The following is a 230,686-nucleotide window of genomic DNA, read 5'->3' as shown; positions in this document are numbered from 1 at the left end:
TGGCGCCCGCCCCGGCCGGGGGCAGGCAGTACAGCGGGAGCGGGGCGGCCACCGTCAGCGTTCCGCGACCATGATGTGCTGGCCGAACGTCCCGCCTTCGGCGGCGACCGGGGCGAGCACGGCGACGCGGCCGAACCCGGCGTCGGCGAGCAGTCGTGTCCAGGTGGGCACGTCGGCCAGCGGCGAGCCGGGAATCCGCACGTCGTCCTGCGCGTGCCACCATCCTTCGAGCAGGCCGAAGGACATGGTGACGAACATCAGCGGTGAGGTGATCTCCCTGAGTACCAGGCGCCCGCCGGGGGCGAGCAGGCGCGCGCTGTGTTCCAGCGCACCGCGCAGGTCGCGGGTGGCGTGCAGGACGTTGGCCGCTACGACGACGTCGAAGCCCCCGGCCTCCGGGCCCGGCCCGGACGGCGCCGCCTCGATGTCCAGGTGCTCGAAGCGCATCGTCGGATGGTCCGGCGCGAACCGCTCCTTCGCGTGGCGCAGGAAGCTCGACGAGATGTCGGTGTAGGTGTAGTGGAAGCGGTCCGCGTCTGCTCCGATCGCCTCCAGGATCGCGGCGGTGGTGCCACCGGTGCCGGCACCGACCTCCAGGATCCGCACGGGCTCGCCGCTCTCGTGCGCGAACAGGCGTTGGGCCACGGCCTGCGCCGCAATCTCGTTGAGCCGGTCGGAGACCGGGTCTCCTCGGTACACGCCTTCGACCAGGTCCATCGACCAGCCCGGGAACAGCACCTGGAGGGGCTTGACCCGGCCGCGCAGCATCCGCGGGTACTCGGCCAGGCACGCGTCCAGCAGGCGCAGCTGCGCCGCCACCTCGGAGTGCGCGGCGGCGAGTGCAGCGCTCTCGGCGGCCAGGTCGCGGTCGGCCAGCGCGCCGGCCTCTTCGGCGGCCACCAGTTCCGGGCCGTCCGCGCGCAGCAGCCCCGAGGCCACGACCAGGTCGAGCAAGACCTCGAACAGTGCCTGGTGCGCCGGCGCGACCTCCAGGTCCGTGGCCAGGGTGCCGCGGGCCCGCCGCTCCCCCGGCGCCGTGAAGGCACCCATCTCGAGCAGCACGCGGACAAGCCGCGCCGCGCTCAGGGCGTCGCGCTCGGCCCACCCGGCGGCGAGCCGGGCGCCCTCCGGCTCGGCCGACAGCGGGCGTCCGGCCAGCGGATCCCAGGCCCGGGTCTCGTCAGCGGTCGCGGTCATGGATCTGCCTCCTGGTTTCGTGGGTCAGGGCCGAGTCAGCACGAGCACCGCGTTCTGCCCGCCGAACCCGAAGGAGTTACTCAGGGCCGCGTCCACGTCGGCCGCGCGAGGCGCCTCTGCGACCACTTCCAGGCCGATCTCCGGATCCTGGCTGTCCAGGTTCGCCGTGGGCGGGACGCGGCGCTCGGCGATGGTGAGGACGGTCAGCGCCGCTTCGATCGCCCCGGCGGCGCCGAGGGTGTGGCCGAGCACGCCCTTGGCCGAGGTGAGCAGCGGCCGGTCGCCGAGCAGCCGGAGCATCGCGCGCGCCTCGACGGCATCGTTGAGCGGGGTCGCGGTGCCGTGCGCGTTGACGTGGTCGACGTCACCCGGCGCGAGGCCGGCGTCGGTCAGCGCCGCGGTGACGGCCAGCGCCACTCCGCGGCCCTCGGGGTCCGGCGCGGTCGGGTGGTGGGCGTCGGCGGAGGCGCCGTAACCGCTGAGTTTGGCGAGCACGCGGACGCCGCGGGCCTCCGCGTGCTCCGGGCGTTCGAGGACGAGTACCCCCGCGCCCTCGCCGATGACGAAGCCGTCCCGGCCCACGTCGAAGGGCCGGGACGCTGCCGCCGGATCGTCGCGGCGGATGGACATCGCGCCCATGCGGGCGAAGGGCGTCACCACCAGCGGGCACACGCAGGACTCTGCTCCGCCGGCGATGACGATGTCGCAGACCTTTGAGCGCAGCAGTTCGCGGGCGGTGCCGATCGCGGTCGCGCCGGACGCGCACGCCGTGCAGGTGGCGAGGTTGGGGCCGGCCGCGCCGGTGTCCATCGCGATCTCCCCGGCCGCCATGTTCGGCGCGGCGAGCGGGATGAGCCGTGGGCTGACCGCCGTCGGCCCGCGCTCGCGCAGCCGGTCGTGCTCGCGCTCCCAGGCCGGCATGCCGCCCAAGGCAGTGCCGAGTACGACGCCGACCCGGCCCACGTCCCACTGCGCCGGGTCCAGCGCCGCGGCGGCGATCGCCTCGCGCGCCGCGGCCAGGGCCAGTTGGGCGTGCCGGTCGAGGCGCCAGGCGATCTTGTGGCCGAGGACGGTCTCGGCGTCGAAGTCCGGGACCCGGCAGGACATGTCGACCGGCAGTCCCGCCAGTGACGGGTCGGTGGCCGCGACGGACTTCCCGGCGCAGATCCCCGCCCACGTGGCCGGCACGCCCACGCCCGCTGCCGTCACCAGGCCGAGGCCCGTGACGGCAGCGTCGAAGTGGTCGCGGGGGATGGGCATCAGACTCGCGCGCCCTTGCCCGCCAGCAGTTCCGCGGCGGTACGCAGGGTGTGGTCCTTGGTGAACTCGTCCTCGCCGAGCGCGACCCCGAACTCGCTCTCGGAAATCACGGCGAGCTCGACGAGGCTGATGGAATCGATCTCCAGGTCGGCGAAGGTGGCGTCGCGGTGAAGGTCACCGGTGGTCAAGCCGAAGCGAGTGGTGAGCAGATGGGCGAGGCGGTCCTCGATGGCGTTCATCGTCAACTCCTGTCGGTGGTTCGGGACGGGTCCGTGCCGGTACTCAGGGCGCGTCGATATCGGGCCAGACCAAGGTCGCCGAACCCCAGGCGGCGCCCCCGCCGAACGCGGTGAGCAGCACCCGGTGGCCGGGGCGTAGCGTCCCGTCGGCGGCCGCGTCGGCCAGTGCCAGCGGGATGGAAGCGGCTGCGGTGTTGCCGACGCGCTCAATGTTCGACACCAGGCGGTCGGCCGGCACCCCGAGGCGCTCACCGACCATGGCGGTGATGCGCGCGTTGGCTTGATGCGCGACCAAGCGGTCGACGTCGGCGGGCGTCCAGCCGGCACGGGCCAGGGCCGCGCTGCTGGAGGAGGCCATCTTTTCCACGGCGGTCTTGAAGACGGTCCGGCCGGCCATCACGAAGTAAGGGGTGTCGTCGGTGCCGGCCGAGCGCTGCCGCGATCCGCCGCCGGGGATCATGATCGCTTCGCTCTGGGTACCGTCGCTGCCGAGGTCGACCGGTCCCAGGGCACCGGGCTCGTCGGCGACGCCGCGGCGGAGCACCACCGCGCCCGCGCCGTCGCCGAAGATCACCCGGGTCGAGCGGTCGGCTGGGTCCAGGATCGTGGAGTAGGTATCGGCGCCGATCAGCAGGACGCGCTCGGCGATTCCGGCGGCAACGGCTCCCGCCGCGACGGCGAGTCCGTACACGAACCCGCTGCACACGGCGGCCACGTCGAACGCCGCGGCACCGACCAGTCCCAGGCGTGCGGCCACCGCCGGCGCGGTGGCCGGGCACGGCCGGTCCGGCGTGGTGGTCGCCAGCACCACCAGGTCGACGGAGGCCGCCCCCGCGGCCTTCAGGGCCTGCTGCCCGGCCTCGCAGGCCAGGTCCGAGGTGGCGGTGCCGGGGTCGACCACATGCCGGGTACGGATGCCGGTGCGGGTGACGATCCACTCGTCCGAGGTGCCCAGCTCGCGGCCGAGGTCGTCGTTGGTGACGACCCGGGGCGGCAGATGCGCGCCGAGGCCGGTGAGCACGGCCGCCGGTACCCCCGACGGCCGCTGCGCCCGCTGCATCGCCTGGTGCACTGTCCGCCTCACTCGACCGCGGCGGCATATTCGTACAGGACGCCCAGCACGTCGCCGACGCTCTTGTCCACGAAGGTGTAGAAGTTCAGTGCCCGCAGGTCGAACTCGATCCCGAGCTCGTCCTCGAGTCTGGTCAGCCATTCGATCGCCTGCAGCGAGTCCAGGCCGAGCGTGCCGAAGACCGTGTCAGGGCCCAGGTCACGGCGCCCCGTGATCTCGGCCAGCATGCCGATCGCCTCGGGGACGGATACCTCTTTCACTGCGGCGACTCCTTCTCCCAGGTGGGGGCCGTCATGTCCAACGCTCGCGCCCGTAGAGGCGGTTCATGCCCATGCGGCAGGCGCGACCTATCTCGTCCCACCTGCGAGCACCGATTTCCGCCCGCACGTCCCGCCCGGCTGCGATCGCCGCGGCGCACCCCGCCTCGTACTCGCGATCGCGCCCGATGCCGAGGAAATCGAAGAGCGCGCCGATGCTCTCGGCGGGGTGCTCGACGAGGTCCCGGTAGTCGAGGTCATGGCGGCGCGCGCCGGCGGGCAGCACCGGAAGTCCGGTGGCGATCACCGCGGACCACATCAGCCCGTACTTGGCCAGCGGGACTTCACAGGCTGCGAATGTCTCCGGCGTGATCCGGCCGGGGGTCAGCGCGGCCAGCCGTGCGGTAAGCCCGGCACCGGAGCCGGATTTCCGGGCCCCGTCCTCGCCATAGGGGTTGTGGCCGAGTTCTGCGGCCAGTTCGGCCTGGAGGGCGGTGAACTTGAAGCGGGGATGGCGGCTCATCGAGACGGCGCACTCACGTCCGTCCCGGTACATATGGACGACCTGTGCATCGGGGAAGAGCCGCAGCAGCTTCGCGGCACTGCCCAGCGAGCCACCGGAACGCTCGACCACGACCGAGGGCCGCCGACCGCCGGCCAGGGTGTCGAAGAGCCACCACAGGTGCTCGGACAGCAGACGCCGCGGCTGCTCCGGAGCGCTGTGCTCCAGGCGGGCGTAGAGGTCGTCGGGGCGGTCGGTCAGGTGGGGCAGGGTGACCCCGGCCGGCGGCGGCAGCGGTGCGGGCCAGGCGAAGCGCCGGGCGCCGTCCCGCGGCGCGAACACCGGATACAGCACCTCCGGTGTGATCTTCCAGCCGTGCAGCACCGAGTCCGCGCGCAGCGGCGCGCTGACGAGCCGCCAGAACTCCGGACCGCCGAGTTCGCGCTCATCGAGGTCGCGCCCGCGCAGCCCGGCGAAGAACTCCGAGACGCTCAGCACCTCCGGGTGGCCGAGCAGCACGTCGGACAGCGCGGTGGAGCCGCAGCGCCCGGTGCCCAGCACGAGGCACATCCGCCGGGTGTGTTCAGCGGTCGCCACGGCCGGCCTCCCACGTCACGAGCAGCCGCACCAGGCCGCGCGTGGCGAGCCCGTCCTTGAACACCACGGCGTCCGGCGCGTCAGCCAGGCGCAGGGTGGGGAAGGCGGCGAACAGCCGGGTCAGCACGACCCGCAGCTGGAGGCGGGCCAGCGGGGCGCCGAGGCACCGGTGGGTCCCATGGCCGAAGGCCAGGTGCGCCGCGTCGCCACGGCCGAGCACCGGACGCTCCGGGTCCGGGAACGCGGCGGCGTCGCGATTGGCGTCGAGCATCGACACCACCACCGCCTCGCCGGGCCGCACCGTCACGTCGCCGACCTCGACCTGGACCGTGGCCACACGAGGGAAGGTGACGACCGACGCCGAGTCCAGCCGCAGCAGTTCCTCCACGACGTCCGGCACGGAGTCCGGCTCGTCGATGACGACGCGTGCCAGTCCGGGGTCGGTCAGCAGGCACAGCACGGACAGGCAGATCTGGCCGATGGTGGACTCGAACCCCGCCATCAGCAGCGTCAGCCCCATGGTGACCATCTCCTGGCGTGTCATGCCACCGGATTCCTGCTCACTGATCAGGAGGCTGAGGAGGTCGTCTCCACGGTCCGAGCGCTTGCGCTCGAACAGGCGCGTCATGTAGCGGACCAGCTCCAGCCGGCGGCGTGCACCGTCGGCCGGGTCGGACTCGATGTCGAACAGCACACCGACGGAGTCCTTGAACCGGTCGGTCTCCCGGGCCGGGACGCCCAGCAGTCCGCACATCACGGCGAGCGGCAGCCGGGTCGCCGGCCCCGCGGCGAAGTCGAGCGGCGGCCCCACGGCCGTCATGGCCGCCAGTTGCCCGTCGACCAACTCCTCGATGAGCGGCGCGAGTGCTTCGATCCGTCGCTCGGCGAAGGCACGGGAGGTGATGCGGCGCAGGCGTGCGTGTTCGGCCCCGTCCATGCTCATGACCGACTGCGGGACCGGCTGGGCGTCCAGGAACCTGGGCGCGCCGGGTGCCACGGCTTCGGCCCGGCTGAATCTCCGGTCGGACAGGACGAAGCGGGCCAGCGCGTGGTCGCGAACCAGCCACATGCGGTCCCCGGCCGGAGTGAGGACCGACTGGACGCCCCGCGACGCAGACCGCAACACCTCGGGCAGGGGCCCCAACCGGGCGGTGTCGTGTGGAATCACCTTGGCTCCCTCGCTCGGCCGACGGCCTTGTTCCTCCGCCGCGCCGTCGGCGGGGCGGGCGGCACGCCGCGCCCCGAGAGTAGGTTCGCGGGGGGCGAGTCGGTCAACGCACGAGCGTGGTGTTCAACTGGACCGACGCCGCAGTCGAACGGGGTCCTGCACGGCCCCATCAGCTCGTTGAGGCCCTGCGGCGGCCGTGTCATGGTTCCCGGATGGACACCGACAGCAACACCGTCCTGGTGACCGGCATCGGTGCGGTCACGCCGCTCGGCCCGGACGCCGAAGCAGCGTGGAAGGCGATGCTCACCGGGCGATCCGGCGTGCGCCGCCTGCCCGAGGACGTCACGGCGGGTCTTCCGGTGCGCATCGGCGCGCCGGTGCTCGACGTCGATCCGGCCTCCTCGATCGCCGCGGCACAGGCCCGCACCATGGACCGGTGCGCGCACCTGGCGCTGCTCGCGGCGCGCGAGGCGTGGGACCGAGCCGGGAGTCCGCCGGTGCGCCCGGAGCGGCTCGCGGTCTCGGTGGGCACCGGCATCGGCGGCGTCGCGACCACCGCCGCCGCCTTCGACACGTTCGAGCGGCGTGGCTGGCGGCGGCTGTCCCCGTTCAGCGCGCCGATGCTCATGCCCAACAGCCCGGCCGCCTGGATCGGCATCGAGTTCCAGGCGCTCGCAGGCGTGCACACCACGGTGAGCGCGTGCGCCTCCGGTGCCGAAGCGATCGGCTACGGAATCGAGATGATCCGCTCCGGCCGCGCCGACATCGTCATCGCCGGCGGGGCCGAGGCGATGATCACACCGCAGATGCTCGGCCTGTTCTCCGCATTGCAGGCGCTGTCACTGCACGCCGGTGCCCCCGAGCGGGCCTCGCGGCCGTTCGACGCGGGACGCGACGGGTTCGTGCTCGGCGAGGGTGCTGGGGTGCTGATCCTGGAGTCCGCGGCGCACGCGGCCCGGCGCGGCACCCGGCCGCTGGCCGTCGCCGCCGGAGTGGGCTTCTCAGCGGACGCCCATCACGTCACCGCGCCGCACGCCGAGGGAGCGGGCCTTCAGCTCGCGATGCGCAACGCTCTCGCCGACGCGCGAGCCGATGCGGAGCACGTGGCCCACGTCAACGCGCACGCCACCTCGACACGCGCCGGTGATGCCGCGGAGGCGTCGGCGATCCGGGCGGCGTTGGACGAGGCCGCGCCGCGGGCCGTGGTGTCGGCGACGAAGTCGATGACCGGGCATCTGGTCGGCGCGGCCGGTGCGGTCGAGGCGATCGCCACGGTCTGCGCGCTGCGGGACGGGACGGCGCCGCCCACACTCAACCTGGACGAGCCGGACGCGGCGGTGGTCGCAGGGCTCGACATCGCAACGGTGCCACGGGAGTTGCCTCTCTGTGGTGGCCGGACGGTGGCCCTGAGCAATTCCTCGGGTTTCGGAGGACACAACGTGACGCTGGCGTTCCGTCGGGTCTGACGGCGTTGGCGTGCCGGCGCCCAGCGCAGGATGACATGCGCGCGCAGTGCCGGACGAGGCGGTCGCGCGACCGGGAGGAACGTTCAACCACCTCCCTTCGTCAGTTGAACGCGCGTGACACGAGTGATCACCCGTCGTCCGCACGGCCGGTGTCCCTCCCGGCGATGCTCTCGCCGCACCAGCACCGGCGGTCTAGCATGCTTGCGCGACGACCGGTGCCACGGTCTGCCCGGCCGCGGTGAGGGCTGGAAGCCGCCTGCCCTTCGCCCGGCACCATCCAGGGGCCCGGCCCCGCGGACACTTTCGAACCCGGGCTCAACAGAGCCCTGCCACTTCTGGACATCACCATGTTCCTGAGCGGGGTGCTCCTGCGCGGTCCGGCGTCGGCCGCCGCGGACGCGCCACCGACACGCACCCGGGAGGCCGCCGATGATCGCCGACGAAGAAGCCGACGGCGAGGAGCCGGCCGAGCCGATCCGCCGGCGCCGAGCCGCGCCGCCGCCCGTCCCGACTCTGGTCAAGCGCGACCTGCACCCGAGCCTGTCGGATCCGGCCCTGGACACTATGAACTTCCTCAACGAGGTGACGCGCCGCTACCCGCGGGCCATCTCGTTCGCTCCGGGCCGGCCGTACGACGGCTTCTTCGACGTCGAGCAGGTCTTCACCCACATCCGCCGCTACCTGAGCCACCTTCGCGAGCAGGGATCCACACCCGCCGAGGTCCGCGACGCCGTCTTCCAGTACGGGCCGACCGCCGGCCTCATCCGCGAGGTCATCGCTGATGCGCTGCGCCTGGACGAGGGCACCGACGTCCCGCTGGAATCGATCGTCGTCACGGTCGGCGCGCAGGAGGCGATGTTCCTGGTGCTGCGCACCCTGTGCGCGACCCCGGACGACGTCCTGCTCGTCTCAAGCCCCTGCTACGTCGGCGTCACGGGCGCGGCCGGCCTGCTCGGCGTCCCTGTGATCCCGGTGCCCGAGCGCCCGGACGGCTTCCACAGCGCCGACTTCGAGGCCGCCGTCCACGCCGCACGCCGCCGCGACGCCCGTCCCCGCGCCCTGTACGTGGTGCCGGACCACTCGAACCCGCTGGGCACCACCATGTCGGTGACGGCCCGCCGTGAACTGCTGGAGGTGGCCGGCCGCCTCGGCGTACTCGTCATCGAGGACAGCCCCTACCGCCTGGTCAGCCCGGGTGAGCGGCTCCCCACGCTCAAGAGCCTGGACCGGCGGCGCACTGTCGTACACCTGGGCTCCTTCTCCAAGTCCCTGTTCCCCGGCGCCCGCGTCGGCTTCGCCGTGGCCGACCAGACGGTCGTCGACGAAGACGGCCGGACCGGTCTGCTGGCCGACGAGCTCGTCAAGGTCAAGAGCATGGTGACGGTGAATACCTCCCCGCTCAGCCAGGCGGTGGTGGCCGGGATGCTGCTCGCCGGCGGCGGGAGTGCGGCGGCGCTCAACACCCAGTCGTCCGAGTACTACGGGGCCGCGATGCGCGCCACGCTGCGCCAGCTCGAACGCCGTTTCCCTCCGGAACGCCGCGAGCGGCTGGACGTCCGGTGGAACCAGCCCTCCGGCGGCTTCTTCCTGGCCCTGTCCGTCCCGTTCGCCGCGGACGACGACGCGCTGATGCGCTCGGCGCAGGAGCACGGCGTCATCTGGACGCCCATGTCGTACTTCCATCCCGACGGGGGCGGCAGCGGCCGGATCCGGCTCTCGGTCAGCTATCTCAGCGAGGACGAGATCACCGAGGGCATTGCCCGGCTCGCCGCCTTCGTCGAAACCGAGATATCCGACCAGGGGAAAGGAGTGTTGCGATGACCGCTTTCGTGCCGGCCATCCGCAGCAAGCCCCGTATGTGGGGGTGGACCTACCGATGACGGTCAACCTGACGAGTGTCCCGCGGCCTCTCGCCCGGACGCCTCGTTCCGCCCAGTGGGCCCACGCCGAACCGCGGCTCGCCGGGGTCGGCACCGCGGTGGCGGGGCGGTCCTACACCCAGCGCGAGCTTCTCGACCTCCTCGACATCGAGGATCCCCGGGTCCGCTCGGTCTTCCTCAACAGCGCCATCGAGCGTCGCCATCTGACCATTCCCGACCCGGACGAGAACGGCGTCCGCGCGCCCGAAACACAGGGACAGCTGCTGGCCAAGCACAAGCGGCTCGCCCTCGACATGGGTTCACGCGCCCTGCGGGCATGCCTGCGGGACGCCCGCAGGAGCTCGACGGACCTCGGCTACCTGTGTGTCGTCACGACGACCGGATTCCTCACCCCGGGCCTGAGCGCCCTGCTGATCCGCGACCTCGGCCTCGATCCCGCATGCCACCGTGTGGACGTGGTCGGCATGGGCTGCAATGCCGGGCTCAACGCTCTGAACTCCACTGCCGCTTGGGCTGCCGGACATCCCGGCCGTACCGCGGTGATGGTGTGCGCGGAGGCATGTTCGGCCGCGTACGCGTTCGACGACACCATGCGCACCGCGGTCGTGAACAGCCTGTTCGGCGACGGCGCGGCGGCGGTCGCCCTGGTCGCACCGGCCGAGGGCGCGGGGCCGGCCCCCGCCGGCCCGCGCCTCCTGGGCTTCGCCAGCCATCTCATCACCGAGGCCGTCGACGCCATGCGCTACGACTGGGACGAGGCTCTCGGCAGGTTCAGCTTCTTCCTGGACCCGGAGGTCCCCTATGTCGTCGGGGCCCATGCCGAGCGCGTGGTGGACCGGCTGCTCGACGACGCCGGACTGTGCCGCAACGACATCGCCCACTGGATCGTGCACTCCGGCGGCAAGAAGGTCATCGACGCGGTGCGCCTCAACCTCGGCCTGACCCGGTACGACGTCCGGCACACCATCGGCGTGCTGCGCGACCACGGGAACCTGTCCAGCGGCTCTTTCCTTTTCTCCTACGAGCGCCTGACGCGCGAACAGGCGGCAACCCCGGGCGACTTCGGCGTGCTGATGACGATGGGCCCCGGCTCCACGATCGAGACCGCGCTGGTGCAGTGGTGAACGGGGATCGGCTGATGAAGGCAATCGACACTGCGATGAGGGGGACGGCGGGCATGGAGACGCTCCTGCGTATCGACGGGACGGAGCCGATCGGCGCCGGGCTGACGGCGCGGCTGGAACAGGCATGTGACCGGGCCGGGGCGCCGGACGGGTCCGGACGGCTGGTGGTGTGCGTGACCGGAACACCCGGACGAGCCTGGACCGACGGTCTGACCGTGACGATCGTCAACCGCTGGGAGCGGGCCGTGCGGCGTCTGGAGCGGCTGGCCGCCACCACGATCGCGATCGCGGACGGCGCCTGCGGCGGTGCGGCACTGGACGTCCTGCTCGCCGCCGACGTGCGGATCGCCACTTCCGGGACCAGCGTGCAGGTCCCGCTGCACGACGGTGCGACCTGGCCCGGCATGACGATCTTCCGCCTGGTACGGCAGGGAGCGAACGCCGCGCCGGTGCGCCGTGCGGCCCTGTTCGGTGAGCCGATCGGCGCGCTGGACGCCCTCGCCTTGCGTCTGATCGACGACGTGACCGAGGACGCGGACGCCGCACTGGCCGCGGCGCTGGCGGTCCGGCCGCCGGCCGGATCCGAGGTCGCGCTCCGACGGCAGCTGATCGCCGACGCCACCACCGTCCCCTTCGAGGAGGCACTGGGCACCCACCTGGCCGCCTGCGACCGGGAACTGCGCCGTCTGTCGGCCGGAGCGGTGCGATGACCGGGGCAGTGACCCGGGCGACGGCCGGGCTCCTCGCGGACCCGCGCTCGGTCCGCGCGGCGCTCCCGCAGGCGCGAGCCGCGCTCGCGCGTGCCGCCCGGCAGGCCGAGGACGCACTCGCCGCGCTCCCGGAGCCGGACCGGCGCTCCGCAGCGGACCGGCGGGCGGCAGCCGAGGCGAACGACCGGGCCCGGACGCTGCGATGTGCGTTCCTCGACGCCCACGTGAACGCGGTCTACGACGAGCTGACTGATTCCCGCGGCCGCTATCTGCGCTTGGACGAGCTCGCCGCCGCGGCAGCGCACCGCTTCCCCGGTCTGGTCCCGGCCGCCGGGCAGCTGACGGCCGAACGCGCCCGGCCTCAGGCAGCGAAAGAGGGCCACGAGATCGACCAGGGCATCTTCTTCCACCGGGTCCTGCGCTCACCGGTCTGCGGCCCACACCTGTTGGACGCCATGCTGCGCCCCACCGACCGGGCGCTGGAGCTGCTGCCGGAGTTCACCGAGACCGGCCGGCTGGACCTCGGCGCGGTACGGATCGAGCGGCACAGCGGGGCAGCGCGCCTGACCATGACCGGCGCCGACCGGCTCAATGCCGAGGACGCGCGCCAGGTCGAGGCCATGGAGACCGCGGTCGACCTGGCGCTGCTCGACCCCGGGACCGAGGTGGGCCTGGTCCGCGGCGGCGTCATGAACCACCCGCGGTACGCCGGCCGGAGAGTGTTCAGCGCGGGCATCGATCTCAAGTCCCTGCACTCCGGCGGGATCCCGCTCGTCGGTTTCCTGTTGCGCCGTGAGCTCGGCTACGTCCACAAGCTCATCCGCGGTGTGCTGCTCGAGGGCGAGAACGCACGGTGGCAGTACCGCATGCTGGAGAAGCCCTGGGTCGCGGCGGTCGACGGCTTCGCCATCGGCGGCGGTGCGCAGTTGCTGCTCGTATTCGACCACGTGCTGGCCGCATCCGACGCGTACTTCAGCCTGCCGGCGGCACAGGAGGGGATCGTCCCCGGCGCGGCGAACTTCCGGCTCGGCCGCAGCGGCGGCGCCCGTTTCACGCGCGGCCTGATCCTGGACGGCCGGCGTGTCCGGGCGTCCGAGCCGGACGCGCGGCTGCTGGCCGATGAGGTCGTCGAGCCCGAAGAGCTGGACGACGCGGTCGAGCGAACCCTGGAGCGCTTCCGCGGCGCGGCGGTCGTCGCGAACCGCCGCATGCTGAATCTGGCCGAGGAACCGGTGGACGACTTCCGCCGCTATATGGCCGAGTTCGCCTTGCAGCAGGCCCTGCGGATGTACGACGAGGACGTGCTCGCGAAAACCGGCCGGTTCTCCGCACGGGGAAGCACGCCGTCGTGACGGGGAGGGAGTCGCCGCGTATCCGCTACGAGCGGTGCGGCGCCCGGGCGACGACCGGCCGGCCGCGGCTGACCGAGCGGTTCCCACCGAGCGATCCGGTCCTGGCGACGGCGATGGGACACCTGTTCACCGGGCGCTCGAGCAGCGGCCGGTCCCGGGCATGGAGGACAGCGACTTGAACCAGTTCGAGCAGCCCGCGGCCGGTGCCACGCTGACCGCGACCCGCCACTACCGCCTGGTCTGCGAGTTCTGCGGCACCGTGCAGGACGACGACGGCTTCGTCCTGGAGTGCCCCGCGGACCACCCGCCTGCACTGTTGCGCGCCGAGTACACCACCCAGCGCTTCACACCCCGCGCCGGCCATTCCGGGCTGTTCCGATACCGGGACTGGCTGCCGGTGCTCCGCTGCGACGAGGACGCCGGGGGCACCGTCGTCTACCGGAGCACGCACCTGGCCAAGGCCCTCGGCGTGGAAACGCTGTGGATCGCCTTCAACGGGTACTGGCCGGAGCGGAACGCGCGGCTGGAAACCGCGACGTTCAAGGAGTTCGAGGCGCAAGCGGTCCTCGGCCGACTGCCCGGGAACCGGGGGATCCTGAGCACGGCCTCGTCCGGCAACACCGGTGCCGCGCTCGCGTGGGCGTGCTCACGGTCCCGCACGCCCTGCGTGCTCGTCGTGCCGGAATCCGGCCTGCACCGGATGCGGTTCCGCGAGCGTCTGGATCCGTGCGTTACTGTCATCGCCGTTGACGGCGGCTACCCGTGCGCCATTGCCCTGGCCGCCGAGGTGGCGGACCGGCCGGGTTTCCGGATCGAGGGCGGCGTCAAGAACGTCGCGCGTCGCGACGGCCTCGGCACCGTGCTGCTCTGGGGTTACGAGCGCATGCGTCGATTGCCCACACACTACGTCCAGGCTGTCGGCAGCGGGACTGGCGCTCTGGCCGTGCTACAGGCCGCCAAACGGTTGCGGCAAGCGGGCTGCACCGACCCCCTTCCGCGCCTCATCCTGTGCCAGAACGCTCCCTTCACACCGCTCTACGACGCCTGGCGCCGGGGTTCCGTAGCGCTCGCAGGCGACACGTGCGAGCGATTCGGCGCGGTCCTCGGCGAAGTGGTCGCGGACGAGCTGACGAACCTCACACCCCCCTACAGCACTACGGGTGGTGTCCGGGAAGCGCTGACCGAGAGCCGGGGCGACATGCTGGCCACGGACAACACCGCAGTCCGCAAAGCAATGGACATGTTCCATGCCCTGGAGGGTGTCGACATCGAGCCGGCTGCCGGCGTCGCGGTCGCGGGCCTGGGCGAGGCTGCCCGGCAGGGCATATTCGACCGCGAGTCGGTGATCCTGCTCAATGTTACGGGCGGGGGCCGGGGACGCCTCGCGCAAGAAAACGTGCTGATTCCTAACGAGCCCGCCCTGCGGGTAACGCCCTCCGGCTTCCATCCCACGCAGCGGCGCGGAACCGCCTCGGCGATCGCCGAGCTGGCGCAGCGGCGCACCGACGGCGGCTGATCCGGCCGAGCCGGTGGAGGGTCCGGCGGCCGCCCTGTACGCGCAGTTCGCCCCGACGAGTTCCCAGGAGATGACGACCATGGCCACGCCCCTGGCCGAGGCCCCTCCGTCAGTCGACTACGCCGCACGCATCGAGCACGTCTCGAAGTCCTTCGAGGGACCAGGCAGGCCGCAGCTCGTCCTGGACGACATCAGCCTGGATGTCGCGCCCGGCGAGTTCGTCACCCTCGTGGGAGCCTCAGGCTGCGGCAAGTCGACACTGCTGAACGTGGTGGCGGGCCTGGACCAGCCCACCGCCGGATCCGTCACCAGGGACGGCCGGCCTGCCGTGATGTTTCAAGAGCATGCCCTGTTCCCATGGCTGACCGCGGGAAAGAACATCGAACTCGCCCTGAAGCTGGCCGGCATCCCCAAGTCCGAACGGCGCGACAAGGCCGAAGAGCTGCTGGAAGTCGTCCGGCTGAAGGGCGCGCACGGCAAACGTGTACACGAACTATCGGGCGGCATGCGACAGCGCGTGGCGATGGCCCGCGCAATGGCGCAAAAGAGCAATCTCCTGCTGATGGACGAGCCGTTCGCGGCCGTGGACGCCATTACCCGGGACGTGCTGCACGACGAGCTGACCCGCATATGGGCCGAGACCAATCTGTCCGTGATGTTCGTGACGCACAACGTGCACGAGGCAGTGAGGCTCGCCCAGCGTGTCGTCCTGCTGTCCTCCCGCCCCGGCCGGGTGGCCCGCGAGTGGCAGGTCGGTATACCGCATCCGCGCCGCATCGAGGACACGCCTGTGGCGGAGCTGTCCGCCGAGATCACCGAGGTGTTGCGTGGGGAGATCCACCGCCATGGCCGGCACTGAGACGAAGACGGTCCAAGCCGCCGAACCGGGACGCGTCGAGGCATGTCTCGGCACACTGGAGTCCCCGATCACCGACCGCGCGCCCTTACGGCAGATGCTCGTCAGCAAGGTCCTGCCACCGATCGTCGCCATCACCGCGCTGCTGCTGGTCTGGCAGGGGCTGATCTCATTGAAGATCGTCACTGATCCGGTCAAGCTGCCCCCGCCGTCCGCGGTGTGGGGCGAACTGAAGCGGGCCTGGCTGCAGGGCACTTTGCTCGGCTACGTCTGGACCAGCGTTTCGCGCGGTCTGCTGGGCTTCTCCTTCGCCGTCCTCATCGGCACCCCATTGGGCCTGACCGTGGCGCGGGTGAAGCTCCTCCGGGCGGCCGTCCAGCCGGCCCTGTCCGGTCTGCAGTCGCTCCCCTCGGTGGCCTGGGTGCCGCCGACCGTGATCTGGCTGGGCCTGAACGACTCCATGATGTACGCGGTGATCCTGCTCGGCGCCGTCCCTTCGATCGCCAACGGCCTGGTGTCCGGCGTCGACCAAGTACCGCCGCTGTTCCTGCGCGCGGGCCGCACGATGGGCGCCACCGGCCTGAAGAGCACCTGGCACGTGTCCCTGCCCGCCGCGATGCCCGGCTTCGTGGCCGGGCTCAAGCAGGGCTGGGCGTTCTCGTGGCGCTCACTGATGGCCGCCGAGATCATCGCGTCCTCTCCGGACCTCGGCCTGGGCCTGGGCCAGTTGCTGGAGAACGGCCGTAACACCAGCGACATGGCCATGGTGTTCGAGGCAATTCTGCTCATCCTGTCCGTGGGCATCATCATCGATTTGCTGGTCTTCAGCCCCCTCGAGCGTTGGGTGCTGCGCAGCCGTGGCCTGCTGAAGCGGCACGGCCGGCCATAGGAACAGCTCATCGATGTCTGCCGATCAATCCCCTTTCATCCTCCGTTCCGGCAGGTCAACAGCCTGCTCGTCGGCTTGGGGCAGGAAGCGACCACTTAGAGGACGAACCGGCCGAGTACGGTGAGGTTCGATGGCCGTGCCGGATGGCCGGGTCGAGGATCCCGGCGCCGGATCCGGGCCGATCTCCGCCATCCGGCGCCCGACCTGCTGCGCCGGCACATGCCGAGGGTCGCTCCCGACGGGCTGCTGCGGCCGGGGCTGACCATCTCTCGGGCCCGGTCCGGTCCGACACCCCGGGCGCGCCTCCCGTGCACTTGGTGGACGCGGCCCGATGGGGCGGATGCCGGCCGGCGGATCAGCCTAGCGTTGTGGGACGACACGCGCGTCGATCCCGGTGCCCGCCGTCATCCGCGCCCTCACCCCGGCCGGCGGTTCCGCCTCGACTGCACCGCCATCTCTGGGACGCGCGTTGGGCGGATGGGCTGTGGGGGAGCCCTGCCCCTGGCGGTCCTCGCCGACCTGCCCGTCCTCCTGTGGGGAGAGTCAGGGATCGGCAAGACCGTGACCCTGACCCAGCTCGCCGAATCCCTGGGCCTGCCGCTGACCACCGTGATCGCCGGCGTACACGAGCCATCCGACTTCTCGGGCTTGCCGGTCATCGGTGACGATCCCCCGCGAGCAGGGAGCTGAGCCCACCGCTCGCCAACCGGTTCGTCCGCCTCCAGTGGACCCACGACCACGAGGTCGTCGTGCGCGGCCTCGGCGGGACCGGCCCCGGGCGGCGCTGCCGCGGCTCGACAGGGCGAAGCTGCCGGAGGCCGTGAACCTCGCCCGCCGCGCGGTGTGCGGGCTCCTCCCCGCCCGCCCCGAGCTCGTGCACCAGCTGCCCAGCAGTGAGACGCGCCGGTGAGGCCCTGACGCTGATCGCCTTCTCGACCGCGGCCGGCTCGTCCCGGGGAGTGTTCTCCCTGCTGAGCAGGGGCACCGTTGGGGACGGTCCGGGGCTGGAGCTGCTGGCGAGCCTGGACCGGATGGACCTGCCGGACCCGCGCCGCCGGTGTGGGCGGGGGTGGTCGGCATCGGCACCTAGTGAACCGAGGGCGCCCGGCCCCGGGGCATCGCGCCCGCATCACACGGGCGAACCACGTCTTCGGTAAAACAACCACCTTGCCCCGCCTCTAGGTTGCTAGCATCCTAACCATGGCTGCCGAGAAACAGGTGAAGCAGTTCAACGTCTACCTGCCCGTCGACCTCATCCGTGAGGTCAAGCATCACGCTGTCGACACCGAGCGGTCCCTCTCCGCGATTGTCGAGACGGCCCTGACCGAGTACCTCCAGCGCCTCGCCAGCGCTGGGAAGGAAGGAGAGCACGCATGACGACCGACGGCATCGAGGGGTTCCTCATCGAGACCCGCAACTACGGTGCGACCGCTGCCTTCTGGAAGTCGCTCGGCTTCGAGAACGTACTGGAGACCGGCCACGGCTCCGGACGCTGGTCCCATCCCGGCGGCGGGCCCTACGTTTTCATCGTCGAGCAGCACGAACGCGAGCTCGTCACCCACCCCGTGCTCAAGGTGGCCGACGCCGAGACCTTCGCGCCCGGCCGCGCACCGGATTTCGCCCAGCGGTTCACGCCGACGCACTGGGGCGTCCGGCAGGCACTGGTCCGGGATCCCGACGGGCGGATCGTCGCTCTCGAATCCCCGCTCCCCGACGGCGAAGACAGCCCCGGTGACAAAGACGGCAACGACGCCGCGGAAGGGCACCACCATGGCTGACGGGCAGCAACCCTCCCGCGCGTACGAACCCGACCACACCGCCGTGCGCGTCGCCCTGTGGCGAGCCCTTCACGTCCAGGCCGACGCCCCGCCGCACGTGCTCGACGACGAGATCGGGCTGAAGCTCGCCGACCCGGGGCGGAACTGGCGCGAGCGCGGCGACATGACGATGCCGGGCGTCAGCGGCGTCCGCGCGGCCATGGTCGCCCGCTCCCGCTTCGTCGAGGACCTCGTCGCCGAACGCGCCGATGCCGGCGCGGTGCAGTACGTCATCCTCGGCGCGGGCCTGGACTCCTTCGCTCAGCGGCGCCCCGGACTCGGCTCCCGCCTCAGCGTCTTCGAGGTCGATCAGCCGGGCACGCAGGCGTGGAAGAGGCAGCGGCTGGCCGCGCTCGGCTACGGCATCCCGTCCTGGCTGACCTTCGTGCCCGTCGACTTCGAGGCCGGCGACTCCTGGTGGGAGCGGCTGACCGCCGCCGGGTTCGATCCGCGGAAGCCGGCGGTCGTCGCGTCGACCGGCGTCAGCATGTACCTCACCCGCGAAACCAATGCCGCGACGCTGCGCCGGGCCGCCGCGCTCGCACCCGGCTCCGTGTTCGCCACGACGTTCCTGCTGCCGCTCGGCATGCTCGGCCCGGACCAGCGGCAGGTCCAGGAGTTCTCAATGCGCAACGCCGCCGCGTCGGGCACCCCCTTCATCAGCCTGTACTCACCCGATGAGATGCGGCAAGCAGCTCTGGAGGCGGGGTTCACGAAGGCCGTGCACGTCTCCCCCGACGACCTGGCCGCTCGCTACTTCGCCGGCCGCCCCGACGGTCTGCGCCCGCCCAGGGCCGAACAATTCCTCGTCGCCGAGGTGTAGCCGGCAGGCGACGCGACGCCGGAGGCGGCCCTGTGGCAGACCATCCGCCCTACGTCGAGATTCAGCCAATACGTAGGGGAGTTGCGTAATCCTCAAGGTGCGCGGCGGGCATCTCACCGCTCGCCGCGCCCGCGCCGATCGCGGCGTTCACGTCGACGGCCTGCGGAAACAATCCGGCCACGTACACCTCAAATCTGGCTGTTTTTCCTCCACTTAAGCCCGTACGGCCGCTCCGGCCAGTGGACTTTCTTGTTTTCGCGGTATGCCCAGCGGCCCCGTCGTGGGCCGGGTTCCTCCCGGGTAGCATCCACGGCCTGTTGTCGTGCACACGATCGTGCGGCCGGTTTTCGGCCGCGCGCCGACTCAAGGGGGAACTCTTGGCAGCACGCGGAACACTGCTGGCCGCCGCGGCCGTGGGGGCGCTGGCCCTCGGCGCGGCCTCGCCGGCCGCCGCCCAGGGGCAGGACGAGCAGCAGAAGCAGCAAAAACAGCAGACGAGGATCGAGGTCCGGGAGGCGCTGCCCTCGGAGATACCCCAGGACGCCGCGCTGAGCGCTCAGGCAGCAGGGTGTCAGGTCGGAAAGCAGGTCTCCGACCGCTTCTCCTCCTGCGCCGAGAAGTACCTGATCGTCTCGATCGTGGAGATCCCGAGCGGGAAGGTCATCGGCACGGCCCTGTTCGACGCGCAGAACAAGACGAGACTCAACTACAAGTCCGCCACCTGGGAGCAGGAGGCGGTACTGAAGATGGTCAGGTCCTTCGGCGTCGCCAAGTTCGGCACGATGGCGAGCGCCGAAGTGGACTGCAAGGCGTCCCAGGGGAACGGCTGCACCTCGGCGCCCGGCGTCATCGGGCCCAAGGTGTTCTGGGGCATCTGGGGCACCACGACCAACACGTACACGTTCAAGGTGACCTCTCCGGGCGACGCCCTCGTGGGGCACGCGCCGCAGACGAAGGTGACGATCAGCCACCCGTCCAGCCCCGAGAAGGCCCGGTTCACGCTCGGCAACATCGCTCCGGTCCGCTGCGACAGCGCGAAGAACATCGGCAACATCGGCCGCGGCTGTGTGCACCCGCTGGTGAAGCCCGTCTACCGGCTGAGCAAGGGCGACAAGGCGGTCAAGGGCGTCGCCGAGCACATCGAGGACGCCCAGCACAAGCTGAAGAAGCCCTGGGGCGCCGTGAACAAGGGGTACCCGCTGCACCGGCTGCCGGACGGCGACCTGTCCAGGGCGAACCGGAACGCGGCTTGCACGACGGCCGTGAAGAACCGCTACAAGCCCAAGAGCTGCGACGAGTACCCGTTCGCGGGCAGCTACGAGGGTGCGGCCGTCAACCCGGACTACTCCACCGCTCCGGTACCGCTGAGCGAGAACCGCACCGAGGGCGGGTTCAAGTACCGCGGCAAGTTCATCATGCAGAACCGGGTCCTGGATTACGATGAGTTCTGGGTGGAGATCACCAAGTAGCGCCGAGTAGCCGCAGGTCAGAGGACCAGAGGAGGGAGCGGGTCGTGCCGGACCTGATCGGGGCCGCCACGGCCCGCTTGCCCGTTCCCGAGGGGCAGTACGCGATCCTGAGCCCCGAGGCGGAGGACGCGCAGGACAGCATTCCCGACACCAGCAAGGTGGCCGCCAACGGTCTGTTCGCCGCGGGCACCGACGGCGCGCTGGTCATCACGGGTACGGACCAGGGCGACATCGGCATCCACGTCGAGCTGTGGAGCGGTGCCCCCGCCACCGATGACACCGCGTGGGAGGACGTCGTCGAGGACAGCTACACCGCGACCGGGACCGCTCACGTGCACAACGTGGAGGGCCGGCCGGCCGGGCTGCCCGACCTCGCCTGGTCCGGGCCCGGCACGTACCGGATGCGGGTGAGCGTGCGCGGCCGGGACCTGGGCGCGGACGACGACGGGAGCGGGCCCGCCCCGGTGGAGGAGCATCTGATCCAGGTCTGGCCCGCGCCGGCGGCCCCGCCGCACGCGCGCAAGCTGAGCGACGAGCTGGGAGAGACCTGGCGCCGCGAGGCCGCCGACGGCTAGGACGGTGACCTGCCCGAGCGGTTCGGGCCATGGAAGGCCGTGTATGAACGCCACCGGCTGTGGTCGGCCGATGGGACTTGGGAACGTCTGCTCGAGCAGGTCCAAGCCGCGGCCGACGCCGCGGGTGAGATCGACTGGGATGTCTCGGTGGACTCCACCATCGTGCGGGCTCACCAGCACGCGGCCGGTGCTCGCACGGCTCCGCCGCAGCCGCTCTTGTCATCCGGCCCCGAACATGACCACTCGAACAAGTCCTAGGCTCTACCCGTGTTCGACCAAGATCCTTTCACTGTCTGCTATCCCGCCCTTCTGCCCTGGGCGCAGCCTTCCCGGCAGGACGATCTTCACCGTGCCATGCGGACCGCCGTGGAACGCTCGCTTGTGGTGCTGTGGGGCCGCATAGATCCGGAGAAACCGGCTACTGACGCTGACGTCCACGCGATCGTCGCCGCCTCTGATGCGTACGTCCAGGGCTGGTTCGACGCTGTGATCCGCCCGGCTGCCCCCCATCCCCCGAACAACTGGAGATGGCCTTCCTCGCTGGGAGCGTGGCTCGATGCCTCCAAAAGCCACGGCCGGGGCAAGGCTTTTCGTCACACCATCGCCGAGAACCTCGACTTCTTCGCCAGGTTCCGTTTCCGGGGGACGCTGGAACTGGTCGAACACGCCGAGCACACCGCCCGAACGACGACGGGTTCTCCCCGGCAGCGGGCTGCCGATGCCACTACTAAGGCCCTGCGGTGGGCGTGGGGCCGTCACGCCGACAGACTCGGCTGGGACAACGCCGAGTGGTACGAGTACGTGGAGGTGCACGAGCTGATCGGCTGGACGACGGCGGCGCTGCACCTTCCCGGGGTGAGGCCGTCCCAGGCTGCCGACCGGGTGGAAGGGATCGCCGAACAGAAGTGGGACGACTGGTCACCGTGGACGTCGGATGAACTACCGGCACCGTTCATTGCCCAGGCGGCGCAAGCTGTGGCGGACTGTGTGAACAAGTCCTAGTCGTTCAAAGTCACTCGCCCGCAGCCCGCGGACGGTGCCGGCCCGCGGGCCAGCAGCACCGCACCGTCCAGGGACGACAGTGCGCCGAGCGCGGCGGGGCGGAGGTGGATCTCCGGGCCTTCCGGTCGTTCGAGCCGCCGGACCCGGTGGGCGACCTCGTCCACGTAGCCCGGCAGGCCCGCGGCGAAGCCGCCACCGATCGTCACGAGCCGGGGATGCACGAGTTCGCACAGGCTCACGACGGCGGCGGCGAGGGCCGCGGCGCTCTCCCCCACCGTCTCCAGGGCCCACGGCTCCGCGCCCAGCCAGGCCTCCCGCAGCGCGTCGAACCCGACGTCGTGGCCGCGCCGCCGGGCGGCGCGCCGGAGGACCGCCCGCCCCGAGGCGACGGACTGCACACAGCCGTGCCGGCCGCAGTCGCAGCGCTCCCCCGCCCGGTCGACGATCACGTGCCCGACCTCGCAGGAGCCCCGCTCCGTGCCGGGGCAGATGACGCCGCCGAGCACGATACCGCCGCCGATGCCCGTTCCGACGCCGACGTGGACGAGGTCCGGGCATCCGGCCGCCCCGGCCTCGGCCAGTGCCGCGAGGTCGCCGTCGTCCGCCGGACGCACCTCGGCCTCCGGCCACAGGCCCGTCAGCTCCCGTACGAGGTCGAGGCCCTGCCAGGTGGGCCGGTTCGGCCAGCCTCGTACGCGGCCGGACGCGTCCAGGGTCGCGGGCACGGCGACGCCCACGGCGGTCACCGGATCATCCGCCGGGGCCGGGCGCAGAGCCTCCACGGCGGCGGCGAGGGCGCCCAGGTCGGCGGCCGGCCCGCCGCCGGCGGGCCACCGGAACACACTCTGCGCGGTCTCCCCTCCGGCATCGGACTCCAGCCGGATCGCCACCTTGGTGCCACCCAGGTCGACACCGAGGACACTCATGCTGGGTCCATGGGGTCGCCGGGGGCGCCGCCGAGCCGGAAGAACTCGCGGTAGAGGGGGAGCTGTTCGGTCAGCATCGGCTCCCCGTAGTGCACGGGAAGGCCCGACTCCTCGGCGGCGCGGAGGAGAGCCGTGCGGCGCGGCTTCATGATGATGTCGGCGACGACGGTGCCACGCGCGAGGCCTGCCGGGTCGAACGGCAGCGGGTCGTCCGGGCCCAGCCCCATCGGGGTGGCGTTGACCACGATATCGGCGGCCACGAGGCCCTTCGTGGCGGCGATCCGGCCGGGCCACCGTGCGGCGAGCCGGGCGGCGAGGCCGTCCGCGCGGGCCGGGTCCCGGTCCCAGACGGCGACGTCGGCACCGGCCCCGAGCAGCGCCACGGCGATGGCGCTGCCCGCGCCGCCCGCTCCCGCCTGGGCGACGCGCGCCCCGCGCGGGTCGTAGCCCGCCGCGCGCAGGCCCCGGACGAAGCCTTCCCCGTCGAAGTTCTCCGCGAGCCAGCGCCCGCCGGCGTCCTTGCGCATCGCGTTGGTGGAGGCGCTCAGCGCGGCGGCGGGGCTGACGTCGTCGGCGAACTGCAAGCAGGCCGCCTTGTGCGGGACCGTGATCAGCAGTCCGTCCAGGTTCACGGTCCGCCGGAGCCCCCGGAGGACCTCGGCGAGGCCCTCCGGGCGGACGTGGACCGGGACGAGGACGGCGTCGGTGCCGAGCCGCCGGAAGAGGGGGTTGAGGAGTCCCGGGGCCCGCACTTGTGCCACGGGGTCCCCGATGACCACGAACAGCCGTGTCGTCCCCGAGATGTCCGGGCCGCCTGTGCCCGGGGCGGCCCCCGGTGCGCAGTCGCTCATGCGGTTCACCCTCCTCCCCCGGCCGGCGGGACACCGGCCGGTCCGGTATCCCTCAGCGCAGCCAGGGCAGGTCGGCCCCCTCGCGGTCCAGCCCCGCCTCGATGGCCCGGCAGATGCTGTCCAGCTGGCCGGCCTGCTCCGCGGTCAGGCTGCCGAAGACCGCCGTGCGCACGGCGGCGGCATGGCCGGGAGCCGCCCGCGCGACCATCTCCCGGCCGCTGTCCGTCAGGACGGCCTCCTGACCCCGCCGGTCGCCCGGGCAGGCCTCGCGGCGCGCCCAGCCGAGCTTCTCCAGGCGGGCGACGGCGTGCGACAGCCGCGGCCGGGTGATCTTGGCGCGGCGTGCCAGCTCGGTCATGCGCATCCGCCGGCGCGGGGCCTCGGAGAGCAGGGCGAGCAGCCCGTAGTAGAGGTGGGGGACGCCCTCCTGCCGTTGCAGGCAGCGGTCCAGGTAGTCCTCCACCAGCCGGGTGGCGTGGACGAAGTTCCGCCAGGTGTGCTCCTGCTCGCCGGTGAGCGGGCCCGGCACGGGCAGTGCGTCAGGGCTCACGAGACCTCCTGGGAGGTCTGCCGGGACTTCGGCAGGAACACGATGGCGAGCATGCTCACCACGATGATCACCCCGGACACGAGGAACGCGCGCCCGTACCCCTCGGCCAGCGCCTCGGCGCCGCCTCCCGCACCGGCCGTGCGGCTCGCGGCGACCGAGGCGAGGACGGACAGCCCCAGCGCGCCGCCCATGGTGCGCGAGGTGTTGGCGAGCCCGGCCACGAGCCCCGACTCGGACGGGCCGACGCCGGAGGTGGCGAAGACCGCCAGCAGCGTCATCATCAGGCCCGCGCCGAAGGAGAAGGCGATGCCGGGCCCCAGCAGGGTGCCCAGGAAGGTGCCGCCGGCTCCCATGACGGACTGCCAGAAGAACCCCGCCGCCGTCAGCAGGCCGGCGAGCGCGAGCAGGACGCGCCCCTCGACCAGGCGCATGATCCGGGGCGCGAACTGCGCGGAGAGGATGATGGAGGCGGTGTGCGGCAGCAGGGCGAGGCCGGTCTCGACGGCCGAGTACCCAAGGACGTTCTGCATGTAGAGCGAGAGGAAGTACCACATCGCGTAGAAGGCCATGCCGCTGATCACGGTGATGATGTTGGCCACGGACACCGTGCGTACGCGGAAGATGCCGAGGGGCGTCAGCGGCTCGCGTGCCCGGCGCTCCACGGCGATGAAGGCCAGGAGCGCGACGACACCGGCGAGCAGGGGCACGAACGACCGCGCCGAACTCCAGCCGTGCGTCTCGCTCTGCGAGATGCCGAAGGCCAGGCTTCCCACGCCCAGCGTCGCCAGCACCGCTCCGGGCAGGTCCAGCCGGCGCGCCGCCGCGTCACCGCTCCTGTTCTCCGTGAGCCACACCGCCGACGCCACGATGACGATGAGTCCCAGCGGGACGTTGATGAGCAGGACCCAGCGCCAGGACAGGTAGTCGGTGAGCAGACCGCCGATGAGGCCGCCCGCCGCGCCGCCCCCGGTGCCCACGGCCGTCCACGCGGCGACGGCCCGGACCCGGCCGCTCCCCTCGGGGAACGTCGTCGTGAGGATCGTCAGGGTCGCGGGCGACAGCACGGCGGCCCCGATGCCCTGAAGGGCGCGGGCCACGATGAGCATCCACGGTGACTGGGCGACGCCGCCCAGCAGGCTCGCCGCCGTGAACACCCCCAGCCCGAGGAGGAACACCTTCTTGCGGCCGAAGAGATCGGAGGTCCGGCCGCCCAGCAGCAGGAACCCGGCGAAGGTGATGACGTAGGCGTTGACCACCCACTGCAAGCTCGCCTCACCGATGCCGAGTCCCGAACGGATGGACGGCAGAGCGACGTTGATCACCGACACGTCGAGGATGACGACGAACTGGCCTACGCACGCGGCCAGTACGGCCACCCATGCCGGTCCTGCACTGCGTCGCCCGGTCCGGGGGGAGTCCAGCCCGGAAGTTAAGTGTGACATGGGACGCCATCCTCCTCAGTGTGCGCCGGCTACTCAATCGGCCCACCGGACCGATGAGCGTCATCCTTCAGAACTAGGCCTTCCGGAAAGGGCGTTCGGAGCAGCGCTACGGGCTTCGTTACGGGGGTTCGGTACGGGATTCGCTAGGGGGTTCGGTACGGGATTCAACGAGTTTCCAGCACTCCGCCCGCCAGGGTCGTGCCGTCGGTGGGGTCGATGAGGAGGAAGGAGCCGGTGCGGCGGGAGTCGGCGTAGAGGTCGAGGGCGAGCGGTTCGGCGGTGCGGAGGGTGACGCGGCCGATGTCGTTGGCGTCCAGGCGGCCTGGTGCGGGGTGCTGGGAGAGGTCGTCGAGGGTGAGGCGGGAGGGGATGTCGTGGACGAGGGCGCGGACGATGCGGGTGGTGTGTTTGAGCAGGACGCGGGCGCCGGGGAGGAGGGGCTGGTCGGCGAGGTGGCAGACGGTGGCCTCGATGTCGCGGGTGATCTGTGGTGCGTGGGTGGTGGGGGTGATGAGGTCGCCGCGGGAGACGTCGAGGTCGTCGGTGAGGCGCAGGGTCACTGATTGTGGTGCCCAGGCGACGTCGGCGCTGTGGCCGAGTGCGTCGATGGCGGCGATCGTGCTGGTGTGCCCTGAGGGGAGGATGGTGACGGGTTCGCCGACGCGGAGGACGCCGGAGGCGATCTGGCCGGCGTAGCCGCGGTAGTCGGGGTGGGTGGTGGTCCGGGGGCGGATGGTGTATTGGACGGGGAAGCGTGCGGGTTCGGCGGCGGGGTCGGTGACGACGGGTACGGTTTCGAGGTATTCGAGGACGGTGGGGCCGCCGTACCAGTCCATGTGTGCGGAGGGGGTGACGACGTTGTCGCCGGCGAGGGCGGAGACGGGGATGGCCGTGACCTGGGGGATGCCGAGTTCGCGTGCGGAGGCGGTGAACTCCTCGGCGATGGCGGCGAAGAGGGGCTCCGCGTAATCCACGAGATCCATCTTGTTGACCGCCAGCAGAACGTACGGGACGCGCAGGAGCGCTGCTACGGCGAGATGACGGCGGGTCTGCTCCACCACGCCGTTGCGGGCGTCGACGAGGACGACGGCGGCTTGGGCGGTGGAGGCGCCGGTGACCATGTTGCGGGTGTACTGCACGTGGCCGGGGGTGTCGGCGAGGATGAAGCGGCGCCGGGGGGTGGCGAAGTAGCGGTAGGCGACGTCGATGGTGATGCCCTGCTCGCGTTCGGCGCGCAGGCCGTCCGTCAGCAGGGCCAGGTCCGGGGCGCCGGTGGCGCGGTTGCGGGAGGCGTGGGTGAGGGCTTCGAGCTGGTCGGCGAGAACGGATTTGGAGTCGTGCAGGAGGCGGCCGACGAGGGTGGATTTGCCGTCGTCGACAGAGCCGGCGGTGGCGAACCGCAGCAGTGACGTTGCCGTATCAGTCACAGAAACAGATGTGGTCATGGTTAGAAGTACCCCTCGCGCTTGCGGTCTTCCATGGCGGCCTCGGAGAGCCTGTCGTCGGCCCTGCTCGCGCCGCGCTCGGTCAGGCGGGAGGCGGTGATCTCGGCAATGACCTCGGTGACCGTGGCCGCGGTGGAGTCGACGGCGCCGGTGCAGGACATGTCCCCCACCGTCCGGTACCGCACCTGCCGCCGCACCACGTTCTCGCCCTTGCGGGGGCCGCCCCAGTCGCCGGGAGCCAGCCACATCCCGTCCCGGGCGAAGACCTCCCGCTCGTGGGCGAAGTAGATCGAGGGCAGCTCGATCTTCTCCCGCGCGATGTACTGCCACACATCCAGCTCGGTGAAGTTCGACAGCGGAAAAACCCGGACATGCTCACCCGGGGCGTGGCGGCCGTTGTAGAGCTGCCACAGCTCCGGCCGCTGCCGGCGCGGATCCCACCCCCCGAACTCATCCCGCAGCGAGAACACCCGCTCCTTGGCGCGGGCCTTCTCCTCATCCCGCCGCCCACCACCGAACACCGCATCAAAACGATGCTCCCCGATCGCCTCCAGCAGCGGCACCGTCTGCAAAGGATTACGCGTCCCGTCCGGCCGCTCCCGCACCCGCCCCGCATCAATCGCCTCCTGCACCGACGCCACATACAGCCGCAAATCCCGCTCGGCCACCACCCGGTCCCGGTACGCCATCACCTCAGGAAAGTTATGGCCGGTATCCACATGCAGCAGGCCGAATGGAGGCATGGCGGGCGCGAACGCCTTCAGCGCCAGGTGCAGCATCACGATGGAGTCCTTGCCGCCCGAGAACAGCAGCACCGGCCGCTCGAACTCCCCCGCCACCTCCCGGAAGACGTGCACCGCCTCCGACTCCAGCACATCCAGATGCGACAACACGTACGGGCCGGCAGAGACGTGCGCATTCATGCAAGTTCCTTCGCGTGCAGGAGCCGGAGCACTGCGTGCGCGGATTCCTCGACGGTCTGCACCTGCGCCTCGATCCGCAGGTCCGGGTCGACCGGCACCTCGTACGGATCATCGACACCCGTCAGCCCGGACAGCTCACCCGCCGCCTGCCGTGCGTACAGGCCCTTCACATCCCGGGCCGCACACACCTCCAGCGGGGTGGCGACGTGCACCTCCAGGTAGGCGGTGCCGGAGGCCTCGTGGCGTTTGCGCACGGCCTCCCTGCTGTCGGCGTAGGGGGCGATGACCGGCACCAGGGCGACGATGCCGTTACGGGCCAGCACCTCGGCGAGCAGGCCGACCCGCTGGACGTTGGTGTACCGGTCCTCGCGCGAGAAGCCCAGGTCCGCGGTGAGCACCGCGCGGTTCTCGTCGCCGTCCAGCACCTCCACCCGCCGGCCCGCGTCGCGCAGCCGTACGGCCAGGGCCCGGGCGATGGTCGTCTTGCCCGCGCTCGGCAGGCCCGTCAGCCACACGGTGGCGCCCGGCCAGCACGTGCAGAAGGGGTGGAAGGAGTGCGAGAAGGAATGAAAGGAATGAGAGGTCGTCATCCGTCGCTCCCGGTTCGCCGAGTCGTGGTGTACGCGATGTGTGCCCGGTCCCGTACCGGGAGGGACAGGATGCGTTCCGTGACGGAGGCGAGGAGCGCGTGGGCGCGCTCCGGGCCGAGCGGGGGCTCGCCCGTCGTCCGCCAGGCCACCATGCCGTCCGGTCGTACGAGTACGGCTCCTGCGGGCCCGGTCCCGCAGACCGCGGTGAACGTCGCGGAGGGATCGCGGAGGTCGCCGCCGGCGGGGGCCACGTGCAGGCCGCGTACGGGCAGGCCGGTCGCGTCGGCGAGGCGGTCGGCCGCCCGTGCCCAGGCGGGGTGGGCCGCGAGGAGGGTGAGGCGGCCGTGGCAGAGGTCCAATGTGGAGGTCTCGGTGCCCGCGGGAGTGCGCAGCCACAGGTGCGGCAGCCGGGTGCCGGGGTCCGCCCTCAGGGCGAAGGTCCCGGGGAACGCCGGGCCGGGCGGGGCGCCGAGGACGGCGGTGGAGCGGTAGCGGTATCCCATGATCAGGGTCCGGGGGTCGCAGAGGGTGGCGCCGCCGAGGGTCTGCGGGGGGACGCCGTCGAGGAGCATGGACTGCTGTGCCGTGGCGGTTCCCACGGGCCGGCGCTCCTGGTCGTAGGTGGCGAGGAGTCCGGGGCCCGCCCACGCCCCGAGGACGGCGGCGAGTTTCCAGGCGAGGTTGTGCGCGTCCTGGAAGCCGACGTTGGATCCGTAGCCGCCCGACGGGGGGTGGAGGTGTGCCGCGTCGCCGATGAGGAAGACCGGTCCGGCGCGGTAGCGTGCCGCGATGCGGTGCCGGGCCCGCCAGTGGAAGACGGTGCGGATGTCCGCGTCGGCGTGTTCGCCGCCGATCGCGGCCAGGACGAGTGCGCGGCAGGTCCGTTCGGCGTAGGTGCCGTCCGGCTCGGCGAGCGCGGGGTCGTGGTCCACGGCGGCGCACCAGTGGTCCGGGGTGTTGAGCTCCATCACCGCGCCGTCGAACCCCGGGTTGCGGATCATGCACATGAAGAACCGGCGTGTCCGGTCCCAGGCGTCGGGGGCGGCGCGGAAGAGGATGCTCACGCGGTGGGCGAGTGTGCCGTGCCCTTCGCGGGAGATGCCGACGCGTTCGGGGATGCTGCCGCGGGCGCCGTCGGCGGCGACGACGTACCGGGCGTCGACGGTGTAGGAGCGCCCGGTGGCGGTGGCGCGGATGACGGCCTGCGCGCCGTCGGGGCCCGTGCGCAGGCCGGTCAGCTCGTGTCCGAAGCGCACGTCGGCGCCGTTGCGTGCGGCGGCGTCGGCGAGCAGGGGTTCCATGCGGTCCTGGCCGCACCAGAAGGGGGCGCAGGGGCCGGGGACGGCCAGTTCCTCCTCGCCGGTCTCCAGGACTTCGGCGTGGGGCAGGCCGGCGAGGGAGGTGGCGCCGAGGACGACCCTGGGCAGGAAGCGGGCGGGCCGGTCCCGGGCGCGGGGGTCGTCCTCCCGCACCACTTCGAATCCGGCCCGGCGGATCTCCTCCTCCAGGCCGGCCTCGCGGAACAGTTCCATGGAGCGCCGGCTGACGTGGGTGGCGCGCGGTACCGCGGAGGTGGTGGTGTGCCGTTCGACGAGCAGGCAGCGTACGCCGTGGCGGGCGAGGAAGAGCGCCGTCGCCAGGCCCGTCGGCCCTCCTCCGACGACGAGCACCGGGACGTCCACCGCTGGGGTCTCCTCCCTGTCTCCGGGATGTCTGCCTCCGGCATACGGTCCTTCAGGCCTCAGGCCTCAGGCCTCAGGCGTCAGACGTCAGGCCTTGGTCGCCAGCCTGTCGCCGACCACCAGGTGGTCGAGCTGCATGCCGGCGAAGGCTTCGACGGCGTCCTCGGGGGTCTCGACGATGGGGCGGCCGGCGACGTTGAAGGAGGTGTTGAGCAGGACGCCGCAGCCGGTGAGCTCCTCGAACCTGCCCAGCAGGGCGTGCACCTTGGGGTTCTGCCCGGCGTCCAGGGTCTGGAGCCGGGCGGTGCCGTCGACGTGTGCGGCCGCCGGGACGGCGTCCGGCCGGGTGACGCGGGCGACGATCAGCATGAAGGGCGAGGGCTGGTCCAGGTCGAAGTAGTCGCGGGCGCGCTCCTCGCGGACGACGGGGGCGTACGGGCGGAACCACTCGCGGTGTTTGACGTGGTCGTTGAGGTGGTCGCGGACCGAGGCGGGGTAGGGGGCGGCGAGGATGCTGCGGTGCCCCAGGGCGCGCGGGCCGAACTCGGAGCGGCCGTCGAACCAGCCGATGATCTTTCCTTCGGCGAGCAGGGCGGCCACCCGGCCGGGCAGGTCGTCGGGGGTCTCCACAGTGAAGCCCGAGGCGGCGAGGGCGGCGTCGGCCCTGGCGGTGGGGTATGCGGGCCCGAGGTAGGCCGTCCTGAGCGCCGGGAGGCCGGTCAGGGGCCTGCCCTCCAGCTGGTGGAGGCCGTAGTAGGCACAGCCCAGGCTGATGCCGTTGTCGCCCGCGGCCGGTACGACGAAGACGCGTTCGAAGGGGGTTTCCCGCAGGATGCGGCCGTTGGCGACGCTGTTGAGGCCGACGCCGCCGGCGATGCACAGGTCGGTCAGGCCGGTGCGGCGGTGCAGGTCGTTCGCGCAATGGACGAGGGCGCGTTCGAGGACCTCCTGGGCGGCGTAGGCCAGTGCCGCGCGGTCCTCGAACTCCCCCGATGCCACGAGGCGTTCGAAGACGTGGTTGACCTTGCTCGCCGAGATGCTCACGCCTCCCCCCGGCAGGAGGGTGACGAGCTCCGCGACCTGGTCGGTGAAGCGGTCGTCGCCGTACGGGGCGAGCCCCATGGTCTTGCCGTCCTCGCTGACCGGGTAGCGGGTCTTCGGTCCTGTGTAGGACAGGCCCAGGGCGAGGCTGGCCGAGCGGTAGAAGTGGCCCAGGGAGTTGTCGGTCTCCCCCGGCTGGTAGTAGGCGCTTTCGGAGGCCGCGTCGACGAGGTGTGCCCCGCTGACCCGGTGCACGAGGCGGATCCCGGACTCGTCCGCGGTGTAGCCGCTGATCGTCTCGGCTTCGCGCGGGTCCGGCCCGTCCTTCCGGCCGGTGACCAGGCTGCCGGAGTTGTCGCAGACCAGGACGGCGGCCCGGGTCATGCCGGAGGCGCCGAACGCGCTGTAGGCGTGGGCGAGGTGGTGGTTGATGACCGTCGCGCGCTTGCGGAACGAGTGGTAGAAGGGGCGGGGCACGAGTTCGCAGCAGACCACGTGGTCGACGTCCTCGGCCGTGGTGGCCAGGGCGTCGAGGCAGGCGCGGCGGCTGAGGCCCGCCAGGAGGTCCGCGCCGAGCCCGTACTTGCTGCCGACCAGGCGCTCCTCGTCGACCGCGACCAGTTCCCGGCCGTCGGTGGCGCAGGAGGACCAGTCGTGTCCGGAGCCCCCCAGACCCAGCACCGTCATAGTGTCGACACTCCTTACAGCTGTGGTCGGATGCGGGCGAGCGCGCTGTGCGGGTCAGGCGCGGCGGATCTCCACGATGCGCAGGGGGCCGGAGCCGCAGGGCAGCGAGCGCTCCACGGTCAGGCCGGCCTTCTCCAGCAGCGTGGCGAAGTCGCTCTCCGACCGTTCGGCCCCGCCGACGAGGACGAGGAGGAGCAGGTCGACGAAGAGGGTCGAGGCCGCGGGCCGTTCGTCGATCAGGTTGTCGATCACCAGGAGCCGGGAGCCGGGTGCCATGGCGGCGGCGATGCGGCGGAGGATGCGCAGGACGTCCTCGTCGTCCCAGTCGTGCAGCACGTGCTTGATGAGGTAGAGGTCGGCGCCGGCGGGGATGGTCTCGAAGAAGTCGCCGGGGAGGACTTCGCAGCGCTCGCCGACGCCCCGGCTCTCCAGGAGGGCGCGGGCCTCGCCGGCGACCTCGGGGCGTTCGAGGAGGACGCCGCGCGTGCCGGGGGCGCTTTCCAGGAGGGCGGCCATGAGGCTGCCGCGGCCGCCGCCGATGTCCACGACGGTGCCCGCGCCGGAGAAGTCGTAGGCCTCGGCGACCTGCCGGCTCTCGGCGAGGGACACGGATCCCATGGCGTGGTTGAACAGCTCCCGGGCCTGCGGGTCCCGCTGGGTGAGCTGCCAGAAGGAGACGCCGTTGGCGACGTCGAAGGAGGCCTCGCCGGTGCGGATGCTGTGCGCGAGCTGTTCCCAGGCCCGCCAGTGCCAGGGGGCGGCCTGGAAGCGGGCGTCGGTGGCGACCGGGCTGGTGGGGTCGGGCAGCAGCACCTCGGAGAGGGCGTTGTGCCCGTAGAGGTCGTCGTGGCCGAGGTCCTCGAAGATGCCCGAGGCAGCGAGCAGGCGCAGCAGCCTGCGCAGCGTGGGCTCGTGCGCGCCGGCCGCGGAGGCCAGGTCGGCGACGGTCCGGGGGCCCTCTTGCAGGAGCCCGGGCAGGCCGAGCTCGACGGCGACGTGGATGGCGCGGGCCTTCCACGCTCCTTGCAGGATGTCGTTGACGGTCGCCTCGGCGCCGGCGCGGTCCTGGTCGTCGTGCGTCCGCTCCGCAGTCATACGGGGGTTCCTCCACAGGGCGTTCGGGGCAGGCGGCATGGGTCCCGGCGGGGCCGGGGGCGGCGAACGGGGGCCGGGCGGCCGTGGGGGCCGGCGGGGCCGGGGCGCGGGCTGAACCGGCGGCCCCCGGCGAATCCGGGTGGCCGGCGGTGGGGCGGCCGGGGCCGGGCGCGGCCCGCTCGGGTGAGGGAGTGACACGCTTCAGGCGCGCGGACACCGGGGCTGCGACCGGGCAGCTCCGGGAGGACGAACGGGCCCCGGACAGGGGTGCGGGACCGGGGAAACTCTCGCAACGCCCGGAGCGGCGCGTCAAGAATGCCTCCGCCGGCGGCGCCGTACGGGCCGGAACCCTCCGCCGGGTTTCGGCCATCGTGGATCAGCGGCCGTGCCCGGGCGCATCGCGGGCCGGGAGCGGACTTACGCTGGCGGCGGACCCCACCCGCCCCGTGCGCGCGGAACAGCCGCCCGCCACCGGAAGAAGGACTGCCCATGACCCCGCAGGAACTGTCGGACTTCGCGCTGGAGCTGCCGGAGGCGTTCGACGACGAGGCGTTCGGCCCCGGGGCCGCGGTGTTCAAGGTGGAGGGCAAGGTGTTCGCGATCCTCCAGGACCCCTCCGAGGAGCGCCCCGCGCAGGTCACGCTGAAGTGCGAGCCGGATCTGGCCCTGCACCTGCGGGAGCAGTACGCGGCCGTGGGGCCCGGCTATCACGTCAACAAGCGCCACTGGAACACGGTTGTCCTGAACGGGACCGTTCCCGTGGAGGAGGTGCGGGAGATGGTGGAACACTCATACGACCGTGTGGTGTCGGGTCTGCCGAAGGCGACCCGCGATCGCCTGCGCCTGCTGCGCGCGGCGTAATCCTTCGTTCCCCCGCTTCCACCTCATCCCCTTCCTCCGCTCGCTCCCCCACGTTCTCCGATGACCGGTATGCCAACTGCCCAGCAGACCGAGGGAGTCGTACGTGACGTTTCGCCAGCGTGTCGTCGTCATCATCACCGAGGGAGCCGCGCCCGAGCTGCTCGGGCGCTGGTGCGCGAAGGGTCTCCTGCCCGGCTTCGCCCGGCTGCGCGCGCAGGGTGTCCACGGCCCGCTGCGCGCGGAGGGCACCCCGTACGAGCCGCCGGGCCTGCTGAGCGTCCTGACCGGGCGGCGGGCCGGGCGGCACGGCTTCTACTCGTACTGGACCTGTCACGATCCCGAGTACGCCCCGCAGGTGCTGACCTCGAAGGACCGCCGCTTCCCGGTGCTGTGGCAGCAGGAGGTCTTCGCCGGCGTCAGGTTCGCCTCGATCGGCCTGTTCGGCACCCATCCGCCCGAGCCGTTCGACGGCTCGCTGATCACCTATCCGATGTACGCCACCCTCCACGCCTGCCACCCGCGGAGCCTGCAGCGCACGCTGGCGGCGCAGGGCGTGCGGCCGGTCCACGACGTGTCGGTCTTCTGGACCGGCCAGGACCGTGACGAGCTGCTCCCCTCCCTGCTGGAGGCGGACGTCCAGCGCGGGCGGGCGGCCCTCGCGCTGCTGGAGGAGCACGATGTCGTGCTCGTCAACCTCACGTCCATCGACCGGACGTCGCACATCTACTGGCAGGAGCTGGAACGGGGGCCGGAGCACGAGGAGTCGAGCGCGGTCCTCGCCGCGTACCGGACGTGTGACCGCGTCATCCAGGACGTCCTGGAGCGGGCGGACGACCGCACCACCGTCCTGGCCTTCTCGGAGATCGGTTTCGGGCCGCTGCGCAACTACCACTCCGTCAACGCCGAGCTGGAGACCTGCGGCTTCCTCTCCCACGCCGCGGACGGCCGCGCCGAGTGGGCGCGCAGCCGGGCCTTCGAGGCGGTGCAGGGCACGCACGGGGTGAACGTCAACCTGCGGGGACGGTACAAGCACGGCACGGTCACCGAGCGGGACTACGAGGCGGTGCGCTCCGAGGTCGCGGCGGCGCTGCTGGAGCGGCTCAACCCCCGTACGGGCAGGCCCTTCCTCGCGGCGGTGCACCGGCGGGAGGAGGTCTACGAGGGCGAGGCCGTCCACCTGGCCCCGGACCTCGTGCTGGAGCCGGCGGACTGGCGCTACCTCCCTCTGGGGGATCCCGCGTGGGCTTCCCACGTGCACCGCGACTGGCAGAGCGGCTGGCACCGCCGCGATTCCTACTGGGCGGCGCTGGGCCCGGATTTCTCCGGCGGTGCCGAGCGCTCCCGCATCGCGGCCCCGGTCGACATATCCGCAACCGTGTGCGAACTGCTCGGGCGTGACGTCCCGTCGGATTGGGACGGCGTTCCGCTGTCCTGAAATCGCCCCTCAATAGGTGGCGTTGACACGCGGGGGCGATACGGCGATTGGCCAAGGCCGCCGATGGGTCACTAGCCTGCACGGGTCCGGCACATTCGGACGTCGCGGCCCGGCCGGCCCGGACGGAAGACGGCCGTCCCCCGGAGACCCATTTTAAAGTGCAAGAAAAGTGCAACAAGGCGCAAGAAGGCGCAGGAAAGGAAACGCATGTCAGCAAGGATTTCCCTCTTCGCGGTGGTCGTCGAGGACATGGCCAGGTCGCTGGAGTTCTACCGCCTGCTGGGCGTGGAGATTCCCGCGGAGGCCGACGCGGCGCCGCACGTCGAGGTGGTGCTCGACGGCGGTGTCCGGCTCGCCTGGGACACGGCGGCCACGATCCGCTCGTACGACCCGCAGTGGCAGGCCCCGACCGGGGGCCACCGCGTCGCCATCGCCTTCGAGTTCCCGGACACCGCGGCCGTGGACGCCAAGTACGCCGAGCTCGTCGACGCCGGCTACGAGGGCCACCTCAAGCCGTGGGACGCCGTGTGGGGCCAGCGCTACGCCATCGTCAAGGACCCCGACGGCACCGTGATCGACCTCTTCGCGCCCCTGCCCAGCGCGTAACCCCTCCGCGGGGCCCGGCCCGCGGCGACGCGTTCCGGGCTCCGCCGCCTCCCCGTTCTCCGCAGCACTCCGTTCTCCGGGACATCCCCCGTTCTCCGGAAGGTGGGCACCATGGTCTTACGAGCGCCCGGGCGGCGGCGGGAACCACGCCGCGCCCTGTCCCCGCTCCCCGCACGTGTCACCCGCGAAGAGCTCTCCGCAGGGGCCGCATTCGCGCCCCGGGATTTCGGCCGGGGCCCGGCCGGGCTCCCCGAGTTACCCGCCTCCCTCGCCTCCGCGCCGCTGGGCACGCTTCGTTCCGGCATTCTCACCGGGCACCTCGGCGGGCCGTGGCTGAGCGGATTCCCGCGCTATGTCTGGCACCGGTCCGGTGACATCGTCGTGGAATTCCGGCTGACCGGCCGGCGCCCCGGCGAATACTCCGGATACGAACTCCACCCGAGTGAATGGCCGGAAGGGCTGGCGGACCATGCTTCCTGAGTTCCAATTGCACTGGAATTGGCACGAGACCCCCGCCGGCGGCGCGGACGAGCTCCGGGCGACCTGGGCCGATCTGCGGATCGCGGTGGGCGCCGAGACCGTCACCCTGATCCGGGAGCCCGCCGCCGGGAAGTTCCGCGAGCACGTCACCGGCTCCCTCTACCCCATGGCCGAATGGATCGCCTTCAACTGGTGGTCGCTCGTGGCCGACGCCCGGCCCGGCACCCAGATATCCCAGCTCCGCTTCGCCTACAAATACGGCGTCGGCGACGAGCGCGCGGCGTGGTGGGTCCGCTCGCGCCGCCACATCCTGCGCGCCGCCTGCGACGGCTTCCGCTGGCCGGACATGCTCTTCGTGCCCGAGGGCCGCGAGACCCGGATCGTGTGGATGCCCGACATGGGGCCCGACGTCCGCCCGGGCGAGCACTTCGCGAGCCGCGGCAACAGCTGTGTGGAGAGCGCGGCGTTCACCGCCTCCCTGGCCGCGTTCGTGGACGCGGTCGCGGACCGCCTGGCCGGGCAGGGGATCACGGGCACGCCGCTCCAGGAGGAGTGGGCGGCGGTCCGCTCCGCCGACGAGGAGGAGGCCGCGTTCTGCCGCATCGCCGCGCGCCTGGGCCTCGACCCGTACAGCGAGGCCGAACCGTACGAGGCCGACATCGTCAAGGCCGCCGAGCAGCTGCCGGAGCCGCTGGCCTCGGACTTCTTCAACGGCGTGCGGCCGGAGCGGATCGCCGAGCAGCTCCAGTGGGTGGCGCGGGCGCGCACGCTGATGGGCACGGCCCCCGAGGGCGCCGGGGAGGCCGCCGCCCTGGCGGAGCTGCGGGAGGCCTGCGCCGAGGTCAGCGCCCGGTTCTTCGCCCCGGGCCGTCTCGACAACCCCTGGCACCTCGGCTACGAGGTGGCGCACCTGGTCCGCGCGTGGGCCGGTCTGGAGGACACCCAGCCCTTCGACCCGGCCGCCCTGATGAGCTACCGCACCGAGCAGGTCCCCTACCTGGACCGCGGGCTGGTAGCCCTCGGCACGCGCCGGGGCGCGGAAGGGGCGGCTCTCGTGTCCGCCCGCCGCTTCACCGACCGCCCCCGCCGCTTCCTCCAGGCCCGGGCCCTGTGGCACCTGATCTGCGACACCGACGACACCTTCCTCATCGCCGCCGCCCACACCCACCGCCAGCACGTGGCCCGGGGTTTCGCCCTGGAAGTCCTCGCGCCGGCCCGGGGCATCGCCGCCCTGCTGTCGGACCCGGCGCACCTGGTGTCCGCCGAGGACGTCGAGCTGATCGCCGACGACTACGGCTGCGGCAACATCGTCGTGGAACACCAGCTCGACAACATCGTCCTGGGACGGGACTTCGCCCGGCCCGGGCCGGACCGCGCCGCCGCGCGGGGCGACGGGGGCCGGACCGCATGACCTCCCACGTGCCGCCCGTCTTCCCCTTCCCGCCCGGCCCCCTGGGCACGGTCCCGCCCGCGTTCGGGCGGCTCCTGGCCGAGGATCCGGTTCCCGAGGTCCGGCTCGCCGACGGGACGCGGATCCGCCTGGCCCTGCGCCACGAGGACGTGCGGACCGTGCTGGCCGACGACCGCTTCAGCCGGCACCGGGCGGCCCTGCTGCCCGGGCGGGGGTTCGGCCGCTCGCAGGGCTCCGGCATCGTGGACCTCGACCCGCCCGAGCACGCCCGGCTGCGGGGGCCGGTGGCCGCCGCGTTCGGTGCGGAGCGGGCCGCGCGCTTCGTGCCGCGCATCGAGGAGATAGCCGAGGACGTCGTCGGCGGGCTGCCCGCCGGGGCCGGCCCCGTGGACCTGGTCACGGCGTACACCGCGCCCTTCGCCGGCCGCGTCACCTGTGAGCTACTGGGGCTGCCCGGCGACCGCTGGCGGGCCGTCACCTCCGACGTGGAGCTCCTGCTGCTGCCCCGGGGAGCCGCCGAGGAAGACCTGGCGGCCGCCCGGGACCGGCTCGGGAAGGCCCTGGGCGACCTGCTCGCCGACCGGCGGGCCAGGCCCGGCGACAGCGTCGCCGACGCGCTCCTCGTCCCGGACCCGCGGGACGGCGCCGGGGGCCTGACCGACGAGGACCGCAGGCTGCTCCTCCACGGCCTGATCATCTCCGGCTTCGTCACCATCCGGGACCTCCTGGCCCGCCACCTCTTCGGCGTGCTCTCCTCCCCCGGCCTCGCCGCCCGGCTGGCCGGCGACCCGGCCCTCGTCCCGGTGGCCGTGTGGGAACTGCTGCGCTTCTACCCCTCCACCCACGACGGGCTGCTGCGGGTCGCCACCGAGGACGTGGTCCTCTCCGGCAGCCGCATCGCCGCCGGAGAGGCGGTGCTGCCCCTGGTGGCGGCCGCCTCCCGCGACCCGGAGGCCTTCCCCGACCCCGACGTCCTCGACATCGGCCGGATCGCCGACCGCGCCATCGCCTTCGGCGCCGGCCGGCACGCCTGCCCCGCCGCCGATCTCGCCGTGGCCGAGCTGACGGTGGGCGTCGCGCGGCTGCTCGCGGCCTTCCCCGGCATCGCGCCGGCCGTGCCGCCCGAGGAGATCGAGCACAGCAGCGAACTGCTCCCCCTCGCCGTCCGGTCGCTGCCGGTGGTCCTCGGACCGCGGCACTGACCTGCACACCTCGCACCTCCGCGCCGGACGGGCCGCAGGCTGCCGGCCACCGGCCACCGGGCCCGCCCGGCGCGGACGCTCGTCCCGTTCGTTCCAGAAAGGTTCATCGGTGAATTCAGCAAGCCACCAGTCACCGGGCGCGCCCGCCGCGCTCGGCGCACCGGATGCCGAGGAGCTCAGGGCTCACGTCGCCGGTCCCGTCCTGCTGCCCGGGGAGGAGGGCTTCGACGCGGAGCTCGCCGGCTTCGAGCTGTCCGTCGCGCACCACCCGGCGCTGGTCGTCGGCGCCACCGGGGCGGCCGACGTCATCGCGGCCGTGCGCTTCGCCGCGGAGCGCGGCCTGGGGGTGGCGGTCCAGGCGACCGGCCACGGGATCTCCCGGCCCGCCACCGGTGTCTTCATCGGTACGCGCCGGATGACCGGTGTACGGGTGGACCCGGAGGCCCGTACCGCGCGCATCGAGGCGGGCGTCCGCTGGGAGCAGGTGATCCACGAGGCGGCCGTGCACGGGCTGGCGCCGCTGAACGGCTCGGCGCCGTTCGTCGGGGCGGTCTCGTACTCCCTCGGCGGGGGGCTCGGGCTGCTGTCGCGCAAGTACGGCTTCGCGACCGACCACATCACCTCCTTCGACCTCGTCACCGCCGACGGCCGGCTGCTGACGGTCACGCCCGAGCAGCACCCCGACCTGTTCTGGGGCGTGCGCGGCAGCAAGGGCAACCTCGGCATCGTCACCTCCCTGGAGGTGCGGCTGTTCCCCGTGAGCCGGGTGTACGGGGGCGGGCTGTTCTTCGACGCCGAGTCGACGCCGGCGGTGCTGAAGACCTACCTGGCGTGGGCGCCCCGGATGCCGGAGGACCTGGCGTCCTCGGTGTTCTTCACCGAGTACCCCGACGCCGAGGGGCTGCCCGAGCCGCTGCGCGGCAAGTTCGTCACCCACATCCGGCTGGCCTACCTCGGGGAGCCGGAGGAGGCCGAGCGGCACTTCGCCGAACTCCGGGCGGCCGGCACGGTCGTCATGGACACCGTGGAGTCCATGCCGTACACGCGTGCCGGGGGGATCCACAACGACCCGCCGTCGCCCGTGGCGAGCTACAGCAAGACCTTCATGCTGCGGGAGCTCGACGAGAAAGCCGTCAACCTGATCCTCCAGCTGGCCGGGCCCGGGTCGGGCGCGGTGCACGGGGTGGAGCTGCGCCACCTGGGCGGCGCTTTGTCCCGGCCGCCGCAGGTCCCCAGCGCGGTGGGCCACTTCCCCGACGCGGCCTTCAACGCCTACATCGCCTCGCTGATCGAGCCGGAGACGATCGAGTCCGTCGACCGGGCGCAGCAGGGCTTCGTCGACGCGCTGCGGCCGTGGACGGCGCCCGGGGTGTGCCTGAACTTCCTCGCGGGCCACAACACGTCGGTGGAGGTCGCGCGCGGCGCCTTCACGCCGGAGAACTACGCCCGGCTTCAGGGGCTGAAGGCGCGGCACGACCCGGGCAACGTCTTCCGGTTCAACCCCAACATCCCGCCCCTGCCCGCGTAGCCGGCGCGCGGCGGCCGCCCCGGGGCCGCGTGCTCCGGGGCGGCGGCCGCCCGCACGTGTTCCGGCCGGGGTGCACCTCACGGACGACACGAGGAGACGGTGAGGACATGGAGAGCGTGGCCGAGCAGGTTCCCATGTACATCGGCGGCCTGGCCGTGCCGGCCCACGACGGGGCCGTCCTGCGCACCTTCGAGCCGGCGACGCGGCGTCACCTGGCCGACGTCCCGAGCGGCGGCCCCGAGGACGTGCGCCGTGCGGTGGCGGCCGCCCGGGAGGCGTTCGACGAGGGGCCCTGGCCGCGGATGCCGGCGCGGGAGCGGGCCCGCCTGCTGCGCGCCGTGGCGGAGCGGCTGGCGGGCGAGGCGGCGGAGTTCGCGCGGTGGGAGGTGCGGGACAACGGCGCGACGCTCCGCAAGGCGCGGGGCGCTGACGTGCCCGGTGCGATGGCGGCGTTCGAGTGGAGTGCCTGGTGGGCGGAGCACGTGCCCGAGCGGGAGTCCGGGGGCGGCGGCGCGTACGTGCTGTGGCGGCCGGCCGGGGTCGTCGCCGCGATCGTGCCCTGGAACCTGCCGCTGCTGCTCGCCGCCTGGCGGATCGCGCCCGCCATCGCCGCCGGCAACACGTGTGTGATCAAGCCGGCTTCGTTCGCTTCGCTGTCCGTGCTGCGCCTGGTGCGGCTGCTGCACGAGTGCGGGTTGCCGCCGGGTGTGGTCAATGTGGTCACGGGGCCGGGTGCGGTGGCCGGGGAGAGCCTGGTGCGTGCGCCGGGGGTGGATCTCGTGGCGTTCACCGGGTCCGACGAGACCGGGGAGGCCGTGCGGCAGGGGGCGGCGTCGGCGGGCACGAGCACCCGCCTGGACCTGGGGGGCAAGTCGCCCAATCTCGTGCTGGCGGAAGCCGATCTCGCGCAGGCCGTGACGGGTGTGACGTGGGGGGCGTTCCTGCACAACGGGCAGGTGTGCATGGCGGGCACCCGGGCCGTGGTGCACGCCGCCGTCCACGACGAGTTCGTACGGCTGCTGGTCGAGCGCGTGGAGCGGCTGCGGCTGGGCGACCCGCTGGACGAGGCCACCGACCTCGGCCCTCTGGTCTCGCGCAGCCAGGCGCGCACGGCCCGGCGCTTCACGGAGCTCGGCCTGTCCCAGGGGGCGGAGCTGGCGTGCGGCGGCAGCTCGCCGGCCGCGGGCGAGCTGCCCGAAGGGCTGGACTCCGCCGCGTACTTCAGGCCTACGGTGCTGACCTCGGTGGGCGAGCGCGACGCCGTCGCGCAGGAGGAGATCTTCGGCCCCGTGCTGTCGGTCATCCGGGCCGCCGACGACGAGGAGGCGGTCCGCATCGCCAACGGCACCCGCTACCGGCTCAGTGCCGGCGTGTGGTCCGCCGACCCGGCGCGGGCGCGCGCCGTCGCCGAGCGGCTGCGCGCGGACCGGGTGTGGGTCAACGACTACCGCTTGGTCGACCTGGAGCTCCCGGACCGGGACGGGCGGGGCTCGTCCGCCGTCTGGGACCGGCTGACGAACGAACTGGACTCCTACCGGCGGCGGCACACCGTACACGGGGGCGGCGGGGAGGAGGGACGGCCGGGCGGGCCGCCCACTCCCTATGCGCTGCTCGGCGGATGAGGCGGAGAGCGCGGATGGAGCTGATAGAGCGGATAAGGAGGATGAGGTCAGGCGACGGGCCTGCGGGTGCCCTGCGACGGGAGGCCGAGGAGCGACCGCAGGGTCGGTGCCACGTCGTAGAGCGAGAGGCCGGCGGCTTCGCCCGGTGCGACGCCGGGCGCGCTGAGGGCGAAGATGCCGGTGTCGCCGTGGTTGGCGTGGTCCGGCCCGGTGTCGTTCTCCGTCGTGTAGAGGCCCTTGCCCATGCCGAGGGTGGCCAGGGCCCGCCAGCGCAGGTTCCCGACGTAGACCAGGAGGTCCGGGGCGATGCCGTTGACCTCCGGGTAGAGCTCGCCGGGGCGCAGGGCGCGGGTGCCCATGGGCAGTCCCTGGTCGTCCGGCACGGCCTCCAGCGCCGCGGCGACGAGGTCGCGGGTGCTCTCGTACTCCGCGGCGGGGATCGTGCCGTGCGGCTCCCTGCCTTCGACGTTGAGGAAGATCCGCCCGTAGTAGCCGCCTTCGGCCCAGGCGGTGGTGCGCTTCCAGTCGATCCGGGCCGCGCTGACGGGTGTGGGGCCGGCGACCTCCTCGGCCAGGACGAGGAGGCCTTCCTTGCGCAGCCACTCGTTGATGAAGAAGCCGCCCACCATCGGCTGTGCCCCGTGGTCGGAGACGACCAGCACGGCCGTGTCCTCGGGCAGGCACTCCAGGAAGCGGCCGAGGTGCCGGTCGAGGGCGCGGTAGTAGTCGCGGAAGAGGGCGGCATAGGGGTTGCCGGGCTCGTGCCGGGGGTGGCCGGGGTCGCAGTACTTCCAGAAGCCGTGGTGCAGGCGGTCGGGGCCCATGTCCACGAAGGAGAGGAAGTCCCACTCCTGGGTGGTCGCGAGGTGGCGGGCGACCTCGAAGCGCTGCTCGCTCATGTCGAAGATCTGCTGCGAGACGCGGCCGAGTTCGGGGGAACGGAAGTCCTCGACGTCCAGGGCGTAGCCGCCGGTGAGCTTGTGGAGCTCGTCCGCGAGGCCGGGCGGCGCGGTGTACTGCGCCTGGGTGGAGGGAGCGAGGAAGCAGGAGACCATGGCGCCCCGGATGGGGGCGGGCGGGTAGGTGCCGGGGACGCCGAGGACGACGCTGGAGCGTCCGGCCTCCGTCATCTCGTCCCAGATCCGCGGGGCCTTGATGCTGTGGGACGTGGCGAACTTCAGCGGGCCGTAGTCGTGGGCGGCCCGGTCCCGGAATCCGTAGACGCCGAGTTCGCCGGGCGTGCGGCCCGACATCATGCAGGACCACGCGGGCATGGTGATGGGTGGGTCGACGCTGCGCATCGGCCCCCACAGGGAATTGCGGCGCAGTGCGGTGAACACCGGCATGTCACCGGCGAACCGGTCGAACATGTACTGCGGAGTCGCGGAGTCGAGGCCTATCACGGCCACTTTACGGGCAGCGGGCATCGGGGATTCCTCTCACTGTGCTCAGCTCGCGACCGGGCGAGGGGAAAATGAGCGCCGCGAAAAACATACGCGCCGCCGGAGGAATACGACAGGGGGCAGGAGGACGATGAGGATCAGCATTGCGCTGCCGAATACCGTGCCGGGCGCGGACGGCGGCCTTTTGACGGAATGGGCGAAAAGGGCCGAGGACCGCGGATTCGCTTCGCTGGCCGTCACGGAGCGCCTGGTGTATCCGGGCCACGACCCGCTGCTCACCCTCGCGGCCGCGGCCGCGGCGACCTCCCGGATCGGGCTGCTGACCAATGTCCTGATCGGCCCGCTGCGCACGGCGCCGGTGCTGGCCAAGGAGGTGGCGTCGCTGGCCTCACTGTCCGCCGGGCGGCTCGTCCTGGGGGTGGGGCCGGGCGTACGGGAAGACGACTTCGAGGCCGCGGGGCGCTCGTTCGCAGGGCGGCGTGAGACGTTCGAGGAGCAGTTGGAGCTGCTGGGGCGGGGTGCGGCGGGTGCGGCGTCCGGGCCCGGGGCCGGCCCGGGGGTGCCGGTGCTGGTGGCCGGGCTGAGCAGTGCGGCCGTGCGGCGCGTGGTGCGCTGGGGCGACGGCTGGACGGCGCCGGGCCTGGAGCCGGAGGCGATCCTGCCGTTCGCCGCGCGGGTGCGCCGCGCCTGGTCCGAGGGCGGGCGCTCCGGCGCGCCGCGCATCGTGGCGCTGGCACGCTTCGCACTGGGCGAGGACGTGGAGCGGCAGTCGGCGGCGTTCGTGCGGGACTACTTCTCCGTGCTGGGCGCGGAGGCCGAGGAGTTCGTGGCGAAGACGCCCCGCACGCCGGACCGGATCCGGCAGGTCGTGACGGCGCTGGCCGGCGGAGGGGTGGACGAGGTGGTCATGCACCCCACCGCGGCCGCGCTGTCGCAGGTGGACCGGCTGGCGGACGTCCTGCTGCCCTGAGCGCTCCGCGGGAAGTGGAGGGCGTCATCTGCGGGTCGTGGGGGCTGGTCGCGCAGTTCCCCGCACCCCTTCGGGGCGCGGACCCGCACCGCACGTCGGCAAGACCGCTCAGAGCGCCCGTCCCTCCGTGCGGGCGAAGTGCAGGGCCCGCTCCACCCCGTCGAGCCGGAAGGGGTGCCCGACCTGGAAGATCAGGTGGCGGGCGCCCGCGGCCACCAGCCGGTGCAGCTCGTCGTCGGTCTGGTCCCGGGTGACGAAGGCGCTGCGTTCGATCTCCGCCGGGTCGCGGCCCACTTCGGCGCACCACTGGTCGAGGGCGCGGTTGCCCTCGGCGAAGCGCCAGGCCATGGTGTTCCAGATGGTGGCGCGTTCGGCGGCGAAGCGCAGCAGGCGCTTGCGTCCGTCGCCGCCGATCAGCAGGGGAAGTGCGCCCAGCGGGCCGGGGTTGAGCCGGGCGAGCCTGCGGTCGATTCGGTCCACCGCCTCCACGAGACCCGCGACGCGCTCTCCCGCTCCGGACGAGGGGTATCCGTACTCCTTGAGGTCGCGTTCGACCCAGCCCGCGCCCATGCCCAGGATGAGGCGGCCGTCGCTGAGGTGGTCGACGGTGCGGGCCATGTCGGCGAGCAGGTCCGGGTTGCGGTAGGCGTAGTTGGTGACGAGGGTGCCGACCCGGGCGGCGCGGGTGTCGGCGGCCAGGGCGGCGAGCAGGGTCCACGCCTCGTAGTGGCTGCCGTCGGGGTCGCCGGTGAGCGGGAAGAAGTGGTCCCACAGCCACAGCGAGTCCACGCCCAGGGAGTCGGCCGCGCGCCAGGCGGCGCGCAGTTCCCGTACGGAGGTGTGCTGGGGGGTCAGCCAGACCCCGATCCTGATGCGCCCGTCCGGCCGCGTGGGTGCGTACGTCATCGTGGGAACCGCCCTTCCGGCGCCTGCGGGAATCATGTCGCGGGGATTACCGTGCTGGTGTTCCGGGGTGTTGTTCCCGGGTGTTGTTCCGGGGTATTGGCGGCTGCTAGCCTCGCCATATGCGCGCGACTCTGACGAATGACGTCGAAACAGCCGCACGAGACCTCGCCGATCACGGTTACTGCCTGCTGGAGTGCCCGATTTCGCCGGGCGCCTTCGAAAGACTCAGGGGCCGTCTGCTGGATGTCGCCGAGCAGGAGCGCAAGGACGGTTCCGCTTTTCTCTACGACGGCGGCAACCAGCGCGTCTTCAGCCTGCTCAACAAGGGCGAGGAATTCGAGGAGAACGTCCAGGACCCCACCGTCATGCGCTTGATGGAGGAGCTGCTGGGCGTCGGTTTCCTGCTTTCCAGCACCCATGCGAACATCGCGGGGCCCGGCGGCGCCCCGATGCACCTGCACGCCGACCAGACCTTCGCCCGCCCGCCCTGGCCGCCGTACGCCCTGGTGGCCAACAGCATGTGGATGCTGGACGACTTCACGCCGGAGAACGGCGCGACGCGCTTGGTGCCGGGCTCCCACCTGCTGGGGCGGCAGCCGGACTACGAGCGGGGCGAGGGCAATGCCGTGACCGTCCCGGCGTGCGCGCCGGCCGGCAGCGTGATGGTCTTCGACGGCCGGCTCTGGCACCAGACGGGCGCCAACACCACCGGCCTGCCGCGCCACGGCATCCTCAACTACTACTGCCGCGGCTACGTCCGGCAGCAGCAGAACTTCTTCACCGGTCTGAAGGAGGAGGTCGCCGCCCGCGCCGAGCCGGGGCTGCGGCGCCTGCTGGGCTATGAGAACTACTTCTCGCTCGGGATGACCGACGGCCTGCCGTAACTGCCCACGGAAGGGGAGGGATTCATGCCGGGAACGCTCATGGTGCCGGTGGCGCGGCTGGTCGTCGTGGCCGGCCGGGCGACCACGGACGGCGCAGAGCTCTGGGCCCGGGCGCTGGCACCCGAGGTGGCGGTGGATCACGGGCCGGAGGGCCTCGCGGGCTCGTCCGGCGGCGCCCTGCCCCGGGCCCTGTTCACCACCGGCGACCGGATGACCGGCGTGCTGGCCGACGCCGTACGCGCGGATCCGCCGCCCACGCACGTGCTGCTGTGGGCCGGCGACCGCGAGCCGGAAGAGGGCTGGGAAGCGGCCGGACGGCTGTCCTGCCCGGTGACGGTGCTCGTCCCCATGGACGCGGAGGCTGCCCGGGCCGCCGCCCACCGCTGGCGCGGCCTCACGGACGGGCCCTTCACCGTACGGTTCCTCCCGCCCGGCTGCCCGCTGCCTGCGGCGTGCGACGCGGTGAGCGCACGGCTGATCAAGGAGGAGCTGCAGGTGTGGCCGGCCTGACGCGGCACGGATCGGCACGGCCGCCCGTCAGCTTTCCGGGACCATGAGGGTCAGGGCCCGGGCCGCCATCCGGTAGCCCAGCGCGCCCATGCCCATGACGACGCCGGAGGACAGCGGCGCGGTCACCGAGACGTGCCGGAAGGCCTCCCGGCCCCACACGTTGCTCAGGTGGACCTCCAGCCACGGCGGCCCGAAGTCGGCCAGCGCGTCGCGCAGCGACCAGCCCGCGACCATCAGCGCGCCCGGGTTCACGATCGCCCCCGCCACGTCACGGTGCCGCTCCAGGAGGTCGACGAGCTCTCCCTCGCCGTTGCGCTGCTCGGCGACCAGGCTCCAGCCGCGGCCGCGGATCTCCTCCGCGACCTCGGCCTCGATCTCGGCCAGGGTCCGCGTCCCGTAGATCTCCGGCTGCCGCTTGCCCAGCGTCCCCAGGTTGGGCCCGTTGAGCAACAACACCCTGTCCATGCTCCTCCTCCGCTCGTCCGGCTCTCTCGCCCGGGTCCCTCGCCCGCGTCTTTCGTCAGCCCACCAGTGCCTTGTACAGGTCCGCGGGGGTGGCGCGGGCCACGTCGGCGTCGTCGGGGAGCTCGGCCCCGAGCTCTTCCTCCAGTACGACGGTGAGCTCGATGACCCGTACGGAGTCCACCGCCAGCTGCTCGCCGAGGGGGGTGTGGGGGTCCAGCGCGGTGCCTTGGGCGCCCAGCGTCCGGGCCACCAGGGTCAGGAATTCCTCCAGCGCGGGCACGTCGGCCACGGTCGTCCGCTCCTTCCCGGTCGTGCGCGGCCGGCCGCGGCGCGGGGGCCGTCCCGGCGGGCGCAGCGGCAGGTCCTGTTCGTAGTGCAGGCCGAGGCGTAACGCCGTCTCGGCCTTGGCCAGTTCGCCGCCCAGGTAGCCGGCGTGGGCGGGGTCCTCGATCACGCCGGCCTCCAGGAGGCCGAGCAGCATGGTCTCTCCCCGGGTGCCCTGCATTTCGTGGCGGGGCGTCACGTCGGAGCCGTAGTGGCGCAGCCGTATGCGGCCGCCGGCCCGGTCCACGGTGATCACGACGAAGCCGTCGATGCCGTTCGCCAGGGGCTTGCGCCGTCCTACCGGGTGCAGGAGGCCGAAGGAGGGCAGCGGTGGTGCGTACGGAGCCGCGCCGTCGCCGGGAGCTCCCGTGGGACTGCCCGCGGTGGCGTCGCGTACGGCGGAGAGCAGCGCGGCGACGGCGGTGCTCAGGACCAGCGGGTCGCGCTCGCCGCGCAGGTCCACGAGCTCCACGCGGGTGCGCACCTCTTCGACCTCCCGGCGGGTCACCGACCGCAGGACGGGCAGGTGGCCGGCGGCGCCGGGGATGCGCGCGCTGCCGGGGCGCAGACCGCGGCGGAAGAGGGCGACGAGGCTCTGCCCGGCCAGGAAGCGGGGCGAGTCGCGGCCGCAGACCAGCAGGCCGCGGACGGTGCGGTCGCGCGCCAGGGCCCGGACGATCTCCTCGATGCCCAGGTTGGCGGTCATCAGGGTGCCTGCCAGGGCCACGCCGGGCAGGCGGGCCAGCGGTCCGACGAGCTCCCTGCTGCTGAGGGTGCAGACGGCCACCCGCGCCGGGGCGGGCTCCGCCGTGCCCTCCCCCGTTCTCACCATGTGGCTCCGCTGCCCTCCCCGGTGTACTGGCGCGGCAGTCCGCCGGGCCGCTCTTTGGGGATCGTCGAGCTGACCTCGATGACGCGGGCGCCGAGGCGGGTGAGCGCCTTGCCGACGCGCAGCTGCTCGTCGCGCAGGAGCTGCATCCGGTCGTGGAAGTACTGCTCGACGTCGACCACCTGCCGGGCCTGCTGGGCGGGGTCGAGGGTGTCGTTCATGACGGCTTCGAGGTTGGACATGAAGAAGGCGTAGTTGTACTGGCCCATTTCCTGGCGGACCTCGTGCACGCGGGCCTTGAAGGCCTCCATCACGTCGTTGACGCCGGGCAGCCGGCCGAACTTGCGGTGCAGCCGCGAGATGAAGGTCTGGAGGACGACGTTGTAGGTCTCGAAGGCGAACACGGAGGAGTACTCGGTGATGACGCCGTGGCGGTGGTAGTCGTCGTTGTTGTAGAGGCGGGCGAAGTGCTTGGCCAGCTGTCCGACCTTCGGGTCCTTGAAGTCGTAGCCGTAGGGGTCGAGTCCGTCGAGGTAGGTGTCGTTGAGCAGGCCGTCGCCCTCCATGCGGCGCACGATGGCGGTGCCGGGGTAGATCTCCAGGCGCTCGGTCATCCGCCGCAGGTTGTGGCCGGAGTTGTCGCGCAGGAAGGCGGCGTTGGCGACGAGGGTCTCCACGGTGGCGTACGGGTGGAAGGGGATGAAGCCCATGGCCAGGTAGATGCCGTGTTCGCGCAGCATCCTGATGATGGTGACGTTGTCCTCGACCGTCGCGCGCTTCTCCCACAGCCGGAGTTCCTCGGCCGTGCCGGCTTCGATGCCGACGTTGACCTTCTCCAGGCCGGAGGCGACCAGCAGGTCGAGCACGGCGTGGTCCTCGGGGGTGTCGCGCCAGTTCTCGGCACGCATGCAGACGTTGTAGTAGATCTCCAGGCCGCGGTCGAGGATGCCGTTGGCGATGGCCGTCACGCGCTTCTTCCCCACGCGGCCGCCGTCGGGGTCCTCGAAGGTGGAGTCCACGAAGTCGAAGGTGCGGAACTGGTGGCGCTCGACGATCGCGGCGACCTCCTCCACGATCTGCTCGGGGCCGCGGCCGCGCCAGGCCTTGCCGGCCTGCACCCGGTTCTTCAGGTGCGGCGCGGAGCAGAAGGCGCAGTTGGCGACGCAGCCCCGGCTGGTGCTCACCCGGACGTACTCCAGCTTGTTGCCGTGCTGGCTGAGCTGGTCCCGGGCGGGGAAGGGCAGGTCTTCGAGGTTGTGGATGAGGGGCCGGGCGGGGTTCTGGCGGGGCGTGCCGCCGGCGTCGCGGTAGCAGATGCCGCGCACCTCGGAGAGCGGCTCCTTGAGGTAGAGCCGCTGGACGAGGTCCAGGACGGTGGGTTCGCCCTCGCCGACGGCGACGACGTCGGCCCAGGGGTTGTTGCGGAGCACGTCCAGGCCGGCGAAGGTGCCGGCGGGCCCGCCGCAGGCGATCACCGTGCCGGGGAGCTCTTCCCGCAGGAGCCGGCACAGCGTCAGGCAGCTGCCCAGGTTGAGGCTCATGAGGGTGAAGCAGACGAGGTCGGGCCGGAAGTCCTTGAGGGCTTCGACCGCGGCGGCGGCCTCGTCGTCGCCGTGCTCCACCTCCCGGATCTCGGCGGTGAAGCCCGTATGGCGCAGTACGCCGGCCATGTAGGCCACGCCGAGGTGCTCGGGCGACATCACGAGGTCGCCGTCGAGGAGGATGAGGAAGCTGACCCGGAACGACGCGGGGTCCGTGATGCGGGGGTCGAGCGTCAGGTCGAGCGTTCCCGGTTTGGGCGCCGAAGGTACCAGACCGAGATCCTGCTTCATTACTGCTCCCTGGTGTCGAGGGGGGCCGGTGGGCCGCCGGGCGGCGGGTCCGCCGTGCCGAGCACGGGCGTGCCGTCGAGGCCGTCCGGGCGGATGCCGATCGACGCGAGGACGGTGGGGGCCACGTCCGTCATGTCGTACGGCGCGGCGGCCCGCCCGGCGGGGGGCGGGGTCGCGCCGCGGCGGTAGAGGACCGCGTCGTGGCGGGTGTGGGTGCCGCTGAGGTGGTCGGTGCGTACGGTGGCGGTGCCGCCCCAGCCGCCGCGGAGCTGGATGCCGGGCGCGGGCACGGCCACGAGGTCGGGGGCGTGGTGCAGGAGCGGGCCGTGGTAGACGTCGGCCGCGCGGTGCAGGGCGCGCAGCAGCGGGGGCCCGTCGGTGTCGGGGCCGATGCGGGTGCCGTCGCAGCGCAGTGCGGTCAGTTCGCGGGCGATCTCGGCGGCCGCGTCGTCCGCCTCGGCGTCGGTGAGGGCGCCGCCGGGGAAGCGGCTCTTGCGGTTGAGGTAGATGCGGGCGGGGTCGAGGGCGAAGGCGGTGCTGCGGGCGTCGAGGGCGTCCGGGCGCGGGCAGGCGTCGAGCGGGGCGAGCCAGCCGGACTCCCTGAGCCAGGCGTTGACGTAGACCTGGTGTGCGGCCGGGCCGAAGCCGTGGTCGCTCATGAGGAAGAGCTCGGTGCCGGCGGGGAGGGCCGCGACGAGCGTGCCGACGCTGTCGTCGACGAGGCGGTGGAAGGCGCGGAGCCGCTCGTGCAGGGGGTGTGCGGGGTCGGTGACGGCGCGCCACAGGAAGTGGTAGACGCGGTCGGTCTCGGTGAGCACGGTGACCGCGAGGTCCCACGGTTCGTGGCGCAGGAGGTGGTCCATGGCGCGGGTGCGGGTGCGCAGGGCGCGTTCGGCGCGGTCCAGGAAGGCGGCGGGGTCGGCGGCGGCGTCCCCGACCTCGACGTCGAGTTCGTATCCGAGGCCGCGCAGCAGGGGAAGCAGCCGGGGCGGGCTGACGGCGCGCTCCAGGTCGGGGGCGACGAAGCCGGAGACGACGACGCCGCCGGTGTCAGGGGCCGGGTAGGTGCCGGGGACGTTCAGGCACAGGGTGCGCCGGCCGGCGCGGGCGGCGAGCTCCCACAGCGGGGGTTCGGCGAGGTCGGGCAGGCCGGGGAAGCGGATGTGCCGGCCGCCGCCGGGCGTGAGGTCGGTGAAGCCGTAGATGCCGTGCCGGCCGGGGTTGGTGCCGGTGAGGAAGGTGGCCCAGGAGGTGGAGCTGATCTCCGGTACGGGTGCGAGGAGTTCGGCGCAGTGGCCGTCGGCGAGCAGTCCGGCGACGTGGGGCATGGTGCCGTCGGCGGCGAGCCGGGTCAGCAGGGACCGGGGCATGCCGTCGAGCCCGACGACCAGGGCACGTGCGGCGTGCGGGCTCACGCCATGCGCTCGCGGACGTAGCCGGCCAGGAGGTCGAGGCTGTCGATGAGCTTGATCGACAGGTCTTCGTCGGCGATCTCGATGCCGAACTCGCTCTCGACCCAGATGAGGAACTCGATGGTGTTGATGGAGTCGAGGCCCAGCTTGTCGACGAGTCCCTGGTCGGGTACGTCCGAGGGCTCCATGGGGAGCTCCAGGGAGTCGACCAGCACCTTGCGGAGGCGGTCCTTGATCTCGTCCGTTGCGGTCTTCTCCATGCGCGGAAACCTTTCTCCTCAGCTCCGTGGGAGCGGTGGGGTGCCAGGGGGCCCGGGGGACGGCCGCGGGCCGGTGGCGGTCATAGGTAGCCCATTTCGCGCAGCCGCTCGCTGGTGTACGCGTCCTCGGTGCCGGCGGGGTTCTCCGCGGCGGCCGTGCCGGCATCGCCGGAGCCGGTGTCCGCGCGGACCGCCGAGAGGCGGGGGTCGGCCGGCGGGACGTCCACGTCGCCGGTGAGAGCGGCCTGTACGGGGGTGCCGTGCACGTCCGGCGGCCAGGAGGCGCCGAGGTCGGCCAGCAGGGTGGGCATGGTGTCCGTCAGCGCGACGGTCCCGGGCAGGCGGCCGGGGCGGACCCGCGGGGAGCGGTGCGCCCACATGCCGCGGTAACGGTGCAGGCCCGTCTGGGGGCTGGGCCGCCACACCTCGCCGCCCACGTCGCAGACGGGCAGCACGCTCTCGTCGTCCGGCAGCAGCAGCAGGTCGGGCGCGCGACCGCAGTGGGGGCCGGGGTAGGCCTCCTCGCGGGGGACGACGGCCCGGAACACCCGGCGCCCGTCCGGCCCGGTGAGCCCCGCCAGCAGGCCGGCGGTCTCCTCCATGACCCGCTCGCGCTCGCGGGGTGCGACGCGGCCGCGCAGCTGGCGTCCCCGTACGTTGACGTTGAGGCCGTAGCTGCCGGGGACGGGCATGTAGACGCGGGTGCGCCGGAAGTCCACGTGCCGCCCCCCGCCCGCGAACCAGCTCGCCGCCCCGTCCTCGGGCTGCTCCCCGGGGGCGGTGGCCAGCAGCCCGGCCTCCTCCAGGAGGGTGTGCAGCGCGAGCGCGTGGTGCCCGGTGCCCAGGCCGTGGTCGGAGACGAGCACGACGCTGGTGTCCTCGTCGACGAGCTCCAGGAGCTCCCCCACGGCCCGGTCGACGGCCTGGTAGATGCGGGGGACGGCGGCGTCCCAGCCGCTGCCCTCCGGGGCCGGCCGGTGGCCGGGGTGGTCCGGCTCGCCGAAGTGCCAGTAGTGGTGGCCGACCCGGTCCGCCTCGGTGAGGACGACCATCACCACGTCGGTGGGCCGGGTGGTCATCAGGTGCCGCACCGAGCGGACGCGCGCCGCGACGTTGCGCTCGGCCTCCTCCAGATAGGCCAGGTCGCCGCGGAACATGGTCGCGAGGTCCGACTGGAAATGGGCCTTGGCAGCGGCGAGTTCGCGCAGCAGGGAGGGCGGCCGGCAGTGCCGCAGGGTGCGCTCCAGGGGCCAGGTCACCTGATAGCCCGGCAGCTCGGCGGGCGGGTGGGACATGGGGATGTTGACGAGGCCGAGGGTGCGGCCCTGCGCGGCGAGCCAGTCCCAGGCGCTGGTGCGGCCCAGGTCCTCCGAGCGGGTGACGCGGGCGCCGTAGCCGGGGTCCTGGGTGTCGTAGAACTGGTAGATGCCGTGGCCGCCGGGCCGGCTGGCGCTGACGAACGTGCTCCAGCCGGGCGCCGTGTGGGCCGGCCAGGTGCAGTCGGTGACGGCCCGGGCGCTCTGCCCGAGGAGCGCGCCGATGTGGGGCAGGAGGCCCTGCTCCACGAGTGGATCGATGACGTCGAACGTGCCTCCGTCGATGCCGATGACGAGGGCGCGGGGAGAAGGAGCAGAAGGTGGCACGAAATTGCCTCCAGCTCTGGAACGCATCTTGACCGCAGGCGAAATCGTCCGGTCATCGATGGCCCGAGGACATTAACAGCCCCTGAGCAGAGCGTCCACGGTGCGGACGGCGGGTGCGGGGAGCGTCCTCTCCCCGGGGGCTGATCGGATTCGGCGGGTCAGCGGCAGATTTCACACGGCACGTATCCGGACGGAACCCGCTCCACGATACGCCAGGCACGCCGCCGTCTCCAGGCACGCGATTCGCGCCACTTCACCGCCGAATTGACCGGCCGCAGATGCCTCCGGCACCCCGCCCGACCGGACCCGGTGCCTCCTGCGCGGCCGTCTGCGCAGGTCACGATGGCAGGCGAAATCCCGTGGCCCGTCGGCGAGTTCGGCGCAGAGGATCGGTGCAGGGGTGTTGACGGCGGCAACTACCCCGATGGAGGCTCGTGTTCGGGCATGTGATCCGGCCCACGACCGGGGGCCGGATCGCATGTTCCGTGACCGGCCGCCCATCGGACGCTTCGGCCGGTCCTTTCTCACGGCTGCGGGAAAACGCCGTGCGGCTGCTTCTCGCAGCCCCGGACCGTCTTCTGTCCTCCCGTCGAACGGCGCCTTACGTCGACCATCACCAGCGCGAGACCGAAAGGCTGCTCATCATGCCGGACTCCGGTGAAGAAATACTCTTTCCCTCCTGGCCGCAGCACGGCGAGGAGGAGCGCACCGGCCTGCTGCGTGCACTCGCGCAGGAAGGCTGGTGGCGCAACGGAGGCTCGGAGGTCGAGAACTTCGAGCGGGAATTCGCCAGCCATCACGGAGCGCCGTACGCGCTGGCGACGACGAACGGCACGCACGCGCTGGAGCTCGCGCTGGAGGTGATGGGCGTACGGGCCGGCGACGAGGTCGTCGTCCCCGCGTTCACCTTCATCTCCTCCTCCCTGGCGGTGCAGCGCCTGGGCGCCGTGCCGGTCCCCGCCGACGTGCGGCCCGACACCTACTGCCTGGACACCGAGTCGGCGGCGGCGCTCGTCACGCCGCGGACCAAAGCGATCATGCCGGTGCACATGGCGGGTCAGTTCGCGGACATGGACGCGCTGGAGAAGCTGTCCGTGGACACGGGAGTACCGCTCCTCCAGGACGCCGCGCACGCCCACGGCGCCCAGTGGCAGGGCAGGCGGGTCGGCGAGCTCGGCAGCATCGCCGCCTTCAGCTTCCAGAACGGCAAGCTGATGACCGCGGGCGAGGGCGGGGCCCTGCTGCTGCCCGACGAGGAGTCCCACCGGGAAGCGTACCTGCGGCACTGCTGCGGCCGCCCGCCCGGCGACCGGCTCTACGCCCACCTGACGCAGGGCTCGAACTACCGCATGAACGAGTTCTCCGCGAGCGTCCTGCGCGCCCAACTAGGCCGATTGGACGGCCAGTTGGAGGTGCGTGAGCAGCGCTGGGCCCACCTGCGCGAGGCGCTCGCGGCGATCGACGGAGTGGTGCCCCAGGGCCGGGACGAGCGCGGCACCCTGCACGCGCATTACATGGCGATGGTGCGACTGCCCGGCATCACGGCGCAGCGGCGGCTCGCGCTGGTGGACGGCCTGGTCGAGCGGGGCGTCCCCGCCTTCGTCGGCTTCCCGCCCGTCTACCGCACCGAGGGCTTCCGGCACGGGCCGGTGCCGGGCGGCACCGAGGAGCTGGCCGCGCACTGTCCCGTGGCGGAGGAGATCGGCGGCGACTGCGTATGGCTGCACCACCGGGTGCTGCTCGCCGACGTGCCGGTGCTGGACCGGCTGGCCGAGGTCTTCGCCGGCCTCGTCCGCGCGCTCTGACGCGATGCCGGTGCCCAGTGGCGCTACGGATCCGCGGCTGAGCGTCGTCGTGCCCAGCCGCGGGCCCGCGGCGCGCCTGCGCGCGACGCTCGCCTGCCTGGCCGGGCAGGGGGCGGAGACACCGCCGTTCGAGGTGGTCGTGGTCAACGACAATCCTGGACGGGCGGGCGACGATCCGGGACCGGCGCAGGGCGATCCGGGACCGGCGGGCGAAGGCGCCACCCCTGCCGCCGTGGCCGGGGAGCTGGCCCGCGACCTGCCGGTGCGGGTGGTGCCGGGGCCGCTGCGCGGGCGGGCCGCGGCCCGCAACGCCGGGGCGGCCGCGGCCCGCGGGGCCCGCCTGGTGTTCCTGGACGACGACGTGCTGGTGGGGCCGGAGTTCCTCGCGGCCCACGCCGACGCGGCGGACCCGGACGCCTTCGCGCACGGGCGGACCCGCGAGCTGCCCACCGCCGCACGGCTGCTGAGGAGCCTGGAGGGCGGGAGCCTTGAGGACGTCCGGCGGGCCCGGGCCGCCCTCGGCCCGGCGCCCGCATCCACGCCGCCGCCCGGGCCCGCCGCGCACCGGCGGCTCGTCGCCAACGCCCTGGAGCGGACGGTCGAGGCCATGGCCGGCGGCGCCCTGCCGGACGTCGCGCCCTGGCTCGGCTTCGTCGGCGCCAACACCGCCGTCGACCGCGACCGCTGGCAACGGGCGGGCGGCTTCGACGAGGCCTTCGGGCTCACCTGGGGCTGCGAGGACCTGGAGTTCGGCTTCCGCCTGTACGCGGCGGGCGTCCGCAGGACCCTGGTCGCGGACGCCCTGGGCGTCCACCTCAGCCACGCCCGGCCCGGGCGGTGGGAGCAGCACCACCGGAACCTGGACCGCTTCCGGGCCCTTCACCCGCACGCCTCGGTGCGCGCCCTGGAGGCCCTGCTCGGGCCCGAGGGCACACCCGGGGAGTACGTACGCGCCGTCACCACGGCGGCGGACGCGCCGGTAGGGGGCGGCGCGCGATGACGACCGCCCCGCGCCCCGAGCCCGGCGATCAGGTGGTGCTCGCCCCGCACGCGGACGACGCCGTCTGGTCCGTGGGCGGCCGCCTGGCGCGCTGGGCCGCCGAAGGCCGCCGGACGACCGTCGTCACGGTCTTCGCGGGCCCCGCCGCGGAGCCGGCCGAAGCGTCCGGCACGTGGCGGGAGGCCGCCGATCCCCGGGTGCGGCGGGCGGAGGACGCGGCCGCGTGCACCGAGCTGGGCGCCGTCCTCGTACCGCTCGGCTTCACCGACGCCGCGCTGCGCGCGGGCGCGGACGGCTTCCTCTATTCCGCGCCGCGCCGGCTCCTCGGTCCCCGGCACCCCGCGGACGCGCGGCTGCTGGAGGAGGTCCGTGCCGCGCTGGGCCCGCTGTGCGCCGGGCCGGTGACGGTGCACGCGCCGCTGGCGGCGGGCGGGCACGTCGACCACCGGCTGGTCCGGGGCGCGGTGGAGGCCCTGGCGCCGGGGCGCACCGTCTGGTACGAGGACTTCCCCTACCGGCTGCGCGGGCGCGACCACGCGGGCCTGCGGCCGCGCACCGAGCCGCTGCCGGCCGGGGCGGTGGAGCGCTGGCTGTCCGCCGCGGGCCGGTACACCAGCCAGGCCCGGGCCCACTTCGGCTCGGTCCCCGCACTGCGCGAGGCGCTGCTCGCCCGGGCCCGCGGGCACGGCGACGGCGACGGACAGCGGCTCGCCGACCGCCACTGGCTGCCCGCGGCCGGCGGGCCGCCCGCCGGGCCGCCGGAGGGAGGCCGTGACCCGCGCCGCGCGTAGCCCCCACGACCGAAGAAAGGGCACTCATGTCCCCTCGTACTCCTCCGTCGGCGGCTGCCGCAGGAACCCGGCAGCAACTGCCGCTGATCGGCAACGACCTCGTGGTCAACGAGGACTCCTGCAACCTCAGTTGCACCTACTGCCTCACGGGGCAGAGCAATCTCAAGGAGGGTCACTCCCTCCAGCTGATCTTCGAACCGCCGCGGCGTGACAGCTACGAGCCCGGCAGCCCGCTGGGGCAGCGCCTGGACGCCGTCGCCGACCGGCTGCGGGGCCACTTCGGGCTGCCCCTGCTCAAGGTGACGGGCGGTGAGATCTTCCTGGTCCGGGGCATCATGGACTTCCTGGAGCAGGAGGCCGGCAAGCACGAGGTGCTGGTGATCCAGACCAACGGCGTGCTGGTGCGGCAGGAGCACCTGGACCGCTTCCGCTCCTGGGGCAACGTCGTCCTCCAGGTCTCCCTGGACAGCCATCTCCACCACGGCAACAGCCACCGGGTGCCCAGCGCGAGCCTGCACCGCAAGGTCGTCGACGCCATCTCCCGCATCCTCGGCTCGGGGCTGCCGGTGGAGATCTACTCGGTGCTCAACGACCGCAGCGTCACCGAAGCCTGCGCGTTCGCCGAGTGGCTGACGGGCTTCTCCCGGCCCCCGGTCTACTTCCCCTTCCCCGTGCGCGGCCCGGACGCGGAGCGCTTCGCCGTCCGCCCCGAACAGCACGCACTCGTCCAGGAACTGGCCGACCGCTACGACGAGTTCGCGGCCGTCCTCCCGCCGCGCCCGTACTTCGACAGGCTGCTGAGCTTCTACCGCGAGGGGCGCCGCACCTTCCGCTGCCACCTGCCGCGGCTGGTCGTCTCCACCTTCAGCGACGGGGTCGTCACGCCCTGCCCCAACATCTGGTTCTCCGACATGGGCAACGCCCTGGAGGAGAGCTGGGAGGAGACGCTGGAGAAGGCCGGCACCAGCGGGCTCTACCGGGCCCTGCTCGCTCCCCGGCCGCGGCTGTCGGCCTGTCACGGCTGCTTCACTCCCTGGGACACGCTCTCGATGTACTTCGAGGACGAGATCACCCTCGACGAGCTGTGCGCCGCGCCCACCTATTCCCCGCCCCGCATCCGCAAGATGATCGCCGACGCCAAGGCCGACTACCTCCGCACCGGGGGGAAGTGACATGGGCGACGGCGAGCCGGAGACCCTCCTGGACGCGCTGCGCGGGCTGCCGCCGGGGCGGGTCCTGCTGCCGGGCACGGACGCGGCCGCGCTGCTGGACCGGGTGCGCAAGGCCGCGGACGAGATCGGGGCCGGAGCCGCCGAGGGCGAGGCGGTGGCCCTGTGCGCCGAGAACAGCCCGGCGTGGGTGGTCGCGTTCCTGGCCCTGCTGGCCGCCGGGGCCAGGCCGCTGCTCCTGGAGCCGGGCACGCCCGAAGCCGAGGCCCGGCGGCTGCTGCGGGCGGCCGGCGGGGGCAGGTCGCTGACCGTCCCGGACGGCGACGGCGACCGGCCACCGGTGCTGTCCGGCCCGCCCGGGGAGCCCTGCGGGCCCGGCTCCGCCGTCCTGCTGCCCACCTCGGGCTCGACCGGCGAGAGCAGGATCGTCACGCGCGACGAAGCGAGCCTCCTCGCGGAGGGCCGCCGCTACCGCGACGGCGTGGGGCTCACCGGCCGGGACACCCTGCTGCTGCCGGTCCCCCTCTCCCACGCGTACGCGCTGGGCTGGCTCTGCGGCGGGCTGCTCACCGGTGCCTCGCTGCGGCCCGTTCCGCCGGCGGCCCTGGGCCGGATCGCGGCGGAACTGGCCGGCGGGGCCACGGTGGTGGCGCTGGTGCCCAGCATCGCCCGGCTGCTCGCGACCCGGAAGCTGCGCGCGGGCTCCCGGCCGCGCCCCGGCGACGGGAGCCCGGCCCCCGCCCTGCGGGTGGCCATGGTGGGCGCCGGGCCGGTGGACGAGCGGCTGGACCGCGCCTTCGAGGAAGCGTTCGGCACCGCGCTCGCCCGGAACTACGGATCCACCGAGACGGGCGCGGTGTTCGCCGGGCAGGCCCGTATCGAGCCCTTCTGCGTCGGCGCTCCCCTGCCCGGGATCGTGTACCGGCTGGCGGACGAGGACGGCGAGGCGGTGCCCGACGGCACGCCCGGGCTGCTGCAAGTCCGCGTGGACGGCGCCTGGCACGCCATGGGGGACCTCGCCGTGGCCGTGCCGGACGGCCTGCGCGTCATCGGCCGGAAGGACCGGGCGATCCGCCGGGGCGGCCGCTGGGTGTCGCCCCTGGAGATCGAGGAGGTGCTGCGGGGGCATCCGGACGTGCGCGACGTGCGGGTCACGGCGCGGCGCGGGCGCCACCCGGGCGAGGACGGCATCGTCGCGGAGGTGTCGGCCGTGCGGCCGGGGCTCACGCCGGAGCCGCTGCGCGAGCACGCCCGCCGCGAACTCGCCGCGTACAAGGTCCCCGACGAGTTCCTGATCCGTACGGCCCTGCCCACCAGCGCGGCGGGCAAGGTCCGGGCCGCGCCCCGCTACCGGCTCACCCGGCAGGCGGCGGAGGCGGCGCGTGCCTACAAGACCTCCGAGGTCCTCTTCGCCCTGCACGGCCTGGGCGCGCTGGACCGGCTGGCGGAGGGCGCCGGAGCGGCTGACCTGGCCCGGGAGCTGGGGTGCGACGCCGACGCGCTGGAGTGGGTGCTGCGGGCGGCCGCCGGTCTGGGCATGCTGACCACGGCGGCGGCCGGGGACGGGGAGCCGCGCGTGCGGGCCGCCGAACTGGCCGCGTTCGTCCGGCTGGAAGAGCACCTCTCGCGCGGGCTCGTCACCCGTGAGGAGATCGCCGCCGCCGTCCGCACCGGAGTGGCGCGGCGGCCCTTCGAGCACACCACGCCCGCCGGCCCGGACCGGCTCGTCACCGTCTACCAGGGCGCCATGAACGGCCCGAGCGCCCGGGCCCGGGCCGCGCTCGGCCTGCGGCTGCTCAAGCCGGAGGCGGGGGCGCGGATGGTCGAGGTGACCGCCGGGCCGGGCCGCTACCTGGAGCGCCTGCTGGCCGCCGACCCCACGGCCGGCGGCCATTTGCTGACCGTCGGCCGGCTCTCCGGGCCGCCGGCGCCCGCCGTCGCCGCGGCCGTCGCGGAGGGCCGCGTCACCACCGGCCCCGAACCGCCGCGCGGCGCGGCCGACCTCTGCGTCGTCGCCAACGCCGTCCACGGCCCCGGCCCGGGCAGCGAACTCGCCGCGCTGCTGGGCAGCCTGCGCCCCGGCGGCCGGCTGCTGGTCGACGACGTCTTCCTGCCCCCGTCCGGGGCGGGCAGCGAACTGGCCCTGGACTGGCTCACGCACGGCGGCACCGCGTGGCCCACGGCCGGCGAGCTCATCGCCGGCCTGTCCCGGGAGGGGGCCCGCGTCAGCAGGCACCTGCCGCTGGAGGAGTCCCTGTGTCATCTGATCATCGCCGAGGAGGCCAGCTGATGAGCAGCGTCACCGAACGGGCCGTGGAGCGGCTCGGACTGAGCGGCCGGGTGGTCGTGGTCTCGGGCGCGTCGGGGCAGATCGGCGGCGCCTGCGCGCTGGAGCTGTCCGCGCTCGGAGCCACCGTCGTCGCCGGCTACCACACCGGCGCCGAGGCCGCGCGAAAACTACAGGAGCAGGCCGAGGGCGAGGGCGGCACGCTCGTGCCCGTCGCCTCGGACCTGAGCCGGCCCGAGGGGGCCGACGCCCTGGTGGCGGCCGCCGTCAAGCGCTTCGGCCGGGTGGACGGCTGCGTGGCGGCCGCGGGCCTGCGCACCCGCCGGCTCGCCCTGGCCACCGACGAGCGCAGCCTGCAGCGGCTGCTGCAAGTGAACCTGACCGGGGCGATCAGCCTCGCCAAGGCGTGCCTGAAGCCGATGATGCGCGCCCGCTACGGGCGGATCGTGCTCTTCGGCTCCAGAGCGGGCACCAGCGGGCTGCCGGGCCACGGCGCCTACGCCGCGACGAAGGGCGCCCTCCAGCCGTGGGCATCGTCCGTGGCGGGCGAGGTCGGCGGGCACGGCATCACCGTCAACGTCGTGGCGCCCGGGGCGATCCGGGCCGAGGTGATGGACTTCTCGGAGGCCGAGCGCGACCTGGTGCTCAAGTTCATCGGGGCCGGCCGGCTCGGCGAGCCCGAGGAGGTCGCGGCGGCCGTGTCGTTCCTGCTGTCGCCCTCCGCCTCGTACGTCAACGGCACCACCCTCGTCGTCGACGGCGGTGCGCGCTTCTGATGACTTTCACCGACAAGGCACCCGGCGGGTCCGCGCGGCCCGCGGACCGCGAACCACTGCGGCTGGCGGTGGTGGGCGCGGGGTGGGTCGCGCGGCAGGTGTGGCTGCCCCTGCTGGAGGCGCACCCGGCGTTCCGGGTCGCCGCCGTCGTGGACGACGACCCCGTGGCGGCCCGGAAGGCCGTGCGGGAGGGCGGGCACACCCGCATCCTGCGGCGGCCGGAGGAGCTGAGCCCCGACAGCGTGGACGCGGCCGTCATCGCCCTGCCCAACCACCTGCACCTGCCCGTGGCCAGGGCGCTCGTCGAACGCGACGTGCCGGTCTTCGTCGAAAAACCGGTGTTCCGCACCCTCTTCGAGGCCCAGGCGCTCGCCCTCGACCACCTGGCCCGGGGCAGCATCGGCGACCTGACGCTGTATTCGTGGAGCGCCGCCCGGCACCGCACCGACGTGTGCCGGCTGGCGGAGCTCCTGCCCTCCCTGGGCACCGTCCGCAACCTGGACCTGCGCTGGATCCGGGCCACCGGCATCCCGCAGCGCACCGGCTGGTTCGTCGACCGGAGGCTGTCGGGCGGCGGAGCCCTGCTCGACCTGGGCTGGCACCTGCTGGACGTGGGCCTGCACCTGCTGGGCTGGCCGCGCGTGGTGCGGGCGGCCGGCACCATGTCGGCCGACTGGATGGAGCGCGGCGACGCCACGGCCGACTGGCGGCCGGGCGCCCGGGACGACCCGGAGGCCCGGCCCGTGGAGCCCGTCGAGGACACGGCCCGCGGCTTCCTGGTCACCGACACGGGCGTGGGCATCTCGCTGGAGACCCGCTGGGCCTCCCACCAGGCCCTCGACGTCACCACCATCACGGTGGAGGGCACCGAGGGCGTGGCCACGCTGCGCGGCACGTTCGGCTTCAGCCCGCACCGCCTGCCGCGGTCCTCCCTCACCGTGCTGCGCCTGGGCCGCGAGGAGGCCGTCGCGCTGCCGGACGAGCCCGTGGGCATCGAGTACGAGCGGCAGGTCGACGAGCTCGCCCGCCGGCTCGGGGGCCCCGGCGGCGGGCGGCCGGCCTCGGGCCTCGGCGAGGGCTCGATGGCCGAGGTGACCATCCTCGCTTCCTGCATCGACCACATCTACTCGGCCGCCGGCCGGACCCTGCGGGAGGTTTCATGAAGTTCGCCTACTTCACCCACGTGTGGGGCCGGCCCGGCATCACGCCCGGGCAGCGCTACGCCGAACTCTGGCGCGAGATCCGCGACGCCGACCGGCTCGGCCTCGACTACGCGTTCTCCGTCGAGCACCACTGCACGCCGCACGAGAGCTGGATGCCCTCGCCCGCGGTGTTCTGCACGGGCGCGGCCCTGCACACCGAGCGCATCCGCGTCGGGCCGATGGGCTGGGTCCCGCCGCTGCGTCACCCGATGCACCTGGTCGAGGAGGTCGCGACCCTCGATCACGTCCTGGGCGGCCGGCTGGAGGTGGGGCTGGCCTCGGGCGTCAGCCCCCAGCCCTTCCTGCCCTTCGGCGCCGACTTCGACAACCGCCACACGCTCACCCGGGAGGCCGTCGAGCTGCTGCGCAGCGCACTCGGCAGCGAGGGCGCCGTCGACTTCGAGGGGCCCGTCCACCGGGTCCGGGACGTCACGCTCTCCTTCCCCGCGCTCCAGCGGCCCCACCCGCCGCTGTGGGTGCCCACCACCAACCGCAACACCCTGCGCTACCTCAGCGAAGTCGGCGCCCACACGGGCTCGACGATGATCGTGCCGCGCGCCTCCATGGGCGTCGTCTACCGCCACTACCTCGACTGGTGGCGCGGGCACGGCCACGCCACCGACCCCGACATCGGCTACTGGACCCTCGTCCACGTGGCGCCCACCGACGCCGAGGCCGAGGCGCGGGCGGCCGCGCACATGACCGAGACCTTCACCAAGACCCTCCAGTACGGCTCGGTGCGGCGCTCCGGCGAACAGCACGCCCCGGCCAGCCGGCTGAGCACGCCCGACATCCTCGCCGGGTCCGGCGACTTCGGCTTCCTCCTCGACCACAACCTCGTCTTCGTCGGCTCACCGCAGACGGTGACCGAGAGGATCCGGGCGGCGGCGGCCGAAGGCCACTTCAACACGGTGCTGGGCGAGTTCGCCTTCGGAGGGCTGGAGGAGCAGCACCGGGCCGAGTCCCTCGAACTGTTCGCCCGCGAGGTGATCCCGGCGCTGCGCGACCACTCCCCGTACGCGCCGCGCCCGGCGTACACCCGGGACGACGAGGAGCAGGTGGCCGCGCGCCTCCAGGCCCTGGGCTATCTCGACTGACCCGGCCCGCGGTCGCGCGCCGACCGCACCTCGCCCCGCCCCGCCCCGCCCGGAGAAAGGATGAGGAGATCAGCGTTCACGTGCCGACCCGGCCGCCCTCGGCGCGGGAGCTGCGCCCCCTCGTGGACCGGCTGCTGCTCGTCCCCGACGAGCACCGCCGCTTCGCCGTGGACGAGCAGGGCGCGCGCCGCCTGCACCGCATCGGGCCGGAGCTGCTCGACGAGCTCACGGCGGCCGGTCTGCCCCACGCCGGCCACGGCCCCGGCCGGCTCTTCGACGGCTACGACCTCGGCAACACGGCCCTGCACCTCGGGCTGGCCTCGGTGCAGCGGCGGGCCATCCGCTCCTGGGCGGCGGCCCTGCGCACGGCCTCGGTCCCGGACGCCCGGCCCCTGCTGATCGACGTGAAGGCGTCGTGCCCCGTGCCCGGACACGCCGGCCCCTGCCCGTACGGAGTGCTCATGCCCGGAGGGCGGCGCCGCGTGGTGGCGGGCCCGCCCGCGGACGCGCGCCTGCACCGGCTCACCGCACGGCCGCGGCAGCAGTGGCCGGCCTTCCCCCCGCCCGTCCTGGAGCTGCTGCACGCCCTGGAGCCGGTCGGTTTCTTCCTGCTGCCGGAGGCCGTCCGCTGGGACCCGGAGTTCCTGTGGCGCACGCGCATGGCGGACTGCGGGGGCGCGTCGGCGTGGCTGGTGGCGGAGGGCGAACGGCGCGGGCTCGGCGTCCGCTTCGCCTTCGGGCTGCTCGTGGCCAGGCCGTACTCCACCCCGCACTGCTGGGCAGAGTTCCTGGTGGACGGCCACTGGGTGCCGGCCGATCCGCTGCTGCTGCGGGCCATGGCCGCCCGGGGCGGGCTGGACGCGGCGGCCCATCCCCCCACCGCGTCCCCGGGGGCCGTCTTCCACCGGCTCACGGACCGCTTCACGAAAGTCGTCAGCCACGCCGGGGTCTGGGCCCCGGCCTCCCTACCCACGGAGCTCCTGCCATGCCCCTGACTCCCCCGCCCCGCTCCCCCGCGTCCTCACCCACCGCCCCGCCGCCGGCCGCCGCCCCCGCTCCCGGCCGCTTCGCCACCGTGGTCTTCGACCTGGACGGCGTCCTCATCGACAGCTTCGAGGTGATGCGCGAGGCGTTCGCGATCGCCTACCGCGAGGTGGTGGGCGCGGGCGAGCCCCCCTTCGAGGAGTACGTCACCCACCAGGGGCGCTACTTCCCGGACATCATGCGGCTGATGGGGCTGCCCGGCGAGATGGAGGGCCCGTTCGTCCGCGCGAGTCACGAGCTGATGGACCGGGTCACGGTCTACCCGCACGTACCGGAGCTGCTGGCGGCGCTGCGCGAGCGGGGTGTGCGCACCGCCGTCGCCACCGGCAAGTCCGGCGCCCGGGCCCGCGCCGTCCTGGAGCGGGTCGGGCTGCTGCCCCTGCTCGATGAGGTCGTGGGCAGCGACGAGGTGCCCCGGCCCAAGCCGCACCCGGACATCGTCCACGAGGCGCTGCACCGGCTGGGCGCGCCGCCCGAAGGCGCGGTCATGGTCGGCGACGCGGTGATCGACATCCGCAGCGGGCACGCCGCCGGCACGGCCACGGTCGGTGTCACCTGGGGCGAGGGCGCGGCGGAGCGGCTGCGCGCCGAGCAGCCCGACTTCCTCCTCGACCAGCCGTGGCACCTGCTCGCGCTGGTGTGCGGCGGGGGCCGCGGATGACGGCGGCCGCACCGCGCTGGAGCGTGGTCGCCCCGCAGGGGGCGGCCGGTGAACTGGCCGGTGCCGGCGGGGCCGAGGGCTGGCAGCTGCTGCTGGAGACCGCCCGCACCGTCCGGCGGCACGGGCTCGGCGCGCTGTGGCTGCTGGACCGCACGGACACCACGCCCCGGCGCGCTCCCGATCCCGTGTGGGAGGGCTGGACGGCGCTGGCCGGGCTGGCGGCCGCGGTGCCGGGGCTGGAGCTGGGCCTGCTCTCCCCGGCGGCGCCCTTCCGCAACGCGGCCCTGCTCGCCAAGCGGGCGGCGAGCGCGGACCACATCTGCGGTGGGCGGCTGTCGCTGGGGCTCACCGCCGCGGCGTACGGGCCGGAGCATCACTCGACGGGTGTCACCTCCGGTGGATTTGAGGGCGGCTCTCCCGGCGACGAGGACAACCACCGCGCCGTCGGTGAGACGGCCGAGGCGCTGCGCGCGCTGTGGAGTGGCCGGCCGGTGACCCTCGCCGGGGAGCACGTGCGGCTGGCGGCGGCGCACTGCGTACCCGCGCCGCACCAGCAGCCGATGCCCCTGGTCCTGCGCCTGGACGCCGGGGAGGAAGGGGCCGGGGCGCGGCGGCCCGCGGACGCCGCCGTACGGGAGTGCACCGGCGTCCAGTGGACGGGCGAGACGCGTCACGTGGCTTCCGCTGTCGAGGAGTTCGGGCGGCGCAGGACGGCCGTCGGGGCGGACCCCGGCGTGGTGCGGCACGCCTGGGCGGCCGAGTGCCGGGTCTTCGACTCCGTGCTGGAGCGCGACAGGTGGCTGTGCTCCCCGCACGAGGTGCACTTCTGGAGCCACCACCCCGACCTGCTGGCGCGGCGGAGCCTGTACGGGACGCCGGATCAGATCACGGACCGCGCGCGGAGTCTGCTGGCGGCGGGCGTCACGGAGTTCGTGCTGTGGTTCCGCGACTATCCGCGGACCACGAGCCTGGACCGGCTCCTCACCGACATCGCCCACCGCGTCGACACGACCGCCGGCCCCGGTGCCGGGACCGGCGGGGCAGAGGAGTGAGCCCGGTGCCCGGTACGAAGCCCGCCGACCCCTTCCTGTCCACGGCCTGGCTCGCCGCCGGCCGCTCGCTGGAACGCCCGCCCGCCGGCGTACGGAACACCGTGGCGCTCCGGCTGGAGCTCACCGATCCGCCGCCCGGGGCCCCGCCGGCGGTGGACGTGGCGGTGGACCTGGCCACCGGGCGCCTGGGCGTCGCGGCCGCCGCGGGCGAGCCGCCGGGGCTGCGGATCACGCTGCCGCACGCGGCGGCCCGCGCGCTGCTGCTGGGGTCGCCGCTGGAGCGCGCCGGTGTCTTCGAGCGCGGCGACGTGCGCGCCGAGGGCAACTTCAGCCTGCTGTTCTTCATCGACGCGGCGCTCCGGCGGGACGGGTCAGGGCACGTGGCGGCTCTCCGGGCCGCGGCGGGGCTGACCGGCTCCCGGGAAGTTCGGGAGCCTGCCGGGGCGGAGGAGGCGGCCGAGGCCGTCGAGGCCGTCGAGCGCGCCCGGGAGGCCCTGCCCGGGACCGTGCGCGAGATCGAGCGCGAAGTGGGCACCTCGACGCCGGGGGCCCAGCTGCACGTCTCCCTCGACGGGGTCACGCTCGCGGACGCGGGGCTGGGTGAAGCACGGCCCGGCGTCCCGATGACGCACCGCTCCCTGCCGCTGTGGTACTGCTGCGCCAAGCCCCTCCTGTCGGCGGCGCTCGGCCGGCTCTGGGAAGCCGGTGCGTACGACCCGTACCTGCCCGTCGCGCACTACCTGCCCGCGTTCGGCCGGGAAGGCAAGGAGTCCATCACCTCGATGGACCTGCTGACGCACACGAGCCCGCTGCCGACCGGCGACGACCCCCTGCACGGCGTGGTCGCCGGACCGGACGGCGAGCGGCTGCGACGGGCCCTCGGCGTGGCGGTCCCGCCGCATTCCCGGCGGGCTCCGGGCGTCAACTACAGCCAGTGGTGGGCGTGGTTCGTCCTGGCCCGGATCCTTCCCGTGGTCGACGGCAGGGAGTACCGCCCGTACGTCGAGGAGGAGATCCTCGGGCCGTGCGGGATGGCGGACACGCGCGTGCACCTGACGCCGGAGGACTTCGCGGCCTTCGGGGACCGGCTGCCGCTGATCCACGTGAGCAACCCCGGGTCGGCTCCCCAGCCCACCCACTGGTGGTCCACCGAGGCCGCGACCACGCGGTGCATCCCCGGCGTGAACACCCGGGGTCCGCTGAGCGACCTCGGCCGCTTCTTCACCATGATGCTGCGCGGCGGGGACGCCCCCGGCGGGCGCGTCCTCGCGCCGACGACCGCCGCCGCGCTGACCGCCCGGCACCGCACCGGCCTGCGCGACCGGTACGGGAACGCCGACTGGGGCATGGGGTTCCGCCTCGAATGCCGCCACCTGGGAGAGGAGTTCACCAGCTTCGGCACCCACGCCTCCCCCCGGTCCTACGGGCACGACGGGCTGTGGACCGCGGTGGCGTTCGCGGACCCCGACGCCGGGCTCACCGTGGCCGTCCACCTCAACGGGAAGGTGGAGCACGAACGGCACCGCGAGCGCATCATCCGCATCGCCGACGCCGTGTACGACGACCTCCGCCTGTGCTGACCTCCGGATCCGTACCGGCCACGGCCTGAGGATCCATGCAGATCTCCGACTTCCAGAGAGGGTTTCCATGCCGCACTCCGACCTGACCGAACTGCCCATGCCGTCGCCCGTGTCCGCCGAGGTGGGCGCGCTCTACGACCGGTTCACCGCCCTGGGCTCCGCCTCCCTGGGCGAGAACCTGCACTTCGGGTACTGGGACTCCCCCGACAGCCAGGTGTCGCTGGAGGAGGCGACCGACCGGCTCACCGACATGATGGCCGACCGGCTGCACATCGGCGCCGGGTCGCGCGTCCTCGACCTGGGCTGCGGCGTGGGCACGCCCGGCGTGCGCATCGCCCGCCGTACGGGCGCGGACGTCACCGGCATCTCCGTCAGTACGGAGCAGATCGCCCGGGCCAACGCCCTGGCGGAGTCCTCGGGCGTCGCCGACCGCGCGCGGTTCCGGCAGGCGGACGCGATGGAACTGCCCTTCGAGGACGGCAGCTTCGACGCGGTCATCGCCCTGGAGTCGATCATCCACATGCCCGACCGCGCCCAGGTGCTCGCGCACGTGGGCCGGGTGCTGCGGCCGGGCGGGCGGGTGGTGCTCACCGACTTCTTCGAGCGCGCCCCCATCCCCGCCGCCGGGCAGACCGCCGTACGGCGCTACCTGCACGACTTCATGATGACGATGGTGGCCGCCGAGTCCTACCCGCCCCTGCTGCGCGGGGCCGGGCTGTGGATGGAGGAGTTCCTGGACATCAGCGACCAGACGCTGGAGAAGACCTTCGTCCTGCTGTCCGAGCGCATCAACGCGGCGAAGAAGCAACTCTCGGAGGAGTTCGGGGAGGAGATGGTGGACCAGTTCGACCCGGGCGACCTGGTCGGCATCAGGGAGTTCGGCTACCTGCTGCTGGTGGCCCGGCGCCCGTGACGCGGAAGGGGTGAGCGGGGCCCGGGCCCCGCGGCCCGTCCGCCCCCGTGTCACCGGGGGCGGACGGCCTCCCTCCTACGGCCCTTACGGCCTCGCGGGGCCGCCGCCCTGCCGCGGCATTCCGCCGAGGGTGCGCAGGACCACGTCCTCGGGGACGCCGGGGACGAGTTCGGCTCCGTGCGGCCCGTCGAGGACGAAGGCCAGGCCGTCGCCCGCGGCCTTCTTGTCGCGCCGCATCAGGGTGATCAGCGCGGCCGGGTCGGCGTCCTCCGGGAGGGCGCCGGGAAGTCCGTAGTCCCGGACGACCCGGGCGTGCTCCTCCGCACGGCCGGCCGGGATGCGGCCGAGGGCCAGGGCCAGCCGGCCCGCGAAGACCGTGCCGATGGCCACGCCGACGCCGTGGCGTACGGCGAATCCCGTAGCGGTCTCCAGGGCGTGGCCCAGAGTGTGGCCGTAGTTGAGGATGTGCCGGCGGCCGGTGTCGCGTTCGTCGGCCGAGACGACCGACGCCTTCAGCCGCAGGCTCGCGGTGACCTGCTCGTGGACGGCGAGCCCGCGCAGGTCGCCCGCGCCGATGAAGTGGCAGCGCGCGATCTCGCCGTAGCCGTTGGTCCACTCCTCGGCGGGCAGCGTCTCCAGGTAGGTGGTGTCGCACAGCACGGCGGCGGGCTGCCAGTAGGCGCCGACGAGGTTCTTGCCCTCGGGCAGGTTGACGGCGGTCTTACCGCCGACGCTCGCGTCCACCTGGGCCAGGAGCGTGGTGGGCAGGTGGATCACGGGCACCCCGCGGTGGTGGAGCGCGGCCGCGAGCCCGGCCGTGTCGGTGGTCGTCCCGCCTCCGCAGGAGACGACCACGTCGTGGCGGGTGATGCCGAAGGCGGTGAATCCCCGGCACAGGTCCTCGACGGTGGCCAGGGTCTTGTGCCGTTCTCCGTCGCGCACCGGGATGACCGTCGAGGGCACGCCGGGGTCCGGTACCGTCCCGGGCGGCCGCGCGGTGACGATGGCCGCGCGGCGCGCGCCGAGTGCCGCCACGATGTCCGGCAGGAGGTTCCGTGCCCCGGGCCCGACGTGGACGGAATAAGAACGCTCCCCCAGCCGCACGTCGACACGGCTGACGGGGCTGTGGTCGCTACGGCGTTCGGCGGGGTCGTGCTGGTGCTGGGGATGCGGCACGGCGGACCTCCTCGCTCGTGGGGACGCCGGCGCTCACGGGTGCACGTCGGCGCGGGGGCGGTGCGGGGGCGGATTCACTGCTCCGGTTCACTGCTCCGGCCGGTGCGCGGCCTCCAGGACGTAGCCGCGGCCGCGGACGGTGCGCACGCGCAGGTCCAGGGCCGTCAGCCGGCGGCGGATGCGCATGATGTGCAGGTCGAGCGCGTTGCGGCTGAGCGCGGGGCGGCCGGGCCGCGGGACGAGCAGGGCGTCGCGGGAGACGACCTCGGTGAAGGACTCGGCCAGCCGGGCCACCAGGTGCGCGCCGGTCGGCGAGAGCAGGGCGAAGCGGCGGCGGAAGCGCAGCACGCCGTTGGGCTCGACCACGGGCCGGGCCTCCCCGGCCGCCCGCATGCGCAGCGCCTCGGCGCGGGCCCGGAGGTCTCCGGGGCTGATGGGGGCGCGCACCCAGTCCTCCCGGAGGTCCGGGCTCGGGGGCGCCTCGGCGCCCGCCTCCAGCACCAGGATCCGCATGACGCCCCGGTCGCGGCAGTGCTCCCGGCGGCCGGACTCCGCCGGCCAGCGGATCAGCTCCACCTTCTCTCCCGGCAGTAACGGCACGCGCCGCCCCCTTCACCTCAACTGCTCGCCGCAGAAACGGACTTCACTCAATCACACGGAAGTCCACGGCGCACGGAGGCGGGGGTGCGCTCCGGTCGGTCTGCGCACGCTACGTAGGGCGGCGCGCGCTCCGGTCAGCCGACGGCCTGGGCGAAGGAGAAGAAGCGGTGCGGGTCGTAGGCGTGCTTGATCTCGGCCAGCCGGCCGTAGTTCTCGGCGTAGTAGGCCGTCTTCCAGTCGGCCAGCTCGGGGTCGATGAAGTTCTGGTAGCTCTCGCCGTTGGAGTACGGGTCCAGGGTGTGCAGCCCGCGCGCGGCCCAGGCCCGGGCGGCCGCTTCGTCCTCCCGGCTGTAGTCCGGCTTGTTGAGGGCGATGGAGAAGCCGAGGTAGAACTCCGTGTCGCGGTGCACGTAGGCGGTGGTGGTGCGGTCGGGGCGGTTGGCGGCGCCGCCCAGGGCGAAGAAGCTCAGGAAGCGGAACTGCCCCGCCCGGGGGCCGGTGGCGAAGGCTTCCAGGATCCGCTCGACGCCCCGCGCCGGGATCGGCGCGGAGAAGAGCCGGTTGCGGTCGATGGAGAAGTTCTGCCGCGGCAGGGCGGCCTCGGGCGAGTAGCCGACCGTGTGGCACTGCTCCGGCGACAGCTCGGCGCAGCCGTACTGCGCCATCATCGCGTCGTGCGCGGACAGCCGCCGGGCCTGCCGCGTGGCGGGCGCCCGGCCCACCGACGCGGCCAGGGAGTCCAGTACGGGGTCGAGGGCGTCCGCCGCGCCGAGCCAGGCGCCGGTGACGACGACCACCGGGGCGCCCTTCCCGGCGTCCGGCCACTGCACGGCCAGGGCGGCGCCCAGGTCGCGGGGGCCGTCGATGATCCAGTGCTGCCACGCCTCCACGACCCGCTGCGCGGCCTCCCACGGCCAGGTGAGGTTGTAGGTGACGAGGGTGGGCACGTCCGTGGGCCGCAGCTCCAGGCTGGTGATCACGCCGAAGTTGCCGCCTCCGCCGCCGCGCGTCGCCCAGAACAGGTCCGGGTTCTCGGCGGCGGACGCGGTGACGGTCCGCCCGTCGGCCAGGACGATCCGGGCCGAGACCAGGCGGTCGCAGGCCATGCCGAACTTACGGGTCTGCCAGCCCAGCCCGCCGCCCGGCACGAACCCGCCGGGGCAGACGCCCGGGCAGTTGCCGCCCGCCACGACGACGCCGCGCGGCGACAGCGCCGTCAGGGCGTCCACCTGCTGGGTGCCGGCCCCCATGACGACGGTGTTCCGGGGCGTCAGCGCCACCGTGTTCAGCCGCGAGAGGTCCAGGACGATGCCCTCGCCCGTGGAGTACCCGCCGAAGCTGTGCCCGCCGCTGCGGGGCACGAGGGGCAGGCCGTGGTCCTGGGCGAACGCGAGCGTCGTCCGCACGTCTCTTTCGCTGCGGCAGTAGGCCACCGCCTGCGGCCGGATCCCGTCGAACTGACCGCTGTAGAGCTTCCTGGCCCGTTCGTAGCCGCTGTCCGAGGGCAGGACGAGGTCGCCCGACAGCCGGCGCCCGAGCTCGCTCCAGTCGACGCCGCCGCCGGTGCGCCGCGCGGCCGGACCCACCGGGCTTGCGGCCACCGGGCCCGCGACCGCCGCGCCGGTCGCACCGGCACCCGCGGCGGCGGCCGCCGCCACCGCCCCGGCCCGTAGCACAGTCCGCCTGTCGAGCATGCTGCCTCTCCATCTGCCGGCCCGCGCGCCCGGGCGCGCGGGAAGCGATCACGGGAACCACGGCTCAGGATGCCCGGCCGGATCACCCGTGCCGCCACTCCTGTCAGCGGGGTGAAAGAAAGCGGCACTTGGCGTTCCGCACAATGGGAGGGACACCGGAAGCGGAAGCCGAAGCGGCGGCCGGAGGCGGAGGGCGGAGCACATGTACCAGGCGGAGCGGGGCGGGCACCGGGGCAGGCGCTTCGGGGACGACCGGCTGCTGGAGGCGAAGGTCACCGCGGTGCGGGCCGCCGTGCCCGGGATGACGGACGTCACGCTGCGCGGCCCCGCCTTCGCCCGGTCCGCGTGCAAGCCGGGCGCGCACCTCCCCCTGGAGCTTCCCGGCGGCGCACAGGGCCCCCTGCTGCGGACGTACTCGGTGTGGCGGCACACGCCGGCCGACGCCTCGCTCACCCTGCGGATCGCACTGCACAAGCCGGGCGGGCCGGGCTGCGCGTGGGCGGGCGCCGTGACCCCGGGCGAGCGCGTACGGACCGGCGTCCCGCGCAACCGGATCGTCCTCGACCCGCGGGCCGGCCACCACGTCTTCGTCGGCGAGGAGACGGGAGCGGTGCCGCTGCTCGCCATGCTGGACGCGCTCCCGTCCGGAGCCGTGACCCACGGCGTGCTGGAGACCACGGGCCCGGAGGCCGAGTTCCCGGCGCCGGGCGGGGCGCGGACCCTGCCGTGGGTGCACCGCGGGCGCGCCTCGGCCGCCGCCTCACCGGTGCTGGTGGCGGCCGTCCGCCGGCTGGAGCTGCCGCCGGGCCCGGGGGTCGCCTACGTGGCGGGAGAGGCCGCGACCTGCCGGGCGGTGGTGCGCCACTTCGTGACCGATCGGGGCTGGCCGCGGTACGCGGTCAAGACACAGACGCACTGGACGCCGGGCAAGTGCGGCATCCACTAGGCCTCATGGCAGGAGCGCGCGGACGGTCTTCCGCAGCAGGCGCGCCACGGTCTGTGCGTCGTCGTCGGTGAGCCCGGGGTGCAGGGGCAGGCACAGCGTCTCCGCCGCGGCCCGCTCGGACACGGGCAGGGACCGTACGGGCCCGTAGGCCGGGACTGTATGCAGGGGCCCGTAGCGGAAGCTCGTCTCGACCCCGGCGGCGTGCAGGCGGCGGGCCACCTCGTCCCGGATGCGGCGGTCCACCTGCACCCAGTACAGGTAGTGGGAGGAGACGTGCCCGCCGGGGAGCGGGGGCCGCCGCCGGATGCCGGCGGCCCCGGCCAGAGCGTCGTCGTAGCGGCGCACGAGCTCCGCCCTGCGGGAGACGAGACCGGGCAGGCGGCGCAGCTGGACGGCGCCGATCGCGGCGGACAGGTCGTTGCCGAGGAGCCGGCGGCCGATCTCCCACTGCTCGAACTCCCACGGCCGCCACGGCGGCGGGGTGAAGCCGTCGCCGGGCCGGGCCAGGCCGTGGTAGGCGAGGCGGCGGGCCCTGCGGGCGAGACGCGGGTCGCGCACGTGGAGCATGCCGCCGTCGCCGGTCACCATGATCTTCATCTGGTCGAAGCTCCAGACGCCCATGTCGCCGAAGGTTCCGGCGGCCCGCCCGTGCACGCTGGACGCCACGGAACAGGCCGCGTCCTCGACCAGGGCGACGCCCCGCTCCGCGCACAGCTCCGCCAGGCCGGCGATGTCGCCCGGGTATCCGCCGTAGTGCAGGACGAGGACCGCCCTGGTGCGCGGGGTGAGCACCCGCTCGACGTCGCGGACCGACGGGTTGAGCGAGTGCGGGTCGACCTCGCAGAAGACCGGGCGGGCACCGCGCGCCCGCGTGGCGTTGGGCCCGGACACGAAGCTCAGGGACGGGATCACCACCTCGTCCCCCTCGGCGAGGCCGAGCAGTTCGAGCGCGAGGAACGTGCCCGAGGTGGCCGAGTTGAGGAACACGACGTGCTCCGGCGGCACACCGAGGTGCCGGGCGAACCGCCCTTCGAAGTCCCGCGACCGCAGCCCGTAGCCGACGGTCCCGCTGTCGAAGGCCTCCGCGACGGCCCGGAGTTCGGGGTCACCCAGCACGGGCCGCGAAAATGCGATCACGTAGCTCTCCTCTTGAGGTTGCCCCGTCATCCCCGTAGGTCACGAGACCACTTACCCACAACAAGCGGACACCGTGCCTCCGTTCACTGCGCTACGGCACGGCTTCGGCTTCGGCTTCCGATACGGCTACGGCTGCTCGTTGCGGCGGAACAGGGCGGTCCACAGGAAGGATTCACCGAAGCGCGGGGACTCCGGCGGCTCGTCCTGCATGCGGCGCAGTTCCACTTCGGTCAGGCCGTCGGAGAAGATCCGGCGCAGGGACTCCGGGGTGTAGGCCAGACCGCCGTGGCGGTGGGGGTGGCGGTAGAGATCGGTATCGCCGACTTCGGAGCCCATCTCGCCGGCCGCGAAGCAGGCGAGGGCGAGATGTCCGCCGGGTGCGAGCAGCCGGTCGAGGAGGGCGAGGTAGCTGATGCGGCGGTGCGGCGGCAGGTGGTGGAAGCAGCCGGAGTCGTAGATCAGGTCGTACGGGCCGGCCAGTTCGGAGCCTGCGAGCGTGAACGCGTCGCCGCAGAGGAACCTGATCCCGGCTCTCGCTTTCCCGGCCCGGTCCCGGGCCCAGGCGATGGCCTCCGGGGAGAGGTCGACCGCGTCCACCTCGAAGCCCGACGCGGCGAGGTGGAGGGCGTTGCGCCCCGGGCCGCAGCCCAGGTCCAGGGCGCGCCCGCGGGTGACGAGCCCGCGTTCGAGGTACGAGACCAGGTGTTCGTCCGGCTTGGCCACGAAGAACGGCACCGGCTTGGAGCGGTCCGCGTAGAAGCCGTCCCACCAGGAAGCCGCGTCGCCTGTCCCACGATCGGCCTCCGGCGCGAACAGGCCGTCCAGGAGCTGGAGTACGTCGTCCATCGTGCGGATGTTCCGGTCCATCCGGTCCCCCTTCCGTATCCGGCGATCGTAAGCGTGGCCGCAATAAAAGCCCGGGTCAGATGGTGTGGCCGAAGGCTGTGTCCGGCTGTCTGAGGGGCTCGGACGACGGCGGGAAGGGCGCTGCGCTGGAGCCGAACACTGCCGGCGTCCCCGTCGAAGGCCGTGGCGGGGGCATTCCCGGCCGCGCTGAGGCGGGTTTCTCAACGGTCCACCGGGCAGGCTGGACGAGGTGCTTCCCGGTGCCGGGGCGCTCGCGGGCGTGGACGCCGCGTCAGGTCGTACGGGCGCGGAGGGCATCGACCGCTAGGCGGGCGGTCGTGCCGATGACGGCGTCGGCCGGGGGGAGGACCGCGGCGGGGCTGGACGCGCGGGTGAAGACCGCCACGGCGTAGCGCCCGCCGTCGGGGTATTCGACGACGCCGACCTCGTTGCGGACGGTCGGGAGGCTTCCGGTCTTGCCGGCGACGTGGACGTCGTCGAAGGGGAAGCCGGAGGCGAGCCGGTGGGGCCAGACCTGGAGCCCCAGCAGGCGGCGCATCGAGGCGGCGTGCTCGGGGGCGCAGGCTTCGTCCCGCCAGATCGCGCCGAGGAGGCGGGTCATGTCGCGCGGGGTGCTGCGGTTCGTGGCGGCCGGGTCGAGCACGCGGAGCCCGGCGACGACGCGGGGGTCGGTCAGTGCCTGCGGGCCCCCGAGGCCGGTGTCCTCCTTGAGGAGGGCGAGGAAGTCGCCGAAGGAATGGACGGCGTGGGTGCGGGTGAGCCCCAGGCGGCGGGTGGTGTGGTTGACGGCGTCCAGGCCGACGCGCCGGAGGAGGAGGTCGGCGGCGGTGTTGTCGCTGACGGCCATCATCAGGTAGGCGGCATCGCGCAGGGAGAGGCGGACCTCGTCGAGCATGGCGGCGAGCCCCGTGGGGCCGGGGGTGCGGCCGGGCGGCGGGCACACCGTCTGCTCGGCGAGGTCCAGCAGGCCTTCCTCCGCCTGCTGGTGGAGGGCGACGAGCACGCAGAGCTTGTGGACGCTGGCGGTCACGACCGGCTGGTCGGCACCGGCGTCGATCTGGGCTCCGGAGTCGATGTCGGCGGCGTGCAGCCAGCCGGTGACGCCGGCCTCGGTGAAGGCGGCGCGGATGCGGCTGCGCGTACGGGCCAGGGTCTCGGTCATATCCAGTACTCCGCCGCGGGGCGCAGGTGCAGGGGGCTGGGGGGCAGATCGCCGCCGGCGGTGGCAGTGGCGGCGAGGGCGTCGGTGACGGTGTCGGCGAAGGCCAGGGCGGCGGCGTCGCCGCGCCCCTTGGGCCAGGCGGCGGAGTGGCGCAGGGTCAGCGGGGCGCCGGTGAGCGGGCGCCAGGTGAGGTCCGGGTCCTGGTCGGGGTGAGCGTCGCGCGGGCCGAAGGCGACGGCGCGGGAGGAGAGGATCAGGCCGCGGGTGAAGCTGGGGCCCTGGCCGTGGCGGACCGCGGCGGGGGTGTAGCCGTGCCGGGCGCAGGTGGTCAGCAGGTCGTCGTGCACGGCCGGGGCCTGGGCGCGGGGGAAGAGGATCAGGTCGTATCCGGTGAGGGCGGCGAGCGGAACCGTCGCGGACCGGGCGGCCGGGGCGTGCCGGGGCAGCAGCACGCCGAGTTCGTGGCGCAGGACGGGGCCGAGCTCCAGCCCGGCGACGTCGCAGGGATGACGCAGGAGCCCCACGTCCAGGTCGTGCGAGGCGAGCCCGGCGAGCTGGTCGGCGGTGGGCAGTTCGTGCAGTTCCAGTTCCACTCCGCCGTGCTGCCGCTGGAAGCCGGCGAGGATCGCGGCGACGGTGCCGGCGGCGAGGTCGGGCGGCAGGGCGGCGCGCAGCAGTCCGCTGCGGCCTTCCTGGACGCGGCGGGCCGTTGCCATCAGGGCCTCGGAGCGGGCCAGTATCTCGCGGGCCTCGTCGAGGAGCAGGGTGCCGCCTTTGGTGATCGTGACCTGCCGGCTGGTGCGCTCGAAGAGGCGCACGCCCAGCTCCCGCTCCAAGCGCTGGATGCGCTGCGAGAGGGGAGGCTGGGCCATGCCGAGGCGCTGGGCGGCCCGGCCGAAATGTGACTCTTCTGCAACAGCCACGAAGCACTGGAGGTGGCGTATCAGGTCCACAAGCAGGGACTATATCGCAGATTAATCAATCGGATATTGATATCGATCTTGGACGGGCGGGCGCGGGAGCTGCTCTTCTCGGGCCATGCAGCCTTCTGAGCCTTCGCACACCGCCGCACGCGCCGATGCACAAACTGCCGCACGCACCACCGCACGCCGCCCCGCCAGAAGCACCGCCGCACGCGCTGCCGCACCTCGCAACCGGCGGCGACGCCGTACGGCCCGCGCGGCCTTCGCGGCGGCGGGCACGCTCGCCGCGGCCACGGGAGGGGCGTACGCGGCCGGGTGGGGTCCCTTCTCTTCCGGCGCCGCGTCCTCCGATCCCGCCGCCGCTGCCCAGGCACGAGCTTTCCTGGCCGACTGGGCAGCCGGCAGGATGGCGGAGGCGGGGAACCGTACGACGAACCCCGGGCAGGCCGAAACCACGCTGCGGAACTTCACCGCCGGCCTGGAGATCCGCAAGCCGGCCCTCACCGCCGCGGCGGCGGCCACCGCCCGGGACGGCACGGCCACCGTGCCCTTCACCGCGAAGATGCCCGTCGCCGACCTGGGAACCTGGACGTACGCCTCGAAACTCCCGCTGCGCAAACAGCAGGACGGCACGTGGAAGGTGGACTGGACCCTCACCCTCGTCCATCCGAAGCTGAACAGCACCGACAAGTTCCGTCTGGAACGCGACGGCGCCGGCACCGTCACGGTCACCGATCGCCGCGGTGCCCCGCTGTCCGGCAGCACGTACCCCTCGCTGGCGCCCGTCGTCGCCCAGTTCGGCAAGGCCGCCGGGGGCGGTCCCCGGGGAGCGATCCGGCTCGTCGACCGCGTATCGGGAGAGAACAAGGGGACGGAAGCCACCTTCGGCGCCGCACCCGCCCGGACCGGCGACGGTCCCGTCCGCACCACGATCGACCCGGCGTGGCAGGCGGCCGCCGAGAAGGCCCTCGCCTCCAAGAGCCGCGGGAAGAGCGCCGCCCTCGTCGCCCTGCGCGCCGGCACCGGCGAGATCCTCGCCGTGGCGAACTCCCCGTCCTCCGGCTTCAACCGCGCCGTCTCCGGCACCTACGCCCCCGGCTCCACCTGGAAGATCGTCACCACCAGTGCGCTGCTGCTCAAGAACGCCGTCGAGCCCGGCACCGTCGTCGACTGCCCCAAGTACCTGACGGTCGGCAAGCAGTTCCACAACATGGAGCTGGCCGAGCACCGCGGCGCCACCTTCGCCGAGGACTTCACCGAGTCGTGCAACACGGCCTTCATCAGCCTGCGCGACAAGCTCGGCGACCGGGAAGCGGGCGACGTCGCCAGGAAGTACTTCGGCATAGGCCAGAGCTGGAACATCGGCATCCCCTCCTTCGACGGCGCCGCTCCCCCGCCGGGCGACCAGACGGAAAAGGCCGCCGCGATGATCGGGCAGGGCAAGGTGCTCGGCAATCCGCTGACCATGGCGTCCGTCGCCGCGACGGCGTCCTCCGGCACGTTCCGCCAGCCCACCCTCCTCCCCGGCACCCGCGGCACGACCACCACCACGCCCCTCCCCAAGAACGTCGTCGACCGGCTGCGCGCCATGATGCGCGCCACGGTCACCGACGGCACCGCCCGTGGCCTGGCGGACCTGCCGGGCGACACCGGCGCGAAGACCGGCACCGCCGAGGTCTCCGAGCAGGCCCCCAACAACGGCTGGGTCGCCGCCCACCGGGGCGGCATCGCCGTCGCCGCCGTCGTGGAAGGCGGCCTCAGCGGCAGCGCCTCCGCCGTACCGATCGTCCACGACGTGCTGGCTGCCGTACCCGCCGCCGGCGGTTCTTGAGCCTCAGGAGCCGACCGCCGCACTCGCCACACTCACCGCACGATTCACGATCACCGACCCGAAGGGCCATCACTCCCCCATGAACCCCTCCCGTACGAGACGCTCCGTCATCACCACCCTGACCGGGCTCGCGGCCCTCCCCCTCACCGGCTGCCGGGGCAGCGCTCCCCAGGCCACCGCTCCCGCCTCCGCGCCGCCGCCCACGGCGTCGCACGGCAGCGCCCTGGAGGCCGAGCGCGCATTCGGCGAGCTGGAGAAGAAGTACGACGCCAGGCTGGGCGTGTACGCCGTCGACACCGGCAGCGGGCGGTCCGTCGCCAACCGGCCCGACGAGCGCTTCGCGTACGCGTCCGTCTGCAAGGCCTTCCTCGCCGCCGCCGTGCTGAAGAGGAACTCGCTCAACCAGCTCGACCGGCTGGTGCGATACGGCCGCGACGTTCCGGTCGGCCACTCGCCGATCACCACCCGGCACGTCGACAGCGGCATGACCCTGCGGGAACTGTGCGACGCCGCCGTCCGCTACAGCGACAACGGCGCCGCCAACCTCCTCTTCGACGAACTCGGCGGCCCCGAGGGCCTCCAGGACGCTCTCGCCGCGACCGGCGACCGCGTCACCCGGGCCGACCGCTACGAAACCGACCTCAGCGAAGGCACCCCCGGGGACCCCCGCGACACCAGCACCCCCCGCGCCATGGCCGCCGACCTGCGCGCCTTCGTCCTCGGCGACGCCCTCACCCCGGACAAGCGGTCCATCCTGACCGACTGGCTCAAGCGGAACACCACGGGCGACACGCTCATCCGCGCAGGCGTCCCGGGCGGCTGGCAGGTGGCCGACAAGACGGGATCGGGCGGCTACGGCACGCGCAATGACATCGCCGTCCTCTGGCCTCCCGAGGCCGCCGCCCCCATCGTCATCGCCGTCTTCACCAGCCGCGGCACCCAGGACGCGAAGAAGGACGACACGCTCATCGCCCGGGCTGCCGAAGCCGCCGTCAAGGCCCTCGCCTGATCTGTCCGACGCGTCACCGCGGCTCCGTCCGCCGGAGCGGAGGCCGCGTTCCCCCGCAACGGCTCGTGCGTCCACGCGACCGTTCCCGCCCGGCCGGAGGTGGGAAGCATAGGGCCATATGGCTACGGAACCGCGGCACGAAGCCGCCTTCCCCCTGTCATCCCCCGTCACGGCCGTCATCCTGCTCGTGCTGAGCACCGCATGCGCCCTCTGGCTGCCGGCCGCCGGCCCGGCCGCAGCCGCGACCACCGCCCCGGCCGGCCGGGCAGCCCCCGTCAGGTGCGAGCTGAGCACCTACGTCAGCGACCTCTACGACATCGATCCCGCCAAGGGCAGGTTCTCCGCCCGGCTGTGGATCTGGACCATCTGCCCGGACCGGCGCGCCGACCCGCTGCCCAAGATCTCCTTCGCCAACGCCGACGACCCCGACACCTCCGAGCCGAACATCATCGAGCAGGACGGGCACGTACTGGACCAGGTGCGGGTGCAGTCCAGCTTCCGGCAGGCCTGGGACGTACGGGACTTCCCCTTCGACCGCCACCGCATCGAGGTGGTCCTGACCGCGCCGGACGACACGCAACACTTCCGGTTCACCGTGAACAACGCCGATGCGCAGACCAACCCGGAGATCCGCCCCCAGGGCTGGCGGCTGACCGGCTTCCGGCTGCTCAGCGCCACCAAGCACTACACCACCACATACGGCGACCGCAGCCTCAAGAACGGCAGCACCTACGACCGGGTGCACATCCGCATGGACCTCGAACGCTCCGACCCCACCATCTTCTGGAAACTGACCATCCCCCTCTACCTCGCCGTCCTCATCGCCGTCTCCACCTTCCTCGTCTCCACCCGTCACGAGGAGCTGGAGACCACGGCACGGCTGGAGGGCATCCACAACAGGCTCGGCGTCCTGGGCGGCGGACTGTTCGTCGTCGTCCTCAACATGCAGCAGGCCAACGACGTGGTCACCAGCGCCAACGGGCTGACACTCATCGACCGGCTCCACCTCACCACGCTCGCGTTCCTCCTCGTCGCCGTGGCAGGCACGGTCCTGGCCTGGCGCTGGACCTCCCGCGGCGGCAGCACCACCGTGGCGGAACGCGTCAGCCACCGAGGAGCGTGGTGCGGCCTCGCCGCCTACGCCGTGGCGTGCGGGGCACTGGTGCTCCTGGCGGCTTGCAGATGACAGCGGGACGCAGTCGCCGTCCCTGCTGTGCTCCGTATCGCCTCGCCCCGGCCCCGCTCATGAGGAGGACTCGCCCGGCTCCCTCGCGGCAGGGCCCAGAACGACAGGGAGCCGGCGCAGACCGTGGAGCGTGACCACGATCCGCCGCCGCAGGGGCTCCTCAGTGGCGAGGCGGAGGTGCGGATGGCGGCGGACGAGCGTGCCGACGGCGGTCTCCGCCTCCACGCGGGCGAGCGCCGCCCCTGTGCACCGGTGGCGGCCCCGTCCGAACGCAAGGTGCCCGGCCACGTCTTCCCGGTCCGGGTCGAGGGTGCCGGCGTCGGCGAACCGCGCCGGATCCCGGTTGGCCGCCGCCAGGGAGACGATCACCAGGCTGCCGGCCGGTATCCGCCGGCCGCCCAGCTCGATGTCCTCCGCCGCGAACCGCCACACCCCCATCCGCGCCGAACCGTCGAACCTCAGGAACTCCTCGACGGCGTCGGGCAGGCGCTCCGGATGCTCGCGCAGTGAGGCCATGAGGCGGGGCCGCTCGATCAGCCCGCGCACCATGTTGCCGATGAAGGCTCCCGTGGTGTCGAAGCCCGCGACGAACAGGTGGAACAGGACGGTCACCACGTCTTCCTCGGGAATGCCCTCCCGCTCCGCCTGCGCCGTCACCTCCCCCATGAGGTCGCCGTGGGAATCGCCGGAGCCGGCGGAACCGCCTTTCCGCTCCCTCACGTAGGCGGTGAGGAGTTCGAAGGTCCGCATCGCCGACGCGCGCAGCCCGGCACCGTCGTTGTCGTCGTCGACCGACACCGTGCGCCGCACGAAGTCGAGGAAGTCCGGGCGGTCGGACTCCGGTACACCGACGATCTCGCACATCACCGACACCGACAGCGGTACGGCGAACTGCCCGAGCAGGTCCACCGGCTCGTCCGCAGGCAGCCGCTCCAGCAGCGCGTCCACGGTCCGCTGCACCCGCGGCCGCAGCTCCTCGGCGCGCCGGACCGTGAAGGCCCGGGCTACGGCCGTGTGGTACCGCTCGTGTTCCGGTGAGTCCGCGCTGGAGAGGTTCCGGCCGTACGCGGAGATCATGTCGCCGGCCGGCGAGTTCCAGTCGAGGCTCCGCCACGCTTCGGGGAAGCGCCGGGTGTCGTGGACGAGGCGGGGGTCGCCGAGCGCCGCCCGCACGTCGTCGTCGCGCGTGAGCAGCCAGGCCCGCAGGCCGTTGGGCAGGCTCACCTCGGCGACCGGCCTGTGCTCGCGGAACCAGGCGAGGACGGCGTGCGGGGCGGTGTGGAAGGCGTCGTCGAACGGCGCGCCGGGGTCCGCGGGGCACTGAGGAGAGCCCTGGGGGGCCTGGGGCGGCGTGCTGACGGTGCTCTGCGTGTCAGCGTTTTCGCTGGTCGTCATGGCGGCTGCCTTTCGGTCGTGCCTCTGATGCGTCTTGTGCCTCTGACCCGTCGGGCGCCGTGTCAGAACAACGGGATCTCGTGGTGGAGCCCGGCCGGGCGGGACCGTCCGATCAGCAACTGGATGACCGGTTCGAGGTGTTGGTCGGCGAGGCCCAGGACGTCGAGCAGCCGGTCCGGGTCGTAGCCGCAGTGCGCCTGACAGGCCAGTGATCCGGCGGCGGCCGACAGGTAGCAGCGCTGTACCGCCACACCGGCCTCCATGCCCTGGATCCGGTACCACCGGTCGCCGTAGTACGGCAGGGCCGCCTCGTAATCCGTGAGGAGGGTGAGGACGACGGGGGTGCGCACGATGTCGAACACCCCGTTGTCGAGCGTGCGCTGGAGGGCGGGCCGTACGTCCCCCGAGCTGAGCAGGCCGATCCGGCGCCCCTCGTCCGCGACGAGGTAGACCCCCGGCTCCAGGCCTCCGACCGCGCCGATCGCGGCGACGAAGGCCGTCTGAGGGAAGGGCGCGCCGCCGGGCAGGTCCGACGCGTACGGACCGCAGGCCCGTTGCAGCAGGCGGGCGAGTTCGGCACGCTCCAGGGGGCCGTGCCCCATGAATCCCATGGAGGTGCGCCTGCCCGTCCACGCGTCGGGGAGGCGCTGTTCCACGGCCAGTTCGGTCCAGGACGCCACTCCCGCGGCCAGTCGCGGCAGCAGCGGCGGGACCGGTGCCCGGGGCGGGGCCGTCTCCCCGCGCGCGGCGTTCTCCAGGCGGTCACCGGTGGTCCGGCGAACCTTGTTGCTCCCGGCATCCGGGGCGGCTTCCGGCATGGTTCCGGGGGCCGTCTCCGGGGCGGTCGCGAGCAGGGCATAGCTTCGGGTGCGGGAGCCGTCGGCACCGATGCGGCGGTCGAGTTCGGCGTCCGGGAACCAGTAGCGGACCCGCAGCCGCCCGCCGTCCGCCTCGGCGACGGCCAGGGCCTGGCCGATCATGACCCCGGCGTCCAGAGCGTGCAGGCGGTAGGCGAACTCTCCGTACTTGAAGCGGGTCCGCCAGGGGGTCACGGCGACCACGAGCCCGCCGCGTCCGGTCGCCACGGGGGCCGGCGAGCCGTCAGGCGGGACGGCCAGCGCGTGGTGCACGGGCTCGTACCTGCCCGCGGGCAGCCGGGGCAGCGACTCTCCAGGAAGCGACTCTCCAGGAAGCACGTGGAGCTCGGCCGGGTAGCGCTGGCCGGCCGAGGAGACGGTCCGGTGCACGGGGCCGAGGAAGCGCTCGCCGCCGCAGCGGGCGCCGGCCTCCCAGCGCAGCCGCGAAGCTCCGGCGGTGCGCCGCAGGAACGACGCGAGCCGCACCACGCCCGCGTCGCCGGCGGCCCCTGCCGGATCCGCCGCCGGACCGCTCGGCAAGGGAACCAGCCGGCGGCCCTCCCGGTCCGGCCGCTCAGCCGGGAGCCGCGACCAGTCGACGTCCCGGGGGATGCGCGCACCGGTGCGGTTCTCCCGCGCGTAGCGCAGTGCGAGGGTCCCCGGGGCTCCGGTGGCCAGATCCCGGGCACCGGGGCCGAGATAGGCCCTGGTCTCCCCGTACCGCGTGACGAGTTCCGCGACGACGTGGCAGAGGGCGAGGCGCTGGGCCGGTACGACGCCGAGCCGCGTCATGTGCAGGTATCCCCAGTTGATCAGCACGCGGTGCAGCCGCAGGACCGGGTCCTGGGCGGCGGCGACGGCCCAGCGGGGGTCTCGCTGGAGGTTCCGGTGGAACGGGCTGCGGCGCAGCACGGCGTCGTCCCAGGCCGTCTCGCCGTTCCGGCCGGCGAGCGGCAGGCGCAGTTCGTCCGCGGCGAGCAGTGCCCGGACGTCGGGAACGAGCTCCTCCACACCGTCGAGGAAGTCCGCCATGCCGGGGAGTTCCTCGCCGTGCTCCGCCGCTCCCGCGCCGGTGCCCAGCAGTTGCTCGGCGAGCGGCCGCAGGGCCGGTGTCCACCGGTCGCCGAACCGGGTGAGCCGGCGGCGCAGTTCGTCCGGGTGCGGGGATTCCATGACCGCTCCCTCGACGTGGGAGCGGTAGGACATGCCGCCCAGCCACAGGGGGCCGGGGAACCGCAGGGCGAAGTGGAGCATGAGGGTGACGGCGGCGCGTGCGCGATGGCCACCGGGCCGCTCGCCCGGACCGGACCGGACTCCGGTGAGGGTGGCCAGGGCGGTCCGGGTGGACAGCTCGTGGAAGCGGTCGAAGAGGGCGACGGCGCCCGGGCCGCCCAGGACGGCGGAGCGGTCGGGGTGCTCCACGGCCAGCAGGGAATTGTCCGGCTGCGGCGGCAGGTCGTCGGCGGCGCCTTCCCGCAGGGCCAGGTCCGCGGGGACGGTCCGCCGGCTTTCGGGGGAGGTTCCCCGTCCGTCGTCCCGCGAGTCGGCCGGCGCCCCGGCGAGGTGCTGCGCGCACCGGTCGCGCAGCCGGGCGGCGACGTGGCCGGCGTGCTCCTTGCCGACCAGCAGGGAGACCCGGATGTTGGGGCCGCCCTGCCACTCGCGGAAGAAGTGCTGGTACCGGCAGTGCCGTGCGCTGTCCCGGAACAGCGGCTCCACCAGCGCGGTGAGCAGCCCGTCGGGGTCGGCCCGGTGGAACAGGCGGTGGTCCAGCCACACGGCGGGGCCGGGCGTCTCGGTCATCCACGGACCTCCGCGGTGAGGGCCAGGGCTGTCCAGGCCGCTGCTGCCTCTTCGAGCAGGTTCAGCCCCAGGCGATTGCAGTGGGTGTGCCAGGCGTGCAGGAGGGGTCGTGCCGACGAGCCGGGCGACGGCACGGCGAGGCATCGCGCCGCCATGGCGACGGCGGCCCGGGAGGGCGGCGGCCAGGCGGCCGCGAGGGCGAGGCGGCTGCGGCGCCGCACCTCCGGGGTCTCCGCGCCGGCCAGCCGTTCCGCCCACTGGGCGAAGGCGCCGGTGAGCGGCGGCGGCCCGGGCCGTGCCGGCGCGCCCAGCAGCGCACGCAGGACATCGACGGCGTGCCGCGCCCTGGCCTGCCAGTCGTGGTCCCGGTGCAGCCGCAGGGCGACGGTGCTCGACGCGGTGAGGAAGGACAGGGTCTCCGGCTGCTCCGTGCACGCGGGCGCGTCCGGCATCCAGGCACCGGAGAACGACTCGACCCGCACGGTGCGGGAGGGCAGCAGGGGCGCGGCGGGGGCGCCCGTCACCTCGCGGCGCAGGATCCATGCCGACGTCTCGGCGTACTCGGCCTCGGTGAGCGGCCGGTGTTCGGGGTTCTCCCGGGCCCACCGCTCGGCGGCCGCGCTCAGCTCCGACCGGGCCCGTTCCCACTGCCCGGCCGACGGGCACAGGGCGCGCAGGCGGACGTGCGGACCGCCCTCCCAGTAGCGGAGGTAGAACCATGCACGGGCACCGGTTCCGGCGGCCGTGCGGTGCAGCAGCCCGGCCAGATGCCCCAGGTGCCGGTCGAGGTCGCTGTGGGCGTGGACATGGACGGACAGCCAGGTCGGTGCCACGCCGGGTCCGGCGGACATGTCTGTGGGCATGTCAGACGTCCACCTCCCAGACGACCTCGGCCGGCCACCGGTCGCCGTTCCCGTCCACCGGCGCCTGGGACGCGTCCGGGAGCACTTCCTGGAAGAGCAGTCGCCGGGCGTCGCGCCGGGTCATCCGCTCGATCTGCAGGACTCCGAGCGGCGAGGCCAGGTCGATCGGCATGGGCTTGCGGTGTTTGTTCGCCCCGGGGCCGTTGACGGCGCGGACGAACGACCAGGCGGGGATGGCGCACCGGCGTCGCCACGTGTCGATGCGTTCCGCGTAGCCCAGCAGGCTCTCGCCCGTGGCGCGCCGGGGGACCTCTTCCGACTCGGTGATGACGGTGCGCCGCATCAACACGACGTCGCCGAGTTCGACGCGTGGCACGATCCGGCACCCCGCCTCCGTCAGCCGTCCTTCGGGCGCGATGACCGGCTGGACGCGGTGCTCGGGCGGCGGTCCGAACATGCGCAGCAGCACGCGCAGCACCGGTGGGTAGTGGAAGTCGGCCATGCGGCCGCGGGGTACGAGTCGCAGGTTCCGGTCCCCGTGCCTCAGGATGAGCCTGCCGTCCCCCGCGACGACGTGGCAGTCCCGCGCGTCGAGGCGCTCCCCGGCGGTGAACGGCCCCGAAAACGTCCCTCCCTGGGAGAGCACCAGCTCCGGGACGGCGCCCTGGGCCCGGAGGTTGACGTTGCTGTCCGCGACCGCCGCCGGCTCGACGTCGTGGAAGCCGGGCAGCGGGGCCGGGCGGCCGTCCGGCCAGGAGCGGAGTTCCTCGCCGTCCGCGCCCAGCCGGCCGAGCATGCGCCGTACGTGCGCGTCGGCCCGTCCGCAGCCGTCCTCGACCGAGTTGACGACGAACACCGGCTGCCCGCCCAGGCGCACCGGATGGCCGTAGAAGGCCAGGCGGGTGGTGAGGCTGTCCGGGCGGGGAGGGGCCGGGGGCACGGGGTCAACGCGGATGACGCCGTCGTCGGAGGGCGTCGACGACAGGATCCGGCGCAGCGCGCGCAGCCCCGGATCCTCCGCCGGTGGCAGCCTGAACTCCCCGCTCCACAAGTCGTCGATTCCGGGGACGCCGGCACCGGCGGCGCGGACGAGTTCGTGCAGGGCGACGGTCAGGGGGACGGGACGGTTCGCGCCGAACGTGCCGGCGAGGTGGGCTTCCGCACAGGCGCGTGCGGCCGCCCACGGATCCGCGTGACCGATCCATCCGGCCACGGCCCGCAGCGTAGAACGCGGTCCCTGCCACTGCTCCTCGTTCAGTGTGAGCCGCCCGGACCGCAACACGGTGTCCGCGTACACCGGCGCGCCGTGGGCCAGGACACCGGGCGGCCAGGAGAGCGGCTCGCTCAAGGAGCGCAGGGTGCCGGTCAGCTCCGGCAGGGTGCTCGCCACGCTCTCCGGCCGGGTCGTCGCATCGGCGGCGTCCGCCACTCCGGTCAGGATGGCGGCCGCAGGACCGGCCACATCGGTGCGCCGCGCGGCGGCGCGCAGCGGGTCGGGATGCTGGACAGACGTCTCGCCGGCGCCGACCAGCAGCCCGGCGTCGATGAGCCGGAGCAGCACGCTCCGCGCCTTCTCCTCGCCGAGTCCCGTGATGCTGGCCAGGGCCCGTGCGGCGCCGCCCCGGCTGCGGCCCTCGTCCGGCCAGGCGGTCAGCACGTGCCGGAGCGCGGGATCGAGCCGGACCCGGCGGACCGCGTCACAGTCGGGGGTGACCGCGTACAGTGCCCCGTCCGCGTCGACGGTGCTGGGGTTGACGACCAGACGCTCGCCGGGCGCAAGCTGACGCAGCAGCGTCAGGCAGATGAAGGCGTTGAGCTCCGCGTGGTGGGCGCGTGGCCGGGGGTCCCCGGCCCACCCGTCGGAGCCGCTGTGGAAGACGCCGTGGGCCCAGGCGCTCAGCGTCCCGCGCGGTGTGCTCTTCAGTGCGGCGCGCGCCACGAACGCGTAGGCGCTGAGCGCGATGTCGGGGCCGGGCGGGGTGCCGCGGTCGAGGCCGGTCACGGCCTGCTTCAGGGCCCCGGCGAGCGGGGAGCCCGACCGGATCAGCTCCGCGGTGACCGGAACGAGACCGGCGGTGCGGACGGCGGCGGCTCCGGTGCGCCCGAGTTCGTCCTCCCACACCTCCTCGGCCCGCTCCCGGGCGCGTTCGGCGCTCTCTACGAGCCGTCCCCAGTGGCGCACGGTCTCCTCGGCGTCGGGCGGGAGCAGGGACACCAGCTTCTCCGCGAGCCGGCGGGCCCGGGGGGCGCGCCCGGTGTGGAGGGAGCGGCGCAGTTCCAGGAGGGCGCCCCGGTCGCGGCCGGGCGGCAGGGTGCCGACCACGTCGTGCAGCACTTCGGAGCAGTGTTCGGCCTGGGCACGTACCGCTTCGCGCGCGGCGCGGCACTGTTCCAGCGCGTGGGCCGCTCGGGGCGACCGCAGCGCGTCCATGGTGCCGGCGGGGAACGCGGGCACTCTGACCACGAAGGCCGTGGGCCTCGGCTCGTCCACCGTCCCCGGCCCGTTCACCGTCCCCGGCTCGTTCGTCGTCCTCGGCTCGTTCACAGTCCTCCGTCCAGGACGAAGCGGTACCGCGCCGAGGGCCGCCGACGGCTCAGCAGCACGGCGAAGGGGGCGATCCAGCGACCGGGGCCGCACGCTTCGCGCAGCGGGCCGGTGAGGAGGCCGTTGTGGATCCGGGCGACCAGTCCCTCCGCACTCGCCGCCATCAGCAGGCGCTGGGCGGCTTCCCCGGTCCGCAGGTGCAGGCCGGCGTAGGCGCGCGCGGCGTCGTGGCGGAGCCACCGGTCGAGGTCAACGGTGATGAACACCGTGGCGGGGGCCTGGTGCGCGTTGGTGGAGGCAACCATCTGGCAGCGGCGGAGGAACGGGGTGACGGCCGTGCCCGGGAGCGGACGCCGGGCGGGCGCCGGCCCGATCCCGTCGTAGCGGAAGAGGCCGTGCTCCGCCCCCGGCACGTTCCTCCGCGCGACGAGCAACGACACAGGTGGCAGGCCGTGCCACAGGGCGGGGAACGCGGTGGTGAGGGCCGCCGAGCACAGCCGTTCCAGGGAGTCGGCGGCGATCGGCAGCGGCGAGGGGATGAATCCCGGGTCGCCGGAGTCGCGGGCCGCCCCCAGCCGCCGCCAGGGCAGCCGCAACGGTACGGGGCCCGCTGCCGCGTGGGGCGTGCCTGCCGGTGGTCCGTGCGCCGCGCCCGGTCTCTGCGCACCCGCCGTGTCCGGCGGCCCCGCCGATGGTCCGCCCACTGGTGTGTCCGGCGTACCGGAGGCAGCACCGGCCGACGCTGCACGCGGCCGCGTACGGGCGAACTCGCGGTGGGCCGCCGCCGACAGGGCACCCAGGCTCTGGAGCGGCTCGCAGGGCCGGCGCACCCGTGGCCCTTGGACGTCCGGGCCGGGGAAGGTCACGTCGGTCACCGAGCCGGTCAGTTGGATCATGGCCATGGAGCACTCGTGCCGGCCGTCCAGGGACAGCAGCCGGTCGATCTCGTCCGGGCACCAGGGGACGGCCTCCGCCCGTAGTCCCACGGTGCGTGCGGCCAGGAGCAGACTGCCCAGCAGCAGCCCCGCCTCCTGGCAGACCAGACGGTAGGCGTAGTCGCCGTAGTGCGCACCCGTCGTCCCCGGGGCGGCGGTCACCGCGCAGTGGACCGACGTCCACCGGCGGTGGCGGAAGGGGACCCGGCCGCGCAGCTGGTGGTGCTCGGGGTGGTAGGGGGCGACGTCCGGCTCCGCTCCGTCCGGCCCCCGGCCGACGACCCGGACGGAGCAGGGGAAGACACAGCGCGCGGAGGGTGCGATGCGGTGCCGGGGCCATGACGACTGCGGCCCGAATTCGACGCACGTGACGCCGGCGCCGAGCGCCAGGAGCGCGGACAGGGCCCGCAGGTCCAGCGGCACACCGGACTCCCGCCGGCTCCCGTCCGGCCCGGAGGGCGCGGACGGCGCTGCGGGCGCTGCCGCTGACCAGTCCACCAAAGGGTCGGTGGCCGCGCCCGGCAGCTGGCGGATCCACTCGGACCCGCCGGTGGCCCGGACCCACGGCGGTGGTTCGGCCGGCAGCCCGCGGGGGACCACCGAGGGCATGCGGTCGAAGGTCAGCTCCGCATACTGTTCGGCGGCACCGGCCGGGGGCGCGCCGGTGAAGGGGCGGGTGCTCACGGGAACGGATGCGGGTGCGGGTTGAGGTCGGCCCGGGTCAGTGGCGCGGCGGCCTGCCCGAGGGCCACGGGGGTGTGCAACAGCCGGTCGAGCCCGTTCAGGCGGCGTGCCCAGTGCCCGAAGGTCATCGGGACGGCCCCGGGCACCAGTACCTTGGCGCAGCGGAAGCCCCCGAGCCGGTGGTCGGGCGTGGTCTGGTCGACCACCAGGACGTCGAGCCCGGCTTGCGCGATGCGCTGCACGGCGTCGCCGAGGTCCTGCCGCAGGTCGGAGTGGCGGTCGGGGGGCAGGTGCCGTTGCCCGGCCTCGGCCAGGGACAGTCGCTCCCGCGGCCGCAGCAGGAACTCCAGGCGTTCGAAGGCCTCCGGCGCGCAGTACAGGAGCCGGTGGTCCTCCATGTGCCTGACCTTGCCGGGGTCCTCCAGCATGGCGGTGACGCGGTGCCGCTGGGACCGGTAGGCCGGGGGGAACTCCGCGGTGAACGGGGCCAGTTCCAGCAGGGCCGAGCGGAATGCCTGGCGCAGGTCGAGGTGGGCTCCGCCCGCGCACAGCGCCCGCGGTTGCCCGGCCCGTTCGGCCTCGTCCACGGCGAGGACCCAGACGGCGGGGATGCCGAGGTCATTGGTGATGTCGTACAGCCGGACGCGATAGCCGCTGAGCCACTCGATGCGCTCGGCCATCAGCGCGAGCTCCGTGTCCCGGCGCGGGTCGAGCGTCACCTCCACGGGGCTGAGGCGGCTGTACCAGGTCAGCAGGAAGGCGTCCCGCTCGGCGATCTCGAAGATCCCGTGCAGCGCTGCCTCCGCCGGACTCGCGCCGAGGGCGCACCCGTTGGAGATCTCGTAGGCGAGGGCCGGCCGGCCCGTCGGCCGGTACAGCGGTTCGTAGTAGGCGAGGCATTCGGGTATCAGCACGGACCGTTCCCGGACGAGGGACCGCCCCCAGACCCAGGACAGTTCGAGGTCTTCGGTGAACTCCTGGAACGGGAAGCCCTCGATCAGGTATTGCTCCGGGTCGTGCAGGCCGAATCGCCGCGGGTCCACGGCGTCCGCCCGCAGGCTCGCCCAGCTGCCGTGCGTCACCGTCCGCCGGCCGCCGGGCTGGACACCGCCCGCGCGTTCGAGTCCCTCGGCGAGCGCGGTCACCTCGGCCGCCAGGTAACTGGTCTGCCGTCCGAAGCCGATCTCCTGGGACGCGGCCGCCTGGATCCCGGTCGGGGCGGTCGCCGTCGGGAACAGCCCGTGCGCGCTGCGGCGCAGCCGGCGGATCAGTCCGGCGTCCTCGTCGACGTACAGCTTGCGCAGCCGCTCCGCGTCCGGCACCAGATCGGCGGAGCGGTAGTGGCCGGGGGCGCGCTTGGGAAGCGGCGCGTCAAACTCCGCTTCCGCCGGCGGCGCGTCGTCCGGCGCGTCGGAACACACCGGGCACAGCGGGACCGGCAGGAAGCGGCCCGGTGTCACGCTGAGGTCCTTGAGCCGGAGCGTCAGGAAGGCACGGTGCGGGCGCCGCTCCTTCGCGTCACGGGTCACGCACTGCCGCACGAGATCGTCGGTCATCGACGTCAGCAGGGCGTGGCGGTCGGCGAAGGTGACGGAGCCTTCGTGCGCCCGCTCCCGGATCCTGGGGAACGCTTCCGGACGGCACGCCGCGCACCGGGTGACGAAACAGCGCAGGCACCCCGGCACGCCGGTGCCCATGGCGGGGCCCACGACGATCCGGCCCGGTTCCCACCAGGCGCACACCACGGTGCGGCCCGCGGCCACCTCCCCTTCGGCCTGCCGGATCTCCTCCTCCCCCGGCGGCCCCGGGAGGAGGTGCACCACCGGCATGAGCGACGGTCCGGTCATCACGACGTCACCGTCCGGTCGGTGGCCAGGACGACGGCGACCGCGACACAGTGGGCCCGGCCGACCCGTCGCAGCACCGGGTGCGCTTCCAGAGGCACGGCCACGAGCCGGGTCGCCGCCGGCAGTGCGGCTTCCAGCCACCGGGCGGCGCGGGCGGCAGCCGTCGCCTCCGCCGTACGCGGGCGCGGCGGCGCACCACCGGCCCTCTGCCCGAGGCTACGGGGAGGCGGTGGTTCGTTGGAGACCCGCTCGTGCAGTGCCCGGACCGCGCCGTACAGTGCGTCGGCGCCCGCTGCGGGTACGGACGCCGAGCATCCGACCCCGACGAGGCCGGCACCGCAGTCGGCCCGTACGATCGCGAATCCCTCGGCGTCGTAGAGCGTACGGAGCAGGGGCCGGTGTCCGGCGGCGGCCAGGATGCTCAGCAGCCGCGGCACATCCGGGCCGGCCGGTACGCACTCCGTGCCTTCGTCCCGCGGTCCGGAGCGCAGGAGACGCGCGGCGACCCGGCCGAGCGCGCACGCCACCGCGTCCTCCCGCTCCGCCGCCGACGCGGTGCCCACCGGCGCGCCCTCGTCCCGCCAGGCCTCGACGTCGTGGGACGGGAGCCGCACCGGCTCGCCGGTGACCAGGTCGAAGGCTTCGACGGCCCGGGGTACGGCAAGCGTCGCTCCCTCCGCAGAATCCAGGACCGCCCGGAGGCCGGCGTACTCCGCGGCCGCGAGGACCGCGGTGACCCGCGCGGACAGCAGGTCGAGCCCGTCCCCCTCGGCGGCGGCTGCTCGGCCGGACCCGGCGAGCGGGGCCACTTCCGCCCGGCACCGGTGCAGCGGAATCTGTGTCAGGTCCCCCTCGTCCACATCCCGGATCAGCCCGTCCCTGCTGTCCACCAGCCGGCTGAAAGCCTGTGACAGCACGGTGCTCTCGGATTCCGGTGGCGGTGCGGCCGACGCCCAGCCCGCGGCCGCCGGCGCCGCAGCCTCAGCGCCGGCGGGGAGCAGGTCCAGCGCGTGCAGGCTCACCTCTTCGGTGACGAGGGTCGCCAGGTCCACCCGGACCGCGCGGTCACGGAAATCCCCGGCCGGCACCCCGGTGATGGCCTTGAACGCGGCGAAGGCCGGCTGGGCGGCGACGATCCGGGCCGTCGACTCGGTCAGGAACACGCTGCGCGGGCCGGTGCCGTCCACTCCCGTCCTCGCCCACAGGCCGGGGCCGCGCACCGCGTCGTCCGGTCCGCACAGAGGCCCCAACCACACCTGGTCCCCGTGGACCGCGCCGTGCAGCACCGTGACGCCCGCCCGGGCACAGGACTCGTCGATCGCCCGCGCCAGGCCCGGGTCGAAGTCGTCGGCGAAGTGCAGGACGAAGTCGCTCGCCCCGATCAGGTGCGTCAGCCCGCCGGCCTGCGAGCCCTCTTCACCGGGGCCGGGCAGCGGGACCGGCAGCGGAACCGTTCGTACGCCCATGCCGGCGTCCCGCTCCCGCGCCGTCGCCAGCACCGGCTTCAGGGCCGACTCGACCCCGGCGACCGCCTGAGCGCCGCCCGTCACGGCGGCTGTCGTACGGCGGTTGCCCAGCTGCACCAGCGCGCGCAGCAACCCGTCGAAGACCATCCCCGAACCCACGCACAGCACCCGGGTGTCCCGGAACACCTCGTAGCGAGCCGCGGGAGAGTCGCGGAAGTACTCGATGAAGGAAAGCTCTCCGGCGTAGTCCGCCAGTTCCCGGTCGGTCAGGCCGTGCGGCCGGTCGACGGCGGCGTCGCGTACGAAACCGGCCTCGGCCAGCCGCCTCAGCAGTGCGCGGACCTGCGCGGCCACGGCGGGGGGCAGGCCGGCCAGCAAGCGGCCCGCCTCCGTCGTCCCGTCCAGGTGGGGCGCGATCCTGCTGACCAGCTCGTAGGAGGACTTGCCCCGGATCGTCAGCGACGAGGCGTTGCACAGCAGGAACGCGCCGTCGTCGTGGGGCACCCACAGGGCGTCACTGCGCAGCTTGGGCCGCGAGCCGTCCTCCGGGAGCGGGTGGGCGGGCTCCGAAATCACCGGACTCTGCATGCTTCCCTTCCAGGCGTCGGGTGTCGAAAGCGGCCGGCCCGCCGAGGCGGACCGGCCGTGCGGTGCGATCAGGTCGAGCAGCTGCACGAGGACGTCGAGCAACAGCAGGACGCCCCCACCTCGGTCAGACCGTGACCCATACGCAGCGACTCCAGGCCTCCCTCGGAGTCCGCCGAGAACTCAAGGCTCTCGACGTCGAGGTCGCTCAGGTCCAGACCCTCGATCCCGTTCTTCTCCATTCCGTGCCTCCCTTCCGCATTGTCGGATTCAGGACGGCTCGACTCTCGCCGAACCTCCCGGCCACGGGCATCCCACGGGAAGGGTCAACTGCCCCTCGGGCGGGCTGGTCGGAGATAGCCCGAAGTGGACCAGAGAGGCAGTGGATTCAAGCTGCGCCGGACCTGTGGAAGGACCACCCTTGTGTGGGTAGCGTGGTCGGACGAGAGCTCCGGGGTACAGCACGGCACGGCGGAGGAGCACAGCCCGCGAGCGGGTCAACAGGGGGAAACATGAACATAGTTGTCCATGGCATGTCTCCGGTCATCAGGCTGGGCGTCATCACGGCGCTGCTGGAAGCCTCGGATCTCTTCCTTTCCGAGCACTTCACCGCCATCGGCGATCCCGGGGAAATGCACGCACTGATCCGGCAGGGCGAGATCGACCTGGTGATCATCGATCCCACTCAGCCGACGCTGAACGCGGGACTCGCGCTCTGCCGGGACATCAAATGCCATGCCCCCGCTCCGCCCGTACTGGCCTTCTGCAAAGGCGTCTCACCGCGCAACGTCCTCCTCTCGCATCTGTCGGGCATCGACAGCTTCGTCCACGCCAACGAGTCGCCGGCGCGCCTGGCCGCCGCCGTGCAAGCGACCTTATGCGGCTCGCGGGAATGGCTCATCGGCCCGCTTGAGGAGACGTCGACGCGGTGGTCCGGGGCCACGTCCCTGACGCCTCGCGAGCAGCAAGTGCTCTGGCTGCTCTCCGAGCGATGTACGAACAGCCAAATAGCCCACACGCTCTCCATCAGCGCCAACACCGTCAAGAACCATGTCGCCGCCGTACTCAGAAAGCTGGCCGTCAAACAGCGTTCTGAGCTCTTCGCCGACATCAGCCTCCCCGAACAGCAGCGATATGTGCGCGGCTGACGCCCTCGCGGCCGCCTCCTTGCTGTGGCAGTCCGCCGGTCCGCAGAGGCTGCGCGTCGGCGCGGGTCAGGCGCGCGCCGGACTCGCCCGGCTGGACGACCGGGCCCTGATCCTCTACGACCCCGCCGCCGGCCCGGCCGCGGAACTGGTGGAGCAGTGCGCGGGCGGCGCACGGACCCTGCGGATCCCGGCGGGGGCGGGCACCGACGGCCTGGCCCGCGCGGTGCGGGAGATCCGCGGACGACGGCCCCGTACCGTCGCGGTGATCGGTGGAGGCTCCGCCATGGACACGGCCAAGCTGGCCGTCGCCCTCGCGTCCGGCAGCGAGCCCCGGTACGCCCAGGGACCGCGCTCCGGCCTTGCGCTGCTCACCCGGGCGACCGGCCCGGCGCCCGCGCTGATCGCCTTTCCCACGACACTGGGCACGGGCTCCGAGACCAGCACGGTGGCCCGCCTCCCCCTCGGCGCCCGGCGCTCGCGACTGGTCTGTTCACCGGCCTTGAGGCCGGCCGGCGCGGTCCTCGACCCGTGCCTCACCGCCACACTGCCCCCGTCCCTGCTGGCGGCCGGGGCGCTGGAGCTCCTGTTGCGGCTGACCGGACCGCTGATGGGGCCCCACCGGATCGGTACGGCGGCGGCCGCCTGGATACTGGAGTGCGCCGCCGTGGTGCGGCACACCGCGGACGTCCTGCTGGCCGGGGGTCCCTCCGGGCCGCCGGGCACGGGTGGGACGGCGGAGCCGCGCGCGCATCTCGCCACGCTGAGCGCCGCGTCGCACCACGTGTGGCCGCGGGTCGGCACGTCGCCGTTCGCCTTCCTGCTGTGGTACTTCGCGGATACCGCCGCCACGGTCACTGCCACGGCCAAGAACGCGGCGCTCGCCTGGTTGTTCCCCGCCTACCTGGAACGCGCTGCCGGGGTGCGCGAGCGGTCGCCCTGGGCGGACGGGCCCCGGGCCCGGCAGGTGGTGAACACCTTGTTGCCGGATGCCGGTCAGGACCCGGCGGCCGTCCGCGAGGCGGCCGCCGGTCTGCTGCGGCGGTGGGGCATCACCCCGGCCCCGCCGCCCGGTGCGGACCCGGCCGGGCTCGGCGCCGACGTCGTCTCCTCCTGGCCGCGCGCGCTGACCGGCATCAGCGCCCGGGACGCGGCCGCGCTGTACGCCGCCGCCTCAGATCCGGCGCAGTGATCCCACTGCCCAGCGCAGCATCAGCACGGTCAGCGCCAGGGAGAAACCCAGGGCGACCCAGAGGGACGTGTCGGAGAAGTCGCCCGACATCACCGACCGGGAGGCCTCGACGACGTGGTAGAAGGGATTGGCCCGCGCCACGCCCCGCAACCAGTCCGGGGCCAGGCTCAGCGGCAGCACGACTCCCGACAGCAGCAGCAGCGGCAGGCTGAGGAAGCCCATCGACTGCGACATCATGTTCTCGTCGCGCAGCATGAGGGCGACCGCGTAGGAAAAGCTCGCCGTCATCACCACGACGACGGCGAAGAGGCCGAACGCGATGAGCAGGCCGCCGAGGTCGGTGTCGAGCCCCATGGCGAGGGCGATCAGCATCAGGATGACGGCCTGGACGCCGAGGGCGAGCACGTCGCGCAGGGCCTTGCCGAGAATGAGCGCGGCGGGCCGCATCGGCGACACCACCATGCGCTCGACCACGCCGGCCCGCAGTTCGGAGATCAGCTCGAACCCCGTGTACAGGGAACCGTACAGGGCCAGCATGACCAGCAGGCCGGGTGCGAAGAGGTCGAAGGCATTCGAGGAGCCGAGGCCGGGATCGGCCAGGCCGTCGACCAGCGGCCCGAAGAGCAGGAGCCACAGCAGCGGTTGCATGATGCCCACCGCGATGACGATGGGCGAGCGGATCAGCCGCCGGGTCTGATAGGCGAAGACGAGTCCGGTGTCGCGTAACACGAGGGTCCCTCCGGGGAGTTGAGCGCGTGGTGGGTGATGCGGGTCCGGTCAGGCGGCGTACGAGAGGAGGCCCCGGCCCCGGTTTCCGCGCCGGCAGCGTCCGGCACGCGCAGCGACGAGCCCGTGTGCTTGAGGAAGACGTCGTCGAGGCTGGCCGATTCCAGGCCGATGGACTGCACGGTCACCCCGCGCTCGTCCAGTCCGCGCACCAGCGAGGGGATCGCGTCGGCACCGTTCTCCACGTAGACGCGCACACCGGCCGGCGCCTCCCGCACCTCACGGACGAACGGAAGGTGTTCCAGGGCGGCCATGACGCGCTCGCCGTCCCGCTCGCCGACCGACACGGTCACCGCGTCCCCGCTGATGCCACGCTTGAGTCCGGCCGGGCTGCCGGACGCGACGATGCGGCCCTGATGGATGATCGCCACCCGGTCGCAGAGGGCATCGGCCTCCTCCAGGTAGTGCGTCGTGAGGAAGACGGTGGTGCCCGCCTCGCGCAGCGCGCGGATCTGCTCCCAGAGCGCGGCACGGGCGGCCGGATCCAGGCCGAGCGTCGGCTCGTCCAGGAACAGCACCTGCGGCTGGTGGACCAGGCCGAGCGCCAGCGCCACGCGGCGCCGCTGCCCGCCCGAGAGACTGCGGGGAAGGCGGTCGGCCAGGTCCGTCAGCTCCAGCGCGGCCAGGGTGCGCCGCGACTGCTCGTGCGCCGCCGTGCGTCCGAGCCCGTTCAGCCTCGCCTGGAGCACGAGGTTGTCGAGGACCGGCATGCCGTCGTCCGTTCCGCCGGCCTGGCCCACGTATCCGATCAGGTGGCGAGCACGCCGCGTCTCCTCGGGCAGCGCGCACCCGGCGACGCTGACGTGGCCGGAATCGGGGGCGAGGAGGGTGGCGAGCATGCGCACCGTGGTCGTCTTGCCGGCCCCGTTCGGCCCCAGGAAGCCGAAGATCTCCCCCTTCCGCACGTGCAGGTCGATGCCGCGCACCGCCTCCACCGTCCTGCCCCGCTGACGGAACTTCCGGCTCAGTTTCTCCGCTTCGATGACCATCGTTCTCCCCTCCCGCACGGCCCCGGGCGTGACGCCCGAGGCCGCGTCGGATGCCGAGTCGGGTGTGTGTCAGGCGCTCCGGTGCTCCGGTACGTGTCAGATGTCGAGCTCTTCGACGGGCTGCTGCCGCGCGTTGGCCTCGGCCACGCGGGAGAGCTCCTCCGGGAGCGCGCCCTTGAGCTCGTCGAGGGTCTCGTAGACGTCGAGGGTCATCTCGGCCTTCTCCGCCAGGTCCCAGCTGTTCCAGGAGTCGAGCTCCGGCGGGTTCTCCCAGTACTCGACGGTGTAGCGAGGGTCCTGCCCGTCCGGTGCCGGGCCCTCGAAGGCCGTGGGATTCCCGGACTCGTGACGCTTGCTGTGCACGGCGTACCTGCCCTTCTTGGTGTGGTAGACGGTGACCCACTCGCCGCGGCGGTCGTCCGACCCCTGCCGCTTGCCCTGCGCGACGCGCCGGGCCACGAACCGCTTGCGGTGGTAGATCCCGTCACCGCCGACGCGGACCTCGACCTCCTCGAAGCCCTCCAGGTGCGCCTCCTCGATCTCGACGAGGCGCCGCAGGGCCTTGGTGATCGCAGCCGAGAGGTTCCCGCCGGTCAGGCGCTGGGCGCGCTGGAACAGCGCGACGTCGTCATCGCCTACGTAGATCGTCTTGTTGGGCACGACCGCTCTCCTTATGTGCATGCGTATACGTAGAGACTAGACCGCACTCCCCCTCCTGCCAACCGGGCCGGCGCCGGCACACTTGTCACCACCCTTGTCACCCCTGTTCCGTGGCCCGTAACGTGCGCCGAAATGCCCGGCTTCCCATGGGTGCGGGCCGCGACCGAATCGGGGACCTCATGACGCAGAGCACGTCCAGCACGTCTCCCGCCGCGGGGATGGACATCCTCAACACCCTTTACAGCACCGCTTTCACGGTGCAGGTGATGCGCGCCTTCGTGAAGCTGCGCATAGCCGACCACCTGGCTTCCGGGCCGCGCACGCCCGCCGGACTGGCCGAGACCCTGGGCGCCCACCAGGAGGCCCTGGCCGCCTTCCTCGACGCGTCCGCCGCGAACGGCCTGGTGGCGCGCGGGAAGGACGGCGAGTACGCCGTGACCGACCGCGGCCTCCTGCTGCGTTCCGGCTCCGCCATGGCTTCGCACGTGCTGTACGCGGCGGGCCCGGGCGTGAACCGGGCGTACGAGCAGATGTCCGAGGTCGTGCTCACCGGCCGGTCGGGCGGCGAGGCCGCGGGGCAGCACGTCTACGACTACTACGGCGAACACCCCGAAGAGGCCGAGGCGTTCGAGAAGGTGATGTCGGAGACGACCGCGGAATGCGTGAACGCGCTGGTGGAGGTCCACGACTTCACCGCCTACGGACGCATCATGGACGTCGGCGGCGGCAGGGGCACCCTCCTGAGCCGCGTCCTGGCCGCGGCGCCGAAGGCCGAAGGTGTCCTCTTCGACATGCCGCACGTGGTCGACATGGCCAAATCCTCGCTGCCCGCGGAAGTTTCCGCGGACGTCCTGGAGAGGATCGAGTTCACCGGGGGCAGCTTCCTCGAGTCCGTACCCTCCGGAGCCGACCTCTACATGGTCAAGAGCATCCTCGTCGACTGGTCCGACGAAGAGGTCACCCGCCTCCTGGGCAACCTGCACCGCGCCATGGCCCCCGGCAGCCGGCTCCTGATCGTGGACTGGTTCGCCCAGGACGGTGCGGCCGAGAGCCGGACGGCCGGCTACGAGGCCGTCGCCAGTTTCGGCTCCCGCACCCTCTGGGGAGGCCGCCTGCGCCCCCTGGCCGAATTCAGAACCCTCCTCACCGCCACCGGCTTCACCGTCGACCAGGTCACCACCGGCTTCGCCCCGTGTTTGTTCCCCTGGAACCTGATCGTGGCGCACCGCTAGCCGTACCCCGCAAGGACACACCAGGGGGCATATAGGACGTCGATCGCCCTATTTCCTGGCCCGAGGCTCACGATGTCCCGGGTCCCGGAGCCACCCCTATAGGTGCACATGAGCATGTGCAAGGGGAATGCGGGAAATGATGCCGGGACACGATCGGAGGCAGTCATGGCAGGTTTTCTCGACCGGGCCAAGGAGCAGGCCAAGCAGGGTCTGGCACAGGGCAGGCAGAAGGTGGACGAGGTCCAGCAGCAGCGCGCCGGCAACGAGCTGCTGAAGAAACTCGGTGCGGCGTACTACGCCGAACGGCGCGGCAGCGGGTCGCCCGAGGCCACCCACGAGGCCCTCGCCGCGCTGGAAGCGCACGTCGCCGTTCACGGGGAAGGTTTCCTGCGCAGCTGAGCCGGCCGGCCTCGGCCGGTACGCAGCACCGCGGCACCTCGCCGCGTACCGGCCGAGGCCGCGCCGTGGGCCGCGGTCACCGGGTCACCCGCTCGCCGTGAGGAGCGAGGTGATGACCGACGGGGCGGGAGGGCCGTCGAGGAGGCGGCGCAGTTCCGCCGCTCCCCCGGCGCGCTGGTGCGGTGTGAGGGAGACGTACCGCTCGATGCGTTCGTTGTACGTGCTGCGGAACCGCGCGTAGAGGTCGTCGTCCTGGACGATCCGGCCGGCGACGGCGACGAGGGCCTCGGTGCCGGCGTAGTCCTCCTCGGGCAGCGGGTGACCGGGCAGGACGTCCGCGAACCGGCCGGCCAGGCGGCCGAAGAGGGTGTCCGCGAGGCTCCGGATGGTGAAGGTGTGCGCGTAGTGCTGTTCGGGGAGCGCCAAGGGCAGCCGGCCCAGGATGGTGGCTTCGTGGAGCGCCGACAGGCCGGGGGCGAGGAGGGAGTACGGCGTTCTCGCCACGTGCCGCAGGAGCTCGCGCTGGGGCAGGAGCCGGCGGTCGGCCCGTCGGCCGGATGCCCGGTGGGTGCCGCCGCGGTGTCCGGCGTACGGGCCGCCGCAGACGAGGACGCGGGTGAAGCGCGGCCAGTCGGCGAGGAGGTCCGGGAGCCAGCGGTCGATGAGCCGGAGGTAGTGGTTGTTGGCGTCGAAGTCCAGGAGGAAGTTCCTGAAGCCGCCGGTGTTGATCAGCAGGTCGTAGTCCGGCCCGCCGGTCGTCCGGGCCTCCTCCCCCGCCTCCCCCAGTCCTTCCGCGTCGACGAGCGGACCGGTCAGGTGGATGACGCGGTCCGCGCCGGCCTCGGCGAACTCGGCCGTGCGCCGCGCGGTGCCGGGGAAGTTCTGGACCACGCTGTGATCGGCCAGGAGGTGGGCGGCGAGGAGGTGTTCGTGCGGCGAGAGCCCGGCCAGGTGGCCGCGCGCCGCCGGGAGGGATGTACGGGGAAGGGTCGCGCACAGCTCGCGGATCCGCGCCAGGGGGTGCCGGTGCTGCCAGAAGCCGAACAGGCAGTCCACCAGGACCACGGGGCGGCGCGCCACGACGGAGCGGAGGACGAGGTCGGCGTCCATGACGGAGATGACCTGGTCACTGTCCTTGAGCAGCCGGTCGAGGAGCGCGGATCGGTTCCGGCGCGGCTCGGTGAGCTCGTGGATGCCGTCGAAGGCGGTGGCGTTGCGGCGGGCGAATGCCGCCGCGACGCCGTCCCCGGCGAACACCCGCTCGTGTCCGGGGAGCAGCCGGGAGACGGCGACGAGCACGGAGGCCGGGCCGAAACCGCAGTTCTGGGCGCCCATCAGGATGCGCATGGCCGCGTCAGCCGCGTGAGGGCTGTGCGTCGGCGTCGGCCTCGGCATAGTCATCGGCATCGGCATCGGCATCGGCCAGCAGTGCCGCGAGTTGCTCGGCGAAGGGGGCGGCGTGCTGGGCATAGCCGGCGTGTCCGCCGGGGAACTCCTCCAGCGTCCGGCCGAGCCGCCGGGCGAGGACGACCACCGGCCGGTGCACGTCGTGGGTGCGCGACCCCCGGCCGCCGGCCGGGACGACACGGTCCGCCAGGGCGGCCAGCGCGGTGACGTCGGGCACGCAGCGGGTGGCGGGCAGCATCACGTGGGAGAAGAAGAACGCGTTGTTATCGGCGTTGCGGGGGTTGCCGGCGTTGCCGGCCGCTTCGGGGAGCTCCGGGGCGGGCCTGCCGCTGAAGACGGCCTGGAGCCTGTCCAGGGCGGCCGCGACGCCCTCCCGGCGGAACGTCGCGTGCACGTCGTCGAAGAACGCGGCGTGTCGTGCCGCGTCCGGCAACAGCCCCATGGCGGGCGGCTCGTGGGCGACGACCATCCGGACCCTCCGCGGAGCGCGGACCATGAGGTCCAGGGCGATCAGGGCGCCCGAGCAGCTGCCGAACACCCGTACCGGCTCGGCGGCCGGGGCGAGGTGGTCGAGGAGCCGGGCGGCGTCGTCGGTCTGGGTAGCGAGCCACTGCTCAGCCTGCTCGGGCGGCGGCCTGTCGAGGGGGCTGCGGGAGATGCCGCGCGGGTCGTAGATGACGACCCGGTGGCGGTCGACGCGGTGAGGGGCGGCGAGCTCCTCGGCCAGGCCCCGGAAGACCTCGGCGTCGGAGGCACCACCAGGAATGAGCAGCAAGAGCGGTCCCGTGCCGCGTACTTCGAAGTACAGCCGCGCCCCCGGCACGGCCAGCGCGCCGCTCTCCAGCGTGCTCATCTCTCTCCAGCTCGCTCCGGCACCGGGCCCCGGGTGAGGCCCCGAGGCGGCACGAGACTACGCGGAGGGCGACCGTACGGGTAGGCGCGCGCACGGGGTCGCGCGCGTCCCTCCGGGGCCGGGCTTCGGACGTACGCTCCGACACGCCTGCCTCCGGAGCGTACGTCCGGGGAAGGGACTGCCCCATGGTGCTCAGTGTGCAGAGAGCCGGCGTGACCGCCGGTGGAAAGCGGCTGCGTGCGGCCGCATTGGTGGCTGCCGTGCTGTTCGGCGCGGCCGCACCGGCGCCGGCGTCCGCCCGCCCCCGGGACTCCGGGCAGGTGCAGTGCGAGGGCGCCGAATCCGTCAGCTACGAACCGGGGATCACACTCCTACCGCAGCGCATCCACGTCACGGTCGACGGGCGCTTCACTTCCTGCGCGGGCGGTGACGGCGCGGTGAAGAGCGGCGAATACCACGAGGAGTTCACGGTCGACACGGGTTGCAACAACCTCCTTGAGGCGTTCCGGGCCCGCCGGACCTACGTCTGGAACACCGGTGACTCCAGCACTGCCGACATCGCCGGCAGCAGCACGGCCGTGGCCGGCCAGGTGGTCACCCCCGTCACCGGCACCGTCACCCACGGCCGCTTCCAGGGGCGGAAGCTGCTCCAGCTCATCCCGATCCCCCAGCCGAGCGCCCTGCAGTGCCTCGGAAGCGGCTTCACCGGAGCAACCGGGCTGACGACCTTGACGATCCTCTAGGAAGCCCTCGCGGCACGCCCGGCGTTGCAGCCCTCATGCCCGTCTACGCCCGCCGCTGCCCGGCCGCTGCCGGCACCGCCCGCTGCCCCGGTCCCGCGTACGAAGCAAGGGGCCGGATCAGCGCGTTGTGGGCGAGTTGTTCGGTGATGTGGGCCGTCCAGCCGGTGACGCGGCTCATCACGAAGAGCGGTGTGAAGGCGGGGGTGTCGAAGCCCATCAGGTGGTAGGCCAACCCGGCCGGGTAGTCCAGGTTCGGGTGGATCCCCTTACGCGTGAGCACGGCGTCGCGCAGGGCCGCGTGCAGGGTGGCCAGGCGGGTCACCCCGGGGTCGGCGGCGCGGGCGACGAGGCGGTCCAGGGCGTCCTGCATGACCGGTACGCGGGAGTCGCCGTGCTTGTAGACGCGGTGGCCGAAGCCCATGATCCTGCGTTTGCCGGCCAGGGCCCGGTCCAGCCACTCCCCGGCACGCCGCGGGTCGCCGATCTCCTCCAGCATGTGCATCACCGCTTCGTTGGCACCGCCGTGCAGTGGCCCCTTGAGGGCGCCGATCGCCGCGGTGACCGCGCTGTAGAGGTCGGAGAGCGTGGAGGTGACGACCCGGGCCGTGAACGTGGAGGCGTTGAAACTGTGCTCGGCGTACAGCACGAGGGAGATCTCGAAACAGCGGACCACGTCCGGACCGGGCACGGCGCCGAAGCACATGTGGAAGAAGTTCTCGGCGTAGCCGAGCCCGGGGTCCGGGGGGATCGGGGCCAGGCCCCGGCGGCGCCGCTGGTCGGCGGCGACCACGGTGGGCAGCTTCGCCAGCAGCGTGAGGGACTTGGCCCGGTTGGCAGCGGGACTGCCGTCGTCCTCGGCCGGGTCCTCGGCGCCGAAGAAACTGACGGCGGTGCGCAGCACGTCCATCGGGTGACAGGTCTCGGGCAGCCGGGTCAGCAGCTCGGATGTGCTGCGGCCGAGGGGGCGCAGGGCGCGCTCGCGGGCCTGGAAGTCGCCGAGCTGTACGGGGTCGGGGAGTTCGCCGTGCCAGAGCAGGTGGGCGACTTCCTCGAAGGAGCGGTGGGCGGCCAGGTCCTGGACGGGGTAGCCGCGGTAGGTGAGGGAGTTGGTCTCCTGGATGACGGTGGAGATCTCGGTGGTGTCGACGACGACACCGGCGAGGCCGCGGTGGATCGCGGGCGTGGTGGTGGACATGGTCGGTGCCTCCGTGACGAAGTCGTCTCAGGTGCCGGGCGGGAGCGTGAAGTCGAAGACGGCGGAGTCGAAGGCCGCGTAGTCCTCGTAGCCGAGGAGTTCGTAGAGGCGGGAGCGGGTCTGCATGCGGGGCAGCAGGGACTCCTGAGTGCCCTCGGCGGCGAGCGTGCGCAGGCCGTCCTCGACGGCGCCCATGGCCAGCCGCAGCAGGGTGACGGGGTAGAGGGCGATGTCGTAGCCGAGGTTCTCGAGCGTCCGCGCGTCCAGGAGGCGGCCCTTGCCGAACTCGGTCATGTTGGCGAGCAGGGGGACGGAAACCGCCTCACGGAAGGCCTCGAACTCGCGTTCGCCGGCGAGCGCTTCGGGGAAGATCGCGTCGGCTCCGGCCTCCACGTAGGCCTTGGCGCGGTCGACGGCCGCGTCCAGTCCTTCGACGGCCCGGGCGTCGGTGCGGGCCATAAGAAGGAAGCCGGGGTCGCGGCGGGCGTCGGCCGCAGCCCGGATGCGGCGGGCCATCACCTCGCGCGGCACGACCGACTTGCCGTCGAGGTGGCCGCAGCGCTTGGGATCGACCTGGTCCTCCAGGTGCAGCCCGGCCAGGCCCGCGTCCTCCATCAGCTGTATGGTGCGGGCCGCGTTCACCGGTTCCCCGAAGCCGGTGTCGGCGTCGATGAGGACGGGCAGGTCGGTGACCCTGGTGGTCTGCTGCGCCCGGGCGGCGATCTCCGTGGACGTGGTCAGACCGATGTCGGGCAGGCCCAGGTCGGCGGCGAGGACGGCACCGGAGAGGTAGGCGGCTTCGAAGCCGGTGTCCTGGATGAGGCGGGCGGAGAGCGGGTTGAGGGCGCCGGGCATGACCAGCAGTCGGCCGGTGGCGAGCCGTTCCCGCAGGGCGCGGCGGCGCTCGGCGGGGGTGGTACGGGTGTGCAGCAAGCGGGTGTGCGGAATCCGGGGGTGCGGCATGTGGGGGTGCGGCATCAGAACAGGCCCTTCGGCAGGTTCGCGTCGTACGCGGTGACGGCCTCCGTGTCAACGGCCGGGAACAGCCCGTCCAGCTCCGGGCCGGTCAGCTCGGCGAGCCGTTCGGCCGCGCCCAGGAAACGGTCCTGGTCAGCAGGGGTGACGATGCCTTCCGCCAGCGTGCGGAACTTCGCCGCGTAGGCAAGGCGGTCGAAGGGCCGGGCGCCGGCCGGGTGAGCGTCTGCGACGGCCAGTTCGTCCTCGATCACCGACCCGTCGTCCAGGGTGATGACCGCGCGTCCGCCGAAGGCCCGGCGGCCGGGGTCCGGGTCGTGGTAGCGGCGGGTCCACTCCGGGTCCTCGACGGTGGTGGTCTTCCGCCACAGCTCGACGGTGTCGGGCCGCCGGGCGCGCTCGGGGGCGTAGGAGCGCTCGTGGTGCCAGGTGCCGTCCTGGAGGGCGACGGCGAAGATGTACGGCACCGAGTGGTCAAGGGTCTCGCGGCTCGCGGCGGGGTCGTACTTCTGCGGGTCGTTCGCGCCGGAGCCGATCACGTAGTGGGTGTGGTGGGAGGTGTGCAGGACCACCGAGCGGACGCGGTCCAGCGGTCCCGTCTTCTCGCGCAGCCGCCGCGCCAGGTCGATGACCGCCTGCGCCTGGTACTCGGCGGAGTGCTCCTTGGTGTACGTGTCGAGGATCGCGCGCCGCGGCTCCCCGGGCCCGGGCAGCAGGACGGTGTAGTCGGCGTCCGGACCGTCGAGCATCCGGGCGAGGAAGCCGTCCTCGCCTTCGTAGATCGGAGACGGGGAGGTCTCGCCGCGCATCGCCCGGTCGACGGCTTCGACGGCCGCCTTGCCGGCGAAGGCGGGCGCGTACGCCTTCCAGCTGGATATCTCGCCCTTGCGGGACTGCCGCGTCGCGGTGGTGGTGTGCACGGCCTGCTGCACCGCCTGGTAGACCGTCTCGGTCGGCAGCCGCAGCAGGGCGCCGAGGCCGCAGGCGGTGGCGGCGCCGAGGTGGGCCACGTGGTCGATGCGGTGCTCGTGCAGGCAGATGCCCTTGACGAGGGCGACGTGGCTCTCGTACGCCGCGACGATGCCGCGCAGCAGGTCGGCGCCGGTGCGGCCGGTGTGCTGGGCGACGGCGAGCAGGGGCGGGATGTTGTCGCCGGGGTGGGAGTAGTCGGCGGCGAGGTAGGTGTCGTGGAAGTCGAGTTCGCGTACGGCGGTGCCGTTGGCCCATGCGGCCCACTCCGGGGAGACCCGGGCCCCGGTGCCGAAGACCGACGCTCCGGACACCGATGCTCCGAGCGTGGCCGTGCGGTGGGCGCCGGCCTGGGCGCGGGCCACGGCGACCGGGCGGCGCAGGAGAGAGGCGACGGCGACCGAGGCGTTGTCCATGACCCGGTTGACGGCCATGGTGACGCTGCCGGCGTCCAGTTCCTCAGGGGCGGAGGCGGTGGCCGTGGCCACGGCGGCGAGCTTCCAGGCGAGCTGGTCCTCGCGGGGAAGCCGGTCGGCGCTGGGGTGGACACGGACGTGGTGCTCGATCACGGGACTCCTCGTGGGTGTCGGCGGTCCGCTGAGGGCTTGTGTGATCGACACTGCCCTGCGGACGCACGCCGGACCAGGGCTCCAACGTGCGGAATCCGTACACCTCCACGTTGCGAATCTGCGGATCTTGCGAATGATGCGGATGCTATGTTCGCAAGCACCCGCCAAGCAGGTGAGCGGATCGGACGAGACCGGACGGGGCCGGACCAGGGGGTGCGCGATGAGCCGTCGACCGGCCGACCGCAAGGTCTACGCCCACGCCAAGCTGCGCCGGCTGCGGCGCGAGCACGGCATGAACCAGGTCGACATGGCCCGCGCCCTCGGCATCTCGACCAGCTATGCCAACCAGATCGAACAGAGCCGGCGCCCGCTGACGGCTCCCGTGCTGCTCCGCATCGCTGAGGTCTTCGGCGTCGACGCCGAGTTCTTCTCCGAGGCCGAGGAGGACCGGCTCGCCGCGGACCTGCGGGACGCCCTCGCCGACGAGGCGTGCGGGGTCGAGCTGCCCGCTCCCGAGGAGGTAGCGGAGGCCGCCCGCGACCACCCGGAAGTGGCCCGCGCCCTGGTCGCCCTGCACCGCCGCTACCGCGACACCGCCGAACAGGCCGCCGCCCTCGCCGCACCGGACCCCGGGAACACCCCAGGGGCATTGCTGCCGCGGGGCGAACCGCACGACGAGGTAAGGGACTTCTTCTACGCCCACCACAACCACTTCGAACCCCTGGACACCGAGGCCGAGCGCATCGCGGCGGCCCTGGACCTGCGCCCGGGCCGGTCCGCCGACCCGCTCACCGCACGGCTCGCCGAGCGCCACGGGGTCCGGGTCGTGCAGGCTGATCCCGGCCGGTCCGCCGACGCGCGGCGCTACGACCCGGACACCGGGCTGCTGTTCCTCTCCCCCTGGCTCAGCGACGGCCGGCGCGCCTTCCAGCTCGCCACCCAGCTGGCCCTGCTGGAGCACGGCCCGCTGCTGGGCCGACTCGCCGCCGGCACCACGGAGCTGACCTCACCGGAGTCGGTGGCGCTGGCCCGTATCGGCCTGGCGAACTACTTCGCGGGCGCCCTGCTCATGCCGTACACCGCCTTCCACTCCACCGCCGAAGAAGTGCGCTACGACATCGAGCTGCTGTCGGCGCGCTACGGCGTCGGCTTCGAGACGGCCTGCCACCGCCTGAGCACGCTGCAACGCACCGGACGGCGGGGCGTGCCGTTCTCCTTCCTGCGGGTCGACCGCGCCGGCAACATCTCCAAACGGCAGTCCGCGACCGACTTCCACTTCTCCCGGCTGGGCGGCACCTGTCCGCTGTGGACGGTGTACGAGGCCTTCTCCGCGCCGGGGCGGATACTCACCCAGGTGGCCGAGATGCCGGACGGGAAGAGGTACTTCTGGATCGCCCGCACCATCACCCGGGGCGGCTTCGGGCACCACGCCCCGCGGGCCGAGTTCGCCGTCGCGCTCGGCTGCGAGCTGCGGCACGCGCACCGGCTCGTCTACGCCGGGGGGATCGCCCTGGACGATCCCCGGGCCGCGACGCCCATCGGCCTGGGCTGCCGGATCTGCGAGCGCCGCGACTGCGTGCAGCGGGCCCGCCCACCGGCCGGCGGACGGCTGGCCGTCGACGCCGACCGGCGTACGTACGTGCCGTATCCGGTCGAGTCCCGCACCCGGTGACGCGCCTGCGGGTTCGCCCGTACGCGGTGGCCTCCAGCCACTACCTCATCTACGGCGCGGGCACCATGGGCCTGATGACGTTCCAGCTCACCAAGGCCGCCGGAACGGCCCCCTCTCCGTCGTCGATGGCCGTGCTGCACAGCTTCGGGCGCGGGATCGCCGCCGCGGTCTTCGGCACGCCGGTCACTCCGGTGGTGACCCGATCCAGGGGGGCGAATGGCGGAATTCCGTTTCTTGTGAAGCCTGGTGGGCCTGCTTAGCGTTGATCTTGCATCGGCAGAATGTCACGCGCGCAACAAACACCCCTCCTCCCCGGCGGATTCCCGCACTCTCGCCAAGAGACAAAGGAGACAGCGCATGGCCGGCACCAACGAGCCCACAGAGCCCGTCGAGCCTTCGGCGTTCATCAAGGACCGCAACCGGCAGGTCAATTCCATACCGCCGTCCGACGACTTCACCGACGCCAACCGCGGCCTGCTGGCCGTGCCGCCGCCCGACCTGCCGTTCATCCCGGCCAAGAACGGCCAGGAAGTGGCCTGGGGCTTCGCGGACTACGACTTCCTGCGGGAGGGTGAGGTCCCCGACTCCGGAGTCGTCAGCCCGAGCCTGTGGCGACAGGGAACGCTGACGGCCTTAGCCGGTCTGTTCCAGGTCACGAGCAACGGCAGGCGCGCCATCTACCAGGTGCGCGGCTACGACCTGTCGAACATGACCATCGTGACCGGCGACACCGGCCTGATCGTCATCGACCCGCTCGCCTCCTACGAGACGGCGCGGTACGCCCTCAAGCTCTACCGGGACACCACCGAAGACCAGCGGCCCATCAGCGCGATCATCTACACCCACAGCCACGTCGACCACTTCGGTGGCTCCCGCGGCCTGTTCCACGAGAAGGGTGACGTGGTCCCGGCGGATCTTCCGGTCTACGCCCCGATCGGTTTCCTGGAGCACGCGATCAGCGAGAACGTCCTTGCGGGTCCGGCCATGGCGCGCCGGGCGGAGTTCATGTACGCCGCCAAGCTCGACAAGGGTCCGCGCGGGCAGGTCGGCGCGGGTCTGGGCTTGACGATCTCCACCGGTGAGGTGACGCTGATCCCGCCGCGCCATTACGTCGGCGGCTCCGCCATCCAGCCCACCCGCGAGCACGAGTGGTCCTCGCAGGACGTGATCCCGTGGCGGCCCGGCCTCTACGCCCAACCCATCGACGGCGTGCGCATCGTCTTCCAGCTGACGCCCGGCACCGAGGCGCCGGCGGAGATGAACTTCTACTTCCCCGAGCTCAAGGCCGTGTGCATGGCGGAGAACGCCACCCACACCATGCACAACCTGCTCAGCCTGCGCGGCGCCCAGGTGCGTGACCCGCACGCGTGGTCGAAGTACCTCACCGAGGCCATCCAGACCTTCGGCGAGTACACCGACGTCGAGTTCGCCTCGCACCACTGGCCGCGGTGGGGCAAGGACTCGATCATCGAGTTCCTGTCGAACCAGCGGGACATGTACGCCTTCCTCAACGACCAGACACTGCGGCTGATCGACGCGGGCTACACGGGCATCGAGATCGCCGAGAAGCTCCAGCAGCTGCCGCCCGGGCTGGCCGGGCACTGGTACGACCAGGGCTACTACGGCTCCCTCAGCCACAACCTCAAGGCCGTCTACCAGCGGTACATCGGCTGGTTCGACGGCAACCCCGCCCACCTGTGGACGCTCCCGCCTGTCGAGGCGGGAGTGCAGTACGTCAACGCCATCGGCAGCCCGGAAGCCGTCATCAGCAAGGCGCAGGAAGCGCTGTCGGCCGACCCGCCGCAGTACCGGTGGGCCGCCGAGCTGCTCAACCACGTCATTTTCGCCTCCGGCGACCATGAGTTCTCCATCTCCGAGGACACGCTGAAGACGGCCAAGCGGCTCCAGCAGGAGACGTTCACCCAGCTCGGCTACGGCTCCGAGAACGGCACCTGGCGCAACTTCTACCTCACGGGTGCCGAGGAGGTCGTGAACGGCCCGCAGAAGGCCTCCGACCACGGCGCCGCCGACCTGGTGCGGAGCATGACCCTGGACCTGTTCTTCCAGGCCATGGCGAAGAGCATCGACGGGCCCAAGGCGGCGGAGGAGCAGACCTCCCCCATCGTCCTGCGCTGGGTGCTCAGCGACCCCCGCCAGGAGTGCACCGTCACCCTGCGCAACGGCGTCCTGATCTACGTCGAGGGCCCGGACGCGCTGGCGGGCAAGCCCACCGCCACCATCACCCTCACGCGCGAGGCCCTCGACAACCTGGCCCTGGCCGGACACCGCTTCACACAGAACTTCAACGAGCAGGTCACCGCGGGCACGATCCAGGTCGACGACCAGGCGGCCGTGGACACCGTCTTCGGCTACCTCGTGTTCCCCGACCCCCGTTTCCCCATCGTCACCCCGCGCAAGGCCGAAAAGTAGACCCGGAAGCCTGATCAGCTGCGCGGCCGGCCGCTGCTGCCTACTGTGCGCACAAGGCCGTGGTGAACACCTTCAGCGCGGCATCGCCGGCCTTCTCCGGCATGGTGAGGCTGGTGTTGACGGCGAGGGTGACCTGCCGCTTCCCGTCGGCCGAGGTGAAGCTGAAGGTGCTGTAGCCGGGAACGCTGCCGGTGTGGCCCCATACGGGCTGCTCACCGGGGCAGTAGGCGGACCGGCTCTCCAGGCCCAGGCCGTACTTCCGCTCGGCGCCGCGATCCGTGTCCCGGTACGTCCGCATCTCCTGCCACAGGTGGGACGGCAGCAGCTTGCCGTCGGCGAGGGCGCGGTAGAAGCGGTTCAGGTCGGCGGTGGTGGAGACGATGTTGCCGGGGCCCCAGAACGCCGTGGGGCTGAAGTCCGTGAAGTCGGCCGGCGTGGTTTCCCCGGGCAGCTGTTCGTAACCGTTCAGGTGGTGGCGGCCCGGCAGGCGCGAGGAGGTGGGGATGGTGGTATCGGTGAGGTGGAGGGGACGCCCTCGGCCACGATGCCGTCCAAGGCCCGTTGCAGCGCCTCGCCCTTGTCCTTGCCCTTGGCGGCCGGTGCGGCGGCCCGGCGGGCGGTCTCCGGGTCCGTCCCGCGCTCACCGGCGGGCGCGGCGACGGCCGGGACCGCCGCGGAGACGAGGGCGGCTGCGGCGAACAGGGCTGAGACTGCGACTGCCGGACGGCGCATGGCCGGGTTCCTTCCGTGGTGGGTTGATGCCCTCACCCTAGGAAGCGCCGCCTACCCGCGTGATCATGATCAAGAATGATCACGGCGCGCCTAGTCCCCTAAAGGTCTCCCCCGACGGCGGGTCAGGGTAGGGAGAGAGCCGCGCACGTCCCGGATTCGAACGGCCCTCGCCGTAAGGGCGGGGCCGTTCTACCGACTTACGGACGCGGCGCGAGGCTGTCCGCTACCTGAACAGGCGGTCACCGCTGGTGGCCATGCGGTGGGTGCCGCTGTGGCGGTTCACCCAGTCGCGGACGAGGTTGATGGCGTTGGCGCACTGCCAGCCGTTGTCGTACTCGTGCTCGCCGGTGAAGTTGCCGTAGCCCGCGATGATGCCGTCCACCCGCGCGTCGCCCAGCAGCTTGTCGACGTACCAGGGATCGTTGTAGGTGGTCGTCCAGGACAGCGTGGCCGCGAGCCGTCCAGCGGCACGGTCCCCGGCGCCCTTCTTGAGCTCCGCGCACGTGTTGCGGCCGGCTTCCGTGCAGTTGCCGAACCCGTTGGGGATATTGGTGTCACCGTAGTCCATCACCCGGCGGCCGGCCGGGAACCCGGAACCGGACCGGTTGAAGGCACCGAGGACCTGATCGCGGGTCCCGGTCGTCGTGATGCCCTCCAGACCGCCGAGCTTGCCTTCCAGGCTCTTCCAGCCCCTGCCGCCGACGTCCGGGGTGCTGCCGCCGTGGTACTCGTAGAAGCCGTAGAGCACCTGGATCCCGGCGGCCGTCAGCCTCTGCGCCTTGTCGCGCAGCCCGGCGACGCTGCACCCGCGGTTCTGCGCTTCACCGCAGTAGTTCGGATCCTTGATGTCCAGCCAGACCAAGCTAAGCCGGCGCCCGGCTTTGGCATTGGAGACGATCCGGTCGATCATGCTGTCGAAGCTGGGGCCGCGCCGGTTGTCACCGGCCGAGGAACAGTCGTGGTAGGCACGCCATTCGTTCGGGTTCCACCAGGCACAGACGTCGATCTCGATGCCGTTGGCGCCGTGGTTGAGCGCGGCGTCCACGCCGTCCACGGTGTCGACCCGGTGCGCGATGGCGTAGATCGCGTGACGCTGATCGGCTGCCGCCGCCGGGGTCGGACTGAGCGCGGTGGCACCGATGATCCCGCCCAGTGCCGCCATGAGTGCCAGTACCGTCCGCGGGCCGGCGCGATGTTTGAGGTGGGTGGTCAAGAAAAGCACTCCTTCATGTCCGTCAGTGCCGGTGGATGTCGCGCTTGGACCATCCGAGCTTGAGGGATCATCCATCCCGTCCACCACGAAAAACCGCACACTTCGGGACGCTGGAACGCGACAGCGGGTGCTGACCAGGAGGGAAGGAGGCCGCCTGGAACGCCCGCTTGGAACGCTCCGGCCTCAGTCCTCCTCGTCGTGGCTTTCCGGTGCGCAGATCCACTCCGACCAGTCCGCCCCCAGCCGCTCGGCGAGCCGCTCCAGCGCCTGCTCACTGCGCCCGTACGCGACGAGCTCGCAGTCGCCGTAACCGGTGTTGTGGGCGACGATCACATCCGGCCCGCCCCAGAACTCGGTACGGGCGCCCAGTTCGCGCCACGGCAGCAGGCCCATCGGGCGCAGGTTCTCCCGCAGCGCGGCCACGACCTGAGGGCTCACCTCGCCCTCCTCGACGGTCCATCCGTAGTGGGCGGGCAGCCGGGTAACGGCCAGGTGCAGGAAGAACTCCGAGACGGTGCGGCTCTGCAACAGCCACGCCTCTCGCCCGTCGTCATCCCGCGCTGAGACGAGGACCGGCGGATCGGCAAGACCGCTGCGTGCCGCGGGATAGCCCCACTCGTTGCAGTACTGGTTCTCCGCCATGAACACGCATACGCGCAGGTCCTCCTCCGGCCCGGTGAAGGGGTTCACCCGGGGCAAGGCGCCCGAGACGCCATAGCCGGTGGGGTCCGGGCGGACAGTGGGAGGCCAGGCCGCATTGGTCTCGTACAGTTCCGCCCGGTCGGCGAAGGAGTTGAACGGCAGGGCCCACCACTCGTCCAGTGCGGCGGGTATGGCGAGCGAACCGTCGACGTCACGGGATGCATCGTCGACCGGAGCATCGGTCTCGATGTGGGCGTCAGCTTCCTCACCCTCCGGTCCCGGACCGCCGACCGGTTCGTACCCCCACTCCTGCTGGAAGCGCCGCTGCAGGCCCCAGCGCGCGGCGCCACCGTCCGCACCGCCGCCGGCGGCCGCGCTCCGTGCTTCTTCCAGCCACTCGTGGAAACATCCGTAGTCGATCTCTGTCACGCCGAGATCCTACGTACACGCGTACGGAGACTGCGCCTGCACCGCGTGCGGACGCCGGCGTCGTTCCCGGCCGCCGCCCCCCTACGGCGCGGCCGTGGTCTCGATGTACTGCTTGATGAGTTCGTACGAACGGATGCGGTCGTGGAGGTCGTAGACGGGTGACGTCAGCATGAGTTCGTCTGCTCCGGTCTCACCGGCCAGCTGCGCGAGCCGGTGTACGACGGTCCCGGGCGTCCCGACGGCTTGGTGTGCGTGGAAGTCGTCCAGTGACTGCCGTTCTTCCGGCGTGAAGGGGTAGGCGGCCGCGTCTTCCGGCGTGGGGAACGGAATCTCACTCCGGCCCTTGAGAAGCCCGGCTTTGACGACTTCCATCGGACCGAGCCGCCGTGCGGCCTCTGCTTCCGTCTCAGCACACACGGCCTCGACGCACACCAGCACCCGGGGTTCCTCGCACCAACGGGACGGCCTGAACGCCGCCCGGTAACGTTCCAGGACCGCGAGGGTGTTCTGCGGCCGGATGTGGTGCGCGACGGCTATCGGCAGGCCCAGCTCAGCGGCCAGAGCGGCACCCGCGGTGCTGGATGCCAGCAACCACGGCTCCGGCAGCGGGCCGAGTGCGACCTCGTCGACGAGGAAGGACAAGGTCGCGGCGATGTCGCCCCGGTACTCCTCGTCCGTCGCCGGCCCGGCTCCCCGGCGCAGCGCCCGTGCCGTGGCCTCGTCGAAGGTGCCGGGGCCCCGGCCCATCCCCAGGTCGATGCGGTTCTCGTGCAAGGCGGCCAGCGTTCCGAACTGCTCCGCCATCGTGAGGGGGGCATGGTTGGGTGCCAGCACTCCGCCCGAACCGAGACGGATGGATGAGGTCAGAGCCGCAGCATGTGCGGTCAGGACGACCGGCGGAAACGCGCCGATCGCGGGCGAGTGGTGGTGCTCGGCGTACCAGAGCCGGTGGTAGCCCAGCCGCTCCATCGCCTGCGCGAAGGCTGCCGTGTCACGGAGGGTGTCCGCGGCTCGGGTGCCCGTCTGGACCATGGCGACTTCAAGCGCCGAAAGAGGCAAGTTGATCATGTCGCCAGCATAGAGATCAGGCGTCCCGTCTACGGGCTGCCCGACGGAACAGACGAATCCTGCGCCGCCGAGCAATGAGCGCCAGTGTGCACCGGAGGGAGCGCGGCGGGACCGGGTCCCGCCGCGCTCGCCTCGGCCGAACCTCAGGCCAGGGTGCCGCAATTTGTCTTGTACCGGGCCACGACATACCCGTCGATCTCGCCGCCCCAATCGACGCACTTGCTCCTGGCGTCCAGGTAGACCGGCCCCGAATACGAGGTGAAGAAGCCGTACTGCTCCTGCTTCGACTTCAGGTCCTTGTCGCGCTGGAGCCAGGAGCCCACCCACACCGGCGAGCCGGTCGAGCTGTTCCGCTTGGTGACCACGCAGTTCTTGCCGGTAGCGGCGTTGTAGGCCAGGAAGACCGCCCCGCGGCCCGGGATCGGGATCTGGTTGACCTGCCTGTATCCCGTGCCGCACTCCTGCTGATACGCGGCGGCGCCGGCCGGAGCGGCGACAGACGCCCCGGTGCCCGCCACCAGTGCGGTGACGGTCATGGCGGCGACCAGCGCGGCTCCCCCCACACGAGCACATACAGCACGCCTCACTGTGTCCTCCAGGGAAATCTCAAGTCGGATGTTGCCGGTTGATCGATACGCGCGGGTTGATCGGTACGCGCGAGACGAGCGTCTCACCGCCCCCACAGACACTCCACGCCCCGAAGAAGTTGCACGCCCCCTCGCCCCCGCCCACCAGAACCAGCCACCACACCGCCTCGTGCGGCCGGCGGACCGCCGAAGCGCCGCCACGTCGGATGGTTACGCGGGCTCGGCCATCCGGCGGTGGCAGGCGTCGACCAGTGGGTACGCCTCGTCGTGACGCTGTGCCTGCTCCAGCTCGGCGATCTCCACTGAGGTCCGGACGAGCGTCCGGCAGCGCGGTGCGCGCCGGCTGACGAACGACGCGAGCCCCGCACCGACCGACTGGTGACGCTCAAGCTCCTCGGCCAGCACGATCCCGTCCTCGATGGCCAAGGCCGCGCCGCTGGCCATCTGCGGTGCCGGCGCATGCGCGGCATCACCGATGACGACGGCGTTCCCGCGGTTCCAGGCGCTTTCCAGCACCGCCGTCTGCACCGGACGGCGTACCACCGCCTCCTGCACGGACACGAGAGAGCTGATCTCCGCCACGTGCCCCGGGAAGACCGCCAGCAGTTGTCGCAGGCGCGGGGCGAGCTCGGCATCGGGCAGGGGACCCGCCTTCACTCCGTTCTCCGTCAGGAACACATACGCCTGACGGCCCGAAAGGGGAACGATGCCGGCCGTGTTGACCTTGCCGGCGAAATGGTGGACACCCGTCACCCACGCCGGACGCGGCACCAGAGCCCGCCACACCATCTGCCCGTGGTAGTCGACCGAGGTCTCGAGTCCCAGCAGGCCACGGACCGACGAGCGGATCCCGTCCGCGCCCACCACCAGCGCGACCCGCCGGATCGTCCCGTCCGAGAACCGCACACGGACCAGCTCCTCCGCCTGCTCCTGGTCAACCGCCACGAGCGTCATCCCGTGGTGCACCACGACACCACTCCGCTCGGCCGCCTCGTACAGGATCCGGTGGAGTACGGGACGCGCCATGCCGGCCATCGCGGGCCGCTCCGCGCCGAGCAGGCGCGGTAACGGCACCCGGCCCGCGGTCCCGCCGTTCACGTCCACATGCGTGATCACGCTCATCCCGTGGCCCTCGGCCAGACACGTATCCGCAAGGCCCAGCTCGTCCAGCGCGCGCAGCGACGGCCCCGTCAGGCACAGCCCCCATCCGGACGCCGTCTTCTCCGGCAGCCCCGCCTCGGCCATCTCGACGCGCCACCCCTTACGGGCCAGGGCCGATGCCGCCGTCAGACCGGCGACGCCCGCGCCCACGATCACGGCCGTCCGCCCACCACCAAAGGTGTTCATATCCGCCTCCTGTACGCCTCTTGAGCCCCGCATGCACCGAAACCCTGGGAGCCGCCGCCGCTCGGCCTTATCCGCATCGGGACGCGACCATCCACTCCCGGTATTCGATTACCGCGGCGGGTCCGGCAGGTGGTCCGACAGCTCGGCGACAAGTACGTGTCCCGGCTCGGCGGGTGACGGCAATGCTGACGACAACGCTGACGACAATGGCAAAAAGTAAAGGCAAGGAGGATTCCCACTCCTTGCCACTCTTAACTTATAGCGCACGGGGGGTCTTGCGGCAAGGCCCCCGTCGTGCCGCAGAATCACCGTCCTAAGCCCGGGCCCCAAGCCCGGACCTGCGGAAATAGGGATTGTGATGATCGACGTCATCGTTGCCGGCGGCGGACCGACCGGACTGATGCTGGCCTGCGAGCTGCGGCTGCACGGTGTGCACGTGGTCGTGCTGGAGCAGCTGACCGAGCCGACCGGGCACGTCCGTGCGCTCGGTCTGCACGCGCGCAGCGTCGAGGTGATGGCCCAGCGCGGTCTGCTGGACCGGTTCCTGGCGCACGGCAAGCAGTACGCGGTCGGCGGGTTCTTCGCCGCCATCGACAAGCCGTGGCCCGACCGGCTGGACACCGCGCACCCGTACGTCCTCGGCATCCCGCAGCCGGTCACCGAGCGGCTGCTCAACGAGCGCGCCCTCCAACTCGGTGCGGGGATACGGCGCGGCTGCGCCGTGACCGGGCTGAGCCAGGACGAACAGGGGGTGACGGTCGAGCTGGCCGGCGGCGAGCAGCTGCGCTCGCGCTACGTCGTCGGCTGCGACGGCGGCCGCAGCACGGTGCGCAAGCTGACCGGCATCGGCTTCCCCGGCGAGCCCACCAGGGTCGAGACGCTGCTGGGGGAAATGGAGGTGGGCGTGCCTCCGGAGGAGCTGGCCGCCGTGATGGCCGAGGTCCGCAAGACGCAGAAGCGGTTCGGTGCCGGGTCGTTCGGGGGCGGGGTGTACCGCGTCGTCGTGCCCGCCGACGGGGTGGCCGAGGACCGCACGGTCCCGCCGACTCTGGAGGAGTTCAAGAAGCAGCTGCGGGTCACCGCCGGAACGGACTTCGGCGTGCACTCGCCGCGCTGGCTGTCCCGGTTCGGCGACGCGACCCGGCAGGCCGAGTGCTACCGGGCCGGCCGGGTGCTGCTGGCCGGCGACGCGGCACACGTCCACCCGCCGACCGGTGGTCAGGGCCTGAACCTCGGTGTGCAGGACGCGTTCAACCTCGGCTGGAAGCTGGCCGCCGAGGTCAACGGCTGGGCGCCGGAGGGGCTGCTGGACAGTTACCACACCGAACGGCACGCGGTGGCCGCCGACGTGCTGGACAACACCCGCGCGCAGACGGAGCTGATGTCCACCGAGCCGGGTTCCCAAGCGGTGCGCCGGCTGGTGTCGGAGCTGATGGACTTCGAGGAGGTGAACCGGTACCTGATCGAGAAGATCATCGCGATCGGGGTCCGTTACGACTTCGGTGAGGGGCACGAGCTGCTCGGCCGGCGGATGCGGGACGTGGAGCTCAAACGCGGTCGCCTCTACGAGCTGATGCACGGGGGCCGCGGGCTGCTGCTCGACCAGACCGGCCGGCTCTCGGTGGAGGGCTGGGCGGACCGGGTCGACCACGTCGCCGACGTCAGCGAGGAGCTGGACGTGCCCGCGGTGCTGCTGCGGCCGGACGGGCACGTGGCGTGGGCCGGCGAACACCAGGAGGACCTGCTCGCCCACTTGCCCAAGTGGTTCGGTGCCGCCGCCGGCTGACCGGGAAGGGACCCCCGCCCGGCGCGGCCGAGCCCTCCCCGCGGCCTCGGCGGGCTCCGGCGGGGAACGGGGGTGATTCCCACTAAGAGTGACCTAAATCAGCATAACGGTCACGGTCGGTGAAGGTGATTCCACAAGTTCTCGCTCCGAGTTCTGGCAGAACCCCCTCTTCCTTGCCCGGCTCTCCTCGCTGAGGATCTGGTGACATCCGGAAGCGGCTAGTCCGCTTCATCGCCCCGGCATCCCCTGAGGTCTCGTGTTGATCCCCTTCGGCTCCCAGTGGCATTCAGATTGCACGGCGAAGGGCGGAGCGCAGTCCCCTTGAGATTCCGGATCGGCCGTCCGAGCAGCAGACCCTCCCCCGACCCCTCGGCTCCGCCCGAGCGGGAGGGACCCCCGTACCCGGCCCCTGAGTATCCGGCCTCGGCATACCTGGACCCTCGGTATCCGGCGTCCGTTCAGGCGGGCCTACACACCGGAGAGCCGGAGACCGTAGATACACAAGGTGCCCAGGATGCACCAGAAGCGCCTCTGTCGGACTACGAGATAGGCCTCATCAGGACGTCCCTGTCGGTGGTCGAACCCCTCGCAGGGGAGATCACGGTCTACTTCTACGCCATCCTCTTCGCTCGCTACCCCGAAGTCCGTTCCATGTTCCCGCCGGGGATGGACACTCAGCGCGATCGCCTCCTGCGCGCGCTGCTGCGCGTCGTGGACCTGGTCGACGATCCCCAGAACCTCGTGCGCTTCTGCGGACACCTCGGTCGCGATCACCGCAAGTTCGGCACGCTCCCCGCGCACTTCCCGGCCGTGGGCGAATGCCTCCTCGCCTCTCTGGCCCGGTACGCCGGCTCCGCGTGGACTCCGGACATCGCCGCCGCGTGGACGAAGGCGTACGGCACTGTCGCCCAAGTCATGATCAGCGCGGCCGAGGAGGACGAAGCGGTACGGCCGGCCGTGTGGCCCGCCACAGTGGTCCACCGCGTCGCGCGCGGCCACGGCATCGCCGAAATCACCGTACGTCCCCACATGCCCTACGAGTACGCCGCGGGCCAGTACGTGAGCATCGAGACACCGTGGTGGCCGAAGCAGTGGCGTTACTATTCCGTCGCCAACGCACCTCGTGACGACGGCACCCTCACCTTTCACGTGCGCGCCGTGGCCGGCGGCTCGGTCAGCCAGGCACTGGTGCACCGAGCGGCGGTGGAGGACGTCATCAGGCTCGGGCCGCCGATGGGCGACATGGTCCTGGACGCGGCCGACCACGAGGACCTGCTCCTGGTGGCCGGCGGCACCGGTCTCGCCCCCGTCCGCGCCCTCATCGAAGAGGTCGCCCGCCGAGGGGGACGCAGACAGGTGCACCTGTTCCTCGGCGCCCGGACGGGGGCGGAGCTGTACGGCGTCGACGACATGCTGCGGATGGCTCAGCGGTACCACTGGCTGACCATCAGAGGAGCGGTCTCCGACGAGTACGTCCCCGGGATCCGCGGAACGCTGCCGGAAGTGCTGGCCGAGTACGGGCCGTGGTACGAGCACGATGTCTTCCTCAGCGGCCCGGCCCAGATGGTCGTCTCCGCCAAGGAGACGCTCGTGCTCAGCGGTACCCGGCCCGACCGCATCCATCACGACCCGTTCGAGACTCCCCTGCTGTCCGCTCCCTGATTCCGCGCCGCCTTCCGCCCCCGCCTGGAGAAACACCTCGTGACCTTGCCGCCGCCATTCGGATCAGCGGGTGAACGCCGGCTGCAGCAGCACTTCGGCACCGCCGACCGCGCCGACCGGTTCTACGACCAGCAGGTGCGGCGCCATCTCACCCCCGAGATGCGGGACTTCGTCGGCAGGCAGACCATGGTCTTCCTGTCCACGGCCGACTCCCGGGGGGAGTGCGACGCCAGTCTCCGGGCCGGGCCACCGGGATTCGTCCACGTGCTGGACGCCCGCACACTCGCCTACCCCGAATTCCGCGGGAACGGCGTGATGGCCAGCGCCGGCAACATGATCGAGAATCCTCACCTCGGCATGCTCTTCGTGGACTTCACCCACCACCACGTGGGACTTCACGTCAACGGCGTGGCCCACCTCTACAGCGACAGCGACCTGCGCCGCCTCCATCCGGGCCTGCCCACTGACGTCGCGCCCGGGCGCGGTCCGGAGATGTGGGTCCACCTCACCGTCGAGGAGGCCTACATCCACTGTTCCAAGCACATACCCCACCTGGAACCGGCTCCCCGGCCCGCCGGCCGCGACGCGAACCGCCCCAGGGACTCGGACTATTTCACCAAGCCCCGTACGGCGCACTGGCCGGACCTGACGTGAACAGGCGTACGGGAGGCGTGGACCGGCCGGGCAGGAGTCAGCAGAGGCCGTACTGCCGGTCTGTCACGGCCAGCCTTGCTTTACCTTGGCGGGGGCGGTGTTCCAGCTCTTGGGTATGAACGTGATCATGTAAGCTCCGCGGTCGAAGTCCGCGTACCCGGCGGACCAGTTACGGAACTTGCTCTCGTACACGTGCATGGGGCCCAGGCCGCTGTTGGGCGCGTGGTAGTGGTCGCCGTGGGTCCATATGGTCTGGTCGGCGTCCGCTTCCGTTTGAGCCCCGAACCAGCCGTAGTCGAAATTGACCCAGCTTTCACCGGGGCCGGTGGGACTGCGCGGGATGCTTCTGTCCCTCGACATGTCGACCAGGCCGGTGCCCTGGCCGGGGCGGAAGGCTTCCGGGTCGCCGTACTTCCTCTTGTCAGAGGATCCCCGCTGGTCCTGCCCGCTCCAGAAGTGCTTCGAGTAGATCACCGCCTTCATCTTGGACGGGTCGTAGTTGCCTCCGTCCCGCTCCGTGAAGGACGGCGTGTTCCTCAGCGCCGAGTAGAGGTTCGAGCGGGGGTCCTCGTGGAGCAGGGCGTCGCCTTTGTTCGTGAGCTCCGTCTTGAGGTTGCCGATGTACGTCCCCTCGTCGTGGGCGTTCTCCAGGGCCTTGTTCATGAGGGACGCCACCTCACGCGCCCGCTTGAAGCCCTTCTCCTCGTCGAAGCTTTCCTTGGCGATGCGGCCCTCGAACTCCGCCCGCGTTTCATCGGGCCTTGGGCTGATGTTCTTGAGGTCGTTCTTGTACTTGTTCTCGTCGAAGTACGCGAACGCCAGCTTGTTCGCCGGGTAGGGGCCCGTATTGGCCCAGGTGACGCCGACGCAACCGTAGGACAGCTTTTCCCGCTGCTCTTCGGTCATTTGCTGCTTCTTGCCGTCGCGGTGGCTGTATTCCTGCTGCCACTTGCGTATGTAGTTGTTGACGACCGTGGTGGCCCTGCCTCCGTAGGCCCGGTACGCGTCAGGCATCCTGTCGAGAGGCTCGGCGGGAGGGGTTTCCCTGTCGTCGACGAAGACGGGGGCCCGGGAGAAGCTGCCGGCGCCCGGCGGTAGTTCCGCCGGGGGCTTGCCGGGCTGCCCCAGGGTCAGAGCGCTTTCGTTGAGTGCGTTGATGTTCTTGATGTCTTCCGCCGTCAGGCCGTGCGTTTCGGCGTAGGACCCCTTCGCTTCCCCATCGCCGCCACTGGCGGCCCGGCTGACTGACGGAGCGAATCCAGCGGTGCAGATGACCGCGCCCACAGCGGCGAAGGTGAGAAATCTCTGACGTTTGTACATGGAAATCATCAACTCCCTTGTTGGTGACGTCTCGTGGAACGAGGACATGTGGGAGGTGGTGGTGCCGGCGCGGCGGGCGTCGCCGGTCATGACCGTGGTGGCCGCGGGGCAGCCGGGCACGACGCGGTCGCCCGCCGGGTGGGGCCGGTGTGGTTCGCTGGATCAAGGTCGTCGTGAGGCGACGACACGGGACCGGTCCGAGTGGCCGGAGTCGCCGTAGCGGACCTCGGCGCGCAGGTGGGAGCGCACGAAGCCGTGCCGGCCGGGCGGACCTAGCTGGAGTGGTCGAGCCGGAAGCCGACCCGCAGACCGTCCAGTTCCCTCCGGCGGAAGGGGTTGCCGTCGTCCGCGTTGATCATGACAGCGGTGACAGCGGTCGCCACCGCCGCCGTGTCCGCAGCCACGGCGGCGGTGGGGGTGGTGAGGGCGCAGAGAGCGGTTCTGCGTATCACTTCTCGGCTCCTGGATGAGTGATCAGGATGATACGAGCAGTGATCATGTCGCCGTGTTAACTCCCCTGCAACACCACGGTTTTAAATCCGGCCAACCTGACCCGCAGGACGGGATCCGGCCATGCATCAGATCCGGCCGGCCGGCGCTCTTGAGCCCGTAAAACGTCTCTCGTCAACTTCTCCTGCGGAGCCGTCAGTGGTGTTCGCTGTCAGACTGCCCGGAAGCTCAAGCGCGGTGCCCGGGACCGCAGGTGTGGAAGTCGTTGGCCGACTTCGAAAGGACGTCGCCCGTGCAGTCGGCGTCGGCGTACATGGTTCCGGCCTGGACGGGGAGTTGAAATCCCAGTTCAAGACAGCACGCGGAACGGGCTCCCCATGCTGATGGCAAGCAGTGGCCGCGGCGGTTGTGCCGTGAGGTGGACGAAGATTTCCGCTGTCCGATGCGGCCGGTTTACTCGGTGTCCGCAGGAAGCTCGACGGGGTATTGCGCACCGAAGTCGGCGGAGACGGAAACGGCCTGCCAGGCTTCGGCCTCGGCGATCTGCTCCCGCGAGTAGGCGAGAGCCATCCGGGCCGCATTCTCGCCCAGAGGCAGGTGGGTGGGGAGATGGTCGCGCTTGACCGTGCGCACGAGGATGCCGGCGGCGCGGTCCGGGTCGCCGGCGGTACGGCTACCGCGTGCCCGGTCGTTGAAGGCGCCGACGGTCGCCCGGTACTCCGGCGGGACGTCCTGGACCTCCATGGAGGCTCCGGCCCAGTCGGTCGCGAAGCCGCTGGGCTCGACGACCAGATAGCGGATGCCGAACGGCGCGGTCTCCGTGGCGAGCACGCGGGTCAGGCCGTCGATGGCGAACTTGGCGGCCTGGTAGGAGCCCAGGCCGGCGCTGCCGCCCACCCGGCCGCCGATGGAGGAGAACTGGACGACGATGCCGCCGCCCTGGGCCTTCAGCAGGGGTATGGCGGCCTTGGAAACGTTGTACACGCCCCAGAAGTTCGTCTCGAACTGGCGGCGGAAGTCGTCTTCAGGAGCCGTCTCGACCGGGGCGACGTTCGCGTAGCCGGCGTTGTTGACGACCACGTCGACGCGGCCGAAGCGGTCACGGGCGGCGTCGAGCGCGGCCGTGACCGCTCCGGCGTCGGTCACGTCGAGCGCGACCGGGAGGACCTTGCCGCCGAACCGCTCGACCAGGTCGGCGAGCTGCTCCGGCCTGCGGGCAGTGGCGGCGACCTGGTCGCCCGCTTCCAGGGCGGCGACCGCGAGGGAGCGGCCGAAGCCGCGGGAGGAACCGGTGATGAACCACGTCTGGGTTGCCATGCAGTTAGCAAAACACGGTTGCGTTAATAGTGCAACCTCGTTGCGTTAGGATGTCCGCATGGCCAGCCGCAGTCAGCCCACACGAGCCCGGAGCCCCGAGGCCAAGCGCGCCCGTGAAGCCGCGATCCTCGCCGCGGCCACCCGCCTGGCCACGGCGAACGGCATCCGATCGGTGACCTTGACCGACATCGCGGCAGCGGTCGGCATGCACAAGTCGGCCATGCTTCGCTACTTCGAGACCCGGGAAGAGATCTTCCTCCGCCTGGCCGGCGCCGGGTGGGTGGAGTGGTCGCAGGCGGTACGCGAGCAGCTCGCCGCCCTCTCGCCCGGCACGGACGGCGAGGACTCCGCGCATGCCGCGGACGGCGCGGACCGGGAGCCCCGCCTGCACGCGGTCGCCGGCCTGCTGGCCGAGTCGCTGGTCACGCGCCCCCTGTTCTGCGACCTGCTCGCCCACACGCCGATGTCCCTGGAGCGCAACGTCTCACTGGAGAGCGTCCGGTCCTTCAAGCTGATCGCCCTTGCCGAGTTCACAGCCGTGAGCGAGGCACTGGGCAGCGTGGCCGGGCTGAGCCCGGCGCAGGCGGGCGACGTCGTCGCCACGGCCACGTCGATGGCAGGAGCCCTGTGGCAGATGGCCGCCCCGGGGACCGAACTGCGCCGCCTTTACGAGTCGGACCCGGATCTCGCCCACGCCGTCGTCGACGTCGCCCCCCGGCTGACCGGCATCCTGAGCGCACTACTGCGGGGCTACCGCGCCGACAGCGCGGCCGAGTAGGCGGGGCGGCCTTGCGCGGGACGGCAGGTGAAGACCCCGGCGTTTGCCGGGCCTTCACCTGGTGGACGGCCTGATCGCGCTCCGCAGGGCACCGGAGCCGAGGCCGGGGAAACCCGGTGGGGGAATTATGGCCTCCATCACTGTGGAACCTCGCCCCGAACTGGTGAGGTAAGCCTTACCCGCCCGGATGCGACACCGGTTCCCAGCAGGCGAGTTGAGGGATCGGCTCGATGCGCATGCCGGAACTCCTGTGGAGCCGAATGCCGGAGGCCGCCCGCAGCGCGGGCCTTGTCCACCACACACCGGAGTAGCCGTGTTGAAGAAACGCACCATCGCCGTCGTGGGAGGCGGTGCCGCCTGCACCGCGTTCCTCGCCGCATACGCCCGACGGCTGTCGGGCGACGTGGCCGGCGCGCCGGCAGATGTCATCGTCTTCGAACCGGGGAAGAGTTTCGGACCCGGCGTCGCCTATGCCGAGGACGCCGACACCGCCTTGCTCAACCGGCCCCACTCCGCCATGTCCGTGGACTACGGAGACCCGGGACAGTTCCGCCGCTGGCTCCACCGGCAGCCCTCGGCCCGCGAGGGCGGCGAGGGCGGCGACCCGGAAGCGCGGCACACGACGCGTTCGCACTTCGTGCCCCGTTCGCTGTTCGGTCAGTATCTGGAGAGCGTCTTCCGCCAGTCGCGGGAGGACCTGCGGCTGCTCGGGGCGCAGGTGACGCTCGTACCGTCGGCCGTCGTCGACCTGTCCGTGGAGACCGGGGCGGCCGGGGGGAACGAGAGCCACGTCCTGACCACCGCCGACGGGGATCGCTTCGTCGCCGACGAGGTGGTCCTCGCGATCGGCGCCATCGCGCCGTCCGACGTCTACGGGCTCACCGGGACCGCCGGGTTCGTCGCCCAGCCGTACCCCCTCGTCACCTCACTGAGCCGGGTCGACCCCAGCGCGGAGGTTCTGGTGCTGGGTGCCGGGCTGACGGCGATCGACGTGGCCGTCGTCCTGGCGGACGCCGGGCGCGAGCGCCGGATCACCCTCGCCTCACGGTCCGGCAGGATCCCGGACGTACGCACCGACCTCGGCACCGGAGAGCTGCCGGAACTCCTCGCAGGCGCACGCAGGTTACTCGCCGAAGGCCGCGTCAGCCTCCGCAGCATCCATGAACTCCTCGACAGCGCGCTCCAGCTGGGCGGAACCAGTATCCGCGAGGCACTCCTCCCGTACACCGATGCCTGGTCCGCGCCCGAGCTGATGCGCCACCGGCTGGAGAACCCGTTGCCCGGCGGCCTCATGCAGCGCTGCGTCGGTGCTCTCACCCCCTTCTACTCGCAGCTGTGGCGGTCCCTGCCGGAGGCGAGCCGGCGCGTGTTCCTGCGGGACCATTACCGGACGTACAACTGCCTGCGCAATCCGATGCCGGTGACCAACGCGCACCGGCTGCTCGGCCTCCACGAGGAAGGCCGGCTCGCCTTCGCCAGGGGCATCTCCCACGTCACGAAGGCTGTGAACGGCCGCTTCACCGCGACCTTCGCCGACGGGCGCACCGAACACTACGACGCGGTCATCAACGCGGTGGGCCGTACGAACAACACGGCCGCCGCGTCCGCCTCCTCGCTGACGTCCCGGCTGGTGCGCAACGGCACCTTCGTCTCCCACCCGCTGGGCGGCATCCGGGTCGATCCGGAGACCAACCAGGTGCTTGGATCCGCGGGAGCGGCGTTCCCCCGGCTCTACGTGCTCGGCGACCTGGCTTCGGGAGAGCACTTCCACGTGAGTTCCATGGAGCTGGTGGCGCGGCAGGCGGCCAAGGTGGCGGGGCAGCTCGTGCCGGCACCGGACCGCCTCCTGGTCGGGGCCGTCGCGTGAAGCAGGCGCCCGGGCTGCCGCGTGGGCTGGCCGTCTGCCTGATGTCGCTGGTCTTCGTGCCTCAGCTGGCGCTCGCCGCCTACGTTCCCGCCCTGCCTGCCATCGGCAGGTCCTTCGGGGTCGGGGCGGGCGGCACCAGCAGCTCGCTGGTCGGCTACATGGCCGCGTACGCGGTGTGCATGATCCTCACCGGCAACCTGGCGGACCGCTACGGCTCCCGGCGCGTCCAGCTGGCCGGGCTCGTCCTGTTCACGTGCGCGTCCCTGCTCTGTCTGCTGGCTCCCGTGTACGGGGTCTTCGTGGCGGGCCGGGTGCTCCAGGCGCTCGGGGCCGGTGCCGGCACGGTGATCTCCCGGTTGTGGGTGCAGCGGGCGCTGCCCGAGGAGCAACGGCTGCCCATGCTGACCGCGCTCTCCACCGTGATCGCGGTGACGCCCGCCGCGTCGCCGCCGCTGGCGGGCCTGGTCGTGGAACACACCTCCTGGCGTGCGCTGTTCGCCTTCATGGCCGTGCTCGGAGCGGTCACCGTCGGCGCGGTCGCCAAGTTCCTGCCGGCGGACACCGGCACGGCGGCCGGAGCCGCGGGTGCCCCGGCCGGTGCCGGGCGGCCGCCGGGAGGCCTCGCCGGGCTGGGCAGGGCGTACCGCACGGTCCTCGCCAACCGCGACTTCACGGTGTTCGCCGGTGCCATCAGCCTCGCCTGGTGCACGTACTTCACCTTCACCACCTACTCCAGCGACCTGCTCCAGCTGCAACTGGGCGCCTCCCCCACCCTCTACGGAGCGCTGTACACGCTGGTGATCACGGGATACGTGGCCGGCAGCAGCACGGCGAAACGGCTGGGCAGGACGCGCTCGCTGGAGTTCGTCGCGCGCAGCGCCGCCGCGGTGGCGGCGGGCGCCGCCCTGCTGATGCCGGCCACGGTGCGCCTGTGGCCGCACAGCACTCTGAGCATCGTCCTGCCCATGGCGGTGTGCATGCTCGGCGTAGGAGCGCTGTTCCCCACCTGCCAGGCCGGGATGATGCGGTACGAGGGCGAGTACGCCGGTGCCGCTTCGGGGCTGTTCTTCTTCCTCCAGATGGCATCGGGAGCCTGTTACACCGCCCTGACCGGCATCCCGGGGTCCCCCGATGCCTCGATGCTCGCTCTGGCGATCGCTTTGCCGGCCCTGTCACTGCTCCTGCTGTGCCTGTTCGCACTGCGAAGCCGGCCACAGGCCGGCCAGGAGGCTGTGACCGCCGTGAGCACCGAGCCCGTGAAATCGAGCAGTTCCTGACCGGTCGGTCCCGGCGGCAGCAGCGCGCCTCACCGTGCCGCTGCCGCTCCCGCTCATACCTGGTAGCGGTCGGGGGCGAAGAGGTGCAGGTTGTCCCGGACCCACTGCGAGGTGCGGGCGAGCCCTTCCTCCAGCTCGACCAGGGGGCGCCAGCCGGCCCACTCCCGGGCCCGGGAGTTGTCCGACAGCAGCCGCTCCACCTCGCTGCCGGCGGGCCGCAGCCGCGTCTCGTCCACGACGACCTTCGCGTCCCGCCCGGAAGCACGGATCAGCGAGGCGGCCAGGTCGCCGATGGAGATCTCTCGTCCGGTGCCGAGGTTCACCGCGTGCCCGACAGCCCGGTCGCAGTCCGCGAGGGCCAGGAAGCCTTCGGCGGTGTCGGTGACGTAGGTGAAGTCGCGGGTGGGCGATGTCGACCCGAGCCGGATCTCGTCGGTGCCGGAGTGCAGCTGCGCGAGGATCGTGGGGATGACAGCCCGCGCGGACTGCCGGGGACCGTAGGTGTTGAAGGGCCGTACGACGGTGACCGGCAGCTCGAAGGAGTGCGCGTAGGACAGCGCGAGCATGTCCGCGCCGATCTTCGAGGCGGAGTACGGCGACTGCGGCTGCAGCGGGTGCTCCTCGCTGATCGGGACGGTCAGGGCGGTGCCGTACACCTCGCTGGTCGAGGTGTGCAGCATGCGGCGCACGCCGTGCCGGCGGCAGGCGGCGGCGACGTTCTCCGTACCGGTCACGTTGGTCTGAACGTACGCCTCCGGGGACGCGTAGCTGTACGGGATGCCGATCAGCGCCGCCAGATGGAAGACCGTGTCGCACCCGGCGACGGCGTCCATGACCCGTCCCGCGTCCCGCACGTCACCGGCGAGGACCTCCACGGGAGAGCCGGGCCCGAAGTAGCGGGCGAGGTGACCGCGCTCGGCGTACGGCTTGTAGTGCACCAGCACACGCACCTGCGCCCCGCGCTCCACCAGCAGGTCGACCAGCGTCGACCCGATGAATCCCTCGGCACCGGTGACCAGGACCTTACGGCCCTGCCAGTTCTGGGCGTCGACGATTGCGGTCATGAGAGGTTCCTTTCGTAGAACGGAAATGCCGGCGGGCCCCTACCGGCCGGCGGGGACGCGCACCGGAGCCGGGGCGAACCCCGCGAGGCGGAGCGCCCAGGACGCCATCAGGTCAGCGGCGACGGCATGCGTGCCCGGATGGGCGGCCGCCCCCATGGCCGCCAGCCGCCGGGGATCGGAGAGGAGGGGGCCGATCAGCTCGGCAAGGCGCTCGCCGGTGGTCTCGGCATCGGGGAGCAGCAGGCCCGCTCCCGCGTCCGAGAGGACCCGCGCGTTGTGGGTCTGGTGGTCGTGCGGGGCGTGCGGGTAGGGGACCAGCACCGCCGGCATCCCCGTGCTCGCCAGCTCCGCCACCGTCGAGGAGCCGGCCCGGCACACGACCAGGTCAGCGGCCGCGTAGGCGAGATCCATCCGGTCCAGATAGCCGACCGCCGTAGCGACCTGCTCGCAGCCTCCGGCGGCCAGACGGGCCCGCACCTCCCCCAGTGCCTTCGGCCCGGTCTTGATCACCAGGTGGACGTCCGGCCGGGAACGCCAGCGCAGGGCCAGCTGCAGCGCCGCCTCGGTCAGCCGCGCCGCGCCCAGGCTGCCGCCGTTGAACAGCACCAGCCGGACGTCTTCCGGTACGCGGAAGGAGGATCGCGCTTCCTCCCGCAGGGCTGTCCGGTCCAGGGTGGCGACCGCGCCCACCAGCGGCATCCCCACCGTTTCGGCACGTGCTGCTGCCCGCGCCGAGAGGTGATCGCGGGTGCGGTCGAAGGCGAGGGCCACGTGCGGGGTGAGGGCGGTCGCGAAGCGGTTCGCACGGCCGGGCACCGCGTTGGACTCGTGGACGAGAGCGGGCCGCCCCGCCAGCCGCGCGCCCAGCACGGCGGGAGCGCTGGGATAGCCGCCCATGCCGACGACGACGTGCGCGCCCTGCTCCTCGATCACCCTCCGGGCCTGCGCACCCGAGCGCAGCAGATCGGCGGGGAGCAGGAAGCGGCGCGAGCCGAGCGAGCGGTCGAAAGGGATCATGTCCACGGTATGGAGCCGGTACCCGGCCTCGGGTATCAGCCGCGTCTCCAGACCCCGCTCGGTCCCGATGAAACTGACGACCGCGTCCGGAACGGCCCGGCGCACCGCGTCCGCGACCGCGAGCCCCGGGTAGATATGACCGCCGGTACCGCCCGCCCCGACGACCACCGAAAGAGTGCCGTGTGCTGTAGCCATGACCACAGCGTGGAGAAAGGCCCTAAGAGCCTTTTAAGACCCCCCATGACGCTCCCTTGAGCTCTTGCCCGGCCGTGTGGTGACAATGAATCCGCGCGGTGTCTGTGGGGAATTGCAACATCATCCGTAGGCGACGACAGGATGGACGCCATGCCTCTTGAAGGCGAGTACGAGCCGGGTCCGGCGCAGTGGGTGCGCGAACAGGTGGAGTTGTACGAAAGCTCGGGCGGCACGCGGGGGACGACGCTCTGGGACACGGGACTGCCCGTCGTCATTCTCACGATGCGCGGCGCGAAGAGCGGCAAGATCCGCAAGATCCCGCTGATGCGCGTGGAGCACGAGGGGCAGTACGCGGCCGTGGCCTCGAAGGGCGGCTTCCCGAGTCACCCTGTCTGGTACTTCAACCTCAAGGCCGACCCGCGCGTGGAACTCCAGGACGGGCCCGTACGCCGGGACATGACGGCCCGCGAGATCACGGGGGACGAGAAGGCCGAGTGGTGGGAGCGCGCGGTCGCCGCGTATCCGCCGTACGCCGAATACCAGGAGAAGACCGACCGGGTGATCCCCGTCTTCGTGCTGGAGGCGGCGACCGGGAGCTGACGTGTGACCCCGGGCGCCCTGCCCGGCGGCCGAGGGGCGGCCTCTGCGGACCGATGCGGATGCGGATGCGGAGAATCTCAATGCGTACATCAGCACATGCACCATGGCAGCGGGACGACGACGAGCGCAGACTCGAAGAGCTTGGCTACACCCAGCAACTGCACCGGCGCATGGGCGCCTTCGGTAACTTCTCCGCTTCCCTGTCGGTCATCTCCATCATGTCCGGGACGCTGCTGCTTTTCGGCTACGGCCTGAACAGCGGCGGGCCCGCGGTGGTGGTGTGGGGGTGGCTCGCCGTGGGGCCGCTGGTGCTGTGCCTGGCCGCGGCGCTGGCCGAGATCACCTCCCGCTATCCCACCAGCGGCGGCCTGTACTACATGGCCCGCCGGCTCGGCGGTGAGCGGTGGAGCTGGTACACCGGCTGGCTCAACCTTCTGGGGCTGCTCGGCGGGATCGCGGCCCAGGACTACGGCATCGCGACGTTCACCGGCGCCTGGGCGAACCTGCAGTTCGGCTACGAACCGACGCCGGGATCCCTGCTGGCCCTCTACGCGGTCATCCTCGTGCTGCACGCGGTCATGAATCTCTTCGGCACCCGGCTGATGAACGTCCTGGCCTCCCTGAGCGCGTGGTGGCACCTGGCCGGGGCCGTCGTCATCATCGGCGCCCTGGCTCTCGTCCCCTCGCACCACCAGCCGGCCGGCTTCGTGTTCTCCGAGTTCACCAACAACACCGGCTGGCCGAGCCCCGTGTACGTGATCCTGCTGGGCATGCTGCTGCCGTGCTTCGCCTTGGCCGGCTACGACACCTCGGCCCACTTGAGCGAGGAGACCAGTGGCGCCTCCGTGGCCGCGGCGCGCGGCATCGTCCGCTCGGTGGCGGTGTCCTGGATCGCCGGCGGCATCCTGCTGGTCGCCCTGCTGTTCGCCGTCCAGGACTACTCCGGGACGCTGGGCAGCGAGACCGGGGTGCCGGTGGCGCAGATCTTCCTGGACGCTCTGGGCGTGGCGACGGCGAAGGCGTTCATGCTGGTGATCATCGTTGCGCAGTTCCTGTGCGGCTACACCGTCACCGCCTCCGCCAGCCGCATGATCTACGCCTTCGCCCGGGACGGTGCCCTGCCCGGCTCGGCGCGCTGGCAGAAGGTCAACCGCCGTACGGCCGTGCCGGCCAACGCTGTCCGGCTCGCCGTCGGTGCCGCCTTCGTGCTGGCCCTGCCGTCCCTGTATTCCGCCACGGCGTTCTCGGCGGTGACCGCGATTTCCGTCGTGGGCTTCACCCCGGCCTACGCCATCCCGGTGCTGCTGCGACTGCGCCACCGGGACCGTTTCACCCCCGGGCCCTGGCACCTGGGCCGCTGGAGCCGGCCGATCGGCTGGGTGGCAGTGCTCTGGGCAGGCGGGGCATCAGTGCTGTTCCTGCTGCCGCAGTCCAGCCCGGTCACTCCCACGACCTTCAACTACACGCCCGCCGCCTTGCTGGCGGCCCTCGTCATGGCCGCCGTGTGGTGGCGGATCGGACGCCGTTCCTACGGCGTGCCCCGCTCCAGCACGGCGAACGCCCACGATCAGAGCAGCGGGGATGATCATGGGGCGTCGAGCACCTGCGCGACCTGACCGGCCTGGATCCGCACCTGACCGAGTGCCTACGGGTGTTCGGCCGGACGGCGTCCCCAGGCCGAGATCAGCGGCGCGAGCGTCAGGTCGAGTTCGCCCGCGTCGATGGCGGCCAGGTGCGCGTCGATCTCGGCGTCGTCGGCCAGGCCGGCCGCGAGCAACTCACCGCGCACGTGCCGGATCGTCGCCGCCTCCAGCCGGTCGCAGGCCGGCCCGCCGACCGGGAAGAAGCCCGCCGCGGCGACATCCACCAGACCGGCCTCACGCAATGCCCGCGGCAGTGTCCGGCCGTAGCGCAGGTCCGCGCCGCGGCGCGTCAGCAGCTCCCGGACCGCGTCGCGCAGCCGGTTGGCCCGCCGCTGCGCGGGGCCGCTGTCGTCCAGGCATGCCAGTGGCTGCAGAGCGGTATCGGCGTCCTCGACCAGGAGCCGGCCGCCGGGCCGTAGCGCTGCCACCATCGTGGCCAACGCGCGGGCCCGGTCGGGTATATGGACCAGCACGAGCCGGGCGTGCACCAGATCGAAGGTCCCCGGCTCCGGGGGCGGATCAGCGGCGACGTCGTGCCGGCGCACCTCGTACCCGTCGCCTGCCTCCAGCCACGACGGGTCGATGTCCGTGGCCAGCACGTGCCCGGTCGGACCGACGGCCGCCGCGAGGGCCTCCGGGATACCGGGGCCACCGGCCCCCACTTCCCAGCAGCGCGAGCCGGCCCCCACCCCCAGTCGGTCGAAGTGCCCGCGCGTCACACCGTCGAACAGCTCGGCGAGCTGGACGAATCGCTCGCCCGCCTCGGCGCGCGCGTTGTCCAGCAGATACCCGCGGGCGGGAGAGGACTCTCCGCCGAGCGCGGTAGTCCCGTCTATCGGATCCGGTCGGCCACCGACGCGCGGCGGGCGGGGTGAGGAGGTCATGACCACATGGTCGACCTCCCCGGGCGTCCAGCGCCACGACGGCGGGAGAGGGACGCCTCACACAGCCGGCGCACCCCGCACGTCCTCGGTCACGATGCAAAGCCGGGACTGGTTTTCAGGTGCTGAGCAGGCGGTTGAAGAACGACCTGTAGCGGCGCAAGGCCTTGCGGAGGTCCTCGGTGTCCGCCTGCTCGCCCTTGCTCCACTGCCCTTCGAGGTCGTGCTTGTGTTCGGCGAAGGTGGTGGCCAGGGTTTGCATGACCTCAGCGACCAGGGCGTCGGCGGCGTGTACGGCCTCTCTGGGGTCGTCCACGAATCTGCTCTGGACCTCCTGCCAGCGTTCGCGGTAGTCCTCCTCGTCCTCCGCCGGCAGGAGCGGCGGAGTCTCCTCCTCGTCTGTGGCGGTGTCCGCGGCCCGGGGCTCGGCCCGGTCATCCAGTGGTTCGGTGGCCTCGCCCGGGAAGGCGGGAACGCCTGACGGCGGTTCTTCCGGGGTGTCGGCCGGCCCTTCGGAAGCGCGAGCGAGGTCCTCGGTGGACAGGCCGCTTTCCATGGGGTCCGGCGTGTCGTTGCTGTGCATGGTTCCTCCGTCCCGTCTGCCTGCGGCGTTCGGGTCGTTCAGGCCCGGGCGTGCTGTGCTTGCCCGCCGTCGGAGAGCAGTTCGTCGAACAGGGCCCGGTAGTGCACCATGGCGCCCCGCAGCTGCTCCGTGGTGGCCTTGCTCCGGACGCTGAGTGTTTCGATCTCGTGAGCGGCCCGGTAGTGCTCGAGAGTGCGGCCGTGTTCGACCGAGAGGTCCTTGAGTTGCTGTTCGAATCCCTCTGTCGGATAGCCGCGCTCGTGCATCAGTGAGACGACCAAGTGGTCCGCGTCGTGCACGGCGTCCTCCGGCCGGTCCACGAACTCCTGCTGCACGCTGCTCCACTCCCGGGTGTAGCGGTCCCGTGCGGCGTCGGGCAGTGGCTTGATGTCCAGCTCGTCGTGGCGCTTCTCGCGGGCTCTGAGCTCGCGCTCACCGGCCCGCTTGCTGTCAGCGCCCTCGACCGTCCGGTCGTATTCCGGGCCGAAGCGCTCGCGGAGGCGACGGCGCCGGGTGATCAGCACGGCGCCCGCCGCGACCAGGGCGACCACCACGACGATCGGGATGATGATCTCCAGAAGTGTCCCTGTTGACATGGAGCCGCACCTCCCTGTGCGTGCCGGTTAACCACCATTCTATGTACATATGCCATGCTATTTCGAGGTCGATGATCACTCGGCTGTGGAGCGGTGGAAGGGCGGAAGCGCTGGCCGGGAAGGGTTTCGAACACGGCAGTGCGGCGTCCGGCGGTGCCGCGGACGTCCCGCGGCAGCCGCGTGGCGGGCACGGCTTCCGGGTACGGCCGACGTCGTCGTGGTTCGCCACCGCGTTCAGCGTCGGCCTGGGGCTGACCCTGGCCTACACGCTGCTGGAGACCGTGCTGCGGATCAGCGGGATCCTCACCCTCCTGCTGCTCGCGCTGTTCGTGGCGATCAGCCTGGAGCCGGTGGTGGCGTGGCTGGCGCGACGCCGGCTCGGCCGGGGCCCCGCGGTGACCGTCGTCGTCATCGGCCTGCTCGCCCTACTGGCCGGTTTCCTGGCGCTCGTCGTTCCCGTGATCTCCAACGAGATCTCCGCCTTCGTCGAGGCCGTGCCGGAGTGGCTCAAGCAGCTCCACGACCACCACTCCACCCTCGGCCGCCTGGAGGACCGCTACCACCTGGTGTCCAGGGCCCGCGAGCAGCTCGGATCGGGCGCCGGCCAGGCGTTGATCGGGGGGCTGCTCGGCGCGGGCCAGATCGTCATCAGCGCCGTGACCGGCACGGCCTTGGTGGTCGTGGTGACCATTTACCTCATGGTGGGCATGGAGCAGTTGAAGCGCTTCGCCTACCGCTTCGTCCCGCTCAGCCGGCGGGCCGGTGTGGTCGATCTCAGCGAGAGGATCTTGCTGCGGGTCGGACGGTACATGCTGGGCAATGTGATCACGTCGGCGATCGCGGGCCTGGCCACGTTCCTGTGGTGCGTGGGCCTGGACGTGCCGTACGCGGCGGTCCTCGGCATGTTCGTCGCCCTGATGGACATGGTGCCGGTGGTCGGCTCGACCATCGGCGGCGTGGTGGTCAGCCTGGTCGCTCTGGCGGTGTCCTTCCCCGTGGCCCTGGGCACGGCGGGTTTCTACATCGGCTTCCGGCTGGCCGAGGACTACCTGATCATGCCGAGGGCCATGACGTACGCCGTCAACGTGCATCCCATCGTCACCGTCGTCGCCGTCGTGGTCGGCGGCGCGCTGCTGGGAGTCATCGGTGCGCTCATCGCCATCCCTGTCGCGGCCGGCCTCGGCATCGTGCTGGAGGAGTCCGTCTTCCCACGGATCGGCGCGATGTGAGGGTGGCCGGGCTCCGGCGGCGGGCGGCGGGTTCCTCTCTCTCCCCTCCCCCGGTCCCCAGGACTGCGTGGGGATGCGCAAAAACCCGTTGGGCGGACCACGGTGACCCCTGCTAACCTTCCGGAGGCCGTGCGAGAGAACGAGGAGGTGGTACCCGTGAACGCAGTATCGACATGGGTGCTCTCCTCCGGGGTCACGGTCGGGCGATAGGTCGTCCGGGAGCGCCGTTCAAAAGCACTCCCGAAAGGCACGACCATGCACTTCACTTCTGAACAGCACCTCGGCGACGGCGTTCTCGAGCGCGAATTCACCCTCGGCGAGATCCCCGGCGTCCTGTGGACGCCCGCATCCGCATCCGCCCCGGTGCCGCTGATCCTTCTCGGCACCCCCCCGCTCGGACTGCACAAGATGTACCCGCGGCTGGTGGCCCGGGCCCGGCGCGCCGTGGCGGACGGCTTCGCCGCGGCCACCATCGAGCTCCCCGGAAGCGGCGACCGGCCCCGTTGGGCCGCGGCAGAGCAGGCCCGCGCCGACCTGCGCCGGGCTATGGAGGCCGGCGAGCCGGTCAGCGACGAGATCATCGACGCCCTCGTCCTGCCGCTCGTCGACAAGGCGGTCCCCGAATGGCAGGCCGCCCTGGATGCTCTCCTGTCGCTGCCCGGGATCGGCGGCCCGGTCGGATACTCGGGGGGAATCATCTCCATCGGTGTTCGCCTCGCGGTGGTCGAGCCGCGCATCGTGGCCGCCGCACTCTACGCCGGGAGTTTCATACCTCGCGCCATACTCGAAGAGGCCCGCCAGGTCACCCTTCCCCTGCACGTCCTGTTGCAGTGGGACGACGAAGGCAACGACCGGCAGGCGGCCCTGGACCTGTTCGACGCCTTCGGCTCCGAGGAAAAAACCCTCCACGCCAATATGGGCGGGCACACCGGCGTCCCGCAGTTCGCGGGGGACGCCGCGGCCCAGTTCTTCACCCGGCATCTGAAATGAGGTCAGGCCGTCAGGCCCCCACCGGGCGGTAGGCCGTGCCGGCCAGGATACTGAGCCCACGCCGTGGGGCACCCGGCCCGCGCCTTCGGGACCTTCGGGCGTGGGTCACTTGAGTGCGTCGTATCCGATCTGGAGGAGGTCGGCGGCGGAGATGACGGTCATGCCGCCGGCCACCCACCGCGTCGTCACGGGCAACAGCAGCAGACCGGCGACACCGGCCGTGGCCACCCACTGGGTCAGGCAGAAGGGGCAGGTCAGGAGTTCGCCGACGGCATGGCGCACGGGTCCCGGCCGCGGGGCTTCGGTGACCTCGCCGGGACCGGCGGGCTCCTGGTAGGTGACGAAGGGCGCCCGTAGCGGGGAGAGCACGGAGTCCTTGGCGAGCATCCGGCTGAGGCGGAACGTGGCGACCGAGAGCAGGGCGAGATCGGCCGCGGAAGGCCGTGCGGGCGTGGTACGGCGCCTGACCGCTGCGATTCCCACGGCAGACGCGGTCAGTGCCGCGTACCCGCCGAGCAGCACCGTATAGCCCAGCAAGGGACGTCCTTCCCCGGCTTCGTCGGTGCCCTGCTCGTAGCTTCGCCGCACCCGGGTCCACCAGCTGCCGTTCCGCTGTGACCGTTGCACGGCGTCCTCCCTGTCGTCCTCCGGTCGGCTTCCCGCCTCCGTATGCCCCTGCCCTTCGAAGTTATGGCAGCTTCCCGCGAGCCGCCCGACGAGCCGGGCGGGCCCTGTTTCCCCGCTACCTGGCGGGGAACCGGAGTCCCATGGACCACGCCTCCCCGGACCATTCCCGTGCCCCCGTGCTGGACGCCCTCGCCGATTACCACGCCACCGAGCAGACACCGTTCACACCTCCGGGCCACAAACAGGGCCGCGGCGCCGACCCACGGGTGCGGGAGGCGCTGGGGGACGCGGTGTTCATGAGCGACGTCCTGGCCACCAGCGGGCTGGACGACCGGACCTCCTCGCACCGCGTTCTCGAACGGGCCCAGGCGCTGATGGCCGATGCCGTGGGTGCCGAGCACACCTTCTTCTCCACCTGCGGCAGCTCCCTCTCCGTCAAGGCGGCCATGCTCGCCGTCGCCGGGCCGCACGAGGAACTGATCATCGGGCGCGACGCCCACAAGTCGGTCGTCTCCGGACTCGTGCTCGCCGGCATCAGGCCCGTCTGGGTGGATCCCCAGTGGGATCCCGGCCTGCACCTGGCCCACCCACCGTCCGCACAGGCATTTGAGGAGGCCTTCGACAGGCACCCCGATGCCCGCGGGGCCCTCGTCACCAGCCCCACCCCGTACGGCACCTGTGCCGCGCTCGCCGACATCGCGGCCGTCTGTCACCGCCGTGGCAAACCGCTCGTCGTCGACGAGGCGTGGGGCGCCCATCTGCCGTTCCACCCGGACCTGCCGGCCTGGGCCATGGACGCCGGAGCGGATGTCTGCGTCACGTCGGTGCACAAGATGGGCTCCGGGCTGGAACAGAGCTCCGTCTTCCATCTTCAGGGTGACCGCATCGGCGCGAACGCCCTCAAGGCATGTGCAGACCTCCTCGGCACCACCAGCCCCTCCGTCCTCGTCTATGCGGCACTCGACGGCTGGCGCCGGCAGATGGCCGAGCACGGCCGGGCCCTCTACAGCGACGCCCTCGCCCTCGCCGGACGGCTGCGCGCGCAGATCGAGGACATCGACGGCATGCACGTGCACGACCGCGCCGACTTCTGCGCCCCCGGACGCGCCGCCGACCTCGACCCCCTGCAGATCATCATCGACGTGTCCGGCCTGGGCACGACCGGCTACCGGGCCGGGGACTGGCTCCGCGAACACCACCGGATCAACCTGCACGTGTGCGACCACCGCCGCATCAGCGCCCAGCTCACCCACGCAGACGACACACTGACCACGGGCCGGCTGCTCACCGCCCTCCGAGACCTGTCCCGGCACGCCCGCGCCCTGCGCACCGACGTACGGGTAGAGGTTCCCGACCCGGCGGAGCTTCGCCTGGAGCAGGTGATGCTGCCGCGCGACGCGTTCTTCGGCCGCACCGAGCTCGTGCCCCGGGACGAAGCCGCCGGCCGCGTCGCGGCGGAGATGCTGACCCCCTACCCGCCCGGTATCCCCGCAGCCTTGCCGGGCGAGCGGCTCGGCACGGAAGTGCTGCGCTATCTGCGCACGGGGGTGGAGGCCGGCATGCTGATCCCCGACGCGGCGGACCCGACGATGAAGAGCGTGAAAGTGGTCGTAAGGCCCGCCGAGGACGCCTGATGCGGAGGGGTTGTTTCGGCCCGGTGGCCGGGGGAACCCGGCCAGAGCGGAAGGGTCCGTTCACCGCTCCCCCGGCGAGAGGAAGTGCCCACTGCGAGAGGAAGTGCTTCCTGCGGGAGCAACACCGCTTTCCGTACCGTCCCGGACTCCTCTGAGGGGGGGCGCACATGATTCTCCCCGGGGTCTACGTGCCGCAGGAGGACACGCGCCTGCTGCGGCACGCCCTGCGGCGCGAACCCCTCCGGCCCGGCGCCCGTGTGCTCGACGTGGGCACGGGCAGTGGTGTGCTGGCCGTTGAGGCGGCGCTTCTGGGGGCCGCGGACGTCACCGCCGTGGACGTGTCCCGCAGAGCGTTGCTCACCGCACGGTTCAACGGCTTCCTGGCCCACCGCCGTATCCGTACGCTGCGCGGTGACCTGCTGGCCCCCGTGGCGGGGCGGAGCTTCGACCTGGTGCTCGCGAATCCGCCGTACCTGCCGTCCCCTCCCGCCGGGGGCGGGCTCGGTGGGCGCACGGTCCCGGCTCCCGGGCGCCGTGCCCGGAAGCACGACGCGGGCGAGGACGGCCGGGAGGTCGTCGACCGGCTGTGCGCCGGTGTGCCGGGGCTGTTGCGCCCTTCCGGGGTGCTGCTGATGGTGCACTCGGCGCTGTGCGACGTGGAGCGCACCCGTACGCTCCTGGCGGCTGCGGGACTTGCGGTGCGGGTGGCCGATCGTGCCCTGGTACCCCTGGGGCCCGTGCTGCGGTCGCGGGCGGGGTGGCTGCGCGAGCGGGGGCTGCTCGGTCCGGGGCAGGACAAGGAGGAACTGGTGGTGATCCGTGCCCAGCGCTGAGGAGTGCTCCGCGGAACCGCCCGTGCGCCCGCCGCCGAAGGAAGCGCGCCGTGTGCGATGGAGGCCCGGCGAGCCCCTGCTGGTCGAGGGGCCGGTGGAGGTCGAGGGTGAGGACGGCACGCTCATGAGGTCGGACCGGCCCGTGGTGGCGTTGTGCATGTGCCGCCGCAGCCGTTCCTTCCCGTGGTGCGACACGAGCCACCGTGCCCCCGCACCGGTGGACCGTCCGAGCCGGCAGCGGGACTCAGGACAGGGGAACACGCAGTGAGCTGCGGTCCGCCCCCCAGGCACGCAGCACGTGCGCGGCGAGCCGGTCCTCCAGCCACAGCGTTGCCGCGATCCCGAAGGCGGTGTCGGCGGCCAAGTGGGGTTCGCGGTGGAGCAGGTCGCCCACCAGATCGTGGCGCACGAGCTGTTCGTGGACGGCGTCCGCCTCGACGTGCTCCGTGTAGAAGGCGAGGGCGGCCGGGCCCTCGCCGAGCCGCTCCATGGCCTCGACGAGCCGCCGGGAAGCCGGTGGGGACGTGCATTCCAGCACGGCGAAGTGCCCCACCAAGGCGCCGCGCCGGGCACGGTGCAGGCCGAACAGCGACATCAGGTTGACCGTCGCCAGCGTGGCGGCCGGCACGGCGTCCAGGTAGTGGCCGTAGGAGTCGTCGAGACCGAGGTCGCGCATCAGCGCGGCGTAGAGCTCCGCGTGCACGCGGTCGGCCCGCCCGGCACCGAACTCCTCGTACTCGACGGCCACGAGAGCCGCCTTGGCCCGGCCGGTCAGCCGGGGAATCATCCACGCGTGCGGATCGGCCTCCTTGAGCTGGTACAGCGAGCGGTGCACGGCGTACTCCCGCAGGTGCCACGGCCGGCCCTCGTCCCGGAGGAAGTGGGTGAGCGTCCGCGCGTCGGGCGGCTCGTGCACGAGGCATTCCAGCGCCGCCCCCGCATCGTCCCCGGACGGCACGTCGGCCCGCAGGGCCGCCAGGAACCGGTCCTCGAGCGCCCGGCGCAGGCGCAGCAGGTCCGGGTCCCACTCCCAGACGTCACGGACGCCGGGCAGGCCCCGGTAGTGGAGCTCGTAGCAGAGGTGGAGCGCCAGCTGGAGGTCGTCACCGTACGCGGCCGCCCGGTCGGCCAGGGAGACGGGCGGCACGGGGACCCTGCCGGGCTCCTGCGCGAGGCACCGCACGAGTCCGGCCGTGAGCTCCCCCCGGTCCGGTGGCAAAGGCACGGTTGACGGGTTCCCCTTCCGAGGCCTTCTAACCGGTGGTGCGTACCCCGCCTTGGTGCTGCACACCCGCTAGGGGGCAGCACGCACTCGTAGGCACTGTCCCAGGGCTTTGCGGGTGAGGCGTGCCGGAGCGTCATGCCGGATCCGCGTCCGGGAACGGCGGATCTGGTAGAGGTGTGGGGCTGTGGAAGCTTCGACGGACCGGATCGCAGAGCCCTGGGGCCCGCGTACGCCGTACGAGCCGGGCAGTCCCTGGCCGGTCCGCGTCGACACGCACCTGCGGGCGGGGACGGAACCCGGCGGCGTCGAGCGGTGGGTGCAGTCGGCGTCGGTCCTGCACTCGAACGGTGACGCGATGGACATCGCCGTGGCGGCGAACAGCATCGTGGGAGTACGGGGGCGTGCCGGAGACCGGGTCAACCGCGGCCGGCTCGGCCCCAAGGACCTCTTCGGCTGGCAGGCCAACGCGTCGCCGGACCGGCTCACGCGGCCGCTGGTGCGCGAGGGCGGACGGCTCGTGGGTTCCGACTGGAACACGGCCATGGGCCGGGTCGTGGCCCGGTCGAAGGAGCACCTGGAGCGGTCCGGCCCGGGGGCGATCGGCTTCTACACCAGTGGCCAGCTGTTCCTGGAGGAGTACTACACCCTTGCGGTGATCGCGCGGGCGGGCATCGGCACCAACCATCTGGACGGCAACACCCGCCTGTGCACCGCAACCGCGGCGGAGGCGCTGAAGGAGACGTTCGGCTGCGACGGCCAGCCGGGCTCCTACGCGGACGTTGATGACGCCGACGTCATCGCGCTGTTCGGGCACAACATGGCCGAGACGCAGCCGGTGCTGTGGATGCGGGTCCTGGACCGGCTCGCCGGAAGCGCACCGCCCCGCCTCGTCTGCGTGGACCCCCGGCCCACCCCCGTCGCCCGGCAGGCCACGGTCCATCTGGCGCCCCGTCCGGGAACCAACGTCGCGCTGCTCAACGCCCTGTTGCACGAGATCATCCGGGCCGGCCGGGTCGACGAGGCGTACGTGCGGGCGCACACGGTGGGCTTCGACGAGCTGGCGGCCCGCGTGGAGGAGTGCGACCCCGCGTGGGCGGCGCGCATCTGCGACGTACCGGCCCCGGAGATCGAGCGCGCCGCAGAGGTCATCGGCGGTGCCGAGCGGCTGCTGTCAACCGTCTTGCAGGGGGTCTACCAGTCGCACCAGGCCACCGCCGCGGCCGTACAGGTCAACAACCTGCACCTGCTCCGCGGCATGCTGGGCCGCCCCGGCTGCGGCGTGCTCCAGATGAACGGCCAGCCCACCGCGCAGAACACCCGCGAGTGCGGCGCCGACGGCGACCTGCCGGGCTTCCGGAACTGGCAGAACGACGCGCACGTCGCCGACCTGGCAAAGGTGTGGAACGTGACGCCGGAGACCATCCCGCACTACGCGCCGCCCACCCACGCCATGCAGATCTTCCGCTACGCGGAGCAGGGTTCGGTCCGGATGCTGTGGATCAGCGGCACCAACCCTGCCGTCTCCCTGCCCGAACTCGCCCGCATCCGGAAGATCCTCACCCAGGAGCGGCTGTTCGTCGTCGTCCAGGACCTGTTCCTGACGGAGACCGCCCAGCTCGCCGACGTCGTGCTGCCCGCCGCCGCATGGGGCGAGAAGACCGGCACCTTCACCAACGCCGACCGCACGGTGCACCTGTCGGAGAAGGCCGTCGACCCACCCGGCGAGGCCCGGCCCGACCTGGACGTCTTCCTCGACTACGCCGCCCGCATGGGCTTCCGCGACAAGGACGGCGGGCCGCTGATCACCTGGCACGACCCGGAATCCTCCTTCGAGGCGTGGAAACGGTGCAGCGCCGGCCGCCCCTGCGACTACACCGGCCTGACCTACGGGAAGCTGCGCGGCGGCAGCGGCGTCCAGTGGCCCTGCAACGAGCAGGCCCCCGACGGCACCGAACGCCTCTACGCCGGCGGCGCCGGCTGGGCCCACCCCGACACCTGCGAGAGCTACGGCAAGGATCTGGTGACCGGCGCCTCCGTCGAGCCGGTCGAGTACCGCTCCCTCAACCCCGACGGCAAGGCCGTCATCAAAGCCGCCGCGTACCTGCCCCCGCACGAGGACACCTCGCCCGGCTACCCGCTGCGGCTCATCACCGGTCGCACCCTCTACCACTTCCACACCCGTACGAAGACCGGCCGCGCCCCGCAACTGAACGCCGCCGCCCCCGGCATGTGGGCGGAACTCTCCACGGCCGAGGCCGTGGCACACGGACTCGGCGAGGGCGACCACGTGGAGGTGACCACCGCGCGCGGTGCCGTCCGCTGCCGTCTGCGCGTCACGGCCATGCGCGACGGCACGGTCTTCCTGCCCTTCCACTACGGCTACTGGGACACGCCCGAGGGCAACCACCCGCCCGAGGGGCGCGGGCGCGCGGCGAACGAGACGACCGTCACCGACTGGGACCCGGTCTCCAAACAGCCCCTGTTCAAGACCGGCGCCGCGCGCGTGACGCTCGTCGCGCGCGGGGACGGCACACCCGCGCCGGCACCGACGACGACCGCATCCGCACCGGCCGCGCCCGGCCGCGTTCCCGCCACGGCCGGCGGCCCGGAAGCGTACGCACTCCACACCACGGCCGCAGCCGCCTCCGAGGAGGGCCGGCCGTGAAAGGCATCGCCTGGACGCTGTACGCACTGCACCACGGTGAGCTGGGTCTGGCGGAAGACCTGCTCGCCGTGGCCGAACGCCACCGCGCCGAGCACGAGATCCGCCACGTCGCCACCGACCTCGCCCGCTGGTCCCGCGAGCATGCGGCCCGGCTCGCCGGCATCGCCCCGCACTACGGTCGCGACCTCACCGGGCCGGCAGGCTCCTCGGCCCACAGCGTCGCGGCCACGGTGCGCGCGAAGACCGCCGAAGACCGCGACCGCCGCCCCGAACCGGGGCTCCTCCTCCTGCACGACCTCCGCGCCCTCTACCTCTCCGCCTCCGACAACTCGATCCACTGGGAGATGCTCGCCCAAGCCGCGCAAGCCACGCGCGACGGCCGGCTCCTGAACGCCGCGTCCTCCTGCCACCCGCAGACCCTGCGGCAGGTCCGCTGGGCCAACACCATGATCAAGAATTTTGCGCCGCAGTTGCTTCCCAGCGCCGGCTGACGAGTGCACCCTGACGACGCAGGCTTGTGATGCACGCGTCATAGGCCACCGCGCACACGGCCCGCGTCGTCACGGTCAGCGGTCGGCCCCGCATCCGTCCTGTTCGCCCTTCCCGCATGTGTGTTCCCTTCGTAGGCTGCGCAGAACCGATCTTGCCTACGAATGGGGAACGATCACATGCGTCGCGGGTTAACGACTCTCACCAGCGCTGCCGCCGCCTGTCTGCTGCTCGCCGTCCCGGCCTCGGCCGCGGCCCCCACGCCGGGTGCGGCCGGTATCGGGGACCCCTACTACCCCGACGCCGGCAACGGCGGCTACGACGTCTCGCACTACGACCTCCGGCTGAAGTACCAGCCGCGGACGGACCGTCTGGACGGGACGGCGACCCTCCTCGCCACCGCCACCCAGGACCTGAGCCGCTTCAACCTCGACTTCCTCCTCGACGTCGACGAGATCCTGGTCAACGGGAAGAAAGCGGCCTTCGCCCGGTCCGGCGCGCACGAGCTGGAGGTCACGCCGGCCAAGGCCCTGGAGCGGGGCAGTCCGCTCACGGTCGTCGTCCGCTACGGCGGCAGGCCTTCGGAGAAGGAGGTCAACGGCAATGCGGCCTGGCACCCCACCCCGGACGGTGCGGTGGTCGTGGGCGAACCGTCGTCGGCACCGTGGTGGTATCCCAGCAACGACCACCCGGCCGACAAGGCCACCTACGACATTTCCGTCGCCGTGCCGGACGGGCTGCAGGCGATCAGCAACGGCGTCCTCGCCTCGAAGGCCTCGAAGCTGGGCTGGACGCGCTACAACTGGCGCTCGACCCGGCCGCAGGCCGGCTACCTGAGCACGCTCGCCATCGGCAAGTTCGACATCACCGAGGGCACCACCGCAAGCGGCATCCCGGTCATCAACGCCTACAGCAAGGATCTCGGCGACAACCTCGCCCCGGCGAAGGCCAGCCTGGAGCGCACCGGCGAGGTCGTCGACTGGGCGAGCTCCCTCTTCGGGCCCTACCCCTTCACGGTGGCAGGTGGTTTCGTGCCGAACGTGCCGGGCCGCGGCGCCATCGAGACACAGACGAGACCGTTCTACACACCCCGGATGTTCGAGTACGGCGCGTTCGTCGACGTTGTCGTGCACGAGATCGCGCACCAGTGGTTCGGCAACAGCGTCTCGGTGCGCGGCTGGAGCGACATCTGGCTGAGCGAGGGCTTCGCGACGTACGCCCAGTGGCTGTGGTCGGAGAAGGAGGGTGAGGGCACCGCCCAGGAACTCGCCGACTACGCCTACGCCTCCCTTCCGGCCGACGACCCGTTCTGGCAGGTGAAGCCCGCCGACCCGGGCGCGGACCACCCGATGCACTACGCCGTGTACCAGCGTGGGGCCATGGCCCTGCAGGCGCTGCGCAACCGGATCGGTGACAAGGACTTCTTCGCCGTCCTCAAACAGTGGCAGCAGGAGCAGCGGTACGGCAACGCCTCGGTGCAGGACTTCGTACGCCTCTCGGAGCGGCTCTCCGGCAAGCCGCTGCAAGCGCTCTTCGACGCCTGGCTGTTCACCCCGTCGAAGCCGGCGCCAATGCCCGGAGCGGGCGGCAGCGGCGCGCCCTCACTTGCGGAGTCATCCCGGCCTCAGGCGGGAATCCCGGTTCCTCAGCCGAAGTCCTGGAAGCGGATCCGAGCAGCGGCGCAGCATTGCGGGACGATCGCGCGCTGAGGCGACGGGCGTCAGCCGGCCTCCCGCGCCCACGGTCGTAGCTTCTGCGGGTTGCGGATCGCCCAGATCCGGGTGACGCGGCCGCCGGAGACGTCGAACGAGGCCACGGTCATGACGACGCCGTCACGCCGGGCCACCAGGCCCGGCGCCCCGTTGACCGAACGTTGCACGAGGTTGAGTCCGGAGGCCTTGTCGGCGATGGCGATCAGGTACTGGGCGATGCGCGCGCCGCCCTCGACGGGGCGCAAGATGCTGCTGGCGATGCCGCCGCCGTCGGCGGTCATGACGGCAGCGGGGTCGAGGAGGCCGACGAGGGCCGCGATGTCCTTGGTCTCCCATGCCTCTTTGACCTGTCTGACCACGTCCGCGTGGCCGGCCGCCGGCACCGGGGCGCGCGCGGTCCTCACCCGGCGGCGGGCGGAGGCCGCCAGTTGCTTGCAGGCCGCAGGGGTGCGCCGGAGGACGTCGGCGATCTCGGCGAAGGGATACCGGAAGACGTCGTGCAGGACGAAGGCGACCCGCTCGGCGGGCGTCATCGTCTCCAGGACGACGAGGAAGGCCATGGTCACCGACTCGTCCAGAACGATCTGGTCGGCGGGGTCCGCATGCCCGGCGGCCCCGGCGCCGGGACCGGAACCGGAACCGGGACCGCCCGGATGGTCCCACTCGGTGCGGTCGGGCAGCGGCTCGGGCAGCCACGCCCCGGCATAGTGTTCACGGCGGGCCCGCGCCGAGCCGAGCAGGTCCAGGCAGATGCGGCCGGTCACGGTCGTCAGCCAGGCGCCGGGAGAGAGGACCTCCTCCTGCCGGCTCGGCGGCAGCCCGTACCAGCGGGCATAGGCATCCTGCACGGCATCCTCGGCCTCGGTCACCGAACCGAGCAACCGGTAAGCGACATTGATCAGCCGCCGCCGCTCACCGGCTATCCCGTCCGCACCAGTCCTGGCAGTCCCCATGTGTCCGATCGCCCCCATCGCCTTACCTTTCGCAGGCCTGCGTCGTCGCACTGGTGGGACCTTATCGACCCCTGCCCGGGGACGGAGAGAGGACAGTGACATGGCCACAGAGGTGACGCCTGAGCCGACGACGGCGACGAACGCACGGCGCGGCTCCACCTTCCTACAGATCACGCTCGTCCTACAGACCCTCACCATCTTCCTTCAGGCGGTCTCCGCCGGACTGCTGCTGTCCTCCTCCTACGGGCAGACGCTGCACAGTGTCGGAGCCCGGGTGATGTACGGGGCGTCGATGCTGTACGTGCTCGCGGCGGTGCTGGCCTGGAAGCCGGGTGGCGGCTCGCCCCGGCCCATCTGGCACGCGTCGGGATTCCTCGTACTCGCCTCGGTCCAGGTCGTGCTCGGCATCGCGCACGTCCCCTCGGTCCATCTCCCCCTCGGTGTCCTGATGTTCGGCCTGAGCGTGCTGGCTGTCGCCCGGCGCTAGGGTCCAGGCCGGGGTTTGAGCGGATCCGGGCGGGCTCCGGCGAGGCGGCCGCCGCCGCGGCGCTGGGACGGCAGCCGGTGCTGCGCTGTGTCCCGCAGACCGTCTCCGCAGCTCATCGCCGGTTTCCCGGTCTGCTTTGCAGAGGGGCAACAGGGAAACTCTGGACTTCCGTCAGTGCTGGGGAGTGAGCTGTCGGTCGGAGCCGGAAGACCGGATTCGGCCTCGTGCCGGGGTCACGGCGCGGCGACGGCGCGGCTTTGTGAGTGCGCCGCGCGCTTCTACTGGGGTGCGGGGTCGGTGGGGAGGAGGGGACGGATGGCACCGAGGACGGAGCCGACGCATACGTCGCGGAGTTCGGTGCGGGTGCAGGTTTCGTTGGTGAGCCAGTCGACGACGAGTATCCGGACGAAGACGAGCCAGCTCTTGAGGACTTGGGAGACGGCCTCGCGGGCGGTGTCGTCCGCGACGGGGAGGACGCTCAGCAGACGGGCGCGGATGACGTCGAGTTCGTTCGCGCTGATCGTCTGGATGAGGGGGTCGCCGGCGAGGACGCGGTTGCCGGCGAGGATGGTGTTGCGGTTCGCGATGAAGTAGTCGAGGTGGGCGTCCATGCCCTCGATGAGCTGCTCGATGAGGTTGCCGTCGGGGTCGAACCGGCTCTTGGCGAGCAGTTGGTCGGCCGCCTCCTGGTAGATGGCCGCGAAGAGGTCACGCTTGCTGGGGAAGTGCTGGTAGAGCAGTGCGCGGGACACGCCTGCCTGCGTGGCGACGTCCTCCATCAGCACCTCTTCGTAGGGGCGGGCGGCGAAGAGCTGCGCGCCTACGGCGAGGAGTTGGGCGCGGCGGTCGGCGGGGGTCAGGCGCTGGCGGGGCGGCATGAAGGAAGTTTACTTGACACGCGTCTACTAACGGCCGCTACGCTAGTAGACACGTGTCCATTACATGGGGGGCGGTGGGTCGGAGCATGGCCAGGACTCTGCGGGTGCTCGTATGGGCGATGGGAATCGCATGCGTGGCGATCGGGCTGTACCACGTGGCACTGGGGAACGCAGCGGTACCGGGCGCCGAGGACGCGGGCGCGACTGTCGACAGCTTCGGCCGGTTCATGGGCGCGATCCTCGCCGGGTACGGGCTGGCTTGGCTGTGGGCCGCCCGGCAGTCGCCGATCCCGGCGGTGGCGGTGCGGCTGCTGACCGGGATATTCCTGCTGGGTGGGCTCAGCAGGGTGCTGTCGATCGCGGTGGAGGGCCGGCCGCACGGGTTCCAGGTGCTGCTGATGGTGATCGAACTCGCCCTGCCTCTCGTGTACTTCTGGATCGCGGGCGCGGAGGAGCGGATGGTGCGAGCCCGGGTCTGAGCCGTTCCGCCGTCTCGGGGGAACGGCGGAACGGTTCAGACCTGGGCTCGGCTCGCACCGCCGGCCGGCGGGTGCCAGTGGCTGCTGCTTCGTCCGCGGGCCGTATACCGGCGACCGCCCGCGGACCACGGGGGCGGACCTTAGATGCGCGCAGATGACCGCAAAGCTTCTTACCGGTGACCATCACGACGCTTTCGACTGGTACGCCGATGCCGAAGAGAGAGAGCCATCATGAGTGCACCACGCACCGGGCTTACGCGCCGCAGACTTCTCACCCTTGGCGCCGCAATGGCAGCGGCTACCGGCGTCGCAGGCGGCGGTTCATCGTTCGCTGCCCCGCCGGAGAACCGGAGGGACGTCGAGGGACGCTTACGCGCCCTCGAGCAGGAACACGGTGCCCGGCTGGGAGTGTTTGCCCACAACACCGTCACAGGCAGGACCGTGACACATAGGGCGGATGAACGTTTCCCTATGTTGTCCGTGTTCAAGCCACTCGCTGCGGCGGCGGTCCTCAGGGACCTGGACCGGAACGGCGAGTTCCTTGCCCGGCGCATCCGGTACACGCAGGCGGACCTGGTCGACAACTCCGACATCACGAAGAATCACCTGTCCGAGGGCATGACCGTCGAGGAGCTCTGTGACGCCGCAATCCGCTTCAGCGACAACACCGCGGGCAACCTGCTGCTCCGCCGGCTCGGCGGGCCGACTGCGATCACACGCTTCTGCCGTTCCCTCGGTGACACCACAACCCGCCTGGACCGGTGGGAGCCGGAGCTGAACTCCTCCGAGCCCTGGCGCGTGGAGGACACCACCAGCCCACGTGCCATCGCGCGGACATACGCACACCTCACCCTCGGCACCGCGCTCGACCAGCGCGACCGGGAACGGCTCACCACATGGCTGCTCAACAACACCACCAGCACCCACCGCTTCCGTGAAGGCCTGCCCAAGGACTGGGCCGTCGCCGACAAAACTGGTGCCGCGGTCGACTACGGCACCAACAACGACGTCGGCGTCGCCTGGCTCCCGGACCGCTCGCCGGTCGTACTGGCCGTCCTCACCACCAAGCACGACCTCAAGGCCGAGCCCGACAATCCACTGATCGTGAAGACCGCCGAGCTCCTGGCCAGGGCACTCACTTGACGACACGTCGAAGGACGGCGCGGGCCCTGCACCGAGGTGTTGCCGGGCGAGCGCCCGGGCCAGGAGCCCGGCGGTCTGCATGATCAGGTGTTCCAGCGGAACAGTCTTTCAAGGAGGGTTCGATGCCGGGTATCGAGTTGTCATCCGGGCCGATCGACTACCAGGACACCGGCGGTGACGGACCGGTCCTCGTCTTCGGCCACGGCGTGCCGATGGACGGCGCGCAGTGGCGCAAGGTGGTGCCCCTCCTGGACGGGTATCGCTGCATCCTGCCGACGCTGCCCCTGGGAGGCCACCGCCGGCCGATGGATCCCGACGCCGACCTCTCGCACCGCGGTGTCGCACGACTGCTGGGCGAGTTCATCGAGCGGCTGGGGCTGGAAGACGTGACCCTTGTCCTCAACGACTGGGGTGGCGGCCAGTTCCTCGTCCTGGAGGAGCAGGGCCGAAGAGTCGCCCGGCTCGTATTGGTGGCTTGCGAGGCGTTCGACAACTACCCCCCGAAACCGGCCAAGGCACTGGCCGCCGTGTGCCGGATCCCCGGCGGCCTCCGGCTCCTGACCCAGCTGATGCGCATCCCCGCGGTCCGTTCCCACCCCAAGGGGTACGGCGGGATGAGCCGCCGTGGCATCCCGGACGAGATCATGAAGAACTGGTTCGCTCCGGCGACCGGGAGCAAAGCCATCCGCCGGGACTTCGCCAAGTTCGCCACCTCGGCACCCGACCGCGAGACGCTGCTCGACTGGAGCCGGCAGCTGAGCGGTTTCGACCGCCCGGTCCTGGTCGTCTGGGCCACCGAGGACCCCCTGATGCCGCGTGAACACGGTCCCCGGCTGGCCGAGCTGTACCCGAAGGGACGGCTGATCGAGATCGCCGACTCATCCACCCTCATCCCCGAGGACCAGCCGGAAAAACTCGCTGCCGCCCTCAAGGAGTTCCTGCGCGCGACCGAAGCAACTCCTCCTGCCGGCGCACCATTTGAAAGCAGGTAACGTGGGGAGCGTGTCGGAGCCCGGCTCACGCCCCCAACGGCCGGCCCATGCGGATCAACCCGGCCCATGCGGATCAACGGTGGAGCCACCGGCGGATCGCGGCGACTACGCACACTCCCCTTGCCGCATCTCCTCCCCCTAGCCAGAACGCTGAGGCCACGCCGGCTGCCGCAGGATGCCCTGCGGCAGCTGAACCGCGGGCATCCGGGTCCGGCTGGGCGGCCAACGATCAGACGGTGACGCCGACCGGTAGTGGCCATCAAGATCCGTAGCCGATCGGTGACCCGCGTCACACCCGAACCCTGTCAGCAATCGGGGCGCCGTCTCGTTCAAGGGGCACGCGAACGAGACAGGAGCAACGCCATGAAGCACCGCATCGCCGTCCTCGGCGCCGGATACGCCGGGGCCTTCGCCGCCGGAAACCTGGCCCGCCGGCTCTCCCCCGCCGACACCGAGATCACCGTCGTCAACGACGCGCCCGACTTCGTTGAGCGGATGCGGCTCCATCAGCTCGCGACCGGCCAGGGCCTCGCGCCCCGCAAGCTCGCCGACGTATTCGCGGGCACCGGGGTGCGGCTGCGCTTGGCGCGTGTCACCGGCCTCGACCCCGAGCGCAGGACCGTCGCCGTGACCGGCGAGGACGGCGACGGCGAGCTCGCGTACGACACGCTTCTCTACGCGCTCGGCAGCTCCGTCGCCCACCATGGCGTCCCCGGCGTGGCCGAGTACGCCTTCGACGTGGCCGGCCGGTGCTCGGCGCTGCGCCTGCGCGAGCGCCTGGCCGGCCTGGGCGAGGGCGGCACCGTGCTGGTCGTCGGTGAGGGGCTGACCGGCATCGAGGCCGCCACCGAGTTCGCCGAGTCCCGGCCCGACCTCTCGGTCGCGCTCGCCGCCCGCGGCGAGCTGGGCGCCTGGCTCTCCCCGAAGGCCCGCCGTCACCTGCGCCAGGCCTTCGACCGGTTCGGCATCACCGTCCATGAGCACACCGGCATCGAGGCGGTCGAGCCGACGCGGGCGATCGCCGCCGGCGGCAGGTCCATCCCGGCCGACGTGACCGTGTGGTCGGCCGGGTTCGCCGTGCCCCCCATCGCGGCCGCCGGCGGCCTGGAGGTCGCCGAGAGCGGCCGGATCGTCGTCGACCGCACCATGCGCTCGGTCTCGCACCCGGACGTCTACGCCGCCGGTGACTGCGCCTACGCGATCGGCGAGAACGGCCGGCCGCTGCCGATGTCCTGTGCGTCGGCCGGCTTGACCAACATGCAGGCGACCGCCGCGATCATCGCGCGCCTGACGGGCAGTGAGGTCCCGGCCACCGGCCTGAAGTACTACGGCAACCACATCAGCCTCGGGCGGCGGGACGCGATCTTCCAGATGGTGGACGAGGACGTCCGGTCCAAGTCCTGGTACCTGGGCGGCCGGACCGCCGCGCGGCTCAAGTCGGGCGTACTCAAGGGAGCCGGCTGGGGCATCGACCACCCCACCTTCGGCATGCCGAAGCGCAAGCGCCGCCTGGCCACCGCGCCTGACCGGGCCGGTGTGAGTGTCGTCGCCGCATAGGGCAAATGGACAGCGCAGCCATCGATCGTTTCGAGGCCGGCCGGGACCGGCTGGCCTCGCTCGCGTACCGTCTGCTCGGTTCGGCGGCCGACGCCGAGGACGCCGTGCAGGACGCGTTCCTGCGCTGGCAGGCCGCGGACCGCGAACGGATAGAGGTCCCGGAGGCGTGGCTGACCAAGGTCGTCACCAATCTCTGCGTCGACCGGCTCCGCTCGGCGCAGGTGCGCCATGAGCGCGCGGCCGGTGCCTGGCTGCCCGAGCCGCTCCTCGAGGGCGACCCGATGCTCGGCCCGGCCGATACCTTCGAGCAGCGCGAGTCGGTGTCCCTGGCCGTACTGACCCTCATGGAGCGCCTCTCGCCGGTCGAGCGGGCCGCCTACGTCCTGCGTGAAGCGTTCTCCTACCCCCACGCCGAGATCGCCGGGATCCTCGACATCACCGAGTCCGCGAGTCAGCAGCACGTCCACCGGGCACGACGCCGGGTCGCCGCCGAGCGCCGCGACGGCGACGAGGTGGACCCCGCGTCGGCGCGCCGGGTCGTCGAGGAGTTCCTTGCCGCCGCCGTGTCGGGGCGCACCGAGCGGCTGGTGGCGCTGCTCACCGCCGACGTGATCGCGGTCTCGGACGGCGCCGGACTGGCCAGGCGGCTGCTGCGGTACACGACGCGCGAGCGCGTCGCCTCCTACGTACGGGCCGGCTTCAAGCCCACGCCGGCGAAGCGGCGGCTGGCCGGCGGCTCTCCCGCGATGCATATCGCGCTGGTCAACGGCTCCCCGGCCGTCCTGGCCGTGGTCGAGGACCGGGTCGTGGGCGCCGTGGCGTTCGAGGTCGGCGACGGCAAGGTCGTGTCCTTGCGCGGCATCGCCGCCGCGGACCGGCTCGCGCGCCTCAACGAGGCCTGGCGGCAGCACGAACCCGGCGCGCCGGTCATCAACGCGTGGTGACAGGAGCCACCGGGATCCGGTGACCGGGTCCGGGCGAGGACGGCACCCCAGCCGGTGAGGCCACTCGGCATCCCCGGGAGCCACCGAGCTAAGGCCACTCGGCATCCCCGGATCCACCGAGTTGCTGTCCTGTCGACAGCAATCCGGAGCCCGACCCGGCGCCGAGGCCATGCACGCACCGGCCACTGAGCCGCGGTGAAGACCACGGTGCCTGCTCCGAAGACCCGGCGGTGGCCGTACCGGTCGCCCAGCCGTGCGGCGGGGATGAGCAGGCACGCGTACGTCAGGGTGTATCCGGCGAGGAGCAGTTGCAGGGCGCCCGCGTCGGCGGTCCGGTCCGGCCTGGATCGCCGGCGCGGCCGCCTGGGCGACAGTGACGTGGAGCAGCTGCACGCAAGTGGCGCTGAGCACCACCGGCAGCACGAGGCGTCCGCCGCTCACGGCAGCAGGGCCGCGGCGAGCTCACGGGGCCGGGCGGCGAACGGGCTGTGGCTGCCTGGGAGGGTCCGCACGGTGAACGGGTTGCCGGGCACGGCCCGGTCGGCTTCCGCGATCATCAGATCCTGCACGGCCGTCGGCAGCGCCCGGTCGTCCGCGCAGCGCAGGAAGGTCCGCGGGACGCGCCCCCACCGTTGCGCGGTCACGATGACCGGGGTGGTGGGGATCGCCAGCGGCAGATCGGGGCTCAGTGCCGAGCGCCAGCGGTCGAAGCGGTCCGGAGCGGTGTCGTGGTAGTGGGTCTGCCGCAGTTCCTCGACGTAGGCGGGGTCCTGCGAGAGCGGGTTGATCCGCACGGCGCCCAGTTCCCCGGGGTCGCCGAGGTTGAGGCTCCGGCCCCAGGCCGTGGCGTTCTCGGGCGAGTCGAGATAGTCGGAGAACCGGGGTCGTCCGGCGGGCACGAAGGCCGAGAGGTAGACGATCTGGTCGACGAGTTCGGGGGCGCGCTCGGCTGCCACTGACGCGGGGCCGCCGCCCGCGCTGTGCGCGACGAGCACGACACGACGGTGGTGGCGGGCATGGCGCAGTGTGTCCAGCACGGCCTCGGCGCTGTCGTCCATCGTCACGGCGGCGAGCGCGGACTTCTCGGTCGACAGGCCCGGCTGTCCCGGTTGGAGGTATCCGCTGGGCAGCGGCGCGTCGAAGCCGTGTCCCGGCAGGTCGACGGCCAGGCTGGCGGCACCGAGTGCGGCGAGAGCGCGCTGCGTCGCCGCCCACTGCCCGGAGCCGTGCCAGGCCCCGTGCACGAAGACGAAGACGGTGTCTGTGGAGGACGAATCAGTCATGCCCGCATTCCACGCGTCCCGGCCCCGATCATCCAGTGAGAGATCTGACAAGCTGGTTGACGATACATGTGAGATATAGCGGGGAGGCTGACATGGAGGCGCGGCACCTGCGGTACGCACTGGCCCTCGCCGAGCACGCGCACTTCGGCCGGGCGGCCGGTGCGCTGGGCATTGCGCAGCCTCCGCTGTCCAAGCAGATCGCCGACCTCGAACGGGAAGTGGGCGCCCGCTTGTTCGATCGCACCCGCCAGGGGGTGTTCCCGACGGCTGCGGGCGCGGCCTTCCTCTCCCGGGCGCGCAGGGCGCTCGACGAGATCACGGCGGCCTCGGTCGACGCGGCCAGGGCAGCGCGCGGCGAGACGGGACGGCTGCGCCTGGGGTTCATCGCCTCGGCACTGCTCGAACCCCTGCCGGACGTCCTCGGCCGGTTCGGCCGCGAACGGCCCGGCGTACGGCTGGAACTGCACGAGATGGCGACCAGGCGCAGCACGGCCGCGCTCGTCGCCGGCGAACTGGACGTGGCGATCGGTCTCGGCCGGCCAGGGGGTGTCGGGGCCGAGCAGTTGGTATCGGTCCCGATCGGACACGACCACCTGGTCGCGGTCGTGAGCAGCACGCACCCGTACGCGGGTCAGTCGTCGGTGGACGTGGACCGGCTGCGGCAACAGCCGCTGATCGTGGCGCCGGAGGAGGACGAGCCCGCCGTCGTCACCGGGCTGCGGGCCTTGCTGGGCAAGGACTCCCCCGCGCTCTCCGGCGCGACCGTCGCGAGGGACGTCCACACCATCATCGGCCTCGCCGCCTGCGGGGTGGGCGTCGGGCTGGGTCCCTCCCGCATGCTGACGGCCCCACGACGGGGCACGTGGTTCTGCGAGGTGACCCCGCGAACGCCTCTGCCCGATCTGGTCCTGTCCTTCAGCGCCCGGGACCGTTCCCCGGCACTGAACGCCTTCCTCGACGTCATCCGCAAGAGCTGCCCCGAGGTCGGTGCCGCGCTCGACCACCGGCTCGGCCCACGCGGACCACAAGAAGCAGACGACCGCGATTCGGCCCCCGGGAGTCCGCCTCCCCGGCCGGGGAAGAGCCTGCAGCCGGTCAGAAGTGCGCGAGCAGGAAGTCCCGCAGCTCGGCGTGGGTCATCGGTCCCTCGCTCCGCGCCGCCACCGCACCTTCTTTGAGCAGGACGACGGACGGGGCCCCGGTGACGCCGTACCGCTTGGTCGCCTTCGGACAGCGGGTGATGTCGATCTTGATGGCCGTCAGGAGGTTCGTGTACTCCTCGGCGACCCGTCCCACGACAAGGTCCATGGCCCGGCACGCCTCGATCGCCTTCGGCCACGTCCCGGAGAAGTAGGCAAGGACCGGGCCGTCGCTCATCCTGAGGACAAAGTCGACCTCCTCGTCCTCCAGTGGCTGATGAACGCGCCTCGGCATCGGAGCTCCTGACCTCGTGATCGACATATCTGGACACCATCATCGCCTGTGACGGGCGCGTCCGGCGCCGACTGCGGCCGGGTCCCGGCCTTCACTGCGTCCGGAGCGCGGGCCGGCGAGCCTCCGGCGTCCAGGTGATGCGGAGGCCATGGGTGGAACGCTAGGCCGGCACCAGGCGCGCCCGACCGTCAGCCGCCCGGCCTCGGCCGCCCGATGCGAGCCGGTCGGCCGGACCGGTCACCCCGCAGGCACTGAGGCGGTCGATCCAGCGGCGCGCCGTGGCCGGGGTCGTACTCGATCAGTACGGCGACCTGTGCAGGTGACAGGCCGTGCAGCAACAGCAGCACTGTCACCGCCCGCGCCACTGTCCGGCTCCAGCCGCGCAGCAAGCCGCGTCATCGCTCGTGCTCGGCGGCGGACGTGTTGGCATACGCGGGGGCGCGCCCTGACCACAACCTCGCCGGGCGGGCGCAGGAGCGTGCATCCTCTCGTCATCACCTCCCCCTCCCGCACCGGGCTCCGTGTTTGGGCCCCGGTCCCGTCCCCCGTCGGGGTTGTGCCGGGCCGTCCCCGCCCGGCACGGGCTCCGCTGCGGTACGACACCGGGGTGACCACGCGAGCCGAAAAGGCCGAGAAGGCCGAGCAGATCACTGCCCTCCGCCCCCGCTACCAGAAGGACCTGGCCTCCGGCGTGGAGCGGTTCTTCGCGCCCCGCCGCACGTCCTGCCCCTGGTGCGCGTCGGACCGCCTGCGCGAGCGGGTGCGCACCACCGACTTCCTCCAGCGCAAGCCCGGCACCTTCGTCATCGACCGGTGCCGCGCGTGCGGCCATCACTTCCAGAACCCTCAACTCACCGACGAGGGACTGGAGTTCTACTACCGCGACTTTTACGATGGTCTCGGTGCAGAGACCGCGCAGAAGCTCCTCGGCTCCTACGGCAACCTGAAACGTCACCGGGCGGCCGCCCGCTCACTGCGGCCCTTCACTTCTCCCGAGCGCTGGCTGGACGTGGGCACGGGCTACGGATACTTCCCGCAGATGGCCGGGGAGGTCTTCCCGGACACTGTCTTCGAGGGCCTGGACCAGGGCGAGGGCGTGGAGATCGCCGTACGCGAAGGCCGCATCGGGCGGGCCCTGCGCGGGTCGTTCACCGAGCTCGCCCCCTCCCTGGCAGGAACGTACGACGTGGTGACCATGCACCACTACCTGGAGCACACCCCCGACCCACGAGCGCAACTATGTGCCGCTCATGCGGTGTTGCGGGCCGACGGGCTGCTTCACATCGAGGTGCCCGATCCCGAATCGGCGTTCGCGAAGATGCTGGGCCGCTGGTGGCTGCCGTGGTTCCAGCCCCAGCACCTGCACCTGGCTCCCGTGCGCAACCTGCGGCAGGCCCTGGAGGCGTGCGGCTTCACCGTCGTGGCAACCGAACGCTCCGCGGCGCACCGGCCGGTGGATCTCTGTGTCGCTCTCATGCACCTGCTTTCCCGCGTGGTGCCCCGAGGTGACGCCCCCTGGCATCCGCGACCGCCCTCCGCCGCAGCCCGGTTCGGCAGGAAAGTGATGCGGATGGCCGCGCTGCCGGCCGTACTCGCGGTGTACGGACTCGATCTGCTCCTGAGCCCGCTTCTCCGGCGCGTCGGCTTCTCCAACGCCTACCGGTTGCTCGCGCGCCGGAACTGAGGGCCTCGCGGGTCACGCCTGTGCCGCGAGCGCTTCGAGGTGACCGGCGGCCGCGCCGGCGCCGCCGGCCGCGCGCAGGGTGTCGCGCAGCCTCCGGGCGGCGGCGCGGTACGGCGGCTCGCCGAGGACAGCGTCGAGCGCCTCGCCCAGCCCGGTGCGGTCGGCCCGGCCGAAGCGCACGCGTACCGCCGCCCCGGCCGCCGTCACCTGGGCGGCTACGAAGGGCTGGTCGTCGCGGATGGGGGCGACGACGAGCGGGACGCCGTGCCACAGCGATTCGGCGACGGTGTTGTGGCCCGCGTGGCAGATCACCGCCGAAGCCTCGGGCAGGAGGGCGAGTTGAGGGATGCGCGGCAGGACGAGGACGGTGTCGTCCGAGGTTCCGGCCAGGAACCCGCCGGGGTCGGCGACCACCGCCTGCAAGAGGTGCGCCCGTTCCCGTACGGCCGCGGCGCACTCCGTGAGGAAGCGGGCACCGGCATCGGTGTTGACGGTGCCGAGCGAGACCAGGAGCGCGGCCCGGGCGCGGTCGCGCCAGCCCCGGGGGAAGTCCGCGGCCGGGGTCCGGGCGGGAACGGCGGGGCCCACCCACCGCAGCTGCGGGCGCGGGGCGTGCCCGGCAGCCAGCTCCGCGACGGTGTAGGCGAGCACGAGATCGGGAGAGAAGCGGAGGTCATGGGTGGCCCCGGGGTCGCCGAACCGCTCGCGCAGCCGTCCGAGCAGGGCGCGGATCCACTCTTCGGCCTTGGGCAGTGCGGCGACGGCTCCGCCGATCTCGGCGGGGGTGGTGGCCGAGGTCGCCCAGCGCACACCCAGCCGTTCGGCAGTCAGAGCCCCGGCGAGAGCGTGCTGATCGGCCACCAGGACGTCAGGACGGAACGCATGGACGGCATTCTGCGTGCCCGGGACCATCACCTCGGCCAGCGGGACGAGGAAGTCCTGCCACAGGAGGCGCAGCGCCGCCGCCCCGCGCAGCTCGGGCGGCCGCCGCAGCCCCTCCAGGAGCGTGCACGGGTACACGTCAGCGCCGGGCCCTGCCGCTTCCCGTACGAGGCCGGGGGCTCCGGTCCAGGCGACGCGGTGGCCACGCGCGGTCAGCTCGGCGGCGACCGCGGCCGCCGGGTTGATGTGGCCGGTCAACGGCGGGACGACGAAGAGGAACCGGCTCATGACCTGCGCGTCCGTGCCATCACCCGCGCCGGCCGGCTGAGGTCTTCACGCAGCCAGTCGAGCAGCAGGGCGCCGACCGTCCGGGGCGCGTCGACGAGCAGGGTGTGTCCCTGGCCGGGAACGACGACGGTGCGGCAGTACGGCAGCAACGTCTCCAGCGCGGGGGCCGATGCGGCGAGGGAGGAGTCCGCACCGTAGAGAGCGAGGACCGGCGCCGCGAGGGAGCGCAAGCCGTCCTCGCCGGGAACACGGGCGGCCGCGATGTCCTCGATCAGAGTGGTCTCGTCCAGCAAGGGGCGGGTGCGCCGGGCCAGCCGGGCCGTGAACCACCCGTGGTCCTTCTCCATCCGGCCGGTTGCCTGCGCGTCGCGGAAGGTCTCCGCACAGTGGGAGAGGAACCCGCTCATGCGCTCCGGCCAGTCTCCGGTGGGCGGTGCGGACTCGATCAGGAGGATCCTGGAGACGCGGTGCGGGTGGCGTACGGCGAAGTCGATCGCGACCGCTCCGCCGAAGCTGTTCCCGACGAGGACGACGGGGCAGTGGATGCCGAGTGTGTCGAGGAGGTTGCGGAGGTCGGCGGTGAAGTCCTCCAAGCGGTAGCCGGTGGGGGGCCTTTCGCTGCGTCCGTGGCCGCGCTGGTCGTACATCACGACGCCGTGCCCGGCGGCCGCGATCCCGGCGGCGATGGTGAAGTAGTAGCCGGCCAGGCTGTCGGGGCCCAGGCCGTGGACGAGCACTACAGGCGCCCGCCCCGGGTCACCGGGGTCTCCCAGCCGCTCGACGTTCAGCCGGACCCGCCCCGCCCGGAGTGACGTCACCGCAAGGACTCCACGACATGGCGCACCAGGTGTCCGACGGTGAGGCCGATGATCTCGGAGAGGTCGAGGGAGGCGAAGTAGCCGGGGAAGTCCACGCGGTCTCCGTAGGCGGCGTGCAGTTCGCCGGTGAGGACGACCAGGTCGATGGACTCCAGGTCCAGGTCTTCTACGAAGCGGGTCTCCATCGTGACGGCGCCGGGGTCCAGCACACAGTCACCGAGTACGGCGACCAGGGCCTCGGTGATCCGGGCCAGTACGGTGGCCTCACCGGCTTCCTCCACACAATTGGTCACGGTTGCTGCCCCTTCATTGGTCACGATTGCTGCCCCTTCTCGGATGCCGGGTCTCGGCTGACGTGTCCGCTGTCTTCGCCGGTCCAGGCGACGATGTAGGCCCTCGGCGGCAGTCCGGGCGGATTGCCGATCCGTGTGAGGCGGACGGGGTGGGAACGGCCCGACGGCGTACGGACGTCGAAGGCGCCGGCATCCCCCGGGCCCGCGGCGGTCGTCACGACGAAGCCGCGGGGGTTGCCGTGCAGCCCCGTCCCGTCGGCCTTGGCCGCCGCCTCCTTGGCCGCCCAGAACCGGGTCAGTGTCTCCGGCCCGGCACCGAGCCGTTCGAACAGGGCGTGCTCGGCGGGGTCCAGCACCATGGCGGGGGTCGTGTCCGGCCGGTCGGTGATCTCCTCGATGTCGATGCCGGCCGGAGTGCCGCCGGGCCGGACGAGCGCGACGGCAGCTCCCCGGCAGTGGGCGAGGGACAGTTCCAGCGGGGGCAGCTCCCGCCCGTGCACGCCCTCCGGGCGGGGGCGCCCGGAAGGCTCGTTGCGTACCCGGACCTCGGCGGGGAAGACGGGGCCCGCGCCCCGGTCCCAGAGATGGCGGCGTACGGCGTCCTTGGCGGCGATCCGGCCGAGGAGCCAGGCCCGGCGGCCTCGCGGGGGGCGGCGGGCGTACTCGGCCCGCTCCTCTCCGGCGAGCCGGCCGTGCAGCATCAGGTCCCAGGAAGCCGGGTCGGGCCAGTGGTCGAAGAGGAGCTGCCAGCCGCCCGGCTGCCGGGCGGAGAGGGTGCACCGCTCCGGGTGGCGATCGGCCGCGACCGACTCGGGTGTCGCGTCGAACCGGCGGTCCCGCCAGCCGTGGACCTCGGCCCACACCCGGCCGCCGTGCGTGAGCTGGACATCGGCCTCCAGAACCGTCTGATCGAGCCCGGTGATCCGGACGTGGCATTCGACGCGGGAGCCGGGGGGAGGGTGCGGGCCGTAGAAGTCGGCCTCCCGGATGCTCATGGGGAGGACCACGGCGCGCTCGGTGCGGGTCGCCATCAGCCAGTAGCCGAGCAGTTGCCCGGCACTGTCGAGCAGCGCGCCGGGGGTGTCCGGGGCGGTGAGGACTCCCCGGACGTGCCGCTCGCCGAGCGCGGTGATGCCGGCGACTCCCTGGAAGCGCGGGCCGTGGAACATCCACCGCTGCTCGTACATCTCCCGCGCGGAGACCGCGGGCGGGCTCTCGGGCCGGTCGCACGCCCAAGGGGCCGGTGGAGCGGGGTAGGTGCCGGCGACCCGGACGTCGGCATGCGCGTACCGGCCGAACTCGGCCCTGTGCCGGCCGTCCCGCCCGGCGGTCACCGTGAGCTGCACGGTGACGGGCGGCGCCGCGACGGCCCAGTCGAGGAAGCGCACGTCCCGTACGGCGACGGGTGTCCCGGCGGCGCCCGCGGCGTCCGTCATGAGCTGGACGATCGTGGTGGCGGGGACGACGGGCCGGTGGTCGGCGAGGTCGGGCCAGCCGGGACGCTGCCGGTAGAAGCAGTGGTCAAGGAGGTACGGCATGCGGGCCACGCCGACCTCGACGGTCGTCACGAGGGCCTGAGGAGCGGTCTGCACGGCGGTGCGGTGAACCGGCCGGGCGGGGGCCCCGGCGGCGGCGAAGAGGGTGGTTGCCGCGGCGGCTGTTTCGGTGAGCAGGGCGTCCAGTTCGGCGGCGGCCGGGACGTGCCGGGCGAGGGCGCGCAGAGAGGCCGCGGCGGCTCCGTCCTGCCCGCTGTGTTCCCGTCGGCTCAGCAGGGCCCGCAGCTCGTCGCGGGTCGCCGGTTCGAGCGAGACCGGTCCCGCGCCGAGGTCGATGCGCATCGTCGTCCGGGGTGCGGTGAGGGCGGTGAAGTCCGGCTCCGCGCCGAGCACCCAGAGGCCCGCGGCGACCCGGTCGAGCTGGGACAGGCCGCCGCGGCGCGGTGAGCCGGCGGTGACGGCCAGGTGCGGGCGGCTGCCGAGGGTGTCGCCGACCAGTGCGGGGAGCTGGCCGGCGCCGAGCTGGACGAAAGCCCGGAAGCCCGCGTCGTACAGCGCCTCGGTCAGCTGCCGGAAGCGGACCGGTTCGAGGAGGTGACGGAAGAACAGCTCCCGGACGGCGGCCTCGTCGCCCGGGAAGGGCGCCGCCACCGTGCCCGACCACACCGGTGTCCGCGCGGCGCGCATGGCGGCGCGGTTCATCAGCTCCCGGAGGGGGGCGAGGTGCGGGGCCAGCATGGGGGTGTGGAAGCCCGACTCGAAGGGCAGGACGCGGCTCAGGACGCCGTCGCCGCGCAGGCGGGCAGCGAGGGCGTCGATCTGTTCCCGCGGGCCGCAGACGACGCACTGGTGCGGGGCGTCGTCGTGGGAGAGGGCGACGCCGGGGTAGCCGGGCAGCACCGCCTCGGCCCGTGCGGCGGAGGTTCCCAGGACGAGGAAGGCGAGCGGGGGCAACCGCATCCCCTGCACGACGGCTTCGGCCAGCGACTCCCCCGGGTCGCCCGCTCCGAACATCCCGGCGACGGCCATCGCGGTCCATTCGCCCGCGCTGTGGCCCGCGAGGGCGTCCGGGCGGACGGCGATGCGCTCCAGCGCGGCCGCGAGCAGTCTGCCGGCACCGATCAGGGCGACGGTGCGGCCGGCGAGGTCCCCGGCCCGTGCCTGCCGCGCCGGGGGCGGCTGCAGCCCGAAGTGAGCGGCGACGTCGTCCGCCGGTGAAGCGGATCCGGCCTCCAGGCCGGGGAAGAGGAAGACGGTGCGCCCGCCGCCTTCCCCGAGGAGCGGGGCCGGCGCGCACCACACGTCGCCGCGCCCGCCCCACAGCCGCCGCAGGGACACTGCCTTGCGGGCCAGGGCGAGCTTCCGGGCGTCCGGGCCGGCGATCGCCAGCCGGGCCGGTCCCCGCCCCGTCACCTCCGCGCCGCGGCGCAGGGTCGTGTCGTCGGCGTCGAGCAACTCGGCGAGGCTCCCGGGGTCGGGGGCCGCGAGGCGCAGCAGCGGTTCGCGTTCGGTGACGGCGGCCCGCGGCGTGCGCGGGCGAAGGGCGGTGGTGGTTGCGGGTGGCTCCTCCAGCACCGCATGGGCGTTGATCCCGCCGAAGCCGAACGCGTTGACGGCGGCCCGCCGTACGCCGGCCTCCCAGGGGCGGGCGGTGTGCGCCGGGCGGAAGCGGGTCTCCAGCAGTGCGGGGTGCGGCACGTCGCAGTGCAGGGTGGGCGGCAGGACGCGGTGGTGGATCGCCAGAGCCGCCTTGATCATGCCCGCCGCGCCCGCCGCGGGCATGGTGTGCCCGATCATCGACTTCACCGAGCCGATGACGGCGTCCGGTTCGTGGCCGCGGCCGAACACCTCGGCCAGCACGGCCAGCTCCGCCCGGTCGCCGCGGGGCGTGCCCGTGCCGTGGGCCTCCAGGAGCCCGAGCGCGCCGGGCGCCGCGGGGTCGAGGCCCGCCGCCTCCCAGGCGAGCCGCACCGCGCGCGCCTGGCCCGCGGGGTCGGGGGTGACCAGGGAGGCGGTGCGCCCGTCGGCTGCGACACCCACCCCGCGGACGAGTGCGTAGATGCGGTCTCCGGCCCGCCGCGCGTCGGCGAGCCGCTTGAGCACCAGGATGCCGGTGCCTTCCCCGAGGAGCACGCCGTCCGCGTCCCGGTGGAAGGGCCGGATGCGCTGGGACGGCGACAGGGCGCGCAGGTCCGCGAAGACGCTCCACAGCGTGATGTCGTGGCAGTGGTGGACGCCGCCCGCCAGCATCACGTCGCACCGCCCGCGCTCCAGTTCCCTGACGGCGTGGTCGACGGCGACCAGGGAGGAGGCGCAGGCCGCGTCGACGGTGTAGGCGGGGCCGCGCAGGTCGAGCCGGTTGGCGATGCGGGAGGCGGCGAAGTTGGGGACGAGGCCGATGCCGGACTCCGGGCCGTGCGGGCCGAGCGCGTCGAGGAAGGCCGTGCGCAGCCGGGCGAGGCGTTCCCCGTCCAGTTCCGGCAGCAGTTCCCGCACGGTGCGGATCAGCTGGGACGAGGTGCGCACCCGCTGGTCGAGGCGGGCCAGTCCGGCGGTGAGGTAGCCGCCGCGGCCGAGCACGACACCCGCGCGGGTGCGGTCCGCGGGCAGCGTGCCGCCCGTGTCGGCGAGGGCCGCGGCGGCGGTGCGCAGCGCGATGAGCTGGTCGGGTTCGGTGGTGCGGGCCGCCGCGGGCATGATGCCGAAGGCGGCCGGGTCGAAGTCGGCGAGGCCGTCGACGAAGCCACCGCGGCGGCAGTAGACGGCGTCGGGCCGGTGGCATTCCGGGTCGAGGCGTCCGGGCGGGGCCTCGGAGACGGCGTCGACTCCGGTGGTGATGTTGTGCCAGTACGTGTCCAGGTCGGCCGCGCCGGGCAGGGTGACGGCCATGCCGACGACGGCGACGGGCTCGTGCCCCGCCGTCACGGCAGCTGCCCCGGTGCGGTGAGCACGACTTCATCGGTGGCGGGGTCGCCGTGGGCGAGTTCGCGGAGGAGGGCCCGTACGCCTTCCTCCGGGTCGATGAGGGCGAGGCCGCGCCGGGCGAGTGCGCGGGCGAGGTCCGGGCCGACCATGCCGGGGTGCTGCGGGTCGGGGGCCCAGGGGCCCCAGTGGACGGTCAGGGCGCGGCCTCCGGTGGCCCGGCGCCACTGCCGGCCCAGGGTGGCGAGGGCGTCGTTGGCGGCGCTGTAGTCGCTCTGGCCGCGGTTGCCGAGGACGGCGGCGACCGAGCCGAACAGGAGGGCGAGCGGCGGCGGGCCGGGCAGGCCGCGCAGCGCGCCGAGGAGGGCGCGGGCGCCGTCCACCTTGGTGCCGTGGACGCGGTCGAAGGAGGCGGGCTCCTTGTCGGCGAGCAGCCGGTCCTCGATGACGCCCGCCGCGTGGACGACGGTGTCGATGCGTCCCTGGCCGGCGTGGATGTCCTCGACGGTCCGGCGTACGGCTTCCGCGTCGCGCAGGTCGAGGCGGTGGTAGCGCGCCCGGCCGCCGGCGGCTTCGATACGGGCGAGGGTCGCGGCGACTTCGCGCCGGGCGAGGATGCGGCGGGCCTCGCGTTCGATCGCGCCGGGTGCGAGCCGGCCGCGCGCGGCGAGCGCGGCGCACAGGGCCGCCTTGTCCACGGCGCGGGCGAGGTCGGCCGGTTCGGGGGTGCCGGGCGGTTCCGTACGGCCGAGGAGCTCGACGCGGCAGCCCGCGCCGGCGAGGGCGACCGCGATGCGGGCCGTGATGCCCCGGGCGCCGCCGGCGAGGACGGCGACGGCTCCGGGCCGGAGCTCCGCGGCGAGCGCGCCGGCACGACCGGTCGGCCCGAGCGGTGCCGGGTAGAGCTCGCTGCCCCGCCGGCTGCCGTCGGCCGCGTGCCGGACCACGGGGGCCCGGTCCGGGGCGAGGAGCTCGCCCACGAACGCGTCGGCGAGGACGGCCGCGGGGCGGCCGGAGGCCAGGGAGACCACGCGGGCAAGAGTGCCGGGGTGTTCGTGTGCGACGGTGCGGAAGAACCCGCCCAGGCCCGCCGTGCCGGTGTCCTCGCTGTCCGGCCGGGCGCACAGCAGCCACTGCGGGCCGCGCCGCAACACGGCCTGGAACCAGGGGAATCCGGCGGGGAGCACCGGTCCCGCGTCCTCGGCGAGCGCGGCGAGGTGGAGGGCGCCGTCGAGAGGGCCGGCGGGAAGGTCCGCGCTGCCGTCGGAACGGACGGCGACGGCCCCCAGTGCGCCGAGACGGTCGACGACGGCCTGGACGACGGGGGTGTCCGCTCCCAGGACGAGGAAGCGCCGGCCGTGCAGGGCCCTGTCACCGGGCGCGGGGGCGGGGGCGAGCGGGGCCTCGCGCAGCAGGTAGCGCTCGGGCGCGGCGATCGTCGGGGCATCGCGTGGAGGCCCCTCCGCAGAGGCGTCCCCGGGGACGTCGTACGTCGGGCCCGCCTCGGGTGCGGGGGCCTCGCCGGAACCGGAGGGCATCAGCCGTTCCGCCAGCTCCGCGGCGGTCCGCGCTCGGAGGAGCTCCTCCAGCCTGCTGTCCGCCCATGCCCGGGGCCCTGGCACCGTGGTGCCGGCCAGCCGCCGCCCGAGCTCTCCGACGATCTCGGTCCGCTTGATCGAGTCGATGCTGAGGTCGGCCTCCAGATCGAGGTCGGGTTCGACCAGGTCTACGGGATAGCCCGTGCGTTCGCTGATGACCGCCCGCACGGTGCTCAGCACGTCGGGCACTGCGGCGGGGTCTGCCGGTGCGGGAACAGGGTCCGGGGCCGTACCGTCCGGTCCGGGGGCGGGGAGCGGCTCCGGCACGTCCGCGGGCACGCCGACCGCGTTTCCGGCGCCGAAGTAGGCGAGCAGGACGTCCCGCTGTGCCGCCACCATCTCGCGGCTGCTGCGCAGGAACGCGGCCAGCAGGTCGGGGCCGCCGTCCGCCCGCGGACCGGGCGCTGCGAGGGACCTGAGCCTGCGGGCCGGTCGCAGCCCGCCGGGCACGGGTTCGCCGTCGGCCGTGCGGACGAGGTGGCCGTCGACCGTCCAGCCCGGCCGGGCCGGGACCGCTTCCGGGTCGGCGACGGACGCGTCGCGCCCGGTGAACAGCCGCTCCGCCTCCACCGGCACCCCGGCCACGGCGAGCCGGGCCAGCGCCCGGAGGTGTCCGGACAGGCCGGAGTCCGGGGACGGTTCGAACGGGACGGCCAGGTGCGGCCGTTCACCGAGGATGCTCCGGACCAGTCCGGTGAGCACCGTGCCGGGACCGGCTTCCACGAAGACGCGCGCCCCGGCCGCGTACATCGCCTCGATCTGCTCGCAGAACCGCACGGGCGCGGCGATCTGCCCGGCGAGCAGCTCCCGTACGCTCTCGGGGTCCTCGCCGTAACGACCGGCGGTCGTGTTGGACCAGACGGGGACGTCGGGCGTACGGACCGGGCAGCGGGCGAGCGCCTCGGCGAACCGCCTGCCGGCCGGTGCGACGAGCGGGCTGTGGAACGCGCAGCCGGCCGGGAGGCGCTGCGCGTCGATGCCGGTGTCCGCGGCGGTGGCGAGGGCCCGTTCGATGTCCTCTTCGGCTCCCGAGACGACGCTCTGCGCGGGGGCGTTGTGGCAGGCGACGACCACCCGGCCGGTCAGGCCGGCCGCGGTGAGGAGCACCTCGGTCTTGTCCGGTGCCGCGGAGACGGCGGCCATGGCGCCCGGTGCGTCCTGCGCCGCCTCGGCGACGGCCTCCGCGCGCGCGATGCTGAGCTCCGCCACGGCCTCCGGGGTGAGGGCGCCCGCCGCGCCGAGGGCGACCAGCTCGCCGTACGAGTGGCCGGCCGTCATGTCGGCGCGCACGCCGAGCGTCCGGAGCACGTCGTGGGCGGCCGAGCACACGGCCCCGAGGGCGGGCTGGGCGTGCCGCGTGTCGGCGAGCCGGTCCCGCTGCGCCCGGCGGGTCGCGGCGTCGAACGCGGCGGGCGGGAAGATCGCGTCGGCCGGGGCGTGGCGCAGGTGGCGCTGCGTGCCGGGGAAGGCGGTGAAGAGCTCGGCGAACATGCCGGGCCTCTGGCTGCCCTGGCCGGGGAAGAGGACGGCGATCCTGCCGCCCGGGAAGGCAGTAGGGCCCGTGGTGCCGCCTTCGGTGTCCACGCCGCCCGGCGATGCGCCCGGCTGCCCGTGGCGCCCGCCTTCCGCGAGGAAGACTCCCGGCCCGCGCTCTCCCGCCGCCACCGCCCGCAGCAGGCCCGGCAGCGCGTCGAGCGACGTCGCCACCACGGCAGCGCCGGCCGGGTCGGTGCCGGTGCGGCGCGCGGCGGTCAGGGCGAGGTCGCGCAGCCGCCACGGGCGCCCGACCCGGTCGTTGATCCCAGTCAGCCGCAGCAGCACGCGGGCGTCCTCCGCGGAGCGCAGGACGAAGAGCTCCGCGGGCCAGGCGTCGTGGCCGCTCCGCGGCGGCGCGGCTCCCGTGCCGGACCGCAGCACGGCGTGGAAGTTCGTGCCGCCGAAGCCGAACGCGCTCACGCCCGCGACCCGGCGCCCGGCGGCCCACGGCAGCGCCTTGTCGTGGAAGACGAACGGGCTCTCGTCCTGCCGCCAGCCCGGGGTGGGCAGGTTGAGGTGCAGGGTCGGCGGCCGTACGCCGGTGTACACCGCGAGGGCCGCCTTGATGAGGCCGGCGAGGCCCGCGGCGCACTTGGTGTGCCCGATCTGGGACTTGACCGAGCCCAGGACGCAGCCGCCCGGAGCCGCACCGGCCTCCGTGAACACCTCGGTGAGCGCGGCGAGTTCGGTGCGGTCCCCGACCACCGTGCCCGTGCCGTGGGCCTCGACGAGCCCCACGTCGGCGGCCGGGATCCGGGCCTGGGCGTAGGCCCGCTCCAGCGCGGTCCGCTGGCCCTCGCGGCGGGGCGCGGTCAGCCCGAGCGAGCGCCCGTCGGCGGAGCTGCCGACGGCCTCGATGACGGCGTAGACGCGGTCGCCGTCGCGCTCGGCGTCCGCGAGCCGTTTGAGGACCACGCAGGCGATGCCCTCGCCGAGCGCGATGCCGTCGGCGTCCGCGGCGAAGGGGCGGCAGCGGCCGGTCGGCGACAGAGCGTGCACCGACGAGAAGAGCAGGTAGTCCTTGATGCCGTTGTGCAGGTCGGCGCCGCCGCACAGGGCGAGGTCGGCGCTTCCCGTGCGCAGCTCCTTGCAGGCGGCGTCGAGGGCGGCCAGGGAGGAGGCGCAGGCGGCGTCCACCGTGTGGTTCGTGCCGCCGAGGCCGAAGCGGTTGGCGATCCGGCCCGCGATGACGTTCGCGAGCATGCCGGGGAAGGAGTCCTCGGTCAGCGGGGGAAGCTGTGCGGCCAGTTCCTCGGGGAGGCGGCCGAGGTAGGAGGGCAGGACGGCGCGCACGGTCATGGCGTCGGTGGCATCGCTGCCCGTCTCGGCGCCGAAGATCACGCAGGTGCGCTCGCGCGGGAAGGGGCGGCGGTCGTAACCGGCGTCGGCCAGCGCCCGGCCGGCGGCTTCCAGGGCGAGCAGCTGGGCGGGGTCGATCGCGGCCAGGGAGGCCGGGGGAATGCCGTAGCGCAGCGGGTCGAAGGGGATGCGGGGCAGGAAGCCGCCCCATTTGGCGGTCGCCACGTCGTGGGCGGCGGCCTGCGGCCCGTGGTGGAGGGAGGTGTCCCAGCGCTCGGGCGGGACCTCGGTGACGGCGTCGGTGCCCGCGAGCACGTCGGCCCAGAACGCGGGCAGGTCGGGCGCGCCGGGGAACATGCAGGCCATGCCGACGACGGCGATGCCGAGCGGCTGGGGTGCCGGCGGCCGGCCGCGCCCGGGTGCGGCGGCCGGCCGCAGTGCGGCGGCGCGGCGCTCGTAGAACTCGGCGGCTCCTTCGCCCACTTGGCGGTGCAGTGCGGCGACGCTCGTGGTGGCGGTGCGCAGGACGGCGGCCTCGCCGGCCATGAACAGGCCCTCGGCGAGCTGTCGCCGCTCGTCGACGCCGGCCAGGGCGTCGCCGTCGCGCTCGATGCCCTTGGCGGCGATGCGCAGCCGCCCGAGGTGCAGGCGCTCCAGCTCTTCCCGGGCCTTCCGGTCGGGGACGCCCCGCTCCCTCAGCTCGTCCCGGAGCGCCCGGTGGGTGCGGCAGAAGGGGCTGGGCAGGCAGCGGGTCGCCTGGCCGGGGCCGGTGCGCAGGACGTCGGTCCGCTCGGCCGCGAGCGCCTGTCGCTGGTAGGCGGGGCGGATGGCGCCGCTCGCGACGGCTTCTTCGGTGAAGAGGTAGGCCGTGCCCATGAGGAGGCCGGTGGCGGCGCCCCGCGCGCCGATGCCGGAGGCGAGGGCGGCGACCATGGCGGCGGAGCGCTCGTCGTGGATGCCGCCGGCGAAGAGGACTTCCGGGTGCGGCCCGTCCGGGTGGGCGTCCAGGAAGTCTTCCAGGACGGCGAGCTGGGCCTCCCACAGGGGGAAGCTGTTGCGCGGTCCGATGTGGCCGCCGCACTCGGCGCCTTCGAAGACGAAGCGCCGGGCGCCGTGCGCGAGGAACTGCTCCAGCAGGCCGGGCGAGGGCACGTGCAAGAACGTGCGGATGCCGTGTTCTTCCAGGGCCGCGGCCTGGGCGGGCCGGCCGCCGGCGATGATCGCGTGGGAGGGGCGGAGCTCCCGTACGGCCGCGAGCTGGGCCGCGCGGACGTCCTCGGGCGCGAAGCCGAGGATGCCGGCGCCCCAGGGGCGCTCCCCCAGTGCGGCGCGGGCCTGCCCCAGCAGGGTGCGGGCGCGCTCGGCGCCGGCGAGGGCCAGGGCGAGGAACGGCAGCCCGCCCGCGTCGGCGACGGCCACCGCGAACCCGGCCTGGTCGCTGACCCGGGTCATCGGCCCCTGGACGACGGGCAGCCGCGTGCCGAGGGCCCGGCTCATCGGGGAGCCGGGGCGCAGCGCGTCCGGAGCCCGCCGGTCGCGGACGGCCCGGTCCACACTCTCGCGGACGGCCCGGACGGCGGCGGCCGCCGTCCGGTGCTCCCGCGCGAAGCGACGGGCGAGGAAGGCGTCCTGGCCGAGCGGCAGCGGTCGCCCGCGCAGGGCCGCGGACAGGCCGGGCCGCCGGTCGTCGAGGATGCGGTGCCCGCCCTCGATACGGGTCTCCGAGCCGTCCGCGGCGCGCAGGGCGGCGGCGATGCCGGCCGGCGTGTCCGCCTCGTCGAGCAGTGCGAGCTGGACGTCGAGGACGACCCCGGCGGCGCCCGCGATCACCGCGGCGGCGGCCGTGTGCACCCCGATGCCGCCGCAGGCCCAGACGGGGACGGTCACGCGGTCGTCGGCGAGGAGCTGCTGGAGCAGGACGTACGCGGAGAGTTCGCCCGCGGGGCCGCCGCACTCGCTGCCGCGGGCGACGACGCCCGCCGCTCCGGCCTTCACGGCCGTACGGGCCTCGTGCAGGCTGCGCACCTCGGCGATGACCGTGCCGCTGCGGTAGCGGCCCGCGGCCCGCGGGGATCCGGGGGCGATGATCACGGCGTGCGGGCCTGAGGCGCCGGAGGCGTACAGCTCCTCGGGCAGGAGGGCGCAGCCGGCGGGGACGCGGACGCCGAAGGCGCCGGGAGTCCAGGCCCGGGCGAGGTCCAGGGCGTCCCGTGCGGGTGCGCGGCCTTCTCCGAGGTCGATGACGCCGAGCCCACCGGCTCTACTGACGGCTGCGGCGAGCCGTGCGTTCGGCTCGCCGAAGGGGCTGATGCCGATGACTGAGCGCGCCCAGGCCGCCAAGGAGGCCCCCTCTCGCCGGATGAGCCGGACAGCATGATGTCGAGTCGGGTGCCTCAAGTGGGCTGAAAATCAAGCGAGTTCACTCCGACGGAGGAGTGCTGCGCTCACTCGTGCGCCGGACAGGGAGGGCGGGCGTGAACAGCACCCGGCTTCCGGCTTCCGGCTTCCGGCTTCCGGCTTCCGGCTTCCGGCTTCCGGTCGCACCTGACGCCATCCGCGAAGGCGCGCAGACCGCGGGGCCGAGATCGTTGCACCGCGAGAGCTTTATTGAACATTCAAACAGCTGGCTCTAAGGTGAGCCTCAATCTTCTTGAACATTCAAGATCTTCGACACATGCGCCCCCTGCGCATACATCCCCCACGTATCCCCACGCATCCCCCATGAAGGAGTCGCCGTGAAGTCCACCCGGAAGGCCTGGGCCGTCGCCGTAGCCCTCGGCGTCGTCGCCGCGAGCGGGGCCGGTGTCGCCGCCGCTGCTCCCTCCGCCTCCCGTGCGCCGCAGAGTGCAAGCGAGGACCAGCAGTTGCAGAAGCTGTACAAGGACGCCCTGGCCGAGGGCGGACGCCTGGTCGTCTACGCCGGCGGCGACAAGCCGGGCCAGGCCGACTACCTCAAGAACGCGTTCCTCAAGCAGTTCCCCGAGATGAAGGTCGACACCGTCGTCGACTTCAGCAAGAACCACGACGCGCGCCTCGACAACCAGATAGCCGAGCACAAGGTCGTCGCCGACGTCGTCCACCTTCAGACCCTCGACGACTTCCCGCGCTGGAAGAAGGAAGGGGCGCTGGAGAAGTACAAGCCGGTCGGCTGGGACAAGGTCTACAACAAGGTCAAGGACAAGGACGGCTACTACACCGGCCTGTTCTTCATCGGCTTCGCGAACGTCACCGCCACCACACTGGGCGACAACGCGCCCGTCGAGGCCCAGGACTTCCTCAAGCCCGAGTTCAAGGACAAGCTCGTCTTCACGTACCCGAACGACGACGACGCAGTCCTCTACTACTTCAAGCAGCTCACCGACAAGTACGGCTTCGACTACCTGAAGAAGCTGCGCGCCCAGAACCCCAAGTTCGTCCGCGGCACCGCCGACGCCTCCGCCCAGGTCGGCAAGGACGGCTACGTCGCGAACTTCGGCAGCTCGGGCAGCGCCGGCGGCCTGTCGAAGACGAGCATCCCGGAAAAGTCGCCCTGGGTCGCGTGGCCGCAGACCGGCGCCATCCTCAAGGACGCCCCGCACAAGGCCGCCGCCAAGCTGTACCTGAGCTGGGTCCTGTCGAAGCAGTACCAGCAGACCTCCTACGGCTGGAGCGCCCGTACCGACGTCGCCACCCCGGCCGGCCGCAAGGGCATCTTCGACTACGACAACATGAACCCGCTGGGCCTCGGCCGCTTCATGAGCGACCGCGCCGCCCTCGACCGCTACAAGGCCCGCGTCTCCCTCTACGTGGGTGACGTCAAGGGCGCGAACCCGGCCGACCCCCAGGGCAAGCTCGGCCTGTACCCCGTCGACCAGAACGGCACGCAGGGCTAGCGCCTGTCCAGCGATTCATATGCATTGCCCCACGGCAGCTGAGCCGTGGGGCAATGATCCGCAGAACACGACTGGGAACGGGGCGTCAGGACAACGCGAACTCGGCGACGTACTCGTCGAAGGGCTCGATGCCGACTCCCGCACCAAGCTCGGCGGACGCCGCTCGTCCGTCCGGGGGCGGAGCCGACCGGGCTGCTGTTGCGGTGCACCGGCGGGCTCAGGGAGGAGTGAGGCTGTCGGCCTGGGCGGCTAGGTCCGGGTGAGCGTCGGCCAGGTGACGCCGGGTGGCGGCCAGGGGGGCGATGAGGTCGGCGGGGTCGTCGTGGGCGAGGGCCGCGTGGAGTTCGCCGACCGCGAGGTGGGCAGCTGGGGGAAGGTCGGTGAGCGCGACGATCTGGCCGGCGAGACGGCGCAGGTCGGCGGCATTGCGGCGGGCCCAGGTGGCGGTGGTGCGGCCGGCGGCGCGGGCCTGCCGGGTGGCCGTCACGCGCTGTTCGCCGGTGGTCCCGGCCGGGCCGGGACGCCCGCGCAGATAGCGGCGTTCGGCTGCCTGGCGGCTGGCGACGCCGAGGGGGTGGGCGAGGTCGGCCCAGCTGGCGCCCGCGTCGCGGGCGGTTTCGATCAGGCCGGTCTCCCATCCGGCGAGCTGCTCGCGGACCTGCCGCAGCAGCATCAGGGAGGCCAGCGCCTGCTCCGGCCCGGGCCCGGGACCGTCGGGCGTGTCCGGAGAGTCTCGCAGGGCGGCGCGCAGGGCGTCGTCTATGGCATGAAGAGCCGCCGCGGCGGCGAGGAACGACGCCGGGCTGTGGGCGTTCGTGCTGGTCGTGGGCGGTTGGTCGGCTGCGGTCACGGGCACCTCCTTTGGCTCGTCATCATGTCGACGACATTTTTGTTTGTCATCCATTGGATGACATGTTACAACGGTGTCAGTGAGGCGCATTGGCAGCAACTGCCCGAACCTGCTGGAGGTGTTTTCACGATGTTGATGCGCACTGACCCCTTCCGTGAGCTGGACCGGCTGGCGCAGCAGCTGATGGGCCCAGGCACCTGGTCGCGGCCCTCGGCGATGCCGATGGACGCCTACCGCGAGGGCGACGAGTACGTGGTGGCCTTCGACCTCCCCGGCGTCAACCCGGACGCGCTCGACATCGACGTCGAGCGGAACATGCTCACCGTCAAGGCCGAGCGGCGGCCGGTGACGAAGGCCGAGGACGTGCAGATGGAGCTGTCCGAGCGGCCGCTGGGCGTCTTCTCCCGGCAGATCGTGCTCGCCGACACCCTCGACACCGAGCACATCCAGGCCGACTACGACGCGGGCGTGCTCACGCTGCGCATCCCGATCGCCGAGCGCGCCAAGCCCCGCAAGATCTCCGTCGGCGTCGGCTCCGGCCGCAAGGAGATCTCCGGCTGACACCAGCTGGACGAGGCGCGGAGGGCGGGCACCTGAGCTCCCCCTCACCCCGCCCTCCGCACCCCGTGGGCAGTCCGATGAGAAAGGGGTGGCGGCAGAGATGGCTCTCCGACGCGAAGCGTTCCTCACCCACGTGACCGAACGCGGCGAATACGACACTCCGGAGGAAGCCGAGCGCGCGGCCCGCGTGGTGCTCGCCCTGCTCGGCGCGCACCTGGTCGGCGACGTCCGCGCCCAACTCGCGGCGCGCCTGCCGGAGGAGTTCGCCCTGATCCTGCTCAACCCGCTGCAGAGCGCCGAACCGCTGTCCCCCGAGCGGTTCGTCCGCGCGACCGCCGCGTGGATCGAAGGCGCCACCGAGCAGACCGCGGCCTGGGACGTCAGCGCCGTGCTGTCCACCGTCGCCGACGCCGTCGACGAGGACTTGCTGGGTCAGATCCTGCTCCAGCTCCCCGTCGGCTACGACCTCCTCTTCGGCCGCCCCCAGTCCACCTGGCCATCCCGAACCCCGGTGCCCGGACACCGGCCACAGCAAGAAAGGCAACCACCCCAGTGATCTCCGACCGGCACGCACCGCCTCAGCCTCAGCAGCCGTACGGGACGGCCTACGAGCAGATGCTGGAAAAGGTCCGCTACGAGGGCGCCTATCCCACACGTGAGAAGGCCGAGGAAGCCGTCCGCCTGGTCCTTGCCGGACTGGGGCGCCAGGTGACCGGCGACGAACGCGTCGCCCTGGCGCGCAGCCTGCCCGTGGAAGCCGCACGTGTGCTGACCGCGCAGATCCCCGACACGCGCCCGCTGACCGGCTGGGCCTTCGTCAAGGACCTCGCCGCCCGCGCCGGCGCCTCTCCGGCCACCACCCGCTGGGACACCGGCTCCGTCTTCTCCGCCGTCGCCGCCTACGCCGGCTCCGAGCTGATCACCCGTATCCTCCACCAACTCCCCTCCGGCTACGCCCTGCTGTTCGGCCGCGCCGAACTCACCCAGGCCGCGTAAACGGCCACTCGGCCCCCGGGTCCACAAGGGCGACCGCCCCGAGGCCCTCTGGCCGGCCTCGTATAAGTGGAAGTCCCCGATCCACGCGATCGGGGACTTCCACCCTTGCCGGCCGGCGTTCCGGCCACACCGACTAAGAGGAGCTAACAGAGTGCTCGAATGCGGCGGTAGGTGATCACACAGCAGGCCAGTTTCAGGAAGGCCTTGTGGGCGTCGTCACGGATCTCCCAGCGGATCCGCAGCCGACGGAAGCCACGGGCTTGATCCCGCATTTCCGCAGCAGTCTGCGGTACTTGTCGAAGTCGTAGCCGCGGTCGGCGAACAGTTGCCGTGGCCGGTGGCGAGGCCTGCTGTTGCGGCCCTTGATATGCGCTATCGCGTCGAGCAGGGGCAGCAGCTGGGTGACGTCGTGCCGGTTTCCGCCGGTGAGCGTGATGGCCGACGGGGTGCCGTGCGCGTCGGTGATCACGTGGTGTTTCGAGCCCGGTCTGCCGCGATCGACCGGGCTCGGCCCGGTTTGGGGCCGCCCCGACGTGCCTGCCGGTGCGAGCCGTCGATCACCGCCCGCGACCAGTCCAGCTTCCCGGCCTGGTGCAGGTCGGTCAGCAGCACCTGATGCAGCCGGTCCCACACCCCGGCCTCGTTCCAGTCCCGCAGCCGACGCCAGCACGTCATCCCCGACCCGAACCCGAGTTCCTGCGGCAACCACTCCCACTGGATACCGGTATGCAGCACAAACAGAATGCCCTGCAGACACCGCCGATCATCCAGCGGCAGCCGCCCGGCGTGACGTGACCTGCACTCACGAGCCGGCAGCAGCAGCTCAAACCGCCCCCGCAAGTCATCCGTCAACGCCCACGGCGGACGCTTCCCCATGACACACCCAACGAGTCACCCCAGACAGAGGCATAGCCACACGCAGGCTTTCTGTCAGCTCCTCTAAGTAGAGGCGCGGCAAGAACGCAAGGAGATACCGGCGGTCAGCGCACCGCCCTGTCTGTCGCCGACCGCACCGGCTCTGGCGGCCGCCGAGTGCTCGGGCAGCGCCGGACCCGCATCCACAGGACAAGCAGGAGGCAGGCCGCCAGGCAGCCGGCTCCTGCCACGGCCAGAGGGCCGTTAAATCCAGTCGCCGCGGTGCCGCCGGGGCCGGTCGCGGGGCCTGCGGCGACTACGCCCAGTCCGGCCGCAACGGTGATGACCGTCTTGGTCAAGCCGGATGCCTCACCTGCGCGTTCGGGCCGGATGACGCCCTGGGTGGCGGTCAGCGTCAGGGCGTTTCCGACACCCAGCGCCGCCCCGCCGGCGGTGACCGCAGCGAGATACGGCGGCAGTCCGGAGACGAACGCCGCGCCCAGCAGGACCACCGCGCCCACTCCCAGACTCGTGGCCATCACCGGTACGGCGCGTGCGCTGGTCACCCGGCCCGCGAAGGGCCCGGCGGCAGCCATGGCGGCCGCGGGGGCCATGAAGGCCACCCCGGCCGCTAACGGCGTCAGCTGCTGACCCTCTTGGAGGGACAGCGGTACGACGAAGAGGAACACCACGGTCGCGGCGTTGGCCACAGCGCCTGCCGCGGTCAGCGCCACGAAGGCGCCGTTGCGGAACAGTGCGGGGGCGATCAGCGGATCGGCCGTGCGGAGTTCGATGCGTACGAAGGCTGCCAGCGCCAGGGCCACCAGGCACAGCGCGCCGAGGCCGGCGGGGGATGCCCAGCCCCACACCGGGCCACGGTCGATGAAGAGGGCCAGGGCCGCGATGGCGGCGGTCCCGGTGGTCAGCCCTGGCCAGTCGACCCGCCCGGAGGCCGTGGTGTCCCGCGATTCCTGGGCCCGGCGGGCGCAGAGCGCAGCCACCACGCCCAGCGGCACGTTGAGCCAGAACACCGCCCGCCACGACACCGTTTGAGTCAGGGCGCCGCCGACGAAAGGACCGCAGGCAGTGGCCAGTCCGCCGATGCCCAGCGCCCACCCCGTGGCCCGGCCCCGCACGGCGGGCGGGAAGACGTTCGTCAGGAGCGCCAGTCCGGCGGGCATGATCAACGCGCCACCCGCGCCCTGAACCACACGAGCCGCCACCAGGAGCGGCAACGAGGGCGCCAGTGCGCACCACAGAGACGCCAGCCCGAACAGCGCCAGTCCCGCAATCAGCAGGCGGCGCCGACCGAACAGGTCGCTCATCCGGCCCGCGCCCAACATGAGCGTGCCGCACGACAGGAGGTACGCGCTGACCGCCCACTGCAGCTGTCCCGTGGATACGCCGAGTTCATCCTTGATGTGCGGCAGGGCCAGGTTCAAGGCGAACGAGTCGAGCTGGATACAGAAGACACCCAACGCGACCGAGACCAGCGCCCAGCGGGCTCCCCTTCGTCCCTCGGCTTCCCACACAGTCACAGCATTCCCTTCCCGCCACGTCGCCAGGCGGCGGCGTCATCTCATGAACTCATGAACGTCTCTGGTTGCAAGGGGTTGGGGGATTGCTTGCGCCGGAAGGGGCTGTGCTCAGGAGGGCTGGCCCAAGAAGGAACATGGGGCTTCAAGCCGTGCACGGAGCCTGCGCGGAAACTCACCGAGGCTCGGAGCGTCGCAGACGCTCAAGGCGCCGGACAGCGGAGGTGGACACAGGCAGTGAATGCCTCGATCGCCAGCCTCCCGGCTCAGTGAGGTGATTTCACCGTACACCAGAGACTTCGTGGTGTCACGGCCCGCCACCGTACGGAAGGATTCAGCCACCACCACGTGGCGGCGGCAGAGCGAATACGACCCACTTCGGGCACTCGGCCTTTCGTTCAGAGCCGGTGATTCGGCAGCGCACGCGGGGTCGGGCGGGGGCCCGGCGCGAACCTTTAACCGCCGCATGATCGACTGACTCAAAACCTGCTTTATCGAGCCGCTCGGCCGTCCCTACGGTGGTTTCGCCAGTCACCCAAGGAGCGTCCGTACGGACGTTGCGGGACTCGCTACAGCGTGTCCCCGATACAGCTTCCGCCGCCTGCCCACCCCCGTATCTGGTTGGTGCCATGCCGTCCGAAGTGACATCCCCTCTCACCATTCCGAAGCCGACTTCACCGCCTTCGCGCAGAAGGCGCTACAAAACCGAGACAGCGTTTGTCTCGCCGGCCTCCGACCGTCATTCCTTCGAAGAGCACAGCAACTGCTTCCTCGGTATCAGCCTGGAGAACAGCAACTTCCGCCCGATCAAGGTACGCAGCATGGCCGAGTGGATATCCCGGAGATTCCCACGGTGTACCGTTCTCGTCGGTGACAGCATTCATCGCATCACCCTGGAATCCACCCGCGACCTGTGTCCACCGGATGCCCTGACCGAGGCGCTGCGCCTGGGGCGTGAATTCATCGACGAACAGGCCCATATCTTCGATGATTTCCGGGACCGGACGGACTTCACCTTCGTCAACTGCAGCGAGGTCCAGACCTCGGACGCCTATAAAAGCCATCACCGGGCTCTGCGGGACTACTTCAGTCAGGACGCCGATTTCCGTACATCCGTGGAGTCATTCGGCCGCCGCTACCACAGCAAGCACTCCAACGGCGCCTCGCAGGCGGAACTGGAACGGCGCATCCAGATGTCCTCGGACTACTTCCTCGAAGAGTTCGCCATATTCTGCTGCCTCAAAGAACGCGGCCTGCCAGTCATGCTCTATCCAGGATCGTTCAGCACGCTCTCCGAAATCGCCGCCGGCGAGCACGAGGGAGCGCCAAAAGAACTACGCGAGCTCATCGTGGTGTCCCTTAAACTCCAAGGACGGTGACCGTGTCCGCAGCACGCTCCGCTGACGTGCCCGAGATCCGGCGCGGCCGGATCTACCAGGATGTTTACCGCAAGCGCACCGACACTCAGCCGGTGACTTCCACAGCTGCACTGGAGCGCGCCCGCATCGAAGGCGGCTCTCTCGCCTTCGAGGGGGACGACCAGGCATGGCAAAGGGCCCTGGGTGATGGACTGTTCCTCCTGGCCATTCCACCGGAACTGGACATCCAGGCCGGTGACGCATTCTCCGCCCAGTTCTACCAGGGCGCTTCCTGCCCGCCCTACGGGCGATACCGGGAGCTGACCTCGGAACATTTCAGTGACGCACTACTCGGGTTCCATCAACGGACCAACCAGATCGAACAGTTCCTACTGGAGAGGCGATTCTGGGAGCGTTACTACCCCCGCGAGATCGCCACACTCGGCGAGGGGCTCACCCATCTGTCGCGCCAGGTCATCCACTCGGTTCTCCGCTATGTCGGTATCCCCGAGAAGGACTGGGAACAGGCCACCGGTGGCTGCACTGAGGCGGCCGGTTCGTATCACCTCACCTTCAACCACTACCGGCCCTCCCACGACGCCACCGGCCTCAACTCGCATAAGGACGACGGGTTCCTCACGCTCCTGAGAGCCACTGCGCCCGGGCTCGAAGTCAGCCGCGCCGACCGGTGGGAAGCGGTGGTGCCCGATCCCGGTTTCTTCATCATCAACTTCGGTCTTTCGATGGAGATCCTGACCGCGCACTGCGCTGTTCCGGTGGCAGCGATCATGCACCGGGTGACGCGGCAGACCACGGACCGCTCCACTTTCGGGCACTTCAGCTCCAGCAACTGCGCGCCCGGATGTGATACGGGAATCTACCGCTACCTTCCGGGTATGGGACTGGACCGCATCTGCGGCTCTCGTGAACTCATCGACGAGAACGACTCCGAAATATACGAAGGCACCGTGGACCCAGGAGGGCGAAACCCATGACTCAACGACCCATGGCCCTTGAGCGAGCCCAGGCAACTGCGGAAGGGATTACCTTCGAAAGGGACGAAGGCCTTCCGCGAGCACTACGCGACGGATGCTTTCTACTGAAAATCCCCCAGGACCTCGACCCCACTCCGGGAATCGAACTCTGCCGGCAATTCTACCGGCCGTTGCAGGATGGCACTGAGGAAACCCGGCCCTACCGTGGATTCTGCGACCTGGAGGGTATCTATTTCGACCGGGAGCACTTCCAGACCGAACACCTCCTCATTGACGGCCCGGCCCGCCGGCAGCACCTTCCTCCCGACGTCACGGCCATGACCGAGCGCATGCACGGCCTTGCCGTCCATGTCCTGCGCACCGTCCTCGCCCACCTCGGCGTCCCGGGCCACCTGTGGCCCACCGTCACCGGCAACGCCGTCGGAGGCGGCGGAATCCAGTGGTTCGCCGCCAACCACTACCGCCCCGAGCGCGCCCAACTCGGCTGCGCCCCGCACAAGGACACCGGCTTCGTCACCGTCCTCTACATCGAGCAGGAGGGCCTTGAGGTCCGCGTCGACGACGGCTGGAACCCGGTCGCCCCGGTCCCCGGCTACTTCGTCGTGAACTTCGGCGCGGCCTTCGAACTGCTCACCCAGCCGCTGACCAGCCCCGTCCAGGCAATCCTGCACCGGGTGCAGCACTGCGCTCCCTCCGGCAACGCAGACCGGTTCTCCTTCGCCGCCTTCATCAACCCGCCCTCCGATGGATTGCTCTACCAAGTGCACGCGGACGGCAGGGCGACCGCATCCCGTAGCTCCGAGGAGTTCCTGCGCGAATTCAATGAGAAGACCTGGTCCGACCAGTACGAGGACTTCGGCCTCTCGGGAGCGACCGCATGACCCGCTGTCCCGTCCCATCGCGCGCCGGGAACGACGCGCCGCCCACCACCGGCCGCCAGTCGCTCCAAGCACGATTCCATGCCTGGGGCTTGCGCACATTCGGCCGCTACTGGCTGCCGCGCTACATCGCGGCGCCGTTTCCCGGAGCCTTCGCGCACCACCGCGGCCCGAGCTTGTTCACTGGGCACGCCAAGGCCTTCCACCGGGCGACGGTCGTCCACGGCCTGAGCGCCTCGGCCTACTTCCGCACCTCGGGCATCAGTGCCCGCGCCGAAGCCAACGGCGGAATCTGCACATTCCGTGTGGGGCGGCGCACCGCCCTCTACCAGATCACCAATCTTCCGCTGACGGACGACGACGCGCTGGCTCCCTCCACCGACGCCAACCGTGAGTTGTTCGGTGACTTCATCGGCTCCCAGCCCAACGACCACCCCTGCCGCCCGGTCAAGCGTGCGGCGGTGGAGCGCACCCTGGGGAACGCGGCCTTCATCGGCGGGCTGGAGCCCGCGGTAAGAAAGTACGCGGCGGAGTACTTCCGCAGCACGGCCGGGCGGGAATTGCCGCTCGACGACTTCGCGCTGGGGCTGGTGACTTACGTGGACAGCTTTCTGCCCGGGGTCCTCGACCTCACGCAGAAGCCACTGTCGGACTATCTTTCCTCGCCACGCTACGGGCGGGTGATGCGCGACCTGTTCGAGCTGGCCTCCGACGTGATCAGCAAGATCAACCGGGAAGCAATGCGGGAGGTCGACATGGTCGCCCCCTTCGTCCGCGACCTGCTCGACAGCAACGCCGAGTCCCTGGCCCACGCCCCCGAAACCAACTTGATCCGCCGGCACTTCGCGGTCTGGGGCCTTCCCATCTCGCCCGAAGGCTTCACCCGCCTGACCACGGCCCAGCTCAAGGAACTGGGCACCATCATCGTGGCGACCTACGACACCACCGCCCTCAGCCTCCACTGGGCACTGGCGTACCTGGAGACCTCACCGGAGCACAAGCGCAGCGTCATCGCCGCGGCACACGAGGACGGTGGGCACAAAGGCCCCGGGCCCTCGCTGATCGACCTGGCGGTCCTGGAGGCTGTCCGGCTGGGCGGCAGCAACCCGGCCGCGCTGTGGCGGCGTACGACCCGGCCGTTCACACTGGAGCACCGCGGGCGGGCGGTGACCGTGCCGGCGGGCACCATGCTCTGGCTCGACCGCCGGCAGGCGAACCAGGACCCGCGGATCTTCCCGGTTCCCGAGCGCTTCGACCCCGACAACATCCGCGCGATCTTCAAGTCCGGACGCGAAACGGTGTCGTCGGTCCTCTCCCGCAACCGTTACGAGATCAACTCCTTCAGCATGGTCAACTCCGAGCGAAACCCTCGGAAGTGCCCCGGGCGACTCTTCTCCGTGCGGATGCAATCCATGCTCCTTGCCGAGCTGTACGCACAGTACGAGGTCACGGCGGACGGCATCGACCTGAGCCTCAAGGACCACTCGTCCATGCCGCGCCCCGCACGCCCTGGGACGGTCCTGCTCACCCCGACCCCGTCCGCCGGCCCGGCGCATCCGGCACCTACGGCGCATGCGACATCGAAGGAGGAGACCTCGTGACCGCACCGCGACCCGACTCCGTGACACTCCGGGCACCGGTCATCCTCCCGGCCATGCCCACCGAGCACGAAGCCGCGACGACCTACCCACCCGTCGAACTGGAACGCGCCCGAGTCGTCGGCGAGCGCCTCGTCTTCGACCGGCCCGGCGGCTTCGACCGGGCACTGGCCCAAGGCTTCTTCCTCGTGGCCATCCCCGAGGAGCTCGACACCACCGCCGGCGACCACTTCGCTGCCCACTTCCACGAGCCCCGCCAGGGGGACGGCGGCCCTCTGGAGTCCTTCCGCGGCTACCGGGACACGGATGTGCCCGGCACCTACCAGGGCTATTTCGACCGCGAACACGACCAGTGGGAAAACTTCTACATCGAACAGGCCAACTGGGGGCTCCTGCCGGACGGCGTCGCTCAGCTCGGCCACAAGATGACCGGCCTCGGCGTCACGGTGCTGCACAGCGTGCTCGCCCACCTGGGCCTTCCCGAGCGTGACTGGGCAACGGTGACCGGCGGACTGACCGACTATCGCGGGCACCACCTGCTCGCCTTCAACCATTTCCGGCCCGAAAAGGCGGTGCGCGGCTCGAAGTTCCACCGTGACTCGGGATGGGTGACGGTACTGCGCTCGACCGACCCGGGACTGCTCGCCCTCATCGACGGCACACTCCGGGCGATCAATCCGGAGCCGGGCCACTTCATCGTCAATTTCGGCAGCTCGCTCGAAGTGCTCACCGAGCTCCTGCCACGCCCCGTACGAGCCAACGTCCACGGCGTGGTATCTACCGAACGCGCACCCGGGCAGGCTCACCGCACCTCCTACGTGACGTTCCTCGACTCCGCCCTCGACAGCACCGTGTACCGCTACGAGGACGGTGTGCCGCGCCCCCTTCAGCCGCACTCCGAGTTCGCGATGCAGGAGGTCAACCGCACCTACGACGACGATTCCCGCCTCTGATCCGGCCACCCCCGCCTCAATGCACCCCTTACCCATATGAAAGGTCCCGCATGACGACCACCCCTGCAATCCAGGGTCCGCCCCTGAACCTCCCCATTGCCCAGCTCACCGCCGGCGCGGTGGACTTCATAGCCCCCGACGACTGGGAGCAGGCCCTCCGCCTGGGTGCCTTCCTCCTCCCCGTCCCCGATGACCTCGACGCCGAGCCGGGACTCCGCCTCTGCCGCAATTTCTACCTGGACCCCGACGGGGGCCCCGACGACCGATACCGAGGGCACCGGACACTGGGGCACGTCGCGTCCAAGCTCGGCTACGAAGACCGGCCCGACCAGGTCGAACAACTGCAGATCGAAAGCATCCACTGGGACAAGTACTTCCCCGAGGACGTGGTCGGGCTGCTCCGGCGGATGCGTGAACTCACCCTCAGCGCCCTCAACAGCTGCCTCGTGGCCTCAGGCGTACCGGAGCAGGACTGGGACACCGTTACCGGCGGCGCCCGCCAGGAGACCGGCTGGTGCTACACCACCGTCAACCACTACCGGGCCGGCCTCAGCCGCGACCACGGCATCGTCGAGCACACCGACAGCGGATTCATCACCATGATCTACGCCGACCAGCAGGGCTACGAAATCCTGGACGGCGACCGCTGGCGGCCGGTGGAAGTGCCACCGCGGCACTTCGTGGTGAACCTCGGCGACGCCGCCGAAATCCTCACTACACACCTGCCCCGCCCGGTCGGCGCGGTCTTCCACCGGGTCCCGCCGCGCCCGGCCCCGACGGCGGGCGGCGACCGCTCGTCGTTCACGGTCTACATGGGCCCACGCATGGACATGATGCTGTACCAGTACGGGTCCAACGGCGTGCTCAGCGAGCATCAGGGCTTCCGGGACTACTCCGTGGAGAAGTCGAAGAAGCTCGGCTACGCATTCCACTCCCGCATCTGATCCGCCATGGTCAACGTAAACGGACACTCGTGGCAGAAGGCACGGCTCAGGCCGCAGGACGGAACACTCGTTTTTGACCAGGAGAACGGCGTCGAACGGGCGCTGAAGGACGGGTTCTTCTACGTCCAGCAGCCTCCAGGTATGGAACTGACGGCCGGCGATCGCTTCGCCCGCAGTTTCTACCTGCCCACCGGGCCCGGCGGTGACAACGACCCCTACCGCGGCTTCACACAGTGGACGGCCGAACAGCTGGCCCCACACCAGGGCTACTTCCGACGCGAGGCCGATCAGACCGAGCAGTTCTTCCTGGAAAGCGCCTGGTGGGACACGATCTACCCCCAGGAGCTTGCACAACAGGCTGCCACCATGAGGGACTTCGCTCTCGCCATCCTGCGCGGAGTGCTCAGCTACCTCGACCTGCCCCCAAATCTCTGGGACCGGGCAACCGGCCAGGCCCTCACCCGGCAAGGCACGCACACCCTGACCTTCAATCACTTCCGGCCCGAGGTGAAATCCCGCGGCCTCAATATCCACAAGGACTCCGGATGGGTGACCGTCCTACGTTCCATCGAGCCCGGCCTAGAGGTGGACAGTGGCGGTGAGTGGCGGCCGATCGACCCGGCACCGGGTGAGTTCATCGTCAATTTCGGCTGTGCTATGGAAATCCTCACCCGGAACACGGCCACCCCGGTAGCGGCCGTGGCCCACCGCGTGGTCGAACAGCGCAAGGTCGGTCCCGACCAGCACGACCGCTTCTCGTACGCGCTGTTCGTCGACAGCAGCCTCGACGAGACCGTGGTTCCCGGCCTCTTCCGCTACGAACCGGGAGCCGGCCTGGAACTGGAGGCGAAGTTCGGCACCTTCCTCAACGACATCCTCCACAACACCTACCAGCAGCACACCACCGGCCTGTACTGAATCCGAGCCGAACACGACGTCCCAGGCCGTCCCTGTACGCAGAAACCCCCCTCCGGAGCCGACTGGAGGGGGTTTCTCACCTCTCAGCTACGATCACGGACGCCCCTGCAACGGGGAGGCGGTAGAGACCGTCCTGACCAGGTTGAAGACCTCGCGGGCAGCAGATCGCTTGAGGCATCGGATGGTCTCGCGACGGGTTTTGCCCTCCCGGGTGCGGCGTTCGTAGTACGCCCGGGTGCGCGGGCCGTGGCGCAGCCGGCGACCGGGGTCTGCCACGCCCTGGGCGAGGACCTTCAGGACGTCGCAGTTCACCGCGAGCCCGGCGCGGTCGCGTTCTGGGCGGCCGTGCTCCACCCACTTCAGGTAGGCGGCTTCGACCTCATCCCACAGGCGGCAGGGTCCGTACTGCTCGACCTCGTACTCGGTCTGCCCGGGGAGGTACTCGGCGGTGGCCCAGGAGGTGCGGTCGGCGGTGGGTGCGGCTGAGGTCACCGTCGTCCTAGTGGTGGTAGAAGTCGCGCTGCTATCCCCCTTGGTGGAGCTGGGTGCGGGTGCGCATGAAGGCGGGGTAGCCGACGAAGCGCCCGGTGGCCCGGTCGTCGTGCACGTCGAGGACGGCGAAGCTGTGGCGGGAGATTTCTTCGCCCCACGGGGCGACGATCCGCCCGCCCCGCACCGTCGATGGTCTGCTCGACCCAGGTGTACGGGATGTCCGCGAGGGCCAACGTTGCGAGGGTCCGGTCGTACAGGCCGTCCCGACGAGGGGCTCGGTCGTTCACGCGGCGGTCTCACGACGAAAATTCACCTGGCGAGTGATGGCAGATGCCTTCCGCTGGCCATCGTGGTCACGCCTGGACAGTGGGGTGACGCGCCGCAGTTGATCCCGGTGCTGGACCGTATCCGTGTCCCGCGTCCGGCGGGTGGACACCTGCGGACGCGCCCGGTTCCATGTGCGGCGACAAGGCGTACAGCTCGCGCCGAAACCGCCGTTACCTGCGGCGACGGCAAATCCGGCGCACGATTCCCGAGCGCCGGGACCAGCGGGCCAACCGCCGACGGCGTGGCAGCCAGGGCGGTCGGCCCCGGGGCTTCGACCGGTCACGGTACGCCCGCAGGAACGAAGTCGAGCGGACGGTCAAGCAGCTCAAGACCTTCCGGGCGGTAGCGACCCTTTTGACAAGCGGGCCTATGTCTGTCACGGCAGCGTTGTCGTTGCCGCCCTCCGGCTCTCGCTCCGCTCGTGATGAGATGCTGCCGGCTGTCGGTGCAGTTCAGGGAGGGGCGCGGCGCGGGGGCTCAGAATGTCTGCTCCGTGCGCCAGGTGGCCTGGCTGGTGGGATGGGCCAGGTCGGTGGAGGCCCCGCTGAGGTGGCGGTCCGGGCCGAGGGAGCCGATGTAGCGGCCCCTGGTGCCATCGGACCAGGGGATGACGAAGTAGATGTAGTTGCCGTCAACGAAGCCCTGCTCGATAGTGCCCGTTGCGCTGCTGCCGCTCTTGGCGGCAGTGCCGGTGAGGTTCCCCCCGGCGTCTTGGGTCACGGTGAGCGTGGCGATCAGCAGGTTGCTCTGGTAGATGCTCCAGGTCCCGCCGGCGTTGAAGCCGGGAGCCTTCACGGCCCGCGTGACGGTGGCCGATGCGGATCGCGGGTGGGCGGCGCCTGCGGCGGGAGCCAGGGCGATGCCGCCGAGGCCGACAGCGAGAGCGACGGTGACAGCGGCGAATCTGGTGCGCATGCGGAAACCCTTCGACAGATGTGGGGAGTTGTCCGGCATGGAGTGGACTATGAGCTATGAGCATGACAGGGGCGAATGGCCCCGCGCCAGAGGCCACCCAACCGGGTGACCTCTGTTCCTTTCGACGCCCGTCCGCTGTTCGCCGTCAGCGGTTGACGATCCGCCTATCGTCGCCGAGGCGCACGGCGACTCCGGCGCCCACTGTCCCACGCCAAGCGGACCGATCCACCAATGGGCCAGTCACACGACCTGCCGGACAGCGCCTAGCTGTCCCCGCCGCATGGGGTCGATTCCTTGAGCTCGCCCACCTCGCATGACGGGCGTTCAAAGGTCCGAGCCTCGGACTGGTGTCACACTTCCTGCGACGACAACCGACTTGTCAAACAGAGGGGTTGACAACTGCGACACCGATGCTGCGGAATAGCTCATGTCGTCTCAGGATCCTCCCACTGTCCACCGCCGGACCTTTTGCACCTGAGGCACCGCGCGACAGGGACTCACGTCTTCGTCGGGAACTCTGCCTACCATTGAGGACCCGATCACCTGGCCTGGTCCTGGCTCCTCGCCGGGCTGCCCATAGCGTTCCTGAGCTGCTTGGTGCTGACGTCCTTCGGCTTGGTAGTGGGCGGCGCCTGGCCGCTTGCTGGGCGGGGATAAGGAGGCAGCACCTCGCCCAGGCCACTTCAGCCGGGCTCTCCGGCCCCTCCTCGAGCTGTTGCACCGGATCCACAGGAGGAGAGGGCCCGCCGACTCCGCCTGTACCTCGCGGCATCGCCGGAGCAAGCTGACCGGCCGACACCGAAGCTTCAGGAGCTGCGCGAGAACTCCGACTCCCCCGACGCTGCCACCAACATCGTCAGCGCATTGCAGACCGTTTTCCTAATCCGGCCCGCACCCAGGCGATGCCCGCGTCGGCAACGCAAGTGCAATGCCCATTCCTAGCGGAGGACACAAGTGACAGCGGACGACCCCGGCCACGAGATGCTGTCCTATATGCTACTCGGACCCACTTGCCTGGCCTTGATCTCACTGTTTGTGTTGCGAAAGCAGCCTCAGGGAGTCCAAGAGTCGGCTCGGCTTGCCTACTCTGCGCTGGGTACATTACAGAATCAATCGACCGGTTCGGGCCCATCGACCCCCGCCGGACCATTCGGCGACACCACCGCCCGAAGCCCCGACTCCGGCGCCGCCTCGGTCACGCGCCGGCGACGCAGCGTCACTACGAGGCGTGACACGGCTTTGCCGTCGCCGTGGCGCGGTTCGCCGGCGGGCACGATCAGCTCTCCCGCGCGGCACCGATGGCGTTCCAGGCACTCGGGACATCGCCCAGCGGGAGAAGGGCTGTTGGCGGATCGACCAGCTGCCGTGAGTGCTGCCACATCCCTGCATGCAGAGGAGCCAAGTATTCCGATTCGGCGGTCTCTATGTGCCGGGCCAATTCCAGCCGAAATGCCGAAGTGCCCGGAGGCCGCAAGCGCCTCGGGCCACGCAGTCCAGGCAGGTTGGACTAAGGACCAGAGGCGCTCACCGCGCCCCGCGGGGCCGGCCTTCCTTCCATCTCGCGGCTTGAACGCTACCTACTGCACGGGGACTTACCGCCCTATCGTTGAGCCCCGCCGAGCGGCTGATCATTCCTCTACGGTTGCGCATTTCCGTAGTCCGCCGACCCTCATCGCTTCTCCCGAGGGCAAGCCGCTCGGCTCCGTCACGTCTCAAGGGAGCTGCCGAGGTGCCCACGAACCTGTTCGACGCCTTCTTCACGATCGCCGAGGGTGATAAACGAACCGGGTATGTCACGCAGGGCGGCAAGGTCGTCCGCTACGACTGGAACGCCAAGAAGGCGCTGGACGTCGACGCGACGCCGCTGTCGCGGCGCTGGCCGCGGCTGCCCGAAGCGTTCACGAGCGGGTTCGACGCCACGGTGGCCCCTCAGGCGGACAACCCGTGGACGTGGGTCTTCCGCGGCGAGCAGTGTCTGCGGCTGCATCCCGTCACGGGCGAGATCGCCGAGCTAACCACCATCAGCGCACGCTTCCCCGGCTTGCCGGTCACCTTCACGACCGGCCTTGATGCGGCCCTGCCGGGCCCCGGGGCCAACGAGGTCTATTTCTTCCGCGGTGAGCGGTGCGCACTGTACGACCTGCGGATGCCCGACATGTTGGAGCTCAAGTCGCTCACGGACACCTGGAGCGGACTGGCGCAGAAGGCGCCGGACTTCGTGAACGGCATCGACGGGGCCACCTTCGACCCCGGGACTGGACGGTTCTACCTGTTTCGTGAGGGGGCGTTCACGGAAGGCGTCCTCACCTCGCGTACGGTCGACCAGCCGGCGAAGCCGGTCGACAATGCCACCTGGCAGGGCCTGATTCCGGCGTTCGCCCGGGGCCGGGTCTTCGTCACCTCGGACGGACCAGATCATGACTGCAAGAGCGTCGATCTGGAGACCGGCGACGTCACCCAGTTCGACCTGGGCGTGTCCGGCCCCAGCCGTCTGAACACCAGCCCCGACGGCCGCTTTCTCCACGTACGATCCAGAGACGACTACGGCAGTCGATGGCAATGCTTCGACCTGGCCTCCGGACAGCCTGTCGACACACCCTATGGGATCCTTGACGGCCATCCTCTCATCTTCAGTCACAACGGTTGCCTTGCTCACGTCTACCACCAGCGCAGGGTCCTGAAGACGGTCAGAACCGCCACATGGGAGCCCGTCCAAGCGCAGTCCACCAGCGCGCCCGACCCTGAGCCCCGGGAGAACCCCGGCGCTCCCCCGGAGCCCGGAACATCGGTCCAGCCCTCCTGGTCCTCGATGGCGTTCGGAGCCGACGACCGACTCCTCTACGTGGGCACCAGCGCAGGCGTGCTCGAGGTGGACCTGGACGAGCACTCAACCATCAGGCAGGACTTCCCGCTGCTCGACGCAGGCTCGGTCAAGGACCTCGCCATCTCCCCCGACGGGGCTTTCGCTCATGTCGCCGCGGAGAAAGAGACGCTCCTCCTCAACCTGCACACCGGCGAGGTCGCACTTCGCAGCCCGCTGCCTCCCTGCACCGAGCTGACCCTCACTCCCGACGGGCGGGAACTGTGGTGCCTGCCGGCTGAGGAGAACAGGATGATGATCCTGGTCGCCGACCCCGCCGATCACCGGCTGATCCGCCGCATTCCAGTCGGGGGCCGCACGCCGCGCGCCATCGTGTTCAGCCATTTCGGAACGTACGCCTACGTCGCCACCGGCGATCGGCAGAGTCGTTCGCTCGAGGTCATCGACACCACTACTTACCGTAAAACCCGCTCGATTTGGTTCAACTTTCAATACGGTGCGCCATTCAGCATCGCGTACACCAGCTACTGACCCGGCCCCCGCCAAGGCGCCACGCGTCCGCGATCAAGTGGTTTCTCGACCCAGCCCGCTCCTCCTCACACCCCAGGAGACACCTGTGCCCGCCGCACAGTCCGCCGTTGACGCCTTCTTCACCGTCACGGAAAACGGCAAGGAAACCGGTTTCGTCGTCCAGGGCGGCCGGGCCGCCCGTTTCGACTGGACGACGGGCCGGATAGCGGACGGCGCCCGTCCGCTGGAGCGTCTCTGGCCCGCACTGCCCACCGCGTTCCGGGCCGGCTTCGACGCGGTGCTGGTCACCGACGACCCGTGGACGCTGGTCTTCCGAGGCACACAGTGTCTGCGGCTGAACCCATTAACCGGGGCTGTCGCCGAGGTCAGCACGATCGCCGCCCGGCTGCCCGGACTGCCGCAGCCGTTCCAGCAGCGGATCGACGCGGCCCTGGCGAGCGGCGAGGGACAGAAGGTGTACCTCTTCGCGGGGAACCGGTGCGCCCACTACGACCTGCGGGCCGTGAACCTGGTGGAGGACGTGGCACCGCTGGAGCGGATGTGGCCCGGACTCGCCCAGCACGCGCCGCAGTTCACGGCAGGAATCGACGCCGCCGTACGCCACCCGTCCCAAGGAGGCTTCCACTTCTTCCGAGGTACCGCCTCCACCCGGGGCACGCTCGCCACCCGCACCGTCACGGCCGCCGCTCGGCCCGTCGACGACAGCACCTGGCCCGGGCTCATCCCGACGTTCGCTGCCGGGTTCGTCTACGTGCAGGTGGGCGACAACATCGATGTGATCGACTTGGACAGCGACCAGGTAGTCCGGACGTTGGACATCGACCCGCACAGCGATTCGGCCGCTGCCTTGCAGATGAGCCCGGACGGGCGGTTGTTGTACGTGTGGACCCACACGCAACGTCTATGCGTGGACACCACCACGCGCCGGATCATCGCGGACCTGCCGTTCGGGGGCGGTGATTCCCCGGTCTGCGGAGTCGCGTTCAGCGCCGAGGGGTCCCTCGTGCACGGGGCCACGGAGAACTGGGAGCAGGGCAAGCTCTATCTCGACACCTTCCGGGCCGGCACCACGCAACGCACCCAGCGCGTCGAGCTACGCCCCCAGGACCTGCGCCACGCGCTGACCGCGCAAGCCGACGGCGCTGATGTGAAGGCCACCAGCATCCGGGCCGGCATGGGTCCGGCCGTGGCCTCTCCCGACGGCCGATTCGTGTACCTCGGAGTGGACCTCGACGACCAGGGCGCGGTCGTCGAGGTGGACGTCCAGGCGGGACGCATGCGCCAGGCGTTCCGCATACCCCATGGCGAAGCGCGAACAACCGCCGTCTCACCTGATGGCACCCATCTGCACGCCGCCGGCCGGGAAGGCGTCGTCACCTTCGACGTCCGCAACGGGGCAGTTGTCCGCCAGGGCGTGCTCCCCGGCTGCACGGCACTGGCCCTTTCCCGTGGTGGCGACGCCCTGTACTGCCTGCCTTACGAGGGCAAGGAGGGGCTCCTGATCGCCGATCCGCTCACTCACGCCATCCGGCGCCGCATCCCGGTAGGCGGGTCCGGCGGCCCCGGCAGCCCGCACGCCATCGCCTTCGACTACGCAGGCGCCCTCGCCTACCTCAGCGAGGAGCACTCCCACGCCGTGGTCATAGTCGACACCGAGACGTATGACATGGTCCGTGCCATCCCGACGCGTGACAACAAGCGGCCCTTGAGCATCGCCGCGGGCCCGTACTGACCGCCCGGGCCCTGACCGCCCGCACCGACCTGCGCCACCCGCCCGTACACCAGGACCGGCCCCGACGGGGCCAAGGGGGAACGACCGCCGTGACCATGGCCGAACCAGAGCGCGTCACCCTCCTCCAGATGCTGGAGGAGATCGACTTACCAGGGTTGGAGCTCCCCGACGAGCTCGTCCCGTACCTGGAGAACGTCCACCGGTATGAGGGCCTGCCGGGCCGGGACAAACTGACCACGGCGCAGTTTCCCGGTTACACCGACCAGCCGGGCGGACCGAATCCCGTCGACGCCGTGTTCCTGAAGACGTACCAGCTCGGCCCGGAGAAACTGAGCGCGTTCGTGCTGAGCGTGCGGGTCGGGTTCGACGGCTCCACCCTTCCGCTCGTCGGTGAGGGCATTCCGGAAGGAGCGATCACCTTCCCGCTGCTGCGCGTGCTGAAGGTGTCGAAACAACTGGATACGACCGGGATCGACCGGCTCAACGGTCTGCTCGCCGACTACGGCCTTCCCCAGCCGGTCTTCCCCAGGCCCGGAGCGATGTCCGACAACGTCTGGGAGGACGGCATCACAGCCGTCCTCACCTGGAAGGTCAACGGCGGTGAGATGCCGGCGATCGCCATCCGCTCCGGCAAGGACAAGAAGGAGGATGAGCCGGAGCCGGACAAGGAGATCTCCGTTCCCGGGCTGCCGCTCTCGTACGGGCCGCTGGAGATCGCCGCGCTGAAGCGGGGCCGCGACAAGAAGGTCCTGAGCATATATTTCGTCGGTGAAGTCCGCATCGCCGGCTCGGTGTTCTCCCTGGACGGCCTCGGGCTGGTCATCCCGCTCAAGATGGGAAGGCGGCCCCAGCCGCAGCTGGCCGGTGCCTCGCTCGCGCTGCGTCGCAGTGCGCCGCCGATGGCCATCGACGCGGCGCTGCGCTGGGCGGGCGGCAAGGACGAGGAGATCGCCGGCGGGCTGACGGGGCTGGTCAGGGTGACCACCCCCATGGTGGAGGTCATGGGCATGGGCGCCTTCGCCCGCGCCACGGCCGGGTACAACAGCGTGTTCCTGTACGTGGAGGCGCTGCCGGCGGGCGGGCGGTCGCTGTTCGGGCCACCGCCGTTCACCGTCACCGGACTGTCCGGCGGCTTCGGGTTCAACAGCCGGGTGATCCCACCCGAAATCCACCGGCTGCCCGACTTTCCGCTGATCGGGCGGCTGAACGACGCCCCCGCCCTGCCGGGCGCACCGGCTCCGGAGCCGCCGGATCCGATGGAGATGCTCGACCGGCTCGCCGGGCCGAACGGCTGGGTACGCCCCGAGGAAGGCTCGTACTGGGTCGCTGCGGGTGTGCGGTTCACGTCCTTCCGGTTCATCGAGACGCAAGCGCTCGCGCTCATCGAGTTCGGCAGCCGGCTCAACCTGATGCTGCTGGGCCGTACGTCCGTCAGCCTGCCGAAGAACACCGTCCCCGGGGCCAAGGAGCACGCCCGGCTCAACATCGATCTGCGCTTGGCCTACCTCTCCGACCGTGACCTGCTCGCCCTGGACGTGGCGGTCGGCGAGGGCTCGTACATCTTCGACCCGGCCTGCCGGCTCACCGGCGGCATCGCCGTGTACGTCTGGACGGGCGGCGACAACGGCGGTGACTTCGTCATCAGCCTCGGCGGCTACCACCCCCAGTTCCCGAAGCCGGGCCACTACCCGGTGCCCGCCCGCCTCGGCCTGGAGTGGAACCCGTGCGGCCGGGTTACCGTCCGTGCCACCGGCTACACGGCACTCACCCCGGGCGCGGTGATGTTCGGCGGGGCGCTCGCCGCCCGCTACGAGGCGGGGGCGGTGAGCGCCTGGTTCACGGCCCATCTGGACGCGCTCATCCAGTGGAAGCCGTTCTACCTCGATCTCTCCATGGGGATCTCGATCGGGGTGGCCGCCACTGTCAAGATCCTTTTTATGAAGGTGCGGATCTCCTACGAGCTCGGCATCACCCTGCAACTGTGGACCCCGCCCATGGGCGGCCGGGTCACCGTAAAGGTGTGGTTCCTCTCGCTCTCCTTCGACTTCGGCTCCTCCCGCAAGGGCGCCCCGCCCGTGCCGTGGGGGGAGTTCCAGACGCAACTGCCCGCGCCGGTGCGGACCAAGCCGGAGAAGGGCGCGCTGCTGGACGTCGACCCGGAGGAGACGGCGGCGCGCAATGCGGCGCATGCCCCCTTGCTGGTCTCCCCGGACGGCTTCGTGTTCTCCACCGAGTCCGCGCTGCCCGCCTCCGAGGTGCTGGTCAACGGCAAGGAATACGCCACTGGGAAGCCCGTCGACATCCGGCCGATGCGCAAGAGCGGGGTCACCTCCCAGCACGTGGTGCGCATCCGGCGCGGTGTCCAGGATCCCAAGGACTTCGACCCGAAGGACAACGGCTGGGAGGTCACCGTCCTGCGCCGCGGCCTGCCCCGCTCGCTCTGGGGCAGGCCATCGAACAATCCGGGCGCGGGGATGGACGAGCCGGGCCTGGTCCCCGATCTCATCACCGGGCTGCGCTTCGAGATCCCCAAGCCCGAACTCGTCGAGGGACTGGGGCCGGTCAGCTCCCGCTCCCTCGGCTTCGAACCTCTGAAGAACGGCGTGGTGCCGCTGCGGAGCGCCGATCCCGCCGGGCCCGCCCCGCGCGCCGATGACGACACCATCACCGTGATCGCCGACACGCTTGCCGACCACGACACCGTCACCGCGCGGACCGCCGTGTTCACGGCACTGGGCCGGCTGGGTGTCGGGCCCGGCGAGGGCGCGGACGCCCCGCTGACGGCCTACGCGGACCTGGCCCGGCGCACCATGACCAGCGTCCCCATGGCCGTCGACGCGGCCTGAGTGAGCGGAAGCACGGCGACCCGGACAGTCGGTTGATCATCCCTGCCCCGCCCCTCCCGGGCTCCCGCATGCCCGCTCGACACCACGCCCCGAACCCACACCCACCCCGGAGGTGACCACCGTGCGGGAGACCGACGGTCCAGAGCTCCACGTCTTGTTCCATGACCACCTCATCCCGCACGCGGGCGCCGGCATCTACACCGTGCTGGCCACCCACGAGCTGTACGACGCCGAGGGCACACGCATCGACGCCGATCCCAGGCTGCCGGCCAGCGAGCAGGCATTCGAGGTCCGCCCGGCCCAGTTCGTCCTGGACGACGGCTCGGTGCACGCCTCCTACCCGCCGGCGGGCAGCTCCGGCTCGTACGACAACGTGCTGCCGCACATCACCCTGACCCGGGCCGTGCTGCCGTGGGAGCGGAAGCTGACCCTGGACGCCCGGGTGCCCGCCCACGCGCCGTGGGTCGCGCTGCTGGTCTTCCGCCAGGGCGAACTTCCCGACGACCCGGCCGCGCTCGGCGAAACGGTGACGCGCACCGTCGCGGAGCTGGTGTCCCCCACCGAGCCCGGTGTCATCGTTCCCGACCTGCCCACGTCGTCGCTCCCCCCGGGGGTCCGGGCGAGCAAGTGCCGGACCATCGACGTGCCCGCCCGGGTGTTCGCAGCGGTGGCACCGTGGCAGGACGAGATGTACTACCTCGCGCACGTGCGGGAAGTGAAGCCGCCCCGGCACCGCGCCGACGGCGAGAAGATCACCGAGGGCCGGTACGCGGTCGTCACCGCCAATCGCTTTCCCCGCGTCCCCGGCCGGTACGTGGCCCATCTGGTCTCGCTGGAGGGCTACGAGCCGCACCTGGTGCCCGCCCCGCCCACCGGCCACGAGACCGTACGGCTGGTGTCGCTGCACTCGTGGTCGTTCCAGCACGACCCGGAGGGCACGCTGGACACCGGCGCGCTGTTGCGCGGGCTTGTCAACTCCGGGCACCAGGACGGGGACAGCGAAGAGCGCCTCGCGCTCCGGCTCCCGCTGCCCCCGCCCGGCCGGGACGAGGGCGCGGCCGAGTCGTACGCACGCCGCCGGCTCACTCTCGGGCACGTCCCGGTGGCGTACCGCACCCTGTCCGGTGAGCTCACCTACGCCTGGTACCGGGGCCCGGCCGCGCCGGTCACCGCTCCGGAGGTGCCGGACCAGGTCGTCGAGCCGGGGCACACCACGGCCGACCACGCCCTGGTGTACGAGCGTGAGCACGGCCTGTTCGATGTCGGCTACGCGGCCGCGTGGACCCTCGGTCGTACCGCCGCGCTCGCCGACCCGTCGTTCGCCTCGGAGATGACAGGCGCGCGGCGGGCGCTGGCCAACCAGGCCGTGGTCATCCGCGCGACCGCCGGGGACCCGGCCCGCTCGCGGAGCGGCACCGGGCCCGGCGCGAGCGGCGCCCGGGGGCTCGGCGGTCTGCTGGAGCTCGCCGAACCGGCGGCCGGACCCTCGCTCGTCGAGGCCTTCGCCGCGCCGCCCGCGGAGGAGCCCGAAGACGCCGGGGAACCGGCCGCGTCCCGGCGCCGCCGCCGTGACCGGGCCGCCGGACAGACCGCGCTCGCCTCCGCGCGTGCGGTGGAACTGCTGTCGGCGACGGCCGCGCGCTCCGCCCGCTCGCTCGCCGACTGGCTGGACCGGCTCACGCTGCTGCACGGCATCCCGTTCAGCCACCTCGTCCCCGACGAGAGGATGCTGCCGGCCGAGTCGCTGCGGATGTTCCGTATCGACGAGGCCTGGCTGGACGCCGTCGTCGCGGGCGCCTCCGACCTCGGGCTGCACACCACCACCGACCTCGACGTCGACAGGCACCTGCGCACGGCCGTCGCGAGCCGGCGCACCCCGGGGCGGAAGCCCGCGGCCGGACTGCTGATCCGCTCCGCGCTGGTGCGGGCGTGGCCGGAGTTCCCGCTCGCCGTCTACCGCAGCGGGCAGGAGGTGACGATCCTGCGGCAGGACCGGCTCGCCGAGGACACCCTGATCGCGCTGTTCGGCGAGGTCCCCGACCGCGTGGACATCCTGGAGCCCGGCCAGGGCATCCACTTCGGCATCGACGAAGGGGACGTCATCTCCCTCCGCAGCCTCGGCGGCGCGGACGCACCACCCCTGGGCGAACCACTGGACACCTACTTCCCCGACCCGGACGACACCACCGCCGGCACTGTCTTCACGCGCTACCTGAGGACCCGGCCGGCCGGCGAGACCCGGGACGTCCTGCGGTTGCGCGGCGACGACGGTCTGGTGCCGGGGCTCGCGGGCGCGTTCGGGAGGGAGGGCGACGCGCGGGACCTCACCCCCGCCGAGTTCGCCCTGAACCTGGTCAACGCCCCGCAGTTGCAGCGCCTGACGCCCGGCGGTGCGCCCTACGTCCCCGACGGCGGCACCAGCGCGCCGACCGTCCCCACCACCGACCGGAGCCCCGCATGACCGAGTCCGTTGAGAGCCCCATCACTCCTCCCGTGGCACCGGACCTGATCGTCCCCGTGCAGTTGCACGCCCTGGTCGTCAACGAACAGGGGTCCGACCCGGGCTACTTCCAGCGCTTCGGGCCCAACTTCACCAAGATGCTGGAGGACAAGAAGGCGGCCGAACCCGCGCCCGGCCAGGGCACCCGGGCCCCCGGCACCGGCGTCTATCTGCAGTGGCAGCTCCCCGAGGCGCTGGCCACGTCCCACTACGACCCGGACACCGAGGAAACGACCTTCCCCCTGGTGCCCAACCGGTGGCTGGTGGTCCGCCACCACACCGTGCCCTCCGGGCGGCCCGGCGCCGGATCGGTACGGGCCGCCGCCTGGCTCGTCCACAGCGACTACCTCGAGTACGCCCACTACGACAGCGCTCACGGACCCGGCGAAGCCGCCTTCCTGTCGGACGACCCGGAGACCGGCGAACCGCGCGAGGACTGGCTGGGCCGCGCCGTAGACCTGCGTGTGGAGGAGTGGCGGGAGCCCGACGGCGCGCCGGAGCCGTTCCTGACGGCGGCAGGACCGGGCCTGCTCGCCTTCGCGGGCTTCCAGCCGTACCACCCGAAGGTGTTCTCCTTCCACGACACCCTGGAGGACCTGGCGGGACACGGGCACAACGAGCCCGCCCCCACCACCCTGAGCTACTGCGCGATCGGCTGGTACTCCGAGGACGCCGGAGACATCCTGCGGCGGGCCGCCGACATCCCCGGCCTGCTGCCCCCGGTCGTCAAGGGCCCCGCCGACGTGCTGCGGGCCCTGGGCTGGTCGCTGCCCGGCCTCACGGACCGCGACGACGATGCCGAGGGCGAGGGCGAGAGCGAGGGCGAGGGCGAAGGCGAGGCCGGGGACCGGAATCCGCCGAACGGCCCGGTGCGAACCGTCTACAGCGGCACCGCGCTCGGCATCCCCTGGGACTACTTCGGCAACGACCCCGAGTCGGCCAGGCCCGTGGACTACAAGCCCCGGGTGGCCGTCGGGCACAGCGCCTCCGAGGCGTTCACCGCACTCACCGCCCGCACGACCAGGTCCGCCCGTACCGCCGGCCTGGTCAAGGCGCTCTACCACGGCTCCATCGACAGCTACGACCTCCCCGACGGGGAGGCCGAGCTGGAACGCGCAGCGCACACGGCGACGTTCGGCGCCTCCGCGGGCGGGACCACCTGGATCCTCGTGCCCCGCCCCGGCGGCGAGGACGAGGACCGGGGCGGGCCCGTCCCTGCGCACATCGCCGATCCGCCGGAGTGGCTGCACCAGCTCAACGCGGACCAGCGGGACGTCGACGCCCTCACCATCGAGCTGGCCGGGCTGCGCGAGCGGCTGCGCACCCTGTGGTGGCTGAAGGAGCTGCCGGGCAGGCACCCCGACGGCTTCGACGACGCCGCGGCCGACCAGCTCGACCCGGAGACCGGTGACAGTCTCGCCCAGCGCGCCGCGGCCATCATCCGGCGCCTCGACGAGCTCAGGCCGGTCATCCCGCACGGCACCACCTCCGAAGAGATGCAGGCCGCCATCGACGCCTTCAGCCGGACCAAGCGCCTGCCCCCGGAGCTGGAGCTGCGCCGCACCTTCGAGGAGTCCTACCACCGCACCGGCGACCCGGTCGTCGTCATCGAGGGCGCCGGCGCCCGGGCACCCCTGACCCGCGACCCCGAGGACCCACTGCCCTGCCGCACGGTGGACGGGCTGCTCGAAGCGATCCTGGTGGACGGGGAAGGGTGGACCCCGCCCGCCGAACTCCCGCCGCTGGATCTCGTCGACCAGACCGTCCCACTGGACCTGTCGGCGTTCCCCTCCCCCGGCCGGGCGCTGCTCGCCGAATTCGCCCTTCTGGACCGCGCAGCACGCACCGCCGACTCGGAGCAGCCGGAACGCACCGTCCTCGACACCGCACTCGCCGACCGCGAGCAGCGTCTGACCGGGACGCCCGCCGAGTACGCGGCGATGTGGAACCAGCCGTGGCTGCCCATGTACCTCCAGTGGGACCTGCGCTACTGCCCCGCGCCGTACACGACCGGAGAGCAGGTCAACTGGACGTTCGACGGCGAGCGGTACACCTGGACGGGCGACGGCGCCGACCCCGGCAACGGCCAGACCGGCTCCGAATGGATCTCCTTCGCCAACCGGGCGTTCCTCACGCCCAGCGTGCCGTATGTCCTGGCCGCCCAGGCGAAACGGCTGGCCGGTACGTACGGCCGGGCCGACGCGGCGGCACTGACCGGCATGACGGCCGGCCTCGGCCGCCTCGACGTGCTGTCCCAGACGCTCGAAGGCTTCAATGAACACCTGCTGATGCGCGACACCGGGGCACGCCGGCTGACCCCGGACGACGTCCTCCCCTTGATCGGCGAAGCAGGACACGTCGCCGCACCGGGGACCCTGAACGACGACGCCGACTTCAGGTTCCAGCCGGTGCGGGCCGGTCAGTTCTACTTCCGTGACCTGCGCATCATCGACCGCTTCGGCCGGTGCGCCGTCCTGACCGCCGTCGATCAGAACAACCACCTGGCGTTCAAGCCCGTACGCAGCCAGGACGCCACCCCGAGCGCCCCCCTCAGGGCGAACATCGAGGCGCCCGAACGGTTCGTCCAGCTGCCGCCTCGCCTGCTCCAGGAAGCCAGGACCCGCCTGCGCCTCGACTCCGGCACGGACGGCGACACCGCATCCGTACCCGCCGAGCCCTCCCCGGTATCCGGCTGGCTGCTCGTCAACCACCTGGACAGGACGCTGCTGGTGTACGGGCCCGGAGGCGAGCCCCTGGGCGAGCTGCGGGTCGTCCGCACCTCGCGAACCGAGCAGCACACCGAGTGGACGCCGCTGCCGTCCTCACCGTACGCGCACGCACCGGACCTGGAGGACCACCACCCGCACCTGGCCGGAATGGTCACGAGCCTGCTCGGCCCCGTCGGCCCGTTCCGGGCGCTGATGGCCACCATCAACGACCGGCTCGGCGAGACGACGGACGCCGGCACCGGAGACCCGGCCACCCCGGCCCGGCTCATCGGCCGTCCGGTGGCGGTCTACCGGGCCCGGCTCGACCTGGAACTCAAGGGCGAGCCGCTCGCCAACCCCGGCTGGAGCCACGCGCTGAGCCCGGAGCGGGAGGAGTACCCCGACTACCTCTGGCCGGTCCGGCTCGGCGACCCGTACCTGCTGACCGACGGGCTGATCGGCTACTACGCCCCCTCGGCCGGGCAGGAAGGGCGCGCGGACTACAGCACCCTGTACGTCACCGCCGAGGAGCCGGACGACCCGTACCTGACCTCGATCAGCAACGGCACGTCACTGGCACTGCCCGCCCGCGAGCCCGGCAAGGAGATCAGCCACCACATCACCGTCCTCGCCGACCCGCACAACCCGGTGCACGCCACCACCGGCATCCTGCCCGTGGTCGACCTGACCCTTCCCGCCGAGCACGTCGAGACCGCGCTGCGCCGCATCCGCGCCGCCTTCCGGCTCGGCCCGCTGCTGGCGCCCGTCCGTACCCCGGCCGCCGAGGAGGGGAGCCGTCGCCCGGGCGACGGGGGCGGCGAGGGGCTGGTGATGATCAGGCCCGCCGCCTGGCACGGCGAGTGGACCTGGGCCGAACCGGTGGCCGAAGACGGAACCGTCCGGTGGCCGGAACGCCCGCTGCTCGCCGCCGATACCGCCCCCCACCCCGACGACCCGGTGCCACAGGCCCGCGCCGGCTACCTGATGCTGCGCCCCGCCGCCCGTGAGGAGGACCACGCGTGACCCAGTACGCCCGTTCCGGGCAGGACCATCTGCTCGACTACCGGTACCGCCACATACCGCCCGTCGTCAACGTGAGCGACGGCGACGACGTACAGAAGGTCCGGCTGGAGGTGACCGTCACGGGCAGAACGGGCGCCCCCGCCCAGTGCGAGTGGATCCGCATCACACTGCCGCACGGCTCGGAAGCCTCCGACCTCACCCTGACCGACCCGAAGGACCTGTGGACCAGCACCGAGGGTGGAGACGCCCCGGAACACGGCAATGGGTGGGAAGGTGACCCGTTGCCCGTGGAGGACGGGCAGCTCGTCGTCCCCTTCACGCCCCGCCGCAAGCCCGTGCTGTTCAACGGCACCTTCAGCGTGACGCTGGTCGTCTCCTACATCGTGGTGAACGAGGCCCGGGGCACCGCCGAGATCGGCATCACCGAGCGGACCCGGCCCACCGGACAAGGCTCCTACGAGAACCGCCCGGCCCCGGCCTTCAGAGTCCAGAAGTGGCCCGCCGACTTCCACTTCGGCAACCTCCACCCGTCGAGCGCCTCCGTGGACAACGGCGAGACCGTCACCCTGAGGTGGGACGGCAGCCGCGGCCCGACGTACGAGATGCACTGGGGCGAGGACGGATACGAGGACGTCACCAACCGGGGCGGCAGCTGGGTGTCCCCGCCCCTGGAGAACACCACCGGCTTCATGCTGACCGCCACCGACGCCGCCGACGGCCCGGCCCCGCTGGTCCACGTGATGACCACGGCCGTCACGGTCGAGCGGCCCCACCTCGTGGTCGGCGACCTGGAAGTGAACGGCATCACCCGGATGCAGAGTGCCCGCCAGCAGGTGGTCCTGCCGGTCCCCGGCGGCCGGCAGTACTACCGGGCCGGCACCGACGGCACCCTCCTCGGCTACCTCAAGACGGCGAGCAGCGCCGTCGGCTCCACACTCGCCGCGACCGTCTACCGGGCCGGTGCGAACGAATACACGATGCGGTTCTCTTCGGTGAACAACAGCAGCGGGGATCCGCAAGAGACCCCCGTCAACGTCCCGGTTCCCGAGGGTGCCGAGGTGTACCTGTACTTCGGCGGGCAGAACGGCGACACCCTCGACCTGGTGTGGCTGCCGCAGGGCACGGGCGCGTTCCAGGTGATCGACCGATGACCGGCACCCTGCTGTCGTACGCCCTGGCCACGGACCCCGACCCGTTCCAGGCCGGCGGCAGCGCCACCCTCCGCCTGACCGTACGCGGCGGCACCCGCCCGGCGCACTGCAAACGGATCGTGGTGACAGTGCCCACGGGCACAGGAGCCGGCGAACTCACCTCCGAGCCCGGATCGCTCACCGCGGTGGTGACGGGCGGCGAGGCGCCGGAAGAGGACGGCGGCGGCTGGGACCACGACATGGCGACCCGGCCCGGGGAGACGGTCTTCACCCTCACCCCGCCCGGCGGCCGGGGCTGGCTTGCGGGAGTAACACCGCTGACCCTCACCCTCGGCCGGATCCGCGTCAACGCGGCGCCCGGCACGGCACGGCTGCACATCACGGAGGAGACCTCCGCCGACGGGTCCGCATGGGCAACCCCGGAGACGGAACTCGCCGTCCCCAAGTTCCCCGAGGGCTTCGTCTTCCGCGACCTGCGCCCGAAGCACCCTCATGTCGGCAACGGCGACCGCGTCACCCTCACCTGGGACGGATCCCCGGCCACGTACACGGTCGACTGGGGCCGCCGGCCGGAAGTGGTCACGGAGAGCGGCACCTGGACCTCCCCTCCCCTGCACAACACCACCGTCTTCCGCCTGGCGGCGACCCTGCCGGGCTCCACGGCGGAACGCGTCCTGACCACGATGGTCACGGTGGCCCGCCCTCACCTGCACGTCACCGACCTGAAGGCGGGAGGCCGCATCCGCAGACTCGGCGCGGGCCAACGCCTCCCCTCCACCGCCCCAGGCACCCCGGCCCGCTACACGGCCCCCACGGACGGCCTCCTCCTGGGCCACGTCCGAGCCCGCACAGGCCGCTCCCCGGCCACACTCGTGGTCACCGTCGAGGCAGCCGACTCGACCGCGTACCAGCAACGGTTCGTCTCGGACAACCAGGACACGTCCCGGCTGCCCTCAGAAACCCCGTTCCACCTACCGGTCCCGAAAGGCTGCACGGTGCTGCTCACGGCGGAGGGCACGGAGGACGACGAGTTCGGGGCCACCTGGATGCCCTACGGCAACGGACCGCTCGCACCGGCGCCTTGAGACACTTGAATAGGCTCCCGGAGCGGGTCACCCACGGTCACTGGTGAGCGCGAGACACAAACACCCGGAGAGCCGGGGAAATACTCGTGTAGGGCGCTTGAGGCGCCCTACGCGGCTTCGACGCCCCTCCACCGTCACCGCGACCTCCTCGACGCGCTCCACACCGCCGCCCGCGAACCCACCCGGGCCTGGCAACCCGGGCCCGCCAACTGGAAGAGCGCCTCTCAAAAGCCCTGGGCGAGGCAGCCTGGCGCGCATCAGGACTCGGAGCCGCCGACAGCATCGACGAACTCAACACCCGTATCACCAGCCTCGAACAACAGGTGACCGATCTCCAGCTCAAGCAGGCCGGTCACCAGCTGAAGCACGGCGGGATGCCCGGGGGCACCACAGCGCACGCCGGGTCAGTGACTGGCGCGCGCCCCGGGGCTCGCGGGCGCGCGTTGGTGCCGATTTCAGCGGAAGGCCCGGAAAGGATCGCCTTCGCGTCCCTACAGTCATTTGAGATGACGTTCCGCTTCGTCGAGGGGCGTGGCCGTCCCGGAGGCCGGGACCGGCCCCGTCTACGGAATCTCGTTCGTGCGCTTCCCGCTTGCGTGCTTCTCGTCCGTGCGCTTCTTGTCCGTGTGCATCCCGGAGGAGTGTTGCCGTGCCTGCTGCCACGATCGATCTGCCGCTGAGCTTCGAGGTCCCCGAGGGCTTCCATGACCTCGACCTGACGGTCTCGGCGGAGACGAACACCAACAAGCTCATCGACAAGCTCACCAAGCTGAAGCCACCCCCCGGCGACGCACAGATCGCCCGTGCGGCCCTGGTACAGCAGGCGATGTACGAGATGCTGGCCGCTGCCGCCGCCGTCTACGCCGGAATCCTGCTGACCAGGCCGGCGAAGGACAACCCCAAGGGCCACCTCAGTTCGCTCATGCTGACGGTCACGGCCCGGCCGAGCGAGCTGTCCAACGACAAGACGGTGCACCGGCTGGCCCGCACCATGGGCGCCATCTACCCCGAGGCGGAAGTGGGCGTGGTAAGGCTGACGACCGGCCCCGCGGTGCTGCTCACCGAGGACTGCAAAGTCGCCCGGCCGGTGAATCTCCTGGATGACGGAGGCGGCTCCACGACCGTGCGCCAGCTGCACGTGTTCGTGCCCGTACCCGGACGGCTGGCGATGGCGGACTTCTCCATCGCGACGGAGAACCTCGCCGAGTGGGACGACTACGTCGACATCCTCGGCCAGGTCTGCAACACCATCACCTTCACCAGCTGACCCGCCGCGCGGAAGGAGAGGCCAAGGCCATGGAGAAGCTCTACACCATCGCCGACGGGGGCGGACGGTTCCCCCTGCAGAACCTCGGCTACCAGGCCGGCGCCGACGACCTGATCGTGGGGGCCGTGCACTCCAAGCTCAACATGTACACCAAGGACGAGAAGAACACGCTGCCGCTGTGGGGCTGGGCCCCGGATACGTTGCGGGACGAAGAGCGCTACCACCTCGAGCAACTGATCCGCGCCTTCCTCTACCAGGAAGGCAGGATCGTCGCCGCTCTGCGGCACCTGGACGATGGCTTCGGTGACATGCAGTGCTCCTCCGACGAGGCGCGCGAGCGGATCGACGCATTCATCGACTCCCTCAAGGAGGCGGCCGGAAAACGTGCGCCCCACGACCGCCAAGCCAAGTGGTACGCGCAGAGCCCGTCCAGGTCGGTCATCGACTTCACCGACCCGGCCATCGCCCGCAATCTCGGCTTCGTCGGCTCGCTGGCCAAGGGCGGCAGCTCCTTCTCCGACCCCATCTGGCGGCTGAAGGACAACGGCTACGGAGCCGACCGCATCCCCGACCAGGCCCTGCGCGACCTGGTCGACCTCGTCCTCGCCGTGCAGGGGGAGTACCAGCTGCAATGCCTGTTGCTGGACCGCGAGTTCGAGCGGATCATCAACACTCGTGGCCAGGAGTACGAGTACCTCAAGGCGGCGGCCGCCGCCAAGGCCGCCGAGGAGTCCGCGCCCAGCGCCTTCTGGGGCATCCTCGGGGACGTCCTGGGGGTCGTCTCCGCCGTCGCCGGGGTCCTGGCGCTGGTCCCGGTGCTGACCCCGGTGGCCGGGCCCGTCGCCATCGCGGCGGCGGTCGGTTCCCTGTCCGCGCACACCGCGGACGCGGTCCTGCAGGGCGACTGGGACGCCGCCACGATCGCCGGGCTGGGCGCCGATGCGTTCGCCGCCCTGCCTGTCGTCGGCGCGCTCGGCAAGGCCGCGCGCAGCGGCAGCCTCGCCATGCGCACGGTCGGCAAGGCGGGCGTGGCCGTCCGCAGCGGCGGGCAGGCCTTCCTCGCCGCGACCGGCGGCGCCGCGGCGGCGGAGGCAGGGGCCATCGCCCGTTACCTCGGTGCCAAGGGCGCCAGGATCGTCGGCGCGAGCGCCAGTCAGGGCAGGCTCGCCGGGAAGGTGATCCAGGGGACGGTCAGCCTGGCCACCGAGATCCCCACCAGCGTCGCCCTGGCCGGTGCGGCCGGTTCCGACACCGCGGAGAGCACCGGCACCGCTGTCGAGTTCACCCACGGCATGGCCGACCAGGTCGGCGACTGGGTCGAAATGGGCGCCGCCAACGCGAAGAAGGCCGGGAAGATCTCCCTCGCCCGCTTCGCCAACGCCTTCGCCTGACCCGGCAGCGCGAGATAGCGGCTGCCCCGGATGTGCGTCCCACTGCGCATCGGCCTCAGGCGGCTCCGGGGCGTTCAGGAAGCGGGCGGGGCACTGCCCGAGACTTCCGATCATGCGAGGAGAGGGCCCTGGAACGGGAAGGGGGCCGACGGCACGCACAACGCCGCGGGAGGCGTCAGCCCGGCCGGAGCGGGCGGAGCCTCAGGTGCCGGAGGCGCCTCCGGCATGGGCGGTGCGGCAGCCATGTCGAACGGCGTGTCCTACGGCGCCGGCGGCAGCGGCGGCGCAGGAGCCCGCGGCTCGTCCGGCGGCCCAGGCGGCCGGGGAGGCGAATGGAACCCCAACGTCGGCAGCGCCGTGCGCAGCACCGACTGGAAGGGGCTCGCCGGCGGCTACGGACTTGCCGGCGACAAGGGGGCCGAGGGCGCCAAGGGCGGTGACGGGGCCGTCATCATCACCTGGTGACGTCCGCGTGCCCGGGCCGGCAGCGGCCCGCCCGGGCAGCCGCCGAGTTCACGCAGACATCGGGAGGCGACACGACAGCCCCTATGAGCGGGTCCTGGCTGTGACTGTCTGACCAGGTGGAAGACCTCCCGGGCCGCCTCACGGCTCGCATCTGCCTGGCCCACTTCAGCAGATCGCGGTATCCGGCCGCGGTGACCGGTATCACCTCGATGCCGACTACGGCCCCCACCGGGGAGAGCACAACAGCCACATGAGCGTCCCGGTGCGTGTCCGCCCCAAGGACCACCTCCCCCGTCGGACGGCGTCGGCGGGCACGCGGCGCAGCACTCGGCTGATTCCCCCAGTCCTCGCACCGCACCGTGGACCAGCTCTCCAAAGCCGACCGCGACCGGCTGCGCGGGCTCGGGCCCGGCCGCTGAAGAGCGGCCACAGCGGCCGCCGGGGGGCTGGGATGCGTTTCAGCGGTCGGAAGCGGCGGGGGGTGGGGGTGCGGTGAGCGCGGGGTTCGGGGTGAGGATGCGGCGCAGGATGTCCTCGACCTCGGCGCGGGTGGGCGGCTCGCTGGCTGCCAGGCCGCGCAGGGTGAGCCCGTTCATCGCCGCGGTGGCCGCCTGCGCGGTCACGGGATCGACGTAGGCCAGTAGGACGCCGGTGGTGGCCTCAATGTACCGGTCGGCGATGGGACGCAGCGCGGGGCGGCGCAGGGCGGCCACGTACAGCTCCAGCTCGACGGCCTCGTAGGCCCGGTTCGGGCCGAAGACGCCCATCAGGGCGTCGGTCAGCAGCACGACCAGCTGGTTGACGCCGAGATCGGGCCGCTGAGCCGCCCATTCCTTGAGTATCGCCGCGTAGCGCTCGTAGGCCAGCGCCAGGGCGGCTTCGATGAGGTCGTCCTTGGTCGCGAAGTGGTACGTGGTCGCCCCCAGCGGCACCCCCGCCTTGTCGGCGACCGCCCGGTGGGTCAGCCCCTCGATTCCGCGCTCGGCGATGACGCTCAAGGTCGCTTCCGTGATCTCCGCGATGCGGCGCTCGGGATCACGGCGCCGTCGCGCGACAGGGGGCTGGGCAGGCATGAGAGGACTCCGTACGGACACAGAGGCGGTGCGATACGTACGTACTGTAGCCCGCCCGCGCATCGCCACCCTCCATGGAGGTGACAGCGCAAGCGCCCCGCACTCACCCCGGATCGCCTGTTCACACACAGACGCCCGGAAGGGAGGCCCGGCAAGGAGTACACGCGTACCGCAAGGATCTACTTCCCAAGAAGAAGGGGCGGCGAAGAGCTTTCCTCCATCTTGTCGGGGTGCAGAGCCCAGGAATGGAGGGCTGATCACACCTTCGCACCCTGAGCGGCGTCACCGTGCCCGGATTGTCGACATGTCCGTATTGCGCACTCCGCCGACTCGGGTTACAGTACTTGTGTACTAGTTACGGAGTGGAGGACGGCGCTCAGCCGGGACCCGGCGATCTCGCGCCTTCCGTCTCCCGAGTGCTCGCGGCAGTCAGTCCGCGCGCGCCTTCGTACCTCGATTCCTCTTTTTCTGGAGTGTTCCTCCATGACTGCTGTTCCTTCCCTGCCCGCTGCCGTGGGCTCCGTGGCGTCCTACGCGTTCTGGGGCCCTGACGGCAGGGTGCTCGCCGACTTCTACGCCGCCGCTCTGGGCTGGCGTGTCGCCGAGGAGTTCCCCGGCGAGGACGGCGTCCCCACGGCCTTCCTCGTCACGGACGGCTCGACGCGGTTCGTCTTCTACACGGCCAAGGAGTTCACGGCCCCCAAGTGGCCGGAGGAGGAGCTCCCGTTCCACCTCGACCTGGCCTTCGGTGACGTGCCGGCCACCGAGGAGCGCCTGCTCGGCCTGGGCGCGACCAAGCCCGCCCACCAGCCGGGCGGTGAGTACTGGACGGTCCTGCTGGACCCGTCCGGCCAGCCCTTCTGCATCAGCGCGGGCTGGTCCGAGGGCTCCTGAACCACCCCGCACCCGCACCCTCACGCCCATCCCCCCACCCTGTCCCTCCGCCCGGAGGGGCACGTACCAACAGGAGATTCACCATGGGTTACGCACCCTGCTTCAGCGTCAAGGACACCGCGGCCAGTATCGCGTTCTACAAGAAGCTCGGCTTCGACGTGGACTCCAGCACCGCCAAGCCCGGTGACGACATCCACATGATGTTCTACCAGGGCGAGTTCTGCGCGATGCTCTACAGCAACGACGACCTCAAGAACTGGCTGCCCGTCCTCGCGGACACCCCCATCGGCTTCGCCGGCATGCACTACCTGGGCGTGGAAAACCTGAGCGACGTCTACGGCCACATCTCCCAGCACGCCGAGATCGTCAAGCCGCTCACCGAGGACCACACCGGGGTGCGCCTGTTCTACTTCCGCGACATCGACGGCTACGTCATCGGCGTCAACGAGAAGTCCACCGTCAACGCCGGCTGACCCCACCCGCCGATACACACGGCGCGACCGGTCGGGGAGTGACGGCCTCACCGCAGGACCCTCACCCTGCCACTCACCGGGCCCCCGCTTCGCTCATTCCCCCGCGCCCAGCGGCGGCCGCACCCCACCTCCGATGCCCGCCCAGGACGCCGAGCACACCGACCAGGTCACCGAGCCCGTCACCACCCACTGACCCATCCAGGCGCAGGCGCGGCATGTAGGACCACTGGCGACCTACACCCGTGTCAACCTCTCCACCACCCCCACTCAGCAAGAGGACAGAACTCATGAGCAGCACCCACCGCACCGAGGCCAAGGCGACCGTCGACGCCTGGGTGAGCGCCTACAACGACCAGGACTTCGACCGCTTCGGCACCCTCTACACCGACAGCGTCCCCTACACCTGCGCCGCCTTCGGGCTCGCGTTCACCGGCCGCGACGCCTTCGTCGCCCACGTGAAGGAATACGCGGGCGCCGTCCCCGACCGGACGATGACCGTGCACCGCATCACCGCCGACGGCGACACCATCGCCGTCGAGTTCGCCTTCGCGGGCACCAGCTCCGGAGCACACCCGGCCCTGCCCCCCAAGGGCGAACCCGTCCGCACCACCTTCTGCACCGTCCTCGCCCTCCACGACGGCAAGATCGCCTCCCAGACCGACTACCTCGGCGGCCAGTAACCCGCAGCCGCCACCGGACACACGCACCGGCCGACCGATCCGGCTCCGCCATCACACCCGGCATCCGGATACCGCACCCCATAGAGACCCGGCCCGCACCCGCGGAACAGAACTTCCAGGGGCCTGGCCACCCCAGTGCAGTTGCCTTATGGGTTCCTGAGCTTGATAGGGGGTGGTGCGGTGAGAGAGGGGGCGCCGGTGGCACGACTCCGTACGCGTGGGTAGATGCGAGGACGAAGCGGATCTCCTCCACCGACGTCGGCGGCTGCCTCCTGCCTCAACCGCGACGCGGGCCGCGTCCCCCATCAGCCAGCTATAGGCACCCGTGGAGATGGCCGGGAACGCCACTGTGCGCGCCCCCAGTTCGTCCGCGACCCGCAGGGACTCGCGGTAGCAGGACGCCAGCAGCGACTCGTCGCCGCCGGAAACCCAAACACCAGCCCGACGGTGTGGATACCCCAGGGCAGTTATGTGCGTCCAGCTAGCTCTTGATGCCGTAGCGGCCGGAGCGGGACGTGTTGCATTGAAGATCCGATCTGGGCGACCCGTCGGCCCCGCACCTCCACTCCTTGATGCCATCGCATTCGCCGAAGAGACCACCTCCATCCTCTCAGCAGCGGGGCCCATGCGCGCCGAATGCCCTAGCTCAACGCTGCGTAGTCAGCACCAAGTCAGCACGGGAGTCAGCACCCCGGCTCCAGATCACCCCAATCACGACATGATTCCGCGCTGGATTCCTAAAGCGAGTTGAGCCTCCTCGGCCTCCGTGCCGACCCCGTCGTGGACGTCCCCATCACACCCCGGCCCCGAACTATGAAGCCCCGCCATATAGGCCGCTGACCTGCATCTTCCTACGGTATGGCGACGCAATGACGCACCCCTCGCCCACCCGGAAGTGATGACCATGGCCACCCCTCCCCCACACACCCCAAATCCCAACTCACTCCCCAGAATCGTCGTCGCCAGCCTCATCGGCACAACCATCGAGTGGTACGACAACTCATCGGGACAGGGCTAGGACCTGCGGTTTTCTTGATCACGGGCCCAAAAGTCAGCACCGAACCAGCACGGGAATCCGAGCGCCACCGTGAAAGCCCGCCGCGTAGAAGAGGGAACGCGCTCCGGAGCCTTCACCGATGCGTAACAGTACGTAGTGAAGCAGGAGCCCGCTTCCGGGCGAAGCTCACACTCTGACCAGTGGGTGACCGTGGACCTTGCTGCTGGAGGATCGGATCCTCTTCGTGGCCACGTACTGGCGCCCCTCAGGGCGTACCACGGAGGGGGCGTACCCGCGGCCCCGTCGGACAGCGAACTCACCGACCGGCTCGGGCTGTCGTCATGGACCGCCTCGCCCGCACCCACGGCACCGAGCCGGCACTCCTCCAGGGCAGCGACCGCCTCCCCTTCCCCGGCCCTGCCCCGAACATCACCCGCCTTCTCGCCGTCTCCGGACTCGTCGCCCTGCTCCTGTTCGGCTGGGCCGCCACCATCACCACCGTTCTCGGCGGCCCGGCCCACCACATCACCCCTGACCTCCCCTCCTACTTCGTTTCCTACACCGGCTGACAGCACCGGATCCCTCGCGAACAGCCACATGATTTCGAGTCGACCGCTGCGAGGAGGAACCGTGCGTCCCGGGCCCCGGCTGTACGCGTCGTCACCCCAGGCGGCAACCCTGCCCTCGTCAGAGACAGTGCATGTCCTGATCGCCGGTGGTCTCTTCTCTCCTAAACTTCCTGATGCCGTCGCCCACCGGCAGAGCGTCGCGACGTCGGACTCTGGCAGTCGCGGCCGGGGCTACCTCATCAGTAATAGCGGAGGCAGCTGGGCTGCCAGGCCCAACAGCACAGAGAATGAACCGAACGCACTCCCTCTCGGCCTTGCCATGGTGGCCAGCAGGCAGCCATGGCTCGACACGCCCGTAGGGCACGCTGAGCGACCCACGCAGCTTCGACGAGTGAGTCGAACTGCAAGGGCAGACTCAGCTCGGTCTCGAGCAGGAAGAGAGTCCAGCAACGTCGGCGTGGTCGCACGGCCAGGAGCGGGCAGGAGACCGCAGCTCCCTCCTCAAGGGAAGCTCATCCAGCTCTCAGTGCGTGGAACACCTGGTCGCCAGCTGGAGGGAGAGAGAAGAGGCGGTTGACACCGCTGGCCCGGCACCTCCTGCTATCGGTCATGTGCGGTCGGCGGTGATGAGGAGGTAGTGGAAGCTGCCTTCCTTGTAGGCGGTCAGGAAGGCTTCCTCGATGCCGGTGGCGAGGTGCGATCGGGCGCGCAGTTCCCAATAGGGGATGGTCAGTGAGGTGAGGTCGGTGACGGTGATGGGGACGAGGCCGTTGGCGGCGAGGGCTTTGAAGTATGCGCTGCGGGGGTGGATGTTGCAGGTGTAGTGGGTATCAATGCGGCTGACGGCTTTGGAGCGGCCTCCGGTGAGGTCGTTGGAGCATCCGGTGATGCACACGTAGCGTCCGCCGACGTTGAGGATGCGGGCGAACTCGGCGAAGGCCTGGTCGAGGTCGACGTACATGGTGGTCTCGTTGGTCCACACCGCCTGCCGGGATCCGTCTTCCATGTCGGTGGCGAGCATGTTGCGGAAGTGGAAGCAGACCTTGTCGTCGAGGTGGTGGCGCCGGGCCTGGGCGTTGGCGAAGTCCGCCTGGTACTCGGAGATCGTCACCCCGTCGACGTGGCACCCGTACCGGTGGTGTGCCATGAAGGAGGTGCCGCCGCGGCCGGAGCCGGCGTCGAGGGTCCGGTGCTCGGGGGTGAGGGGGCCGAGGTGGTCGAGCAGGAAGTCGGCCTGTGCGCTCTCCAGGCGGTGGAGTTCGCGGACGGTGCGCTGCTCACGGTCCGGGACGCCGGGGTCGAGGACGGTGGGGTCGTATGCGCCTATGCCGTAGTGGTGGTGGTACAGATCGTCGATCTCACCCAGGGCGAGATTGACGTCGTCGTGGAGGTGGGTGTCCCAGTAGGCGGCGACCGCCCGCTGGTAGTCGGTGCGCAGCACTTCCCCGGTCTGTGGCGAGGTGGTCATGCTCTCTCCTTCTTTCAGGGGGTCGGTCCACCGGTGGTCTGACGGTGGTAGCGGGGGGCGGTGCGGTGCCAGGCGAGGCTGCCGGCGCACCAGTCGAGTACGCCGCCGAGGAAGCGGTGGAGTTCGCTTCCGCCGCGGTGAGCGAGATGGTCGCGGTGCTGGTGGAAGCGGTGCATGAGTTCGTTGTGGAGGCCGGCGCTGATGTTGAGTGCCTCCTGAGGGGTGCAGTGCTGTTCGGCCTCGATGGCCCGGAGGAGGTTGAAGTCCCCGTCCGAGGAGAGGTCCTCGATGTCGGCGGAGTAGATGTCGTTGGCGATGCAGGCTGCCAGGGCGGCGGTGCCGATGGCGTCGTGGACGTCGGGGTGGGCCCAGACCTCGGTGGGCAGCCGGTAGCCGCCGAGGGCGTCGATGACGGTCATGCACGGCAGGAAGCTGTTGGCCTGCCGGTTCATCAGGTACTCCCACACCCGCGGCCGGTATCCGGTGGCACGCCAGGTGCCCTCCTGTGCCAGGGCGGTGAACAGATTCCGCAGGGTGTGGCGGGCCCGGTCCAGCTGGGCGGGAGTGGTGATGCGCTGCAGGTGTCCGACGGCGGACCGCAGGCCTTCGAGTGCGGGATCGCCGCGGGTGGCGCCCGTGAAGGCGGCTTCGTGGCGGTCGGGGAGGCGGACCCGGCCCAGGACTGCGGAGGCGGTCGCCAGGCGGGATCCCAGCAGGTGCGGTACGGCTCCCAGCTCCGGGTCGTCGCAGTAGTGGTCGTCCATGGCCCAGATGGCCAGCGCGCACCGGGCCGGGACCATCAGCAGGTCCTCGTCGCCGGTCGCGGGGTAGCACAAGGTGGCCAGCCGGCCGAAGCCCGCCGCCCGAACCCGCTCCATCCGGCCGTGATAGAGACCGATTCCTTCGGCCCACTCCAGGACTCGCTCGTCGAGCCGGCCGGCCAGCAGTGGATCGTCCCTGCGCGGCCTCGGGCAGTCCAGAAGCGGCACGACCACAGCACGTGCCGCATCGGATACGGCAGGCCGCGCGGCGAACCGGAATGCCGCCGATGTGCCCGGCCCGGTCGGGCCGCCGAGCACTCTCACGACAGGTCCGGGGGCTTGTTGTAGTGGCCGACCTCGACGTTCTCCAGGATCCCGAGCGCACTGGGCAGGAGCGGTGCCACCGAGTAGTAGTTGCTGACCAGATACGACAGCGTCGCCCGGTCGTCGATCCCCATGAACCGGACCGACAGACCCGGCTCGTACTCGTCGTCGATGCCCCGCTGGTACAGGCCGATCACCCCGCCGTTGTCCTCCCCGGTCCGCAAGGCGATGATCGAGCTAGTCAGATCGCCCGAGATGGGGATCTTGTTGCACGGAAGGAACGGCACCCCGCGCCACGCCACCACGTGGTGCCCGTTGAGCTCTGTTCCGGGCGGGCAGATCCCCGCGCGGGTGCACTCGCGGGCGAAGGCCGCGATGGTGCGCCGGTGCGCCAGGAGGAACTTTGTCTGCCGCCGCATCGAGATCAGCTCGTCCAGATCGTCCGGTGTCGGCGGACCGTGCCGGGTCGCGATCCGCTGCGCGGGGTCGGCGTTGTTGAGCAGTCCGAACTCGGGGTGGTTGACCATCTCGTGCTCCTGCCGCTCGCGCAGGGCCTCGATGGTCAGCCGCAGCTGCTGTTCGGTCTGGTCCTGAGGGCCGTTGTACAGGTCGCCGACGCGGGTGTTGATCCGCAGGACGGTCTGGGCCACGTTCAGGGGATACTCACGCGGGCTGGACTCGTAGTCGACGAACGCGGCCGGCAGGATCGCTTCCCCGCTGTGGCCGGAGGCGATGGCAATGTCGGCCTCACCTCGGCGCGTCACCGCCGGCCGGGGACAGGCGAGGTAGGCATCGAGGTGCGCGGCGAGCTCCGGTGATGCGGCGCGGATCTGCTTGAAGGCACGGCGCGGAAGCACCAGCACGGTACAGGCTGTCACCGTACGGTAGGTGAATGCCCACCGGCCATTGCCTGTCAGGCACTGCTCGCCGAAATAGCCGCCGTCGGACAGAAGCCCGTGCGAGACCGTGTCCGTGTACGCGCCGGGAGTCACCCGGTCGACCTTCCCGCGGGCCACCAGGACCAGCTGATCCGCCTTCTCCGCCGCGCGGGCAAGGACGCTTCCCGCCTCCACCTCACGCTGCTCGAAGGCACCTGCCAGAGTGCCGAGCAGTGCCGAGTCGGGGAGATTCCGCAACACGGGTATCTCACGCAGCGTTTGAGGAACGACGCGAATGCGTGACCCCTTGTTGTCGAACGCCACCCGGCCGTCGCCGACCGTGAAGGCCAGACGCCGGTTCACGCGGTAGGTGCCGCCGGGAACGTCCACCCAGGGCAGGATGCGCAGCAGCCACCGGGAAGAGATTCCCTGCATCTGGGGAACAGACTTGGCGGTATGGGCGAGATTCCGGGCGGCGTCGATTCCTACCGCCGACGGCTTGAGTAGCGGGTCCTCCGGCTGCGATATGGATTCGAGCATGCCTGACTCCCTTCCTGTAACAGGGGAAAAGCGAGAGAGACACGAGCCGACGGGCACGGCAACCGCTCGTTGGGCCGCGTTCGCAGGGCAGCTCACTCCATCAGTTCAGGTCGTGGCGTGCCGCAGTGAAGGCCAGTCAAGTCATATAGGTCGTAACAAGCAACGGGAAATGAGCCGTTCGAGCGGATCCATGTCATCAATTCATGCAGTTGCGCTGTGACCTTCGGTGCGCCACGGCGGAGGTGCAACCCATGCCACTACTGTGCTGAAACGATTCTTCAACTGACTTCCACACCAGCCTCGAATAGGGCTCGACGAAGAGGCCGAGAATCCCGGCCCGCCTGGCGTGCTGCGCATACTTGCGCTTCGATGGACTCGTTGGCGGGCGCCGTGGAACTCCACGGGCCGGTGGTTGGATTTGGCTTCAGCGGTGGGCCCCGCTGGCCAGGCCAGCACCCCCCGGCCACCTAAACGGTCTGGATGTCGAGAAGGCAGACGGCCTGCGTAGCGCGTCTCTGGGAATGAACAAACAAACCGCATCGTGAGGAGAGTCATGGGTATCAAGGACCAGTTCCAGGGCAAGGCCAACGAACTCAAGGAGCAGGCACAGAAGGCAATGGGCGTCGCTCAGGATGAGGCTTCAAAGCGGAACCAGCATGCTCCGGAGGGCTCGGAAGAGGTCAAGTCGCAGGCCGACAGCTTCGCCGATGATGACGACAGCCAGGCCCAATAGCACAGTCGCTGCTGGTCACAGAGGCTGCTGGCGGATCCGGCCGCGTGCTGGTTTCCTGGTGCGGCAGCCGCCCCCAGGTGTCGGGTGACCGGTTCCGATGTGTCTTCCAGGTCTCACGGCTCCCTGTTCGTGACTGTGATGGTGCATGCAGAAAGGGCAGCCCAATGAGCTGGTTACCTGTCAGCGGGGGCGCGTGAGGTAGGTGCAGGCTTCCTGCCAGGTGCCTGTGTGCACTGGCAGCGGTTGCAGGGCTGTGGCCAGCGTGTGGACGGTGTCGGCGGTGGTGGGGCGGGCGATCCAGTTGACAATGGATGCCAGGAGCTGTTTCCGTGCGTGCGGCATGTCGGCCTATTGGAGTCTGGTTAGGAATCGCGGCGTCGGGCACTGATCGGCTCTCTCCCGCAGCCAGGTGCAGGCTCCGGGCACGGGGGCAGCCCTGCACCATGTTCAATGGCGCGGGCACCCGCCAGCCGTCCCGTTCGAGCTGCCGGACGCGTTTGATGAGGTCGGACATCCAGTTCCGTGGAAAGAGGACGGCGCGTCCGTCGGCGTGCACGACGGCCCCGCACAGCAGCGCGATGTCATCCGGGCCGGAGCGTGCGTGATGGGTGCAGCCGGCGAGGACGACGTCGAGCGCCTGGCTCAGGGCGGCGGGGGTGCGGGCGCGGAGTTCCCCGCCGCGGAAGAGGAGGTAGAACGTGCCGGGCCGCTCGGCGGTGAGCGTGACGGGCACGTAACCCGTTCATCCTGACCGGTGGTGTCTTCGGTGATCCGGTATGTTTCGGGGCCGCGTACGGCGATGCCCAGCCTCCTTTCGTCGACTCGAACAGCCACGAGCGTGTCGACGGGCTACCTGCCGGTTTCAATGACTGACTGTAGTCCCCCTCACGATCAGATGCGGCAGTCAGGCAGCACACCCGGGCCTGAGAACGCATACCAAGTCACGATGCTCGGTCTCGGCCGTCCCGCTTGCGGGCGAGGGTCAGTCCGTCAGCGACGGGCAACATGACGGACTCCACCCGGTCGTCAGCCCGTACGTGCTGGTTAAAGGCCCGGATGGACGCCGCGTTCCCGGTGGCCTGCGGATGTGCTGCTTCGCCCGCGTAGAGGACGTTGTCGGCGAGCAGGAGCCCGCCGGGGCGCACACGCGGGACAAGCTGCTCCCAGTAGTCGATGTAGGAGGGCTTGTCGGCGTCGATGAAGACCAAGTCGAGCGCGGGCTCGTCGGGTAGTGCGCGCAAGGTATCGCCGGCGTCGCCCAGGCGCAGGTCCACGCGATCCGCTACGCCGGCAGCCGTCCACGATTTCTTGGCGATGTCGGTCCATTCCGAGGACAGGTCACAGGTGATTACCCGGCCGTCCGGCGTGGTCCCCAGTGCCAGGGCGAGGGTCGAATATCCGGTGAAGGTGCCCACTTCGAGGATGCTCCGTGCCCCGCTCAAGCGGGTGAGCAGGTTGAGCAGGACCGCTTGCTCGTGCGGGATCTGCATTTCGGCGGGCGCGCCGAGGGCGCGGGTGCGTTCGATCAGGTGGAGTTGGATCGCTGTCGGGGGTTCGGCCTGCTCCTGCATGTAGTGGTGGAGGGCGGGGGTGAGGAGGACGGTCTTGGGGGCGTCCGCGAGGGAGGTCATCGGTACTCCGTTCACAGGGTGCGCGGGGACTGGGAGGGTCCGACGGGGTGGCCGCAGTTCGCGGTGGCGGTGTCGGCCAGGTGCAGGAGCAGGTCTGTTGCCGCGTCGTGCAGCCGGCGGATGGCGTGGGGTTGCGGGGCGGCAGTCGTGTTCTCGGGGTTCAGGCCATGGGCGGCGATGTCGCACCTGATCTGTGCGATCCGAAGAACGAGCTGGGCGGCGAATCCGTTGTGGCAGAGGGGCCGGCGGCGGACTCGGAAGTAGTCGTCGGACAGGTTCCGTTCGGCTTCGGTGGGCTCTTGAGCCGGGTCTCGGCCGGTCTGCTGGAGCAGGGAGACCCCCTCGGGCACCAGCAGTTCGGCCACGGTCATGTGCACGTGGTGGTTGAGCCGGGCAGCTCGGGTGAGGGGGGAGACGGAAGCGGCCGGGAAGGTTCGGCGTACCTGCCGCTGGAGTTCGGGTAGCGGTGTGTGGTCGCGGGTCCACTGCCCGCTGAAGGCGGGGTCACGGGCGGCCATGTCGGCCCGCACCGTGGCGGCGTAGCGCCCCGCCGAGCAGCTTCCCGCGTACAGAAGTAGTAACGAGTACGTGTCGTACAGACGAGCGGCCTCGTGGACCAGCGGGAGTCGGGGTGTGGGGTCGCTGAGGAGAGCCCGCAGTGTGTCGGCCAGCAGCCGCCAGACGCCGAAGGCGACCTGGTGTCCCACGATCCACCGGTGGCGGGTGCGCTGGTCCGGGTCTGCTGGAGCCCGTAGCCGGTCCGGGGGTTGTGGGTGTGTGGCCTGCTCGAACAGCCGCATGTGCTCTTGGAGTGACCGAGCGCAGTCGGTTGGCCCGTACGAGGCGGACGGGCAGGGGCCGAGACCGGTTCCGGGCATGGGCAGCACGAGCTCGTCGGCCGGTCCGAACGTGGTCGGGTCCGTGCTTCGGGGAGGGCAGGTCACCTGTCGTCTCATGTCCTGCTGCCCGTCAGTTGGTCTGACTGCCGGGGGGTCGGGGCTCTCTTCGGCGCCGCCGCGGAGGGTCGGCGGAGCTGTCGGCATGGGTGAGGTCCTCCTGGCGGGGTGGTTTCGGGTGGCCGGAGGGGGGTGGTCTCGGAGCGCTGCTGGTCTGCTGCCGTCTCGTTTCGCGGTCGGTGGGCGTCCCGAAGACGGCGAAGTGCTCCTGTGCGGTGGCTCCGTCGGCCGGGGTGTCAGGCGAGGGCGACGGGCAGGGTGCGGAGGGAAGGGGCGACCCAGCCGTTGCGCCACTGGGGTGTGCCCGCGAGGGTGAGGGGTGGGTGCTGGCAGAGGGCGGTGAGGGTCGCGGCGAGGATGGTGCGGGCAAGGTGGCTGCCGGGGCAGTAGTGGATGCCGTGTCCGAAGGCAAGGAGCGGGCCGGTGGGCCTGGTGATGTCGAGTCGATCGGGGTCCGGATGGACCGACGGGTCGTGGTCGGCGGCGTATGAGGAGACGACGACCGTGTCGTCGGCGGGGATGTGTGTTCCCGCGATGTTGGTGTCGCCGGTGGCGACGCGGGGGGCCAGGTCACTGGGGTACTTCTCGTGACGCAGAAGTTCGTGCACGGCCTGGGCGACCAGTGACGGGTCGCTTCGCAGGAGTCGGTACTGGTCGGGGTGGCTCAGCAGGGCGTGGATGCCGGTGGCGATCCTGCGGGCGGTCTCGTGCCAACCGACGATCATGAGATCGCGCACGAGGCCGGCCAGGTGGGTGTCGGGCAGGTCACCATCGTCAGAGATGGTGACGAGCCGGTCGAGAAGAGTGTTCCGGGGTTCCATGCGACGCTGGTCGATGAGTTCGATCACTTGGGACGTGATGCGTGCCAAGGCGGCGGTGATCTCGTGGGTGGCCGCCCGCTCGGTGGCGGAGATGTCGGCGTCGGCCGCGATCCGCGGAAGCAGGCGTGGGTCGAGGCCGAGCAGCTTGCTGATGGCTGCCATAGGCAGGGGGCGGGCAAGCACGGCGACGACGTCGGCGTGGGGCGTGGCGACGATGAGGTCTCCGACCATGCGATGTGCGGTCCGCTCCAGCCACGGTGACAACGTTCGTGCTTGGCGTGCGGTGAACGCCGGGGCGAGTGTGCGGCGCAGGGCCAAGTGCGTTTCGGAATCGTCGGCCTGACCTCCTCGACGGGCGAGTTGAGCCGGGGTCGCGGCGACAGATCGCTTGGCAGCGGCCGCCCGGGACAGGGCGGGATCCGACATTGCCTGGAGGGCCTCGGCGTGGCCGCATACCAGCCACATGCGTTCGCCGGTCGGCACCACGACCGGTGCCACCCGTTGCCCGGCCAGGCGCCGGGTGGTCTCTGCCGGATCCAACCAGGGGTAGAGGGACGTCACGGCCGGACAGCCGTCGTTCGCGGCCGATGCCCCCTGGTCGAGTTCGGTGACCTGGGGTGTGTCAGGCATGTTGGGTGCCTGTCTTTCGCCGGGGATGGCGATGGTGGGTGTCGCTGGTGGGGTCCTCGTGGTGGCGTTGGCAGAGCTTTTGGCTGCGTGCGTGGGCGACGATGACGCAGCCCAAGACTAACTGGGTGAGGCTTCGGGTGACGTTCTCCCAGTCGTCGCGGACCCGCATCAGCCTGAGGACACCTGCCGGGCGCGCCAAGGCGGTAGCGCGGGGCATCAGGACGCACGGGGCCCGGTTGGGCATGGACCGGGTGTGACCGGCACTGGAATACAACGCAAAGCGCGGCAAGATCTCGGCAGTGACCGCGCGTATGAACACGGTGGACAATCCGCGGGCGGGACAGGGCCGGTTCCCGGCAACGCCGAAGGGAATGAAGGTGGCGTCCTTCGGCGACAGGCTCAGCCACCGGTCCGGATCGAAACGGTCGGGATCGTCGAATCCGGATCGCTGGTATGCCTCGTAGTCGAAGACGAGCACGGATCCTGCGGGGAGGGTTTCGCCACCGATGTCGATGGGACCGGTGGTGATGCGCTGGGAGATACCGAACAGGGGATACATGCGCAGCGACTCGTTGATGGCACGATCGTAGAAGGCAGTGTCCGCGGGATCGTCCGCCATCTTCCGCTGAATCTCCGGATGATGCGCAAGGGCGAACAGCAGGTGACTCAGCCCCTCGGCGAGCTGCGCGACGCCGGTCCCGAAGAAATTGCTTTGCAGGTACAGGGCACGGCGTTCGTCGTCGAGCGATGGGGGCAGATTGCAGGTCACCGCTCCTGTCCGGGTCCGCTCCAGCAGGTAGGCGGTCAGCGCGGCCCGCCGGTCCAAGTGACGCAGCGTGCTGAATTTGAGGGCGCCCAGAAGGTCGTCCGTGTTGGAGGTGATCAATTTTCGGGCCCCGGGTGGGCAGGGGGTTCGGAAGACGAGCTCGTGGAAGAACTCGGCAGCCATCTCCATCGCCACATCCCGCAGGCGGACCGTCCTGACGGTGGGGCTCATCCCTTCCAGGACACGACGGGCGCAGGCCCGGGACAGGGCGTCGATGTCCTGCCCGGGAACACCGAGGATGCCTCGCGTGCATCGAGCGAGCTCACTGTGGAACGGACCGGAGGACGCCTGTTCCTGGTGAACCTGGGAACCGGGGTGAAACCAGTACCAGATGAGGTCGGAGAGTTTCGAACCCGGCCCCCGCCCATGGGCATGCGGATGCCCGTAGATCTCCCGCAGCCGGGAGGCGTCGACACGAGGACCCGGGATGGCAACGCTGTCCTCGCCATTGATGGCCGTGAAGACACGCTTTCGCGCGGTGACGACCATGCGGGACAGGCGGCCCGGTGGGTTGGCGCCCACGACGGTGTCGGCTGTGCCGGCCGTGGTGAGACCGAGTCCTGTGTCAGGTCCCTTGGAATCACGAGTGTCAGGCATGTTGGGTGCCTGTCTTTCGTTGCGGCTGGCGGCATCGGGTGTCGCCTGCGGGGTCCTCGTGGTGGCGTTGGCAGAGCTTTTGGCTGCGTGCGTGGGCGACGATGACGCAGCCCAAGACTAACTGGGTGAGGCTTCGGGTGACGTTCTCCCAGTCGTCGCGGACCCGCATCAGCCTGAGGACACCTGCCGGGCGCGCCAAGGCGGTAGCGCGGGGCATCAGGACGCACGGGGCCCGGTTGGGCATGGACCGGGTGTGGCCGGCACTGGAATACAACGCAAAGCGCGGCAAGATCTCGGCAGTGACAACGCGCAAGAACAGTGTCGACAGCCCGCGGGCAGGACAGGGCCGGTTCCCGCCTACACCGAAGGGAATGAAGGTGGCGTCCTTTGGCGACAGGCTCAGCCACCGGTCCGGATCGAAACGGTCCGGGTCCGTGAACCCGGACCGGTGGTATGCCTCGTAGTCGAAGAACAGCACAGACCCTGCCGGAAGGGTCTCATCGCCGATGTCGATGGGACCGGTGGTGATGCGCTGGGAGATACCGAACAGGGGATACATGCGCAGCGACTCGTTGATGGCACGATCGTAGAAGGCAGTGTCCGCGGGATCGTCCGCCATCTTCCGCTGAATCTCCGGATGATGCGCAAGGGCGAACAGCAGGTGACTCAGCCCCTCGGCGAGCTGCGCGACGCCGGTCCCGAAAACGTTGCCGTGCAGATACAGCGCCTGCTGTTCGTCGTCCAGGGACGCGGGGAGTTCGCAGGAGATCGCGCCCGCTTGGATCCGCTCCAGCAGGTAGGCGGTCAGCGCGGCCCGCCGGTCCAAGTGACGCAGCCGGGTGAACTTGGTCGCGCCGAGGGCGTCGTCTGCGTTGGCGGTGATCAATTTTCGGGCCCCGGGTGGACAGGGGGTCCGAAAGACGAGCTCGTGGAAGAACTCGGCCGTCATCTCCATCGCCACATCCCGCAGGCGGACGGTTCTCGGACTCGCGGAATCCGTCCCGTCCAGTACCCGGCGGGCACAGCGCCGGGCCAAGTCCTCGACGTCCAGCCCTGAACCCGTGAGAATCGCCCGGGTGCAGCCCGCGAGCTCACTGTGGAACGGACCGGACGACATGTGCTCCTGGTGGACATGGCCGACCGGATGGATCAGGTACCAGATCAAGTCGGAGAGTTTCGATCCCGGTCCTCGTCCGTGGGCGTGGGGGTGGGCGTACACCTCCCTCAGCCGGTCGGCACCGATCCGCGGTCCGGGAATGGTGACGTCCTTCTCGCTGCCTGCGGCGGCGAGGACGCGGTTGCGTGCGGTGATGACCTGGCGCGGGAGCCAGCTCGGCAGGCTCGCGGCAACAACCGTTCCCGTGGCGATGAGGAGGATGCGTTTCACCATCAGAGTTCCGCGAGGGCGTTGATCGCGGCGGTCACGTGGCCGGGTCCGTTCATGAGGCCCGCGCACAGTCGTGCGGCCGGGTCGTGCATCTCGGGGGTGATGGTTCCGTACACCTTGTGCTCGGCCAAGAGGCGCAGCACCTCACGGGCGGGTAGATCCCGGTGGCGGAAGCACACCAGCTGGGACGCCACTGACTCCTCCAGAGGGCTCACCAATTCGAGGCGGGGAAGGGAGTGTACTTGCAGTCGCAGCGAGTTGTTCAGCTCGGCGAGCCTCCCCGCGACGCGGTTCCGCCCGAGGGACTGGTGGAAGGCCACGGCATCGGCCACGGCGAACCGGTTCTCGAACGCCTGGAATCCCCCTGGCGACATCCATTTGGCCCTGGTCGGTGGCAGTCCTGCGCCGGCCTTGAGGGCCTGCCAGTAGTCGCGGTCCAGGATGACGGCCGGGAAGGCGGGGTCCAGTTGGGCCCACGCCTCCTCGGCACCCCATACGAAGCCGGTGCCGCGCGGGCCGAGCATCCACTTGTGTGTCCCCGCCGCGAAGAAGTCGACGCCGGTGCGCGCGACATCGACGTCCTCGACCCCGAGCCCGTGCACGCCGTCGATGACCAACAGGCACCGGTCTTCCTCCGCCCGGCCCTCATTGGCCACGGCGACGGCGTCCGCGAGGAGGGGAAGGGAGGCTTTCACCCCGGTGCACGAGTGCACCCACGGGACACCGACCACTCGTGTTCGCGGTCCGATGGCCGCCGCCACCCGTTCGGCGATCTCGTGCGTGGTGGCGTGTGCAGGATCGTCGTAGAGCCGGATGGCCCGCAAGGTTGCACCGTGCCGCTGAGCGGCGAATCGCGCGGCCTCCTCATGGACCAGATGGTCGTGCATGCTGAGCACGATCTCCTGGTCCGGGCGCAGCCTCAGACCGCTGTACACGACACCGAGTCCGGTGCTGGTGTTGGCGGTCAGCGCGATGTCCTCCGGCCTGCCGCCGATGTACTCGGCGAGGGCTCGTACGACGTCGCCCTGCAGTCCGTTGTGGATGCCGTACAGGTCTTTCTCGGCCCACAGCACGTTCCGCTCGAAGGCGACGCGGTAGCGTTCCACCGCTTCCCTGACCGGCAACGGGAGCGGGGCGAGGAAGCAGCACGTCATGTGTGCCTCGGCCGGGTCGAGCGCGAATTGCGCACGCACCTCGTCCCAATCGGGGCCGGCCTCCGGGCCACTCTGCGAGCATGCCTCGACAGGCGGTGTCGTGGTCGTCGTGCCACCAACAGACGTCATCACAGGTTCTCTCCCTCGTCATTGGTGCGCGGTCGCCGCCCGGCGTCCCGCCATGTCTGCTCGCAGGCTCGCGCGACCGCCAGGAGAGCGCTGTCCGTGCCGGGTGGGAACTGCAGGTCGATGCCGAAGGGCAGCCCTCCGTCGTCCCGTCCCGCAGGAAGACTGATGGCGGGCCAGCCCAGGATGCTGGAGGCATGGGTGTTGCGGGCCAGCGTCTGAAACGTGGCCCAGTACCGGTCGGTCGACTCGTTGAAGACCGCGGGCCGCGGGGCGGAGATCGGGGTAGTGGGCACGATGATGCCGTCGAGCCCGTGATCTGCCAGGTATCCGCGCAGCAGCCGGTCGAGGTGTGCCCGCTGTTCAAGGGCCGCCGCGTACGCCTCTTCGGTGCCCCCGCCGGCCAGGCCGCGCACGATCCCCGCGACGTCGCCGCTGGCCACGCGCGCGGCGACATCGTGGAACCGCAGCGAGGTGGCGTGTGCCGCGAGGTAGCGATCGACACCGCGGGAGGTCTCGTACAGGAGGATCGGCAGTCCGCACTCGCCCGACACCTCCCACGCCCCCTCGGGCAGGTCGGTCTCGATGATGCGGGCGCCTGCCTCTTCCAACACGGCAAGGCGGGCTTCGAACGAGGCTCGGAGCGCAGTCGTCATGTCCTGGCGGAACGTCGGCCGGGGGGAGACCAGTCGCAGCCCCTTCAGGCCCGGACGTCCGCCGCCTGTCGCGGGTGTGTCGGGGGAGGAACGGATGACGGCGTCCAGGGCTCGGACGTCATCGACACTGCGCGCCAGCACCCCGACGGTGTCCCGCGTCCAGGACACGGTCACGACGCCCTCCGTCCGGTAGGCGCCCACGGTGGGCCGGAATCCGACCAATCCGCACAGCGCGGCCGGCAACCGCACCGAGCAGCCCGTCTCGGTGCCCAGGGCCGCCGTCACCACCCCCGCGGCCACCGCGGCCGCGGAACCCCCGCTGCTGCCACCGGCGATCCGATCCGGCCGCACGGGGTTCCGTACCAGCCCGAAGGTCGCGTTGTCGCTGGTTACTCCTAGGGCCAGCTCGTGCATGTTGGTCTTGCCCAGGATCACCGCCCCCGCCTCGCGCAACACCCCTACCGTCGGAGCGTCGTGGGGAGGCCGGTGCGTGCGGAGGGCTGGCGTTCCCGCCGTTGTGGCGAACCCGACGGCGTCGATGTTGTCCTTCACCGCCAGCACCACGCCCCGTAGCGGCAGCTCGCGGCTGTCACCGCAGTGGTCGAGCCGCTCGGCGGCGTCGAAGGCGGCTTCCGGGTCCACCTGTGTGAAGGCGCGAAGGCAGCGGTGCCGGAGCTCGGTCTCCGCGGACCGGCGGACTTGCGCCACGACCGTGGAGCGGCCTCGCGCCACCGCCTCGATCGCCTCGGCAACCGTGCCTGTGCCCTTGCTCACGAGGCGCCTCGCCGGAGCTGCGAATCCGATGACTCGGGGCACACGCGGGCACTGCCCTGGGCCCTGACCATCACTCTCCTCCTCAAGTGGTGGGGCGCCATGTCGGCGGGTCGCCGTGGCTGGAGCTGGTGCGTCACGACGCCCCTAGAGAACACGCGGGTGCCGGAGGACGACGGCGGCGTTGTGCCCGCCGAACCCGAAGGAGGTGCTGACAGCGGTGTCGACCCGGTACTCGCGAGGGGCCTTCGTGACGAGGTTGATGTCCAAGGCAGGGTCGGCGCGATCAGTGTGGGCGGTGGGGGGTACGAGGCCGCGTTCGATGCTAAGGACGGTCAGCGCGGCCTCGATCGCGCCTGCTGCGCCGAGGGCGTGGCCGAGGCTGCCTTTGACGGAGGTGACGGACGGCCTGTGGGGGAAGAGGCGCCCGATCATGAGGGCTTCGGCGGCGTCGCCGAGCCGGGTGCCGGTGGCGTGAGCGTTGACGTGCTCGATCGCCTCGGCAGCGAGGTGTGCGTGCCGGAGGGCGGCTTCGACGGACTGCTGGGCTCCGGCGGCGTCCGGTCGGGGGGAAGTGGGGTGATGGGCGTCGGTGCTCTGTCCGCAGCCGGCCAGAACCGCGCGGACGGGTGCCTTGCGGGCCCGAGCGGTCTCGACGCGTTCGAGTACGAGGACGGCCGCGCCTTCGGCGACGACCAGGCCCGCGCGGTCGGGGGCGAAGGGACGGGACGCGGCGGCGGGGTCGTCGTTGCCGGCGGCCAGGGCCCCGCAGCGGTGGAATGCGGTGACGACAAGCGGGGTGGTCCCCGCTTCGGCGCCTCCGGCAAGGACGACGTCGCACTGACCGGTGACGAGCAGGTCGTGCGCCACGGCCAGGGCGGTGGTGCCTGTGGCGCAGGCCGTGACGGGGGCGAGACTAGGACCGCGGGCGCCGACGGCGAGTGCGACCTCACCGCAGGGGGTGTTGGCCAGAAGCATCGGAAGGCAGGCAGCGGAAACCCGGCCAGGACCGTGGTCGGTGAGCTTGCCCAGCTGGTCGTGCCAGACGGCAGCACCACCGAGGCTGGACCCGATGACGACTCCGACGCGCGGAGCCTCCCACGTGCCGGGGTCAAGGCCGGCCGCGGCAATCGCCTCCCGCGCGGCGGTCAGTGCGAGCTGCGAGCTGCGGTCCAGGCGCCACAGGGTCATGGGGTCGACGGCGTGCTCGACGTCTGGGGCACGGCAACTGAAGGTGACAGGCATTCCGGCCAGGGCCGGGTCGGTGGCAGCCGTGGAATCGCCCCGGCACACCCCTTCCCAGGTTGCTTCGATGCCCGAGCCGGCGGGGGTCACCGCGCCCAGGCCGGTGATGACCACGTGCGTCATGAGCCTCCTTTGATGGGGGGTGTTCTGATGCGGCGGTCGTACCTGCCTGATGCCCGGGCCGGAGGCCTTCTCAGCAAGCGGCGGCAGCGGAGGCCAGCGACATGCCCGGGAGGAGCTCGGTGTCCCGCTCGGTGTGCTCACTCACGATGACCGAGAGTTCGGCCACGGCGAGCGATTCCAACCCCACGTCGGTGAAGGTCGCCTCCGGGCGCATCCTGTCCCGCGCCACCCCGAACCTGGTCGCCAGCATCTCGGTGAGTTCGTGGTACGTCATGGTGACTGATCCTCTCGTCAGAGGGGAGAACGGCTTCTGACCTCCAGTAAAAGGGAATCCAATATGACAAGTGGATAATCAACGAGTCCATTTCCCTTTTTCCTGGTTGCGGCACGCAGGTCGCAACATAGCCGACCCTCAGGTGGCTGTGCCAGTGCCACGATCCGTTGCACGTAGTCCCGTTGGGGCGACGGCGTCAACCTCTGTGGCGTGATGCCACAGACGGGTGATCGTCACCCGTTCGGAGGTCGTGCCCGCCGAATATTGGGGCACGATCACGAGCAGCAAACAGTGCCGCGCCGCTTTCACTCCGACGGTGTCCGCGGCGATCTCCCACTGCTGAGTCACCGATCGGGCAGCACCCGACCAGCCAATGGAAGCACCGGATTGGATTCCGAGTTGGATCCCCAGATGACCCAGGAATACCTCGACCGGATCGGCGTGACGACTATCCGCTCTCCACAGCCGGAATTCCTCAGCGAACTGCAGGAACGCCACCTGATGTCGGTTCCGTACGAGAACCTCGGCATGCACCTGGGAGAGCCCGCACTGTTGGGCGACGGCGCCATCGACAAGGTCGTACGGCAACGGCGCGGCGGCGGCTGCCAGGAGTTGAACGCCTCGGCACTCGCGTCCCTCCTGAGCGCCCTCGGATTCCGCATCACCTTGCTGAGCGCCTACATGTTCAACGGGGGCCGCCCGAGCTTCGCGCTCTGCCACCCCCTGATCCTCGTCGACTGCATATACCCGTGGTTCATTGATGTCGGGTTGGGCGTATTCGGTCCTCGTCATCCGCTGCGGATGGATCTGGTCGGCCCTCAGCACGATCCGCAGGGCACCTTCGAGTTCGTCGCCGGCCCCGACGGAGACACCGACCTCCTGCGCAATGGGGCGCCCATCCTCCGGATCGAGGCACGTCCCCGGGTCGAGAAGGATTTCATGGCCGGATTCTGGTGGGTCTGGAGTTCCCCCGAGTCCTACCACCGCACCCACGTGTACTGCACACGATTGACCGAGAACGGATCCATCGCCCTGCGCGGCGACGTGCTGACCCGAATTGAGGGCACGCACACGGAATGGACCGCACTGGCGGAAACCGAGCTCGCACCGGCCTACGAAAAGCACTTCGGTATTACGTTGGACCGGCTTCCACCCCTTTACCGGCAGAACTGAAGACCATACCGAACCGTGTCCGCACCTCCGTCTGCTCCGTGCGACGCAATGCGGCTTCAAGGAGGCCGACCCGTCGTCCCTAGTCCCTCGCCCAGGACAGGATCATCCATCATGACCTACGACGAGCTCACCGAAGTGCTGGCCACCAAGTTCCGAGTGCAGCGGGAGCTGATGAGCCCTGCGGCGACCTTCGCCGACGTCGGCCTCGAGTCCCTCGCATTGGCCGAGCTCTCGGCCATCATCGGCGTTCGCACGGCCCGGCACATCGCGCTCCATCCGACCATGCCCCTGCTCTCCGCGACCGGCAACTCCTGAACCGGCGTCGAGAAGCGAGGAACACCGTGAGTACGATCCCCACCACCAACCTGGGCGCCGGCGGTCCCGTCGTCGGCGTGCAGGGGCTCGGCTGCATGTCCATGAGTGGCTGTTACGGCGGCACTGATGCCGCCGAGGCGATGGCCACCCTGGAGCACGCTCTGGAGCTGGGCGTCACGCTCCTCGACACTGCCGACATGTACGGCTTCGGGGGCAACGAGGAACTCATCGGCCCGTTCGTCCGAACGCACCGCGATGACGTGGTGCTCGCCACCAAGTTCGGCGTCGAGCGGAGCGAAGGCGACCATCTGCGCTATGTGGTCCGCAACGACCCGGCGTACATCCGCCGGTCCGTGGACGCGAGTCTCCGCCGCCTCGGTGTGGAGCACATCGACGTGTACTACATGCACCGGCGCAACCCGCGGATTCCGCTGATGGAGTCGGTGGGCGCCATGGCAGAGCTGGTCCGGGCCGGCAAGGTACGACACCTGGGCCTGTCCGAGGTCAGCGGCGACGAGTTGCGCGAGGCGCACGCGGTTCACCCGATCGCGGCCCTGCAGTCGGAATGGTCCGTGTTCTCGCGCGACGTCGAGCACGGCGCGGTGCCGACCGCGGCCGAGCTGGGCGTGGCGTTCGTGCCGTACTCGACACTCGCGCGAGGCTTCCTGGCCGGGAGCTTCGGCCGCGCCGATGACCTGCCGGTGAACGACCCCCGGCACTATCAACCACGATTCACGGGCGACAACGCCGCACACAACGAGACGCTGCTGTTGCCCATGCGGAGGATCGCCTCAACGCGCGGAGTGACCCCGGCACAGGTGGCGCTGGCCTGGGTGCATCAGCAGGCGCACGTACATGCGTTGACCGTGGTGCCGATCCCCGGCACCCGCAAGCCCGGTCGTCTGGAGGAGAACGCCTCGGCGACAGCGCTGACGCTGAGCACAGAAGAACTGGCCGCCCTGGACGCGATCGCGGACCAGGTAGCGGGCGACCGCTACGCGGACATGAGCAGCGTCTCGCGCTGACCGCCGCCCGGCGGTGGACTGTAAGGTGCGGATCAACGTGCGGGGCCATGTCGTACAGCGCCTGCAAGGCTGCTCGACGGCGCGCAGCAGGTCCACCTCGATAGGCCAGCCACCGGCGGTGCTCGCGCCCTGGCGGTTACCACCTCCCTACGCGGCCTCCACGAGCGCGTCGAACTGCAAGGGCAGGCTCAGCTCTGTCTCGAGCATGAAGACGGAGTCCATCACCGTCCGCAGGCGTTGCGGGGCGTCGG

General features: G+C 71.7%; 197 protein-coding genes and 6 pseudogenes (2 of these 203 only partly in view). 105 read left to right on the top strand and 98 right to left on the bottom strand.

The window, feature by feature from the left end:
• The 8 genes in view from PS271_RS30460 to PS271_RS30425 are tightly spaced (at most 43 nt apart) and all read right to left on the bottom strand, a layout consistent with a single transcriptional unit that may run on beyond the window.
• Window positions 1-52, bottom strand: partial view of a thioesterase II family protein gene (locus PS271_RS30460; protein WP_398386365.1) — the 5' portion only. Its footprint begins 641 nt before the window's first position; only the first 52 of its 693 coding nucleotides appear in the window; it begins with the start codon at window positions 50-52; the stop codon falls past the left edge of the window.
• 2 nt (window positions 53-54) lie between these two features.
• Entirely contained in the window at window positions 55-1,197 is a 1,143-nt protein-coding gene (locus tag PS271_RS30455; protein ID WP_398386363.1) for a class I SAM-dependent methyltransferase, read from the bottom strand.
• Between the two features lie 24 nt (window positions 1,198-1,221).
• A complete protein-coding gene (locus PS271_RS30450) occupies window positions 1,222-2,457 on the bottom strand; it encodes a beta-ketoacyl-[acyl-carrier-protein] synthase family protein (protein WP_398386361.1) in 1,236 nt (411 codons plus the stop codon).
• A complete protein-coding gene (locus PS271_RS30445; protein WP_398386360.1) occupies window positions 2,457-2,696 on the bottom strand; it encodes an acyl carrier protein in 240 nt (79 codons plus the stop codon). Before PS271_RS30445 ends, PS271_RS30450 begins: the two co-directional genes overlap by 1 nt.
• Before the next feature lie 43 nt (window positions 2,697-2,739).
• Window positions 2,740-3,756, bottom strand: a complete 1,017-nt coding sequence (locus PS271_RS30440; RefSeq protein WP_398387124.1) for a beta-ketoacyl-ACP synthase III — start codon at window positions 3,754-3,756, stop codon at window positions 2,740-2,742.
• A 20-nt stretch (window positions 3,757-3,776) separates the two neighbouring features.
• Entirely contained in the window at window positions 3,777-4,028 is a 252-nt protein-coding gene (locus PS271_RS30435; RefSeq protein ID WP_398386359.1) for an acyl carrier protein, read from the bottom strand.
• Between the two features lie 31 nt (window positions 4,029-4,059).
• The gene (locus tag PS271_RS30430; RefSeq protein WP_398386358.1) at window positions 4,060-5,124 is read right to left on the bottom strand and encodes a sulfotransferase; all 1,065 of its coding nucleotides are present in this window, start codon (window positions 5,122-5,124) and stop codon (window positions 4,060-4,062) included.
• Window positions 5,111-6,292, bottom strand: a complete 1,182-nt coding sequence (locus tag PS271_RS30425; RefSeq protein ID WP_398386356.1) for a cytochrome P450 — start codon at window positions 6,290-6,292, stop codon at window positions 5,111-5,113. The genes PS271_RS30430 and PS271_RS30425 overlap by 14 nt, the downstream gene beginning before the upstream one ends.
• A gap of 212 nt (window positions 6,293-6,504) precedes the next feature.
• Here PS271_RS30425 and PS271_RS30420 point away from each other — a divergent pair, with 212 nt between their 5' ends.
• From PS271_RS30420 to PS271_RS30345, 16 genes and pseudogenes are all read left to right on the top strand, one after another.
• Complete coding sequence (locus PS271_RS30420; RefSeq protein WP_398386354.1) at window positions 6,505-7,758, top strand: beta-ketoacyl-[acyl-carrier-protein] synthase family protein; 1,254 nt, start codon at window positions 6,505-6,507, stop codon at window positions 7,756-7,758.
• Window positions 7,759-8,187: 429 nt separating this feature from the next.
• Window positions 8,188-9,579 (top strand): aminotransferase-like domain-containing protein, encoded by a 1,392-nt coding sequence (locus PS271_RS30415; protein WP_398386352.1) that lies wholly within the window; start codon window positions 8,188-8,190, stop codon window positions 9,577-9,579.
• Between the two features lie 55 nt (window positions 9,580-9,634).
• On the top strand, window positions 9,635-10,762 hold the full coding sequence (gene dpgA / locus PS271_RS30410) for a 3,5-dihydroxyphenylacetyl-CoA synthase DpgA (protein ID WP_398386350.1): 1,128 nt from the start codon (window positions 9,635-9,637) through the stop codon (window positions 10,760-10,762).
• A 53-nt stretch (window positions 10,763-10,815) separates the two neighbouring features.
• On the top strand, window positions 10,816-11,472 hold the full coding sequence (dpgB, locus tag PS271_RS30405; RefSeq protein ID WP_398386348.1) for an enoyl-CoA-hydratase DpgB: 657 nt from the start codon (window positions 10,816-10,818) through the stop codon (window positions 11,470-11,472).
• Window positions 11,469-12,824 (top strand): (3,5-dihydroxyphenyl)acetyl-CoA 1,2-dioxygenase DpgC, encoded by a 1,356-nt coding sequence (dpgC, locus tag PS271_RS30400; protein ID WP_398386347.1) that lies wholly within the window; start codon window positions 11,469-11,471, stop codon window positions 12,822-12,824. Before dpgB ends, dpgC begins: the two co-directional genes overlap by 4 nt.
• 160 nt (window positions 12,825-12,984) lie before the next feature.
• Window positions 12,985-14,340: a cysteate synthase gene (locus PS271_RS30395; RefSeq protein WP_398386346.1), complete on the top strand. Its 1,356-nt coding sequence runs from the start codon at window positions 12,985-12,987 to the stop codon at window positions 14,338-14,340.
• A 70-nt stretch (window positions 14,341-14,410) separates the two neighbouring features.
• Window positions 14,411-15,199 (top strand): ABC transporter ATP-binding protein, encoded by a 789-nt coding sequence (locus tag PS271_RS30390; RefSeq protein ID WP_398386345.1) that lies wholly within the window; start codon window positions 14,411-14,413, stop codon window positions 15,197-15,199.
• On the top strand, window positions 15,186-16,085 hold the full coding sequence (locus tag PS271_RS30385) for an ABC transporter permease (RefSeq protein WP_398386344.1): 900 nt from the start codon (window positions 15,186-15,188) through the stop codon (window positions 16,083-16,085). Before PS271_RS30390 ends, PS271_RS30385 begins: the two co-directional genes overlap by 14 nt.
• A gap of 477 nt (window positions 16,086-16,562) precedes the next feature.
• Window positions 16,563-17,134, top strand: a pseudogene (locus PS271_RS30380) (hypothetical protein); the annotation flags it as partial.
• A gap of 151 nt (window positions 17,135-17,285) precedes the next feature.
• Window positions 17,286-17,462, top strand: a complete 177-nt coding sequence (locus PS271_RS30375; RefSeq protein WP_398386343.1) for a ribbon-helix-helix domain-containing protein — start codon at window positions 17,286-17,288, stop codon at window positions 17,460-17,462.
• Window positions 17,459-17,863 carry a VOC family protein gene (locus PS271_RS30370; RefSeq protein ID WP_398386341.1) on the top strand — a complete coding sequence of 135 codons (405 nt, stop codon included), beginning with the start codon at window positions 17,459-17,461 and terminating at the stop codon, window positions 17,861-17,863. Before PS271_RS30375 ends, PS271_RS30370 begins: the two co-directional genes overlap by 4 nt.
• Window positions 17,856-18,725, top strand: a complete 870-nt coding sequence (locus tag PS271_RS30365) for a class I SAM-dependent methyltransferase (RefSeq protein ID WP_398386339.1) — start codon at window positions 17,856-17,858, stop codon at window positions 18,723-18,725. Before PS271_RS30370 ends, PS271_RS30365 begins: the two co-directional genes overlap by 8 nt.
• A 377-nt stretch (window positions 18,726-19,102) precedes the next feature.
• Entirely contained in the window at window positions 19,103-20,194 is a 1,092-nt protein-coding gene (locus PS271_RS30360) for a NucA/NucB deoxyribonuclease domain-containing protein (RefSeq protein ID WP_398386338.1), read from the top strand.
• Window positions 20,195-20,238: 44 nt separating this feature from the next.
• Window positions 20,239-20,769, top strand: a complete 531-nt coding sequence (locus PS271_RS30355) for a hypothetical protein (RefSeq protein WP_398386336.1) — start codon at window positions 20,239-20,241, stop codon at window positions 20,767-20,769.
• A gap of 6 nt (window positions 20,770-20,775) precedes the next feature.
• Window positions 20,776-20,982: pseudogene (locus PS271_RS30350) on the top strand (transposase); the annotation flags it as partial.
• Window positions 20,983-21,036: 54 nt separating this feature from the next.
• A complete protein-coding gene (locus tag PS271_RS30345) occupies window positions 21,037-21,771 on the top strand; it encodes a hypothetical protein (RefSeq protein WP_398386335.1) in 735 nt (244 codons plus the stop codon).
• Here PS271_RS30345 and PS271_RS30340 read toward each other — a convergent pair.
• The 10 genes from PS271_RS30340 to PS271_RS30295 form a co-directional block, all read right to left on the bottom strand.
• A complete protein-coding gene (locus PS271_RS30340) occupies window positions 21,768-22,697 on the bottom strand; it encodes an ROK family protein (protein WP_398386333.1) in 930 nt (309 codons plus the stop codon). The two genes, PS271_RS30345 and PS271_RS30340, sit on opposite strands and share 4 nt — an antisense overlap.
• Window positions 22,694-23,548, bottom strand: coding sequence for a shikimate dehydrogenase family protein (locus PS271_RS30335; protein ID WP_398386331.1), 855 nt, complete (start codon window positions 23,546-23,548; stop codon window positions 22,694-22,696). The genes PS271_RS30340 and PS271_RS30335 overlap by 4 nt, the downstream gene beginning before the upstream one ends.
• A gap of 52 nt (window positions 23,549-23,600) precedes the next feature.
• Window positions 23,601-24,098, bottom strand: a complete 498-nt coding sequence (locus tag PS271_RS30330; RefSeq protein ID WP_398386329.1) for a MarR family winged helix-turn-helix transcriptional regulator — start codon at window positions 24,096-24,098, stop codon at window positions 23,601-23,603.
• The gene (locus PS271_RS30325) at window positions 24,095-25,540 is read right to left on the bottom strand and encodes an MFS transporter (RefSeq protein WP_398386328.1); all 1,446 of its coding nucleotides are present in this window, start codon (window positions 25,538-25,540) and stop codon (window positions 24,095-24,097) included. The genes PS271_RS30330 and PS271_RS30325 overlap by 4 nt, the downstream gene beginning before the upstream one ends.
• A 164-nt stretch (window positions 25,541-25,704) precedes the next feature.
• Window positions 25,705-26,985: a sulfate adenylyltransferase subunit 1 gene (locus PS271_RS30320; protein WP_398386326.1), complete on the bottom strand. Its 1,281-nt coding sequence runs from the start codon at window positions 26,983-26,985 to the stop codon at window positions 25,705-25,707.
• A 2-nt stretch (window positions 26,986-26,987) separates the two neighbouring features.
• Window positions 26,988-27,908 carry a sulfate adenylyltransferase subunit CysD gene (gene cysD / locus PS271_RS30315; protein WP_398386325.1) on the bottom strand — a complete coding sequence of 307 codons (921 nt, stop codon included), beginning with the start codon at window positions 27,906-27,908 and terminating at the stop codon, window positions 26,988-26,990.
• Window positions 27,905-28,498 (bottom strand): adenylyl-sulfate kinase, encoded by a 594-nt coding sequence (cysC, locus tag PS271_RS30310; RefSeq protein ID WP_398386323.1) that lies wholly within the window; start codon window positions 28,496-28,498, stop codon window positions 27,905-27,907. Before cysC ends, cysD begins: the two co-directional genes overlap by 4 nt.
• Entirely contained in the window at window positions 28,495-30,180 is a 1,686-nt protein-coding gene (locus tag PS271_RS30305; protein ID WP_398386322.1) for an FAD-dependent oxidoreductase, read from the bottom strand. The genes cysC and PS271_RS30305 overlap by 4 nt, the downstream gene beginning before the upstream one ends.
• 87 nt (window positions 30,181-30,267) lie before the next feature.
• Window positions 30,268-31,908, bottom strand: a complete 1,641-nt coding sequence (locus tag PS271_RS30300; RefSeq protein WP_398386321.1) for a carbamoyltransferase family protein — start codon at window positions 31,906-31,908, stop codon at window positions 30,268-30,270.
• Between the two features lie 54 nt (window positions 31,909-31,962).
• Entirely contained in the window at window positions 31,963-33,003 is a 1,041-nt protein-coding gene (locus PS271_RS30295) for a methyltransferase (protein WP_398386320.1), read from the bottom strand.
• 489 nt (window positions 33,004-33,492) lie between these two features.
• On the opposite strand from PS271_RS30295, the gene PS271_RS30290 reads away from it, so the two are divergent.
• The 8 genes from PS271_RS30290 to PS271_RS30255 all read left to right on the top strand — a co-directional run bounded on the left by PS271_RS30290 (window position 33,493) and on the right by PS271_RS30255 (window position 42,148).
• Window positions 33,493-33,864: an MmcQ/YjbR family DNA-binding protein gene (locus PS271_RS30290; protein WP_398386319.1), complete on the top strand. Its 372-nt coding sequence runs from the start codon at window positions 33,493-33,495 to the stop codon at window positions 33,862-33,864.
• 103 nt (window positions 33,865-33,967) lie between these two features.
• On the top strand, window positions 33,968-35,299 hold the full coding sequence (locus PS271_RS30285; RefSeq protein WP_398386317.1) for an alkaline phosphatase family protein: 1,332 nt from the start codon (window positions 33,968-33,970) through the stop codon (window positions 35,297-35,299).
• A gap of 207 nt (window positions 35,300-35,506) precedes the next feature.
• Complete coding sequence (locus PS271_RS30280) at window positions 35,507-35,905, top strand: VOC family protein (protein ID WP_398386316.1); 399 nt, start codon at window positions 35,507-35,509, stop codon at window positions 35,903-35,905.
• A 111-nt stretch (window positions 35,906-36,016) separates the two neighbouring features.
• Window positions 36,017-36,385, top strand: a complete 369-nt coding sequence (locus tag PS271_RS30275) for a hypothetical protein (protein WP_398386314.1) — start codon at window positions 36,017-36,019, stop codon at window positions 36,383-36,385.
• Window positions 36,375-37,796, top strand: a complete 1,422-nt coding sequence (locus PS271_RS30270) for a hypothetical protein (RefSeq protein WP_398386312.1) — start codon at window positions 36,375-36,377, stop codon at window positions 37,794-37,796. Before PS271_RS30275 ends, PS271_RS30270 begins: the two co-directional genes overlap by 11 nt.
• Complete coding sequence (locus PS271_RS30265; protein ID WP_398386310.1) at window positions 37,793-38,998, top strand: cytochrome P450; 1,206 nt, start codon at window positions 37,793-37,795, stop codon at window positions 38,996-38,998. Before PS271_RS30270 ends, PS271_RS30265 begins: the two co-directional genes overlap by 4 nt.
• 109 nt (window positions 38,999-39,107) lie before the next feature.
• Entirely contained in the window at window positions 39,108-40,526 is a 1,419-nt protein-coding gene (locus PS271_RS30260; protein WP_398386308.1) for an FAD-binding oxidoreductase, read from the top strand.
• Window positions 40,527-40,633: 107 nt separating this feature from the next.
• Window positions 40,634-42,148, top strand: coding sequence for an aldehyde dehydrogenase family protein (locus PS271_RS30255; protein WP_398386306.1), 1,515 nt, complete (start codon window positions 40,634-40,636; stop codon window positions 42,146-42,148).
• Between the two features lie 47 nt (window positions 42,149-42,195).
• On the opposite strand, the gene PS271_RS30250 is transcribed toward PS271_RS30255, so the two are convergent.
• Complete coding sequence (locus PS271_RS30250) at window positions 42,196-43,575, bottom strand: alkaline phosphatase family protein (RefSeq protein WP_398386305.1); 1,380 nt, start codon at window positions 43,573-43,575, stop codon at window positions 42,196-42,198.
• 106 nt (window positions 43,576-43,681) lie between these two features.
• Between PS271_RS30250 and PS271_RS30245 the strand changes: the two genes are divergently transcribed.
• A complete protein-coding gene (locus PS271_RS30245; RefSeq protein ID WP_398386304.1) occupies window positions 43,682-44,521 on the top strand; it encodes an LLM class flavin-dependent oxidoreductase in 840 nt (279 codons plus the stop codon).
• Window positions 44,522-44,629: 108 nt separating this feature from the next.
• Here PS271_RS30245 and PS271_RS30240 read toward each other — a convergent pair whose 3' ends face one another.
• Entirely contained in the window at window positions 44,630-45,427 is a 798-nt protein-coding gene (locus PS271_RS30240; protein WP_398386302.1) for an LLM class F420-dependent oxidoreductase, read from the bottom strand.
• Between the two features lie 119 nt (window positions 45,428-45,546).
• Between PS271_RS30240 and PS271_RS30235 the strand changes: the two genes are divergently transcribed.
• Both PS271_RS30235 and PS271_RS30230 read left to right on the top strand, forming a co-directional pair.
• Window positions 45,547-46,311: a phytanoyl-CoA dioxygenase family protein gene (locus PS271_RS30235; protein ID WP_398386301.1), complete on the top strand. Its 765-nt coding sequence runs from the start codon at window positions 45,547-45,549 to the stop codon at window positions 46,309-46,311.
• A gap of 24 nt (window positions 46,312-46,335) precedes the next feature.
• Complete coding sequence (locus PS271_RS30230) at window positions 46,336-46,821, top strand: hypothetical protein (RefSeq protein ID WP_398386300.1); 486 nt, start codon at window positions 46,336-46,338, stop codon at window positions 46,819-46,821.
• A gap of 27 nt (window positions 46,822-46,848) precedes the next feature.
• Here PS271_RS30230 and PS271_RS30225 read toward each other — a convergent pair whose 3' ends face one another.
• From PS271_RS30225 to PS271_RS30200, 6 genes are all read right to left on the bottom strand, one after another.
• Window positions 46,849-47,286, bottom strand: a complete 438-nt coding sequence (locus PS271_RS30225) for a type II 3-dehydroquinate dehydratase (RefSeq protein WP_058042904.1) — start codon at window positions 47,284-47,286, stop codon at window positions 46,849-46,851.
• A 55-nt stretch (window positions 47,287-47,341) separates the two neighbouring features.
• Window positions 47,342-48,442 carry a DUF4346 domain-containing protein gene (locus PS271_RS30220; RefSeq protein ID WP_398386298.1) on the bottom strand — a complete coding sequence of 367 codons (1,101 nt, stop codon included), beginning with the start codon at window positions 48,440-48,442 and terminating at the stop codon, window positions 47,342-47,344.
• Window positions 48,436-50,271 (bottom strand): B12-binding domain-containing radical SAM protein, encoded by a 1,836-nt coding sequence (locus PS271_RS30215; protein WP_398386297.1) that lies wholly within the window; start codon window positions 50,269-50,271, stop codon window positions 48,436-48,438. The genes PS271_RS30220 and PS271_RS30215 overlap by 7 nt, the downstream gene beginning before the upstream one ends.
• A complete protein-coding gene (locus PS271_RS30210; protein ID WP_398386295.1) occupies window positions 50,271-51,686 on the bottom strand; it encodes an alkaline phosphatase family protein in 1,416 nt (471 codons plus the stop codon). Before PS271_RS30210 ends, PS271_RS30215 begins: the two co-directional genes overlap by 1 nt.
• Complete coding sequence (locus tag PS271_RS30205; protein ID WP_058042900.1) at window positions 51,683-51,943, bottom strand: acyl carrier protein; 261 nt, start codon at window positions 51,941-51,943, stop codon at window positions 51,683-51,685. The genes PS271_RS30210 and PS271_RS30205 overlap by 4 nt, the downstream gene beginning before the upstream one ends.
• Before the next feature lie 80 nt (window positions 51,944-52,023).
• Entirely contained in the window at window positions 52,024-53,586 is a 1,563-nt protein-coding gene (locus tag PS271_RS30200) for an alkaline phosphatase family protein (RefSeq protein ID WP_398386293.1), read from the bottom strand.
• Between the two features lie 644 nt (window positions 53,587-54,230).
• Here PS271_RS30200 and PS271_RS30195 point away from each other — a divergent pair.
• The 13 genes from PS271_RS30195 to PS271_RS30135 all read left to right on the top strand — a co-directional run bounded on the left by PS271_RS30195 (window position 54,231) and on the right by PS271_RS30135 (window position 68,963).
• Window positions 54,231-55,391, top strand: coding sequence for an aminotransferase class I/II-fold pyridoxal phosphate-dependent enzyme (locus tag PS271_RS30195; protein ID WP_398386291.1), 1,161 nt, complete (start codon window positions 54,231-54,233; stop codon window positions 55,389-55,391).
• Window positions 55,392-55,401: 10 nt separating this feature from the next.
• Complete coding sequence (locus tag PS271_RS30190) at window positions 55,402-56,391, top strand: glycosyltransferase family 2 protein (RefSeq protein ID WP_398386290.1); 990 nt, start codon at window positions 55,402-55,404, stop codon at window positions 56,389-56,391.
• Window positions 56,388-57,182: a PIG-L deacetylase family protein gene (locus tag PS271_RS30185; RefSeq protein ID WP_398386288.1), complete on the top strand. Its 795-nt coding sequence runs from the start codon at window positions 56,388-56,390 to the stop codon at window positions 57,180-57,182. Before PS271_RS30190 ends, PS271_RS30185 begins: the two co-directional genes overlap by 4 nt.
• 26 nt (window positions 57,183-57,208) lie before the next feature.
• A complete protein-coding gene (locus tag PS271_RS30180) occupies window positions 57,209-58,354 on the top strand; it encodes a radical SAM protein (protein WP_398386287.1) in 1,146 nt (381 codons plus the stop codon).
• 1 nt (window position 58,355) lies between these two features.
• Window positions 58,356-60,641 (top strand): AMP-binding protein, encoded by a 2,286-nt coding sequence (locus PS271_RS30175; RefSeq protein WP_398386285.1) that lies wholly within the window; start codon window positions 58,356-58,358, stop codon window positions 60,639-60,641.
• Entirely contained in the window at window positions 60,641-61,414 is a 774-nt protein-coding gene (locus tag PS271_RS30170) for an SDR family oxidoreductase (RefSeq protein WP_398386284.1), read from the top strand. Before PS271_RS30175 ends, PS271_RS30170 begins: the two co-directional genes overlap by 1 nt.
• The gene (locus PS271_RS30165) at window positions 61,414-62,577 is read left to right on the top strand and encodes a Gfo/Idh/MocA family protein (protein ID WP_398386282.1); all 1,164 of its coding nucleotides are present in this window, start codon (window positions 61,414-61,416) and stop codon (window positions 62,575-62,577) included. Before PS271_RS30170 ends, PS271_RS30165 begins: the two co-directional genes overlap by 1 nt.
• Complete coding sequence (locus tag PS271_RS30160; protein ID WP_398386281.1) at window positions 62,574-63,713, top strand: LLM class flavin-dependent oxidoreductase; 1,140 nt, start codon at window positions 62,574-62,576, stop codon at window positions 63,711-63,713. Before PS271_RS30165 ends, PS271_RS30160 begins: the two co-directional genes overlap by 4 nt.
• Window positions 63,714-63,793: 80 nt before the next feature.
• Complete coding sequence (locus PS271_RS30155) at window positions 63,794-64,708, top strand: transglutaminase-like domain-containing protein (RefSeq protein WP_398386279.1); 915 nt, start codon at window positions 63,794-63,796, stop codon at window positions 64,706-64,708.
• On the top strand, window positions 64,699-65,418 hold the full coding sequence (locus PS271_RS30150; protein ID WP_398386278.1) for an HAD-IA family hydrolase: 720 nt from the start codon (window positions 64,699-64,701) through the stop codon (window positions 65,416-65,418). Before PS271_RS30155 ends, PS271_RS30150 begins: the two co-directional genes overlap by 10 nt.
• Window positions 65,415-66,470 carry an LLM class flavin-dependent oxidoreductase gene (locus PS271_RS30145; protein ID WP_398386276.1) on the top strand — a complete coding sequence of 352 codons (1,056 nt, stop codon included), beginning with the start codon at window positions 65,415-65,417 and terminating at the stop codon, window positions 66,468-66,470. The genes PS271_RS30150 and PS271_RS30145 overlap by 4 nt, the downstream gene beginning before the upstream one ends.
• Before the next feature lie 5 nt (window positions 66,471-66,475).
• Complete coding sequence (locus tag PS271_RS30140; protein ID WP_398386274.1) at window positions 66,476-68,050, top strand: serine hydrolase domain-containing protein; 1,575 nt, start codon at window positions 66,476-66,478, stop codon at window positions 68,048-68,050.
• A 67-nt stretch (window positions 68,051-68,117) separates the two neighbouring features.
• The gene (locus PS271_RS30135) at window positions 68,118-68,963 is read left to right on the top strand and encodes a methyltransferase domain-containing protein (protein ID WP_398386273.1); all 846 of its coding nucleotides are present in this window, start codon (window positions 68,118-68,120) and stop codon (window positions 68,961-68,963) included.
• An 84-nt stretch (window positions 68,964-69,047) separates the two neighbouring features.
• Here PS271_RS30135 and PS271_RS30130 read toward each other — a convergent pair whose 3' ends face one another.
• The 3 genes from PS271_RS30130 to PS271_RS30120 form a co-directional block, all read right to left on the bottom strand.
• Entirely contained in the window at window positions 69,048-70,139 is a 1,092-nt protein-coding gene (locus tag PS271_RS30130; RefSeq protein ID WP_398386271.1) for a 3-dehydroquinate synthase family protein, read from the bottom strand.
• An 87-nt stretch (window positions 70,140-70,226) separates the two neighbouring features.
• Window positions 70,227-70,739, bottom strand: coding sequence for a winged helix-turn-helix domain-containing protein (locus PS271_RS30125; RefSeq protein WP_398386269.1), 513 nt, complete (start codon window positions 70,737-70,739; stop codon window positions 70,227-70,229).
• Between the two features lie 134 nt (window positions 70,740-70,873).
• Window positions 70,874-72,433 (bottom strand): FAD-binding oxidoreductase, encoded by a 1,560-nt coding sequence (locus tag PS271_RS30120; protein WP_398386268.1) that lies wholly within the window; start codon window positions 72,431-72,433, stop codon window positions 70,874-70,876.
• Window positions 72,434-72,635: 202 nt separating this feature from the next.
• On the opposite strand from PS271_RS30120, the gene PS271_RS30115 reads away from it, so the two are divergent.
• A complete protein-coding gene (locus tag PS271_RS30115; protein ID WP_398386266.1) occupies window positions 72,636-73,379 on the top strand; it encodes a siderophore-interacting protein in 744 nt (247 codons plus the stop codon).
• Window positions 73,380-73,382: 3 nt separating this feature from the next.
• On the opposite strand, the gene PS271_RS30110 is transcribed toward PS271_RS30115, so the two are convergent.
• The 4 genes from PS271_RS30110 to PS271_RS30095 all read right to left on the bottom strand — a co-directional run bounded on the left by PS271_RS30110 (window position 73,383) and on the right by PS271_RS30095 (window position 77,498).
• Window positions 73,383-74,516 (bottom strand): DegT/DnrJ/EryC1/StrS family aminotransferase, encoded by a 1,134-nt coding sequence (locus tag PS271_RS30110; protein ID WP_398386264.1) that lies wholly within the window; start codon window positions 74,514-74,516, stop codon window positions 73,383-73,385.
• A gap of 126 nt (window positions 74,517-74,642) precedes the next feature.
• Window positions 74,643-75,383: a class I SAM-dependent methyltransferase gene (locus PS271_RS30105; protein ID WP_398386263.1), complete on the bottom strand. Its 741-nt coding sequence runs from the start codon at window positions 75,381-75,383 to the stop codon at window positions 74,643-74,645.
• Between the two features lie 271 nt (window positions 75,384-75,654).
• A complete protein-coding gene (locus tag PS271_RS30100; protein WP_398386261.1) occupies window positions 75,655-76,545 on the bottom strand; it encodes a serine hydrolase in 891 nt (296 codons plus the stop codon).
• Window positions 76,542-77,498 (bottom strand): LysR family transcriptional regulator, encoded by a 957-nt coding sequence (locus PS271_RS30095; RefSeq protein WP_398386260.1) that lies wholly within the window; start codon window positions 77,496-77,498, stop codon window positions 76,542-76,544. Before PS271_RS30095 ends, PS271_RS30100 begins: the two co-directional genes overlap by 4 nt.
• 376 nt (window positions 77,499-77,874) lie before the next feature.
• Between PS271_RS30095 and PS271_RS30090 the strand changes: the two genes are divergently transcribed.
• The 3 genes from PS271_RS30090 (at window position 77,875) to PS271_RS30080 (ending at window position 81,494) form a co-directional block, all read left to right on the top strand.
• Window positions 77,875-79,299 (top strand): penicillin-binding transpeptidase domain-containing protein, encoded by a 1,425-nt coding sequence (locus PS271_RS30090; RefSeq protein WP_398386258.1) that lies wholly within the window; start codon window positions 77,875-77,877, stop codon window positions 79,297-79,299.
• Window positions 79,300-79,378: 79 nt separating this feature from the next.
• The gene (gene bla / locus PS271_RS30085) at window positions 79,379-80,308 is read left to right on the top strand and encodes a class A beta-lactamase (protein WP_398386257.1); all 930 of its coding nucleotides are present in this window, start codon (window positions 79,379-79,381) and stop codon (window positions 80,306-80,308) included.
• Between the two features lie 118 nt (window positions 80,309-80,426).
• Window positions 80,427-81,494, top strand: a complete 1,068-nt coding sequence (locus PS271_RS30080; RefSeq protein WP_398386256.1) for a ligand-gated ion channel — start codon at window positions 80,427-80,429, stop codon at window positions 81,492-81,494.
• 57 nt (window positions 81,495-81,551) lie between these two features.
• Here the strand turns inward: PS271_RS30080 and PS271_RS30075 are convergent, their stop codons facing one another.
• The 8 genes from PS271_RS30075 to PS271_RS30040 form a co-directional block, all read right to left on the bottom strand.
• Window positions 81,552-82,889 carry a cytochrome P450 family protein gene (locus tag PS271_RS30075; RefSeq protein ID WP_398386254.1) on the bottom strand — a complete coding sequence of 446 codons (1,338 nt, stop codon included), beginning with the start codon at window positions 82,887-82,889 and terminating at the stop codon, window positions 81,552-81,554.
• 62 nt (window positions 82,890-82,951) lie between these two features.
• Window positions 82,952-85,549, bottom strand: coding sequence for a lantibiotic dehydratase C-terminal domain-containing protein (locus PS271_RS30070; RefSeq protein WP_398386252.1), 2,598 nt, complete (start codon window positions 85,547-85,549; stop codon window positions 82,952-82,954).
• Window positions 85,546-86,412: a lantibiotic dehydratase C-terminal domain-containing protein gene (locus PS271_RS30065; protein WP_398386250.1), complete on the bottom strand. Its 867-nt coding sequence runs from the start codon at window positions 86,410-86,412 to the stop codon at window positions 85,546-85,548. Before PS271_RS30065 ends, PS271_RS30070 begins: the two co-directional genes overlap by 4 nt.
• Before the next feature lies 1 nt (window position 86,413).
• Window positions 86,414-88,957 (bottom strand): lantibiotic dehydratase, encoded by a 2,544-nt coding sequence (locus PS271_RS30060; protein WP_398386248.1) that lies wholly within the window; start codon window positions 88,955-88,957, stop codon window positions 86,414-86,416.
• Window positions 88,954-90,576, bottom strand: a complete 1,623-nt coding sequence (locus tag PS271_RS30055) for a nitroreductase family protein (protein ID WP_398386247.1) — start codon at window positions 90,574-90,576, stop codon at window positions 88,954-88,956. The genes PS271_RS30060 and PS271_RS30055 overlap by 4 nt, the downstream gene beginning before the upstream one ends.
• Window positions 90,573-92,423, bottom strand: a complete 1,851-nt coding sequence (locus PS271_RS30050; protein WP_398386245.1) for a TOMM precursor leader peptide-binding protein — start codon at window positions 92,421-92,423, stop codon at window positions 90,573-90,575. Before PS271_RS30050 ends, PS271_RS30055 begins: the two co-directional genes overlap by 4 nt.
• Window positions 92,423-94,477, bottom strand: a complete 2,055-nt coding sequence (locus PS271_RS30045; protein ID WP_398386244.1) for a hypothetical protein — start codon at window positions 94,475-94,477, stop codon at window positions 92,423-92,425. Before PS271_RS30045 ends, PS271_RS30050 begins: the two co-directional genes overlap by 1 nt.
• 68 nt (window positions 94,478-94,545) lie before the next feature.
• Window positions 94,546-94,716, bottom strand: coding sequence for a thiomuracin/GE37468 family thiazolyl RiPP peptide (locus PS271_RS30040; protein ID WP_120757594.1), 171 nt, complete (start codon window positions 94,714-94,716; stop codon window positions 94,546-94,548).
• 270 nt (window positions 94,717-94,986) lie between these two features.
• Here PS271_RS30040 and PS271_RS30035 point away from each other — a divergent pair, with 270 nt between their 5' ends.
• Together PS271_RS30035 and PS271_RS30030 are read left to right on the top strand one after the other, a co-directional pair.
• Window positions 94,987-95,622: a LuxR C-terminal-related transcriptional regulator gene (locus tag PS271_RS30035; protein WP_398386242.1), complete on the top strand. Its 636-nt coding sequence runs from the start codon at window positions 94,987-94,989 to the stop codon at window positions 95,620-95,622.
• Window positions 95,609-96,811, top strand: coding sequence for an iron-containing alcohol dehydrogenase (locus PS271_RS30030; protein WP_398386241.1), 1,203 nt, complete (start codon window positions 95,609-95,611; stop codon window positions 96,809-96,811). The genes PS271_RS30035 and PS271_RS30030 overlap by 14 nt, the downstream gene beginning before the upstream one ends.
• On the opposite strand, the gene PS271_RS30025 is transcribed toward PS271_RS30030, so the two are convergent.
• The 3 genes from PS271_RS30025 to PS271_RS30015 all read right to left on the bottom strand — a co-directional run bounded on the left by PS271_RS30025 (window position 96,794) and on the right by PS271_RS30015 (window position 99,246).
• Window positions 96,794-97,540, bottom strand: coding sequence for an ABC transporter permease (locus PS271_RS30025; protein WP_398386239.1), 747 nt, complete (start codon window positions 97,538-97,540; stop codon window positions 96,794-96,796). The genes PS271_RS30030 and PS271_RS30025 overlap by 18 nt on opposite strands.
• Complete coding sequence (locus PS271_RS30020) at window positions 97,492-98,586, bottom strand: ABC transporter ATP-binding protein (RefSeq protein ID WP_398386237.1); 1,095 nt, start codon at window positions 98,584-98,586, stop codon at window positions 97,492-97,494. Before PS271_RS30020 ends, PS271_RS30025 begins: the two co-directional genes overlap by 49 nt.
• A gap of 96 nt (window positions 98,587-98,682) precedes the next feature.
• Entirely contained in the window at window positions 98,683-99,246 is a 564-nt protein-coding gene (locus PS271_RS30015) for an EXLDI protein (RefSeq protein ID WP_398386236.1), read from the bottom strand.
• A 179-nt stretch (window positions 99,247-99,425) separates the two neighbouring features.
• Between PS271_RS30015 and PS271_RS30010 the strand changes: the two genes are divergently transcribed.
• Window positions 99,426-100,478: a methyltransferase gene (locus PS271_RS30010; protein WP_398386235.1), complete on the top strand. Its 1,053-nt coding sequence runs from the start codon at window positions 99,426-99,428 to the stop codon at window positions 100,476-100,478.
• 165 nt (window positions 100,479-100,643) lie between these two features.
• A complete protein-coding gene (locus PS271_RS30005; RefSeq protein WP_398386234.1) occupies window positions 100,644-100,877 on the top strand; it encodes a hypothetical protein in 234 nt (77 codons plus the stop codon).
• A gap of 84 nt (window positions 100,878-100,961) precedes the next feature.
• Here PS271_RS30005 and PS271_RS30000 read toward each other — a convergent pair whose 3' ends face one another.
• Window positions 100,962-102,224 (bottom strand): hypothetical protein, encoded by a 1,263-nt coding sequence (locus PS271_RS30000; protein ID WP_398386232.1) that lies wholly within the window; start codon window positions 102,222-102,224, stop codon window positions 100,962-100,964.
• A gap of 7 nt (window positions 102,225-102,231) precedes the next feature.
• Complete coding sequence (locus PS271_RS29995; protein ID WP_398386231.1) at window positions 102,232-103,137, bottom strand: alpha/beta fold hydrolase; 906 nt, start codon at window positions 103,135-103,137, stop codon at window positions 102,232-102,234.
• Window positions 103,138-103,349: 212 nt separating this feature from the next.
• On the opposite strand from PS271_RS29995, the gene PS271_RS29990 reads away from it, so the two are divergent.
• Window positions 103,350-103,880 carry a hypothetical protein gene (locus tag PS271_RS29990; RefSeq protein ID WP_398386230.1) on the top strand — a complete coding sequence of 177 codons (531 nt, stop codon included), beginning with the start codon at window positions 103,350-103,352 and terminating at the stop codon, window positions 103,878-103,880.
• A gap of 43 nt (window positions 103,881-103,923) precedes the next feature.
• Here the strand turns inward: PS271_RS29990 and PS271_RS29985 are convergent, their stop codons facing one another.
• The 3 genes from PS271_RS29985 to PS271_RS29975 are packed head-to-tail and all read right to left on the bottom strand — an operon-like array spanning window position 103,924 to window position 107,588.
• Window positions 103,924-105,075 carry a bifunctional 2-methylcitrate synthase/citrate synthase gene (locus PS271_RS29985; RefSeq protein WP_398386228.1) on the bottom strand — a complete coding sequence of 384 codons (1,152 nt, stop codon included), beginning with the start codon at window positions 105,073-105,075 and terminating at the stop codon, window positions 103,924-103,926.
• Window positions 105,076-105,102: 27 nt separating this feature from the next.
• Window positions 105,103-106,008, bottom strand: a complete 906-nt coding sequence (gene prpB / locus PS271_RS29980) for a methylisocitrate lyase (RefSeq protein WP_398387122.1) — start codon at window positions 106,006-106,008, stop codon at window positions 105,103-105,105.
• Between the two features lie 44 nt (window positions 106,009-106,052).
• Window positions 106,053-107,588, bottom strand: a complete 1,536-nt coding sequence (locus tag PS271_RS29975) for an MmgE/PrpD family protein (RefSeq protein WP_398386227.1) — start codon at window positions 107,586-107,588, stop codon at window positions 106,053-106,055.
• 220 nt (window positions 107,589-107,808) lie between these two features.
• Here PS271_RS29975 and PS271_RS29970 point away from each other — a divergent pair, with 220 nt between their 5' ends.
• Complete coding sequence (locus PS271_RS29970) at window positions 107,809-109,260, top strand: short-chain fatty acyl-CoA regulator family protein (protein ID WP_398386225.1); 1,452 nt, start codon at window positions 107,809-107,811, stop codon at window positions 109,258-109,260.
• A 49-nt stretch (window positions 109,261-109,309) separates the two neighbouring features.
• Here the strand turns inward: PS271_RS29970 and PS271_RS29965 are convergent, their stop codons facing one another.
• Window positions 109,310-109,438, bottom strand: a complete 129-nt coding sequence (locus PS271_RS29965; protein WP_398386223.1) for a hypothetical protein — start codon at window positions 109,436-109,438, stop codon at window positions 109,310-109,312.
• 179 nt (window positions 109,439-109,617) lie between these two features.
• Between PS271_RS29965 and PS271_RS29960 the strand changes: the two genes are divergently transcribed.
• Complete coding sequence (locus tag PS271_RS29960; protein WP_398386222.1) at window positions 109,618-111,690, top strand: alkyl/aryl-sulfatase; 2,073 nt, start codon at window positions 109,618-109,620, stop codon at window positions 111,688-111,690.
• A gap of 40 nt (window positions 111,691-111,730) precedes the next feature.
• Here the strand turns inward: PS271_RS29960 and PS271_RS29955 are convergent, their stop codons facing one another.
• From PS271_RS29955 to PS271_RS29925, 7 genes are all read right to left on the bottom strand, one after another.
• Window positions 111,731-112,177 (bottom strand): serine hydrolase, encoded by a 447-nt coding sequence (locus PS271_RS29955; RefSeq protein ID WP_398387121.1) that lies wholly within the window; start codon window positions 112,175-112,177, stop codon window positions 111,731-111,733.
• Window positions 112,156-112,422: a hypothetical protein gene (locus tag PS271_RS29950; protein ID WP_398386220.1), complete on the bottom strand. Its 267-nt coding sequence runs from the start codon at window positions 112,420-112,422 to the stop codon at window positions 112,156-112,158. Before PS271_RS29950 ends, PS271_RS29955 begins: the two co-directional genes overlap by 22 nt.
• A gap of 223 nt (window positions 112,423-112,645) precedes the next feature.
• Window positions 112,646-113,644, bottom strand: a complete 999-nt coding sequence (locus tag PS271_RS29945; protein WP_398387120.1) for a glycerophosphodiester phosphodiesterase family protein — start codon at window positions 113,642-113,644, stop codon at window positions 112,646-112,648.
• A gap of 174 nt (window positions 113,645-113,818) precedes the next feature.
• Complete coding sequence (locus PS271_RS29940; protein WP_398386218.1) at window positions 113,819-114,706, bottom strand: hypothetical protein; 888 nt, start codon at window positions 114,704-114,706, stop codon at window positions 113,819-113,821.
• Between the two features lie 81 nt (window positions 114,707-114,787).
• Entirely contained in the window at window positions 114,788-115,774 is a 987-nt protein-coding gene (locus PS271_RS29935) for an LLM class flavin-dependent oxidoreductase (protein ID WP_398386217.1), read from the bottom strand.
• Between the two features lie 143 nt (window positions 115,775-115,917).
• Complete coding sequence (locus PS271_RS29930) at window positions 115,918-116,310, bottom strand: spore-associated protein A (RefSeq protein WP_398386216.1); 393 nt, start codon at window positions 116,308-116,310, stop codon at window positions 115,918-115,920.
• A 261-nt stretch (window positions 116,311-116,571) separates the two neighbouring features.
• Window positions 116,572-117,678, bottom strand: a complete 1,107-nt coding sequence (locus PS271_RS29925; RefSeq protein WP_398386214.1) for an FAD-dependent monooxygenase — start codon at window positions 117,676-117,678, stop codon at window positions 116,572-116,574.
• Between the two features lie 388 nt (window positions 117,679-118,066).
• On the opposite strand from PS271_RS29925, the gene rox reads away from it, so the two are divergent.
• The 3 genes from rox to PS271_RS29910 all read left to right on the top strand — a co-directional run bounded on the left by rox (window position 118,067) and on the right by PS271_RS29910 (window position 121,810).
• Window positions 118,067-119,494 carry a rifampin monooxygenase gene (gene rox, locus PS271_RS29920; RefSeq protein ID WP_398386212.1) on the top strand — a complete coding sequence of 476 codons (1,428 nt, stop codon included), beginning with the start codon at window positions 118,067-118,069 and terminating at the stop codon, window positions 119,492-119,494.
• 573 nt (window positions 119,495-120,067) lie between these two features.
• A complete protein-coding gene (locus PS271_RS29915; protein ID WP_398386211.1) occupies window positions 120,068-121,156 on the top strand; it encodes a globin domain-containing protein in 1,089 nt (362 codons plus the stop codon).
• 39 nt (window positions 121,157-121,195) lie between these two features.
• Window positions 121,196-121,810 (top strand): pyridoxamine 5'-phosphate oxidase family protein, encoded by a 615-nt coding sequence (locus PS271_RS29910; RefSeq protein WP_398386209.1) that lies wholly within the window; start codon window positions 121,196-121,198, stop codon window positions 121,808-121,810.
• Window positions 121,811-121,873: 63 nt separating this feature from the next.
• On the opposite strand, the gene PS271_RS29905 is transcribed toward PS271_RS29910, so the two are convergent.
• From PS271_RS29905 to PS271_RS29895, 3 genes are all read right to left on the bottom strand, one after another.
• Window positions 121,874-123,220, bottom strand: a complete 1,347-nt coding sequence (locus PS271_RS29905) for a protein-glutamine gamma-glutamyltransferase (RefSeq protein WP_398386207.1) — start codon at window positions 123,218-123,220, stop codon at window positions 121,874-121,876.
• A gap of 182 nt (window positions 123,221-123,402) precedes the next feature.
• Window positions 123,403-123,582 carry a hypothetical protein gene (locus PS271_RS29900; protein ID WP_398386206.1) on the bottom strand — a complete coding sequence of 60 codons (180 nt, stop codon included), beginning with the start codon at window positions 123,580-123,582 and terminating at the stop codon, window positions 123,403-123,405.
• A gap of 451 nt (window positions 123,583-124,033) precedes the next feature.
• Window positions 124,034-124,897, bottom strand: coding sequence for an SDR family NAD(P)-dependent oxidoreductase (locus tag PS271_RS29895; protein ID WP_398386204.1), 864 nt, complete (start codon window positions 124,895-124,897; stop codon window positions 124,034-124,036).
• Window positions 124,898-124,955: 58 nt separating this feature from the next.
• Between PS271_RS29895 and PS271_RS29890 the strand changes: the two genes are divergently transcribed.
• The 3 genes from PS271_RS29890 to PS271_RS29880 all read left to right on the top strand — a co-directional run bounded on the left by PS271_RS29890 (window position 124,956) and on the right by PS271_RS29880 (window position 128,819).
• A complete protein-coding gene (locus PS271_RS29890) occupies window positions 124,956-125,675 on the top strand; it encodes a TetR/AcrR family transcriptional regulator (protein WP_398386202.1) in 720 nt (239 codons plus the stop codon).
• Between the two features lie 313 nt (window positions 125,676-125,988).
• Window positions 125,989-127,542, top strand: coding sequence for an FAD/NAD(P)-binding protein (locus tag PS271_RS29885; protein ID WP_398386200.1), 1,554 nt, complete (start codon window positions 125,989-125,991; stop codon window positions 127,540-127,542).
• A complete protein-coding gene (locus tag PS271_RS29880; protein WP_398386198.1) occupies window positions 127,539-128,819 on the top strand; it encodes an MFS transporter in 1,281 nt (426 codons plus the stop codon). Before PS271_RS29885 ends, PS271_RS29880 begins: the two co-directional genes overlap by 4 nt.
• 53 nt (window positions 128,820-128,872) lie before the next feature.
• Here PS271_RS29880 and PS271_RS29875 read toward each other — a convergent pair whose 3' ends face one another.
• Together PS271_RS29875 and PS271_RS29870 are read right to left on the bottom strand one after the other, a co-directional pair.
• Window positions 128,873-129,883 (bottom strand): SDR family NAD(P)-dependent oxidoreductase, encoded by a 1,011-nt coding sequence (locus tag PS271_RS29875; RefSeq protein ID WP_398386196.1) that lies wholly within the window; start codon window positions 129,881-129,883, stop codon window positions 128,873-128,875.
• 39 nt (window positions 129,884-129,922) lie between these two features.
• On the bottom strand, window positions 129,923-131,095 hold the full coding sequence (locus PS271_RS29870) for a UDP-N-acetylglucosamine--N-acetylmuramyl-(pentapeptide) pyrophosphoryl-undecaprenol N-acetylglucosamine transferase (protein ID WP_398386195.1): 1,173 nt from the start codon (window positions 131,093-131,095) through the stop codon (window positions 129,923-129,925).
• 150 nt (window positions 131,096-131,245) lie between these two features.
• On the opposite strand from PS271_RS29870, the gene PS271_RS29865 reads away from it, so the two are divergent.
• Both PS271_RS29865 and PS271_RS29860 read left to right on the top strand, forming a co-directional pair.
• Window positions 131,246-131,695, top strand: a complete 450-nt coding sequence (locus PS271_RS29865) for a nitroreductase family deazaflavin-dependent oxidoreductase (protein WP_398386194.1) — start codon at window positions 131,246-131,248, stop codon at window positions 131,693-131,695.
• Window positions 131,696-131,775: 80 nt separating this feature from the next.
• Window positions 131,776-133,311 carry an amino acid permease gene (locus PS271_RS29860; protein ID WP_398386192.1) on the top strand — a complete coding sequence of 512 codons (1,536 nt, stop codon included), beginning with the start codon at window positions 131,776-131,778 and terminating at the stop codon, window positions 133,309-133,311.
• Window positions 133,312-133,340: 29 nt separating this feature from the next.
• Here PS271_RS29860 and PS271_RS29855 read toward each other — a convergent pair whose 3' ends face one another.
• The 3 genes from PS271_RS29855 to PS271_RS29845 form a co-directional block, all read right to left on the bottom strand.
• A complete protein-coding gene (locus tag PS271_RS29855; RefSeq protein WP_398386191.1) occupies window positions 133,341-134,222 on the bottom strand; it encodes a methyltransferase domain-containing protein in 882 nt (293 codons plus the stop codon).
• Window positions 134,223-134,337: 115 nt separating this feature from the next.
• Window positions 134,338-134,802, bottom strand: a complete 465-nt coding sequence (locus PS271_RS29850) for a hypothetical protein (RefSeq protein ID WP_398386189.1) — start codon at window positions 134,800-134,802, stop codon at window positions 134,338-134,340.
• Window positions 134,803-134,840: 38 nt separating this feature from the next.
• Complete coding sequence (locus PS271_RS29845) at window positions 134,841-135,398, bottom strand: hypothetical protein (RefSeq protein ID WP_398386188.1); 558 nt, start codon at window positions 135,396-135,398, stop codon at window positions 134,841-134,843.
• A gap of 71 nt (window positions 135,399-135,469) precedes the next feature.
• Here PS271_RS29845 and PS271_RS29840 point away from each other — a divergent pair, with 71 nt between their 5' ends.
• Both PS271_RS29840 and PS271_RS29835 read left to right on the top strand, forming a co-directional pair.
• The gene (locus tag PS271_RS29840; RefSeq protein WP_398386186.1) at window positions 135,470-136,627 is read left to right on the top strand and encodes an AI-2E family transporter; all 1,158 of its coding nucleotides are present in this window, start codon (window positions 135,470-135,472) and stop codon (window positions 136,625-136,627) included.
• A gap of 255 nt (window positions 136,628-136,882) precedes the next feature.
• Window positions 136,883-137,617: a dienelactone hydrolase family protein gene (locus PS271_RS29835; protein WP_398386185.1), complete on the top strand. Its 735-nt coding sequence runs from the start codon at window positions 136,883-136,885 to the stop codon at window positions 137,615-137,617.
• Window positions 137,618-137,722: 105 nt separating this feature from the next.
• Here the strand turns inward: PS271_RS29835 and PS271_RS29830 are convergent, their stop codons facing one another.
• Complete coding sequence (locus PS271_RS29830; RefSeq protein WP_398386183.1) at window positions 137,723-138,244, bottom strand: DUF1360 domain-containing protein; 522 nt, start codon at window positions 138,242-138,244, stop codon at window positions 137,723-137,725.
• A 140-nt stretch (window positions 138,245-138,384) separates the two neighbouring features.
• On the opposite strand from PS271_RS29830, the gene PS271_RS29825 reads away from it, so the two are divergent.
• From PS271_RS29825 to PS271_RS29815, 3 genes are all read left to right on the top strand, one after another.
• A complete protein-coding gene (locus PS271_RS29825) occupies window positions 138,385-139,878 on the top strand; it encodes an aminotransferase class I/II-fold pyridoxal phosphate-dependent enzyme (RefSeq protein ID WP_398386182.1) in 1,494 nt (497 codons plus the stop codon).
• A gap of 167 nt (window positions 139,879-140,045) precedes the next feature.
• Window positions 140,046-140,711, top strand: coding sequence for a HemK2/MTQ2 family protein methyltransferase (locus PS271_RS29820; protein ID WP_398386181.1), 666 nt, complete (start codon window positions 140,046-140,048; stop codon window positions 140,709-140,711).
• 124 nt (window positions 140,712-140,835) lie between these two features.
• On the top strand, window positions 140,836-140,979 hold the full coding sequence (locus PS271_RS29815; protein WP_398387118.1) for a CDGSH iron-sulfur domain-containing protein: 144 nt from the start codon (window positions 140,836-140,838) through the stop codon (window positions 140,977-140,979).
• On the opposite strand, the gene PS271_RS29810 is transcribed toward PS271_RS29815, so the two are convergent.
• Entirely contained in the window at window positions 140,956-141,936 is a 981-nt protein-coding gene (locus PS271_RS29810; RefSeq protein WP_398386180.1) for an iron-containing redox enzyme family protein, read from the bottom strand. The genes PS271_RS29815 and PS271_RS29810 overlap by 24 nt on opposite strands.
• 184 nt (window positions 141,937-142,120) lie before the next feature.
• Between PS271_RS29810 and PS271_RS29805 the strand changes: the two genes are divergently transcribed.
• The 3 genes from PS271_RS29805 (at window position 142,121) to PS271_RS29795 (ending at window position 146,799) form a co-directional block, all read left to right on the top strand.
• Complete coding sequence (locus tag PS271_RS29805; RefSeq protein WP_398386178.1) at window positions 142,121-144,601, top strand: molybdopterin oxidoreductase family protein; 2,481 nt, start codon at window positions 142,121-142,123, stop codon at window positions 144,599-144,601.
• Window positions 144,598-145,092, top strand: a complete 495-nt coding sequence (locus PS271_RS29800) for a hypothetical protein (RefSeq protein WP_398386177.1) — start codon at window positions 144,598-144,600, stop codon at window positions 145,090-145,092. Before PS271_RS29805 ends, PS271_RS29800 begins: the two co-directional genes overlap by 4 nt.
• Window positions 145,093-145,269: 177 nt before the next feature.
• Window positions 145,270-146,799, top strand: a complete 1,530-nt coding sequence (locus PS271_RS29795) for a M1 family metallopeptidase (RefSeq protein ID WP_398386175.1) — start codon at window positions 145,270-145,272, stop codon at window positions 146,797-146,799.
• 11 nt (window positions 146,800-146,810) lie between these two features.
• On the opposite strand, the gene sigJ is transcribed toward PS271_RS29795, so the two are convergent.
• Window positions 146,811-147,755, bottom strand: a complete 945-nt coding sequence (gene sigJ, locus PS271_RS29790; RefSeq protein ID WP_398387116.1) for an RNA polymerase sigma factor SigJ — start codon at window positions 147,753-147,755, stop codon at window positions 146,811-146,813.
• Window positions 147,756-147,855: 100 nt separating this feature from the next.
• Between sigJ and PS271_RS29785 the strand changes: the two genes are divergently transcribed.
• Entirely contained in the window at window positions 147,856-148,242 is a 387-nt protein-coding gene (locus PS271_RS29785; RefSeq protein WP_398386173.1) for a hypothetical protein, read from the top strand.
• A gap of 278 nt (window positions 148,243-148,520) precedes the next feature.
• Here PS271_RS29785 and PS271_RS29780 read toward each other — a convergent pair whose 3' ends face one another.
• The gene (locus tag PS271_RS29780; RefSeq protein ID WP_398386172.1) at window positions 148,521-149,120 is read right to left on the bottom strand and encodes a TetR/AcrR family transcriptional regulator; all 600 of its coding nucleotides are present in this window, start codon (window positions 149,118-149,120) and stop codon (window positions 148,521-148,523) included.
• Window positions 149,121-149,206: 86 nt separating this feature from the next.
• Between PS271_RS29780 and PS271_RS29775 the strand changes: the two genes are divergently transcribed.
• The 5 genes from PS271_RS29775 (at window position 149,207) to PS271_RS29755 (ending at window position 154,235) form a co-directional block, all read left to right on the top strand.
• Window positions 149,207-149,599: a DUF4345 domain-containing protein gene (locus tag PS271_RS29775; RefSeq protein WP_398386171.1), complete on the top strand. Its 393-nt coding sequence runs from the start codon at window positions 149,207-149,209 to the stop codon at window positions 149,597-149,599.
• Window positions 149,600-149,830: 231 nt separating this feature from the next.
• Window positions 149,831-150,742, top strand: a complete 912-nt coding sequence (bla, locus tag PS271_RS29770) for a class A beta-lactamase (protein WP_398386170.1) — start codon at window positions 149,831-149,833, stop codon at window positions 150,740-150,742.
• Between the two features lie 122 nt (window positions 150,743-150,864).
• The gene (locus PS271_RS29765) at window positions 150,865-151,734 is read left to right on the top strand and encodes an alpha/beta fold hydrolase (RefSeq protein WP_398386168.1); all 870 of its coding nucleotides are present in this window, start codon (window positions 150,865-150,867) and stop codon (window positions 151,732-151,734) included.
• A 363-nt stretch (window positions 151,735-152,097) separates the two neighbouring features.
• On the top strand, window positions 152,098-153,291 hold the full coding sequence (locus PS271_RS29760) for an NAD(P)/FAD-dependent oxidoreductase (protein WP_398386167.1): 1,194 nt from the start codon (window positions 152,098-152,100) through the stop codon (window positions 153,289-153,291).
• A gap of 5 nt (window positions 153,292-153,296) precedes the next feature.
• Window positions 153,297-154,235 (top strand): sigma-70 family RNA polymerase sigma factor, encoded by a 939-nt coding sequence (locus PS271_RS29755; RefSeq protein WP_398386166.1) that lies wholly within the window; start codon window positions 153,297-153,299, stop codon window positions 154,233-154,235.
• 437 nt (window positions 154,236-154,672) lie between these two features.
• On the opposite strand, the gene PS271_RS29750 is transcribed toward PS271_RS29755, so the two are convergent.
• Window positions 154,673-155,518 carry an alpha/beta fold hydrolase gene (locus tag PS271_RS29750; RefSeq protein WP_398386164.1) on the bottom strand — a complete coding sequence of 282 codons (846 nt, stop codon included), beginning with the start codon at window positions 155,516-155,518 and terminating at the stop codon, window positions 154,673-154,675.
• A gap of 92 nt (window positions 155,519-155,610) precedes the next feature.
• On the opposite strand from PS271_RS29750, the gene PS271_RS29745 reads away from it, so the two are divergent.
• Window positions 155,611-156,696, top strand: a complete 1,086-nt coding sequence (locus PS271_RS29745; RefSeq protein WP_398386163.1) for a LysR family transcriptional regulator — start codon at window positions 155,611-155,613, stop codon at window positions 156,694-156,696.
• Here PS271_RS29745 and PS271_RS29740 read toward each other — a convergent pair.
• Both PS271_RS29740 and PS271_RS29735 read right to left on the bottom strand, forming a co-directional pair.
• On the bottom strand, window positions 156,614-156,952 hold the full coding sequence (locus PS271_RS29740; RefSeq protein ID WP_398386162.1) for a thioredoxin family protein: 339 nt from the start codon (window positions 156,950-156,952) through the stop codon (window positions 156,614-156,616). The genes PS271_RS29745 and PS271_RS29740 overlap by 83 nt on opposite strands.
• 191 nt (window positions 156,953-157,143) lie before the next feature.
• A pseudogene (locus PS271_RS29735) lies at window positions 157,144-157,341 on the bottom strand (helix-turn-helix domain-containing protein); the annotation flags it as partial.
• 218 nt (window positions 157,342-157,559) lie between these two features.
• Here PS271_RS29735 and PS271_RS29730 point away from each other — a divergent pair.
• Entirely contained in the window at window positions 157,560-158,636 is a 1,077-nt protein-coding gene (locus PS271_RS29730; protein ID WP_398386161.1) for a class I SAM-dependent methyltransferase, read from the top strand.
• Window positions 158,637-158,648: 12 nt separating this feature from the next.
• On the opposite strand, the gene PS271_RS29725 is transcribed toward PS271_RS29730, so the two are convergent.
• From PS271_RS29725 to PS271_RS29705, 5 genes are read right to left on the bottom strand one after another with little or no spacing between them, the layout of a single operon-like run.
• On the bottom strand, window positions 158,649-159,806 hold the full coding sequence (locus PS271_RS29725) for a glycosyltransferase (RefSeq protein WP_398386160.1): 1,158 nt from the start codon (window positions 159,804-159,806) through the stop codon (window positions 158,649-158,651).
• Window positions 159,803-160,624, bottom strand: a complete 822-nt coding sequence (locus PS271_RS29720; protein ID WP_398386158.1) for an alpha/beta fold hydrolase — start codon at window positions 160,622-160,624, stop codon at window positions 159,803-159,805. The genes PS271_RS29725 and PS271_RS29720 overlap by 4 nt, the downstream gene beginning before the upstream one ends.
• Window positions 160,621-160,917, bottom strand: coding sequence for an acyl carrier protein (locus PS271_RS29715; RefSeq protein ID WP_398386156.1), 297 nt, complete (start codon window positions 160,915-160,917; stop codon window positions 160,621-160,623). The genes PS271_RS29720 and PS271_RS29715 overlap by 4 nt, the downstream gene beginning before the upstream one ends.
• A gap of 20 nt (window positions 160,918-160,937) precedes the next feature.
• On the bottom strand, window positions 160,938-165,338 hold the full coding sequence (locus PS271_RS29710; protein ID WP_398386155.1) for a beta-ketoacyl synthase N-terminal-like domain-containing protein: 4,401 nt from the start codon (window positions 165,336-165,338) through the stop codon (window positions 160,938-160,940).
• Window positions 165,335-172,108, bottom strand: coding sequence for an SDR family NAD(P)-dependent oxidoreductase (locus PS271_RS29705; protein WP_398386154.1), 6,774 nt, complete (start codon window positions 172,106-172,108; stop codon window positions 165,335-165,337). Before PS271_RS29705 ends, PS271_RS29710 begins: the two co-directional genes overlap by 4 nt.
• A gap of 395 nt (window positions 172,109-172,503) precedes the next feature.
• Between PS271_RS29705 and PS271_RS29700 the strand changes: the two genes are divergently transcribed.
• Window positions 172,504-173,640 carry an ABC transporter substrate-binding protein gene (locus PS271_RS29700; protein ID WP_398386152.1) on the top strand — a complete coding sequence of 379 codons (1,137 nt, stop codon included), beginning with the start codon at window positions 172,504-172,506 and terminating at the stop codon, window positions 173,638-173,640.
• 217 nt (window positions 173,641-173,857) lie between these two features.
• Here PS271_RS29700 and PS271_RS29695 read toward each other — a convergent pair whose 3' ends face one another.
• A complete protein-coding gene (locus tag PS271_RS29695) occupies window positions 173,858-174,490 on the bottom strand; it encodes a type III effector protein (protein WP_398386150.1) in 633 nt (210 codons plus the stop codon).
• A gap of 129 nt (window positions 174,491-174,619) precedes the next feature.
• Between PS271_RS29695 and PS271_RS29690 the strand changes: the two genes are divergently transcribed.
• The 3 genes and pseudogenes from PS271_RS29690 (at window position 174,620) to PS271_RS29680 (ending at window position 176,047) form a co-directional block, all read left to right on the top strand.
• Window positions 174,620-175,051, top strand: a complete 432-nt coding sequence (locus PS271_RS29690; RefSeq protein WP_398386149.1) for an Hsp20/alpha crystallin family protein — start codon at window positions 174,620-174,622, stop codon at window positions 175,049-175,051.
• 100 nt (window positions 175,052-175,151) lie between these two features.
• Window positions 175,152-175,544: pseudogene (locus PS271_RS29685) on the top strand (DUF2267 domain-containing protein); the annotation flags it as partial.
• 59 nt (window positions 175,545-175,603) lie between these two features.
• Complete coding sequence (locus tag PS271_RS29680; protein ID WP_398386148.1) at window positions 175,604-176,047, top strand: DUF2267 domain-containing protein; 444 nt, start codon at window positions 175,604-175,606, stop codon at window positions 176,045-176,047.
• A gap of 143 nt (window positions 176,048-176,190) precedes the next feature.
• Here the strand turns inward: PS271_RS29680 and PS271_RS29675 are convergent.
• Together PS271_RS29675 and PS271_RS29670 are read right to left on the bottom strand one after the other, a co-directional pair.
• Window positions 176,191-176,923: pseudogene (locus PS271_RS29675) on the bottom strand (IS5 family transposase).
• Between the two features lie 104 nt (window positions 176,924-177,027).
• Window positions 177,028-178,434 carry an MFS transporter gene (locus PS271_RS29670; RefSeq protein WP_398386146.1) on the bottom strand — a complete coding sequence of 469 codons (1,407 nt, stop codon included), beginning with the start codon at window positions 178,432-178,434 and terminating at the stop codon, window positions 177,028-177,030.
• A gap of 632 nt (window positions 178,435-179,066) precedes the next feature.
• Between PS271_RS29670 and PS271_RS29665 the strand changes: the two genes are divergently transcribed.
• The 7 genes from PS271_RS29665 (at window position 179,067) to PS271_RS29635 (ending at window position 186,081) form a co-directional block, all read left to right on the top strand.
• The gene (locus tag PS271_RS29665) at window positions 179,067-179,816 is read left to right on the top strand and encodes a tRNA-dependent cyclodipeptide synthase (protein ID WP_398386144.1); all 750 of its coding nucleotides are present in this window, start codon (window positions 179,067-179,069) and stop codon (window positions 179,814-179,816) included.
• 2 nt (window positions 179,817-179,818) lie between these two features.
• Window positions 179,819-180,790 carry a 2OG-Fe(II) oxygenase family protein gene (locus PS271_RS29660; protein WP_398386142.1) on the top strand — a complete coding sequence of 324 codons (972 nt, stop codon included), beginning with the start codon at window positions 179,819-179,821 and terminating at the stop codon, window positions 180,788-180,790.
• A 170-nt stretch (window positions 180,791-180,960) separates the two neighbouring features.
• Window positions 180,961-181,671, top strand: coding sequence for a 2OG-Fe(II) oxygenase family protein (locus PS271_RS29655; RefSeq protein WP_398386141.1), 711 nt, complete (start codon window positions 180,961-180,963; stop codon window positions 181,669-181,671).
• Between the two features lie 89 nt (window positions 181,672-181,760).
• Window positions 181,761-183,269: a cytochrome P450 gene (locus PS271_RS29650; RefSeq protein ID WP_398386140.1), complete on the top strand. Its 1,509-nt coding sequence runs from the start codon at window positions 181,761-181,763 to the stop codon at window positions 183,267-183,269.
• 53 nt (window positions 183,270-183,322) lie between these two features.
• Entirely contained in the window at window positions 183,323-184,219 is an 897-nt protein-coding gene (locus PS271_RS29645; protein WP_398386139.1) for a 2OG-Fe(II) oxygenase family protein, read from the top strand.
• 50 nt (window positions 184,220-184,269) lie between these two features.
• Complete coding sequence (locus tag PS271_RS29640) at window positions 184,270-185,163, top strand: 2OG-Fe(II) oxygenase family protein (RefSeq protein WP_398386138.1); 894 nt, start codon at window positions 184,270-184,272, stop codon at window positions 185,161-185,163.
• A 6-nt stretch (window positions 185,164-185,169) separates the two neighbouring features.
• Complete coding sequence (locus PS271_RS29635; protein ID WP_398386136.1) at window positions 185,170-186,081, top strand: 2OG-Fe(II) oxygenase family protein; 912 nt, start codon at window positions 185,170-185,172, stop codon at window positions 186,079-186,081.
• Window positions 186,082-186,174: 93 nt separating this feature from the next.
• Here PS271_RS29635 and PS271_RS29630 read toward each other — a convergent pair whose 3' ends face one another.
• A complete protein-coding gene (locus tag PS271_RS29630) occupies window positions 186,175-186,573 on the bottom strand; it encodes a hypothetical protein (RefSeq protein ID WP_398386135.1) in 399 nt (132 codons plus the stop codon).
• A gap of 31 nt (window positions 186,574-186,604) precedes the next feature.
• A complete protein-coding gene (locus tag PS271_RS29625) occupies window positions 186,605-186,757 on the bottom strand; it encodes a hypothetical protein (RefSeq protein WP_398386133.1) in 153 nt (50 codons plus the stop codon).
• 69 nt (window positions 186,758-186,826) lie between these two features.
• On the opposite strand from PS271_RS29625, the pseudogene PS271_RS29620 reads away from it, so the two are divergent.
• Window positions 186,827-187,325: pseudogene (locus tag PS271_RS29620) on the top strand (IS5 family transposase); the annotation flags it as partial.
• Between the two features lie 52 nt (window positions 187,326-187,377).
• Here the strand turns inward: PS271_RS29620 and PS271_RS29615 are convergent.
• Window positions 187,378-187,815, bottom strand: coding sequence for a hypothetical protein (locus PS271_RS29615; RefSeq protein WP_398386132.1), 438 nt, complete (start codon window positions 187,813-187,815; stop codon window positions 187,378-187,380).
• A gap of 1,729 nt (window positions 187,816-189,544) precedes the next feature.
• Between PS271_RS29615 and PS271_RS29610 the strand changes: the two genes are divergently transcribed.
• The 10 genes from PS271_RS29610 to PS271_RS29565 all read left to right on the top strand — a co-directional run bounded on the left by PS271_RS29610 (window position 189,545) and on the right by PS271_RS29565 (window position 207,335).
• Window positions 189,545-191,167, top strand: coding sequence for a hypothetical protein (locus PS271_RS29610; RefSeq protein ID WP_398386130.1), 1,623 nt, complete (start codon window positions 189,545-189,547; stop codon window positions 191,165-191,167).
• Window positions 191,168-191,252: 85 nt separating this feature from the next.
• A complete protein-coding gene (locus PS271_RS29605) occupies window positions 191,253-192,899 on the top strand; it encodes a hypothetical protein (RefSeq protein ID WP_398386129.1) in 1,647 nt (548 codons plus the stop codon).
• Between the two features lie 95 nt (window positions 192,900-192,994).
• Window positions 192,995-195,745 carry a DUF6603 domain-containing protein gene (locus PS271_RS29600; protein WP_398386128.1) on the top strand — a complete coding sequence of 917 codons (2,751 nt, stop codon included), beginning with the start codon at window positions 192,995-192,997 and terminating at the stop codon, window positions 195,743-195,745.
• Window positions 195,746-195,866: 121 nt separating this feature from the next.
• Window positions 195,867-198,206 (top strand): hypothetical protein, encoded by a 2,340-nt coding sequence (locus PS271_RS29595; protein ID WP_398386126.1) that lies wholly within the window; start codon window positions 195,867-195,869, stop codon window positions 198,204-198,206.
• Entirely contained in the window at window positions 198,203-201,976 is a 3,774-nt protein-coding gene (locus PS271_RS29590; RefSeq protein ID WP_398386124.1) for a hypothetical protein, read from the top strand. The genes PS271_RS29595 and PS271_RS29590 overlap by 4 nt, the downstream gene beginning before the upstream one ends.
• A complete protein-coding gene (locus PS271_RS29585; RefSeq protein ID WP_398386123.1) occupies window positions 201,973-203,127 on the top strand; it encodes a hypothetical protein in 1,155 nt (384 codons plus the stop codon). Before PS271_RS29590 ends, PS271_RS29585 begins: the two co-directional genes overlap by 4 nt.
• Window positions 203,124-204,212, top strand: coding sequence for a hypothetical protein (locus tag PS271_RS29580; protein WP_398386122.1), 1,089 nt, complete (start codon window positions 203,124-203,126; stop codon window positions 204,210-204,212). Before PS271_RS29585 ends, PS271_RS29580 begins: the two co-directional genes overlap by 4 nt.
• Window positions 204,213-204,861: 649 nt before the next feature.
• On the top strand, window positions 204,862-205,479 hold the full coding sequence (locus tag PS271_RS29575; RefSeq protein ID WP_398386121.1) for a hypothetical protein: 618 nt from the start codon (window positions 204,862-204,864) through the stop codon (window positions 205,477-205,479).
• A gap of 29 nt (window positions 205,480-205,508) precedes the next feature.
• Window positions 205,509-206,870, top strand: coding sequence for a hypothetical protein (locus tag PS271_RS29570; RefSeq protein ID WP_398386119.1), 1,362 nt, complete (start codon window positions 205,509-205,511; stop codon window positions 206,868-206,870).
• A 225-nt stretch (window positions 206,871-207,095) separates the two neighbouring features.
• Window positions 207,096-207,335 carry a hypothetical protein gene (locus PS271_RS29565; protein ID WP_398386118.1) on the top strand — a complete coding sequence of 80 codons (240 nt, stop codon included), beginning with the start codon at window positions 207,096-207,098 and terminating at the stop codon, window positions 207,333-207,335.
• A 458-nt stretch (window positions 207,336-207,793) separates the two neighbouring features.
• On the opposite strand, the gene PS271_RS29560 is transcribed toward PS271_RS29565, so the two are convergent.
• Window positions 207,794-208,408 carry a TetR/AcrR family transcriptional regulator gene (locus PS271_RS29560; protein ID WP_398386117.1) on the bottom strand — a complete coding sequence of 205 codons (615 nt, stop codon included), beginning with the start codon at window positions 208,406-208,408 and terminating at the stop codon, window positions 207,794-207,796.
• A 483-nt stretch (window positions 208,409-208,891) separates the two neighbouring features.
• Here PS271_RS29560 and PS271_RS29555 point away from each other — a divergent pair, with 483 nt between their 5' ends.
• From PS271_RS29555 to PS271_RS29545, 3 genes are all read left to right on the top strand, one after another.
• Window positions 208,892-209,302, top strand: coding sequence for a VOC family protein (locus PS271_RS29555; RefSeq protein WP_398386115.1), 411 nt, complete (start codon window positions 208,892-208,894; stop codon window positions 209,300-209,302).
• A gap of 83 nt (window positions 209,303-209,385) precedes the next feature.
• Window positions 209,386-209,775 (top strand): VOC family protein, encoded by a 390-nt coding sequence (locus PS271_RS29550; protein ID WP_398386113.1) that lies wholly within the window; start codon window positions 209,386-209,388, stop codon window positions 209,773-209,775.
• Window positions 209,776-210,062: 287 nt separating this feature from the next.
• Entirely contained in the window at window positions 210,063-210,455 is a 393-nt protein-coding gene (locus tag PS271_RS29545) for a nuclear transport factor 2 family protein (RefSeq protein WP_398386111.1), read from the top strand.
• 51 nt (window positions 210,456-210,506) lie between these two features.
• On the opposite strand, the gene PS271_RS29540 is transcribed toward PS271_RS29545, so the two are convergent.
• Complete coding sequence (locus PS271_RS29540; RefSeq protein WP_398387114.1) at window positions 210,507-211,034, bottom strand: macro domain-containing protein; 528 nt, start codon at window positions 211,032-211,034, stop codon at window positions 210,507-210,509.
• 759 nt (window positions 211,035-211,793) lie between these two features.
• On the opposite strand from PS271_RS29540, the gene PS271_RS29535 reads away from it, so the two are divergent.
• Complete coding sequence (locus PS271_RS29535; protein ID WP_398386110.1) at window positions 211,794-212,021, top strand: hypothetical protein; 228 nt, start codon at window positions 211,794-211,796, stop codon at window positions 212,019-212,021.
• Window positions 212,022-212,628: 607 nt separating this feature from the next.
• Here PS271_RS29535 and PS271_RS29530 read toward each other — a convergent pair.
• The 3 genes from PS271_RS29530 to PS271_RS29520 form a co-directional block, all read right to left on the bottom strand.
• Complete coding sequence (locus PS271_RS29530) at window positions 212,629-213,489, bottom strand: geranyl diphosphate 2-C-methyltransferase (RefSeq protein WP_398386109.1); 861 nt, start codon at window positions 213,487-213,489, stop codon at window positions 212,629-212,631.
• 14 nt (window positions 213,490-213,503) lie between these two features.
• Window positions 213,504-214,478, bottom strand: coding sequence for a terpene synthase family protein (locus PS271_RS29525; protein ID WP_398386107.1), 975 nt, complete (start codon window positions 214,476-214,478; stop codon window positions 213,504-213,506).
• Window positions 214,479-214,570: 92 nt separating this feature from the next.
• Window positions 214,571-215,992 (bottom strand): family 2B encapsulin nanocompartment shell protein, encoded by a 1,422-nt coding sequence (locus tag PS271_RS29520; protein WP_398386105.1) that lies wholly within the window; start codon window positions 215,990-215,992, stop codon window positions 214,571-214,573.
• A gap of 553 nt (window positions 215,993-216,545) precedes the next feature.
• Between PS271_RS29520 and PS271_RS29515 the strand changes: the two genes are divergently transcribed.
• Window positions 216,546-216,725 carry a hypothetical protein gene (locus PS271_RS29515; RefSeq protein ID WP_398386103.1) on the top strand — a complete coding sequence of 60 codons (180 nt, stop codon included), beginning with the start codon at window positions 216,546-216,548 and terminating at the stop codon, window positions 216,723-216,725.
• 941 nt (window positions 216,726-217,666) lie between these two features.
• Here PS271_RS29515 and PS271_RS29510 read toward each other — a convergent pair.
• The 9 genes from PS271_RS29510 to PS271_RS29470 all read right to left on the bottom strand — a co-directional run bounded on the left by PS271_RS29510 (window position 217,667) and on the right by PS271_RS29470 (window position 227,922).
• Entirely contained in the window at window positions 217,667-218,356 is a 690-nt protein-coding gene (locus PS271_RS29510; protein ID WP_398386101.1) for an O-methyltransferase, read from the bottom strand.
• Window positions 218,357-218,367: 11 nt separating this feature from the next.
• Complete coding sequence (locus PS271_RS29505; protein WP_495656765.1) at window positions 218,368-219,156, bottom strand: 3-methyl-L-tyrosine peroxygenase-related protein; 789 nt, start codon at window positions 219,154-219,156, stop codon at window positions 218,368-218,370.
• 392 nt (window positions 219,157-219,548) lie between these two features.
• Window positions 219,549-220,763 carry a cytochrome P450 gene (locus PS271_RS29500; protein ID WP_398386097.1) on the bottom strand — a complete coding sequence of 405 codons (1,215 nt, stop codon included), beginning with the start codon at window positions 220,761-220,763 and terminating at the stop codon, window positions 219,549-219,551.
• The gene (locus tag PS271_RS29495) at window positions 220,756-222,078 is read right to left on the bottom strand and encodes a cytochrome P450 (RefSeq protein ID WP_398386096.1); all 1,323 of its coding nucleotides are present in this window, start codon (window positions 222,076-222,078) and stop codon (window positions 220,756-220,758) included. Before PS271_RS29495 ends, PS271_RS29500 begins: the two co-directional genes overlap by 8 nt.
• 100 nt (window positions 222,079-222,178) lie before the next feature.
• On the bottom strand, window positions 222,179-223,576 hold the full coding sequence (locus PS271_RS29490) for a cytochrome P450 (RefSeq protein ID WP_398386094.1): 1,398 nt from the start codon (window positions 223,574-223,576) through the stop codon (window positions 222,179-222,181).
• The gene (locus PS271_RS29485) at window positions 223,576-224,856 is read right to left on the bottom strand and encodes an aminotransferase class V-fold PLP-dependent enzyme (protein WP_398386093.1); all 1,281 of its coding nucleotides are present in this window, start codon (window positions 224,854-224,856) and stop codon (window positions 223,576-223,578) included. Before PS271_RS29485 ends, PS271_RS29490 begins: the two co-directional genes overlap by 1 nt.
• Complete coding sequence (locus tag PS271_RS29480; protein ID WP_398386091.1) at window positions 224,856-226,283, bottom strand: amidase family protein; 1,428 nt, start codon at window positions 226,281-226,283, stop codon at window positions 224,856-224,858. The genes PS271_RS29485 and PS271_RS29480 overlap by 1 nt, the downstream gene beginning before the upstream one ends.
• Window positions 226,284-226,427: 144 nt before the next feature.
• The gene (locus PS271_RS29475; RefSeq protein ID WP_398386090.1) at window positions 226,428-227,648 is read right to left on the bottom strand and encodes a beta-ketoacyl-[acyl-carrier-protein] synthase family protein; all 1,221 of its coding nucleotides are present in this window, start codon (window positions 227,646-227,648) and stop codon (window positions 226,428-226,430) included.
• A 70-nt stretch (window positions 227,649-227,718) separates the two neighbouring features.
• Window positions 227,719-227,922, bottom strand: a complete 204-nt coding sequence (locus PS271_RS29470) for an acyl carrier protein (protein ID WP_398386088.1) — start codon at window positions 227,920-227,922, stop codon at window positions 227,719-227,721.
• Window positions 227,923-228,333: 411 nt separating this feature from the next.
• On the opposite strand from PS271_RS29470, the gene PS271_RS29465 reads away from it, so the two are divergent.
• From PS271_RS29465 to PS271_RS29455, 3 genes are all read left to right on the top strand, one after another.
• Window positions 228,334-229,095, top strand: a complete 762-nt coding sequence (locus tag PS271_RS29465) for an arylamine N-acetyltransferase family protein (RefSeq protein ID WP_398386087.1) — start codon at window positions 228,334-228,336, stop codon at window positions 229,093-229,095.
• A 111-nt stretch (window positions 229,096-229,206) separates the two neighbouring features.
• Complete coding sequence (locus tag PS271_RS29460; RefSeq protein ID WP_398386085.1) at window positions 229,207-229,410, top strand: acyl carrier protein; 204 nt, start codon at window positions 229,207-229,209, stop codon at window positions 229,408-229,410.
• A gap of 26 nt (window positions 229,411-229,436) precedes the next feature.
• Complete coding sequence (locus tag PS271_RS29455) at window positions 229,437-230,435, top strand: aldo/keto reductase (RefSeq protein WP_398386083.1); 999 nt, start codon at window positions 229,437-229,439, stop codon at window positions 230,433-230,435.
• Between the two features lie 147 nt (window positions 230,436-230,582).
• Here PS271_RS29455 and PS271_RS29450 read toward each other — a convergent pair whose 3' ends face one another.
• Window positions 230,583-230,686 carry the end of a tyrosine-type recombinase/integrase gene (locus PS271_RS29450; protein WP_398386081.1) on the bottom strand. The gene runs 1,018 nt beyond the window's last position, so the window shows 104 of its 1,122 coding nt (coding positions 1,019-1,122); its start codon lies off the right edge, out of view — the gene reads right to left on this strand; it ends in the stop codon at window positions 230,583-230,585.

The sequence above is a fragment of the Streptomyces sp. SCA2-17 genome (assembly GCF_044336695.1).
The sequence above is the reverse complement of the archived record's forward strand: the minus strand, read 5'-3'. Positions and strand labels throughout refer to the sequence as shown.

Excerpts from the sequence above, each read along its gene's own strand:
- PS271_RS30455 (WP_398386363.1), bottom strand. The coding sequence starts at position 1,197 with ATGACCGCGACCGCTGACGAGACCCGGGCCTGGGATCCGCTGGCCGGA.
- PS271_RS30450 (WP_398386361.1), bottom strand. The coding sequence starts at position 2,457 with ATGCCCATCCCCCGCGACCACTTCGACGCTGCCGTCACGGGCCTCGGC.
- PS271_RS30445 (WP_398386360.1), bottom strand. The coding sequence starts at position 2,696 with ATGAACGCCATCGAGGACCGCCTCGCCCATCTGCTCACCACTCGCTTC.
- PS271_RS30440 (WP_398387124.1), bottom strand. The coding sequence starts at position 3,756 with ATGCAGCGGGCGCAGCGGCCGTCGGGGGTACCGGCGGCCGTGCTCACC.
- PS271_RS30420 (WP_398386354.1), top strand. The coding sequence starts at position 6,505 with ATGGACACCGACAGCAACACCGTCCTGGTGACCGGCATCGGTGCGGTC.
- PS271_RS30415 (WP_398386352.1), top strand. The coding sequence starts at position 8,188 with ATGATCGCCGACGAAGAAGCCGACGGCGAGGAGCCGGCCGAGCCGATC.
- dpgA (WP_398386350.1), top strand. The coding sequence starts at position 9,635 with ATGACGGTCAACCTGACGAGTGTCCCGCGGCCTCTCGCCCGGACGCCT.
- dpgB (WP_398386348.1), top strand. The coding sequence starts at position 10,816 with ATGGAGACGCTCCTGCGTATCGACGGGACGGAGCCGATCGGCGCCGGG.
- dpgC (WP_398386347.1), top strand. The coding sequence starts at position 11,469 with ATGACCGGGGCAGTGACCCGGGCGACGGCCGGGCTCCTCGCGGACCCG.
- PS271_RS30395 (WP_398386346.1), top strand. The coding sequence starts at position 12,985 with ATGGAGGACAGCGACTTGAACCAGTTCGAGCAGCCCGCGGCCGGTGCC.
- PS271_RS30390 (WP_398386345.1), top strand. The coding sequence starts at position 14,411 with ATGACGACCATGGCCACGCCCCTGGCCGAGGCCCCTCCGTCAGTCGAC.
- PS271_RS30385 (WP_398386344.1), top strand. The coding sequence starts at position 15,186 with ATGGCCGGCACTGAGACGAAGACGGTCCAAGCCGCCGAACCGGGACGC.
- PS271_RS30375 (WP_398386343.1), top strand. The coding sequence starts at position 17,286 with ATGGCTGCCGAGAAACAGGTGAAGCAGTTCAACGTCTACCTGCCCGTC.
- PS271_RS30370 (WP_398386341.1), top strand. The coding sequence starts at position 17,459 with ATGACGACCGACGGCATCGAGGGGTTCCTCATCGAGACCCGCAACTAC.
- PS271_RS30365 (WP_398386339.1), top strand. The coding sequence starts at position 17,856 with ATGGCTGACGGGCAGCAACCCTCCCGCGCGTACGAACCCGACCACACC.
- PS271_RS30340 (WP_398386333.1), bottom strand. The coding sequence starts at position 22,697 with ATGAGTGTCCTCGGTGTCGACCTGGGTGGCACCAAGGTGGCGATCCGG.
- PS271_RS30335 (WP_398386331.1), bottom strand. The coding sequence starts at position 23,548 with ATGAGCGACTGCGCACCGGGGGCCGCCCCGGGCACAGGCGGCCCGGAC.
- PS271_RS30325 (WP_398386328.1), bottom strand. The coding sequence starts at position 25,540 with ATGTCACACTTAACTTCCGGGCTGGACTCCCCCCGGACCGGGCGACGC.
- PS271_RS30320 (WP_398386326.1), bottom strand. The coding sequence starts at position 26,985 with ATGACCACATCTGTTTCTGTGACTGATACGGCAACGTCACTGCTGCGG.
- cysD (WP_398386325.1), bottom strand. The coding sequence starts at position 27,908 with ATGAATGCGCACGTCTCTGCCGGCCCGTACGTGTTGTCGCATCTGGAT.
- cysC (WP_398386323.1), bottom strand. The coding sequence starts at position 28,498 with ATGACGACCTCTCATTCCTTTCATTCCTTCTCGCACTCCTTCCACCCC.
- PS271_RS30300 (WP_398386321.1), bottom strand. The coding sequence starts at position 31,908 with ATGACGGTGCTGGGTCTGGGGGGCTCCGGACACGACTGGTCCTCCTGC.
- PS271_RS30295 (WP_398386320.1), bottom strand. The coding sequence starts at position 33,003 with ATGACTGCGGAGCGGACGCACGACGACCAGGACCGCGCCGGCGCCGAG.
- PS271_RS30290 (WP_398386319.1), top strand. The coding sequence starts at position 33,493 with ATGACCCCGCAGGAACTGTCGGACTTCGCGCTGGAGCTGCCGGAGGCG.
- PS271_RS30280 (WP_398386316.1), top strand. The coding sequence starts at position 35,507 with ATGTCAGCAAGGATTTCCCTCTTCGCGGTGGTCGTCGAGGACATGGCC.
- PS271_RS30275 (WP_398386314.1), top strand. The coding sequence starts at position 36,017 with ATGGTCTTACGAGCGCCCGGGCGGCGGCGGGAACCACGCCGCGCCCTG.
- PS271_RS30270 (WP_398386312.1), top strand. The coding sequence starts at position 36,375 with ATGCTTCCTGAGTTCCAATTGCACTGGAATTGGCACGAGACCCCCGCC.
- PS271_RS30265 (WP_398386310.1), top strand. The coding sequence starts at position 37,793 with ATGACCTCCCACGTGCCGCCCGTCTTCCCCTTCCCGCCCGGCCCCCTG.
- PS271_RS30255 (WP_398386306.1), top strand. The coding sequence starts at position 40,634 with ATGGAGAGCGTGGCCGAGCAGGTTCCCATGTACATCGGCGGCCTGGCC.
- PS271_RS30250 (WP_398386305.1), bottom strand. The coding sequence starts at position 43,575 with ATGCCCGCTGCCCGTAAAGTGGCCGTGATAGGCCTCGACTCCGCGACT.
- PS271_RS30245 (WP_398386304.1), top strand. The coding sequence starts at position 43,682 with ATGAGGATCAGCATTGCGCTGCCGAATACCGTGCCGGGCGCGGACGGC.
- PS271_RS30240 (WP_398386302.1), bottom strand. The coding sequence starts at position 45,427 with ATGACGTACGCACCCACGCGGCCGGACGGGCGCATCAGGATCGGGGTC.
- PS271_RS30235 (WP_398386301.1), top strand. The coding sequence starts at position 45,547 with ATGCGCGCGACTCTGACGAATGACGTCGAAACAGCCGCACGAGACCTC.
- PS271_RS30230 (WP_398386300.1), top strand. The coding sequence starts at position 46,336 with ATGCCGGGAACGCTCATGGTGCCGGTGGCGCGGCTGGTCGTCGTGGCC.
- PS271_RS30225 (WP_058042904.1), bottom strand. The coding sequence starts at position 47,286 with ATGGACAGGGTGTTGTTGCTCAACGGGCCCAACCTGGGGACGCTGGGC.
- PS271_RS30220 (WP_398386298.1), bottom strand. The coding sequence starts at position 48,442 with ATGGTGAGAACGGGGGAGGGCACGGCGGAGCCCGCCCCGGCGCGGGTG.
- PS271_RS30215 (WP_398386297.1), bottom strand. The coding sequence starts at position 50,271 with ATGAAGCAGGATCTCGGTCTGGTACCTTCGGCGCCCAAACCGGGAACG.
- PS271_RS30205 (WP_058042900.1), bottom strand. The coding sequence starts at position 51,943 with ATGGAGAAGACCGCAACGGACGAGATCAAGGACCGCCTCCGCAAGGTG.
- PS271_RS30195 (WP_398386291.1), top strand. The coding sequence starts at position 54,231 with ATGCCGGACTCCGGTGAAGAAATACTCTTTCCCTCCTGGCCGCAGCAC.
- PS271_RS30185 (WP_398386288.1), top strand. The coding sequence starts at position 56,388 with ATGACGACCGCCCCGCGCCCCGAGCCCGGCGATCAGGTGGTGCTCGCC.
- PS271_RS30180 (WP_398386287.1), top strand. The coding sequence starts at position 57,209 with ATGTCCCCTCGTACTCCTCCGTCGGCGGCTGCCGCAGGAACCCGGCAG.
- PS271_RS30175 (WP_398386285.1), top strand. The coding sequence starts at position 58,356 with ATGGGCGACGGCGAGCCGGAGACCCTCCTGGACGCGCTGCGCGGGCTG.
- PS271_RS30170 (WP_398386284.1), top strand. The coding sequence starts at position 60,641 with ATGAGCAGCGTCACCGAACGGGCCGTGGAGCGGCTCGGACTGAGCGGC.
- PS271_RS30165 (WP_398386282.1), top strand. The coding sequence starts at position 61,414 with ATGACTTTCACCGACAAGGCACCCGGCGGGTCCGCGCGGCCCGCGGAC.
- PS271_RS30160 (WP_398386281.1), top strand. The coding sequence starts at position 62,574 with ATGAAGTTCGCCTACTTCACCCACGTGTGGGGCCGGCCCGGCATCACG.
- PS271_RS30150 (WP_398386278.1), top strand. The coding sequence starts at position 64,699 with ATGCCCCTGACTCCCCCGCCCCGCTCCCCCGCGTCCTCACCCACCGCC.
- PS271_RS30145 (WP_398386276.1), top strand. The coding sequence starts at position 65,415 with ATGACGGCGGCCGCACCGCGCTGGAGCGTGGTCGCCCCGCAGGGGGCG.
- PS271_RS30135 (WP_398386273.1), top strand. The coding sequence starts at position 68,118 with ATGCCGCACTCCGACCTGACCGAACTGCCCATGCCGTCGCCCGTGTCC.
- PS271_RS30120 (WP_398386268.1), bottom strand. The coding sequence starts at position 72,433 with ATGCTCGACAGGCGGACTGTGCTACGGGCCGGGGCGGTGGCGGCGGCC.
- PS271_RS30115 (WP_398386266.1), top strand. The coding sequence starts at position 72,636 with ATGTACCAGGCGGAGCGGGGCGGGCACCGGGGCAGGCGCTTCGGGGAC.
- PS271_RS30105 (WP_398386263.1), bottom strand. The coding sequence starts at position 75,383 with ATGGACCGGAACATCCGCACGATGGACGACGTACTCCAGCTCCTGGAC.
- PS271_RS30100 (WP_398386261.1), bottom strand. The coding sequence starts at position 76,545 with ATGACCGAGACCCTGGCCCGTACGCGCAGCCGCATCCGCGCCGCCTTC.
- PS271_RS30090 (WP_398386258.1), top strand. The coding sequence starts at position 77,875 with ATGGCGGAGGCGGGGAACCGTACGACGAACCCCGGGCAGGCCGAAACC.
- bla (WP_398386257.1), top strand. The coding sequence starts at position 79,379 with ATGAACCCCTCCCGTACGAGACGCTCCGTCATCACCACCCTGACCGGG.
- PS271_RS30080 (WP_398386256.1), top strand. The coding sequence starts at position 80,427 with ATGGCTACGGAACCGCGGCACGAAGCCGCCTTCCCCCTGTCATCCCCC.
- PS271_RS30075 (WP_398386254.1), bottom strand. The coding sequence starts at position 82,889 with ATGACGACCAGCGAAAACGCTGACACGCAGAGCACCGTCAGCACGCCG.
- PS271_RS30070 (WP_398386252.1), bottom strand. The coding sequence starts at position 85,549 with ATGACCGAGACGCCCGGCCCCGCCGTGTGGCTGGACCACCGCCTGTTC.
- PS271_RS30065 (WP_398386250.1), bottom strand. The coding sequence starts at position 86,412 with ATGCCCACAGACATGTCCGCCGGACCCGGCGTGGCACCGACCTGGCTG.
- PS271_RS30050 (WP_398386245.1), bottom strand. The coding sequence starts at position 92,423 with ATGACCGGACCGTCGCTCATGCCGGTGGTGCACCTCCTCCCGGGGCCG.
- PS271_RS30045 (WP_398386244.1), bottom strand. The coding sequence starts at position 94,477 with ATGCAGAGTCCGGTGATTTCGGAGCCCGCCCACCCGCTCCCGGAGGAC.
- PS271_RS30040 (WP_120757594.1), bottom strand. The coding sequence starts at position 94,716 with ATGGAGAAGAACGGGATCGAGGGTCTGGACCTGAGCGACCTCGACGTC.
- PS271_RS30035 (WP_398386242.1), top strand. The coding sequence starts at position 94,987 with ATGAACATAGTTGTCCATGGCATGTCTCCGGTCATCAGGCTGGGCGTC.
- PS271_RS30030 (WP_398386241.1), top strand. The coding sequence starts at position 95,609 with ATGTGCGCGGCTGACGCCCTCGCGGCCGCCTCCTTGCTGTGGCAGTCC.
- PS271_RS30020 (WP_398386237.1), bottom strand. The coding sequence starts at position 98,586 with ATGGTCATCGAAGCGGAGAAACTGAGCCGGAAGTTCCGTCAGCGGGGC.
- PS271_RS30010 (WP_398386235.1), top strand. The coding sequence starts at position 99,426 with ATGACGCAGAGCACGTCCAGCACGTCTCCCGCCGCGGGGATGGACATC.
- PS271_RS30005 (WP_398386234.1), top strand. The coding sequence starts at position 100,644 with ATGGCAGGTTTTCTCGACCGGGCCAAGGAGCAGGCCAAGCAGGGTCTG.
- PS271_RS30000 (WP_398386232.1), bottom strand. The coding sequence starts at position 102,224 with ATGCGCATCCTGATGGGCGCCCAGAACTGCGGTTTCGGCCCGGCCTCC.
- PS271_RS29995 (WP_398386231.1), bottom strand. The coding sequence starts at position 103,137 with ATGAGCACGCTGGAGAGCGGCGCGCTGGCCGTGCCGGGGGCGCGGCTG.
- PS271_RS29985 (WP_398386228.1), bottom strand. The coding sequence starts at position 105,075 with ATGTCCACCACCACGCCCGCGATCCACCGCGGCCTCGCCGGTGTCGTC.
- PS271_RS29970 (WP_398386225.1), top strand. The coding sequence starts at position 107,809 with ATGAGCCGTCGACCGGCCGACCGCAAGGTCTACGCCCACGCCAAGCTG.
- PS271_RS29960 (WP_398386222.1), top strand. The coding sequence starts at position 109,618 with ATGGCCGGCACCAACGAGCCCACAGAGCCCGTCGAGCCTTCGGCGTTC.
- PS271_RS29950 (WP_398386220.1), bottom strand. The coding sequence starts at position 112,422 with ATGCGCCGTCCGGCAGTCGCAGTCTCAGCCCTGTTCGCCGCAGCCGCC.
- PS271_RS29935 (WP_398386217.1), bottom strand. The coding sequence starts at position 115,774 with ATGATCAACTTGCCTCTTTCGGCGCTTGAAGTCGCCATGGTCCAGACG.
- PS271_RS29930 (WP_398386216.1), bottom strand. The coding sequence starts at position 116,310 with ATGACCGTCACCGCACTGGTGGCGGGCACCGGGGCGTCTGTCGCCGCT.
- rox (WP_398386212.1), top strand. The coding sequence starts at position 118,067 with ATGATCGACGTCATCGTTGCCGGCGGCGGACCGACCGGACTGATGCTG.
- PS271_RS29905 (WP_398386207.1), bottom strand. The coding sequence starts at position 123,220 with ATGACCGGCGACGCCCGCCGCGCCGGCACCACCACCTCCCACATGTCC.
- PS271_RS29895 (WP_398386204.1), bottom strand. The coding sequence starts at position 124,897 with ATGGCAACCCAGACGTGGTTCATCACCGGTTCCTCCCGCGGCTTCGGC.
- PS271_RS29890 (WP_398386202.1), top strand. The coding sequence starts at position 124,956 with ATGGCCAGCCGCAGTCAGCCCACACGAGCCCGGAGCCCCGAGGCCAAG.
- PS271_RS29875 (WP_398386196.1), bottom strand. The coding sequence starts at position 129,883 with ATGACCGCAATCGTCGACGCCCAGAACTGGCAGGGCCGTAAGGTCCTG.
- PS271_RS29870 (WP_398386195.1), bottom strand. The coding sequence starts at position 131,095 with ATGGCTACAGCACACGGCACTCTTTCGGTGGTCGTCGGGGCGGGCGGT.
- PS271_RS29865 (WP_398386194.1), top strand. The coding sequence starts at position 131,246 with ATGCCTCTTGAAGGCGAGTACGAGCCGGGTCCGGCGCAGTGGGTGCGC.
- PS271_RS29860 (WP_398386192.1), top strand. The coding sequence starts at position 131,776 with ATGCGTACATCAGCACATGCACCATGGCAGCGGGACGACGACGAGCGC.
- PS271_RS29855 (WP_398386191.1), bottom strand. The coding sequence starts at position 134,222 with ATGACCTCCTCACCCCGCCCGCCGCGCGTCGGTGGCCGACCGGATCCG.
- PS271_RS29850 (WP_398386189.1), bottom strand. The coding sequence starts at position 134,802 with ATGCACAGCAACGACACGCCGGACCCCATGGAAAGCGGCCTGTCCACC.
- PS271_RS29845 (WP_398386188.1), bottom strand. The coding sequence starts at position 135,398 with ATGTCAACAGGGACACTTCTGGAGATCATCATCCCGATCGTCGTGGTG.
- PS271_RS29840 (WP_398386186.1), top strand. The coding sequence starts at position 135,470 with ATGATCACTCGGCTGTGGAGCGGTGGAAGGGCGGAAGCGCTGGCCGGG.
- PS271_RS29835 (WP_398386185.1), top strand. The coding sequence starts at position 136,883 with ATGCACTTCACTTCTGAACAGCACCTCGGCGACGGCGTTCTCGAGCGC.
- PS271_RS29825 (WP_398386182.1), top strand. The coding sequence starts at position 138,385 with ATGGACCACGCCTCCCCGGACCATTCCCGTGCCCCCGTGCTGGACGCC.
- PS271_RS29820 (WP_398386181.1), top strand. The coding sequence starts at position 140,046 with ATGATTCTCCCCGGGGTCTACGTGCCGCAGGAGGACACGCGCCTGCTG.
- PS271_RS29815 (WP_398387118.1), top strand. The coding sequence starts at position 140,836 with ATGAGGTCGGACCGGCCCGTGGTGGCGTTGTGCATGTGCCGCCGCAGC.
- PS271_RS29795 (WP_398386175.1), top strand. The coding sequence starts at position 145,270 with ATGCGTCGCGGGTTAACGACTCTCACCAGCGCTGCCGCCGCCTGTCTG.
- sigJ (WP_398387116.1), bottom strand. The coding sequence starts at position 147,755 with ATGGGGACTGCCAGGACTGGTGCGGACGGGATAGCCGGTGAGCGGCGG.
- PS271_RS29785 (WP_398386173.1), top strand. The coding sequence starts at position 147,856 with ATGGCCACAGAGGTGACGCCTGAGCCGACGACGGCGACGAACGCACGG.
- PS271_RS29780 (WP_398386172.1), bottom strand. The coding sequence starts at position 149,120 with ATGCCGCCCCGCCAGCGCCTGACCCCCGCCGACCGCCGCGCCCAACTC.
- PS271_RS29775 (WP_398386171.1), top strand. The coding sequence starts at position 149,207 with ATGGCCAGGACTCTGCGGGTGCTCGTATGGGCGATGGGAATCGCATGC.
- bla (WP_398386170.1), top strand. The coding sequence starts at position 149,831 with ATGAGTGCACCACGCACCGGGCTTACGCGCCGCAGACTTCTCACCCTT.
- PS271_RS29765 (WP_398386168.1), top strand. The coding sequence starts at position 150,865 with ATGCCGGGTATCGAGTTGTCATCCGGGCCGATCGACTACCAGGACACC.
- PS271_RS29760 (WP_398386167.1), top strand. The coding sequence starts at position 152,098 with ATGAAGCACCGCATCGCCGTCCTCGGCGCCGGATACGCCGGGGCCTTC.
- PS271_RS29755 (WP_398386166.1), top strand. The coding sequence starts at position 153,297 with ATGGACAGCGCAGCCATCGATCGTTTCGAGGCCGGCCGGGACCGGCTG.
- PS271_RS29750 (WP_398386164.1), bottom strand. The coding sequence starts at position 155,518 with ATGACTGATTCGTCCTCCACAGACACCGTCTTCGTCTTCGTGCACGGG.
- PS271_RS29745 (WP_398386163.1), top strand. The coding sequence starts at position 155,611 with ATGGAGGCGCGGCACCTGCGGTACGCACTGGCCCTCGCCGAGCACGCG.
- PS271_RS29740 (WP_398386162.1), bottom strand. The coding sequence starts at position 156,952 with ATGCCGAGGCGCGTTCATCAGCCACTGGAGGACGAGGAGGTCGACTTT.
- PS271_RS29725 (WP_398386160.1), bottom strand. The coding sequence starts at position 159,806 with ATGAGCCGGTTCCTCTTCGTCGTCCCGCCGTTGACCGGCCACATCAAC.
- PS271_RS29690 (WP_398386149.1), top strand. The coding sequence starts at position 174,620 with ATGTTGATGCGCACTGACCCCTTCCGTGAGCTGGACCGGCTGGCGCAG.
- PS271_RS29665 (WP_398386144.1), top strand. The coding sequence starts at position 179,067 with ATGCCGTCCGAAGTGACATCCCCTCTCACCATTCCGAAGCCGACTTCA.
- PS271_RS29645 (WP_398386139.1), top strand. The coding sequence starts at position 183,323 with ATGCCCACCGAGCACGAAGCCGCGACGACCTACCCACCCGTCGAACTG.
- PS271_RS29640 (WP_398386138.1), top strand. The coding sequence starts at position 184,270 with ATGACGACCACCCCTGCAATCCAGGGTCCGCCCCTGAACCTCCCCATT.
- PS271_RS29635 (WP_398386136.1), top strand. The coding sequence starts at position 185,170 with ATGGTCAACGTAAACGGACACTCGTGGCAGAAGGCACGGCTCAGGCCG.
- PS271_RS29615 (WP_398386132.1), bottom strand. The coding sequence starts at position 187,815 with ATGCGCACCAGATTCGCCGCTGTCACCGTCGCTCTCGCTGTCGGCCTC.
- PS271_RS29600 (WP_398386128.1), top strand. The coding sequence starts at position 192,995 with ATGGCCGAACCAGAGCGCGTCACCCTCCTCCAGATGCTGGAGGAGATC.
- PS271_RS29590 (WP_398386124.1), top strand. The coding sequence starts at position 198,203 with ATGACCGAGTCCGTTGAGAGCCCCATCACTCCTCCCGTGGCACCGGAC.
- PS271_RS29580 (WP_398386122.1), top strand. The coding sequence starts at position 203,124 with ATGACCGGCACCCTGCTGTCGTACGCCCTGGCCACGGACCCCGACCCG.
- PS271_RS29570 (WP_398386119.1), top strand. The coding sequence starts at position 205,509 with ATGGAGAAGCTCTACACCATCGCCGACGGGGGCGGACGGTTCCCCCTG.
- PS271_RS29565 (WP_398386118.1), top strand. The coding sequence starts at position 207,096 with ATGGGCGGTGCGGCAGCCATGTCGAACGGCGTGTCCTACGGCGCCGGC.
- PS271_RS29560 (WP_398386117.1), bottom strand. The coding sequence starts at position 208,408 with ATGCCTGCCCAGCCCCCTGTCGCGCGACGGCGCCGTGATCCCGAGCGC.
- PS271_RS29555 (WP_398386115.1), top strand. The coding sequence starts at position 208,892 with ATGACTGCTGTTCCTTCCCTGCCCGCTGCCGTGGGCTCCGTGGCGTCC.
- PS271_RS29550 (WP_398386113.1), top strand. The coding sequence starts at position 209,386 with ATGGGTTACGCACCCTGCTTCAGCGTCAAGGACACCGCGGCCAGTATC.
- PS271_RS29545 (WP_398386111.1), top strand. The coding sequence starts at position 210,063 with ATGAGCAGCACCCACCGCACCGAGGCCAAGGCGACCGTCGACGCCTGG.
- PS271_RS29540 (WP_398387114.1), bottom strand. The coding sequence starts at position 211,034 with ATGGCATCAAGGAGTGGAGGTGCGGGGCCGACGGGTCGCCCAGATCGG.
- PS271_RS29535 (WP_398386110.1), top strand. The coding sequence starts at position 211,794 with ATGGACCGCCTCGCCCGCACCCACGGCACCGAGCCGGCACTCCTCCAG.
- PS271_RS29530 (WP_398386109.1), bottom strand. The coding sequence starts at position 213,489 with ATGACCACCTCGCCACAGACCGGGGAAGTGCTGCGCACCGACTACCAG.
- PS271_RS29520 (WP_398386105.1), bottom strand. The coding sequence starts at position 215,992 with ATGCTCGAATCCATATCGCAGCCGGAGGACCCGCTACTCAAGCCGTCG.
- PS271_RS29515 (WP_398386103.1), top strand. The coding sequence starts at position 216,546 with ATGGGTATCAAGGACCAGTTCCAGGGCAAGGCCAACGAACTCAAGGAG.
- PS271_RS29510 (WP_398386101.1), bottom strand. The coding sequence starts at position 218,356 with ATGACCTCCCTCGCGGACGCCCCCAAGACCGTCCTCCTCACCCCCGCC.
- PS271_RS29505 (WP_495656765.1), bottom strand. The coding sequence starts at position 219,156 with ATGCGGCTGTTCGAGCAGGCCACACACCCACAACCCCCGGACCGGCTA.
- PS271_RS29500 (WP_398386097.1), bottom strand. The coding sequence starts at position 220,763 with ATGCCTGACACACCCCAGGTCACCGAACTCGACCAGGGGGCATCGGCC.
- PS271_RS29495 (WP_398386096.1), bottom strand. The coding sequence starts at position 222,078 with ATGGTCGTCACCGCGCGAAAGCGTGTCTTCACGGCCATCAATGGCGAG.
- PS271_RS29490 (WP_398386094.1), bottom strand. The coding sequence starts at position 223,576 with ATGGTGAAACGCATCCTCCTCATCGCCACGGGAACGGTTGTTGCCGCG.
- PS271_RS29485 (WP_398386093.1), bottom strand. The coding sequence starts at position 224,856 with ATGACGTCTGTTGGTGGCACGACGACCACGACACCGCCTGTCGAGGCA.
- PS271_RS29475 (WP_398386090.1), bottom strand. The coding sequence starts at position 227,648 with ATGACGCACGTGGTCATCACCGGCCTGGGCGCGGTGACCCCCGCCGGC.
- PS271_RS29470 (WP_398386088.1), bottom strand. The coding sequence starts at position 227,922 with ATGACGTACCACGAACTCACCGAGATGCTGGCGACCAGGTTCGGGGTG.
- PS271_RS29465 (WP_398386087.1), top strand. The coding sequence starts at position 228,334 with ATGACCCAGGAATACCTCGACCGGATCGGCGTGACGACTATCCGCTCT.
- PS271_RS29460 (WP_398386085.1), top strand. The coding sequence starts at position 229,207 with ATGACCTACGACGAGCTCACCGAAGTGCTGGCCACCAAGTTCCGAGTG.